We start from the raw sequence: 195,444 nt of genomic DNA, 5'->3' as shown, positions 1-195,444 counted from the left end.
CAGCGCGGCCTGCGCCGCTACATTCATTACTACAACCACCAACGCATCAAGCTCAAACTAAAAGGCCTGAGCCCGGTACAGTACCGAACTCAGGCCTTGAGCCGCTAGCTTCCAACCGTCCAACTTCTTGGGGTCAGTTCAGCGCGGGCGTTTTTTTGTGGGTCGAGCTGCTCACTCGTGCCAGTGCTCGGCCACCCAGGTGGCAGGCCGGATATAGCGAAAGCGCCGATTGCGCCGGCCGGCCAACGCGTCGGGCGGGTTGCATTCGCCGTGGAAGATCACCACGCGTGCACCCTCGGGCACGAAGGGCGGCTTCCAGTAGTTCGTCGGCCAGGCCGGAATGCAGTGGTACTTGAAGCTTGGGCACCAGGCCTGTGGCCAGTACTTGAGCTTGCCCTGCTTGTGCAGCATATCGGACAGATAGGCCTGCTCATTGCGAAAGTTGCGGCGTATTTCTTCGAAATGCGTGCGGAAGTAGTCCAGCACCTCGGGGTGGGCACCCAGCTCGAAGCGGTACACCGAGGAATTGCCCGTGATGCGCCACGGACGCTTGTAGTCGTGGATGATCAGGAACTCGCCGGGCTCGGTGAAAAAATCGTCCAGCGGCCCGGTGATGACCACGTCCACGTCAAGAAACAGCGCCGTGCCGCGCAGGCCGTGCAGGTCGGCACTGAAGGTGGCCAGCTTGTTCCAACCACGCTCCGGAATGCCCGCGGGCAGGTTCAGCGGAGGAATCGGCAGGCATTCGACCTCGTCGCGAATCCCCACGCCGTCATCGGTCAGGCAGACAAGGCGAAAATCGCCCTTCAGATGCCGGCGCACCATGGCGTAGAGCCTGTTGACATACTCCGGACCGTACTTCTTGCCCCACTTCATGCAGATCACGAAGCGCTGCTGCGCAGAGGGGGAGGCGGAGGGCGGTTGCGCGGCCTGGGCCACGCTGGCGGCATGGGATGCTACGGTCATGGATGCGGCGGACTCAGTCTGCCTGACGCTTCTTGACCGACTTCTGCTTGGGCTTGGCGCGCTTGACCTGGCCACCTGCCGTCAGGCGCTGGTTGCCCAGCACGCGGATCTGCTTGACCTCGGGCTTCTGGCCGGAGCGCTTGCTGAACTTGAGCAGCTTGACATCGCGAGGGCCGGGCATGCGGTTCTCGTCGATGGCTTTTTCCTTTTCCGGCATGGGGCGCCAGAGCACCAGCAGCTTGCCGATGTGCTGAATGGGTGCAGCGCCAAGCTCGTCGCACAGCTGCAGATACATCTGCTCGCGTGCGGCGCGGTCGTCGTTGAAGACACGGACCTTGATCAGGCCATGTGCGTTAAGGCCGGCGTTGACCTCCTTTTGCACGGCAGCCGTCAGGCCGTCACCCCCGATGAGGACCACGGGGTCCAGGTGGTGTGCGTTGGCGCGGTGTTCCCGGCGCTCGGCGGGAGTCAATTGAATTTGGGGCATGGCCGTATTATCGAGGCTGAAAGAATCCAGCATGAAAGTCAACACAAAAAGCAAGAAGGTCAACAAGGCTTGGCTCAACAGCCACGTCAACGATCCTTACGTCAAGGCCGCCCAGAAGGACGGCTACCGCGCGCGCGCGGCCTACAAACTCAAGGAGATCGACGAGCAGCTCAAGCTCATCCGGCCGGGTGCCACGGTGGTGGACCTGGGCTGCGCACCCGGGGCTTGGAGCCAGTATGTGCGCCGTTGCCTGTCGCCCAACGGGGCGGCCGTCGGCGCTCTCAACGGCCGCATCATCTCGCTGGATCTGCTGCCCATGGAGCCCATTGAGGGCGTGCAGTACATCCAGGGCGATTTCCGCGAGGAGCCGGTTCTGGCCCAGCTCCAGGAGGCCCTGGGCGGGGGCAAGGCCGACGTGGTGGTCTCCGACATGGCGCCCAACCTGTCGGGCAACGGCACGACGGATGCGGCGCGCATTGCGCTGCTGGTCGAACTGGCGGTTGATTTTTCCATCCACCATATGAAACCTGAAGGCGCCTTGGTGGTGAAGCTCTTCCACGGCGGGGCCTACGATGACCTGGTTGCGCTGTTCCGGCAGACCTTCAAGGTGGTCAAGCCGATCAAGCCCAAGTCCTCGCGTGACAAGTCTTCGGAGACGTTTTTGGTGGGCATGGGGCTCAAGTAGCTCTGTGCAGCCGCCCGGCGCTGCCCTGACCCGGGTCAAGACCGTATTCAAGCTATGGCTGCTATAGAGGGATATAGGCGACCAGCCAGCTTGAAACACCTAAAATGGACCGCAAATACGCTTCGAGCACGCTGGAAGTCGTTTTATCTGTATCCCCCATTGGAGCCCCGCTTGAACAATCAGTGGTTTTCAAAAATTGCCGTCTGGCTGGTCATCGCCATGGTGCTGTTTACGGTGTTCAAGCAATTTGACACCCGTGGCGGCGCTGGCGCGTCCCATGTCGGTTACTCCGAGTTCCTGGAAGAGGTGCGAAGCAATCGCATCAAGAGCGCCACCATCCAGGAAAGCCCCGGCGGCACCGAGATCGTGGCCACGACCAACGATGACCGCAAGGTGCGCACCACCGCCACCTACCTGGATCGCGGGCTCGTGGGTGACCTGATCAACAACAACGTCAAGTTCGACGTCAAGCCCCGCGAAGAAGGCTCGGTCCTCATGACCCTGCTCGTCAGTTGGGGGCCCATGCTGCTGTTGATCGGCGTGTGGGTGTACTTCATGCGCCAGATGCAGGGCGGCGGCAAGGGCGGTGCTTTCAGCTTCGGCAAGAGCAAGGCGCGCATGCTGGACGAGAACAACAACACCGTGACCTTTGCCGACGTTGCAGGCTGCGACGAAGCCAAGGAAGAGGTCAAGGAAGTCGTGGACTTCCTCAAGGACCCCAACAAGTTCCAGAAGCTCGGCGGGCGCATTCCGCGCGGCCTGCTGCTGGTCGGTCCTCCGGGTACCGGCAAGACGCTGCTGGCCAAGTCCATCGCTGGTGAAGCCAAGGTTCCGTTTTTCAGCATCTCGGGCTCCGACTTCGTTGAAATGTTCGTCGGCGTGGGCGCGGCCCGCGTGCGCGACATGTTCGAGAACGCCAAGAAGAATGCACCCTGCATCATCTTCATCGATGAAATCGATGCCGTGGGCCGCCAGCGTGGCGCAGGCCTGGGCGGTGGTAACGATGAGCGTGAACAGACCCTGAACCAGATGCTGGTCGAGATGGACGGCTTCGAGACCAACCTCGGCGTGATCGTCGTGGCTGCAACCAACCGTCCCGACATCCTGGATGCGGCGCTGCTGCGCCCCGGCCGTTTCGACCGTCAGGTGTATGTGACGCTGCCCGACATCCGTGGCCGCGAGCAGATCCTCAATGTGCACATGCGCAAGATCCCTGTAGGCCAGGACGTGAACCCGGGCGTGATCGCGCGCGGCACGCCTGGCATGTCGGGCGCCGATCTGGCCAACCTCTGCAACGAAGCAGCCCTGATGGCCGCGCGCCGCAATGCGCGCACCGTCGAGATGCAGGATTTCGAGAAGGCCAAGGACAAGATCATCATGGGCCCCGAGCGCAAGAGCATGGTCATGCCCGAGGAAGAGCGCCGCAACACGGCCTACCACGAGGCAGGCCACGCACTGATCGGCAAGCTGCTGCCCAAGTGCGATCCCGTGCACAAGGTCACCATCATCCCGCGCGGCCGTGCGCTGGGCGTGACCATGAGCCTGCCCGAGAAGGACCGCTACTCCTACGACAAGGAGTTCATGCTCAACCAGATCGCCATGCTGTTCGGTGGACGCATTGCCGAAGAAGTGTTCATGAACCAGATGACCACGGGCGCGAGCAACGACTTCGAGCGGGCCACGCAGATCGCACGCGACATGGTCACCCGCTACGGCATGACCGACGCGCTGGGTCCCATGGTCTATGCGGAGCAGGAAGGCGAGCCTTTCCTGGGCCGCTCGATGAGCAAGACCAACAGCATGAGCGAGCAGACGATGCAGAAGGTGGACCAGGAGGTTCGCCGCATCATCGACGAGCAGTACGGACTGGCGCGCAAGCTGATCGAGGACAACTCCGACAAGATGCATGCCATGGCCAAGGCCATGCTCGACTGGGAAACCATCGACGCCGAGCAACTCGATGACATCATGGCCGGCCGTGAGCCGCGTCCTCCCAAGGACTGGGTGCCGCGCAACCCTCCGTCGTCCGACGGTGGCAACTCGTCCGGCGGCACGCCGGCAGTGGATGCCGACCCTGCGCCCACCACGGCCTGAGCTGCTTGCCGCAGAATCGGCCAATCCTATGCAAAGGGCCCTGAGGGGCCCTTTTGCTTTGCTTGCAGGATGTGCTCAATCGCCCGCAACGGCCAGCGATGAACCCGGTCCGGCGGGCGCCTACCTTCAGGAAATCCCATGCCGCATCAATGGCAGACTTCGCGCTTTGTTCTAGACCTTCAGCGTCCACTGGTCATGGGCATCGTCAATGTGACGCCCGACTCGTTTTCCGACGGCGGGCGGCACAACACGGTGGAGCAGGCCTTGTGGCATGCAGAGCAACTGGTCAGTGAGGGCGCGCACATCCTCGATATTGGCGGCGAGTCCACCAGGCCCGGCTCACCGGCTGTTCCGCTGGATGAGGAGTTGCGGCGCGTGCTGCCTGTTGTGCAGGGCGCGGTGCAATTGGGCGTGCCTGTCTCCGTCGATACCTACAAGCCCGAGGTCATGCAGGCCGTGCTGGATCTGGGGGCCGACATCGTCAACGACATCTGGGCGCTGCGCCAGCCGGGCGCGCAGCAGGTGGTGGCCGCGCACCCGAGCTGCGGCATCTGTCTCATGCACATGCATGGCACGCCGCAGGACATGCAGACCACGCCCATGCAAGGCGATGCCGTGCCCGCCGTGCGCGATTTCCTGCAGTTGCACAGCGATGCCCTGCTGGCCCGGGGCGTGGCGCGGGAGCGCATCGTCTGGGACTATGGCATCGGCTTCGGCAAAAGCGTGGCACAGAATTTTTCCCTGCTTGCACGCCAGCATGAATTGCTGGGCCTAGACTTCCCGCTGCTGGCCGGCTGGTCGCGCAAGGGCTCGCTCGGGCAGGTCAGTGGCCGTCCACAGGGCCAGCGCATGGTGCCCAGCGTGGCGGCGGCACTGCTGGCGGTGGAGCGTGGCGCGCGCGTGGTGCGCGTGCACGACGTGGCCGATACGGTGGCGGCATTGACGGTCTGGCAGACCATGCACGACAACGACTGAACAACAAAGGAGCACTATGGCACGCACATATTTTGGTACCGATGGAATTCGCGGCCTGGTGGGCCGTTCGCCCATCACCCCCGACTTCGCGCTGCGTCTGGCGCATGCCGTGGGCCGTGTGCTGCGGCGCAAGGAAGCCCGTCCCATGGTGCTGATCGGCAAGGACACGCGGATCTCGGGCTACATGCTGGAGAGCGCGCTGGAGTCCGGGTTCAACTCTGCCGGCGTGGACGTGATGCTGCTGGGCCCCCTGCCCACGCCGGGCGTGGCCTATCTGACGCGCGCCCAGCGCGCCAGCCTGGGCGTGGTCATCAGCGCCAGCCACAACCCTTATTACGACAACGGCATCAAGTTCTTCAGCGCACAGGGCACCAAGCTGCCCGATGCCTGGGAGGAAGAGGTCGAGCAGGCCTTGACCGAAGATCCCGTATGGGTCGACTCTGCCGCTCTGGGAAAGGCCCGGCGCCTTGAAGACGCGGCAGGGCGCTACATCGAGTTCTGCAAGAGCACCTTCGACCATGCGCTCACGCTCAAGGGTGTGAAGATCGTGGTCGATGCAGCCCATGGCGCGGCCTACCAGATCGCCCCCAAGGTCTTCCATGAACTGGGGGCCGATGTGGTGGCCATTGGCTGTGCGCCCGATGGACTGAACATCAACGAAGGCGTGGGTGCCACCCATCCCGAGGCCCTGGTGCTGGCCGTGCGAGCGAACAAGGCCGACTTCGGTGTGGCGCTGGATGGTGATGCCGACCGGCTGCTGCTGGTCGATGCGGCTGGCCGGCTCTACAACGGCGACGAACTGCTGTACCTGATGGCGGCCGATCGGCTGGCGCGTGGCGAGGCCGTGCCGGGTGCCGTGGGCACACTGATGACCAATATGGCCGTGGAGGTGGCGCTGAAGTCCCAGGGGGTGGGCTTTGTGCGCGCCAAGGTCGGCGACCGCTATGTGCTGGAGGAGCTGCACCGCCAGGGCTGGACACTGGGGGGCGAGGGCTCGGGCCATCTGCTGGCGCTGGACAAGCACACCACTGGCGATGGCCTGGTCAGCGCGCTGCAGGTGCTGCAGGCCTGCGTGCGTTCGGGCAAGAGCCTGTCGCAGTGGCTGTCTTCGGTCCAGCTGTTTCCCCAGGTATTGCTCAACGTGCGGCTGCAGCCGGGCCAGGACTGGAAGCGCAACACCCAGCTGGAGGAAGCCACCGAGGCCGTCAAGGCCGAATTGGGCGATACGGGGCGCGTGCTTATCCGCGCCAGCGGCACCGAGCCTTTGCTGCGCGTGATGGTGGAGGCACGCGATGGCGACCAGGCCAGCCGCTGCGCCGAGCGCCTGGCCAGCGTGGCGAAGAATTCACCCATGCCCTGAGCGGCGGGCGGCACGTGCCCGGCCATGGAAAGCCGAAGCTGCAGTCTTCGGCTTTTTCGTCTGCAGACCGTGGCGCGGTGAGCTGTTCAGCCCTGGCTGCGCAGAAAGGCCTCCAGCGCCTGGGGCGGCAGCGGGCGGCTGAAATGGTAGCCCTGGGCTTCATCGCAGCCCTGCTCGCGCAGGAACTGCAGCTGCGCCTCCGTTTCCACGCCTTCGGCCGTGGTCTGCATGCCCAGGGCCTGGGCCATGCGGATGATGGCGCTGACTATGGCGCGGTCATTGCTGTCGTGGTCCAGGTCCTGGATGAAGGACTGGTCGATCTTGAGTTTGTAGATCTGAAAGCGCTTGAGCTGGCTCAGGGATGAATAGCCGGTGCCGAAGTCATCCATGGCCAGGCGCACGCCATGCTCGCGCAGCCGGTCCATGGTCGCCGTGGCCTGGCGCGGATCATGGATGGCCACGCCCTCGGTCAGCTCCAGCTCCAGAGAATCGGCCGGCAGGTCGCTGTCGAGCAGGATGCGGTTGATGATTTCGGGCAGTTGCTGCTGGTGGAACTGGATGGCCGACAGGTTCACGGCCACCTTCAGGTCCCGCAGCCCCGCATTGCGCCAGGCCTGCAGTTGCTGCATGGCGCTGCGCAGCACCCATTCGCCGATCTGCAGGATCTGGCCGCTGTCCTCGGCGACGGGGATGAACTCCGCGGGCGAGACCGAGCCCAGCTCGGGGTGCTCCCATCGCAGCAGTGCCTCCACGCTGCGCACGCGCCCGGTGCTCAGGGTGATCTGCGGCTGGTAGTGCAGATACAGCTGATTGCGCTCCAGCGCCCGCCGCAAGGCGTTCTCCAACTGCAGGGCGCGCAGGGACTGGGCCTGCATCTGCGGAGTGAAGAAGCGGTAGGTGTTGCGGCCGGCCTGCTTGGCGTGGTACATGGCCGCGTCGGCGGCCTGTGTCAGCGAGTCGATGTCGTGGCCGTCGCGCGGGTACAGCGCGATGCCCATGGACGGCGCAATGGTCAGTTCGTGGCGGTCGATCTGGTAGGCCTGGCGCGACGCCTCCTGCAGCTTGCCTGCCACGCGAGCCGCACCCTGGGCATTGGCGCCGGGCAGCAGCAGCACGAATTCGTCGCCGCCGATGCGGGCCACCGTATCGCGGTCGCGCACGACGGCACGCAGGCGGCGGGCAATCTCCACCAGCAGGGCATCGCCCACGCGATGGCCCAGCGAATCATTGACATGCTTGAAATGGTCCAGGTCCAGGAACATCACGGCCAGTGGCGTGTCGTTGACCTTGGCCAGCTCGATGGCGCGGGCGCTGCGCTCGGCCAGCAGCGTGCGATTGGGCAGGCCGGTGAGCGCGTCGTAGTGCGCCATCCAGTAGATGCGTTCCTGGTCCAGCTTGCGGTCGGCGATCTCGCGGTGCAGGTTCTCCACCGTGGCGCTGAGTTCGCGTGTACGGTCGCGCACCTGCTGCTCCAGCAGTTCGTGGGCCTGGCTCAGGGCCTGCTGGGCGCGCAGACGGTCGTCGATGTCGCTGACGATCCAGATGGAGCCTTCGCGTGCATCGCCCGGATTGATGAGCCGGCCCGTCAGTTCACCCCAGAACAGGCTGCCATCCTTGCGGCGCAGGCGGCGCTGCGTGCGAAAGGACAGGCCCGCGCTCAGCGTGCGATAGGCCTCGCGCCCCAGGCTGCGCAGCTCGTCGCGGCTGGGGTGCAGGTGCTCGCTGTTGATGCCGACCAGCGCGTGTTCGCCCGCGTAGCCGAAGATGTCGGCATAGCACTGGTTGCATCGGACGATGACGCGCTGGCGGATGAAGACGATGCCCACGCCGGCATTGTCGAGCAGTGCCTGCTGCTCGCGCAGGCTGCGCTGCAGCGACGCCGCCATCATCGAAGACGGACGTTCGAGTACAGGGTCGTACGCAATCGTCGGCGCGGACATGGCGAAGCGTTAGGGCGGTGGTAAAGGGATGAGGGGGAACTTACAAAGTGTAGCACTTGCGCGCAAAACAGCATTTTGTCGTTCCCTGGCGAGGGCAGGGCCTTGGTTTTCAGGTGCCGGTGGACTGTCGTTGCCGGCCCTTGGCCTGCGCATCGAGCTTGTGGGCCAATTCATAGAGCACGCCATGGCGCAGGGCGCCGTGCGTGACGCGCATGCGCTCGATGCCCAGGCTGGAGAAGATGCCCCGCATCACGCTCATGCCGCCGCCGATCATGGGGCGCAGCTCTTCCTTGAGTCCGTCCATGTTCACACGGTCGACATGGCCTGCGCGCAGCAACTGCGCATGCAGCCAGTCCAGTCCCTGCCGCGTGATCCAGCCGGCCGTGCCGCCGGGCGCATGGGCCAGGACCTTGACAATGGCACCGGCCGTGCCCGAGGAGCCATAGGCATGGCTCCATTGCCCGGCAGCGAAAAGTCCTGCTTCGGGCGCAATGATGTCGGCCACGGCTGCTTCGGCCTGGGACAGGGCCTGGGCCGACAGCTCGCCATCGGGGAAGTGGCGCAAGGCCCAGGTCACGCTGCCGAAGGCGAAGGAGCGTGCCTGCAGTACTTGTCGCTGCTGACCCAGGCACAGCTCGGTCGAGCGGCCGCCGATGTCCACCACCAGCCTCCGCTGGGCGCCGGGCGGCAGCAACTGGGCGACGCCGCGATAGATCAGGCGTGCTTCCTCCTCGCCGTCAATGACCTCGATGGGGCAGCCCAGGATGCGCTGGCCTTCGTCCAGGAAGATCTGGCGATTCGATGCCTCTCTCAGCGTCTGCGTGGCCACTGCACGTACGCGGTGGCGGGGCAAATCACCCAGCACCTGCGCATAGCGCTCCAGGCAGGCCCAGCCGCGCTGCATGGCCTCCAGGCTCAAGGCGCCCTGGGCGTCGAGGGCGCTGCCCAGGCGTATGGCTTCCTTGCGATGGCTGAGCAGCTGTACCTTTGCGCCGTCGCTGCGGGCCATGGCCAGCAGGCAGCTGTTGGAGCCAATGTCGATGGCGGCCAGGCGGCTTTCGGGGGGATTGGAAGAGGGCATGCGCGAAAGGCGGACGACGGCACGGCTGCGGCAGGTTTGCAGCAGCCAACGGCATCCAGGGGAAGGCAGCTAGCTTAGCACCCCGGCGATCTCGCGTCGCTCTCGTGCCGGTGTGACTGGGTCATGACTTTTGCGTGACGGTTTCTGCGCCGTTGCTTGCGCCTGACTTGGCTTGTATGACAGATGTCATGAACAGAGGAATGCATGTCATGAACATGTCACAAATCCGGGGCAGACTGCCCGAATCCCCGGCTAGCGGGGTGACTACCGGGTCCTGCCCAGGCCGGGCCCCTGCATCCATGCCCCAGACATTCACGCCGATTCCCGGTGGCGCCTCTGCCGCACCTGCCGAACCAGAACATGAACAGGGAGCGCGTGCCGTGCCCGCAGGGCCGGCTTCGCTGGGCATGGCCCGCCAGACAGCTCCCATACCCGTCTCTGCACCCCTGAATGTCCCGATGATGCCTCTGGCGAAAAGCCTCTCCACCGCCTTGTCGGAGCTGCAGGGCCAGGCCATTGCGGCTTCTGCCTCTGCTTCTTCTGCAAGGCTTCCCGCCCCCGAATACACTGGACTGCACGCCACAGCCGAAAGCGGTGAAGTGCAAGAGCAGCAGCAACAGTTTCTTGACCGTGACCATTGCATCCTGGCCTTCAATGAGCGCGTGCTGGACTGGGCCGTGCGTGAAGATGTGCCGCTGCTGGAGCGTTTGCGCTATCTGTGCATCGTCTCCTCGAATCTCGACGAATGGTTCGAGGTGCGTTGCGCCCCGCATGTGACGGCCGCCAAGGCCGGCGACGCCAAGGGCCTGTACACCCTGCAGAGCTTCCGCTCGCTGATGGACAAGGCGCATGAGCTGGTATTGCGCCAATACACGCTGTACAACCAGTCACTGATTCCCGCCTTTGCGGGGCAGGGCATACGCGTGGTATCCCATGGCGAGCGCAGCAGCGCCCAGCGCAAATGGGTGCGCGAGTACTTCCTGCGCGAAGTCCAGCCGCTGCTCATGCCCGTGGGCCTGGACCCATCCCATCCATTCCCCCAGGTGGCCAACAAGGCGCTGAACTTCATCGTGCGCCTCAAAGGTGTCGATGCCTTTGGCCGTGCCAACGAGGTGGCCATCGTCAAGGTGCCGCGTGTCTTGCCGCGCCTGGTGCGCCTGCCCGAGAAGATCGCGGGCAAGCAGCGCCTGTTCGTGAGCATCTCCAGCATCGTGCGCGCCCATCTCGTCGAGTTGTTCCCGGGGCGTGAGGTGGCGGAGTTTGCGCAATTCCGTGTCACGCGCCATTCGGACCTGGCAGTGGATGAGGAAGACGTCAGCGACCTGCGCACGGCCCTGCGCCAGGGTCTGCACCATCGCCACTACGGCCAGGCGGTGAGGCTGGAGGTGTCCTTTGCCTGCTCGCCCATGCTGTCCGACCTGCTGCTGGGCCAGTTCGGCCTGCCGACCGAGGCACTGTTCCGAGTCAAGGGGCCCGTGAACCTGGTGCGCCAGTCGCAGCTGGTGGATCTGGTCGATGACCCCGCGCTGCTGTTTCCGCCTTGGCGTCCGGCATGGCCGCGCCAGCTGCAGCCGGGCCGCTCGGTGATGGCCCAGATACGCAAGCGTGATGTGCTGATCCACCAGCCCTTCGAGAGCTTCGACGGCGTGCTGGAGCTGCTGCGCGAAGCCGTCAATGACCCTGAGGTGCTGGCCATCAAGCAGACCATCTACCGCACGGGATCGGACTCCGAGATCATGCAGCTGCTGGCCGAGGCGGTTCGCCGCGGCAAGGAAGTGCTGGCCGTGCTGGAACTCAAGGCCCGCTTTGACGAAGAGGCCAACATCAACTCCGCCGAAAAGCTGGAGGCCTTGGGCGCCCAGGTGGTCTACGGCGTGCTGGGCCTGAAGACGCACGCCAAGATGCTGCTGATTACCCGGCGCGAAAAGCGCAGCGGCCAGCTCAAGCGCTACGGCCACCTGTCCACCGGCAACTACAACGTGCGCACGGCGCGCCTGTACACCGACATCAGCCAGCTGACCTGCGATGCGCAGATCACGGCCGACATGGATGCCGTGTTCAGCCACCTGTCCAGCCACAACCGCTTGCCCAAGCTGCACCAGCTTGTGATTGCACCGTTCCAGCTGCACGATCGCATGCTGGCGCTGATTGCCCAGGTGGGCGAGGCCGCACAGCGCGGCGAAGAGGCGCGGATTGTGCTGAAGATGAATGCGCTGACTGACGAGTTGCTCATGCAGGCCCTGGTGCGTGCCGGTCAGCAGGGCGCACGCATCGATCTCATCGTGCGCAGCGCCTGCATGCTGCCGCCGCAGCGCAAGGGCTGGACGGACAACATCCGCGTGCGCTCCATCATCGGCCGCTTCCTGGAGCATTCGCGCGTCTTCTACTTCGCCTGGGGCAATCAGCAGGAGTTGCTGCTGTCCAGTGCGGACTGGATGAACCGCAACATGATGCGCCGGGTGGAGCTGGCCTGGCCTGTGCGCGATCCGGCGTTGCGCCAGCAGGTGATAGACGAATGTCTTGTCGCCAGCCTGCATGACAACCGCGACGCCTGGACGCTGGAAGCCAATGGCGCCTACCAGCGCGCACCCTATCCGACCACGGGCCTGGGGGCGCAGAACGCCTTGATGGAGCGTTACGGCCCTCGGGCCTGAGCCGCATATCCTGTCAGGGCGCCGCGCGCCTGCCCTGTGCAATCGAAAAAGCCCCGCCAACGCATTGCGCTGGCAGGGCTTTTTGCTTGTCGCTGCGGCAGCCGGAGATGTTCGGCGTTCAGTGCAGATGCAACTGCAGCGTCCAAGGCGTCTTCTGCCAGGCCACGGCTTCGGTGCGCAGCAACTGGGCGGACTGGGGGTAGCTCCTGGTCCAGCCTTCCGGCACGGTCAGGTGAAAGACGCTGTCCGAGCGGTGCAGGCGCATGCCCTGCAGATCGGGATCGCGCCGGGCGTGGCACAGCTGCACGGCCAGGCGCAGCGCCAGCAATGGCCAGGCCACAGCCCGGTCCTCGATGGCAGCCTCGAGCTTGCGCAGCTTGCCCTGGTGGCCAAGCACCAGCTGGGTGATGCGTTCGCGCAGCTCCACGGGCCAGGTGGCAGCACTGCAGTGTTCGGTGATGTAGGCGCCGTGGCGGTGGTAGGCGCTCAGAGAGATGCGCATGCCGATCTCATGCAGGCTGGCAGCCGTGTCCAGTGCGTGCGTGGCCAGTGCATCGGGCGGCTGCTGCGCCTGCAGCGATTGCCAGGCCCAGCGTGCCACCTTGCGAACACGCAGAGCGTGGGATGTGTCAATGCCGAAGTCCTGTTGCAGCGCCGCGATCTCGGCGGCTTCGCGATCGGCAGGCGGCTCGTGTTCCAGCAGATCATGCAGCACGCCCTGGCGCAGCGCGCCCTGTGCAACCTCCAGTTCGTCGATGCCCAGCAGGCCCAGGGCGGCCATCAGAATGCTCAGGCCGCCGGCGATGACGGCTCGCCGGTCTTCCTTGAGTCCGGCCAGGCGGATGCGGTCCACATGGCCGGCCTCCATCAGCTGCTCATGCAGCCAGCGCAGGCTGTCGGGCGTGATCAGCCCGCCGGAATATCCGTTGGCAGCCAGGATGTCGCCCACGGCGTTGGCCGTGCCTGACGATGCATAGGCGCAGTCCCAGGCGGTGGCTGGATAGGCCGATACGGTTTGGGTGAGGGCTGCCTGCGCCGCCTTGATGGCGGCCGAGAAGTGCGCGCGCGACAGCGTGCCCTCGCCAAAGAACTGCGTGCTCCAGGCCACGCTGCCTATGGGGTAGGAGGCCACCTGGCGCGCTTCGCCATGCTGGCCGATGATGACTTCGGTAGAGCGCCCGCCAATGTCCACCACCAGACGCCGTTGAGACGATGGCGGCAGCAGGCTGGAGACGCCGCGATAGATCAGCCGGGCCTCTTCCTCGCCCGAGATGACTTCGATGGGAAAGCCCAGCAGGGTGCTGCCTCGCGCGATGAAGACATCGCGGTTGCGGGCCTCGCGCAGGGTCTGTGTGGCCACGGCGCGGACCTGGTCGGCCGCAAAGCCGGCCAGCCGTTCGCCAAAGCGTGCCAGGCAGTCCCAGCCGCGTTGCATGGCTTCGTCAGTCAGTTCATGGCGCTCGTTGAGCCCATTGCCCTGGCGCACGGTTTCCTTGAGGTATTCCACGCGCTCTATGCGCTGGTGGCTGCCGACGCGGCCTATTTCGAGGCGAAAGCTGTTGGACCCGAGGTCAACGGCAGCGAGCAGGGATTCTGGTGCCATGAAAGAAACGCCAATCAAGATTCGTCGAGCACGATTGCACAGCGATGTCCGAGCGGGCAGGGCTGCACCTGTCTGGTGCCTGCTCGTGCGACACACAAGACTAAGACGGAATTGTGACATCGCGATGACCGGGTTCTTACATGGGAAGGCCTGCTGTTTGTGACGCCTTTTTTCCATGTCACATCAATGTCACAAAGCCTTCTTACAGTCCAGCCATCGCATCTTTCAACCCCTAAGAGGTCTGTACATGAAGTTGTCTGTGATTCACATTCTGGTGGCTGGTGCTCTGTCTGCGGGCGGCGTGGGCCAGGCCCTGGCTCAGCAGGAAGCCACCGGCGCAGGCGCCAGCTTCCCGGCTCCGCTGTACTCCAAGTGGGCTGCGGACTACAACAAGGCCACCGGCGTGAAGATCAACTACCAGTCCGTGGGCTCCAGCGCCGGCATCAAGCAGATCGAAGCCAAGACCGTGGACTTCGGCGCCTCCGACGAGCCGCTCAAGGATGAAGAACTGGCTAAGAAGGGTCTGGTGCAATTTCCCACCGTGATCGGCGGCATCGTGCCCGTGGTCAACATCAAGGGCATCCAGCCCGGCCAGCTCAAGCTGACCGGCCAGGTGCTGGGCGACATCTACCTGGGCAAGATCAGCAAGTGGAATGACGAGGCCATCAAGGCCCTGAACCCGGGCGTGAACCTGCCTGACGCCACCATCGCTCCCGTGCGCCGCGCTGACGGCTCGGGCACCACCTTCGGCTTCACCAACTACCTGTCCAAGGTCAATGCCGAGTGGAAGGAAAAGGTTGGCGAAGGCAAGGCTGTGAACTGGCCCACGGGCGCAGGCGGCAAGGGCAACGAAGGCGTGGCCGCCTTCGTGGGTCGCCTGCCCAACTCCATCGGCTACGTCGAGTACGCCTACGTCAAGCAAAACAAGCTGACCTACACCCAGCTGCAGACCGCAGGCGGCACCTTCGTGTCCCCTGATGACGCCACCTTCAAGGCCGCTGCTGCCGGTGCCGACTGGGCCAAGAGCTTCTACCAGATCCTGACCAACCAGCCTGGCAAGGAGGCATGGCCCATCACCTCGGCCACCTTCATCATCATGCACAAGGCCCAGGACAAGCCTGCACAGGCCGCTGCCTCGCTGAAGTTCTTCGAGTGGGCCTACAAGTCCGGCGACAAGACCGCCACCGACCTGGACTACGTGCCCATGCCTGACGCCGTCAAGAACGTGATCTTCCAATCCTGGGGCCAGATCAAGGACACCTCCGGCACTGCCATTTCCCTGAAGTAAACCCTGAAAAGGGGGCCATGGCGCACCGCCGGCAGGTGCATCATGGCTCCCCTGATCTCTTCACAAACCGCGAATAAAGGCGCCTCACGTGTCCACAACGTCGCCCTCGAACTCGCTGGCCGCCTCTGCACAGGCTTCCCAGCGACGCACACCTTCTCCGCTACGCCCCCCGATGCTGTCGGGGCGCGTGGCGGATCGCTTGTTTGGCGCTCTCGCGCGTCTGGCCGCGCTGCTGACGCTGGGCCTGCTGCTGGCCATCCTGGCCTCGCTGCTGGTCGGTGCCTGGCCCGCCATCTATGAATACGGCCTGAGTTTCCTCGGCCGCAGTGTCTGGGACCCCGTTCGCAACGAATTCGGCGGCCTGGTCATGATCTACGGCACGCTGGCCACCTCGGCCATCGCTTTGCTGATTGCGGTGCCCGTGAGCTTCGGCATCGCGCTGTTCCTCACCGAGCTGTCGCCGGCCTGGCTCAAGCGCCCGCTGGGCACGGCCGTGGAGCTGCTGGCCGCCGTGCCTTCCATCGTCTACGGCATGTGGGGCCTGATGGTGTTCGGCCCCGTGCTGTCCACCTATGTGCAGCAGCCCCTGCAAAAGCTGTTCCAGGGCGTTCCCTATCTGGAGGCCTTCGTGTCCGGCCCGCCGGTGGGCATCGGCATCCTGTCGGCCGGCATCATCCTGGCCATCATGATCATTCCCTTCATCGCCTCCGTGATGCGCGATGTGTTCGAGGTCACTCCGGCCCTGCTCAAGGAGTCTGCCTATGGCCTGGGTTCCACGACCTGGGAAGTGGTCTGGAAGGTGGTTCTGCCCTACACCAAGACCGGCGTGCTCGGCGGCGTGATGCTGGGCCTGGGCCGTGCATTGGGCGAGACCATGGCCGTGACCTTCGTGATCGGCAACATGAACCAGCTCAACTCGCTGTCGGTCTTCGAGGCTGCCAACAGCATCACCTCGGCCCTGGCCAACGAGTTCGCCGAAGCGGGCGAGGGCCTGCACCAGGCTTCGCTGATCTATCTGGGTCTGGTGCTGTTCTTCATCACCTTCGTGGTGCTGGCTTGCTCCAAGGTCCTGCTCAACCGCCTGCAAAAGAATGAAGGAGCACGCTCGTGAGCAGCACCTCCACCAAGATGATCAATGCCGCCGAGCTGTCGCGCGTGCGCCAGGCCAAGTATGCCCAGCGCAAGCGTGTGAACCAGGTGGCGCTGACCCTGTCCCTGGCTGCCATGGCCTTCGGCGTGTTCTGGCTGATCTGGATTCTGTGGGAGACCATCACCCTGGGCATCGGCGGCCTGAGCCTGGCACTGTTCAGCGAGATGACGCCTCCGCCCAATGAGGCCGGTGGCATTGCGAACGCCATCTTCGGCTCGCTGATCATGGTGGCGCTGGCCACGTTCGTGGGCACGCCCATCGGCGTGATGGCCGGTGTCTACCTGGCTGAATACGATGCGCGTGGCTGGCTGGCCAATACCACACGCTTCGTCAACGACATCCTGCTGTCGGCGCCGTCCATCGTGATCGGCCTGTTCGTCTACACCGTGGTCGTGGCGCGCTTCAAGAGCTTTTCCGGCTATGCGGGCGTGGTGGCGCTGGCGCTGATCGTGATTCCCGTGGTCATCCGCACCACCGAGAACATGCTGGTGCTGGTGCCTGCCAGCCTGCGCGAAGCCGCCTACGCGCTGGGCACGCCCAAGTGGAAGGTCATCATCATGGTGACGCTGCGTGCAGCGCGCGCCGGCGTGATCACCGGCGTGCTGCTGGCCGTGGCCCGCATTGCCGGCGAGACCGCCCCGCTGCTGTTCACGGCGCTGAACAACCAGTTCTGGAATGCCGACCTGTCCAAGCCCATGGCCAGCCTGCCGGTGACCATCTTCAAGTTCGCGATGAGCCCTTACGAGAATTGGCAGCAACTGGCCTGGGCCGGTGTGTTCCTGATCACCGTGGCGGTGCTCGGTCTCAATATCCTGGCGCGGTTCCTGACCCGCCAGAAGTAATGCAGCAACAAGCAATCAACCAGGACAAGGATTCCGCAATGACTGCGACCTCTTCCAGCGCGCTGACCTCTTCCAAGCTGACGGTGCGCGACCTGAACTTCTACTACGGCAAGTTCCACGCCTTGAAGGGCATCAACCTGGACATTCCCGAAAAGAAGGTCACGGCTTTCATCGGCCCGTCGGGCTGCGGCAAGTCCACGCTGCTGCGCACCTTCAACCGCATGTTCGAGCTGTATCCCGAGCAGCGCGCCGAAGGCCAGATCTTGCTGGACGGCGAGAACCTGCTGACCAGCAAGCAGGACGTGGCGCTGATCCGCGCCAAGGTCGGCATGGTGTTCCAGAAGCCCACGCCGTTTCCCATGTCCATCTATGACAACATCGCCTTCGGCGTGAAGCTGTTTGAAAACCTCAGCTCCTCCGACATGGACGACCGTGTGGAATGGGCACTGCGCAAGGCGGCCCTGTGGGGCGAGGTCAAGGACAAGCTGCAGCAAAGCGGCTCGGGCCTGTCCGGTGGCCAGCAGCAGCGCCTGTGCATTGCACGCGGCATTGCCATCAAGCCCGAAGTGCTGCTGCTCGACGAGCCCTGCTCGGCCCTGGACCCGATCTCCACGGCCAAGATCGAGGAGCTGATTGCCGAACTGAAGAACGACTACACCGTCGTCATCGTCACGCACAACATGCAGCAGGCGGCCCGCTGCAGCGACTACACGGCCTACATGTACCTGGGCGACCTGGTGGAATTCGGAGACACCGAGCAGATGTTCTTCAAGCCCCAGCGCAAGGAAACGGAAGACTACATCACCGGCCGCTTCGGCTGAGCAGGAGCCATCGATGACCGAAAAACACCTTTCCAGCCAGTTCGACAGCGAACTCAACCGCGTCTCGGCGCGCGTAATGGAACTCGGCGGCCTGGTCGAGTCCCAGATCCGCCAAGCCGTCTATGCGCTGTCGCGCTTCAGCATCGAGGCCGTGGAGCAGGTCGATGCCGCAGAAAAGCGCGTCAATGCCATGGAAGTGGAGATCGACCACGAACTGTCGTCCATCATTGCCCGACGCCAGCCCACGGCGCGCGATCTGCGCCTGCTGATCGCCTTCTCCAAGGCCACGGCCAACCTGGAGCGCATGGGCGACGAAGCGCACAAGATGGCGCGCATGGTCAAGTCCATCATCGAAAGCGGCGCCGCACGCTCCCTGCCCACGGGCGACCTGCGCACTGCGGCCGAGATGGCCTCGGGCCTGCTGCGCAAGACGCTGGACGCCTTTGCGCGGCTGGACACCAAGGCGGCCGTGGCCATCCTCAAGGAAGATGACCTGATCGACCAGGAGTTCGACGGCTTTGTGCGAAAGCTCATCACCTACATGATGGAAGACCCGCGCACCATCTCGGCCAGCCTGGACCTGCTGTTCCTGGCCAAGGCCATTGAGCGCATCGGTGACCACTCCAAGAATGTGGCCGAGCTGATCATCTATCTGGTGGAGGGCAAGGATGTCCGCCACCAGACCATGGATGCCATCGAGTCGGCAGTGCTGTAAGTGCCGGAGGCGAACAACGGATGAAGAAGATGCCCATGGTCCTTATCGTCGAGGACGAGCCCGCCATCGCGGAGCTGATCGCTGTCAACCTGCGGCACAACGGCTTCCAGCCGGTCTGGGCCGAGGACGGCGTGACCGCGCAGCGCGAGCTCGATGCCGTGCTGCCCGACGTGATCCTGCTCGACTGGATGCTGCCCGGTGCCAGCGGTCTGGCCCTGGCGCGCAAGTGGCGCGCCGACAGCCGCACCAAGGCCGTACCCATCCTGATGCTCACGGCGCGCGGCGATGAGCCGGACAAGGTGGCGGGGCTCGATGCGGGTGCCGATGACTACATCACCAAGCCCTTCTCGACCCAGGAGCTGCTGGCGCGCATCCGTGCCGTGCTGCGGCGCCGCGCGCCCGAGCAGATCCAGGACAAGGTCAGCATCGGCGAGCTGGTGCTCGACGCCGCCGCGCACCGCGTGAGCTGGCAGGGCGACATGATCAAGGTGGGCCCCACCGAGTTCAAGCTGCTGCACTATCTAATGAAGCACCCCGAGCGTGTGCACAGCCGTGCCCAGTTGCTGGACAAAGTCTGGGGCGATCACGTCTTCATCGAGGAGCGCACGGTGGACGTCCACGTCAAGCGGCTGCGCGAGGCGCTGGGCATGGCCGGTGCATTGATCGAAACGGTGCGGGGCGCCGGCTACCGGCTCAGCGCGCAGGCGCTGGCCTGAGGCGGTCCTGCGTTCCAATGAATCCACGCATGGCCCCCGCAGGCCATGCCCGGGCGCCGCTGCCCCAGGCAGCGAATACAACGCAAAGAAGGCGCAAGTATGGGTTGGCGAGGTTTTCGCTTGTTGGCGTCCCAGATCGCGGGCGCATTGCTGGGATGGTGGCTGTGGGGCGCCATGGCGGCCTCCAGCCCCGGCATGGCGTCACAGGCCGTGGCGGCCCTGGCGGGTGCGTTGTGCGCGGGCTGGATCTGGTGGCTGGTGGACAGCTGGAACGCCATGCGCCTGCTGTCCTGGCTGCGCCAGTCGGAGCTGCGGGAGGCGCCTGAACTCAGCGGCATCTGGGGAGAAGCCAGCGTGCGCATGCGCCGCTGGCTGCGCCAGAGCGTGCAGCAGGTGCAGCAGGGCGACCAGCGGCTCAATGACATTCTTTCTGCCCTGCAGGCCAGTCCCAACGGCGTGGTCCTGCTGGATGCCGACGGCCGCATCGAATGGTGCAACCAGATCGCGGCGCGCCAGTTCGGCTTCGATGCCGAACGCGACCTGCTGCAAAGCATTGGCAACCTGGTGCGTGACCCCGAGTTCAGCGCCTATTTCGCCACCCAGGATTTCTCGCGCGATCTGGTCATGCAGGGCCGCGAAAGCACGGCCTCGCGCCCCGTCAAGCTGTCGGTGCAACTGTACGGCTATGGCGAAGGGCGCAAGCTGCTGCTGGCGCGCGATGTGACCGCGGTGGAGCAGGCCGAGGCCATGCGCCGTGACTTCGTGGCCAACGTCTCGCATGAAATCCGCACGCCGCTGACCGTGCTCGTGGGCTTTGTCGAGACGCTGCAGAACCTGCCGCTGGAGCCCGAGGAACGCAACCGCTACCTGGGCCTGATGGCCCAGCAGGCCGAGCGCATGCAGCATCTGGTGGAAGACCTGCTGGCGCTGTCGCGCCTGGAGGGCAGTCCGCTGCCCAGCAGCAACGAATGGGTGCCCGTGGCCCAGCTCATGCAGCGCTGCGAAAACGAGGCACGCGGCCTGTCGTCCATGCTGACGCGCAAGCAATCCCTGCCGCATGCGCTGAGCTTTCCGTCGGCCGAGATGCTGGCGCAGGCCGGCGAGGTGGCCGGCGCCAGCGCCGAGCTGCAAAGCGCCTTCTCCAACCTGCTGGCCAACGCCATGCGCTACACACCGGCAGGCGGGCGCATCGACGTCACCTGGGAGACCTTGCCCGATGGATCGGCACGCTTTGCCGTGCAGGACTCCGGGCCAGGGATCGAGCCCAAGCACCTGGCGCGCCTGACGGAACGCTTTTACCGCGTGGACCGCAGCCGTTCGCGCGATACCGGCGGCACGGGCCTGGGCCTGGCCATCGTCAAGCATGTGCTGCAGCGCCATGGTGCCAAGCTGGGCATCACCAGCGCGCCGGGCCAGGGATCGGAGTTTTCGGTGACCTTTCCGGCCAGCCGGGTGCGCATTCCTGCGCCCGAGGCCCGTGACAGCAGCGACAGCCGGGGCAGCCGCGCCGCATAGCGCGCTCTGACGGATGGCCGCTGCCCGCTCAGCGGTTTGTGGCCTTGCGTACGACCGCGCTGAACACCACGGCGGTCACCAGCAGCGCACAGGCGCTGCCGGCCCAGAAGGGGGCGGGCGTGCCCGGGTGCAGCCAGGCGGGCAGGACGCTGTCCGTGCCATAGGCCAGCCAGTATCCGCCGGCCAGACCGCCACCCCATAGCAGCAGGCAATAGATGACCAGCGGCGCCACGGTGATGCGGTAGCAGCGCAGCACGAAGATGCAGAAAGTCTGGATGGCGTCCGCCACATGGTAGGCAGCCACCCAGGCCAGCAGGCTGGCGGTGACGGCCACCACCTCGGGGTTGCCGCTGTAGATGCGGGCCAGGCCCTCGCGGGAAAGGAACAGCGCAGAGGCCAGCACCAACCCGCCCATTGCCGCCAGTCGCCAGCCCATGGCGACCAGGCGCCGCGCCGTGACCTCGTCGCCGGCGCCGCGCCAGTAGCTGACCCGTGCGCTGGTGGCAATGGCCAGTGACAGAGGCACCATGTAGCACAGCGCCGCAAGGTTGGCGGCGATCTGGTGGCTGGCCGAGGCCAGCGTGCCCTGGCGCGCCACGAACAAGGCCATCAGCGTGAACGATGTCACCTCCACCAAAATCGCCAGTCCCGCCGGAATGCCCAGGCGCGCGAACTGCGCCAGCTGGGGCCAGTCCGGCGGCTCCATGCGCTGCCACAGCGCCAGCGGTGCGTACAGGCGTTGGCTGCGCATCAAAGACAAGGCCAGCGCGACCATGGCGTAGTTCACGATCAGCGTGGCCCAGGCGCAGCCTTCGGCGCCCAAGGCCGGCAGGCCGGCTCCGCCAAAGGCCAGCCAGATGGACAAAGGGATCTTGATCAGCAGCGACACCAGCTGCAGCCAGGTCACCAGCAAGGGGTGGCCCAGCGCCTGGTTGAGCGTGCTGTAGATGCGAAACAGCAGGGCGGCCGGCAGGCTCCAGGCCAGCACCGAGAGATAGGCCCGCACCTGCACCTGCAGCGGCAGCGGAACATCGGCCCAGCGCAGCAGTGCATCGGGAAACAGCAGCACGCCCATGCCCACGGCGCAGGCCGCCAGCAGCATGTACATGGCCTGCCGCAGCGTGCGGCCTATGTCCTGGGGCTGTCCGGCGCCGCGGTGCTCGGCCCACAGCGGCAGCAGGGCCTGGAAAATGCCCATCAGCGAGACGTAGACGCTCACGAAGATGGCTGATCCCACGGACAGCGCCGCCAGCGCCTCCTCTGAATAGCGGCCCGCCACGATGGTGTCGGTCACGCCGAAGGCCATCACGGCCAACTGCCCGGCCAGCACGGTCAGGGCATGCTGGGCAATGGTGCGTCGCTCTGCGCTCAGGGGGGCGTGCGCTGGCAGGTTCATGGCTTGACCTGGACGGGCCTCGCCTCAGGCCTGCGTTTCAAGACCAGAAGGAAGTCCTTGCGGTCGGTGGGGCGTACCACGCGGGCCACGGTCTCCCAGGTGGCCTGCAGGCGTGCGCTGTGAGGATCCAGCCAGGTTTCTTCCTCGGCCACCATCCAGTCGCAGCGCGCGGCACCGGCCATGCTCAGGCGCTGGGTATCGATGTCACCGTAGTAGCGCAGCGCGGCAATGTGGGCGCGCGGCAGGCCATAGGTTTGAACGCAGCTGCCGTCCCTGGGCAGTTCGGCCAGTACCAGGCGCATCTGTGGCTCGAAGCTGCGCGCATGGTCCATCAGCGGCAGCCACAGCGTCATCAGCAGCAGCCAGGCCAGCGTGGCGCCACTGGCGGGCAGCACCAGGCTCTTCCAGATGGCCGCACGGTTGCGCGAGGTGCGCCAGGCCACGAGCACACACCAGGCCAGGGTGGCGGCCACCGCCACGGCGAAGGACAGCACCGAGAATTCCGGCGTGAACTGCGGGGCCAGCCTTGCCACATTGGCGGCGGGCTTGGCGGGAATGCCGGTCTGCAGCGAAAGCCAGATCACCCAGATGGCAATGGCCGCGGCGCTGAAGAACAGCAGGGTGAACCAGTCGATCAGGGCGCTGATGCTGCGGCGCAGCGTGGGCAGGGCAAAGGCCGCCAGCGTGGCGATGGCGGGCAGGCCCAGCAGCAGGGCGCGGTCTGCTGGCAGCGTGCTCAACGAAGCGATCACCGGAATGATGGCAAACCACAGCGGCAGCGCCAGATGGGGATAGCGCCGGGGCGTGGCGATCTGGCGACGCCAAACCCACAGCGTCCACAGTGCCAGCGGCCAGGCGGGCCAGCTGAACCACAGCAGCAGCCTGACCAGGCTTTGCCATTCCTTTGCAGTGCCGCTGTCCACCACGCGCCAGGCCCACTGGTCCAGCCACCAGGACAGTGCGGCCGCCAAGATCGTCACCGCCAGCCACAGCACGGTCCACAGGCGTGATGCGCGTGGGGCGGGCGTGGCTTCGTCGCCCCAGGTGCGCGAGAAGAAAGCCATGGCGGTACCGCCCAGGCCGAACAGCGTGGCCACGGTCGGCGCGCCGCTCAGTGCCAGGCCGGGCAGGCCCAGCAGCAATGCCAGCGTGGCCGTGCGGCCGTGGTAGGGCATGGCGGCGGCGGCAAAGAACAGCAGGGCCGCGCAGCCCAGCTGGGTCATGTAGCTGGTGGTTTCGTGGGAGAGCTGGGCCAGGCCCAGGCAGGCCACCAGGGCCAGCAACCCTCCGTCGGCCATGGCGCGCGCATAGTCGGTAGGCTGGGCCTCACCACCAAAGGCAAAGGCCACGGGGCGTGCCCCCGGTGTGCGCGCCAGGTAGTACACGCCCCACCAAGTGGCCGCCAGCGTGATCACCAGCATGGCGATAAAGGGCAGGCGTGCCGCCATCTCCGGGTGCAGCCAGGAAGGTGCTCCCTGCATGGCCAGCGCACCGAGCCAGTACGAGAGCAGGCCTTCGGATTCGGGCAGCAGCCCCGCCATGCGCGGTGCCAGCCAGGAGGTATGGCCCAGGGCCAGCTCCCGCATGTAGCCGAAGGCCTCCATGTCGGCCATGCGCCAGGGGCTGCGCCCCACATATCCGGGCACGACATAGGCCAGGCACAGCAGCAGCAGCGACCAGCGCGGCAGGCGGCGCACGGCGCTTTGGGCAACGATGGCAGGGGTGGGCTGGTTCACTCACAGGACTTTCTGCAACGGAGGGCGCAAGAATACGCGAAGCAAGGGCCTCGAAAAGAATGGGGCATGCCTGGCCGGCATGGATTGGCCGGACTGCGAAAAACAAAAGGGCAGCGCGGTTGCCCGTGCTGCCCTTCTGGCCGGAGAAGCAGGATTTACTTCTTGCCGAAACGGTTGCGGAAGCGCTCCACACGGCCGCCCATGTTGTCCACCGACTTTTGCGTGCCGGTGTAGAAGGGGTGCGACTCGGACGAGGTGTCCAGCTTGAACAGGGGGTAGTCCTTGCCTTCGAAGGTTTCGGTTTCCTTCGTGTTCACGCAGGAGCGGGTCACGAACTTGAAGCCGTTGGACAGGTCCACGAACAGCACTTCGCGGTAGTTGGGGTGGATGCCTTCTTTCATGATCTTTCCTTCTGATGCAAGTGCGGTAGCCGTGCCTGACCCGCTGCAACCTTTGTAGCGGTTCAAATCAAGCGTACTTTCCGCAAGAAAAAGCCCTGCATTATCGCATAGTGCTCAGTTCCGTGCCAAACCCGCAGGCCTGGGGCCCGTGTACGCCGCGCGCGGACGGATGATTTGCCGGGTGGCGCGCTGCTCCAGCGCCTGCGCCAGCCAGCCGGCGCAGCGGCCCAGCGCGAACAGGCCGAAGGCGCTGCCCGGCGGCAGCTGCAGATGCCGTCGCAGGGCCACCAGCGCGAAATCGACCGAAGGCGCCTGCCCCGTCAGCGCCATCACCTCCTTGGCCAGCATCGTTGCCGGGCCATGCGCCGGCAGCATGTCAAGCAGCAGGGCGGCACGCACGTCGCCATCAGGGTAGAGGTGGTGGCCGAAGCCGGGCAGGGATTCGCCGCGCGCCAGACGCTGGCGCAGGCGGGTGGCGATCTGCTGCTCGCCCACCTCGTCCCACAGCGCTTCCACGCGCGCGGTCGTGCCGCCGTGGCGCCCGCCTGTCAAAGCGGCAAGGCCTCCCACCACGGCAGCGCGCAGGCTTGCGCCCGTGGAGGCCACGCAGCGCGCCGTGAAGCCTGATGCGTTGAGTTCATGGTCGGCGCACAGCACCAGGGCCATGCGCACGAGGTCCGCGCCTGGCGCGTCCAGCTTCCAGGCCCGTGCGCATTGCAGATGGATGGCGGCCTTGTCCGGCGCGGTGTCCAGCAGGCAGGCAGCCAGCAGGCGCAACAGCGCACCGCAGCCTGCCGCCAGCCGTTCGGGTGATTGCTGCCAGGCAGCGGTGGCCGTGTCATCGCTGGCGACGGTGAACAGGGGCAGCAATGTGTTTTCGCACGGTTGGCCTGCCATGCGCTGCTGCAGGTCGGACAGCAAAGGCGCGGCCTCCACGGCGTTTGCAGCGAAGGCTGCCTGGGTCGGGCATTGCCACAGGAGGGCGGCTGTCTCCTCCAGCGTGCGGGTTCGCGCCCAATGCACGGCGTCCTCGCCCCGGTAGTACAGGCGGCCCTTTTCTATCAATGTGATCGTGGACTCCAGTACCGGCAGGCCCCAGCTGAGCGCGGCCTGCGCCACTTCGCGCGGCTTGCGGCCCTGGCCGCGCTGGCGTGCGAGCTGCTCGACCTCTTCGCGCAGGTAGCGGCTTTGGCGCGGCGTGTCTGCGGCGTGGGCCTGCAGCAGGCCTCGGCTGACATAGGCGTACAGCGTGGCACGGCTCACGCCCAGCAGCGCGGTGGCCTCCGTGGAGTTCAGGTAGTCGGGCATGGGTCGATCATATGTTGATTAATTGAATCAATATTGACAATATTTACCAGGAACCTATGGTGCGAACTCCAAGCCTTGTTTCAGCTGCCAGGAGTGCTCCATGTCCCGTCTCCCTTTTCCCTGCGCTTTCGACCATTGCACCGGCCAGATCTGGGAGGCGCTGGATGGTGATCCGGTGGCGCTCCAACGTCTGGAGCAGCGAGGTCGTGGGTCCTTGGCCTCCGTGTTCCCGGTCTCCGATCTGGCGGCCGCCAGCCTGGGCGTGGCAGGCCTTTGCCTATCCGAGTTGATCGCGCAGCTCGACGCTGCAGCGCCGCGTGTGGTGGTGGATCGCAGGCTTGCCTCCTTGTGGTTTGGCCATAGCCTGCATCCGCAGGGCTGGGAGATGCCCGCGCTGTGGGATTCCGTGGCCGGCGACTACCGCACGGCGGACGGCTGGATTCGCCTGCATACCAATGCGCCCCATCACCGTGCAGCGGCACTGGCCGTTCTGGATGCGCCCGCCGAACGCGAGGCCGTGGCTGCCGCGGTCGAGCGCTGGGCAGCACAAGAACTGGAGTCGGCCGTTGTGGCGCAAGGCGGCTGTGCCGCAGCCATGCGCGGGCTGTCTGAATGGGCCGCGCACCCGCAGGGTCGCGCAGTGCAGCGGGAGCCCTTGCTGGCGTGGCAGATGCATCCACATCCGCATCCGCAATCGAGCCGGCATGCGGGTGCCTGGCAGCCATCGGCCAGACGGCCGCTGCAGGGGCTGCGCGTGCTGGACCTGACGCGCATTCTGGCCGGCCCCGCTGCCACGCGATGGCTGGCGGGTCACGGCGCCGAGGTGTTGCGCATCGATCCGCCGGGCTGGGAGGAGCCCGGCACGGTGCCCGAGGTCACGCTGGGCAAGCGCTGTGCCCGGCTGGACCTGCGGGCGCCACAGCATCGTGCCGTGTTCGAGCAACTGCTGGCCGGGGCCGATGTGCTGGTCCATGGCTACCGGGACGGCGCGCTGGAATGCCTGGGATTCGGTGCCGCGTGGTGTCGGCAGGTGAATCCTTCGCTCATCGACGTGTCGCTCAATGCCTATGGCTGGAGCGGGCCCTGGCAGCAGCGGCGCGGTTTCGACAGTCTGGTGCAGATGAGCGCTGGCATTGCCGATGCGGGCATGCACCGGCTGGGCCGTGACCGGCCCACGCCCCTGCCGCTGCAGGCACTGGACCACGCCACCGGCTATCTGATGGCTGCCGCCGTGGTGATGGCGCTGGTGCGGCGCATGCAGGGGCAGGGCGGCAGCACGGTGCGCGCCTCGTTGGCGCGCACGGCCCATCTCCTGGCGGGGCAGGGCGTCGGTGATCCGGACCCCTGCACGCTGGCGCCGGTGGACGGTTGTGCGGATTTCGGCGCGGCCGTCGAGGCCACTTCCTGGGGGCCCGCGCGGCGCCTGCGGGCGCCGGTGGAGGTGGCGGGCGCCCCCATGCACTGGGAGCGTGCGGCTTGCGCCCTGGGTACGGCTGCCGCTGCATGGTGAGCTGAATGCAAAACGCCCCGCGTGAGCGAGGCGTTCGCAGGTGCCGTGGGCTGGATCTCTGAGATCAGCCGCCGCGGCGCATCATGTCGAAGAAGTCCACGTTGGTCTTGGTGGCCCGCATGTTCTTGATCATCAGCTCCATGGCCTCGATCTCGTCCATGTTGTACATGAACTGGCGCAGGATGCGGGTCTTTTGCAGGATCTCGGGAGCCAGCAGCAGTTCTTCGCGGCGCGTGCCGCTCTTGTTGAGTTCGATGGCGGGGAACACGCGCTTTTCGTAGAGGCGGCGGTTCAGGGCCAGTTCGCTGTTGCCCGTGCCCTTGAACTCTTCGAAGATCACTTCGTCCATGCGGCTGCCGGTATCGACCAGGGCCGTGGCGATGATGGTCAGCGAGCCGCCTTCTTCCACATTGCGCGCCGCGCCGAAAAAGCGCTTGGGGCGCTGCAGCGCGTTGGAGTCCACGCCGCCCGACAGCACCTTGCCCGACGAGGGCACGACGTTGTTGTAGGCGCGGGCCAGGCGGGTGATGGAGTCCAGCAGGATGACCACGTCCTTCTTGAGTTCGACCAGGCGCTTGGCGCGCTCGATCACCATCTCGGCCACGTGCACGTGGCGCGTGGCGGGCTCGTCGAAGGTGGAGGCGATGATCTCGCCCTTGACCGAACGCTGCATCTCGGTCACTTCCTCGGGGCGCTCATCGACCAGCAGCACCATCAGGTGAACGTCGGGATGGTTGGCCGTGATGGCGTGGGCGATGCTCTGCATCATCATGGTCTTGCCGCTCTTGGGCGGCGCGACGATCAGCGCGCGCTGGCCGCGGCCGATGGGGGCGATGATGTCGATGATGCGGCCGGTGATGTTCTCCTCGCCCTTGATCTCGCGCTCCAGGCGCAGCTGCTGGGTGGGGAACAGGGGGGTCAGATTCTCGAACAGCACCTTGTGCTTGTTCTGCTCGGGCGAGCCGCCATTGACGGAGTCGAGCTTGGTCAGGGCAAAGTAGCGCTCGCCATCCTTGGGCGTGCGCACTTCGCCTTCGATCATGTCGCCGGTGTGCAGGTTGAAGCGGCGGACCTGGCTGGGCGAGATGTAGATGTCGTCGGTGCTGGCCGTGTAGCTGGTGTCGGGGCTGCGCAGGAAGCCGAAACCATCCGGCAGGATTTCCAGCACGCCGTCGGCGAACACTTGTTCCCCGGCCTTGGCGCGCTTTTTGATGATGGCGAACATCAACTCTTGCTTGCGCATGCGACCGACGTTTTCGATCTCAAGCGCTTCGGCCTGCTTCAGGACTTCAGACACGTGCAGTGCCTTGAGTTCATTAAGGTGCATGGAGAGACTCCAGAACGGAGTGGAAAGAAACCAGGGGGAGGCGTTGAGCCAAGCGAAACACTGTGGAAGTGGGCTGGCTTGCCTGAGGGTCTCAGCGCGGCCTTCGATGCATAAGGCCGGTGATGAAGGGCATTATGACAGGAAAAAATCCGCAGGTCATAGGGAAATTTGCGCTGGCGCAGGGTTTGTGCGCCAGTGCGATGCGGTGCAGCGGTCGGCGCCGGGCCGCATGTTTGGCTGCCCCGGTGTAGGGGGCAGCCAGGAGAATCAGGCCAGGTGCTGGTCCAGGAAAGCAGACAGCTGTGCCTTGTTGAGGGCGCCGACCTTGGTGGCAGCCAGCTGGCCGTCCTTGAACAGCATCAGCGTGGGGATGCCGCGGATGCCGAACTTGGCCGGGATCTCGCGGTTCTCGTCCACATTCATCTTGGCGATGGACAGCTTGTCCTTGTAGGTCTGGGCTGCTTCGTCGAGGATGGGGGCGATCATCTTGCAGGGACCGCACCATTCGGCCCAGTAATCGACCAGCACCGTGGAGCCGGGTTGCAAGACGTCAGCTTCAAAGCTTGCGTCGGAGATGTGTTTGATCAGTTCGCTGGCCATGGGTGATGTCCTTGATTTTTCGCAATGAGGAAGGCGCAGGAAAATCCGCACCGCGAAATGATTGTGACAGAAACCTATCACCTGCTGCACCGTATGGGCGGTAGCTGGATGCTATGACTGTCATAGCTGTTTACGGGGCGGCAGCAGGGCTGCGGGGTCATCGGGAATTAGTGGCGCCTGCGCGCAGGACGGCCTGCGGCAGGGTATTCTGCGCGCCCGCGCTGCAGGCATATGAGTCTGCCGGCAGCGCAAAGTTGAATGCGAGCTTGGAATGGGAACTGATGTGATGGATGCTTTTGAACACAGCGCGGCGGCGCGCACGATGGACTGCGATGTGGCGGTGATCGGCGCGGGGCCTGCGGGCCTGATGGCGGCCGAAGGGCTGGCTAGCAAGGGGCTGACTGTCCATGTGTTCGAGGCCAAGTCCTCCGCAGGACGCAAGTTCCTCATGGCCGGCAAGGGCGGGCTCAACCTGACCCATTCCGAAAACCTGCCCGCCTTTGTCTCCCGCTATGGCGAGCGCAGTGCCGAGGTCTCGCGCTGGCTGGAGCTGCTGCCCCCGGATCAGCTGCGTGCCTGGGCCGGCGAGCTGGGCGTGGAAACCTTTGTGGGCAGTTCGGGCCGCGTATTCCCCAAGGACATGAAGGCTGCGCCCTTGCTGCGTGCCTGGCTGGTGCGTCTGCAGACCCAGGGCGTGGTCCTGCACACGCGCCACCGCTGGCTGGGTTGGGAGGATGGCGATGCGCTGGGCTTTGATACCCCCGAAGGGCGGCTGCAGGTGCACGCGAAGGCCGTGGTGCTGGCGCTGGGCGGCGGCAGCTGGGCGCGGCTGGGCTCGGATGGCGCCTGGATGCCCTGGCTGGAGCAGCGCGGCGTGGAAGTCGCTGCGTTGAAGCCCTCCAACTGCGGGTTCGATGTGGGCCTGGGCGGTGCGGCGCCGGGCGGGCAGATCGATCGCAGGGAATTCATGGCCGAGCTGCTGGGGGCCAGCCCCCAGCCTGCGCGCGGCTGGAGCCCCTATTTCACCGAGCGCTTTGCCGGCCAGCCTTTCAAGTCGGTGGCGCTGTCCTTTGATGATGGCCGGGGCAACGTTTTCTCGCGCAAGGGCGAATTCGTGGCCACGACCACGGGCGTGGAGGGCAGCCTGATCTATGCCGTCTCTGCCGCGCTGCGCGAAGCCATTGCGCGCGACGGGCATGCCACCGTCCATCTCGACCTGCTGCCCCAGTTGACACCCGAGCGCGTGCTGGCGGAGGTGCGCCATCCGCGTGGCTCACGCAGCCTGGCCAGCCATCTGAAGGGGCGCCTGGGCCTGGACGGCATCAAGGCCGCCGTGCTGCATGAGGTGCTGGGCAAGGACGGCGTGGCCGATCCCGCGCGGCTGGCCCAGGCCATCAAGGCCCTGCCCATCACCTTGGTGGCGGCCCGGCCCATCGATGAGGCCATCAGCACCGCAGGTGGCGTGCGGCTGCAGGCGCTGGATGCCAATGGCATGTGCGTGGCTGCGCCCGGCGTTTTCTGTGCCGGCGAAATGCTGGACTGGGAGGCTCCCACGGGTGGCTACCTGCTGACGGCATGCATGGCCAGCGGCGTGCACGCGGCACAGGGCGTTGCCCGCTATCTGAAGGTGGATGGCGAGACGCGTTGAGGAGAGAAGGGGCCGCTGCGGGCGTGGACGGGGCAGGCGCCCGCAGGGCCTGCTGTTCAATGGAAGGTGACGAGCCTTGCCCTCGGCACTGGTTTCACGGTTAGGGCTGCTTGGTTCCCCACCTGACCCGGTTGGCCGCTTCCCCATGCGAGGAGGCCCGTCACTCTCGATTATAGGGGCAAACACCGGGCTGCCCGGGCGACAAGGCCGGCCAAACCCGGGGCGCACCGGGCGAGGGTGCTCAGCCCCGTAGAATCGCGGGATGTCTTATCTTGTGCTGGCCCGCAAATACCGCCCCCGCAATTTCTCTGAAATGGTGGGGCAGGAGCATGTCGTTCAGGCGCTCACCAATGCCCTGACGCAGCAGCGCCTGCACCATGCCTATCTGTTCACCGGCACGCGCGGCGTGGGCAAGACCACGGTCTCGCGCATTCTGGCCAAGTCGCTCAACTGCCAGGGCGCTGATGGCCAGGGCGGCATCACGGCAACGCCCTGCGGCGTCTGTGCGGCCTGTACCGAAATCGACAGCGGCCGCTTTCCCGATTACACCGAGCTGGACGCCGCCTCCAACCGCGGGGTGGACGAGGTGCAAAGCCTGCTGGAGCAGGCCGTCTACAAGCCGGTGCAGGGACGCTTCAAGGTCTTCATGATCGACGAAGTGCACATGCTCACGAACACGGCCTTCAACGCCATGCTCAAGACGCTGGAGGAGCCACCCGAGTACCTGAAGTTCGTGCTGGCCACCACCGATCCGCAGAAGGTGCCCGTGACCGTGCTCAGCCGCTGCCTGCAGTTCAACCTGCGGCCCATGGCGCCCGAGACCGTGCTGGAGCATCTGGGCCAGGTGCTTGGCCAGGAAGGCGTGGCTTCCGAACCCCAGGCCCTGCGCCTGCTGTCTCGCGCCGCGCGCGGCTCCATGCGCGATGCGCTGTCGCTGACCGACCAGGCCATTGCCTTTGGCAGCGGCCAGCTGCAGGAGTCCATGGTGCGCCAGATGCTGGGCAGCGTGGACCGCAGCCATGTGTTCCGCCTGATCGAGGCACTCGCCCAGGCCGATGGCCAGGTGGTGGTGGAAACCTCCGAGGCGCTGCGCCGCAATGGCCTGTCTGCAGCCTCCACGCTGGAGGAAATGTGCGCCGTGCTGCAACGCATGGCTGTGGCGCAGGCTGTGCCACAGATGGCCGCCGACGCCAGCGATCCGGAGGCCGCTGAAATTGCCCGTCTTGCGCTGCTGATGCCGCGTGATGAAACCCAGTTGCTCTACAGCATCTGCCTGCACGGCCGGGCCGAACTGGGCCTGGCGCCCGACGAGTACGCGGCGCTGACCATGGCGCTGCTGCGGCTGCTGGCGTTCAAGCCGCAATCTGCAGAGCCCGCCACGGGCGCGGCTGAAAAAAAAACTCCAGCGCTGACCCCCTCCACGGCGAAGCCTGAATCTCCCGCGCCCGTTGCGCAGACGCGGCCCGCACAGCCCGCTGTGCCCGAGGCTCCCGCTGCCCCAGCCAAGGCGGCCATGCCCGTCCCGGTCGCGCCTCCTGCTCCCGTCGCGCCTGTCGCATCTCCCGTGACCGCTGCGCCCGCCGTGGTCGCTCCCGTGGTGCAAGCCGTTGCGGCTCCAGCGCCTGTTCAGGCGCCCGTGGCCGTGGCCGCAGTTGCCAGGCCGGAACCTGTGCTTGCGCCTGTCCAGGAGGCCAGGCCTTCCGCTGCTCCAGAGCTGAAGCCGGCCGCCGGTGTCGCCCAAGAGCTCCTGGACGAGCCTGTGGATGAGCCCGTGGACGATGTGCAGGAAGACGCAGACTCTTCTGCCGATGAGGCGCCGCAGGCGCAGGATGCCGATGCGCCGGACGAGGGTGCGCCGGACGAGGGTGCCTGGGCCGGGATGCCCGATGAGGGCTGGGCCGACGAAGGCCGCTGGAGCGATGACGGAGATCTGGCCCTGGAGCCGCCTGCCGCTGCCGTGGCACGGCAGTCCGAACCGCAGATCGACACTCAGATCGATGTGCAGGATTTCGCTCCTGAACGTGGCCGCCAGTCCCCGGATGCGCCACCCGCGCCGACCGTGGAGCGCACGGCCGAGGGCGATGTCTGGCACGCTGCCGTCCAGCAACTGGTGCAGGCCGAGGCCGTCACTGCGCTGGCGCGCCAGCTGGCGCTGCAGTCGCAGCTGGTGGCGCGCGAGGGCGATACTTGGACGCTGCGTGTGGAAAGCAGCTCGCTGGCCCAGCCCGCCACGCGCGAGCGCCTGCGTGTGGCGCTGGAGGCTGCCGGCCTGGCCCGGCAGCTGCATGTCGAGCAGGGCGCCGTGGTGGACAGCCCCGCGCGGCGCAATGCGGTGGCCAGCCATGAGCGCCAGCGCATTGCCGAAGACATCGTGATGAATCATTCTTTGGTGCAGACCCTGATCCGCAGCCATGGCGCGAAAATCGTGCCTGGCAGTATCAAGCCCGTATCCATTCAGCCCTGACACGCTCTAGAGCGTTTCGTTTTTACCCTACAGAAGAAGGAACTCACATGTTCAACAAAGGACAACTGGCCGGCCTGATGAAGCAAGCCCAGGCCATGCAGGACAACCTCAAGAAGGCCCAGGATGAACTGGGCAACATCGAGGTGGAAGGCGAGTCCGGCGCGGGCCTGGTGAAGGTGGTCATGACCTGCAAGCACGACGTCAAGCGCATCACCATCGACCCCAGCCTGCTGGCCGAAGACAAGGACATGCTGGAAGACCTGGTGGCTGCCGCCTTCAACGCTGCCGTGCGCAAGGCAGAAGAAACCTCCAACGAAAAGATGGGCAAGCTCACGGCCGGCATGCCCGGCCTGCCGGGCGGCATGAAGTTCCCTTTCTGAGGCTGGCCCCGAGAGGTTGTGCCGAACAGCCGGGAGAGGCCGTGACGGTTTCCCCAGCCACTCAATTGCGTTGAGCGGCCATCGAGCGATCTGCCCTTGCAGGTCGCTTTTTTTCTGAGAATCTTCTTCATTGAAAGGAAGCCGCCATGTCGGATGTGCAATCGCTCGATGGTCTGATCGAAGCCCTGCGCAGGCTCCCGGGCGTGGGCATCAAGTCTGCGCAGCGCATGGCCTTTCACCTGCTGCAGCGCGACCAGGACGGCGCGCGGCAGCTGGCCCGTGCCCTGACCACGGCCGTGGAGTCGGTAAGCCACTGCGAGCGCTGCCATACCTTCACCGAAGGCCGCATCTGCTCCATCTGCCAGGACGAAGGGCGCGACGCGGCCCGGCTGTGCGTGGTGGAGGCGCCTGCCGACATGGGGGCCATGGAACGCACGGGGGCTTACAACGGCTACTACTACGTGCTGATGGGGCGGCTGTCTCCGCTCGACGGCATAGGTCCGCGCGACCTGAATCTGTCATCCCTGCTGGAGCGCGCCGGCGACGGCAAGGTGCAGGAGGTGATCCTGGCCACCAGTTTCACGGCCGAGGGCGAGGCCACGGCCCATGCGATCAGCGAGGCGCTGAAAGCGCGCGGCATCCATGTGACGCGGCTGGCGCGCGGCGTGCCCATCGGCAGCGAACTCGAGTACGTGGACCTGGGTACGATCGCCCATGCGCTGGTGGATCGCCGGTAGTGGTGGAGGCGGCCAGCATTCCTTGTCTTTTCATCAGGAGCCCGTATGCCGACCTCTGTCGTCCTGCCGCCCGGCGGTTTTTCCCTTGCCCATTGGTGCCTGCTGGTGGCGGCCCTGCTGCCGCTGGCCTGCGCCTACATCGCCAAGGCGCCCGGAATGAAGCACCGGCCGGGGCAGCGCGGCTTCGACAACCACGACCCCCGCGCCTGGCTCGCCCAGCAGACCGGCTACCAGGCGCGGGCGAATGCGGCGCAGGCCAACAGTTTCGAGTGCCTGCCGTTCTTCATTGGCGCCTTGCTGGTTGCCTGGCAACTGGGCGCGCCAGCGGCGCGGGTCGATGGCCTTGCCGTGGCCTTCGTGGTGTTGCGCATCGCCTACATCGCCTTCTATGTGATGGACCGCGCCACGCTGCGCAGTCTGGCCTGGGCCCTGGCCCTGGTGGTGAATCTGCTGCTGTTTTTCGCAGGCTACCGCTGAGGCCTGCGGCCGCATCCGGCGCCCTCGTCCCGCGCAGGGCCTGCACCACAGGCCCTGCGGTGTTTCACGTACGGGCAAGCACCGATGCTGCGTATGCGGGCTCTGGGCATGATCGTGTTGCACTGCAGCAAAATAACCATCATGTCTTCCCACGTGCTTGATCGCCGAACCTTGTTGAGCCTTCTGGGGCTGGCTCCTCTTTGGTCGCTCCCTGTGCTCGGCTCGGCCGAGCTGCTGACGATTGCCGTGGGCGGCCAGGGCCTGCTGTACTACCTGCCGCTGGTGATTGCGCAGCAGCTGGGTTATTTCGAGGCCGAAGGCCTGGCCGTGCGCATTGAGGACTATCCAGGCGGATCGCAGTCGCTGCAGGCCCTGGAGTCGGGCGCCGCCGATGTCTGCGCGGGCGCCTATGAACACACGCTTCTTGCCCAGCAGCGCGGCAGCCAGCTGCGGGCCTTCGTCGTGCAGGGGCGTGCACCCCAGATCGCGCTGGGCGTGGCTGCGCGCTGGATGCCGCGCTACCAGACGCTGGCCGATCTGCGCGGGCGGCGCGTGGGTGTTTCCTCGCTGGGCGCATCCACGGCCCGGGCCATGCAACTGATGCTGCTGGGCGATGGCCTGGATCCCGCTGCGGTGCAACTGGTGGGCGTGGGCTCTGGGCCCGATGCCATGGAGGCGCTGCGCACCGGGCGTGTGCATGCGCTGTGCCATGCGGACCCGCTGATGAGCGTGCTGGAGGACAAGGGCGCCGTGCGCATCGTGCGGGACCTGCGTGATCTGCGCAGCAGCGCGCAGTTGTACGGCGGCTCCATGCCCTCGGGCACGCTGTATGCGACACAGGCCTTCTTGCGCAGGAACCCGGCCAAGGCCCAGGCGCTCAGCAACGCCATGGTGCGCTCGCTCAAGTGGCTGCAGACTGCCGCGCCCATGGATGTGCTGCGGGCCGTGCCTGCGCCCTATCTGCTGGGCTCCCGGCGCGCCTATCTGTCGGCCTTCGAGCACATGCGCACCACGATTTCGCCCGATGGGATGATGCCCGATGACGGGCCCGCCACGGCCCTGCGTGCGCTGGTCCGGCTCGACCCTGCGCTGGCGCGCGGCGGCATTGACCTGGAGCGCTCGTACACCAACGAATTCGTGCGCCAGTCCCGCCAGCGCTTTCACACCTGAGCCCGGCGGCCGCACGCAAAAAAGCCCGCGAAAGCGGGCTCCGTGACGCGGGTGCCAGAGGGATTCCTCAGCGCTTTTTCACCTTGGATGGCTTGCCTCCGCGCTGTGCCGTGGTGACGGCCGTCTTGGCGTTGCGGCTTTGCGGCTGAACGGCCACCTTGCGTGCGGTTCCCGTGGACTTGGCTGCGCGGGCGTTGCCGCCGCTGCTGGCGCGTACCGGCAGATAGGCCACCAGCGACTGGCCTGCATGCAGCGTGGCCGAGGACTTCAGGTCATTCCAGTCCGCCAGGTTGGACACGCTGACGCCGTAGCGGTTGGCCACGCTGATCAGCGTGTCGCGCTTGCGTGCCTTGATGGTGGTGCGGCGCGTGATGATCTCGGGGGCAAAGCTGATCTGGCCGTTGTCGGCCACGTGGCCGGCCACGTCGGCACGCACGTTGGCGCCGCGCGGCACCATGAGCGCGGAGCCGGCCTTGATCAGCATGCGCGGCGGAATGTTGTTGAGGGCGCGCAGGTCGGACTCGCCCAGGCCCACGCGCTGGGCCGCCTCGGCCACGCTGATGGTGGAGGGCACGGTCCAGACGGTCCAGCTCGCGTACTGGCCTTCGTCGAAGGCCTGCATGTTGCGGCGAAACACCTTGGCGTTGTCCCAGGGCAGCAGGATCTCCGGCGTGCCGGCCGCAAAGATCACCGGCTTGCGAAAGCTGGGATTCAGCGCCTTGAAGTCCTCGGTCGATACGTCGGCCAGCTTGGCCACCAGTTCCACGTCGATGTCGCGGGTGATGGTGACGGTCTGGAAGTAGGGGTGGTTTTCGATCACCGGCAGCTCGGTGTTGAACGCATCGGGGTTGGCCACGATGTTCTTGACGGCCTGCAGCTTGGGCACGTACATGCGGGTCTCGGCCGGCATCTGCAGGTCGGTGTAGCCCGTGGGCAGCCCCAGCTTCTCGTTGCGCTTGATGGCGCGGCCCACGCTGCCTTCGCCCCAGTTGTAGGCGGCCAGGGCCAGGTGCCAGTCGCCGAACATGTCATAGAGCTTTTGCAGGTAGTCCAGCGCGGCGCGCGTGGAGGCCAGCACGTCGCGGCGGTCGTCGCGGAAGGCGTTCTGCTTGAGGTCGAAATAGGTGCCGGTGGCCGGCATGAACTGCCACATGCCGGCCGCCTTGGCGGTGGAGACGGCCTGCGGGTTGAAGGCACTCTCGATATAGGGCAGCAGCGCAAGCTCGGTGGGCATGTTGCGCCGCTCCAGTTCCTCGACGATGTGGAACAGGTATTTGCTGGAGCGCTCGGTCATGCGCTGTATGTAGTCGGGACGGCTGGCGTACCACTGCTCGCGGTCCTTGACCAGATCCTGGTCCAGGTCGGGCATGACAAAGCCCTGGCGGATGCGTACCCACAGATCGCCCGTGGTCTCCAGCGAGGCCACGTCGCCGTTGCTGGCACTGCCTGTGCCCAGCGGGCTCAGCGGCCCTTTGGGATACATGGGGGAGTGGGGTGCGGGGCTGGGGGAGGTATCCGTCGTGCCGGCCAAGTCCGGGCCGCTGGTGGTGGCGCAGCCGGCAAGAACCAGCAGGCTGCCCAGCAGCAGGGTGTGTAGCAGTTTCATCAGAAGACGTTTTTCCATTGGCGCAGGCCGGCCAGCACGCTGGCTGGGTCCTGCTGTCTCACCTGTGCGTCGAAGCCTGCGGCGGCCGCGGCCACCGCGGATTCGCGCGTTCTCAGAAAGGGATTGATGGAGCGCTCGGTCTCCATCAGGGATGGCAGCGTGGGCCGACCGGCCTCGCGCAACGCCTGACAATGCCGCTGGTAGTGAGCCAGGGTTTCGTTGTTTGGTTCCACGGCCTGGGCAAAGCGCAGGTTGGACATTGTGTACTCATGTGCGCAGCACACCAGTGTATTGCCCGGCAGCGAGGCCAGATCGTCCAGCGATTGCTGCATCTGCTGCGCAGTGCCCTCGAACAGGCGGCCGCATCCCCCGGAAAACAGCGTGTCGCCGCAAAACAGCACGGGCTGTGCCTGTGCCGCCGTGCTGTAGAAGGCAATGTGGCCGCTGGTATGGCCTGGTACATCGATGACCTGCCAGGGGCCGCCCAGTGCCTGCACGGCATCGCCTCCCTGCACGCGCTGAACGGGTTCGGGCAACTGCTCGTAGGCAGGACCCCAGACCTGGGCGCCCGTGGCCTGGTGCAGCTGGGCCACGCCACCGACATGATCGGCATGGTGGTGGGTGACTAAAATGCCCTGCAGCTGCAGGCCCAGCCGGTGCAACGTGGCGAGCACGGGCGCTGCATCGCCGGGATCGACGACCAGGGCCTGCCCGGCGTCATGCAGCAGCCAGATGTAGTTGTCGGAAAAAGCAGGAATGGGCAACAGGTTCATGAGCAGCAAAATTATAGGGATGCATCACTGGACGCAATCTGCCCTCGGCCACTACCTGCTGGAATGGGAGCAGCAGCGCTGCGACGAGGCGGTGGCCGATATTTTCGGCTATCACAGCCTGCAGCTGGGCATGCCCATGCTCCAGGGGCTGCGTGCCAACCGCATGCCGCACCGCTGGCTGGCGCTGGATTCCACGCAGGATGCAGCGCCAGCGGACGGCGCTGCCCCGCTGGAGGTTCCCGTGGCGCTGCTGGCCGATCCCGCCGCGCTGCCATTTCCCGAGGCCAGCCTTGACCTGGTCGTGATGCCCCATACGCTGGAGACCTCGCCGGACCCGCATGCCGTGCTGCGCGAGGCGGCCAGGGTGCTGATGCCTGAAGGCCGCATCGTGGTGTGCGGACTCAACCCTGCCAGTTTGCTGGGCGTGCAGCGGCGTGCCGAGCGTGGCGTGTACCTGCCCGATGTGGGCTGGGGCGTGGGTTACTGGCGGCTGCGCGACTGGCTGCGATTGCTGGCCTTCGAGATCGAGGCCGTGCAATTCGGCTGTTATCGTCCCGCCGTGCAGACGGATCGCTGGCTGCGCCGTTGGCAGTTCATGGACCGCGTGGGACGGCTGGGCTGGCCCATGCTGGGCGGTGTGTACTGCGTGGTGGCCGTCAAGCGTGTGCCGGGTGCGCGCATGCTGGAGCCTGCCTGGCGCGGCCGCGCGGTCGTGTCGGGCGCCACGGTGCCGGTCGCCCGTCGCATGCCGGCACAGGCCGCGCCGGACGGTGATCTGCATTCCAACCGGCCTGGCGGCCGGGCCATTCATATCAAGGATTTTTTTTGAATCAAGTTGTTATCTATACGGACGGTGCCTGCAAGGGCAATCCGGGTCCTGGCGGCTGGGGCGTGGTGCTGGAGGCTGGCAGCGCCAGGAAGGAGCTGTTCGGCGGCGAGCTGAACACCACCAACAATCGCATGGAGATGATGGCCGTGATCGAGGCGCTGTCTGCGCTCAGGCGGCCCTGCGACGTGGTGCTCTACATCGACAGCCAGTACGTGCTCAAGGGCATCACCGAGTGGATCCACGGCTGGAAGGCCAAGGGCTGGAAGACGGCCTCCAAGGAGCCCGTCAAGAACGTGGAGCTGTGGCAGCGGCTGGACGCCCTGGTGCAGGGTGGCGGGCACCGCATCGACTGGCGCTGGGTCAAGGGCCATGCGGGCGATCCCGGCAACGAGCGCGCCGACGCGCTGGCCAACATGGGCGTGGATCAGGCGCTGGGACGCTGAACGCCTTGTGCGGGACAGGTGCAATGCCTGTCCCTTGCTCCTCTTCCCGAGGACTACCTCAAACGCGGTAGATGAAAACCCCAGACACAGGACTCGATGGGTGCAGCTAATATTTCCATAAGTGGAAATTAATGCGCGCCCTGCCAGGCATCTTCCGTGGCGTGGTGTTTGAAATTGCCACTTGTGGAATTTTTAAACCATCTCACGATGAAAGAGCCTTGCGATGAAATACAAAGCAATTGCCGCATTGGCGATGCTGGGCGGCGCGGGAGCGGCGCTGGCCCAGAGTTCGGTGACGCTGTACGGCAGCATGGACCTGACCATGCCCTGGATCAGCGATGTGCGCGGGAGCCGGCTCACGCGCATGGATTCGGCCATCTCCCAGCCTGACCTCTGGGGCCTGCGCGGTTCCGAGGACCTGGGGGGCGGCCTGAAGGCCTCGTTCCAGCTGGAAAACGGATTCCTCACGGACATCGGCTCGCCGATCTCGCCCACCAGCTACTTCAACCGGGCTTCCTGGGTGGGCCTGGACAGCGCTTCGCTGGGCACGCTGCGGCTGGGACGCCAGGTCGATTTCACGGCCGGCACGCTGAGCCAATGGGGCAATGGCTACCAGCTCTACAACTTCTATCTGTACCACCCGGGCAACCTGGACGGCCTGTCCAGCCAGTTCCCCGTGGACAACTCCGTGGTCTACCTGACGCCGCGCATGGGCGGGATGCAGTTCGGCGCGCAGTATGGATTTGGCGAGGTGCCGGGCCGCTCGCAGGCCAACCGCACCTACAGCGTCATGGGCAGCTATTCCAGTGCCAAGCTCAATCTGGCCGTGGCCTACACCGATGCGCGTGGCCGTGCCTTCGATATCGCCGGGCGCACGGGCCTGGCGAACGCGCTGGGCCAGGACCTGGTGGCGGGCCGGCCGCTGGTGCTCGATACCTTCCAGGTGCTGGGCATCGGCGGCGGCTACCAGCTCGATGCGCTTCCGGTCCGGCTCAACGCGCTGCTCACGCGCTCCACGCTCAAGTACGGCGCAGCCTCCAGCCACATGAGCGCGCTAGACCTGGGACTGGCCTGGCAGACCAGCCAGGCGGTGACCATCAACACCGGCTACTCCTTCAGCCGTTTCGAGCAGACGAAGTGGAACCAGGTCCACCTGGGCGCGCGCTACGCCTTCTCCAAGCGCACGCAGTTGCATGCCTCGGTCACGCACCAGCGCGCCTCCGATGGCGTGGCGGCGATGAATTCCGTGGGCGTTGCCAGCGGGCGCACGCAGACCGTGATTGCAGCAGGCATACACCACTCGTTCTGAGAGGCATGAGACATGCAGCCCGGTCGATGCGGGCGCATTGGAGACCCCACGATGAAATTCACCCTCAATTCCCGAAGCGTGGCCTTTGACGGCGACGGGCAGACCCCCTTGCTGTGGGTGCTGCGCGACCACTTCAAGCTGCCGGGCACCAAGTTCGGCTGCGGCATCAGCATGTGCGGGGCCTGCACGGTCCATGTCGATGGCGAGCCCGTGCGTTCCTGCGTGCTGCCCGTCTCGACGGTGGGCGGCAAGGCGGTCACGACCATCGAAGGACTGTCCAGCAACCGTTCCCACCCCATCCAGAAGGCCTGGATGGACAAGGACGTGCCGCAGTGCGGCTACTGCCAGTCCGGCATGGTCATGGCCGCTGCCGCACTGCTCAAGGCCCATCCACAGCCCACCGATGCGCAGATCGACGAGGCCATGACCAATCTGTGCCGCTGCGCCACCTACCACCGCATCCGGGAGGCCATCCATGCCGCAGCGTCCAAGCAATGAACGGGGCCGCGTGGCCGATTCGGCCATCTCGCTGCGGCGCAGGCACCTGCTCCAGAGCGCCGCTGCGCTGCTGGTGGCGCCTGCTGCAGGCAGCCTGCTGATTCCGCTGGCGCAGGCCGCGCCGCCGGCAGCCGGTGCGGCGGCGGCAGCAGCCATCGGCGACTGGGTCTGGATCGAGCCTTCGGGCCAGGTGGTGATCGGCGTTTCGCAGTGCGAGGTCGGCCAGGGCATCTACACAGGCCTGCCCCAGGTGATGGCCGATGAACTGGATGCCGACTGGGCCAGCGTGACCGTGCGCTTCGTCACGGGGCGCGACGCCTATCGCAACGATGCGGGCGAGATGCCGTTCCAGCAGTTCGTGGGTGCCTCCATGTCCATGAACTATTTCTATGAACGCATGCGCCTGGCCGGCGCCCAGGCGCGCGATGTGCTGCTGCGCGCCGGCGCAAGCCGCCTGGGTGTGCGTGCCTCCCAGTGCATGACGCGTGCCGGCCGCGTGCTGCACCCCGCGACGGGCCGCAGCGTGGGCTATGGCGAGATCGTGGCCGATGCCTCCAGGCTGCCCCTGGCCGCGCGGCCGCGCATGAAGTCGGCTTCCGAGCAGGGCCTGATCGGCCGCAACCTGCGCCGTGTGGATACGCCTTCCAAGGTCGACGGCAGCGCGGTGTTCGGCATCGATGTCGAGGTGCCCGGCATGCTGATCGGCGCCGTGCGCATGGCGCCCAGCGTGACGGGGCGCATCGTGCGCATCCGCAACGAGGCAGAGGTGCGCGCGCGCCCCGGCGTGCATGCCGTCGTGCGCACCACGCAGTGGCCCGACCCCGAGCCCAGCACCGTGGTCGTGGTGGCCGACTCGTACTGGATTGCCAAGCAGGCTGCCGATGCGCTGGACATCGAATTCGACGCCGGCGCGGCGGCCGGCGTGGACAGCGAGCGCATCCATGCGCAGTTCGTCGCAGGCTTGTCGAACGACAAGGCCGTCGTGGCCCGCAGTCTGGGCAAGCCGCGTGAAGTGCTGGCGGCCGGCAAGACCATCACGGCCGACTACCACTCGCCCTACATCACGCACGCCACCATGGAGCCGCTGGCCGCCACCGTGCATGTGCGCGACGGCGAGGTCGAGACCTGGGGGCCCTACCAGGGCCAGGACTTCCTGCGCGGCGAACTCGGCAAGGCCTGCGGCGTGCCTGCAGACAAGGTGATCGTGCACACCACGTTCCTGGGCGGCAGCTTCGGGCGCAAGTACATGCCCGACTTCGCCCTGCATGCGGCGGCGGCGTCCAAGGCCGTGGGCCGGCCCGTCAAGGTCATCCGCTCGCGCGAGGACGATATACGGCATTCCTACTACCGGCCCGGCGCATCGGGGCGCTTGAGCGCCGTGCTCGGCGCCGACGGCCTGCCGGCCGCGCTGCATGCGCGCATCTCGGGACAGTCGCTGTACGGGGCCATCAACCCCAAGAAGATGGCCGATGCCGGCGGCTGGGACGAGACCATGGTCGAGTCCATCTACGACCTGATCTACGGCGTGCCCAACCTGCTGGTGGATGCCGTGGACGTGCAGCAGCCCATACCGCTGAGCTACCTGCGCAGCGTGGGCACCACGTCCAGCGTGTTCTTCCTGGAAAGCTTCATCAGCGAGCTGGCCCACACCGCAGGCGTGGACGACTACCAGTACCGGCGCCGCCTGCTGGCCGGCCAGCCGCTGGCGCTGGGCGTGCTGGATGCGGCGGCGCGGGCCGCGCGCTGGGAGCAGCCCGCGCCGGCAGGCCTGCACCGCGCCATGACCTTCAACGTCTACACGGGGCGGGGCGAGAGCTTCCAGACCTTCGTCGCACTGGTCATGGAATTGCGTGTTGTGCAAGGCCGCGTGCGGCTGGAGCGTGCCATCTGCGCCATTGATGCAGGCCGAGTGGTCAATCCGGGCCTGGTCAAGGCCAATGTGGAAGGCGGCATCGGCTTTGCGCTGACCAACACCTTCAAGAGCCGGCTGGACTTCGACAAGGGCGCGGTACAGCAAAGCAACTTCCACGACTACCCGCTGCTGCAACTGTCCGAAATGCCCCGCGTGGAGGTGGTCCTGGTCGAAAGCGACCGGCCGCCCCAGGGCTGCGGCGAAGTGGCCCTGGGCCCCACGGCGCCTGCCGTGGCCACGGCCATGTTCCATGCCACGGGCCGCCGGTTCCGCTCCATGCCGCTGCCGCAGGACATCGCGTCCACCTGATCACCACCCCAACCCCGGCTTTTTTTGAGAAAAGGAATTTCATGCAAGTCGAACACATCACCCCGTGCATAGGATCGGAGATATACGGCATCGATCTCTCGGACCCGGCGCAGGTGCATGACCATGCGGACGCGCTGCGCAAGCTGCTGGCCGAGCGCCAGGTCATCTTCTTCCGCGACCAGACGCTAGACCCTGCGCAGCAGGTGCGCGTGGCCCAGGTGTTCGGCAAGGTCGAGCCCGTGTCCTCCACCTTTCCCTCGCACCCGGACGATCCGCATGTCGAGCTGCTGATCAGCCAGGGCACGCGCACCGGCACCGACATCTGGCATGCCGACCTGACCTGGCAGACCAAGCCGCCCGCCGGTGCCTGCCTCTACGCCGTGGACGTGCCGCCCACGGGCGGCGACACCATGTGGGCCAGCATGACCACGGCCTTCGCCTCGCTGGCGCCCGAGCTGCAGGCCTATCTGCGCACGCTGCGCGCCACCCACAACTGGGAGGCGCCGGCCCTGAGGCAAAGCCTGATGCGCCGCGATCCCTCGGGCGAGGCCTATCGGGCCACGCGCCTCAAGCATCCGCCGCTGGAGCAGCCCGTGGTCCTGGTGCACCCGGTGACCTGCCTGCCCGTGGCCTTTGTGAACTCGCTCTACACCACGCACATCGAGGGTGTGACCAGCGACGAGAGCGCGGCGCTGATCGCCATGCTCAGCGGCCTGGCCAAGGTGCCTGAATGGCAGGTGCGCTTTCGCTGGCGCAAGGGCTCGGTGGCCATCTGGGACAACCTGGCCACCCAGCATTACGCGGTCAACGACTACCACCCCGCGGCGCGGCGCATGCACCGCGTGGCGATACGCCAGGCGTGAGCCCGGCCCCGGCCTTTGCTGAAAATGACAAAACCCACGATGAAAGCCCATCCCATGAAAGCGAAACGCAAAACGCTTGCCCTAGGCATGGCCCTGGCCATGGCCCTGCTGGCCGGTCCTGCCCAGGCGCAGGCCTATCCCCACAAGCCCGTCACCATCGTCGTGGCCTATCCCGCAGGCGGTGACACCGATGCGCTGGCGCGCCTGCTGGGCGAGAAGCTGTCGGCCCGCATCGGACAGTCGGTGCTTGTGGACAACCGCGCAGGCGCCAGCGGCACCATCGGCAGCAGCTATGTGGCCAAGGCGCCGGCCGATGGCTATACGCTGCTGCTGGCGCCCAATACCTTTGCCATGGCCCAGCTGGTGCTCAAGCTGGGCGCAGGCCACGGATATGACGTGCTCAACGGATTCACGCCCGTGATCGAGGTCGGCTCCACATCGCTGTTCCTTGTCGCCGGACCCGGCGCGGGCGTGCGCACGCTCAAGGAGGCCGTATCCGCGAGCCAGGGCCGTTCGCTGGGCTACGCCACCCCGGGCAATGGCTCGCCCATGCACTTTCTGGGCGAGATGGTCCGGCGCGCCACGGGCGCCCGCTTCGAGTCCATCCCCTACAAGGGGGTGGCGCCTGCGGTCACGGACGTGGTGGGCGGCCATGTGCCCTTCACCTACAGCACGCTGGGCTCCATCGCGCCCTACCTGCCCGGCGGCAAGCTCGTGGCGCTGGCCGTGGCCGACGCCCAGCGCTCGCCGCTGGCGCCCGACGTGCCCACGCTGGCCGAGCTGGGCTACAAGGACGTGGAGCTGACCGCCTGGTACGGCCTGTTCGGCCCCAGGAACATGCCTGCCGACGTGGTCAGGCTGCTGAATACGCACCTGAACGAGGTCCTCAAGATGCCCGACGTGGTGGCACGCATGGCCACGCTGGGAACCGTCCCTGTGGGCGGCCCGCCGCAGCGCCTGGGCAAGACCAACGCCAGCGACTTCGAGCGCTTCGGGCGGCTGGTCAAGGAGCTGGGCATACAGTCCGACTGAGGGCAGCGCACCGGACGAAAGGAGGGAGCAGCGGGCGCCGGCGCAAGTCAATCCGGGTGGTGGCCCGGGTGTGGTGGGTGGTCTTGCGCCGGCGCATCCTGCCTGATGCGCTCGGCCAGCAGGTGGGACATGAAGCGCAGATAGTGCTCGACCTGCTGGTCTGCCTGCGGCCCTTCCCCGAACAGTTCGGCCAGCAGCGGCCGTGCCGTGGGCAGGAAGGCCGAAATGCTGAGGATGGCCAGGTGGATGAAGCGCGGGTCCACCTGTGCCGGGTGGCTGGCCTGCGCTCCGTCCATCAGCATGGTCGAGGTCAGCTCCAGCCCGCGCCGCGTGATGCGCTGCAGCGGCGTGCCCGAGGGCGGCGGATCTTCTTCGCTTTCATAGTGGTAGATCTCGGACAGCGCCAGCCGCTCGAACTGCGGGTGCTCGCGCATGAAATCCAGCCGCAGCAGCAGGCGCTGGTAGACGCGCTCTTCCACCGTGCCCTGCGTCCTGAGCGCCACTTCCATGCGGTTTTGCAACTCGCGCATCAGGGACTCCGTCACTTCCTGCAGCAGTCCCTTGAGGCTGCTGAAGTAGTAGCGCACCAGCGCTCGCGTGACGCCAGCCGCCGCCGCGATTTCCAGAATGCTCAGTTGCTCCGGCGTGCGGGTCTTGAGCAGGTTGACCGTGGTCTGCAGGATGATGTCCCGGCCGACGGCATCGTCAGCCAGCGGGCGGCCGCTGGTGCGGCGGGGCTTCTTGGGCGCGGAATCGGCAGGCTTCTTTTGGGACGGCATGCGGGCCATTGTCGGCGATACACAGGCAGCGGCTGCGCCGCAAGTGTCAGGGTTGGGCGGTGATGCGGGCCAGCGCGTCCTCGATCTCGCGGGCCTGCTGGGGCCGCACCAGCCTTTGCACCTCCTGCCCGTCACGCAGAAAGACCAGGGTGGGCCAGAGCTTGACGCGGTAGCTGCGTCCCAGGGCCCTGCCGGGGCCGTCTTCCACCTTGATGTGGGCCACCTGCGGGGCGGCATCCAGCGCCTGGGCAATCAGCGGTTGCGCGCGCTGGCAGTGGCCGCACCAGGCGGTGCCGAACTCCAGCAAGGTAGCGCCGGGCAGCGTATCGACGGTGCTGCGATCGGGGGCGTCGGTCAGGTGCTTGGACTGGAAGGGCATGGGGCAATCTCCTGTCAGGGAAAGGCCTGCAGCGGCAGGATGGACACGGTTTCGCCGGCTTGCACGGCAGCGCGCTCATGTTCGAGCACGATGAGGCAGTCGGCCTCGGCCATGGAACTGAGTACGCCCGAGCCCTGCGGCCCCGTGGTGCGCACCATGCAGCGGCCATCGGCGCCCTTGGACAGAATGCCGCGCTGGTACTCGGTGCGGCCGGGCCGCTTGGACAGGGCCTGCGCAGCCACAGCCTGGGGCAGGGCGGCCGATTCACCGTCCACGGCGGCGGCGCCCATGAGTTGCAGCAGCGCCGGCCGTACAAAGACCAGAAAGCTCACCATGGCAGCCACGGGATTGCCGGGCAGGCCGATCAGTACCGTGGTGCGTGCCGGTGGCCGGCTGGCGGCAAATGGCGTGCCCGCATCGGGCTGCAACAGGCCCACGGCCAGCGGCCGGCCGGGCCGCATGGCCAGTCGCCAGAAATGAACGCTGCCCATGCGTTGCAGCATGGCGCGCGTATGGTCGGCCTCGCCCGCACTGATGCCGCCGCTGGTCAGCACCACGTCGGCCAGGGAGGCGGCTTCGCGCAGGCGCTCCTGCAAGGCTTCGGGCTGGTCGGCCACCACGCCCAGGTCCAGCACCTTGACGCCCATGCGCTGCAGCAGGCCGATGAGGCTGAAGCGGTTGCTGTCGTAGACCGCCCCTTCGCGCAGCGCCGTGCCGGGGTGCAGGATTTCATCGCCCGTGGAGAAATAGGCCACGCGCAGCCGCCTGCGAACATGCACCTGAGACTGGCCCAGGCTGGCGATCAGGCCCAGGGCCGCCGGATGCAGGCGCTGGCCCGCCGCCAGCGCCACGCAGCCCTGGCTCAGATCCTCGCCGCGCCTGCGGCGGTTGTCTCCGGTGCGCACGCTGCCGGCGGGGATGCGTACATGGTCGGGCGAGGCCGCATCGGCGGGCTCGGTGCGTTCGTGCGCGATCACCGTGTCCAGACCGGGCGGCAGCACGGCGCCCGTCATGATCTTGATGCACTCGCCCGCCCGCACCGTGCCATGCCAGGGCTTGCCGGCCAGGGCCTGGCCGACCACGCGCAGCACCAGCGGGGCGCCGGCCTGCAGCTGGCTGCCGTCGAAGGCATAGCCATCCATGGCGGCGTTGTCATGTGCGGGCACGTCGATGGGGGAGACGATGTCTTCGGCCAGCATGCGGTCCAGCGCGTCGGCCAGCGCCAGTGTTTCCACATCCGCCACCGGGCCCAGGGGCTGCAGCAGGCTGGCCAGTTGGGACAGTGCCTGATCAACGCTCAGGTCCTGGGCGGAGGCGATGGGGGCGGAGGCGGGCTGGAAGGTGGCGGTCATCAGAACGGAATCCGGTGGGGCAAGGCCGGTCACGGCGGCGTCACGGGCACACAGGCCGCGGCCTGCGCCAGGGCCTGCAGCTCCTGCTGCGTGTTGGCGTTGGCAAAGGCCAGCGGGCTGTCGTCCGCGCGATCGAAGAGGGCGGTGGCGCAGCGGTGCTGGCCCGTCCAGGCATCGATCTTGCGGCCGCCCGAACGTATGAAGGACTGCAGGCTATCACGCAGCGATGACCGCATCAGGCAGAACACGGGCTGGGCACGCAGCCTGGATTGATCTGTATCAAGCGAGCGTTCCCAGCCATGGGCGACGACGATGTCGGCCGCAGGCTGCTGCGCCAGCGCAGCCTGCGCGAGCCGCTGTACAAGGTCCAGGGGGAACAGCGGCGTGTCGCAGGGCACGCAGACCAGCCAGGGTGTCTGGCAATGGGTGAGGCCGCTCAGAAAGCCGGCCAGCGGGCCGGGGTAGTCGGGTTCGGCATCGGGCCAGACCGGGGCGCCATAGGGGGCGCCCAGTTGCGCATAGGCCTCGGCATGGCGATTGGCGTTGAGCATCAGATGCCCGACCTGGGGCGCAAGGCGGTCCAGCGCGTGGCCCGCCAGCGGCTGGCCCAGAAAGGGCTGCAGGCCCTTGTCGATGCCGCCCATGCGCATGCCGCGCCCGCCTGCCAGCACGCAGCCCGTGATGTCGCTCAAGGGCAGGGTGTCGGGCAGGGAGGAAACGGGCATGTGTGGCTTGTGATGGAGAAACCGAGGGGAAAGGGAAAGGGAGCCGCGCGCGACGCGCGGGCTCAGCCGCCGATGTAGCTCATCTCTATGCGCCTGCGCTGCGTGTCCGTGCTGGACGGCAGGCTGGCGCGCAGTTCGGAATAGCGGTCGGTGCGCTGCTGCCAGATGGGGGCCAGCGCGGCTGCCACTTCCTCGTCGCTGGCGCCGCTGCGCAGCAGGCTGCGCAGGTCCCAGCCTTCGGAGGCGAACAGGCACAGGTACAGCCGGCCCTCGGTGGACAGGCGCGCACGGTTGCAGTCGCCGCAAAAGGCGTGGGTGACGCTGCTGATCACGCCGACCTCGCCCAGCGAGGGATCGTGCAGGCCCTGCGCATCGGCATATCCCCAGCGCACGGCGGTCTCGCCCAGGCTGCTGGCCTGCAGCGGCACCAGGGGCAGCTCGGCGCGCAGCCGGGCGATGACTTCGTCGGAGGGCAGGACCTCGTTCATGCGCCAGCCGTTGGTCGCGCCCACGTCCATGTATTCGATGAAGCGCAAGGTCACGCCCGTGCCCTGGAAGTGGCGCGCCATGGGCAGGATCTGGTCCTCGTTGGTGCCGCGCTTGACCACCATGTTGACCTTGATGTTGCCCAGGCCTGCCGCCTGGGCCGCCTCGATGCCGGCCAGCACGTCGGAGACCGGGAAGTCCACGTCGTTCATGCTGCGGAACACCGCGTCGTCCAGCCCGTCCAGGCTGACGGTGACGCGGTTCAGGCCGGCCGCCTTGAGCGCCCGGGCCTTGCGCGCCAGCAGCGAGCCGTTGGTGGTCAGCGTCAGGTCCAGCGGATGGCCGTCGGGCGTGCGCAGGGCAGACAGCTGCTCCACCAGCGTTTCCACGTTCTTGCGCAGCAGCGGCTCGCCGCCGGTCAGGCGGATCTTGCGCACGCCATGCTGCACGAACAGGCGGGCCGTGCGCGTGATCTCCTCGAAGCTCAGCAGCGAGCCGTGCGGCAGGTAGCGGTAGTTCTTGTCGAAGACTTCCTTGGGCATGCAGTAGCTGCAGCGGAAGTTGCAGCGGTCGGTGATGCTGATGCGCAGGTCGCGCAGCGGCCGGCCAAGCCTGTCACGCAGATCGCCGGTGGGCGCCTGCAGCAGTCTTGGCACGGTGGCCGGGCGCGTGGGGGCGCGCTCGTCGACCAGGGGGATCACTCGTTCTGCCATGCCCGCGATTTTGCCCGAATGCCTATGTCCAGGCTCTGCGCAAGCCTGCAGATCTTGATCTGCGTCTAGACGCAGCGCGCTCCATCCACCTCGATGCAGGTGCCGCTGATGAAGGCCGCCTCGTCGCTGGCCAGATACAGCGCGGCATTGGCCACGTCCAGCGCCGTGGAAAAGCGGCCCAGCGGAATCGTCGCCCGAAAGCGCGCGCGGCGCTCCTCGTCCACGGGGCCGCCGGCAAACTCGGCGGCCAGGCCGGTGTCGGGGTTGAAGACGGGGTTGATGCAGTTGACGCGGATGTTCTCCGGGCCCAGTTCCGCAGCCATGGACTTGCTGGTCACGATGACGGCGCCCTTGGAGCCGTTGTACCAGGTCAGCCCCGGGCGCGGGCGCAGGCCTGCCGTGGAGGCGATGTTGATGAAGCTGCCGCCGCCGGGGCGGCCATCGGCCATCGGCGGATTGGCGCGCATGGCCGGCACGCCGTGGATGGCCGAGAGATAAATGCTCTTGACGTTGATGGCATAGACCCGGTCGAACTCGGCCTCGCTGACTTCGAGCATGGGACGGTTGCGGTGCGTCCAGCCCGCGTTGTTGACGAAGACATCGAGCCGGCCGTGGGCCTGCAGCGTGGCGGCCACCAGGGCCTTGACCTGTTCGCCCTGCGTCATGTCCGCCTGCACATAGAGCGCGCGGCCGCCCACGGCGTTGATGGCCTGTGCCACGCGCGTGCCGGCCTCGCGGTCGATGTCGTTGACGACGATATGCGCGCCTTCGGCGGCCAGCCGCATGGCGATGCCGGCTCCTATGCCGCTGCCGGCGCCTGTGACGATGATGGATTTGTCCTGGACACGCATCGGGCTTTGCTCCTCGGTCGGGGGTCAGGCCCCCTGGGTTTCGGTGGTGGCGGTGGTCGCCGGGGTCGGGGCCACGCCGCCTGTGCCGGGCTGCCAGCCCACGAACTGCGGGTAATAGCGCGCCACGCCGGGGCCATTGAAGTCCCAGCCCAGGCACTGGCCCAGGTGGCGTGGTGGCTGGCTGGGGTCGGCATCGCCAAAGACGCCGGGTACGGACTGGAAGGCGGCCGTGGCCATGTTGAACAGCAGCTCGCGCAGATGCGTGCAGCTGGCCACGCCGCCCAGGTTCTCGTTGATGGCCTTGCGCCATCCGCGCGCCATGCTGCAGCCGACCATTTTCTGCAGGGCCCGCGTGGCCTCGGGGCAGTGGCCCAGCGGATGGGAGTCCATGACGACCTCGATGGCCTGCACCGCCAGGCGGGCATCGACCGTGGTGCGTATCCACATGTGGTGTATGGCCGTGCCGGCCGGCATGTGGCGGCCGCCGCTCAGTTCGATGTCATGGGTCTTGCTGTCGCGCAGCTCGCCTTCGATGTCCCAGAGGCCATCGGCGCGGGCGTAGCTGCGGTAGCGCACGTCGCGTTCATGCTGGGGCGTGCGGTCGGGAACGGGAGACAAGGGCATGGGGAATTCTTCTTTCTGTCGCGTGCGGCCGGCTGGCGCCGGGCACCTTGCGATTTTCCGTCATGCGCCAGGATCAGCCATGCCGTATGGCGACGGTCTTCAGCGTGGTGAAGCCATAGAGCGCCTCGAAGCCCTTTTCGCGGCCATGGCCGCTGGACTTGACGCCGCCGAAGGGCAGCTCCACGCCGCCACCCGCCCCGTAGTTGTTGACGAAGACCTGGCCGCAGCGCAGGCGCCGCGCCAGGCGCAGCTGGCGCGCGCCGTCACGGGTCCACAGGCCGGCCACCAGGCCGTAGGCCGTGCCGTTGGCCAGTTGCACGGCATGGTCCTCGTCATGGAAGGGCATGGCGCAGAGCACGGGGCCGAAGATCTCTTCCTGCGCCAGCCGGTGCTCGGGTGGCACGTCGCGCAGCAGGGTGGGCGCCTGGTAGAAGCCGCTGTCGGGCGCATGCTCCACGATCTGGCCCTGCGCCACCACGGCAATGCCTGCCACCTGGGCGTCGGACAGGAAATCCCAGACACGCTGCTGCTGGCTGGCGCGGATCAGCGGACCCAGGTCCAGGTCCATGGCGGCCGGACCCACGCGCAGCGCCTCGAAGGCCTGGCCCAGGCGTTCGAGCAGCGGCTCGTAGATCAGCGAGTCGATCAGCACGCGCGAGCCTGCCGAGCAGGTCTGGCCGGCGTTCTGCACGATGGCGTTGACGATGGCCGGCACGGCGGCGTCCAGATCCGCATCCGCGAACACGATCTGCGGGCTCTTGCCGCCCAGCTCCAGCGTGACGGGGCAATGGCGCTCGGCAGCCGCCTGCTGTATCAGCGTGCCCACGCCGGGGCTGCCCGTGAAGCTCAGGTGGTCTACGCCGGGATGGCGCGCCAGGGCCTCGCCCACCTCGTGCCCCAGGCCGGTGACCACGTTGAAGGCGCCTGCCGGAAAGCCGACCTCGGTGGCCAGCCGCGCCACGCGAAGCACGGACAGGCAGGCGTCTTCCGAGGGCTTGACCACGCAGGTATTGCCCGCGGCCAGCGCCGCGCCCACGCTGCGGCCCAGGATTTGCATGGGATAGTTCCAGGGGACGATATGGCCGGTCACTCCGTGGGGTTCGCGCCAGGTCAGGGCGCTGTAGCCTTGCTGGTAGGGCAGGGTCTCGCCGTGCAGCTTGTCGCAGGCGCCTGCATAGAACTCGAAGTAGCGCGCCAGCGCCAGCGCATCGGCGCGGGCCTGGCGCGTGGGCTTGCCGCAGTCGCGCTGCTCGATGGCCGTGAGTTCATCGGCATGCTGCAGCACGCTGCCCGACAGGCGCATCAGCAGGCGCCCGCGTTCGGCGGCCGAGAGCTTGCTCCAGACGCTGTCCTGGCATTCGCGCGCAGAGCGCACGGCCAGGTCGATGTCCTGGGGCGAGCCGCGTTGGAGCTCGTCGAAAGCCTGCCCGTCCGACGGGTCCAGCACGGGGATCGTGCGTCCCGATTCCGTAGGCACGGACGCATTGCCGATGTGGTGGTATTGCATGGAGCCCGATTGTGGGGCGCCCGGGACGCTTGTCCAGTCCCGGGCGTTGCAGCGCGCCTGCCTACTGCGCAGGCCAGCCCGCGTCGCGCAGGCCTTGGCGGTCCAGCACCTCCATCTTGCCGCGCCGCAACTGCAGGCAGCCGGCCAGTTGCAGCTCCTGCAGGATCTGGTTGGTGGTCTGGCGTGACAGGCCCAGCATGCGCGCCAGCTGCTCCTGGGACACATCCAGCTCGCGCCGCCAGCGCTGGCGGCCCTGGCCGTCGGGCTGCCACTGGTCAAAGCCTTCGGCCATGCGCACCAGGCGCCGCGCCAGGCGCTGGGGGGCCGGCAGCAGCGTGTGCTCTTCCAGCGCCACCAGGCACACGCGCAGCTTGTCCGTCAGCAGCAACGCCAGCGCTTGCCAGTGTCCGGGGTGGGCGGCCAGCCACTCCATCAGCGGTGCCTGGGGCACGTGAAGCACGATGCAGGCCGTGGCGGCCTGGGCGTCGTGCGTGCGTTGTGCGCCATCGAACAGGGCAATCTCTCCCAGCCACATCGGCGGCTCCACCAGGGCCAGCAGCGCCGTGCGGGCCTGCTCGCCGCAGGCGGCCGTGCCCGAGATGCTGAGGGCGCCACGCGCCACCGCGTACAGCCCGCAGGGCGGGTCGCCCCGGCGAAACAGCCAGTCGCCTGCTGCCAGCGTGCGGGGCTGGGCCAGTGCCTTGAGCTGCGCGGCCAGCTCTGGCGGCAGGGCGTGGAACCAGCGGCCTGCCTCGACGGTGGCCCAGAGATCGGCCATGCCCGGTGGACCGGCCACTGAGCGGCGCCGTACGCCGCGCGTGGCGGCGACAGTTGCCGTGGCTGCCGGAGCTGCCGGTGCGGGTAAGCCCGAGGTGTGCGATGAGGCTTGTGTCGGATCCATGACAGACGCCAATCCTTGATGACACCACCATGGTTGCGCAACATCCACTGCCGGTGCAGCCTATGAAAACCCTCATCGACCAACTGTCCCAGTACGCGGACTATCACCGTGATCCACGCAACATCCTCACGCACTTCTTTGGCGTGCCGCTGATCATGTGGGCCGTGGTGATCCTGCTGGCACGTCTGCAATGGGCGATGCCATTGGGCGACGGCCTGCCTGCCCTGCCGCTGAGCCTGGCCTTGCTGGCGGCGCTGGCGGCAGGCATCTACTACTGTTTGCTGGACCTGCGCTACGGCATTGCCATGGCTGTGGTGCTTGCCCTGATGCTGGCCTTGGCACAGCCCATCGCCATGCTGCCGTTGGGGGCTTGGCTGGGATGGGGGCTGGGCATCTTTGCCGTGGGCTGGGTGATCCAGTTCGTGGGTCACTACTACGAGGGCCGCAAGCCAGCCTTCCTGGACGACATCCTGGGCCTGGTCATCGGACCCCTGTTCGTGCTGGCCGAGCTGGGCTTTGCACTGGGCCTGCGCCGCGAAGTGCAGCATGCGGTGGAGCAGCGCAGCGGCCCCGTGCGCCGGCGCGCGGGCGGGGCACACGCCTGAGACCGGGCGCTGCAAGCTTGGCGCAGGCTTGCGCCCTTAGCATGGCGGGCGTTCCTGCGGAGCCATCCGTGGGGGCGTGTGCCTGCGCCTAAAATCACGCTGCTATCCCCTGCGGGGGCTCTTTCGTTTCAACTCTGCTTATCCATCATGTCTTTCGACAAAGTCACACCGGGCAAGAACGCTCCTGAATCCTTCAACGTCGTGATCGAGATCTCGGCCAACTCCGATCCCATCAAGTACGAAGTGGACAAGGAAAGCGGCGCCGTCTTCGTGGACCGCTTCATGGGCACGGCCATGCACTACCCGGCCAACTACGGCTATGTGCCCCAGACGCTGTCCGGCGACGGCGATCCGGTGGACGTGCTGGTGATGACGCCCTTCCCGCTGCCCCCGGGCGTGGTCGTGGCCTGCCGCCCCATCGGCATCCTGCTCATGGAAGACGAGTCCGGCGTGGATGGCAAGGTCCTGGCCGTGCCCACGCAAAAGCTGCTGCCCGCCTACGACAAGATCAACACGCTGGAAGACATCCACGAGATCACCCTCAAGCAGATCCAGCATTTCTTCGAGCACTACAAGGACCTGGAAAAGGGCAAGTGGGTCAAGGTTCTGGGCTGGAAGGGAGTGGACGAGGCCAAGAAGGAAGTCGTGGACGGCATCGCCAACTACAAGGGCTGATCCCTTTCACTCCCGTCGAGGGAGTCTCAACTGCGCTGAGGTAAATGCCCGCTTCGCAGTTGATACAATTTGAAACGCACCCGGTGCCTAGGCGCCGGGTGCGTTTTTTGTTTTGTCATGGATCAGGGTTTGGACAGATCAATCAGGCGCTGATGGGGACATCGGCCCGGGAGCGAGCAAATGAAGGTGGCAGATTGGCGCATGGGCACGAAGCTGGGCATGGGATTCCTCATCATGGTCCTGTTCTCGGCGGTTCTGGGGGCGGTAGCCTGGTTGCAACTGGCGCAGATGCACCGCAACGCATTGCATTTGTCGGATGTGGCCCTGCCCAGCATGTTCCATGCGGGCGCCATGCGATCCGAATACAACCGCCTGCGCCGCCACGAGGCCGGCATTGCCTCCGCGCGCAGCCTGGCCGAGGTCGATGGCTTTGCCAAGCAGGTGCAGGACCGGCTGCAGACCATTGGCGAGCATGAGACGGCCCTGCGTTCGCTGATCGACCAGCAGGCCTTGCGCGCGGCCTTCGACGACTACCTCGGCTTCAAGCAACAGTTCCTGGCCATGCATGCGCGATTGCTGGAGCGTGCGCGCGCCGGCAACTATTCCACCACCGAGGAGCAGGCCTTCATGGCCGACGAGATGGGGTTGATGTTCGCCGGCGAGTCCGAGGCGCAGTTCGGCAAGCTGGCCGAAAGCGCCGGCCGCCTGCTGACCCTGCAGCGCGAAGCGGGCGAGCAGGCGCGGCAGCAGGCGCAGGCAGGCTTTGACCTGGCCCGCATCTGGGTGCTGGGCACGCTGGCCGCGGTGGTGGCGATTGCGGCCCTGGTGGGCTGGGCCATCACGCGTGCGGTCACCGGCCCGGTGGCCCAGGCCGTGGCCGTGGCGCGCAATGTGGCGGCCGGCCATCTGGAAAAGCCGGTCACCAGCCGGCGCCTGGATGAAATGGGCCAGCTCATCAACGCACAGGAGGACATGCGCCGCAAGCTCGCCGAGCTGGTGGGCGATGTGCGCGGCAATGCGCACGGCGTGGCGCTGGCCGCTGGCGAGATCGCCCAGGGCAATGCGGACCTGTCGGCGCGCACCGAAAGCCAGGCCAGTGCTCTGGAGGAAACCGCAGCCTCCATGGAGCAGCTGGGCGCCACCGTGCGCCAGAACGCGGACAACGCGCGCCAGGCCAACCAGATGGCCGCCTCCGCCTCGGGCATTGCCGCGCGTGGCGGCGAGGTTGTGGCCCAGGTGGTGGACACCATGAAGGGCATCAACGACAGCAGCCGCCAGATCGCCGACATCATCGGCGTGATCGACGGCATTGCCTTCCAGACCAATATCCTGGCGCTGAACGCCGCCGTGGAGGCGGCCCGCGCTGGCGAGCAGGGCCGGGGCTTTGCCGTGGTGGCCGGCGAGGTGCGCACGCTGGCCCAGCGCAGTGCCGAGGCGGCCAAGGAGATCAAGGCCTTGATCCAGGCCAGCGAGCAGCGTGTGGAGCAGGGCACGCAGCTGGTGGACAAGGCCGGCGAGACCATGTCCGAAATCGTCGCCGCCATCCGGCGCGTGACCGACATCATGGGCGAGATCAGCGCCGCCAGCAGCGAGCAGAGCGCGGGCGTGGCCCAGGTGGGCGATGCCATCACGCAAATGGACCAGGCCACCCAGCAGAACGCCGCCCTGGTCGAGCAAAGTGCGGCCGCTGCCCAGTCGCTGCAGCAGCAGGCGCGGGCCATGGTGGCATCGGTATCGGTGTTTCGCACGGCGCCGGAAGACTCGACAGCGGTCCCCGAGGTGGCTGAGACCGCCAAGGCGGCCGTGGCGGTGCCGCGCGCAACGGCGGCCGCCCCTTTGGCATCACCGCCGGTCCTGGCGCCCATCGCAGCCCGGCCAGCGAAACATGCCACGCCAGCCCAGGTCAGCAGGACCGCGACCGCCGACGACGAGGAGTGGGCCGCGTTCTGAGGCCTTGCCCGCAGCTGTGCCCCATCCTCTGGCGGCCCCATGCCCTGCATGGGGCCGCTTTCTTTTTGCGTGCTGCGTTGAGCTTGCGCACGCCGGGTGGCAGGAGGCTGTGGCGCAAATCCTCCAGTGAAGGTTTCTGCCTACTGCAAGTACCTGAACTTGTCCTGAACAATGCTTGGATACTGGCAGAATGTAAATAGATGTAGTCCTATTCTTACAGATTGAGGAACGGCCGCTCCTGGCCTCGTTCGCTCGGAACGAAGGGATATCCCATGATTACCTTGTTCTCATGGCCGCCTGGCCTGGCGGCCATCGGCCATCCAGCAGACCGCGCTCCCGCGGGGTCCCGTCCTCCCCCTCTCCAAGCCTTGCCTGCCAGCTGCCATCGGCCGGTGCGGCTGGCCTGTTTCTGCAAGGTTCGCGCCGGGCCTGGCTGATAGCCTGCCCATGGCGCGAGACAGAGCAAGACGCAACAAGATGACGGGACCTCTACAAGAGAGATGAATGTGAAAAACCTCAAGATTTCAACGCGCATGCTGGGCACCTTCGGCCTGCTGGTGCTGCTGCTGCTGGCCGTGGTGGCCGCGGCCCTGGTGCAACTGCGCTCCATGCGCACCAGCATGGAAGTCATCACCGGCAATGCCATGCCCAGCGTGGAAGTGATCAACCAGATAGGCACCGATGTCGTGCGTACCCGTTTGCTGGAGGTGCGCCACGTCAACAATGATGATGTCGCCTACAAGACCGATTCGGAAAAGCAGCTGGAGCAACTGCAGCGCCGTCTGGCCGAGCGCAAGAAGGCCTACGAGCCGCTGCTGTCCTCCGACGAAGAGCGAAGGCTCTACGCCCAACTGCTCCAGGAACGCGAGCGCTACCAGCAACTGAGCCAGCAGGTGCTGGCGCTGTCACGCCAGGGCGAAAAGGAAAAGGCCCAGGCCGTGCTGGGCGGCGAGTCGCTGAAGCTCTACAACGATTCGTCGAACACGCTGGACCTGCTGGTCAAGCTCAACAGCGATGCGGCCGTGCAGGAAAGCCGCAATGCCGAGGCTGTCTATGGGCGCTCGGTCGTCGTCCTCAGCGTGGCGGCGCTGGCCGCCGTGCTGCTGGCCGTGCTGGCCGGGCTGTGGCTGACGCGCTCCATCCGCACGCCGCTGGCCCATGCGGTCGATGCCGCTGACCGCGTGGCCAATGGCGATCTGGGCGGGACCATTCACATCGACCGCCATGACGAAACCGGCCTGCTGCTGGGCGCGCTGCAGCGCATGCAATCGAGCCTGGTGCAGACCGTGCGCAGCGTGCGCCAGAACGCCGAAGGCGTGGCCTCGGCCAGTGCGCAGATTGCCTCCGGCAATGCCGACCTGTCCAGCCGCACGGAAGAGCAGGCCAGCGCGCTGGAGCAGACGGCGGCATCCATGGAAGAGCTGGGCTCCACCGTGCGCCAGAACGCCGACAACGCACGCCAGGCCAATCAGCTGGCGCTCAATGCATCGAGCGTTGCGCGCCGCGGCGGCGACGTGGTGGCCGAGGCCGTGGAAACCATGAAGGGCATCAATGACAGCAGCCGGCGCATCGGCGACATCATCGGCGTGATCGACGGCATTGCCTTTCAGACCAACATCCTCGCGCTCAATGCCGCGGTGGAGGCTGCGCGTGCCGGTGAGCAGGGCCGGGGCTTTGCCGTGGTCGCGGGCGAGGTGCGCTCGCTGGCGCAGCGCAGCGCCGAGGCGGCCAAGGAAATCAAGGCGCTGATCACTGCCAGCGTGGAGCGTGTGGAGCAGGGCTCGCAACTGGTGGACCGCGCAGGCACGACCATGACCGAAGTGGTGGCTGCCATCGGCCAGGTCACCGACATCATGGGCGAGATCAGCGCGGCCAGTACCGAGCAGAGCTCCGGCGTCGCCCAGGTCAGCGAAGCCGTCACGCAAATGGACCAGACCACGCAGCAAAACGCTGCCCTGGTCGAGGAAAGCGCGGCCGCCGCTGCCTCGCTGCGCAAGCAGGCGCAGGACCTGGTCGAGGCCGTGGCCGTGTTCCAGCTGCCGCGCGGTGCCATGGACAGCCATGCGCATGTGCCCAACAGGATGGTGGCGCAGGCCGGCGCCGCGCCACGCGCCGCAGCGCAGCCTGTCCGGCCGGCTCCGCCGGCCAGCCCCGCACGGCCTGCGGCCTTGGGGGGCGGCGGTGCTGCAGCGGGTGGCGAGACACTGGCCCGCCGGCTTGAGCGCGAGGCCACGCCTCCCATCCAGCCACGCCCTGGGCCCGCAGCAACAGGCAAGCCGGCTCCGCGCCAGCCCGGTCAGGGCGATGACGACTGGGAAACCTTCTGAGCCTCATTCCTGGCGCAGCGGGCTGTGCGCCTGCAGCTCCTGCAGGTAGCCGGCCATGCCTTCGCCCTCGCGGTCCAGAAAGCGCGAGATGGCGTCGGCGAAGGACGGGTGGGCAATCCAGTGGGCGCTGGGCGTCACCACGGGCAGCAGCGCCCGCGCCATCTTGTGTTCGCCCTGGGCGCCTCCCTCGAAGTGCGCAATCCCGCGTTCTATGCACCAGGCGATAGGCTGGTAGTAGCAGGCCTCGAAATGCAGGCAGTCCACGCGCTCCAGCGCGCCCCAGTAGCGGCCGTAGGCCGTGCCCTGCGGAATGTGCGGGATGTGCGGGATCTGCGGCGTGTCGCGGTCGCAACTGCCGGCTGAAAGCCGTGCGGCTGCCGCATCGAGTGCGATCAGGCTGCAGGCCATGGGTTGGCCGTCGCGCTCGGCGACGAACATCAGCCAGTTCTCGGGCATCTGGTGCGCCATGGCCTCGAAGAAGGCCGGCTGGAGGTACGGGGCGTTGCCGTGTTCCAGATAGGTGCGTTCGTGGCAGCGGTAGAAGAAGGCCCAGTCCTGGGCGCTCATGTCGGGGCCGTGCACTGCTCGAAAGCGCACGCCGGCCTCGTGCACCTTGCGCCGTTCCTGGCGAATCTTCTTGCGCTTTTCCTGGTTCAGCGTGGACAGAAAGTGGTCGAAGTCCCGGTGGCCCGCACCCCCGGCGTTCTGGTTGCTCCAGTGGAACTGCACGGTGCTGCGCTGCATCCAGCCGTCGGCGTCGCAGGCTGCCAGATCCTCGGCATCGCTGAACAGCAAATGCAGGGAAGACAGCTGCTGCGCCTGGGCCCATTCGCGCACGGCGCGCACCAGGGCCGCACGCAGCAGCGGCGTGCGTGCCAGCAGCCGGCTGCCCGGCACAGGCGTGAAAGGCACGGCGAGCACGCCCTTGGGGTAGTAATCCAGCCCATGCTGGGCGTAGGCGCGCGCCCAGGCAAAGTCGAACACGTACTCGCCATAGGAATGCGCCTTGGCGTAGACCGGGCAGGCGGCGACCAGCTCGCCGCCCTGCCAGAGCGTGACCACGCGGGCGGCCCAGCCGGTTTGCGGCACGGCGCTGCCGCTGGATTCCAGCGCGCTCAGGTACTCGTGGCGCATGAAGGGGGTGGGCGCAGCCTGCGATGCCAGCAGCGCATTCCAGGCCTGGGCATCGAGCTGCTGCACGCTGTCCAGCACGCGGGTGATAATTGCGGTTTCAGCCATGCCATTCCTTGCAGGCCCGTGTGACGCGCGCTGCCGCCTTGCGCTGTGGGGTGGCCTTGTCGGCCCTGTTGGCTCCATTGCATTCCATGACGCTCTCCATCTGCACTGCCCAGCTCAACTTTGTCGTGGGCGATCTGCCCGGCAATGTCCAGAAAATCATTGCCGCAGCCCGTGAAGCTTATGCCACGGGAGCGCGCTTGCTGCTGACTCCCGAGCTTGCCCTGTGCGGCTATGCGGCCGAAGACCTCTATCTGCGTCCCGCCTTTCTGGACGCCTGCGATCAGGCCGTGCAGCAGCTGGCGCTGGAGACCGCGCAATGGCCGGGCCTGGCGCTGGTGCTGGGCCATCCCTGGCGCGACCCCGGCGCTGGTGGCGCGTTGCGCAATGCAGCCAGCGTGCTGCGCGACGGGCGCGTGGAATGCAGCTACGCCAAGCAATGCCTGCCCAACTACGGCGTGTTCGACGAGCAGCGCTACTTTGTGGCCGGCCAGTCGCCTTGCGTGGTCGAGGTCCAGGCAGTTCGCGTGGGCTTGCTGATCTGCGAGGACGCCTGGCATCCCGGGCCGGCAAGCGCGTCTGCCGCGGCGGGTGCGCAATTGCTGGCCGTGATCAATGCTTCGCCCTTTCATGAGGGCAAGCAGGCCGAACGTGAAGCCACGCTGGCTGCACGTGCGCGTGAGACCGGCCTGCCCCTGGTCTACGCACATCTGGTCGGTGGCCAGGATGAAATTGTCTTCGATGGCAGCTCCTTTGCCGTGCACGCCGACGGCAGCATTGCCGCACGCGCGGCGGCCTTTGCCGAGGCGCTGCCGTTGGTGGAAGTGCGTGCCGGCGCGCAGGAATTGACGCTGGCCGCCGATGTGCAGCCACCGGTGGAGCACCTGCCGGCTCTGTGGTCCGCCCTGGTGCTGGCCGTGCGCGACTACGTGGGCAAGAACCGTTTCCCCGGCGCGCTGCTGGGCCTGTCGGGCGGGATCGACTCGGCCCTGGTGCTGGCGATTGCGGTCGATGCGCTGGGCGCGGACAAGGTGCACACGGTGATGATGCCTTCGCCCTATACGGCGGACATCAGCTGGATCGATGCGCGCGACATGGCCGAGCGTGTGGGCGTGCGCTATGACGAAATCTCCATCGCGCCCCAGTTCGAGGCCTTCAAGGCCGCCCTGGCTCCGGCCTTCGCGGGCCGCGCCGAGGACACGACCGAAGAGAACCTGCAGGCCCGCATCCGCGGCACCTTGCTGATGGGCCTGTCCAACAAGTTCGGCTCCGTGGTGCTGACCACCGGCAACAAGAGCGAGATGTCCACCGGCTACTGCACGCTCTATGGCGACATGGCCGGCGGCTTTGCCGTGATCAAGGACGTGCTCAAGACCGAGGTTTTTGCGCTGGCGCGCTGGCGCAATGCCAACGATCCGTTCGGCACGGGGCTGGACCCCATTCCGGATCGCATCATCACGCGCCCGCCCAGCGCCGAACTGCGCCCGGACCAGAAAGACCAGGACAGCCTGCCCGCTTATGAGGTGCTCGACGCCATCGTGCGCCGATACATGGAAAATAACGAAAGCATCGCCTCCATCGTGGCCGACGGATATGCCGGCGCCGATGTGGAGCGAGTGACGCGCCTCATCCAGATCAACGAATACAAACGCCGCCAGGCGCCCGTGGGGCCGCGGCTGACGCGCCGCAGCTTCGGCAAGGACTGGCGCTACCCGATCACCAACCGCTTTCGCGCTTGAAGCACCTGAGGCGGCGGGGTTTCCTGGCCAGCCGTCTTGCCCCGTATTGCATGCACTGAGGAGTTCACCCCATGAAAATGATCACCGCCATCATCAAGCCGTTCAAGCTGGAAGAGGTCCGCGAGGCACTGGCCGACTGCGGCGTAAATGGCCTGACCGTCACCGAGGTCAAGGGCTTTGGTCGCCAGAAGGGCCATACCGAGCTCTACCGTGGCGCCGAGTACGTGGTGGACTTCCTGCCCAAGGTGAAGATCGAGGTGGTGGTCCGCACGGAAGACGTGGACCGCTGCGTGGATGCCATCGTCAACGTGGCCCGCACGGGCAAGATCGGTGACGGGAAGATCTTCGTCACCGCCGTGGAGCGCGTGGTGCGCATCCGTACCGGCGAACTCGACGACGGAGCCATCTGAACCCGGCAGCAGTGCAGGGCGCACGCGGCGCCCTGGGCTCGACATCCGGATTCCAGCGGCCACCCCTGAACGGGTGGCCGTTTCCGTTTCAGATCACGGCGCGCAAGGGGGCCGTTTCCAGGCCCGTGCCCGCGTTCTGCACCAGGGATTGCAGCAGTGCGGGGATGTCGCTGCCGCTTTCTATCAGTCCCATCTGCCACTCGCCCATGAAGCCATGGCCCACGCAGGTCTGCAGGAACTGCAGCATGCTGTCGTAGTAGCCGTCCACATTGAGCAGGCCGATGGGCTTGTCGTGGTAGCGCAGCTGGCGCCAGGTCCAGACCTCGAACAATTCCTCGAAGGTGCCTATGCCGCCGGGCAGGGCGACGAAGGCATCGCTGCGCTCGGCCATCATGGCCTTGCGCTCGTGCATGGTCTGGACGATGTGCAGTTCGTCGCAGGCATGGTTGGCCAGCTCCTTGTCCACCAGCGCCTGCGGGATCACTCCCACGACGCGGCCACCGGCCTGCCGCGTGGCCTCGGCCACCTCGCCCATCAGGCCGCTGCGCCCGCCGCCGTAGACCAACTGGCCGCCGTGCTCGCCAATCCAGCGGCCGGTGGCGCGGGCGGCCTCGATGAAACCGGGCTGGTCGCCGGGGCGCGAGCCGCAATACACACAAATGGAAAACGTGGGATTTGTCATGCAATGAACCGTTGATAGAGAGCCGCCAGCCAGACGCCCGTGCACAGCAGCAGCGCCAGCAGCACGGCGGCGCTGCCCATGTCCTTGGCTTGCTTGGACAGGGCGTGCCATTCGGGGCCTATGCGATCGACCACGGCCTCGATGCCGCTGTTGAGCAATTCCACGATCAGCACCAGCAAGACCGTGCCCGCCAGCAGCGAGACCTCGATCCAGCTGCGTCCCAGCCAGAAAGCGGCAGGGATCAGCACGATGGCGGCCAGCGCTTCCTGGCGGAAGGCTTTCTCATTCCATCCGGCACGAAGGCCGGACAGCGAATAACCCGCAGCGTGCCAGACACGGTTCAGGCCCGTGCGGCTTTTCTGGGGATTGACAGGCGTGCTGTCGTTGGACTTGGGTGAAGCGGCGGGCATGCTGGGGAGTGTAGGAGATGCGATGCTGCCTTTGCCGCTCAGCGTTTTTTCCTGGGCGGCGGGGCCTGGTGGATCAGCTGTGTGCCGGCCCAGGCGTCATGCCAGAACTGGCGGCGCGGATGAAGGCGGCTGAGCAGGGCCCAGAGTGCCACCCACAGCACCAGCAGCACCAAGGTGGTCAAGGCCGGCACGCCGGTGGAGTAGGCCGCCAGCGGTGGCAGCAGCCAGATCCAGCTCAGCACATAGCGCCGCAGGGCGCGCAGCTGGCTGACGGGCTGGCCTGCAGCATCCACCAGGCGGATGTGCCAGGTCTTCATGGCCAATGTCTGCCCCTTGGACCAGAACCAGACGAAATAGATGCCCAGCACCACGAACATGAAGGCCTGCAGCGCATGGCGGTTGTCCATGGCGTTGCGCGTCTGAGACAAGGTGCCAAACAGATATCCGGCGATGAAGACCACGCCGAACAGCAGCATGCCCTCATATAGCCAGCAGGCCATGCGCCGGGCCAGGCGCGGGGCCATCCGTGGATCGGCGGCGGAGCCGGCTGCCGTGGAGGCGGGGGAGGTGGCGTTCGTCATGCGGGCGTGTCGGGGCGCTGCATCAATGCGAAGGGGCTGCTTCGCCGTGCGAGGGCTGTGGGGTGGCCTCGGCGCCGTCATGCAGTTCCATGGGCGGCAAGGGCATGGGTGTGGCCGAAGGCACTTCCACCGGGGCTGTCTCCACCAGCGCAGGCGGGCGCACGGGATGGGTTTCCACGGCCGAAGGCGACGCGACCGGTGGAACCGGAGGCGGCGGATTGTAGATGGTGGCTGGTGGAATCTTTGGGGGATTCGGAATGGTGGCCGGTGCCACCGAGGCCGCAGGAATCCGCGCCAGACGCTTGGGCGCCACGGGCTGTATGGCGTTGGCGGCGCCCTTGACCTTGGGCGCGGCGCGTGCAGCCAGAAGGCGTTTTTCTTCGTCGCTGAGCGCCTGGTAGGCCTCCCACTGGGCTCGCTTGTCCGTGGCAAGGCGGTTGGTCAGGGCGAAATTCAGGCGGGCCTGGCTGCGCTGCTGGGCGCTGAGGCTGGACCAGGTCTGCATGCGGTCGCGCAGCTTTTCCTGCTCCTTTTCGCTGAGCTTGTCCCAGCCTTCGGCCAATGCCATCCAGCGGCGCTTTTGCAGCGCGTCCATCATGGACCAGCGCTCGGAAAGGGGCTCGAGCACCCTGCTTTGCGCAGGCGTCAGCTCGGCCCAGCGTGGGCCGGAGGCCAGGGCCGTGGCGCGCTGGCGCGTGGCTGCGTCGCCATGCAGGGTCTTGGAGGCCGCAATGGTGGCCGGCGACACCGTGCTGGGCGCCAGCCGCACCTGTTGCACGACGCGCCAGCCGGTCCAGGCCAGCGCCATCAACAGCACCGCCGCCAGGATGGCGGCGGGTGATCGGTGGAACGCAGCGCGTGAATCAGTGGGCATGCAGGCAGGCAAGGCGGGTATCAGCGTTCCGTGTTGGTGGCCGAAGTCTTCAGGTACTGGATGAAACCGGGGTCGGCATAGGCGGCAGGGGGCAGGTCATCGGTCAGCAGGGCCGTATCGACCTCGGCAACCTCGGTCAGGCCAATCTGATCGGTCTGCACGTTGACGACCACCAGGCCAATGATGAGGGCCAGCACCGGCACGGCCGAGATCAGCGCGCGCCACCAGGTGCCGCCTTCGTCGCCAGAGCCCAGCGTCATGGTGGCACCCTGAGCCTGGGTTGCGCTGGCAGCCTGCACGGTCGCAGCGCGCAGTTCGCGCCGGCGAACGGACAGGGCGCGCTCGCGCCCAGCGCGCAGCCGCTCGGTGATGTCGTATGGCAGCAACGCCTCGCCGTCACCCAGGCGCGCGGTGATCCGGCGTGCGATGCGGTCGGCCGCCATTTCGCTGTGGAGAGTGAGAGTGGGCGCAGTCTTCATAGCTCGATTCCTTTGGCCTTCAGTGCCTTGCTCAATGTCTGGATGGCGCGGAAACAATGTGTTTTTACACTTCCTTCGGAACACCCCATCGCGGCAGCGGTCTCCGCAACGTCCATCTCTTCCCAATAACGCATCAGGAATGCTTCGCGTTGACGCGCCGGCAGCTCCTGTATCTCTTTTTCAATGCTTTGCAAAATCTGCGCCCGCTCGGTCAGATCCTCGGCGCTGCGGGCGGTTTCGCCGTTCTGTGCGGAGTCGGCGTAGGTCTCGAGCCAGTCGAAGTCCGCATCGTCGCCGGCCGAGGCCTCCAGATCGCTCATGCGGGTGAAGAGGGCGTTCTGCGTCTTTTGCCTGCGAAACCAGTCCAGGGTGCTGTTGGACAGGATGCGCTGGAAGAGCATGGGCAGCTCGGTGATGGGCTTGTCGCCATAGTGCTGCGCCAGCTTGAGCATGCTGTCCTGCACGATGTCCAGCGCCGCCTCCTCGTCCCGGACGTGGAAAAAGCTGCGCTTGAAGGCACGCTTTTCTACGCTTTTGAGGAAGTCGGATAGTTCTTGCTCGGTTGCCAAAAGGAACGCAGGCCCGGATGAGGGGCTCGTTGAGGGGGCTGAACGGACGCGGGACCCGATTATCGCACCGCAGTGTCAATTTTTTTCGCACGATGGCGCACAGGCTTGTTGCAGTGCGATAATGTCTGCTGCAATTCAAAAAGGCAAACGGGTCACGGTCCGGCGTTTACTCACTCGCCCATGTCTGTTGGTCCTAAGTCCCGCACCGGCCTCACAAGGGCTTCAGGCAAGGGGCACCCAAGGTTTTTCGTTAGAGAAATTCACAAAGGTTGATCATGGAAATTTCCAAAGCCGAGTACTCCAGCGCGGCAGCAGCGGCGTCGCAGTCCCATGCATCCCAGGAGCTGATGGGCTCCGAGATCCTCGTCAAGTCCCTGCAGGCCGAAGGCGTCAAGCAGCTTTGGGGCTATCCGGGCGGTGCGGTCCTGTACATCTACGACGCCCTCTACAAGCAAGACACCATTCAGCATGTGCTGGTGCGCCACGAGCAGGCGGCTGTGCATGCGGCAGACGGTTTTGCCCGTGCCACGGGTGAAGTCGGCGTGGCCCTGGTGACCTCGGGTCCCGGCCTGACCAACGCCGTCACCGGCATTGCCACCGCCTACACCGATTCCATTCCCCTGGTCGTGATCAGCGGCCAGACCTCGACGGCCTACATCGGCACCGATGCATTCCAGGAGTGCGACACCGTCGGCATTACCCGCCCCATCGTCAAGCACAACTTCCTGGTCAAGGATGTGCGCGAGCTGGCGGACACCATGAAGAAGGCCTTCCACATCGCGCGCACCGGCCGCCCCGGCCCCGTGGTGGTGGACATCCCCAAGGATGTGTCCTTCAAGAAGGCTCTCTACACCGGTTACCCCGAAAAGGTGGAGATGCGCTCCTACAACCCGGTGCGCAAGGGCCATGCCGGCCAGATCCGCAAGGCGCTGCAGTTGCTGCTGGCTGCCAAGCGTCCCTATATCTACACGGGTGGCGGCGTGCTGCTGGGCAATGCCTGCAACGAGCTGCGCACCCTGGTGGACATGCTGGGCTACCCGGTCACGCATACGCTGCTGGGCCTGGGTGCCTATCCGGCCAGCGACCGCAAGTTCCTCGGCATGCTGGGCATGCACGGCACCATCGAAGCCAACAACGCCATGCAGAACTGCGATGTGCTGCTGGCCGTGGGTGCGCGCTTCGACGACCGGGTGATCGGCAACCCCAAGCATTTCATGTCGGTGGAGCGCAAGATCATCCATATCGACATCGATCCCTCCTCCATCTCCAAGCGCGTGAAGGTGGACGTGCCCATCGTGGGCGACGTCAAGGAAGTGCTGACCGAGCTGATCTCAATGATCCGCGAGGCCAGCGCCCGCCCCGACGCTGCGGCCCTGGGCCAGTGGTGGGAGACCATCGAAGGCTGGCGCAGCCGCGACTGCCTGCAGTACAGCCGTGGCGACGGCTCGGTCATCAAGCCCCAGTACGTGGTGGAGACGCTGTGGAACATGACCCGCGACGCCGATGCCTACATCACGTCCGACGTGGGCCAGCACCAGATGTGGGCCGCGCAGTACTACCGCTTCGACGAGCCGCGCCGCTGGATCAACTCCGGCGGCCTGGGCACCATGGGCGTGGGCCTGCCCTACGCCATGGGCATCAAGCTGGCCAAGCCTGAATCCGAGGTGTTCTGCATCACGGGCGAAGGCTCTATCCAGATGAACATCCAGGAGCTGGCCACCTGCCTGCAGTACAACACGCCGGTCAAGGTGGTGTCGCTGAACAACCGCTACCTGGGCATGGTGCGCCAGTGGCAGGAGATCGAGTACTCGGGCCGCTATAGCAGCAGCTACATGGACTCGCTGCCCAACTTCGTGAAGCTGGCCGAGGCCTATGGCCACGTGGGCATGCTGATCGAGCGCCCCGAGGACGTGGAGCCCGCCCTGCGCGAGGCCCGCAAGCTCAAGGATCGGACGGTGTTCATGGACTTCCGCACCGATCCCACCGAGAATGTGTTCCCCATGGTGCAGGCCGGCCGTGGGATCACCGAGATGCTGCTGGGAGCTGACGACCTCTGAGCGAGCCCTTGGCCGGGTTCGCCAGGGCCTGTTCCTGCCGCATCTTCTTCAGTAGCCGCCCTCAAGGCGGCAACCCCTTGACGAATCTATTGCCTGCCAAGCCCGACGTTTACCGGCGCCGGGGGAGGGCAGCGAAAAGAGGAATCTTTCTTTCATGAAACACATCATTGCCGTGCTGCTCGAAAACGAGCCGGGAGCCTTGTCGCGCGTGGTGGGCCTGTTCTCGGCCCGCGGCTACAACATCGAATCGCTGACCGTGGCTCCCACGGAAGACGCATCGCTGTCGCGCATGACCATTCAGACGAATGGCTCCGAAGACGTGATCGAGCAGATCACCAAGCACCTGAACCGCCTGATCGAGGTCGTCAAGGTCGTGGACCTGACGGAAGGCTCCTATACCGAGCGCGAGCTCATGATGGTCAAGGTCCGCGCCGTGGGCAAGGAACGCGAGGAGATGAAGCGCATGGCCGACATCTTCCGCGGCCGCATCATCGACGTGACCGAAAAGAGCTACACGGTCGAGCTGACCGGCGACCAATCCAAGAACGACGCCTTCCTGCAGGCGTTGGACCGCACGGCCATTCTGGAAACCGTGCGTACCGGCTCCTGCGGCATCGGCCGCGGTGAGCGCATCCTGCGCGTTTGATGCGCTGCCAAGCGTCTGAACCTGAAACCTGTCCCCTTCCCCTTTCAACCCCTACACACACGAAGCCTGGAGCCAACATGAAAGTTTTCTACGACAAGGACTGTGACCTGAGCCTGATCAAGGGCAAGACCGTTGCCATCATCGGCTACGGCAGCCAGGGCCACGCACACGCTCAAAACCTGAACGAAAGCGGCGTGAAGGTCGTGGTCGGCCTGCGCAAGGGCGGCGCTTCCTGGGACAAGGTCGCCAAGGCTGGCCTGACCGTCGCTGAAGTCGACGACGCCGTGAAGGCCGCCGATCTGGTCATGATCCTGCTGCCGGATGAGAACATCCCCGAGGTCTACACCAACAACGTGGCCCCCAACATCAAGCAAGGCGCCACGCTGGCCTTTGCCCACGGCTTCAACATCCACTACAACCAGGTTGTGCCGCGCGCCGATCTGGACGTGATCATGGTCGCCCCCAAGGGCCCTGGCCACACCGTGCGCTCCGAATACCTCAAGGGCGGCGGCGTGCCTTCGCTGATCGCCGTGTACCAGGACAAGTCCGGCAAGGCCCGTGACCTGGCCCTGTCCTATGCCATGGCCAACGGTGGCGGCAAGGGTGGCATCATCGAAACCAACTTCAAGGAAGAAACCGAGACCGACCTGTTCGGCGAGCAGGCCGTTCTGTGCGGCGGCGCGGTGGAACTGGTGAAGATGGGCTTCGAGACCCTGACCGAAGCCGGCTACGCTCCCGAAATGGCCTACTTCGAGTGCCTGCATGAGCTCAAGCTCATTGTGGACCTGATGTACGAAGGCGGCATCGCCAACATGAACTACTCGATCTCGAACAACGCCGAATACGGCGAGTACGTGACGGGTACAGAAGTCATCAACGACAAGTCGCGCGAAGCCATGCGTGCTGCCCTCAAGCGCATCCAGACCGGCGAATACGCCAAGATGTTCATCCAGGAAGGCCGCACCAACTACCCGAGCATGACGGCCCGCCGCCGCATGAACGCCGAACACGCCATCGAAAAGGTGGGCGGCCAGCTGCGCGCCATGATGCCCTGGATCTCCAAGAACAAGCTGGTTGACCAGAGCCGCAACTGAGATTGCTGCATTCCATCTTGCATGGGTCGCGCATGCGGCCTACGCAAGGTGCAGGACAAGGCCACCCCGACGGGTGGCCTTTTTCGTGCAGAGAAGGGGGGCAGCGCGCAGGTACACTGACCCTTTCGGGGCGGCACTGTCCGCTCCCTTAGAATACTATCGTTTTAATAGCTGCTCACGCTTGCGTGCGCTGTGCTGGAGGCCGGATTGATGCAAAACCACAATGAGTCCAACGAAATCGAAGGCGTGGTGGTGCGCAAGCGCCGCAAGGGTATCTACATCCTGCCCAACCTGTTCACGCTGGCTGCGCTGTTCGGTGGCTTCTACGCCATCGTGATGGCCATGAATGGCCGCTTTGAACTGGCTGCCGCAGGCGTGTTCTGCGCCATGGTGCTGGACAGTCTTGACGGCCGCGTGGCACGCATGACCAATACGCAAAGCGCCTTTGGCGAACAGATGGACTCGCTGTCGGACATGGTGTCCTTCGGGGCCGCTCCCGCCTTGATCGCCTATGAGTGGGCGCTTAAGGGCATTGGTCGCTGGGGCTGGATTGCCGCCTTTGTCTATTGCGCCTGCGCCGCCCTGCGGCTGGCGCGTTTCAACGTGAATACCGGCACGGTGGACAAGCGCTGGTTCCAGGGCCTGCCTTCGCCTGCGGCGGCGGCGCTGGTCACGGGCTTCATCTGGCTGCTGGACGAGGCGGGCCTGCTGCGCGGCCAGGATGCCTGGCTGAGCTGGACGCAGATCACCTGGATCATGTTCTTCCTGACGCTGTACGCGGGCCTGACCATGGTCACCAACGTGCCTTTCTACAGCTTCAAGGACGTGCATTTCAAGAAGAGCGTGCCCTTTGCGGCCATCGTGCTGATCGCCCTGGGCATCGCCATCATCAATATCCATCCGCCCATCGTGCTGTTCGGCGTGTTCCTGCTCTACGGTTTCTCTGGCTACGGCGTCTATGCATGGCGCAAGGCCAAGGGCCAGCGCACCAGCGTCATCAGCACCTCGACCGATGAGCCTGAAGAGCGCGGCCTGCACAAATGATGCGCCGCAGCATCTTCACAGCGCCTGAGAACCTGTGCTAAAGTGACCTGCATGCAATACCTGTCGCTAGCTCTACTACTGATGTCCCACGGGCAGAGACAGTAGCGCGCGCGTACATTCCTACTTTCACGGCCCGTTTGCACCAGCGACGGGCCGTTTTGCGTTTGTGGGGTCGCTGGAGCAGGTGGGTCTTGTTTTTACCTAGACGATAGAAAGCACTTCAGCCATGTTGCAAAACCCTTCGACCAAGTACCGTCCGTTCGCTCCGGTCCGCCTGCAAGACCGTCGCTGGCCCGATGCGGTGATCACTCAGGCCCCGGTCTGGTGCAGCGTGGACCTGCGCGATGGCAACCAGGCGCTGATCGAGCCCATGGACATCGATCGCAAGATGCGCATGTTCGAGCAACTGGTGAAGATCGGCTTCAAGGAAATCGAGGTCGGCTTTCCTTCCGCGTCCCAGGTCGAGTTCGACTTCATGCGCAAGCTCATCGAGGAAAACCGCATTCCCGATGACGTGACCGTCCAGGTGCTGACCCAGGCGCGCGAGCACCTCATCCGCCGTACCTTCGAGGCGCTCGAAGGCGTGCCCCGGGCCATCGTCCACCTCTACAACGCCACCGCGCCCGTGATGCGCCGCGTGGTATTGAACATGAGCGAGGACGAGATCGTCGAGCTGGCCACCACCAATGCCCGCATGTTCAACGAGATCGCTGCCGGCTATCCCCAGACGCAGTGGACCTTCCAGTACTCGCCCGAGATGTATTCGGACACCGAGCTGGAGTTTTCCAAGCGCGTCATCGATGCCGTCACCGATGTATGGCAGCCCACGCCCGAGCGCAAGTGCATCATCAACCTGCCCACCACCGTGGAGCACTCCACGCCCAACATCTTCGCCGACATGGTGGAGTGGACGCATCGCCACATCCAGCGCCGCGACTCCATCGTGCTGTCCGTGCATCCGCACAATGACCGCGGCACGGGCACGGCCACGGCCGAGCTGGCGTTGATGGCCGGTGCGGACCGCCTTGAAGGCTGCCTGTTCGGCAATGGCGAGCGCACGGGCAACCTCGATGTGGTCAACGTGGCGTTGAACATGTACATCCAGGGCGTGTCGCCTGGCCTGGATTTCTCCGATATCGACGGCATCCGCAGCACGGTCGAGCATTGCAACCAGCTGCCCGTGCATCCGCGCCATCCCTATGTGGGCGATCTGGTCTACACCTCGTTCTCGGGCTCGCACCAGGATGCCATCAAGAAGGCCTTCGCCGATCGCAAGGACGGCGACATCTGGGACATGCCCTATCTGCCCATCGACCCCAAGGACCTGGGCCGCAGCTACGAGGCCGTGATCCGCGTCAACAGCCAGTCCGGCAAGGGCGGCATCGCCTATCTGCTTGAAAGCGAGTATGGCCTCCAATTGCCGCGTCGCCTGCAGATCGAGTTCAGCCAGGTGGTCCAGCGCGAGATGGATGCCAGCGGCAAGGAGCTGGCCGCGGCCGACCTGTGGTCGCTGTTCCAGCGCGAGTACGGCCTGCAATCCGTGCAGGCACCGCATTACCGCCTCAGCGAGAACGACGGCGTGGTCAGCCTGTCGGCCGATCTGTCCGTTGACGGCGGCAAGCGCACGGTCGAGGCGCAAGGCACGGGGCCCATCGATGCCTTCGTGCAGGCGCTGAGCGAGCACAGCGGCCGGGCCGTGCGCGTGCTGGACTACAACGAGCATGCCATCGGCGAGGGTGCCAATGCCAAGGCCATTGCCTACGTGGAACTGCGCGTGGACGAGTTGCACGTGTGCTACGGCGTCGGGGTTGATGCGAATATCGTCTCCGCTTCGTTCCGGGCCATCATGTCGGGCTTGCAGCGCGTGCCCTCTGCCGAGAAGGTGACGGTGCAGGAGGCGGTTGCCGCTTAAATTCCATTGCCTAGCCGGTGCAGCCACAAGCGCACCGGCTTTTTTCGTCACCTGCCCGTGGGCAGGAGATTCGCATCCACAAGAAAGACGAGACTCCCATGACCGACCAATTGATCATTTTCGACACCACCTTGCGTGACGGCGAGCAGTCGCCCGGTGCCTCCATGACCCGCGACGAAAAGCTGCGCATCGCGCGCCAGCTCGAGCGGCTGAAGGTCGATGTGATCGAGGCCGGTTTTGCGGCGAGTTCCAATGGCGACTTCGAGTCGGTGCAGGCCATTGCGCGTGCCATCAAGGACTCCACCATCTGCTCGCTGGCCCGTGCCAATGACCGCGACATCGCCCGTGCGGCCGAGGCTCTGAAGGACGCCAGCCGCGCGCGCATCCACACTTTCATTGCCACCAGTGCGCTGCACATGGAGAAAAAGCTGCGCATGACGCCCGAGCAGGTGCTGGAGCAGGCGCGCCAGTCGGTGCGATTTGCGCGCAACCTGATCGCCGACATCGAGTTCAGCCCCGAAGACGGCTACCGCAGCGACCCGGACTTTCTGTGCCGCGTCATCGAGACAGTGATTGCCGAAGGCGCGACCACCATCAACGTGCCCGACACCGTGGGCTACGCCATTCCGGAGCTGTACGGCGCCTTCATCAAGAACTTGCGCGAGCGCGTGCCCAACAGCGACAAGGCCGTCTGGAGCGTGCATTGCCACAACGACCTGGGCATGGCCGTGGCCAACTCGCTGGCCGGCGTCAAGCTCGGCGGGGCGCGCCAGATCGAGTGCACCATCAACGGCCTGGGCGAACGCGCGGGCAACTGCTCGCTCGAGGAGGTGGTGATGGCCATCAAGACGCGCAAGGACTACTTCGGCCTTGACGTCAACATCGACGCCCAGCACATCGTGGCCGCCAGCCGCATGGTCAGCCAGACCACGGGCTTCGTGGTGCAGCCCAACAAGGCCGTCGTGGGCGCCAACGCCTTCGCCCACGCCTCGGGCATCCATCAGGATGGCGTGCTCAAGGCGCGCGACACCTACGAAATCATGCGTGCCGAGGATGTGGGCTGGAGCGCCAACAAGATCGTGCTGGGCAAGCTCAGCGGCCGCAATGCCTTCAAGCAGCGCCTGCAGGAGCTGGGCGTGGAACTCGACAGCGAAGCCGCGATCAACACTGCCTTTGCGGCCTTCAAGGAACTGGCCGACCGCAAGAGTGAAATCTTCGACGAGGACATCCTGGCCCTGGTGACCGAGCAGGATGCGCATCAGCAGGCCGATCCCTTCCAGTTCATCTCGCTGGCCCAGCAAAGCGAAACGGGTGAGCGCCCACACGCGTCGGTGGTGTTCAGCCGCGATGGCCGTGAGATCAAGGCTCAGTCCGACGGCAATGGCCCGGTCGATGCCTCGTTCAAGGCCATCGAGTCCGAGGTGAAGAGCGGTGCCGAGATGCTGCTGTACTCGGTCAACGCCATCAGCGGCTCCACCGAGAGCCAGGGCGAAGTGACCGTTCGCCTGCAGCGCAGCGGGCGCGTGGTCAACGGCGTGGGCGCGGACCCGGACATCGTCGTGGCCTCGGCCAAGGCCTATCTGAGCGCGTTGAACAAATTACACAGCAATGCAGAGGTCGTGGCTGCGCAGGGGTGAGCACTCGCCTTATAATTTCATTTAAATTATCGAAAAGTCGCACAAGTTATTGTCACAGTGCGACTTTTTCGATTAATGTAAGGTCTAGTCACAAATTCTTGCTGCTTGGAGCATTTCTCATGCCCACCCTACGCCGTGCCCGCCTCGGTCGATTTGCTCAGGTTCTCTCGTTGCTGGCCCTGAGTTGTGCTCTCACTGCCCCGGGCGCGCATGCCGCACCGGCCAAGAAAGCTGCCAAGAAACAGGTGGCCGTGGCCCCTGTCAAGAAGAAGGCCGTGAAGGAGCGCGCCACGGCGGCTCCCCAGGGCAAGCGCGTTGCCAAGAGCGCACGCCAGCCCAGCCGCGTGGCCGCCCGCAGCGCTGCCAGCCCCATTCGTGCCGTTGCCTACGAGCCACGCCTGTCGTTCGGGCAGATGGCCGGGCTGCATGCAGTGGCCGATCCTCTTGATCTCAAGAGCAGCGTGGCCCTGGTCATGGACCAGGACACCCACGAAGTGCTGCTCAGCAAGAACGACCATGCCGTGTTGCCCATCGCCTCGCTGACCAAGCTGATGACGGGTCTGCTGATTTCCCAGGCCCATCTGCCCATGGATGAATCCATCACCATCACGCAGGATGATGTGGATACCGAAAAGGGCAGCAGTTCGCGCCTGGCCGTGGGCACCACGCTCACCCGTGCCGAAATGCTGCACCTGGCCCTGATGTCCAGCGAAAACCGTGCTGCCCATGCGCTGGGTCGCACCTTCCCAGGTGGCCTGGATGCCTTCGTCCAGCAGATGAATGCCAAGGCGCGCCTGCTGGGCATGACCGATACCCGTTACGTGGAGCCCACCGGGCTGTCCAGCCGCAACCAGTCCAGCGCCCGTGATCTGGCCGTGCTCGTGAATGTGGCGCACAGTGATCCGCTGGTGCGCGAGTACACCACTTCGCCCGGCTATGAAGTGGCCGTGGGCCGCCGCACGCTGCAGTACAACAACACCAACCGCCTGGTGCTGAGCCCGACCTGGGATATCGGCCTGCAAAAGACCGGCTACATCTCCGAAGCGGGTCGTTGCCTGGTCATGCAGGCGCAGGTGGCTGGCCGCAAGATCATCATGGTCTTCCTGGACTCCGCCGGAAAGTTCAGCCGCCTGGGCGATGCCGAGCGCGTACGCCACTGGGTGGAATCCATGGGGCAGGTGGCCGGCGATTCCATGATCCACAAGGTCAAGGGCTGAGTTTCTTCCCCTCAACAACAAAGGCGCCCTGGGCGCCTTTGTTGTTTTTGATGACCGGTCTTGCTGCTTGCGGATGGCTGCTTGCAGATCAGTGGCTGCTGCGCGCGTAGGGATTGGGGGGCGGGGCTGCAGGGCGGACCGCATTGAAGCCCAGGGCGCCCGAGATCTCCTGCGCGGTGGCCTGGAGCTTGGACAACCAGCTTTCGTCCAGCCGGTCGGCGGGAGCGGAGATGGACAGGCCGGCCACCAGCTTGCCCTGGTCGTCATAGATGCCGGCGGCCATGCAGCGCACGCCCAGCTCCAGCTCCTCGTTGTCGCGGGCGACGCCATGGTGGCGTACCTTGTCCAGCTCGTTTTCCATGTCGGCAAGCCGCGTGATGCTGAAGTGCGTCTTGCCGGGAAGGCCGGTGCGTGTGGCGTAGGCGCGCACCTGCTGCGCATCATCGGCCGCGAGAAACAGCTTGCCATTGGATGTGAGGTGCAGCGGCGCATGGCCGCCAATGGCGCGCACCACCTGCATGCCCGAGCGCTCGCTGTAGGCGCGTTCCACATAGACGATTTCATCGCCCTGGCGCACGCTGAGGCTGACCGGCTGCTGAATCTGCTTGTGCAGCTGGCGCATGGGAATCAGGGCCGCTTCGCGCACGCTCAGGCGGGCCTTGACCAGGTTGCCCAGCTCCAGGAAACGCATGCCCAGCCGGTAGCTGCCCGATTCGGGGCGGTCGACAAAGCGGCCGATGGCCAGGTCGTTGAGAATGCGGTGCGTGGTGGAGGGGTGCAGGCCGGTGCGCTCGCTGATCTCCTTGAGCGATACCGCTTCCTCACGCGAGGCCAACACGTCGATCAACGTGAACATGCGTTCCAGGACCTGGACGCTGGGCTTGGGCGAGGCCGCGTTATCGTCTTTTTTCATGAGGCGCAAGGGGATTTCGGGATTCGGTCATTCTAGCGGCGGGCATGGCTTGGCGGCATATGTGCCGCCTGCAAACAGCGGCCATGTGCATAAGAAATGTCGCTGAAAGGGGCGCGGTGGCGCCATATCAGCGTGGCAGCTGATCCACGCGCTGCCAGCGCTCGTCCACGCGCACTTCATGGGGAAGAAAGCGCGCCTTGTAATTCATCTTCTGGCTGTCGGCGATCCAGTAGCCCAGGTAGACATAGGGCAGGCTCATGGAGCGTGCCTGATCGATCTGCCACAGCACGTTGAACGTGCCGTAGCTGGCCTGGTCATTGGGCTCGTAGAAGGTGTAGACGGCGGACAGCCCGTCTTCCAGCACATCGAGGATGGAGACCATCTTCAGCCTGCCGACTGCGCCGTCGGCCGCCGGTGCGCGGAACTCCACAAGCCGTGAGTTGACGCGGCTTTGCAGCAGGAACTGCGTGTACTGGTCCACGCTGTCGTGGTCCATGCCGCCGCCGCTGTGACGGCTTTGCTGGTAGCGCAGGTACAGCTGGTAATGCTCGTTCGAGTAATGCAGGCGCTGGATCGATGCCGTGAGATCGGCGTGGCGCATGGCGGCGCGGCGCTGGCTGCGGTCCGGGCGGAAATCGTGGACCAGGATGCGCATGGGCACGCAGGCCCGGCAACCATCGCAATACGGCCGGTAGGTGAACATTCCGCTGCGGCGAAACCCCAGGGAGACCAGCTCCGAATAGGCGCTGTTCTGGATCAGGTGGCTGGGCGTGGCCACTTGCGAACGCGCCAGCCGGCCATCCAGGTAGCTGCAGGGATAGGCGGCTGTGGCGTAGAACTGCAGGGCCTGCAGCGGAAGATCGTTCGGGTGCGTCATGGTGTGCTGGCGGCAGCCGGTGATGTGCTGCCGGCGTCACCGGACGGCGGCAGCAACTCGTTCCAGTATACGTTTTCGAATTGCCAGTGCATGGGCGGCAACTGGCTTTGCTCTGCCACGGTGCGCAGGAACTGGGAGCGGGGCATCTCGCGCGCGCCCAGCGAAGCCAGGTGCTGCGTGGCCTGCTGGCAATCGATTTGCGCGGCGCCTTGGTGCCGGCACAGCGCCACCAGTGCCGACAGTGCGATCTTGGATGCGTCTGTGGCATGCGCGAACATGGACTCGCCGAATACGGCGCGGCCCAGCGCCACGCAGTACAGGCCGCCCACCAGGCGCCCGTCGATCCAGGTTTCCACGCTGTGGGCTGCACCCTGGCGGTGCAGTTCGGTATAGGCGTCGAGAATTTCCTGCACGATCCAGGTGCCATCCTGATCACGGCGCACCGTTTGGGCACAGTGCTGCATCACGGCCTCGAAAGCGCTGTCGATGCGGATCTCGCAGCCGGCGGTGGAGCGAAAGCGCTGCAATGTCTTGCGCAGGCTGCGGTGCAGCCGGAACTGCGATGTCTGCAGCACCATGCGTGGATCGGGCGACCACCATAGCGTGGGCTGGGCTTCGCTGAACCAGGGAAAAATGCCCTGGCTGTAGGCGATGCGCAGGTGCGCCGCATCCAGCGTGCCGCCTGCGGCCAGCAGGCCCGGAATCGGGTCGTTGGGGCCCCATGCCGTTTCCACAGGAGGGAAGGCCTGGTGGGGAATGAGCCATGGGAGGGGGTGGGACATGATCGGGTGCGGACTGAAAAATAATGGATTCGTGCTTCTCTGCAGCCGCAGTCTTGCACAAACCATGGTGAAGAGGGTTGCGTGGATGCGAGAGCATCGCCTGGCCGGGGTAAGTGAACCTCCTACGCGGCCTTGTCCCGCCAGGGGACAGCGCCGCCAGGCCGGGTTGGCTATCCTGGGCTTGTCTTCTTGCGGATGCATGGCTTTCGCTGCGAAGACATCGAAGGAGGATGAGCGATGTTTTTCAGCAAAATCTTTGGCGCAAGCCTTGCCGAGCCGCGCTATATCCGTCGCACCCGGGCCTACCTGCAGGAGGCACGCATGGCGATGCTGGAGCACACCATTGCTGCCGAATACTACAAGTCCTCTGCGGACATGTATGCGGAGCGGGCTGCGCGGCTGGAGGAAGAGCTGCGTGCATGGGAAGAGGGTGTGGAGCAAGCGCGTGCTGCGCACGGTGCGCGTCGCGCACATGCCAAGCACGGCAAGCCTGTCACCGTGGAGTCGGCCGCCCCTGCCGCAGCGCCGAGCACGCCGACTGTCGGCATGGTGCGCGCAGCCTGAGCAAACAAAAAAGCCCGCATGCGCTGGCATGCGGGCTTTTCATCTGGCTCCTCAACCTGGGCTCGAACCAGGGACCTACGGATTAACAGTCCGGCGCTCTACCAACTGAGCTATTGAGGAATATGTTGGTGCTGGGCCCTGTGCGATTGCAAGGCCGCTGAAATTTGGCTCCTCAACCTGGGCTCGAACCAGGGACCTACGGATTAACAGTCCGGCGCTCTACCAACTGAGCTATTGAGGAATACGTGTCTGTCGACAAAGATCCTGTGCGATTGCAGGGTCTTGAAATTTGGCTCCTCAACCTGGGCTCGAACCAGGGACCTACGGATTAACAGTCCGGCGCTCTACCAACTGAGCTATTGAGGAACAAGACCTAGATTATATGACGTAAAAAACACGTCGCAGAAAACTCGGGGAATTTTTTTCAGCAGGCCTGCCGCAGGCCTTCATTCTCAGGGCTCTGGCCTGAACCACAGCCACACCAGCACGCAGCCCATGGACGTCAGCGCCACGGCCTGTACCCAGGCGGGCGGGCGTGTCCACAGCAGGAGGACGGCGCACAGGCTCATCATGGCGCTGGCGCTCCATTTGGCGCGCCGGCTCACGCAGCCACCTCGCGCCCAATTGCGCAGCATGGGTCCGAACAGGCGATGGCGCCACAGCCAGGTGTGCATGCGCTGCGAGCTGCGCGCCGCGGCCCATCCGGCCATGAGCACGAACACCGTGGTGGGCAATCCTGGAATGAAGATGCCGGCAATGCCCGTCGCCAGGCTCAGGCAGGCAAACAGCTGCAGCGCCCAGCGCAACGGCGCGGCCGGCATGCGGTGCAGGGGAGGGGGATCATCATCATTGAAGGCCTGCGCCTGCGCCATGCTTGCCTGCGCAGTGGCATCCGGCTGCCTGGCCTGTGCCGCGGGTGTTTGCTGCGCGCCTGTGTCACGGTCCTCTGAGGACGCGGCGGATGACTCTCTGGCGGTGCTGGGCATGCTGCGATTGTGCCAGCGCGGTGTGGCCATGGCGGCCAAGGGGGGCGAGAGGGGGGCGAGAGGGGGGGATCGGGGGGCGAAGCAGGTGGGTGTGGTCACGGTGCGCGGTCGCCCGCTATGCTTGGCGACCCGCATTTCCTGCATCACCGTGCACTGCCATGACTGTACGCACCATATTGAAAATGGGTGATCCGCGCCTGCTGCGCGTCGCCCAGCCCGTGACCGAATTCGACACCGACGAACTGCACCTGCTGCTCAGCGACCTGCTGGACACCATGCATGCCGCCAATGGCGCGGGGCTGGCCGCGCCGCAGATTGGCGTGGACCTGCAGATGGTGGTGTTCGGCTCCGGCCTGCCCAATCCGCGCTACCCCGATGCACCGGTGGTGCCGCGCACCGTGCTCATCAACCCGGTCATCACGCCCATCGGCGAAGACGAACAGATGGACTGGGAAGGCTGCCTGTCCGTACCCGGCATGCGTGGCATGGTGCCGCGCTGGAGCCGTATCCGCTACACGGGCTTCGATGTCTTTGGCGATGCGATCGATCGCACGGTCGATGGCTTTCATGCGCGGGTGGTCCAGCATGAGTGCGACCACCTCTGGGGAAAGCTCTATCCCATGCGCATGCGCGACTTCCGCCAGTTCGGCTTCACCGATGTGCTGTTCCCCGGCATCAGCGCTGCCGAGGATGACTGAGCGGACTTGCTTGCCGCTGTAATTTCAAGATCTGCGGTCAGGTCTTTGTATACAAATCGGTAGACAATTTTTCCATGCTGGCGCCGTACAGTGGCACTTCCCGCGAAGGCGGGGATTGTGTGCGTGCGCCCGCCAAGAGCTGCCAAGCAGCCACCGGGCTTCGCGATGCAGGATGCAGGAGAGCGCGGCCTATCGGGTCGGCGGCAAAGGGTGCGCGGGGGCGCGCCTGCCGCCATCCGGCTGCCGCGTACTTGTCCGGCGTTCTGTGAACAAGAGGACAAGGAGACAGCGATGGAAAAAAGTTCTGGCAATGCGCCGGCCCTGGGCGCAGACATCCGCCCGGAGGACGAGCAACTCGGCCTCACGGCCAACACCCTCTATGGTTTGCAGCATGTGCTGACCATGTACGGAGGCATCGTGGCCGTGCCCCTGGTCATGGCCAATGCGGCCGGCATGTCGGCGGCCGACACGGGCCTGCTGATCACGGCCTGCCTTTTCATGGGCGGGCTGGCCACGCTGCTGCAGACGCTGGGCATTCCGTTCTTCGGCTCGCGCCTGCCGCTGGTGCAGGGCGTGTCCTTCTCGGGCGTGGCCACCATGGTCAGCATCCTGCACACGGGCGGCGGCATGCAGGGCGTGCTGGGCGCCGTGCTCTTTGCCTCGGTGTTCGGCCTGATCATTGCGCCCATTTTTTCCAAACTCACCCGGTTTTTCCCGCCGCTGGTCAATGGCTGCGTGATCACCATCATCGGCCTGTCGCTGATGCCGGTGGCGGCCCACTGGGCCATGGGCGGCAATCCCCAGGCGGCCGACTACGGAAGTATGGGCAACATCGGCCTGGCCGGGCTGTCCCTGGTCATCGTGCTGGCGCTGAGCAAGCTGGGCAACGCCATGATCTCGCGCCTGTCCATCCTGCTGGCCATCGTCATCGGCACGGCGGTGGCGGCCATGATCGGCAAGTCCGACTTTTCCGAGGTGGGCAGCGGTGCGTGGTTCGCCGTGCCCATGCCGCTGCACTTCGGCTGGCCGACCTTCAGCCTGGCGGCGACGCTTTCCATGTCCATCGTGATCCTGGTGACCTTGGTGGAGACCTCGGCCGACATCCTGGCCGTGGGCGACATCGTGGGCACCCGCGTGGATTCGCGCCGCCTGGCCGACGGCCTGCGTGCCGACATGCTGTCCAGCGTGGTGGCCCCGTTCTTCGGTTCGTTCACGCAGAGCGCCTTTGCCCAGAACGTGGGTCTGGTCGCGGTCACGGGCATCAAGAGCCGCTATGTGGTGGCCTTCAGCGGGCTGATCCTGATCGCCTTCGGACTGCTGCCCATCATGGGGCGCATCGTGGCCTGCGTGCCGCCCTCGGTGCTGGGAGGCGCGGGCCTGGTGCTCTTTGGCACGGTGGCAGCCAGCGGCATCCGCACGCTGGCCAAGGTGGACTATCACAACAACATGAACCTGATCATCGTGGCGGCGTCCATCGGCATGGGCGTGCTGCCCATGGTCAAGCCGGACTTCTATCACCACTTCCCGGACTGGTTCGCCACCATGTTCCATTCGGGCATCAGCTCCACTGCGGTGACCGTGCTGCTGCTGAACCTGGTCTTCAACCACTTCAAGCAGGGCAACCCCGAAGAGCCATCGGTGTTCGGCGCCGGATCGGAGCGCGTGCTCAGCGAGGCCGTGCTGTCTGCCCTCGCCGATGGCGACCGGGTGGTCGATGGCAAGCTCTATGACCGCGAGGGCAAGCAAGTGGCCACGGTGTCGGCGCCTGCGTCCGCCATGCACTGATGGCTGCATCCCCGCCTGCCAGCGCATGAACCCGACGAGCCCGCCCTGCACAACAGGGCGGGCTTTTTTTGCGCAATCGGCTCAGACTGCCAGGGCCTGCAAAAGCTCGGTCTCTATGAGCAGCTGGTGCTGGTTGTTCTGCAGCTCGGCACCCTCGATGAGGAAGCTGTCCTCCACTCGCTCGCCCAGCGTGCTGACCTTGGCCAACTGCACGCTCAGGTGGTGCTGGGCCAGGATGCGCGCCACGGTGTAGAGCAGGCCGGCGCGGTCCGTGGCCGAGATGGACAGCAGCCAGTGCTGGGCCTTGTCGTCGGGTCGCAGCGTGACGCGCGGCGCGAAGGGGAAGCTCTTGACGCGGCGCGACAGGCGCCGGGGCGAGGGCTCGCGCAGCGGCCCGCCCTCCATCAGCGCGGCGACCAGGTCGTTCTCGACCATGTGCATGAGTTCGCGGTACTGCTCCTGCATGGCGGGCGCCACCACCTGGAAGGTGTCCAGCGCATAGCTGTTGTGGGCCGTGTGCACGCGCGCATCCAGGATGGAAAACGCTGCGCGGTCGAAGTAGCCGCAGATGCGCGCGAACAGATCGGGCTGGTCGGGTGCGTAGACCAGCACCTGCAGTCCCTCGCCCGCCAGTGAGCGGCGCGCACGCACCACGGGGCGGGTGGTGCCCACGTGGCGCGACAGGTGGCGTGTGTGCCAGGCGATGTCGGCCGCCTCATGGCGCATGAAGTAGTCCACGCCCAGCGTGTCCCAGAGCTTCTTGTGGGACTCGAAGGGCTGGGCCGTCAGCGCCAGCTGCACCAGCGCCTCGCGCCGGCGCGCCTCGATCTCGGCGGCCGCGTCGGGCGCGCGGCCGCCCATCACGCGCAGAGTCAGGCGATAGGTGTCCTCCAGCAGCTTGCCCTTCCAGGCGCTCCACACCTTGGGGCTGGTGCCACGGATGTCGGCCACGGTGAGCAGGTACAGCGCCGTGAGGTTGCGTTCGTTGCCCACGCGCTCGGCAAAGGCCTGGATCACTTCGGGATCCGACAGATCCTGCTTTTGCGCGACCTGGCTCATGGTCAGGTGCTCGCGCACGAGGAACTCGATCAGCTCGGCGTCGGCGCGCGCAATGCCGTGGGCACGGCAAAAGCGCTTGGCCTCCACGGCGCCGATGATGGAGTGGTCGCCGCCGCGGCCCTTGCCGATGTCGTGGAACAGCGCGGCCACGTACAGCAGCCAGGGCTTGTCCCAGCCGCTGGCCAGCTGGGAGCAGAACGGGTACTCATGCGCATGCTCGGCCATGAAAAAGCGCCGCACATTGCGCAGCACCATGAGAATGTGCTGGTCCACCGTGTAGACGTGGAACAGGTCGTGCTGCATCTGGCCCACGATGCGCCGGAAGGGCCACAGGTAGCGCCCCAGCACCGAGGTCTGGTTCATCAGCCGCATGGCATGCGTGATGCCGCTGGGCTGCTGCAGGATCTTCATGAACGTGGCGCGGTTGACCGGGTCGCGCCGGAAGGCCGCATCCATCAGGTCACGCGCGCCGTACAGCGCGCGCAGCGTGCGTGCCGACAGGTCGGTGAGGCCCACATGGGTCTCGTACATCAGGAAGGTTTCGAGGATGGCATGCGGCTCGCGCTCGTACAGATCGTCGCTGGCCACTTCGATGGTGCCGGCCTTCTCGTAGAAGCGCGAGTTCAGCCGGATCCGCGGCGTGGGGCGTGGGTTCAGGCGCTCCTCGATGTTCAGGCGCAGGATCTGGCACAGCTGGGTCACGGCCTTGGCTGCCCAGTAGTAGTGGCGCATCAGCGTCTCGCTGGCGCGCATGGCCAGCTTGCGGCCCTCGGCCGAGGTGGAGCGGTAGCCAAAGGCCTCGGCCACGGCGGTCTGCTGGTCGAAGACCAGGCGGTCCTCGTGCCGGCCCGCCACGGCGTGCAAGCGCGCGCGTATCAGGCTGAGCATGGCCTCGTTGTCTTCGAGCTGCTGGCGCTCGAAATCGGTGATCAGTCCCTTTTCCGCCAGGGCCTGCCAGCTGTGGCCCAGGCCTGCGGCGCGGGCCAGCCAGATCATGGTGTGCAGATCGCGCAGGCCGCCGGGCGATTCCTTGCAGTTGGGCTCCAGCGAGTAGGGCGTGCTCTCGTACTTGTTGTGGCGCTGGCGCATTTCCAGCAGCTTGCCGGACAGAAAGGCGCGCGCATTCATCTGTGCCTGGTAGCGCTGCTGGAACTCGCCGAACAGCGGCTCGTTTCCGCAGATGCGGCGCGACTCCAGCAAGGCGGTCTGCACTGTGAGGTCGCGCCCGGACTCTTGCAGGCATTCGGCCAGCGTGCGCACGCTGGAGCCGATCTCCAGGCCCGCGTCCCAGCAGCTGCCGATGAACTTTTCTATGCGCGAGGTCAGCTCCGGGTCTGCCGTGCCGGTGGCCGGCAGCAGCACCAGCACGTCGATGTCGGAGTAGGGAAACAACTGGGCGCGGCCATAGCCTCCCACGGCGGCCAGGCAGGCCTCGGCAGGCATGCCGGCGCGGTGCCACAGCGCGCGCAGCAGCGTGTCGGCCAGATCGCTCAGGTGCTGCAGCACCAGGCGCACGCCGCGCCGGCCCATGGTGGGCGCCAGCAGCGAGCCTATCCAGCGTCCGCGATCGAGGGCGTACTGCGCGCGCAACTGCTCCAGCGAATCCGGGGCTGCGGGCGCAGAGTTGGAAGGAGTGTGGTCAGTGATCTGTTTCATGCGCGGCCAGGGCAGGGGAGGCGCCTGGAGCGGGTGCCCCGGGCGCAGTGCCATTTTGCCTGCGCATCACGCAAGAAACATGCCGAGCCTCAGCAGCTCGTGGCGGTCACAAAGGGCGGGAGCGCGGGCGAGCCAGCCGACAGGGTCATGACTTCGTAGCCCGTCTTGGTCACCACCAGGGTGTGTTCCCACTGGGCCGAGAGGCTGTGGTCCTTGGTCACGATGGTCCAGCCGTCCTTGCCCAGTTCCTTGATCTCGCGCCTGCCCAGGTTGAGCATGGGCTCGACGGTGAAGACCATGCCCTCTTCGAGAACGGTGCCCGTGCCGGGGCGGCCATAGTGCAGGATCTGCGGCTCTTCGTGGAACTTCTGGCCGATGCCGTGGCCGCAGAACTCGCGCACCACCGACAGGCCGTGGCCTTCGGCAAAGGTCTGGATGGCGTTGCCGATGTCGCCCAGCGTGGCGCCGGGCCTGACCTGCTGGATGCCCAGCCACATGGCGTCGAAGGTCAGCGCCGACAGGCGCTTGGCCGCGATGGAGCACTCGCCGATCAGGAACATGCGGCTGTTGTCGCCGTACCAGCCGTCCTTGGTGATGACCGTGACATCCACATTGACGATGTCGCCCTTCTTGAGCGGCTTGTCATTGGGGATGCCGTGGCAGACCACATGGTTGACCGAGGTGCACAGGTGCCCGGGATAGGGCGGGTAGCCAGGCGGCTGGTAGCCGATGGTGGCGGAGACCGTGCCCTGCTGCGCCATGCATTCGGCGCCCAGCCGGTCGATCTCGGCCGTGGTGATGCCGGGCTTGATGTGGGGGGTGATGTAGTCCAGCACTTCCGAAGCCAGGCGGCATGCCACGCGCATGGCTGCGATGTCTTCGGCGCTCTTGATGGTGATGCTCATGCCCGCAATTATCCCATTGCGCCTTTGGACGTGCAGGGGTAAGGGGCGGCTGTCGCCACCGGGACGGCGCAGCCCGGTAAAATGGCGGCCTCACCGATTCAGCGCCTTGCGGCCTGCCCCCAGCCGGGCGGGGCCGCAGGGCGCTTTTCACAAGCCTCCTCACCCAACAGGCCGCCACGTGACCTTGCATCTGACACAGTTCGAGGGTGGAAACGCTCTCAGCTCGTTCCGCGCCCAGCAGCTTCTGACCGACCTGGTCGCCATCCATCCCAAAATCACCGGCATTGCCGCGCGCTTCGTGCACCTGGTGGCCACGGACGCCGCACCCACGCCCGCATTGCAAGAGCGCCTCCAGGCGCTCTTGACCTATGGAGATCCCTACGAAGGCCCGCAAGGCCCGGCCGATGGCACCGCCCTGGTGGTCACCCCGCGCCTGGGCACGATCTCGCCCTGGGCCTCCAAGGCCACCGATATCGCGCGCAACTGCGGCCTTGAAGTCTTCCGCGTCGAGCGCATCACCGAGTACCGCGTGGTCCTCAAGAGCGGCCTGCTCGGTGGCAAGCCCGAGCTGTCGGCCGAGCAGACCGCGCAGATCGCGGCCCTGCTGCACGACCGCATGACCGAATCGGTCTTCGCCACGCGCGCCGAGGCCGAGCAGCTGTTCTCCGCCCTGGAAGCCGCTCCCATGGAGTTCGTCGATGTGCTGGGCGGCGGCCGCGCGGCGCTGGAGACTGCCAACCGCCAATGGGGCCTGGCACTGGCCGACGACGAGATCGACTACCTGGTCGACGCCTTCAAGGGCCTGCAGCGCAATCCCACGGACGTGGAGCTGATGATGTTCGCGCAGGCCAACAGCGAGCACTGCCGCCACAAGATCTTCAACGCCCAGTTCACCATTGACGGCGTGGCCCAGGACAAGAGCCTGTTCGGCATGATCCGCCACACGCACCAGGTCTCGCCCCAGCACACGGTGGTCGCGTACTCGGACAACGCCTCCATCATGGAAGGCCATGAGGTCGAGCGCTTCGTCGCCACCTTCGAGGCGGCCCTGGACAAGATCAAGGCGCCCAGCTACCAGAAGAAGAAGGCCGTCAACCACGTCCTCATGAAGGTGGAGACGCACAACCACCCCACGGCCATCTCTCCCTTCCCCGGCGCATCGACCGGCGCGGGCGGCGAGATCCGCGACGAGGGCGCCACGGGCCGCGGCTCCAAGCCCAAGGCCGGCCTGTCGGGCTTTACGGTCTCCAAGCTGTGGGGCAGCGAAGTGGGCAAGCCCGAGCACATCGCGAGCCCGCTGCAGATCATGATCGAGGGCCCGCTCGGTGGCGCGGCCTTCAACAACGAGTTCGGCCGTCCCAACCTGACCGGCTATTTCCGCGAGTACGAGCAGCAGGTCGGCGTGGGGGCCGATGCCGTGATGCGCGGCTACCACAAGCCCATCATGATCGCGGGCGGCCTGGGCGTGATCGACTCCGAGCTGACGCGCAAGATCGAGTTCCCCGCCGGCACCCTGCTGATCCAGCTGGGCGGCCCCGGCATGCGCATCGGCATGGGCGGCGGCGCTGCCAGCTCCATGGCCAGCGGCACGAACGCGGCCGAGCTGGACTTCGACTCCGTGCAGCGCGGCAACCCCGAGATCGAGCGCCGCGCCCAGGAAGTCATCAACCACTGCTGGGCCCAGGGTGACAAGAACCCCATCCTGGCCATCCACGACGTGGGTGCCGGCGGCCTGTCCAATGCCTTCCCCGAGCTGACCAACGATGCGGGCCGTGGCGCGCGCTTCGACCTGCGCGCCGTCAACCTGGAGGAATCCGGCCTGGCGCCCAAGGAAATCTGGTCCAACGAAAGCCAGGAGCGCTATGTACTGGCCATCGCGCCCGAATCGCTGGCCGAATTCACGGCCTTCTGCGAGCGCGAGCGCTGCCCGTTTGCCGTGATCGGCACGGCCACCGAGGAGCGCCAGCTGGTGCTGGAGGACACGGCCGTGGCCTCGGGCGACCAGAAGTTCCCCGTGGACATGCCCATGAACGTGCTGCTGGGCAAGCCGCCCAAGATGCACCGCGACGTGGCCACCGTGCAGCGCGAGCTGCCGCCCATGGACCTGACCGGCGTGCCCCTGGAAAAGGCCGTGATCGACGTGCTGGCCCACCCCACCGTGGCCTCCAAGCGCTTCCTGATCACCATCGGCGACCGCGCCGTGGGCGGCCTGACCCACCGCGACCAGATGGTCGGCCCCTGGCAGGTGCCCGTGGCCGACGTGGCCGTCACGCTGGCCGATTTCCAGGGCTTCAAGGGCGAGGCCATGGCCATGGGCGAGCGCACGCCGCTGGCGGCCATCAACGCGCCGGCGTCGGGCCGCATGGCCGTGGCCGAGGCCATCACCAACATGCTGGCCGCGCCCATCGAACTGTCCAGGGTCAAGATGTCGGCCAACTGGATGGCGGCCTGCGGCGAGCCCGGCGAAGACGCGGCGCTCTACGCCACCGTCAAGGCCGTGGGCATGGAGCTGTGCCCGCAGCTGGACATCTCGATCCCCGTGGGCAAGGACAGCCTGTCCATGCGCACCCAGTGGAACGAGGGCGGCCAGGTCAAGAAGGTGACCTCGCCGGTCAGCCTGATCATCACGGGCTTTGCCTCCATCGACGATGTGCGCGGCACGCTCACGCCCCAGCTGGACGCCTCGGAAGACGACAGCACCCTGGTGCTGGTGGACCTGGGCCGCGGCAAGATGCGCATGGGCGGCTCCATCCTGGGCCAGGTGCTGGGCCAGACCGGCAACGAGACGCCCGACCTCGATGACGCCAAGGACCTGATTGCCCTGGTCGATGCCGTCAACGACCTGCGCGCCAAGGGCCAGATCCTGGCCTACCACGACAAGGGCGACGGCGGCCTGCTGGCCACCGTGGCCGAGATGGCCTTTGCCGGCCATGTGGGCGTGGCCATCAACGTGGACATGCTGGTCACCGAAGGCGACGGCATCAGCGACAGCCGCATGGACTCGGGCGAAGGCAAGAACTGGGCCTCCCAGATCAGCGGCCGCCGCGACGACATGACGCTGCGCGCGCTGTTCAACGAAGAGCTGGGCGCCGTGCTGCAGATCCGCACGGCCGACCGCGCCGCCGTGCTGCAGACCCTGCGCGAGCATGGCCTGTCCACCTGCAGCCACATCATCGGCAAGACGCGCCCCGTCTCGTCCAAGGTCGATGCGGGCAAGGGCGAGCTGCAGGTCTGGCGCGATGCCAAGTCCGTCTTCGGCGCCTCGCTCAGCGACCTGCACCAGGTCTGGGATGCCGTCAGCTGGAAGATCGCCCAGCAGCGCGACAACCCGGCCTGCGCCGACAGCGAGCACGCCGCAGCCGGCGAGCCTGCCGACCCCGGCATGCACCTGCACCTGACGTTCGACCCGGCCGAGAACCCGGCCGCACCCTTCCTGAACCTGGGCGCGCGGCCCCGCGTGGCCGTGCTGCGCGAGCAGGGCGTGAACTCCCATGTGGAAATGGCCTATGCCTTCACCGAGGCCGGCTTCGACGCGGTGGACGTGCACATGACCGACCTGCAAAGCGGCCGCGCGCAGCTGCAGGATTTTGCGGGCGTGGTGGCCTGCGGCGGCTTCAGCTACGGCGACACGCTGGGCGCCGGCATCGGCTGGGCGCGCTCCGTCACCTTCAACGACAGCCTGTCCGCACAGTTCCAGCAGTTCTTCGGCCGCAGCGACACCTTCGGCCTGGGCGTGTGCAATGGCTGCCAGATGTTTGCCGAGCTGGCCGACATCATTCCCGGTGCCCAGGACTGGCCGCGTTTCACGCAGAACCAGAGCAACCGCTTCGAGGCGCGCCTGTCCATGGTGGAAGTGCTGGAGTCCCCCAGCCTGTTCCTGCAGGGCATGGCCGGCAGCCGCCTGCCCATCGCCGTGGCCCACGGCGAAGGCTTTGCCAATTTCCGCTTCCGCGGCAATGCGGACAAGGCCATCGCCTCCATGCGCTATGTGGACAACCACGGCAAGGCCACCGAGCAGTACCCGTTCAACCCCAACGGATCGGCCGGCGGCCTGACGGCAGTGACCACGGCCGATGGCCGCTTCACGGCCATGATGCCCCACCCCGAGCGCGTGTTCCGCAACGTGCAGATGAGCTGGACCAACGGCGACAAGTCGGAATTCAGCCCCTGGATGCGCGTGTGGCGCAACGCCCGCAAGTGGCTGGGCTGATGCACTGAGCGACGCTGCAAAGCAGACAAAGGCCCTTCGGGGCCTTTTCTTTTTTCTGTTTCTTTTTGGCGGCTGCCGTTACGGCGCCAGCATCTGCGCCGTGCGCGCGCGGGCCTGCTGGACCAGGGTGGAGATCAGCACCGTCTCGGGCAGGTTGTGCCAGTAGCGGCGCGGCATCTCGCGCAGCATGGCCTGCTCCTTCAGGCGCGCGGGGTTGAAGGTGCTGGCGTAGTAGGTCAGCCACAGGGCCTCGCCCGCGTCGGCTGGCGGGGCATCGCTGCGGCGCGCGCCGGGCGCCAGGCGCAGCGCATGGCCGTCCCAGTGCACGCTGCACTGCGGCGTGAGGATGGCCCAGTGCATGTTGGCAAAGCGCTTGCAGAAGAAGGGTGCCGCCGCGCGCACGATGTGGTGCTCGGGCTCGAACCAGGCGATGTGCAGCTCGGGCAGGTTCTGCCGCTGCGTGGTCCGAAAGCGCACAAAGGCGTGCATCTTGTGGATCTCGCGCGAGACGGGGCGGGCCAGGGCCTCGATGGCGCGCCAGTCCGCATCCAGCGCATCCAGCCGCAGTTCGGGCCGGGCCTGCATGCGCGCCAGCCAGCGGTGGCACAGCTCGAAGCGGCCTGCCGCGCGGTGCATGCAGGCATGGCGCAGGGCGGACATCTGGGTGTCCGACAGGGACAGCCCTGCCTCGCCGGGGCCGGCCAGCCCGGCGAGTGCCGAGGCGGGCATGGCCTGCTGCGGCGCGCTGGAAAACAGGTCCACCCCCGCGCCGAGTGGCTGCGCACTCGGCGTGTCGGGCCACCGCCAGCGCACCAGGGCGGGGTCGGCGCCATGGGCCAGCAGCGCCCTGCAGGCTGCGCGAAAGCCGGGCCAGTCGTCGGGGCTGTCGAGTTCGATGGTGAGGGCCTGTCCGTGCATGGCGTGCTCCAGGTTCTAGAACAGGCTGGCCTGCAGTGCGCTTTGCACGCGCATGCCGCTGTGCCGCGCCTGGGCCTGGCTGGCCTGCGACTGCGCGATCAGCCGCGTGCGCAGCGCGGCCGAGTCGGTCTCGCCCAGCAGGGGGCGGTGGCCGTCGATCAGCACGAAGGGCAGGGCCTTTTGCACGGGGGCGCGCAGCCGCAGCAGGTCGTCCAGCCGCAGCCGGCGCACGCGGCGCGCCGCCAGCAGGCGGTCCACCGTCTGCGTGCCCAGGCCCGGCACGCGCAGCAGCAGGCTGCGCGGCGCACGGTTGAGGTCCACGGGGAACTGCTGTCGGTTGGCCAGTGCCCAGGCCAGCTTGGGGTCGATCTCCAAGTCCAGCATGCCGTGGCGGCTGGCCGCCGCGATCTCGCCCGCCCCGTAGCCGTAAAAGCGCATGAGCCAGTCGGCCTGGTAGAGCCGGTGCTCGCGCATGAGGGGCGGCGCCTGCGGCGGCAGATCGCGCGAGGCATCGGGAATGGGGCTGAAGGCCGAGTAGTACACGCGGCGCAGGCCGTAGCCCGCATACAGCGTGTGGCTGGATTCGAGGATGTCGGCATCGGTTGCGCGGTCGGCGCCCACGATCATCTGCGTGCTCTGCCCGCCCGGCGCAAAGCGCGGCACGGCGGCGCGCTGCGCGGGCGCGCCGGGCAGGGACTGCGCCTGGCGCTGCTCGCGCGTGGCCGCGCGCCAGGCCTGCACATGCCGGTCCACGCCCTGCATGGCCTGGCGTATGCGCCGGCCGTCCTTTTCAGGCGCGAACTGCGCCAGGCCGCTGGCCGTGGGCAGTTCCACATTGATGCTCAGGCGGTCGGCATGGCGGCCTGCCTGGGCCAGCAATTCAGGGGCGGCATCCGGGATGGTCTTCAGATGGATGTAGCCGCGAAAGTCATGCTCCTCGCGCAGGCGGCGGGCCACTTCCACCAACTGCTCCATGGTGTAGTCGCTGGAACGGATGATGCCGCTGGACAGGAACAGCCCCTCGATGCAGTTGCGCCGGTAGAAGTCCAGCGTCAGCTGCACCACCTCGGCCACCGTGAAGCGGGCGCGCTGCACGTTGGAGCTCTTGCGGTTGATGCAGTAGCGGCAGTCGAAGATGCAGACATTGGTCAGCAGGATCTTGAGCAGCGAGATGCAGCGCCCGTCGGGCGCATAGCTGTGGCAGATGCCCATGCCGGTGACCGAGCCCATGCCCTTGCCGTCCAGCGAGTCGCGCCCCTGCGATCCGCTGGAGGCGCAGCTGGCGTCGTACTTGGCGGCGTCGGCGAGGATGAAAAGTTTGCGTTGCAGCTCCATGGCTGTATGAATATACAGTATATTTGCCTGGCACATCCGGTTTTTCGAGAGCCCATCCCCCAGCCAGGGTCTGGTCCGGCCTTGCCTGGCTCCGGTTTGAACGCACTGTCGGCTATCGCAATGGCCAGCGGATTGCAATGGTTGCCAGTGCAATGGAATGAAACCGTTTTCAGTGCGGAATGAGTGCTTGCTTTCAATGGGTGGCGATGTGCATCGCAGGAAATGGTGAATGCGTGTTTCCTGCGTCTTTTTTTAATGCCTGAAGGCTGGTACGGCTTGGTGCCATCAATGCATGCGCTGATATAGCGCAGCTGGCTGCGCGCCATGGGGTTCCCGGTTCATGGGAGAGAGGTTTGACGTTGTTGTGATTTGTTTCAAATTGCCGATAACTATTGCTGATAGGCTTTCGGGCTTGCCGGGCGCGGTCGTTTTTTCTTCATTCAATGCGCCTGGCGATGACAAACACTTGGAGAGGGAGCTTCGGTGTCGCGTGTATTAGGAACAGAGAGCGAAGTGCTGGCGCTATCGCCGGACGCTTCCTCCAGCAAGGCCGCCAAGGGACTGCAATCGCCCGCCAAATGGCCCGCCATGGGCGCCAACGATGTGGCGGTGTGGGGCGAGTGCCAGGGCAGCGGCAGCAAGCCCTACCAGACCCAGGTGGACCTGTCGGGACCCTCCTTCAAATGCTCTTGCCCCAGCCGCAAGTTCCCCTGCAAGCATGGGCTGGCGCTGATGCTGATGCGTGCGGGCGGCCAGGTCACCGAGGGCGGCGATCCACCGGCCTGGGTGCAGACCTGGCTGGACAGCCGCCAGGAAAAGGCCGAGAAGAAGGAGGCCAAGGCTGCCGCTGCGGCGGCCGAGCCGCCACCCGATCCCGAGGTTGCGGCCGGGCAGCAGGCCAGGCGCGAAGACAAGCGCTGGGACAAGGTCGAGGCGGGCCTGCAGGAACTGTCGCTGTGGATGCAGGACATGGTGCGCGCGGGCCTGGCCAACCAGGCCGGCGACTCCCAGATGCGCCAGCGCTGGAACACCATGGCCGCGCGCATGGTCGATGCGCAGGCCACGGGCATGGCGGCACGCATCAAGGACTGCCGGGATCTGGTGGACAGCCACCGCGACTGGCCGCGCGACATGCTGGTGCAGCTGGGCCACTGGCAGCTGATCATTGACGCCGTGCGCCGCCGCGAATCGCTGAGCCCCGAGGTCAAGGCCGACGTGATGGCCGCGCTGGGCTGGCCCATGGACAAGGCCGAGGTGCAGGCCAGGGGCCAGCTGGTCGAGGACGAGTGGCTGGTGGCCGGCCTGCGCATGATCGAGCGCGAAGGCCGGCTCATGGAGCGGCGCGTCTGGCTGCAGGGCCAGCGCACGGGGCGCATGGCCCTGGTGCTGGACTACGCGCAGGGCGGGCGCGGCTTCGAATCGGCCTGGGTGCCTGGCCATCGCTACGGATGCGCGCTGAATTTCTACCCGGGCCATGCGCCGCTGCGCGCCATTGCCGCCAACGGCAACGGGCCTGCGCTGCCTGCCGAGGGCGCCAGCCCGCTGGACACCTCGGCCGTGGGCGACGTCCTGCAGCAGATGGGCCGGCGCATTGCCGCCAACCCGCTGCAGGCCACGCAGCCGCTGTGCCAGGACGGGTTGCGCCTGGTGCCTGCCCAGGGCCAATGGTTTGCGGCCTGGCCCGATGCGCCGGGCGCATCGGCGGCTGCGCCCGGCGTGTCTGCTGACGGCACTGCCGCGTCTGTGCAACCCGTTCCCGTGGCCATTGACGATGCCGAAGCCTGGCGCCTGCTGGCGCTCAGCGGCGGCGCGCCCATGCAGCTGTTTGGCGAATGGGAGCCCGGCCCGGCCGTGGGCCGCTGGCGCCTGCTGAGCGCCTGGCAGGCCCGCGAGGGCGAAAGTGCCCGGCAATGTATCTGGCAGAACCAGGGTGAACCGGTATGAGCAACACACAACTTTGGACTGCGCTGCAGCAATCGGCCATGGTCGGCTCGGACCGGCTGGCCGTGCCGCCTGCGCTGGCTTCGGGCGTTGATCCGTCTGCCCCGTGGTCGCAGCAGGCCGTGCAGGCCGCGCTGCTGCCCCGGGCGGACCTGCCCGGCGACTCGCCCGCCCAGCAACTGCTGCGCGCCAGCGCCGTGGCGGCCGTGTTCGAGCGCGCAGGCTGGCAGCCCGGCGCGCAGGTGCGCCTGCCGGCACCGCTGGCCGTGCCGGCCGCGGCACCTGCAGAATCGCGCCCCGCGCCTGCCGATGCTCGCCTGCAGACCCTGATGGGCGACGTGCTCAAGGACGGACCGTTCGAGCTGCAGGCCTCCATGCTGCGCACCCTGGACCAGGCCGGCCAGCGCCTGCCCCATGACCTGCTGGTGCCTGCGCTGGAGCAGGGCCGCCAGTCCGTGGAGCTGCGCCAGTGGCTGGCCCCGGTGCTGGGCGAGCGCGGGCGCTGGCTGGGCGCGCTCAATCCGCAATGGAGCTATGCCAGCGGCGTGGAGGAAACCGCCGACCCCGAACTGGTCTGGCAGGAGGGCTCGGTCGAGCAGCGCGTGGCCCTGCTGCGCAGCGAGCGCGCGGCCGATGCCGCCCAGGCCCGTGCGCGGCTGGAAGGCAGCCTGAAGGAGCTGGGCGCCAAGGAGCGCCTGCCCATGGTCCAGGCACTGACCGTGGGGCTGGGCATGGACGACGAGCCGCTGCTCGAAAAACTGCTGTCCGACCGCAGCAAGGAAATCCGCGAGAACGCCGCGCAAATGCTCTCGTGCCTGCCGGACAGCGCGCACAGCCAGCGCGTCATGGGCTGGATGCAGTCCATGCTTCAGCAGGACGACAAGGGCCAGTGGATCGTGGAGCCCCCCGAGGAAGGCCTCAAGGAATGGGAGCGCGACGGCATCACGCTCAAGCCCGATGCCTACTTCCGTGGCGGCAAGAAGGCCTGGCTGCTGGAGCAGATGGTGCAGCTCACCCCGGTGTCCTTCTGGACCCGCGCCCTGGGCCTGACGCCCCTGGAAGTGATGGAGTGGAGCCGGCGCAGCGACTGGAAATCCTCGCTGCGCCAGGGCTGGGTGCGGGCCCTGCAGTACCAGCTGGACGTGGAATGGATCGATGCCGCCCAGGCCCTGGGCCGCGACATGCGCCACGATGCGCTGCTGCCCGCCCTCATGGCCCGGCTGTCCCCCGAAGAACGCGAGTCCCGCTGGATTGCCCAGTTCGAGCGCGACAGGCACAAGCTCATCGACGCCATCGAGGGCATGTCCCAGTCGCTGGGCGGTGCCGAACTGCTCTCGCCGGCGCTGTCGGCGCGGCTGACCGAGGCACTGCATGTGGCCGTGGGCGGCAAGCAGATCACGGGCAACTGGCACAGCTACCGCGCCGACCAGGCCCTGCTGTCCTGCGCGCGCATGCTGGACGTGACCGCGCTGGAGCGCTTTGCCGAGCTGTGGCGCAAGCCCTCGGTGCTGGATGCGCAGGTCGAGCCCGAGCCAGAGCCCCCGGCCGAGCCTGTTGCAGAGACCGCAGCCGCTTCGGCATCTGCAGCAACAGCCGCCCCGGCCATTGCCCTCACGCCCCAGCAGCAGGCGCGCCTCGAACGCAGCCGCGCGCGGCCCTGGGACGAGGAGCGCATGCGCGGCCACCTGGAGCGCATCGTCGAGCTGCGCCTGGGCCTGCACCAGGCCTTCATCGCACTGCGCGGCCAGGCCTGAGGCCGGGCCCGCTTTGCCACCCACCCCCTACCGAATCCCATTCCCATCCCTTTCCGGAAGCACACCATGAGCCAAGTCCTGCGCCAGCATGCCGAACAGCAATTCGCCGAAGAACTCGAAGCCCTGCGCAAGGTGGACGACCGTCCGCGTCCGCCCAACTGGAAGCTGTCGCCCTGGGCCGTGCTCCAGTACCTGATGGGCGGCAAGCTCGGCAACGGCTTCGAGGTCAGCCCCAAGTACATCGGCAATCCGCGCCTGATGGAAATCGCCGTCTCCACCCTGGCCACCGACCGCGCCCTGCTGCTGTACGGCGTGCCGGGCACGGCCAAGTCCTGGGTGTCCGAGCACCTGTCGGCCGCCGTCAGCGGCGACTCCACCATGCTGGTGCAGGGCACGGCCGGCACCAGCGAGGAGCAGCTGCGCTACGGCTGGAACTACGCGCAGCTGCTGGCCCATGGCCCGTCCGAGAAGGCGCTGATTCCCAGCCCCCTGGTCAACGCCATGAAGCTGGGCAAGATCGCCCGCATCGAAGAGCTGACCCGCATCCCGGCCGACGTGCAGGACACGCTGATCACCGTGCTGTCCGAAAAGACCCTGCCCGTGCCCGAGCTGGGCACCGAGGTGCAGGCCGTGCAGGGCTTCTCGGTCATCGCCACGGCCAACAACCGCGACAAGGGCGTGAACGAGCTGTCCAGCGCGCTCAAGCGCCGCTTCAACACCGTGGTCCTGCCCGTGCCGGCATCGCAGGACGAGGAAGTGCAGATCGTCACCAAGCGCGTGGCCGAGCAGGGCCGCGCCCTGGCACTGCCCGCCGAGCCGCCGGCCCTGCAGGAAGTGCGCCGCGTGGTGCAGATCTTCCGCGAGCTGCGCAACGGCCAGACCGAGGACGGCAAGACCGTGCGCGTGAAGTCGCCCAGCAGCACGCTGTCCACGGCCGAGGCCATCTCGGTCATCAACAGCGGCATGGCGCTGGCCGGGCATTTCGGCGACGGCGTGCTGCGCGCGGGCGATGTGGCCTCGGGCCTGCTGGGCGCCGTGATCAAGGACCCGGTGCAGGACAGCGTGGTCTGGAAGGAATACCTGGAGACCGTGGTCAAGGAGCGCAGCGACTGGAAGGACCTGTACCGCGCCTGCCGCGAGCAGCTCTGAAGCCCGCACTCCCGCTCCGCTGACCGACCGCATCTTCTGCGCATCTCCTGTGCACTTCCCGTATGGCCACCTCTGCCAATCCGCTTCATTTCTTCGGCATCCGCCACCATGGCCCGGGCTGCGCGCGCAGCCTGCTGCAGGCCCTGGAGCAGCTGCAGCCCGACTGCCTGCTGGTCGAAGGCCCGCCCGAGGGCGAGTCCCTGCTGCCCATGCTCCAGCATGCCGACCTGCAGCCGCCCGTGGCCATGCTGGTCTATGTGCAGGACAGCCCGGCCCATGCCGCCTTCTATCCCTACGCCGAGTTCTCGCCCGAATGGCAGGCCCTGCAATGGGCGGCGCGCCAGGGCGTGGCCACGCGCTTCATCGACCTGCCCCAGACCCACCGCATGGCGCTGGACATGGCCGAGCAGGAGCGGCGCCGGGCCGAGGCGGCGGCAGCAGATGCAGGTGATGCGGGCGAGGATGCGGGCGATGAAGGCCAGGATGCCGACACCGGCTCCGATTCCGGCGTCGCTGCGGCAGACGGCGGCCAGCTCCAGAGCAATGCCGCCGAGGCCCTGGACCGCGACGACACCACGCAGTCCGTGCCGGCTGCCGACCTCGCCGTCGATCCCTCGGACCCCGGCAGGCGGGACTGGCGCGATCCGCTGGACCTGCTGGCCGAGGCGGCAGGCTACCCCGACGGCGAAAGCTGGTGGAACCGCATGGTCGAGGAGCGCGGCGACGGCGCCACCCTGTTCGAGGGCATTGCCGAAGCCATGGCCGTGGTGCGCGCCGAGCTGCCCAACGAAGTGCGCGGAGAACGCCACGCCCGGCGCGAGGCGCTGCGCGAAGCCTGGATGCGCCAGTGCATGCGCGAGGCCGTCAAGGCCGGCCACCAGCGCATTGCCGTGGTCTGCGGCGCATGGCATGTGCCGGCCCTGCAGGCCCAGGTCACCGCCAAGGCCGATGCCGCCACGCTCAAGGGCCTGCCCAAGGCCAAGGTCCAGGCCACCTGGGCGCCCTGGACCTACCGCAACCTGTGCTCGTCCAGCGGCTATGGAGCGGGCGTGGATTCGCCGGGCTGGTATGAGCACCTGTGGCGCTGCTCCGAGCCTGCGCCCGAGTCCTTGCTCCAGTCCGCACCTGCTGCCGACCCGGCACGCGCCAGCACCCGTCGCACCGTCGGCTGGCTGGCGCGCGTGGCCCATCTGCTGCGTTCCAAGGACCTGGACTGCTCCAGCGCCCACATCATCGAGGCCACGCGCCTGGCCGAAAGCCTGGCGGCCCTGCGCGGCCACGCCAGCCCGGGCCTGCCCGAGCTGGACGAGGCCATCGTCACCGTCATCAGCATGGGCGAGCGCGCTCCGCTGCGCCTGATCGAGCGCGAACTCAGCGTGGGCGACCGCATCGGCGGCGTGCCCGCCGACGTGCCCCAGGTGCCGCTGCAGCGCGACATCGAGCAGCAGCAAAAAAGCCTGCGCCTCAAGCCCGAGGCGGCCGCCAAGGTCCTGGCCCTGGACCTGCGCAAGGACACGGACCGCGACCGCAGCCACTTCCTGCACCGGCTGCGCCTGCTGGGCATAGAGTGGGGCAGCGTCACCACCGACCAGCAGCGCAACCGGGGCACCTTCCGCGAAAGCTGGCAACTGCAGTGGGAGCCCGAGCTGGCCGTGCGCGTCATCGAGGCCAGCCGCTACGGCGGCACCCTGGTGCAGGCTGCAGCCGCCAAGGTGCGCCAGGCGCTGACGCCCGAGACACCGCTGCCCGAGCTGGCCAGGACCATCGACGACGCCCTGCTGGCCGACCTGCCGCACCTGGTCGATGCCCTCATGCACGACCTGGCCGACCGCTCTGCCAGCACCGGCGACGTTTCCCAGCTCATGCAGGCGCTGCCGCCGCTGGCCAATGTGCTGCGCTACGGCAGCGTGCGCCAGACCGACACCCAGGCGCTGGCCACGGTGATCGACAGCATGGCGCTGCGTGCCGCCATCGGCCTGCCCCTGGCCTGCATGGCGCTGGATGAAGACGCCGCAAGGCACATGCAGGCCACGGTGCTGCAGGCCCACGAGGCCCTGCGCCTGCGCGATGCCGAGGAGCCGCGCGAGGTCTGGTTCGGCGCCCTGCGCAGCATTGCCCTGGGCGATGCCGGCGCGGCCCTGCTGCGCGGCACGTCCTGCCGCCTGCTGCTGGATGCCCACCGCCTGGACAGCGAGGCCGTGGCCACGCAACTGGGCCGCAATCTCTCGCTGGGCGTGCCGCCGCTGGACGCTGCCGCCTGGCTGGACGGCTTTCTCAACCGCCAGGCCCTGGTGCTGCTGCACGACGACGCCATCTGGGGCGCCGTCGATGCCTGGCTGGCCCAGCTGGGCGAGACCCAGTTCACCCAGATCCTGCCGCTGGTGCGCCGCAGCTTCTCGGCCTTCTCCAACCATGACCGCCAGAGCCTGGGCGAAAAGGCCCGGCGAGGGCAGGGCAGTGCGGCCGTCGTGGCGGCTGCATCCGCAGGTGCCGCAGGCGCGGCAGGCGGCGGTGACGACGGCGCCTGGAACGAGGCGCGCGCCGTGCTTGCCCTTCCCGTACTCGATCAACTGCTGGGCCTGAACCTGCCCGCGCAACTGCTGTCCAGCCCGCAGGAGGCCCAGCCATGAACACCGCTGCCACCGTGAACGATGCATCCCTTGCCGACGCCGATCCGCAGGACCCCGCCGTCCAGCCCACCAACCGGCTGCAGCGCTGGCGCCTGGTGCTGGGCCAGCCGGCCGAGGGCAGCTGCGGCGGGCTGGGCGCCAAGGGCGGCTCCCTCGAAGAGATGGACAAGGCCCTGGCCGCGCTCTACGAAGAAGACAACAAGGACGGCAGCCTCTCGCGCCGGGGCGGCCGGGGCAATTCCTCGCCCAGCGTGGCCCGCTGGCTGGGCGACATCCGCAAGTACTTTCCCAGCCAGGTCGTGCAGGTCATGCAGCGCGACGCCATGGAGCGCCTGAACCTGCGCGAACTCATGCTCCAGCCCGAAATGCTGGAGCATGTGCAGCCCGACGTGCACATGGTGGCCGACCTCATCTCCCTGGGCTCCGTCATCCCGCAGAACACCAAGGAGACCGCGCGCATCGTCGTGCGCAAGGTGGTGGACGACCTCATGCGCCGCCTGGAAGAGCCCATGCGCAGCGCCGTCTCGGGCGCGCTGGACCGCAGCCAGCGCAACCGCCGCCCGCGCCATTCCGAGATCGACTGGAACCGCACCATCCGCGCCAACCTGCGCCACTGGCAGCCCGACTACCGCACCATCGTGCCCGAGACCCTGGTCGGCTACGGCCGCAAGGTCCGCCGCCCGCAGCGCGAAGTCATCCTGTGCATAGACCAGAGCGGCTCCATGGCCAACTCCGTCGTCTACTCCAGCATCTTCGGTGCCGTCATGGCCAGCCTGCCGGCCGTCGCTACCCGTCTGGTGGTCTTCGACACGGCGGTGGTGGACCTGACCGACAAGCTCTCCGACCCCGTGGACGTGCTGTTCGGCGTGCAACTGGGGGGCGGCACCGACATCAACCGCGCCGTGGGCTACTGCCAGGGCCTGATCAGCGAGCCGCGCAATGCCATCGTCGTGCTCATCTCCGACCTCTATGAAGGGGGTGTGGAAAGCGGCCTGCTGCGCCGCGCCTCCGAACTGGTGGAGTCGGGCGTGCAGTTCATCACGCTGCTGGCCCTCAGCGACGAAGGCGCCCCTGCCTACGATGCGCAACTGGCCGCCAAGCTGGCCGCGCTGGGCGTGCCCTCGTTTGCCTGCACGCCGGACGCCTTCCCGCAGCTCATGGCCGCCGCCATCCGCCGCGACGACGTGGCGGCCTGGGCGGCAGGGCAGGGCTTCAAGACCAGCAAGTGACGGACGGCCGGTCGGCCCCGTGACCGGGCTGGCCGCCGGGCATCTCCTACATGGGCAGGACATGCCCAGGCCCCATGATGGCGCCCAGGCAAAAAGAAGTTCCCCGAACAATTCACTGGAGTAATGCGATGGCTGGTGCTGGTTTGCTGATGTTGCTGGACGATATTGCAGCGATCCTGGACGACGTGGCCCTCATGACCAAGGTCGCGGCCCGCAAGAGCGTGGCCATGGCCGACGATGTGTCCGTCATGACCAAGGTGGCTGCGCAGAAGACGGCCGGCGTGCTGGGCGATGACCTGGCCCTGAACGCCCAGCAGGTCACGGGCGTGCGGGCCGAGCGCGAGATTCCCGTGGTCTGGGCCGTGGCCAAGGGCTCGCTGATCAACAAGGCCATCCTGGTGCCTGCGGCGCTGCTGATCAGCGCCTTCATCCCCTGGGCTGTCACGCCGCTGCTCATGGTGGGCGGCGCCTTTCTTTGCTTTGAGGGTTGCGAGAAGCTGGCCCACAAATTCCTGCATTCGCCCGAGGAAGATGCCGTGGAGCGCGAGCGCCTGACCCAGGCCAATGCCGATGCGAGCGTCGATCTCGTCGCCATGGAAAAGGACAAGATCAAGGGCGCCGTGCGCACCGACTTCATCCTCTCGGCCGAGATCATCGCCATTACCCTGGGCACCGTGGCCTCGGCGCCGTTCGGGCAGCAGGTGGCCGTGCTGGCGGGCATTGCCCTCATCATGACCGTGGGCGTCTATGGTCTGGTGGCCGGCATCGTCAAGCTCGATGACCTGGGACTGTGGCTGGGCCAGCGTGCCAGCGCTGCGGCCCGCGCGCTGGGCCGGGGCATCGTCGCCGCCGCGCCCTGGCTCATGAAGGGGCTGTCCGTTGCGGGCACGGCCGCCATGTTCCTGGTGGGTGGCGGCATCCTCGTACACGGCGTGCCTGCGCTGCACCACGCCGTGGAGGGCCTGGGCGATGCCGTGGCCCAGGGCGCGCTGGGCGGCCTGTGGCGCGTGCTGGCGGTGAATGTGCTCAACGCGGTGGCCGGCATCGTGGCCGGCGCCATCGTGCTGGCGGCTGTCGAAGGCATCAAGCGCCTGCGCCGCCGCTGAGTCGCCGCAAGCAACGCCTGCCGGGGCTGCAGCCGGCAGAGCACACCAGGGGGGCCGTCAGGCCTCCTTTTCGATGGAATCTGCATGGAATTTGCACCTCAGCGCATCGCATTTGACTGTGGGCGCAAGCACGTGCATTTCCCCTGGAACTCTGCAAGGCCTGGCGTCCTCCTGTCCCTTGGCGGCGGCGCAATGCACTTGCGCCTGCCGGCCTCCGAGGTTCCGTGAACGGCCCATCGCCGCGCCAGAGCCATTGTCGGGACCGGGCGGCTGAAGCTGATTCCGCGCGGGTCCCTGGATTTTCATCAGGGGGATTCCATGATTTCCAATCTCACCAAGGCCAATGTGCTGCGCTCCGTCATCGCCGGCTGCTCGGTCGCGCAAGCGGGCAAGGCCGAGAAACTCGGCACCGAACGCGCACGCACCGCCCTCAATCGCATCTGCGAACTGCTGAATCTGCCCAACGACCTGGACGCCATACATGCGGAGCCGGACCTGTACCTCGAATCCCTGGCCCATTTCGAGAGCCTGCCCCAGTTCGAGCTGCGCACTCCCCTGGTGGCCAAGCTCAGGCAGGTCCTGGGCCTGCGCTCCTGCAGGCAACTGACGCCGGCCATGCTGGCGCAAGTCACCGCGTCACAGCTCATCAACCAGGGCATCTCCATCGTCGCGCTGGCCGATCTGCAGCAATGGCTGCTCAAGCACGATCTGTCGCTGCGGCACAGTCCGCCCGTCACGGAAGTGGACTTCAGGGAGGCCAGGAAAGCCATTGCCCTGCTGGATGCCTTCGACTTCGATACCGAATCGCTGGAATGGCAAATGAATCACCTTGCCCGCCCGCGCGCCAGGGGCAGGGGAAGGCGTGCCGCCGCCACGGCCCCCTCAACTGGCAGGCCTGCAGGTGAATCCCCTTCTGCCGGCTCCGCTCCTGCGTCTGCGTCTGCGCCCTAATATCGGCTTTCCCGAACCAAGCTCAGCACACCATGAAGCTCCCCTTGCTTGCCGCCATGGCCCTGGCACTGCAGCTGCTGGCGCCAGGGCCCGCCATGGCAGCCGACGACATCGTCTTCAAGGACAGCGCAGGCCGAGTGCTCAAGCGCAGCGACCTGGACAAGGCCGATGGCCGTTTCAGCTGGGAACTGCCCCGCGCCACACCCGTCAGCCAGGCGGCGCGCGATGCCCATGCCCTGGGCCGCGCCGCAGGGCAGCGCGGTGACAACCGGGCTGCGCTGGCGCATTTCGAGACCGCCTCGAAGCTGGCGCCGGACTGGCCTTATCCCGTCTACGACGCCGCATTCACCTACCTGCTGCAAAAGGACTTCGATGCGGCCTATCGCCACTACCGGCGCGTGGATGCAATGGCTCCCAGGGGTTTCTTCATGGCCAAGACGGCCGTGCACAGCCTGCGCATGGAGCGCGATGGCAAGCTCCCGCAAGGCACCTATCTGCGCTACCTCGCCCTGGAGTGGGAGACCGACAGGAGCAAGGTGCGCCAGGCCGCCCTGACCATGACCCGCGAAACCCCTGGCTTCGCCCCCGCCTGGAAGACAGCGGCCCTGATGGAGGACGACCCCGACCAATGCCTTGCCCTGCTGGACAGCGGCCTGAAGGCCGGCCCCGATGCCCAGACCCGCGGCTTTCTGCTGCTGAACAAGGCCCTGCTGCTGCGCGAGCGCAACCAGATTCCCGAGGCCATGGTGATGCTGGGAGAGCTGGCGGTGGACCCCCGGTCTCCGCTGGATGTCGAGGCCCTGGCGCGGCACACGCTGGCGCAGTGGGCGCGGCCTTGAGACCGGCACCCGCGCCTTCGCTGGCCGGCCCACTCAGCGCATCGCCAGCTCCACGGCCTCCGCAGACAGCCCGTAGGCCTCGACAAAGACCTCGATGCGGTCCTGCGTCTGCGCGTTCACAAACGTCTCCATGCCCACGCTGTCCATCTCCCCTGACAGCATCTGGCCCGTATTCACGGGGCGGGTATCGAGCTGCTGCGCCAGCACACAGCTGTCCTCTCCCTCCGGCTGCAGGCCGATGAGCCCCGTCTGGTTGTTGATGGCAATCACCCTGGCTTGTCTTTGCATGCTCCACCCTGTCGTCTGAATCCGTCGTTTCTGGAATGGCGAAAAGGCGCCGCCTTGTGCAACGCCCCTGCCTGTCCTGGCGACTGTAGGCAAGGCTTGCGGACGTCGGTAGAGGTCCGGGACTTGGAGGACTGCGAAGGGAAATTTACGAATGACTGTCTGGTTTTTTGTTTTTGCAAGTGAATGCGTGTGGAAGGTCGCAGCAACAGTTGATTTGAGATTGCCTAGAATAGGTCGGCAAGTGACTTCAAAGGAGCAAAAGATGACCATCATCCGTACTACTGTGGATGACAAGATCTACGACAGCGCTGCCGACATACTTTCTACGCTGGGCATGGATGTGAACGCCGCCGTGCGCATGTTTCTGCAGGGCGTTGTGCTGCACAACGGGATTCCCTTTGACCTGCGGCTGACGGCGGAGCAGGTGCAGGCGATGCGGCTGCGTAGAGAGACAAACCGGCAGGCCACTTTGGAGGCGAGAGAAATCGCCAGAGGCGGTGAACCTGGACATGCCTCTGTTGAAGCCATGCTGCAGGCCATGGAAAGGGATGAAGCCTGATGGCCGGCAAGAAGGGCTACAGGCTGCGCACCATCGCGTACACCAAGACCTTCAAGAAGGACTACCAGCGCATGGCGGCATCAGGCCGCTACGACATGACACTGGTGAACCAGGTCGGCGGCCTGCTCATTGCCCACACGGCGCAGCAGGTGCTGGCGGCGCAGTGGAGCGATCACGCCTTGATCGCCGATGATGAATGGGACGCGGGCGATCGGGATATTCATCTGGGGGGCGACTTCCTGCTGATCTACCGCATTGATCCGCATCCCGAAGCCAAAGACATGGAGATCGTCATCTTCAAGCGCCTTGGAACCCACGGCGATCTGTTTGGCTGAGCGCGGCCATCGCAGGCCGCGGGCAGCCTCCCCACTCAGCTCCCCAGCGCCCCGCGCACGGCAGCGCGCTCGCCCATGCGCTTGAAGTGCGCCTGCACCTTGGGGAAACCGGCGATGTCCACGCCGTCGCCCTCCAGCCAGCCGGCAATGGTGAACAGATAGGCGTCGGCCACGGAATAGTCGGAGCCCAGCACCCAGGGCGCGTCGCCCAGGTAATGGCGCTCTATCACGCCAAAGCATTCGGCCATGTTGGCTGCCACCTTGCGCTGCATGGAGGCAATGGCCGGCTCGTCATCGGCCCAGCGGCCTGCGCGCCGGCCGTGGGCGTGGGCCACGTGCACGGTGGAGGACAGGTAGCCGTGGAACTCCTGCATGTGGGCGAAGGCATAGGCATCGTCCAGCGGGGCAAGCCGTGCTTCGGGAAAGCGCCGGGCAATATAGGCGAGCAGGGCCGGCGTTTCGGTGAGCACGCCGCGCTCGGTCACCAGGGCGGGCACGCGGCCCTTGGGATTGATGGCCAGGTATTCGGGGCTGCGCTGCTCGCCCTTGGAGAAATCGAGCTTGACGACTTCATGGGGCGCATTGGCCTCGATCAGGGCGATGCGGGCGGCCAGGGCGCAGGTGCCGGGAGCGTAGTAGAGCTTGAGGGTGGTCATGAAAGAGACGGGTAGGGGTGGGATACGGGCAGATTCTGCCGTCGGCGCCGATGGCCGGACCGGCCCTCCAACTTAGTGCGTATTGCACGGTCGTGCAAGCGGCATCGTTGTCTTGTCCTATGCCTGCTCGGCATTCCAGCGCACGGTGCGTGCGGGCAGGTCAATGTGGATGGTGTGGCGGCCGCCGTCATGCAGTAGCAGGTCCAGCTTCCCGTCCTGGCCATCCACGAACGTGATGCCTTCAATCATGGGGGCGTCGATCAGGTCGTTGCAGTCGAGCGCGATCCAGGCATCGGTCTGCAGATCCAGCAGGCGCAGATGGGGGAAGTCGGGGTCCTCGCCATATTCGATGCAGGCCACCATGGCCCAGGGCTTGGAGACGGCCACGGCCGTGAGGGTGCTATCCGGGCTCTGCGCGCAGGCGCGCGCCTGCAGGGCATCGAGCAGCGTGGGCATGTCGTCCAGCATGTGTGCATAGGGAGACTCGGGCGGCACGGTGCGTACCGGCCCGGTGGCTGCCTTGGCGCTTTTGGCGCTTTCGGCGCGTTTGGCAGGCTCTGCCGTTGGGGTGCTGCGCCTGCGGCCCGCTGGCGGAAGGTGCTGGATTTTGCCGCCCGCAATGCCTAGAAAGACACCGCATTCGCTCACGCTCAGATGCCTGTAGTTGCGGCTGCTGCACGGGGTTTCCCAAAGCGGGGCGCCGGTGTCCGGGTCCACGGCGACAAGATAGGCCCGCTCCATGCCGTCCTCGTGCCTGTCCTGTATTCCATAAAGGACGCCGGCATGGCATTGCGGCGCGCTGACATGGGTAGGCGACAGGCACGGTCCGAAACGGTTGCTGCGAATGTCATAGCCATACATGCCCTGGCGTGCAAAGCAGAAATAGACCACGCCGTCACGATGCGCTGCCCGCTGGGCATGCACATGCCGGCGCTCATCGTCAGGTTGAACGGGAGGTGTGATGGCCAGGACTTCGCCGCTGCAAGGATGGATGCGAAGCCAGGGTGCATCGATGTCCACGTGGTCTCTGCTGCCGGGGCCGAACACGGCCCACGCGCCTGCAATGGCGGGCGAGTACAGGTCGCGGGCACTGTCCACCCACAGCACATGCTCGGTGTGCCCGTCGGTTTCATGCCAGCGCCGCAGCTCCGAGCGCTCAGGGTGGACGATCCAGCCGTAGACCGCCCCCTCCAGCACAAACGCACCCTGCAGGCCCAGCGCCAGCGTGCTGCCCTGCCAGGTGCGACGGTCCAGCAGCAGATAGCGGCCCTCGGGACTGCTCTCCTCCATCGCGACGAGCCAGCGATGCGCGTCCAGCTCCACGGGAACGGGCCAATGCCTAGCCTGCATGCCCGGCACGGCATGGAAGTCGAACAGGCATTCGCCGGTGCGGGCATCAAGCACCTGGTCGCAGAGCATCAGATGCCGCTCGTCCACGAACCACGACATGCCCTCGCTCTCGCGCATGCGGTGGTCCCAGAGCACGTTGCCGGTGGCCACATCAACGGCGCGCAGAAAGGACGTTGTGCTGTCCCCCTTGTTGCAGTACTCGTAGTAGAGCCGGCCATCGACCACGCTCATGGCGGTGTCGATGATGAAGATGCTCTTGTCTCCAATGGCCTGGGATTTGCCGTAGTGCATGCGCGCCTTTCAAAGACCTGATTGTCGCCAGCAGAGCGCGGTGTGGACTGGGCGAAATGTCAAGTCGATGGCGTGGTGCGCGGCTGAACCAATGCAGCTGCGGCGGTGCAACGCCATCCGATCCAGACGAGCAGGTCCGCGATGCGCTGTGCTGGATGCAAGCTGCACCGAGCGTGCTGCAGATGCATGCCGAGTGGGCGGTCTGTTGCTGTCCGCCGGGCGTTGTTCCAAGAGCGGGGGCCTGCATTGCTCCCCCTGGCGGGCAGCAATGGCGGCACTCAGAACCGATAGGCCGCCGCCACACGCACCTCGCGCCCGAAGCCCAGCGCGCAGAATTGCGCGCCGCCACGGAAGGTGTTGCATTGCGTGCGGTACTGCCTGTCGGTGAGGTTGCTGAGGTTGACCGAGAAGCGCCACGGGCCGGTGGTGTAGGCGGCCATGGCGTCCCACAGCGTGTAGGCGTCGTTCATGGGGGTCTTCACGCCGTCCATGGGCAGCTCGCCAGGCGTGGCGCTGATGTGGCGCAGGCCCAGGCCCAGCTCCAGGGCGCCGCGCTGGTACTTGCCCCACAGCGATGCGGCATGGCGCGGCGTGGCGCCGGGGCGCGCGCCGATCTCGATGGCGTTGTTGCTGCGCGTGACCCTGGAGTCGAGGTAGGTATAGGCCGCAATGGCCGAGAAGCCGCCGCCGATCTCGCCCTGGGCCTGCAGCTCCAGCCCCCGGTTGCGCACTTCGCCGGTCTGCACGTCGAAGCGCGGGTTGAGTGTGGATGGCGTGCGCACATTGCGCTTGCGCAGGTCGAACACTGCGGCGCTGAGCGTGTAGCCGGTCGACGGCGGCGCGTAGCGCAGGCCGGCCTCGAACTGGCGCGCGGTCTCGGGCTCGTAGGGCCTGCCGTTGGCGTCGGTGGCCGTGACCGTGGTCAGCGGCGGCTGGAAGGAGTTGTTGAAGGACACATAGGGAGCCAGGCCGCTGGGTGCCAGGTAGATCAGGCCCAGCCGCCCGGTGACGGCGCTGTCGGTGCGGCGCACGGTGGTGATGGCGAAGGGCGCGGTGGCTGCGGCGCGCGCGTCGTAGTCGGTGTCTATGCGTGCGCTGTCGCGGCGCAGGCCGGCGCTGAGCACCCAGCGCTCGCCGAACTTGATCTGGTCCTGCACGTACAGGCCTGCCTGGTGCGTGCGGGCCAGCGCGCGGTCGCTGAGGTAGTTGTCATTCCAGTTCGGCGCGATGTGGATGGGGTTGACCAGGTCCAGCGGCGCCACGGCGCCGTTGAGCGAGTAGATGCGCCAGTCGAGCCTGGAGCGGTAGTAGTCGAAGCCCACGGCCCACTGGTGCGAGACGGCACCCGTCCGGTGGCGGCCTGCGATCTGCGTGTCCATGACCCAGGTCTGTTCGGCGTCGGGCCGCACCATGGCCAGGCGTGCCATGCCGCGCTGGTCGGCCGTCAGGCCCCGGTTGCGCATCTCGCGCCGGTCGTTGCGGCCGTCCAGGTAGCGCAGGTTGTTGCGCAGCGTGAGCTGGTCGTTCAGCCGGTGCTCCAGCAGCCAGCCCACGCTGGCGTTGCGCTTGTGGTGGCCAGATCCCGGTCCGCTGACGTTGATGTCCGTGGCCGACCAGCCCGCAGGCGTCTGGCGGTAGTAGGGGATGACGAAGCCGGTTTCGTCCTCCTGGTACTGCGCCAGCACGGTGAGGCTGGTGCGCTCGCCCAGCAGTGTGAAGGAGGGGGCGATGTAGCTGCGGTCGGCGCGCAGGCCGTTCCACTGCGTGCCCGATTCGCGCTTGAGCACGGTCAGCCGGGCCAGTGCCGTGCCCTGTTCATTGATGGCGCCACCGATGTCGGCCGTGAGCTGGCGCCGGTCGTGGCTGCCGAATTCCACGCCCACTTCGCGCTGCATGCCGGCGCGCGGGCGCTTGGTGACGGCATTGATCAGGCCGCCGGGCGCGGACTGGCCGTACAGCACCGAGGCCGGGCCGTGCACGACTTCCAGCCGCACCAGCCCATACGGCTCCAGGTTGGTCATGAAGCCGTTGTGGACCATGCGCATGCCGTCCCTGTACAGGCCCGTGCCCGTCAGATAGAAACCGCGCACGGCCACGTCGTCATCGGTGATGCCGTAGTCCATGGGACGCACGCCCGCGCTGTAGCGCACGGCTTCGGCCACGCTGGAGATGGCCTGGTCGCGGATCTGGGCCTCGCCGATGATGCTGACCTGCTGCGGCGTCTCCAGCAGCGGCACATCCATCTTCATGGCCGAGGCGCTGCGGCGCGGCCCGTAGCCGGGCACGGCGCCCCAGGCGCTTTCATGCTCGGCATCGGCCAGCACGTTCACGGTGGGCAGCGCATGCTCGGCCGCGGCCCCGGGCCGCGCACGGTGCACGGCCCAGCCGCCTTCGGCCGTGCGCGTGGCCTGCAGCTGGTGCGGGGCGAGCAGGGCGGCAAGCCCTTCGTGCACGCCGCGCGTACCGCTCAGCGCCGCCGACTGTCGGCCCTGGACCAGGGCTGGATCGAACGAGAGGGTGATGCCTGCCTGGCGCGCGAGGCTGTGCAGGCTGGTCTCCAGTTCACCGGCCGGCAGGTCGAACCGGATGGATCTGGCATCCGGGGCGGAGCCCGGGCTTTGGGCCAGGGCGGTCACGGGCAGGCCCAGCGTGATCAACAGGCCCAGCATCAAGGCCTGTGCAGCCACCGCCGTGGGGCGTGTGCACGAGGGTGGATGGGCGGCGCGGCGGGTGCTGGGCAGGCTGGGCATGGAGGCCGTCCTTGAGAAGCGGCAAAGGAAAAAGCGATGTCTTTGCTCCTATGCCGAACGGGCGGTGTGAAACCCGTAATGGCTGCCTGAAAAAATTCCGGCTCAGGCTTTGACCAGGCGCCTGGCGCTGCGGGCACCGCTGGCTGCACCTTGTCCGCGCTCCACACGCACAGGCAGCGTGCGGGCAATGGTGGCCAGCGCACGACCCGCCGGATCCGGCCCGTCCAGCTGGAATACGCCTGAAACACGCAGGGCAGCCACGTCGTCGGCGCATTCCATGGGCATGCCGCTCTGGCGTGACAGCTCGGTCACGAAGGCGTCCAGGCGCATGCGGCGGGCGACCAGTACGCCGTCGGTCCATGCGTCGGGCACCAGGCCTTCGTCGGGCAGGCGCACAGGGCGGTGCTGGCCGGCGTGCAGCACATGGGTTTCGCCGGAGGTGGCGACGATGGCGTCCAGGGTGCCTGGCGCAGTGCCGTCCAGTGCCCTGACATGGATGGCCACGCGGCCCTCGGTGACGTACAGGCGCGTGGCCGTGTCCGGGTGTTTTTCGTGGCGCACGCCGAAGCTGGTGCCCAGGGCCTCGAAGCGGGCCAGCGGCGTTTCCACCCAGAAGGAGCGTCGGCCCGCGAGGGAGCGCGGGTCGCTGCCGGTGTCGATGAAGATCTCGCCGCGTGCCAGGCGGACCACGCGGCGCAGCAAGGTGAAATCCACCTGCACCAGCGTGTCCGGTGCCAGGTGCAGGCGGCTGCCGTCGGCCAGCAGCGTGCTGCGGCGCTCACCGATGGCCGTGTCCAGCGCGATCTGCTCGCGCGGTGCAGCCCAGCGCCATGCCATGGATCCCAGCAGCAGGGCCGCGGGGCCCAGGAACAGCAGCCGCTGCAGGCTTGCGCGCCGGCCTCGCGCCGGCCCTGGGCCGGCGGACCGCAGCACGCCGTGGGCCAGGCCCGCCTGGCCGGCGGGCAGGGCGAACTGGGCCTCCACAGCCTGGACCTGTTGCCAGGCCTGTTCGTGCGCGGCGTGGCTGCTGCGCCATGCCTGGCAGGCGGCGCGGTCGGCATCGGTGGCCGTGCCGGAGGCCAGCCGCACGGCCCAGGCAATGGCCTGTTCCAGCGCCTGGGGGGCCTGGTCTGTGCTCACGCCGTCAGTTCCCTGCGCAGGGCAAGGCAGTGGCGTATGGCGGTGGCCATGTATTTCTCGACGGAGCTCAGGCACACGCCCAGCTGCAGGGCGATTTCCGGGTAGCTCAGGCCTTCCAGGCGGGAGAGCAGAAAGGCGCTGCGGGCCTTGGGCGGCAGGCCGGCCAGCAGGTTGTCCATGCGCACCAGGGATTCGATCAGCAGATGGCGCTCCTCGGCCGAGGGCGCCAGCGGCTCGGGCAGGCTGGCGATGGCGTCCAGGCAGGCGCGCTCCAGCGCGGCGCGGCGTGTGTGGTCCACGACCAGGCCGTGGGCGATGGTGGTGAGCCAGGCGCGCGGCTCGCGCACGCCATGCAGGGACTGGGGCTTGCCCAGCACGCGAATGAAGGTGTCCTGGGCCAGGTCGGCCGCATCGCAGGGATTGCCCAGCCTGCGCCTGAGCCAGCCCACCAGCCAGCCGTGGTGGTCGCTGTAGAGCAGGGCGATATCGGGGTGCGAAGGCGCGGCGGCCATGGAGCGGGTTCCTGGGAAAGCGGATTTGATAATGATTCGCATTCTATTTGAGCAATGGCTGCAGCCTGGCCGCAACTGGCCTGCTGCGCATGGCGTTGCATGCATCCAACGCGATCCGGCCATGCGACGGCGCCTACCTTCGGATTTGAGCTAGGACAAGACCGGCCTTGCCTGCCCCTGCTGCAATACAGCTACGGGATTTGCCCCGGGCTACTCCAAGACTCTCCATCATGAAAAGAACTCTGCTCGCCGTTGCTGCCGTTTGCGCCCTGTCGTCGGGTGCCGCCTTTGCGCAGCAGGCCGAAGGCCCCTGGATGGTGCGCGTGCGCGCCGTCCACCTGGACAGCGTCAACAAGGACAGCACGGGCCTGGGCCTGTCGATCAATGACAAGTGGATGCCCGAGCTGGACGTGTCCTACTTCTTCACGCCCAACATCGCGGCCGAGCTGGTGCTGACCTACCCGCAAAAGCATGACCTGCGTGCCAACGGCCTGGGTCAGATCGGCAGCCTCAAGCACCTGCCGCCCACGCTGCTGGCGCAATACCACTTCACCAATTTCGGCGCGTTCAAGCCCTACGTGGGCGCCGGTGTCAACTTCACGCGCTTTTCCAGCGTGAACTTCGATCCCGCCGTGCAGGCCGCGCTGAACCCCTCCATCAAGAAGAACAGTTTCGGCGGCGCGCTGCAGATCGGCTTCGACTATGCGCTGGACAAGAACTGGTCGCTGAATTTCGACGTGAAGAAGGTCTTCATCGAGACGGACGTGCGCGCTGGCGGCACCAAGGTGGGCACCTTCAAGGTGAACCCCGTGCTGGTTGGCGTGGGACTGGGCTATCGCTTCTGATCTTCGGATCATGAGCGAGGCACGCGCTGCTTCATCCGGCAGCGCGTAGTGAGGCAAGGATGGGTACTTGGTCCGGTATGCCGTTCGCGGCATACCGGATTTTTTTCGTCCGGCATGCTGCAGCGCACCAGATCTGCAGGTCATGAAAAAGACACGCTCGCTGGAAACTGTCCTACCCGCGTGCCCGGGGCGGGCGCCTAGGCTGGTGCCTCGGCCTGTCGGCGCGCGCCTTGCGAGGCGGGACGCCAGTTTGCAGGCTTCATTCTGGCTGCCCGCCCCCTTGGCGACCGCTCCCCGCTGCAAGGCGGGGGCGCGGCATTCACCATGCTGAGGCGGTCGGCGCACAACGCGAGGCCCCCACCATGCTGTATGCCCACGATCATTCCGTGTCTTCCCCTCCATTGGCCTCGCGCGCCCAGCGCGTGCCCCTGCCCCTGCCTTCGGCTCCGCGCCCACCGGCCGAAGGTGGCAGGAGAGAGGCTGCGCCGGAGCTGGCAGACAGCGCCCTGCGAGCAACCCTGGCCGAATTGCAGTACGGGCTGATGCAGCCGCAGGCCCGGGTCTCGCCCAAGTTTCTCTATGACTCACGCGGCTGCGACCTGTTCGAGCAGATCACGCGGCTGCCCGAGTACTACCCCACGCGCACCGAGGCTGCCATCCTGGCCGACTCCGGTCCGGCCATGGCCGAGGCCCTGCGCGGCAGCGAGGTGCTGATCGAGCTGGGCGCCGGCAATTGCGAAAAGGTGCGCGGCCTGTGCCGCAGCCTGCGTCCACGGCACTTCGTGGGCGTGGACATTGCGGGCGCCTTCCTGCGCCAGTCCGTGCGGCGCCTGGCCGAGGAGTTTCCGCAGCTGCAGGCCCATGCCGTCACGGCCGACATCACCGAGCCGCTGGCCCTGCCGCCCTACATCCCGCAGGCCGGCCGGCTGCTGTTCTACCCGGGCTCGTCCATAGGCAACTTCGACCCTGAACAGGCCCAGCGCATGCTGGGCCAGATGCGGGCCCTGCTCAGCGACGACGGTGGGCTGCTGATCGGCATAGACCTGCCCAAACCCATACAGTGGCTGGAGCCTGCCTATGACGATGCCCAGGGCGTGACGGCGCGCTTCAACCTCAACCTGCTCAGCCATGTGAACCACCTGCTGGGCAGCGACTTCAACGAGGGCGACTGGGAACATGTGGCCTTCTTCAACACCGAGCACTCGCGCATCGAGATGCACCTGCGCGCGCGGCGCCCGCTGATCGTGGGCTGGCCCCAGGGGCTGCGGCACTTCGCGGCCGGCGAGACCATACACACCGAGAACAGCTACAAATACCCGCTGCCCGACTTCCTGGACATGCTGGCCTGTGCGGGCTTCGGTGCCTGCCAGGTCTGGACCGATGAGCGCCAGTGGTTTGCCGTGATCCATGCCAATGCGTGAAATGCCCGCCGTCTTCCGCTGGGTGCAGCGCTACGAGGCCGTGCGCCAGACCACCGTGCTGCTGGCCGCCCCCTTGTCCGCCGAGGATGCCTGCGTACAGTCCATGCCCGATGCCAGCCCTGCCAAATGGCATCTGGCGCATACCACCTGGTTCTTCGAGACCTTTGTCCTGGCCGAGCACGCGCCCGGCGTGCCGCCCTTCGATCCCGACTTCCGCGTGCTGTTCAACTCCTACTACCAGCAGGTGGGTGCGCGGCATCCGCGTGCCCAGCGCGGGCTGCTGACCCGGCCCTCGCTGGCACGGGTGCTGGCCTATCGCGAGGCGGTGGACCAGCGCATGCTGCAGATGTTCGAGGACTGGGGCACGCAGCCGCCTGCGCGGCTGGCCGCGCTGCTGGAGCTGGGCCTGCAGCATGAGCAGCAGCACCAGGAACTGCTGCTGACCGACATCAAGCACCTGCTGTCGTGCCACCCGCTGTGGCCTGCCTATCGAGAGCAGGAAGAGGGCATGCCTGCGCCTGGGCCGGCAGATGGAACGCCTGCCCCGCTGCAGTGGCAGACCGTGCCGCGTGGCATGCATGCCGTGGGCCATGGCGGCGAGGGCTTTGCGTTCGACAACGAGCGCCCGCGCCACGAGGTGTTTGTGCAAGGCTGCGAGATCGCGCAGCGGCCCGTGAGCAATGCCGAGTTCCTGCGCTTCGTCGAGGACGGCGGCTATGCCCAGCCGCAGTGGTGGCTGGCCGAAGGCTGGGACTGGCGCTGCGCGCAGCAACTGGAGCATCCCTGGTACTGGCGGCGCAATGCAGGCGGCGCGTTGGATGGCGCATCGGACGGCACGTGGCAGGAGTTCAGCCTGCATGGCGCGCTGGCGCTGGACGGGCGCCGCCCCGTCTGCCACATCTCGTATTTCGAGGCCGACGCCTATGCGCGCTGGGCCGGCGCGCGCTTGCCTACCGAGGCGGAATGGGAGGCGGCCTTTGCCGCGCCCATGGCGCAGCGCCCCGAGCACGACGAGCCGCCCGGCCCCGTGCACCCGCGCGCCATGCAGCCCGGCAGCCTTGCGCTGGGCGAGGTCTGGGAATGGACCCAGTCCGCCTACGGCGCCTACCCGGGCTTCCAGATCGCGGAGGGCGCCGTGGGTGAATACAACGGCAAGTTCATGGTCAACCAGTATGTGCTGCGGGGCGGCTCCTGCCTCACGCCGCCAGGCCATGCGCGCGCCAGCTACCGCAATTTCTTTCCCACGCAGGCGCGCTGGCAGATGACCGGCCTGCGGCTGGCGCGGGATCCGGCTTGAGCCTGCCCCTGCCGCATCCCCATGCATTGCGCCGCCCGCCGGTGCATGCAGTAGCATCGTCGGCCTCAATGATCCGAGGGAGTTCCATGTTGTTGCGTTCGCTTGTTCTTGCCATGCCGCTGTCCCTGGTCCTTGCCGGCTGCGCCACTGCGCCGCCCCAGGCTCCGGCGCCCAGCCAGCCACAGGAGCAGCCCCGGCCCCAGGTGCCTGCCCAGGCCCCGGCCGACACGCCGCGCGCCGAGCCCGAGGTGGCCAATCTCACGCCCCTGCCCAGCCTGCTGCTGATCGGCGAAGACGCAGCCGGCCGCTACTACTCCATGGTGGCCAAGGCCACCTTCACCATCGAGTCCGATGGCCGCCTGACCCTGGCCGACCAGGGCGGCGGCCAGGGCGGCGAGCCCGTGGCCCCGCATGCCGACATGCAGGACCAGAGCATGTCCACCGAATGCAAGCCCTATGGCGCCGTGGCCAACCAGCGCACCACCTGGTTCCCGTATACGGGCGTGTTCGTGCGCGGCGGCACGCTGGTCGGCGCACAGGCGGATGGCGCCGATGCGGCCATCAAGACGCTGACCGAGCATGAAGGCGCCCAGATGCTGTACACGGGCAAGGATGCCGACCCCACCGAGTACTACTACGCGCCCTGTGTGGGCGCGCAGCGCGTGGCCACCGGCTGGCGGCTGGACCGCTATCTGCCCGATGGCGGACAGCTGCGCGTGCGTGCCGATGCGCGTAACGGCAATGGAAACGGCAAGGGCCAGACGCTGGCGCTGAAGCTGCCCAAGCCCTTTGCGCCCTTCGTGCTGGTGCGCTACCAGTCGGGAGCGATGATTCCCGTGCCCATGCGTGCCGTGCTGGCCACGGTGGACTTGCCCGAGCGCCGCGTGGTGCTGCAGTTCCAGGGCACCTACGCCGTGGAGCCGGCCATCCGCAAGATGGAGCTGCGCCTGATCGTGCCCGGCAGCCGCCCCTCCGAAGGAGAGACCGCCGCGCGCCACGCCGAACGAACCCAGGCCCAGCTGCGTGACCTGGCCCGCTGCGCCCCGCCGCGCGGCCATGCCATCGAGCCCTGCGCCAATCCGCAGCGCACGCCGGACCCGCTGATCTTCTATTCCTCGCAGGAACTGCGCGAGCGCTCGCGCAGGCCCTGAGGGCGTCTCAGACCTTGTCCAGCGCCTGCTCCAGGTCGGCCAGCAGGTCGCTGATGTGCTCAATGCCCACGGACAGGCGCACCATGCCTTCGGTGACGCCGGCCTTGGCCAGTTCCTCGGCGTCGAGCTGGCGGTGCGTGGTCGATGCCGGGTGCGTGGCCAGGGACTTGGCGTCGCCGATGTTGACCAGGCGCGTGAACAGCTGCAGCGCATCCAGGAAGCGCGCACCGGCGGCGCGGGTGTCGCTGTCGCCGTTGCCGTTCCTGAGGCTGAACGACAGGATGCCCGAGGCGCGGCCGCCCAGCTGCTTCTTCACCAGGGCGTGGTCGGGATGGTCCTGCAGGCCGGCGTAGCGCACCCATTCGATCTTGGGATGCCTTTGCAGCGTCTCGGCGATCTTCTGGGTGTTCTCGCAGATGCGGTCCATGCGCAGGGCCAGCGTCTCTATGCCCTGCAGGATCAGGAAGGCGTTGTGCGGCGACAGTGCGGCGCCGGTATTGCGCAGCGGCACCACGCGCACGCGGCCGATGTAGGCGGCCTCGCCCAGGGCCTCGGTGTAGACCACGCCGTGGTAGCTGACATCGGGCTCGTTCAGGCGCTTGAAGCGGGCCTTGTGCTCGGCCCAGGGGAACTTGCCGCTGTCCACGACGGCGCCGCCCACGCTGTTGCCGTGGCCGCCCAGGTACTTGGTCAGCGAGTGCACCACGATGTCGGCGCCATGCTCGATGGGGCGCAGCAGGTAGGGGCTGGGCACGGTGTTGTCCACGATCAGCGGCACGCCATGGGCGTGGGCCACGTCGGCCAGGGCGCGGATGTCGGTGACATTGCCCAGCGGGTTGCCGATGGACTCGATGAAGATGGCCTTGGTCTTCTCGTCGATGTGCTGGGCGAAGCTGGCCGGGTCGCGCGGATCGGCAAAGCGCACCGTGATGCCCTGCTGCGGGAAGGTGTGGGCGAACAGGTTGTAGGTGCCGCCGTAGAGCGTGCTGGCCGAGACGATGTTGTCGCCTGCCTCCGCGATGGCCTGGATGGCATAGGTGATGGCGGCCATGCCCGAGGCCACGGCCACGGCGGCAATGCCGCCTTCCAGCGCCGCGACGCGCTTTTCCAGCACGTCGGTGGTGGGGTTCATGATGCGCGTGTAGATGTTGCCGGCCACCTTGAGGTCGAACAGGTCGGCGCCATGCTGGGCACTGTCGAAGGCATAGGCCACGGTCTGGTAGATGGGCACGGCGGCCGACTTGGTGGTGGGGTCGGGCGAGTAGCCGGCGTGGACGGCCAGGGTTTCGATGCGCATGGAAGATTGCCTTTCTGGTGACGGCTTACGCAAGAAGGGCAGGGCGGGCCATTTGCCATGGGCAGCGGCGCGTTCCCGCATCCTGTTTGCGTAAGTCCTGAGGTTTTACAAGCGGAGGACGGTTGGCATTGTGGCGTGCCGGCCTCCGGTGCCCAACGATGCGTTGGTTACGAACATATACGCCGCAGACCGGTTGCTCCTCTGCCGTGCGCAGATATGTCCGGCCTGGCTTTGCCAGGATCGTGAGTGAATGTGTATTTTTGTTAACAACGTGTTGTAACGTGACCTGATCGCTAGACTCCATTCGGGAGTTGATGGTGACGTTGACAGCAAGACATTTTCTGGCGCTGGCGGTGCCCTTGTGCACCTCGCTGCTGGCCGGCTGTTTCTATGTCTGCTGGCGGCATCTGCGTGCCCGGCGCGAGTTGCGCAGCATGTCCCTCGCCTTCACCGGATTCAGCCTGGCGCTGCTGCTGCAGGTCCTGGAGCGGCCTGCGGCCGTGCCCGTCAATGCGCTGGCCACGGCCGCGCTGCAGCTGTGTGCGGCCTGGTTCATCACCGAGGCCATGGCCATGCGCCAGGGCGTGCGACCGGATGCGCCGCTGGCGGCTGTCTTTGGCAGCGCAGTGCTGGCGGTGCTGGGCTACTACGCCTGGGTCGTTCCCGATGCGCAGGCGCGCCAGCATGTGCTCAATTTCGGCCTGGGACTGCAACTGGCCCTGCCGTTGTGGCGTTTGCCGCGCAGGCATCCCGGTACGGACTGGGACCGGCTGCTGCTGGGGGTGTTCGTGGTCTTTGCGCTGAGCTTTTTCGTTCGTGCGCTGTGGCTGACACCGCCTGGCGCCTCGCCACCGGCCGACGCGGCCAGTGAATGGCTGGGCATTTCTTCCGCGTGCCTGGCGAAGCAGCTGAGCCTGCTGGTGTTCGGCCTGCTGTTCGCCATTGTGTTCCTGGCGGCGGCGGTGCGCGACACCGTGCAGGAGCTGCGTGAGGAGCGCGACCGCGATCCGCTGACAGGGCTGCTGAACCGGCGCGCCTTCAAGGAGGAGGTGCAGCGCCGGCGGGCCGAGCACCCTCAGCTTTCAGCCGCCGTGCTGGTCTGTGATCTGGACCATTTCAAGCGGGTCAACGACGGCTGGGGCCACGCTGCCGGTGACGAAGTGCTGCAGCGCTTTGCGCGACTGCTGCTGCGCAGCACGCGCCAGCAGGACCTGGTGGCCCGCTTTGGCGGGGAGGAGTTCGTGGCCTTGCTGCCGCGTGCGGACCCTCTGGCCGTGCAGTCGATCACCCGGCGCATACAGACCCAGCTGCGCCTGATGGGCTTCAGCGGGCTGCCCGACGAGGTGCGCATCACCGCCAGCTTCGGCGTGGCCTGGATGGCGTCGGGCCAGACGCTGGAGCAGGCGCTCGCGCGTGCCGACGCCATGCTCTACGAGGCCAAGCGCGCAGGCCGGGACCGGGTGCGGCTGGTGAAGGAAGAGGAAACGCTCTAGGACTTGGCCGGCGCGACCGCAGCCTGCAGCAGGCGAGCGGTGCGGGGCGGACGCGTTGTCTGCGGCGTCTGCGGGGCGCTGGACTCGCGCGGCCCGCGCGGTTCAAGCGCAGGCCTGGAAGGCCGCTGGGCCGCTGCCGGCTGGCGCAGCTCCCAGCCCGGCAGCGCGGCATGCACCATGGCGGCGCCGTGGGCGTCGTTGGCCGCATAGTGGCGCTGGGCCAGGCTCAGTTGCGGTGCAGCCCAGTTGGAGGTGGAGATCTTCTTGGACTTTTGGAAGTTCTGCCCCAGCACCAGGGCCACGGCCGCGCGCACGCCTACCGAGCTGGCGTAGCCATGGCGCTTGAACACGCGGTCCAGGTCGATCACGTTGTTCAGCGCCACGCCCAGGCGCGCGGGCAGCGCGCTGCGGTCATGGTCCAGCCCGAAGCCGGCCTTGCAGATGGCCTCGCTGGCCAGCACGTCGGCCGCAAGCGCGCGTGCCTGCGCATGGTGCAGCTGCAGCAGCCAGGCCTGGTCGCAGGTGGACAGTTGCACCACATGGGGGCCGGTGTCGGTCTGGCTGGCGTGGAAAAGAGGCTTGCTCTCGGTATCGAAGCCGAGCACGGGCGCGGCCATCAGCGCGGCGCGGGCGGCCGCGAATTCGGCGTCGGTGGCGGGCACGTGGATGCAGCGTTCCGGCAGGGCGGAAAAAGGCGGCAGCAGGCGGCTGTCTTCCTTGCTGGGGGCGTGCAGGCGGGGCATGGGAAAGGGGGGGGGAGGCCGAGGCGAGCCGTCAAGTATGCCTGCTCCTGCATGTCCCTTCGGCCCCGGGTTTTTATCCCCGATGCATGTGGACGGAGTTGTGGAAAACTCCGGGTGTAACTTGCCGAATCCGCGCCCTGCAAGGCTTTCCACGGAATGCCTAAAAAATCAGCGCAGTGGCGAAAGGGCGTCGATTAAGGGTAATTACGGATGGCCGCGGCGGACCCGTGGGCAGGGTCCGGTGGTTGTTTCAAGAGGTGTCTAAAGGCCTTGGTCGCTGAACACCGGGGCCCGTTTTTCCAGGCCTGCGCGCACGGCTTCGGCCTGGTTGGCACTGCCCAGCAGGGCCTGCTGCTCGCGCGCCTCGGCCAGCAGGATGTCCTGGGGCGATGCCGTTTCGCTGAGCTGCATCAGGCGCTTGGACGCACGCATGGCGTGCGGGCTGCTGGCCGCGATCTGGCGGGCCAGGTGGCGCGCTTCCTCCAGCGGCGCGGAACTCACGCGCGTGGCCAGGCCCAGGGCCACGGCCTCGGGGCCGGGCACGATGCGGCCCGTGTAGACCAGCTCGCGCAGCACGTCGCCGCGCACCAGCGGCGCGGCCAGCGCGCAGCCGGCCATGTCGGGCACCAGTCCCCACTTGATTTCCATGATGGACAGCCGCGCATCCTCGGCCACCAGGCGGATGTCCGCGCCCAGCGCCAGCTGCAGGCCGCCGCCGTAGGCCACGCCGTGCACGGCGGCGATCACGGGCACGGGCAGTTCGCGCCAGCCCCAGCAGATCTGCTGGAAGCGGTTGGCAATGCCGTGCGTGCGCGCGGCCAGGTCCGTCATGTCCGCCGTCTGCTGGCCGTCGGCAATGCCGGCCATGCTGCCCATGTCCAGGCCCGCGCAGAAGGCGCGCCCCTCGCCATGCAGCACCACGGCGCGCAACCCGGGCGTGTCCCGCAGCCGCGCCAATGCGTCGATCAGTGCGTCGAACATGGCGGGGTCCAGCGCATTCATCTTGTCGGGCCGGGCCAGGGTCACCTCGGCCACGCCGTGGTCCACCGATATGCGCACGCGTTCTTGGCTCATGGCTTGTCTCCTTGTGTCTATGCGGTTCTTTGCTGGCGGTCGGCCGCGTTGCGCGATTCGATGGCGCTGCGCGCATTCGCCCAGTCCTGGTCGCTCCAGCTGGCCAGCCCGGCGAAGTTGCCGCCCGTCGCCTGGTATTGTCCGCCGTCTATGGCGATGGTCTGTCCCGTCAGGTACTCGGCCTGGCGGCTCATGAGGAAGACGGCCAGGTTGGCCAGCTCGGGCATGCGGCCGTTGCGGCCCATGGGGTTGTCGGCGCGCACATGCTCGCCGCCCTGCGGGTTCAGCCGCGCGCTCATGCCTTCGGTGGGAAACAGGCCCGGCGCGATGGCGTTGAAGCGTATGCCCCGGTTGCCCCATTCCACGGCCAGCGACTGCGTCATGGCATGCACGCCCGACTTGGCCATGGCCGAGGGCACGGTGAAGGCCGAGCCGTTCCAGACCCAGGTGGTGAGGATGGACAGCACGCTGGCCTTGCGGCCCTCGGCCAGCCAGCGGCGGCCGCACTCCAGCGTGAGGTTGAAGCTGCCGCGCATGACGATGTTGGCCACGGCGTCGAAGGCGCGCATGGACAGGTCCTCGGTGCGGCTCACGAAGTTGCCGGCCGCGTTGTTGACCAGGCCCGTGAGCGCGCCGCCGTCGGCCCAGATGGCCTCGATCATCTGCTCCACGGCCTCGGGCTGGCGCACGTCGCAGGCATGGCCCGTGGCCCGGCCGCCGTGCTGCTGCACCAGCTCCTGCGCTGTCTGCTCGACCACGGCGCCGCGCCGGCCGCACAGGTGGATGTCGGCGCCCAGCATGAGAAACGCCTCGGCCATGACACGGCCCAGGCCGGTGCCGCCGCCGGTGACGAGGATGCGTTCGCCCTGGAGCAGGCCGGGCTTGTAGATGAGGTCGTCGAGGGTCATGGCTGCTGTCTCCTGTGCTGCCGGGGAAGGAATAGGGGGACTGCGGCAGCGCTTGGCGCCGCCAGGGGATCGGAGCGTCAGAGCGCGCGCGAGATCACTTCCTTCATGATTTCGCTGGTGCCGCCGTAGATGCGCTGCACGCGCGCATCGGCGTACATGCGCGTGACCATGTATTCGTTCATGTAGCCGTAGCCACCATGCAGCTGCACGAGTTCGTCGAGCACGCGGCCCTGCGCTTCCGAGCCCCAGAGCTTGGCCATGGAGGCCGTGGCCGTGTCCAGCGTGCCGGCCACCAGCTGCTCCACGCAGCGGTCGATGAAGGCGCGGCCCACGGTCAGCGTGGTGGCCACCTCGGCGAGCTTGAACCGGGTGTTCTGCATGTCGGCAATGGCCTGGCCGAAGGCGCGGCGCTCGCGCACATAGGCCAGCGTGGCCTCATAGGCGCCTTCCATGCAGGCCAGGGCGGCCAGGCCGATGATCAGGCGTTCGTAGGGCAGGTCGCCCATGAGCTGGTAGAAGCCCTGGCCTTCGCGCCCGCCCAGCAGCGCGTCCTGCGGCACGGTCACGTCGTCGAAGAACAGCTCCGAGGTGTCCTGGGCCTTCATGCCCATCTTGTCGAGCACGCGGCCCACGCGAAAGCCCGCGCAGTCCCGGGTCTCCACGATGAGGATGGAGGTGCCGCGCGCGCCCTGGGCCGGGTCGGTCTTGCAGACCACGAGGATCAGGCCGGCCAGCAGGCCGTTGGTGATGAAGGTCTTGCTGCCGTTGATGCGGTAGCGGCCGTCCCTGAGTTCTGCGCGCGTGCGCACGCCCTGCAGGTCCGAGCCCGCGCCGGGCTCGGTCATGGCGATGGCGCCCACCAGTTCGCCGCGCGCCATGGCGGGCAGGTACTTGCGCTTTTGCGCCTCGGTGCCATGGTTGAGCAGGTAGTGGGCCACGATGGAATGCACGGAGTTGCTCATGCCCGAGAGGGCGCGGCGCGCCATCTCCTCGTGGATCACGGCCTCGTGGCGGAAGTCGCCGCCGCCGCCGCCGTAGTCCTCGGGGATGTCGGTGCACAGCAGGCCCAGCTCGCCGGCGCGGCGCCAGATGGCATGGCCCACGTTGCCGCGCTGGCGTGCGGCCTCGTCCTGCGGCTGCATTTCGGTTTCCAGAAAGCGCACGGCGGTGGCGCGCAGGCTTTCCAGTTCGGGGGTGCTCCAGGAGCGTGTCAGTTGCAGTGGCATGGCTTGGACCGGTGGATTGAGGGGTTCAGTTGATGCGGCGTTCGCGGCCCTGCCAGTAGGGCTCGCGCAGCTGGAATTTCTGCAGCTTGCCGGCGGCCGACAGCGGCAGCTCGCTGCGGAACTCCACCGAGCGCGGGCACTTGTAGCCCGCGATGCGTTCGCGGCAGTGGGCGATGACCTCGGCCTCGGTCAGCGGCTGGCCCTCGCGCGCGACGATCACGGCGTGCACGCGCTCGCCCCAGCGTTCGTCGGGCACGCCGATGACGGCGCACATGGCGACCTGGGGCAGCTGGGCGATGGCGTTCTCGACCTCGGCCGAATACACGTTCTCGCCGCCGCTGACGATCATGTCCTTGAGCCGGTCCACGACGAAGAGGTAGCCGTCGGCATCCAGCCGGCCCATGTCGCCCGTGTGCATCCAGCCGTCCTTGAGCGCGGCGGCTGTCTCGGCAGGTTTGTTCCAGTAGCCCTGCATGACCATGGGGCCGCGCGCCGTGATCTCGCCCACCTCGCCGGGCGGCAGCTCGCGGCCCTCGCCATCGACGATGCGCACCTCGGCAATGGTCACGGGCCGGCCGGCCGCGCGCAGCAGGCGCTCGCGCTGCGGGCCGGGACGGTGCTCGGCCGGGCCCATGGACACGATGGTGGGCGACAGCTCGGTCATGCCGTAGGCCTGGGCGAAGTCGGCGCCGGGCAATGCCTGCATGGCGCGCTCCAGCAGGCTGGCGTCGATGGGCGCCGCGCCATAGAGCATGAGGCGCAGGCTGGACAGGTCGAATTCGGCCATGCGCGGATGCTCGATCAGCCGGCGGATCATGGTGGGCACCAGGAACAGCTCGTTCACGCCGTGCTGCTGGATGCCGGCGAGGATGGCCAGCTCGTCGAAGGCCGGCACGATGACCTGGGGCACCAGGCGCTGGGCCATGAGCAGGGCCAGGCCGCAGCCGGCCACATGGAACATGGGCGTGACCACCATGCCCACCTTCACATGCTGGCGCGGCACGTTGCTGGCATTGGACAGGGCGTTGATGAACAGGTTGTCGTGGCTGAGCATCACCCCCTTGGGCCGGCCCGTGGTGCCGCCTGTGTACATGACGGCGGCCAGGTCGGTGCCGCTGCGCAGCGCGTCGGCGCAGGGCGTGGCGGCGGCCAGCAATTGTTCGTAGTGCAGCGCGCCTTCGGGCGCGGCGCCCGTGCCGCAGAACACCACGGTGCACAGGCTGGAGGACAGCTCGCGCAGCCGGGGCACCAGGGGCGCGAAGGCATCGTCCACGAAGAGCACGCGCGTGTCGCAATCGTCCAGCGAGTAGGCCACCTCGTGCGCGCTCCAGCGGATGTTGACGGGGTTGACCGCGGCGCCTGCCCACCAGCAGCCATAGAAGTATTCAAGGTAGCGGATGGAGTTCAGGCCCATCATGCCGACGCGGTCGCCGGGCGCCACGTCCAGCGCCCGCAGCAGGCCGGCACAGCGCTCGATGCGCTGCGCAAGCTGCAACCAGCTGGCCTGCTCTGCGCCGCAGATGGCTGCCGTGGCGCCGGCCCTTTCGCGGCGGCCCTTGTGGATGGCCTGGGTGAGATACATGGGCATGGGGTTTCCTCAGGAGCGGGCATTCCAGGCGGCCAGCGTGTCTTGCAGGCTGGCGGCGCGCGGGGGGCGGGGCTGCTCGGGCACGCTGCGCGAAAAGCGCGGCGCCGGCGCGGGCTGGAGCACGCCACCGGCCTCGGTGAACGTGGCGCGCGCGCGGTTGTGGGCGTGCTGGGGCGCCTCGTCCCAGTCGAGCACGGGCGCGAAGCAGGCATCGCTGCCTTCCAGCAGCTCGCACCACTGCTGGCGCGTGCGCGTGCGGAACACGTCGGCCAGGCGCAGCTTGAGCAGGGGCCAGCGCGCGGCGTCCAGCTGCGCGTCGAACAGCGGGTCCTGTATGCCGCAGCGCTGGCGCAGCTCGGCGTAGAACTGCGGCTCTATCGCGCCTATGGCGATGTATTTGCCGTCGGCGCAGGCATAGGTGTCATAGAAGTGCGCGCCGCCGTCCAGCAGGTTCTCTCCGCGCTGGTTGCTCCACTGGCCCTTGGCCTTGAAGCCGTACATGAAGGCCGACAGCAGGGCCGTGCCATCGGTCATGGCCGCATCGATGACCTGGCCCCGGCCGCTGCGCCCGGCCTCGTGCAGGGCGGCCAGCAGGCCCACGGCCAGCAGCATGCCGCCGCCGCCGAAGTCGCCCACGTAGTTGAGCGGCGGCACGGGCGCCTCGCCCGCGCGGCCGATGGCGTGCAGGGCGCCGGAGATGGCGATGTAGTTGATGTCATGCCCCGCCGCATGCGCCAGCGGCCCGTGCTGGCCCCAGCCCGTCATGCGGCCGTAGACCAGGCGCGGGTTGCGCGCCAGGCAGGGCTCGGGCCCCAGGCCCAGGCGCTCCATCACGCCGGGCCGAAAGCCCTCGAGCAGCAGGTCGGCGCGTGCGATCAGCGCCAGGGCCGAGGCCTGGCCTTCCTCGCCGCGCAGGTCGATCTCGACCTGGCTGCGGCTGCGCGTGGTGATGTCCTGCGCATCGACCGGCGTGCCGGGCCGCGCGATGCGCAGCACCTCGGCACCCATGTCGGCCAGCAGCATGGCGCAGAACGGCCCCGGGCCCAGGCCCGCGAACTCGACCACGCGCACGCCTTCAAGCGGTCCTGGCATGGAGGTCTCCTTTGTTCTCTTTTCTTCAATGAACCATAGAGCAGAGCGCTATGGAACTGGCGTTGTCCAAGCGAGAGACACCGAGGAAGGGCCGCCCCGCACCGAAGGTGTCGTCCCCCATTGGGGGAAGCCGCTCAGCGGCTCAGGGGGTAATTCCTGTACTCCTCGCGCAGCTTGGTCTTTAGCAGTTTTCCCGTGGCCGTGTGCGGCAGCTCGGCCACCTGCAGGACATCGTCGGGCAGCCACCATTTGGCGATGCGCGTGGACAGGAAGTCGAGCATGGACTCGCGGCTGACGCTGTGGCCTGCGCGCGGCACCACCAGCAGCAGCGGCCGCTCCTGCCACTTGGGATGGGCCACGCCGATGATGGCGGCCTCGGCCACGCCGGGATGGCCCATGGCGGCGTTCTCCACGTCGATGGAGGAAATCCACTCGCCGCCCGACTTGATCACGTCCTTGGCGCGGTCCACCAACTGCAGGAAGCCGTCGGCATCGATGGTGGCCACGTCGCCCGTGGTGAAGAAGCCTTCCTCATCGACGGGCGAGCCGCCTTCGCCCTTGAAGTAGCCGCTGGCGATCCAGGGGCCGCGCACGCGCAGGTGTCCCCGGGCCTGGCCGTCCCAGGGCTGGGGCCGGCCGTCGTCGTCCACGATCTTGAGGTCCACGCCCCAGACGCCGCGCCCCTGCTTGAGCTTGACCTTGACCAGTTCCTCGCCCGACAGCGCGTCGTGCCGGGGCAGCAGCTTGCTGACCACGCCGATGGGGCTGGTCTCGGTCATGCCCCAGCCCTGCACGACCTGGGCGCCGAACTGGTTCTCGAAGCGCTCCAGCATGGCGCGCGGCACGGCCGCGCCGCCGATGCCTATGCTCTTGACGCCCAGCGCGCGCGGGTCGATGTCAGGATGCGCATCCAGGTACTGGAACAGCATCAGCCACACGGTGGGCACGCCCTGGGAGAAGGTGACCTTCTCGTCGCGCATGAGCTCGTAGACGCTCTGGCCGTCCAGGTGGGGGCCGGGCAGCACCAGCCGTGCGCCGGCCATGGCCGCCGCATAGGGCGTGCCCCAGGCGTTGGCATGGAACATGGGCACGATGAGCATCACGGTCTCGCGCGCGTTCAGGCCGAAGGTGTCGGGCGCCAGCTCCATCAGCGTGTGCAGCACGGTGGAGCGGTGCGAGTACAGCACGCCCTTGGGGTGGCCCGTGGTGCCCGAGGTGTAGCACAGCGACGAGGCCGTGCGCTCGTCGAACTCGGGCCACTCGAAGTCCTCGCTCTGGTTGCCCACCAGCTCGTCCCAGCAGTGCAGGCCGGGAAGGTCCAGCGCGGGCATGTGCTCGCGCGAACTCATGCAGACATACGTGGTGACGGTCTTCAGATGCGGTGCGAGCTTTTCCACCAGCGGCGCGAAGGTCACGTCGAAGAACAGCACCCGGTCCTCGGCATGGTTGGCGATGTATTCGATCTGCTCGGGAAACAGGCGCGGGTTGATGGTGTGCAGCACCGCGCCGCTGCCCGAGACGCCGAAGTACAGCGCCAGGTGGCGCCAGCTGTTCCAGGCCAGCGTGCCCACGCGTTCGCCAGGCTGCACGCCCAGCGACTGCAGGGCGTTGGCCACCTGGCAGGAGGCGCGGCGCATGCCGGCCCAGTCGGTGCGGTGCAGGCCACCGTCCCGGGTTTCCGGCAGGCGCGAGACGATCTCGGTGTGCGGGTGAAAGCGCGCCGCATGCTCGATCAGCGACGAGATCATGAGCGGGCGGTCCTGCATCAGTCCTTGCAAGGCGGGCATGGGGTGTCTCCTGTCGTTGTCCTGAAGGCCGGGGTCATTGCACGGGCGCGTAGCGGCTGCCGTCGAAGCGCACGAGCTGCATCTTCTTGATGGGGAAGAAATCGTCCGCACCGGTCTGCAGGCTGATGCCCGGGTAGAGCATGGGCAGGTCCATCTTCAGGCTGGCGGCCTGCTTCATGATGTTGGCGCGCGTGAGCTCGTCGCCGGCCTGCCTGAGCACCTGCACCAGGGTCTGGGCCTGGGAGTAGCCGATGACGTTGAGCGAATCGTTGGGGTCGCCGGCCGGGTAGAACTGCTTCATGAAGGCCAGGTAGCCCGCCAGCTCGGGCGTGCCCTGGTTGCTGGGGTCCGAGGGCTCGCGCAGGTAGCTGGCCGTCATCACGCCGCGCGCGTTGTCCAGGCCCGCGGGCTTGAGCACCGAGCTGATGGACAGCGAGACGCTGACCAGGTAGTGCGCAGGCTTCCAGCCGATGTCGGCGGCCTTGCGTATGGACTGGGCCGCGAACTTGGGCGTGCTGATGTTGATGAAGGTGTCCGCCCCCGAGCCCTTGAGCGCCACCATCTGGCTGTCCACCGTGGGGTCGCCGACCTCGTAGGTCTGCTGCACGACGATGCGCTGCTTGGCCTGCTCGCCGAAGCCATCGAGCACGCCCTTGAGGTAGTCCTTGCCGAAGTCGTCGTTCTGCATCAGGACGGCCACCTTGGCCTGGGGCCGCGTGGCCAGGATGTGCTGGGCGAAGGTGCGGCCTTCGAGCTGGTAGGTGGGCTGCCAGCCCATGGTCCAGGGGAAGTTCTTCGGATCGCCCCAGCGCGTGGCGCCCGTGGAGACGAACAGCTGGGGCACCTTGCGCTGGTTCATGTAGCGATGCACGGCCTGGTTGTGCGAGGTGCCCAGCGCGCCGAACATCAGCAGCACGCCGTCGCGCTCGACCAGCTTGCGCGTCTGCTCCACGCTCTGGGCGGGGTTGTAGGCGTCGTCGGCCGAGAGGTAGGTGATCTTGCGGCCGTTGATGCCGCCCTCGGCGTTGATCTTGGCGAAGTAGGCCGCATGGGCCTTGCCGATGGTTCCGTAGGCCGACACCGGGCCCGAGTAGGGCACGAAGTTGCCGATGCGGATCTCGGTGTCGCTGGCGCCGGTGTCGTACTTCTTCTGGGTCTGGGCCTGGGCTGGCACCGGGGTGACGGCCGGCAGGACCAGCGCCAGGCAGGCGATCATGGCCCGGGGGCCGCGGGCGAAGGGGTTGCGCATGGTGGTCTCCTGGCTTGCGGGCGCCGTGCCCGCTTTTCTTGTGGTGGCCGGTCCATGGTAGGAACCGGCCCGGCGCGCGCCCATCGTCGATTCCGACGAATGCATGTGCGGGCGCAGCAAGGTGCGTCGGGAAGGTGTGGCGCTCAGCCCGGCTGGCGGGGCGCGAACACGGGCTCGCGCTTTTGCATGAAGGCCTGCACGCCTTCCATGAAGGCCGGCGCGCCCACCAGCTCGCGCTGGCGTTCAGCCTCGTAGTGAAGCTGCTGCTCCAGCGTGGAAGCGGCTGCGTGGTCCAGCGCGCGGCGGGCTTCCAGCACGGCACCGGCCGGCAGCCGCGCCAGGCGGGCGGCCGCGGCCAGGGCCTGCTCGCGCAGGGCCTCGTCGTCCACGCAGGCCCAGACCAGGCCCCAGTCGGCGGCCTGCTGCGCGCCCAGCCTGTCGCCCAGCAGGGACAGGCCCATGGCGCGCGCACGGCCCAGCCGGCGTTCGATGAACCAGGTGGTGCCCAGGTCCGGCACGATGCCAAGGCGCGGCAGGAAAGGCAGGTAGAAGTAGGCCGAGCGCGCCGCCAGCGCCACATCGCCGGCCAGGGCCAGGCCCACGCCGGCCCCGGCTGCCGCGCCGTTGATGGCGCAGACCACGGGCACGGGCAACTGCTGCAGGTCCAGGATGAGGCGGTTGGACAGCTGCTGCATGTTGTCGGCCGTCTGCGCGCCCAGCGTGCGGCCATCGGCCTGGGCCCCGCCTTGTGCCCCACCTTGTGCCCCGCCTTGTGAGCCGCCCATGGACGACAGGTCCGCGCCCACGCAAAAGCCCCGGCCCTCGGCGGTGAGCACCAGGGCGCGGAGGGAGGTGTCCTCGCGCACCTCGGCCAGCAGTTCGCGCAGCCGCAGCTGCAAGGGCCTGCCCAGCGGATTCATGCGGGCGCTGTCCTGGAGGACGATGAGTGCGATCTCGCCGTTGTTGCCGCTGTCGCCGTTGTTGCCGTGGCGTTCCATGCGGACGGCCTGACTGGAATTCATGGGGGACTCCTGTGGGTGGGGATGGAAAGTCAGGTGCGCGGCCGCTGCCGGGGCAGGTGCAGGCCCGGCCGGCCCGGTCGGCCCAGTCGGTGCAGCAGGCCCATCACGCCGCCGGGCATGGCGAACATGAAGACGATGAGCACGGTGCCGTAGACGGCCCAGGGCGCGGCCTTGGACACCTGCTCGGCCAGCCCCGGGATGAACATGATGAACAGGGCGCCGAACAGCGCGCCCCACAGCGTTCCCACTCCGCCCACCACCACGCCCACCAGCAGCGAAATCGACAGGAACATGGTGAAGGAGTCGGGCGCCACGAACTGCACGGCAATGGCCGACAGCGCGCCGCCCACGCCCGTGTAGCCGGCCGAAATCGCAAAGGCCATGGACTTGCAGTGCGCGTTGTCCACGCCCATGGCCTCGGCCGCCATGGCATGGTCGCGGATGGCGCGCAGCGCCAGGCCGCTGCCGCTGTCTATGAGGTTGCGCGCCATCCAGAACAGCAGGGCCGCCACGGCCAATGCATAGAGGTAGAACCACTGGTCGGCATCCAGCGGCAGGCCCCAGGGCGCCTCGGGCTTGGTCAGCACGATGCCGCCCACGCCGCCGGTCCAGGCCTCCAGGTGGCGGTACTTGAGCAGCTGGGGCATGGCCACGCCCAGCGCAAAGGTGGCCAGCGCCAGGTACAGCCCTTCCAGCCTGAGCGCGGGCCGCCCGAACAGGTAGCCCGCCGCCAGGCTCACCAGGCCCGCTGCAGGCACGGCCAGCCAGTAGACCAGGCCCGCGCGGTCCATCAGGATGCCGGCCGCATAGGCGCCTATGGCGAAGAAGGCGCCATGGCCCAGCGAGATCTGGCCGCTGTAGCCCGTGAGGATGTTCAGCCCCACCAGGGCCACGGCATAGGCCAGCACCATGGTGGCCTGGAACAGCTGGTAGCCCTTGGCCACGAAGACCAGCGAGCAGGCCGCCAGCGCCAGCGCCGCGATCAGTACCGTTCCGAGGGGCAGGGGGCGGCGCGCGCTGGTGGCGTCGACCAGTGCGTCAGACGAGGAGGCGGATCGTGTGGACATCATTGTTCTCCAGGGCGTTGGGCACAAAACTGGCGTGGCCCAAAAGCGAGGGTGTCGTCCCCCTCCCGCGTAGCGAAAGAGGGGGCGCCGTGCAACGGGAAGCGGCGTAGCCGCTCAGGGAGGGCATTGTTCAAACCCTCCTGACGACTTTGCGGCCCATCAGCCCGGCCGGCCGCACGATGAGCACGCCCACGATCAGCACCAGGGCCACAGAAAGCTTGAGTTCGGTGCCAACGACGTAGCTGCCCACCAGGTTTTCCAGCACGCCCACGATGAAGCCGCCCAGCACGGCGCCCGCGGGGCTGTCGATGCCGCCCAGCAGCGCGCCCGCAAAGGCATACAGCAGCACGCCGCTCATCATGTGCGGATCAAGGAAAACCACGGGCGCCACCATCATCCCGGCCACCGCGCCGATGGCGCCGGCCAGGCCCCAGCCCAGCATCAGCATGCGCCCCACGGAGATGCCCACCAGGCGCGAGGAGGCCGGGTTCTGCGCGGCCGCGCGCATGGCCAGCCCCAGCGGCGTGAGCCGGAAGAAGGCAAACAGCAGGGCCACGATGGACAGCGCCACGAAGATGGTGCCCACCTCATGGGCCGACATCAGGGCGCTGCCATACCAGGCGTCGGCCGGGAACGGGCTGGGGAACTCCTTGATGGTGTAGCCGAAGATCCAGCCGGCCAGGCTGTGGAAGACGATCAGCAGGCCGATGAAGACCACCACCTGGGCCAGGTCCGCCGCCTTGTGCATGGGGCGGATGATGGCGAACTCCACGGCCGCGCCCAGCACGAAGGACAGCGCCACCGTGGCCAGGAAGGCCCACCAGTACGGCAGCCCCGCCTGCAGCAGCGCCCAGGCGATGAAGGTGGAGAACATGGCCATCTCGCCCTGCGCGAAATTGATGTGGTGCGTGGCCTGGTAGATCATGACCAGGGCCAGCGCCACGGTGGCGTAGATACCGCCCGTGGCCAGGCCGGCCAGCAACTGGTGGATGAAGGCGTCCATGGCCGCTACTCCCCGAGATAGGCCTGGCGCACCGCATCGTTGCGGCGCATGGCTTCGCTGGGGCCGTGCAGCACGATGCGACCGGTCTCCAGCAGGTAGGCGCTGTGCGCCAGCTCCAGCGCCAGGCGCGCGTTCTGCTCCACCAGCAGGATGGTCATGCCCTGCTCGGCGTTGATGCGCCGCAGGATGCCGAAGATGTCGCGCACCACCAGCGGCGCCAGGCCGAAGGAGGGCTCGTCCAGCAGCAGCAGGCGCGGGCGGCCCATGAGGGCGCGGGCAATGGCCAGCATCTGCTGCTCGCCGCCCGACAGCGTGCCGGCCTGCTGGGCGCGGCGCTCGCGCAGGCGGGGGAAGTAGCCGAACATGCGCTCCATATCGCCGCCCACGTCGGCACGGGCAGCGCGCGTGGGCCGGGCCTGCGCGCCCAGGCGCAGGTTCTCCTCGGCGCTGAGCTGGGCGAAGGTGCCGCGCCCGTCGGGCACATGGCCCACGCCCTGGCGCGCGATGCGCTCGGTGCTGTGCCGGTCTATGCGTTCGCCGGCCAGGCGCACCTCGCCGCGCGTGTCCACGAGGTGGCGGCAGATGGCGCGCAGCGTGGTGGTCTTGCCCGCGCCATTGGCGCCCAGCAGGGCCGTGACGCGGCCTTCGGCCAGGTCCATGTCGATGCCGTCCAGCACGCGCACCGACCCGTAGGCCGCATGCAGTCCGCGGATTTCAAGCAGTGCCGGCATGCGCCACCTCCCTGTCCTGATCCTGCGGCTGCATGTCCGAACCCAGGTAGGCGCGGATGACTTCGGCATGGGCGCGGACCTCGCCCGGTGTGCCCTCGGCGATCTTGCGGCCGAAGTTCAGCGCCACGACCTTGTCGCTCACGCGCATGACCAGGCCCATGTGGTGCTCCACCAGCAGCACGGTCAGCCCCAGCCGGTCGCGCAGCGACAGGATCAGGTCGCCCAGGCCGGCCAGCTCCTCATGGTTGAGGCCGCAGGCCGGCTCGTCCAGCAGCAGCAACTGCGGGCGGCAGGCCAGGGCGCGCGCCAGCTCCACGCGCTTTTGCGTGCCGAAGGGCAGGTCGGCCACGCGGCGCTCTGCCACGCCCGTCAGCTCCAGCAGGGCCATCAGCGATTGCGCCTGGGCGCGGGCTTCTTCCTCGCGCCGGCGCACGCCGGGCAGGCGCAGGGCGTCGCGCACAAAGCCGGCGTGCTGGTGGCTGTGCGTGCCCAGGCGCACGTTGTCGGCCACCGTCATGCTGGAAAACAGGGCCAGGTTCTGGAAGGTGCGGCCCATGCCCAGCGCGGCCATGCGGTGGCGCGCCAGCGTGGCCAGCGGCTGGCCGCGAAAGCGGATGTGGCCGGCCTGCCAGGCATACAGCCGCGACAGGCAGTTGAACAGGCTGCTCTTGCCCGCACCGTTGGGGCCGATGAGGCCGCAGATCTGGCCTGCCGCAACATCGAAACTCACGCCGTCCAGCGCGACGATGCCGCCGAAGCGCAGCGAAACGCCTTCGATGCGCAGCAGGGGCTGCGAGTCCTGGCTCATGGCTTTCCCTCCCCCGATGGTGGGCGACCGGCGCGGGCCGCGCCGGCCGCACGGTGGCATGGCGGCGCCTACAGGCGCTCGATGATGGTGACGTTGGCCATGCCGCCGCCCTCGCACATGGTCTGCAGGCCGTAGCGCCCGCCGCGCGCATGCAGGGCGTGGATCAGCGTGGCCATGAGCTTGGTGCCCGAGGCGCCCAGCGGATGGCCCAGCGCAATGGCGCCGCCGTTGACGTTGAGCCGCGCCGGATCGGCGCCCGTGGCCTGCAGCCAGGCCAGGGGCACGGGGGCAAAGGCCTCGTTGACCTCGTACAGGTCGATGTCGGAGATGCGCATGCCGGCCTTCTTCAGCGCGGCCTGGGTGGCGGGGATGGGGGCCTCCAGCATGATCACCGGGTCGTGCCCGAGCAGGCTCATGTGGTGGATGCGCGCCAGCGGCTGCACGCCCAGGGCCTTGAGGCCGCGCTCGCTGACCACCATGACGCCGCTGGCGCCATCGCAGATCTGGCTGGCCGTGGCGGCGGTCACGCAGCCGCCTTCGCGGATGGTCTTGACGCCGGCAATGCCCTCCAGCGTGGCGTTGAAGCGTATGCCTTCATCCACCGTGTGCGGCTGGCCTTCGCCCTCGGTACCGCCTTCGGCGCTGCGCGCCTGCACGGCCAGGATCTCGCGGTCGAAGCGGCCCTCGCGCGCGGCCTGCACGGCGCGCTCATGGCTTTGCAGCGCATAGGCGTCCAGCTGGTCCTTGGCCAGGCCGTACTTGCCGGCCATCATCTCGGCGCCCATGAACTGGCTGAACTCCACGCCCGGATAGCGCTGCTGCATGGCCGGGCTCATGTACACGCCCAGGCCGGCCTTGGCGGGCAGGGCGTTGGGCGTGCCCATGGGCACGCGCGACATGCTCTCCACGCCTGCGGCGATCACCATGTCCATGCTGCCCGACATCACGGCCTGGGCCGCGAAATGCAGGGCCTGCTGGGACGACCCGCACTGCCGGTCCACCGTGGTGCCCGGCACGGACTCGGGCAGGGACGAGGCCAGCACCGCGTTGCGCGCCACGTTCGTCGCCTGCTGGCCGACCTGGCTGACGCAGCCCATGATCACGTCCTCGACCTGGGCCGGGTCGGCCTGGCTGCGGCGCACCAGCTCGTCCAGCACCTGGGCCGCGAGATCGGCCGGATGCCAGCCCGAGAGCTTTCCGCCGCGCTTGCCGCCTGCCGTGCGCGTGGCGGCAACGATGTATGCCTGTGCCATGGATATGTCTCCTGTTCCTGTATTCCTGGGGGGATGGTGGCCCGGCCGGCGCGGGCCGGGCATCGTCGCAAGCGACGATTCCGGCCAGGGAAAACGCGGGGACGGTTAGTGGCTGGGCGGTGCGCCTAGCGCGGCGCCATGCGGATGGCGCCGTCCAGGCGCACGCACTCGCCGTTGAAGTAGCCGTTGGTGATCATGGTCTCGGCCAGGTGGGCGTATTCGTCGGGCTGGCCCAGTCGCTTGGGGAAGGGCACGGAGGCGGCCAGCGCCGCCTTCACGTTGTCGGGCGCGCCCTGCAGCAGCGGCGTGTCGAAGATGCCGGGCAGGATGGTGTTCACGCGGATGCCCTCGCCCATGAGGTCGCGCGCGATGGGCAGGGTCATGCCCGTGATGCCGGCCTTGCTGGCCGAGTAGCTGGCCTGGCCCATCTGCCCGTCCTGCGCCGCCACCGAGGCCGTGTTGACGATGGCGCCGCGCTCGCCGTCGGCCAGCGGCTCCAGCGTGAGCATGCCCGCCGCCGACTTGGCGATGCAGCGGAAGGTGCCCACCAGGTTGATCTGGATGATGCGGTCGAAATTGGCCACGGGCAGGTGCCGGATCTCGCCCGTGGCCTTGTCGCGGCTGGCCGTCTTGACGGCATTGCCCGTGCCCGCGCAGTTGACCAGGATGCGCTCCTGCCCGTGGGCCGCGCGGGCCTGGGCAAAGCCCGCGTCCACGCTGGCCTCGTCGGTCACGTCCACGCGGCAGAACAGGCCGCCTGTCTCGCGCGCCAGCGCCTGCCCGGCCGTCTCGTTGAGGTCGAACAGGGCGACGCGCACGCCCCTGGCGGCCAGGCGGCGCGCGGTGGCCGCGCCCAGGCCCGATGCCCCGCCCGTGACGACGGCGCTGATGCTTGCGTCAAGCTTCATGTGTGGGTCTCCTTTGTGAGAGTCTTTGCCGCGCGCCCTGTCGCCTTGGCTCGCGACAGGGCGCGCTGCGCTGCCTATGATCTGCAGGCCAGTCTAGGAATCACCCCGCATTGCCGCCATCGTCGAAACCGACGAAAGTGCCCGCTCCTTCACTCCTGCCATGTGCTCCTCGCCCGCATGCCGTCCCCAGTGCCCATTCCTGCTCCCGGTTCCGGCTATGTGCCCCAGGCCAAGCTGAGCCCGCCGCGCGCGGCCGCAGCCCAGGTGGCGCGCCTGGCGGTGGCCGCGCGCTGGCCCGAGGCGCTGCGCGCCCGCGTGGTGCTGGTGCGTGCGCCGGCCGGCTTCGGCAAGACCACGGCCATGCGCCAGATGCGCGAGCGCCTGCAGGCCGAAGGGCAGGCCACGGCCTGGCTCACGCTGGATGCCGCCGACAACGATGTCTCGCGCTCTCTGCAATGCCTGGGTGCGGCCGTGCGCGGCCTGGGCGGCATGGCCGAGCGCGAGGCGGACGGGCCGGGCGAGCTGTCCCGGGCGCTGCAGTCGCTGGCCGGCGAAGGCCGGTCGTTTGCGCTGTTCATCGACGATTTCGAGGTGCTGCACAACGATGCCGTGCTGGGCCTGGTGCGCCAGCTGATGGAGCAGTTGCCCGTGCACGGCCGGCTGGTCATAGGCTCGCGCGCGCTGCCGGCCCTGGGGCTGGGGCGGCTGCGCACCAGCGGCCAGCTGCTGGAGATCGATGCGGCGCTGCTGCGCTTTTCAGCGGCCGAGGCCGAGGAGTTCTTTCGCCTGCGCGGCTGCGCGCTGCCGCGCGAGGCCGTGGCGCGCCTGGTGGACAAGACCGAAGGCTGGATAGGTGCGCTGTGGCTGGCCTCGCTGGCGCTGGAGCGGCATGGGGCGCACAGCGATTTCATCGAGCGCTTCTCGGGCTCGGAGCGTGCCGTGGCCGACTACCTGGCCGAGGACGTGCTGGCACAGCAGGCCGCGCCCGTGCGCGATTTTTTGCTGCGCACCAGCATCCTGCGCACGCTGGATGCCCAGGTCTGCCAGGCCCTGGTGCCGCGCGCCGATGGCGCCGCCATGCTGCAGGCGCTGGAGCAGGCCCATCTGTTCTTGCTGCCGCTGGCCGACGAAGGGCAGGGCAGGCGCAGCTGGCGCTACCACAGCATGTTTGCCGACTTCCTTCGCGCCCAGCTGCAGCGCGAGCGCCCCGGCGAGGTGCAGCGCCTGCACCTGGCGGCCAGCGGCTGGTACGAATCCTGCGGCCGGCCGGTGCCGGCCATCGAGCATGCGCTGGAGGGCGGCGACCCGCCCCATGCGCTGGCGCTGCTGCGGCGCCATGCCGAGGCGCTTATGGAGCAGGGCCGCATGCGCCTGCTGTCGCGCTGGTTCACGGCCCTGCCGGTGCCGCTGCTGGCGCGCGAGCCGCTGCTGCAGGCCGTCGCCGCCTATGCCGACTGCTTCACCCGCGGTCCCGTGCAGGCACAGCTGTGGCTGGATGCGCTGGAGCCCGGCATGGCCGCCGACCCTGCCGCGCAGGCCCTGGTCATCGCCCTGCGGCCGCTGCTGCTGGCCATGATGGACCGCGTGGAAGAGGCTGCGCCCCTGGGCCGCGAGGCGCTGGCGCGCCTGCCCAGCTGCCGGCCCTTTGCGGACAGCTCGCTGACCAATGCCATGGCCTACGTGGCATCGGTGCTGGGCGATACCGACGAGGCCCGCCGCCTGCTGGATGCGGCACGCAGCACCCAGGCCGGCAGCCTGTTCAGCCGCATGTACACCGAGGCCATGGAAGGCGTGCTGGACCTGTCCGCCGGCCGGCTGCGCCAGGCGGCAGCGCGTTTCAGGGTGGCGCTGGCTGCCACGCCGCGCAGCGCGGCCTACAACCCCACCAACGGCAATGCCTGGGCAGGCGTCCTGTACGCGGGGGTGCTCTACGAGGGCAATGAAATCGACGGCGCCGATCACCTGCTGCAGGTCTACCTGCCGCTGGCACGCGATGTGGGCCTGCCCGACCACGTGATCGCCAGCTACCGCATGCGCGCGCGCATCGCCTTCCTGCGCGGCGACGTGGATGCCGCCGTGGGCCTGCTCACCGAACTGGAATACCTGGGGCACGAGCGCCAGCTGCCGCGCGTGACGGCCAGCGCGCGGCTGGAACATGCGCGCATCTTCGTGCTGCAGGGCAACCGGGCGGCCGCGTCCGAGGCGCTGGAGCGTGCCGACGACCCTGGCGTATGGCCGCGCGTGGAACGCCTGCGCCTGCCGCCGCACGAGGTGGAGGACATCGCCATCGCCCGGCTGCGCTGGGGTCTGCACTTTGGCGACTGCCGTGCCGTGCGCGATGCCATCGCCCCCTTGCTGGCCGATGCGCAACTGCGCGGGCGCCGCCACCGCAGCCTCAAGCTGCAGGTGCTGTTCGCGCTGGCCGAGGCGGGCTGCGGCGACCTGGACGCCGCCGCCGCCATGCTGGCCCAGCCGCTGCGCCACGGGGCCAGCGAAGGCTTTGTGCGCCTGATGCTCGATGAGGGGCCGCTGCTCGCGCCCGTGCTGCAGCGTGTGCTGTCGCCCTCACTGTCTCCTTCACTGTCGCCCTCACTGTCGCGCCGCACGGAAGCGGCGGAGCCGGAGGCGGCCGCCCATGCGCAGCGGCTGCTGTCTGCCCTGGGCGAGCCTGCCGAGCCCGCCGATCCCCCCGAGCTGCAGGCAGCGGATGCGCCCCAGGGCCCGGCGCCGGCCACGGCGCTTGCCGAGCCCCTGACCCGCAAGGAGCTGCGCGTGCTGGAACTGCTGGCCTCGGGCTACTCCAATGCGGCCATGGCCGAGAAGCTCTTCGTCTCTGACAGCACGGTGCGCACCCACCTGCGCAGCATCAACCTCAAGCTGGGCGCGCGCAGCCGCACCCAGGCCGTGGCGCTGGCGCGGGAGCTGCGGGTTTTGCGCTAGGCCGCTGGCGGCTCAAGCCTGCAGATGGCGCGCATAGGTCAGGAACACTTCGTCACGCACCCAGCCCAGCGACTCGTACAGCGCCTGGGCGCGCAGGTTGTTGCGTGCCGTGGTCAGGTCCATGCGTGCATGGCCCGTGGCGCGGGCATGGGTTTCGGCCGCCAGCAGCAGGGCGCGGCCCACGCCCAGGCGGCGCGCCTCGGGCACCACGAAGAGGTCGTAGAGCACGTAGATGGGCGCGGCCAGCACCGAGCAGAACGAGGGATAGAGCTGGCAAAAGCCCAGGGCGCTGCCGTCCGGTCGGCGGGCCAGCAGGATCACGGATTCGCCGCGCTCCAGCCGCGCCGTGATGAAGGCCAGCGCCGCGTCGGCATCCGCAGGTTGCTCGTAGAACTGGCGGTAGGCATCGAACAGCGGCGCGATCAGCGCGGCGTCTTCGGGGATGGCGGTGTGTATGGCTGTGGAGTTCATCGGTGGTCCGGGGCTGAGGTTGCCAGCATGGCGCAGGGCAAGGATGCCGTGCTCATATCTTTGCTGAATCTCTCCATTTGGAGATGTGATTTGACCTGGATCATGGACAGGCGGAACACTCCCGGCCCATGTCCGAACAAAAGATCGAGTTCTACAAGGGCGCCGCTGGCGGCTGGGGCGCATTGCGCAGCGTGAGCCAGGCCCTGATGCGCCAGGATATCGCCGTCAAGGGCGCCAAGACGCTGCTGTCGGCCAACCAGCCCGACGGCTTCGACTGCCCGGGCTGCGCCTGGCCCGACCGCAACCACCATTCCACCTTCGAGTTCTGCGAGAACGGCGCCAAGGCCGTGGCGGCCGAGGCCACGGCGCGCCGCGTGACGCCCGAATTCTTTGCCCGGCACACGGTGGCCGAGCTCATGGCGCAAAGCGATTTCTGGCTGGAGGACCAGGGCCGGCTCACCGAGCCCATGGTGTACGACGCGGCCAGCGACCGCTACCGGCCCATCGCCTGGGACGACGCCTTTGCACTGATTGCCCGCCACCTGAACGCGCTGCCCGACCCGAACCAGGCCATCTTCTACACCTCGGGCCGCGCCAGCAACGAGGCGGCCTTCCTGTACCAGCTGTTCGTGCGCGCCTACGGCACCAACAATTTCCCCGACTGCTCCAACATGTGCCACGAGCCCAGCGGCAGCGGCATGAAGCCGCAGATCGGCGTGGGCAAGGGCACGGTGCAGCTGGCCGATTTCGAGCAGGCCGATGCCATCTTCATCTTCGGACAGAACCCCGGCACCAACCACCCGCGCATGCTGGGCGAGCTGCGCGCAGCCCACAAGCGCGGCACGCGCATTCTGAGCTTCAACCCGCTGCGCGAGCGCGGGCTGGAGCGCTTCCAGGACCCGCAAAGCAAGCTGGAGATGGCCACCCTGGGCGCCACGCCCATCAGCACGCACTACTTCCAGCTGCGCGTGGGCGGCGACATCGCGGCCGTCAAGGGCATCATGAAGCATGTGATCGCGCAGGACGATGCACTGGGGCAAGGGGGCGGCGGCGTCCTGGACCATGCCTTCATCGCCGAACACACCACCGGCTTCGAGGCCCTGGCCGAGGACCTGCGGGCCGAGGACTGGGGCCTGCTGGAGGCCGAGTCCGGCCTGAGCCGCGCGCAGATGCAGACGGCGGCCGAGGTCTACATCGCCGCCCGCAGCACCATCGTCTGCTGGGGCATGGGCATCACGCAGCACATGCACTCGGTGGCCGCCGTGCAGATGCTGGTCAACCTGCTGCTGCTGCGCGGCAACATCGGCCGACCCGGCGCAGGCGCCTGCCCGGTGCGCGGCCACAGCAATGTGCAGGGCGACCGCAGCATGGGCATCTGGGAAAAGCCGCCGGCCGCGCTGCTGGACCGGCTGCAGCAGGTCTTCGGCTTCGAGCCGCCGCGCGCCCACGGCGTGGACGTGGTCGAGTCCATCCGCCTCATGCTCGAAGGCAGGGGCAAGGTCTTCTTCGCGCTGGGCGGCAACTTCGCGGCGGCCACGCCCGACACGCATGCCACCTGGCAGGCGCTGCGCCGCTGCGACCTGACCGTGCATGTGACCACCAAGCTCAACCGCAGCCACCTGGTGCACGGCCGCGAGGCGCTGATCCTGCCCTGCCTGGGCCGCACCGAGATCGACATGCAGGCCGGCGGCCCGCAGGGCGTGACGGTGGAGGACTCCATGGGCATGGTCCATATCTCCAGCGGCATCAACCCGCCTGCGTCCGAGCACCTGCTCAGCGAGATCGCCATCGTCGCGCGCCTGGCTGCCGCCACGCTGGGCGCGCAGCGGCCCGTGCCCTGGCTGGAGCTGGCTGGCGACTATGCACGCATACGCGAGCTGATCGAGCAGGTCTTCGACGACTTCCACGACTTCAACGCGCGCGTGGCCGTGCCGGGCGGCTTCAAGCTGCGCAATGCGGCGAGCGAGCGCATCTGGGAGACGCCCCGGGGCAAGGCCGGCTTCTTCGTGCACGCCGTGCCGCGCGACACGCCCGTGCACCGCGTGCGCGCCGCGCGCAGCCCCGGCGCATCGCCGGTGTTCACGCTGTTCACCACGCGCTCGCACGACCAGTACAACACCACCATCTACGGCATGGACGACCGCTACCGCGGCGTCTTCGGACAGCGCCGCGTGGTCTTCATCCATGCCGAGGACATCCGCGCCCTGGGCATGAAGGATGGCGACTGGGTGGACCTGCAGACGGTGTGGGATGACGGCCAGCAGCGCAGCGCCGAGCGCTTCAGGCTCGTGGCCTACGACATTCCGCGCGGCTGCATCGCTGCCTACTATCCGGAGACCAATCCGCTGGTGCCGCTGTCGGCCACGGCCATCGTGGCCGGCACGCCCAGCTCCAAATCCATTCCCGTGCAGCTGGTGGCGCACCGGCTGCCTGCCGTGCCGTCTCCCGCGCTGGAAGAAATGGCGGCCTGAAGTGCAAGGCATGGAAGAACTGGCCGCCGCCATCCTGCGCGAATTGGCCACCGAGCCCGCACCCATGTCCCTGCCCAGGCTGGGCAAGCGACTGGGGCAGGGCGCCAGCGTGCTCATGCGCTGCCTGGCGCTGATGGGCGATGCGCCCATTGCCGGCACACCGGGGCCGGGCTGGGTCAGGCTGGAGCAGGAAGAGGGGCGGTGGCTGGCGGCCCTGACGGAGCGCGGGCGCTTGTGGGTGGAGGCCCAGGCCTGTCAGGCGCTGGCCGAGGGCACGGGACGCGTGCGGTAGAACTGCATCGGAAACTCCTGCATTTCCTTGGCGTGCTGGTTGATCACCGCGCGCTTCATCTTGCCCACCACGTGCATCTCGCAGGGCTTGCAGTCGAAGCGCAGCGTGAGTTTTTCCTTGCCGTTGATCAGCTGCAGCGGCTCGGCCTTGATGGTGCCCTTGACGCCGATCACGCCCTTGGCCTGCTTGGGGCACAGGCTCATGGAAAAGCGCACGCAATGCTTGGTGATCATCAGGCTGACTTCGCCTTCTTCTTCCTTGCTCTCGTAGGCCGCGTCGATGACCTTGACGCCGTGCTTGATGTAGAAGTCGTGCGCCTTCTGGTTGTAGACGTTGGCCAGGTAGGTCAGCGTGTCCTCGGGGAAGGGCACGGGCGGCTCCACGGGCAGGGCGCGCGGCAGGCGCACGAAGCCGGCCTGGCGCGCGGCCTCCAGCGCGGCGACGGCGTCGCGGCGCAGCTGGTTCAGGGCCGAGGCCGGCACGAACCAGGGCTGGCTCAGTTGCAGGCCGATGTCATGCACGGAAAAAATGGTGGCGCCGAAGCGGCCCAGCTGCTCGCGCAGCGTGGCCTCGGCACGGGCTGCGTCGGTGGCGGCCTGGTGTTCCTGCACGATGGCGGCGGTGGCGGTGAAGCCGTCCTCGTCGGTCAGCGTGAGCGCAAAGCCGTCGGGCGTTTCCTTGAGTTCGGCCCACAGGCCGATGCGGCGGTCGCTGGACTTCTTGTCCAGCGTGCGCACCCAGGCCATGTCGCGGTTGCGGTTGACTTCCAGGCCCTTGCGCAGATCCTTGAAGCCGGCGATGGGGTCCTTGGGGAACAGGCGCCACAGCGACTTCTTCGCATCCACCGACTCGGCGCGGTTGATCTGCAGGCCCACCAGTTCCTTTTGCAGGTCGTAGTAGCACAGGCCGTCGCCGTTGTGCAGTTCGGTGTCGCGGCTCGAGGTCTCGATCTCCACGAAGTTCTCGCCCACCTTGGTGACCCAGCCGATGGCGCGGCCCGGTGTCTTGGGCGTGTCGAAGGCGCCGATGTCGTCCTTGCGGCCGTTGACGAAGTAGTCGGTGAACTCGCGGTTGAAGTTCTGGTCGGGGTCGGGCGTGAAGCTGAACGTGGTGCTGCCCGAGGACGAGCGCGCCAGCGGCGTATCGGAGAATTCGCGCTCCTCGATGATTTCGTCCAGCAGCTTGCGGTAGTGGGCCGTGATGTTCTTCACGTAGCCCATGTCCTTGTAGCGGCCCTCGATCTTGAAGCTGCGCACGCCGGCGTCGATCAGGGCGCGCAGGTTGTCGCTCTGGTTGTTGTCCTTCATGGACAGCACGTGCTTTTCGTGGGCAATGATGCGGCCGCTGGCGTCCAGCACCTCGTAGGGCAGGCGGCAGGCCTGGTTGCAGTCGCCGCGGTTGGCGCTGCGGCCCGTGTGGGCGTGGGTGATGTAGCACTGGCCCGAGTAGGCCACGCACAGCGCGCCGTGCACGAAGAATTCGATGGTGGTGCGCGCCGGGTCGGTGGCCGCACGCACGGCGGCGATCTGCTGCAGGTCCAGCTCGCGCGCAACGACGATCTGCGACAGGCCGGCGTCCTGCAGGAAGCGCGCCTTCTCGGGCGTGCGGATGTCGGTCTGGGTGCTGGCGTGCAGCTGGATGGGCGGCAGGTCCAGCTCCAGCAGGCCCATGTCCTGGATGATCAGCGCGTCGGCACCGGCCTCGTAGATCTGCCAGGCCATCTTGCGCGCGGCCTCCAGTTCATCGTCTCGCAGGATGGTGTTGAGCGTGATGAAGATGCGGCTGCCGAAGCGGTGCGCGTGGTTGATCAGGCGCTGCAGGTCGCGGATGTCGTTGCCCGCCGTGGCGCGCGCGCCGAAGGCCGGGCCGCCGATGTAGACGGCGTCGGCGCCATGGTTCACGGCCTCGATGCCGATGTCGGCATCGCGCGCGGGAGACAGGAGTTCGAGCTGGTGGGGCAGGAGGGACATGGGGCTTTGTGGTGTTCTGTGTTCGTACCCGCACCGGCGTGGGGGGGCCGGGCGTCGGGCGCAATGCGGGGGAAACTGGCCCCCACGCTACCCTTGCTGCGCAAGGTCCGCTGCCCCCCAAGGGGGCCGCTTTTTGTCTTGGGGCGGTCCGGCGACGAAAACCTCGCAGCCCGCTTGCGGTGAGGCGCAGCATTATCGCCGCAGCCCCGAAAAAACGCGCGCCAGGGGGTATGCGCCCGATGCCCGGACGCGCAGCGCCGGTTTTTGCCTATCCTTTAGGATGCGCACTGCACGGGCCGGGCCGCCATGCCGGACACCCTGGCCCGTGCCTGCTCCGCCCTCTGCCTGGTGCGCTTTCGCTGCGCCAGTCCTTGACCGGCCGGGCAGCGCCAGACTGGCCACGCCGCAGCGGATTTCGCTGGCCAAGGCGCCGTTTCACTGATTGACCGTTTTTTCCAGGAGTTGCCATGCACGCCTCGATTCGCCATTTCCCGTGGGCCGGCCCGGCCCTGCTGTGCACCCTGCTGGGCAGCGGTGGCCTGGCCTGGGCGCTGCCGGGAAGCGGCCCGGCCAACGGGCAGGCGGCAGGGGCTTCCGCTGCGGCGGCTGCACCCGGTACGGCCGCTGCACCCGCAGCGCCCGCTGCACCGGGTTCAGCCGATGCGCCCCTGGTGGTGCGCATTGCCCATGCCGGGCCGGTGTCCGGCCCCATTGCCAGCCTGGGCAAGGATGAGGAAAACGGCGTGCGCATGGCCCTGGACGATCTCAATGCCAAGGGCCTGGAGATCGGCGGGCGCAAGCTGCACTGGAAGCTGGAGGCCGGCGACGACGGCGGCGACCCCGGCCAGGCCGTGGCCCTGGCCCGGCGCCTGTGCGACAAGAAGGTGGCGGCCGTGGTCGGCCACCTGCAGTCGGGCACCACGCTGCCGGCCACGTCCATCTATCAGGACTGCGGCATCGTCATGGTCACGCCGGCGGCCAGCAACCCGGCCATCACCCAGTCGGGCTATGACACCACGTACCGCGTGATCGCCGACGACCGCGCCATGGTCGATGCGCTGGTGTCCCACGCCGTGGGCAAGCTGGGCGTCAAGCGCGTGGCCATCATCGATGACCGCTCGGCCTACGGCCAGGGCATCGTGGCGCTGTTCGAGGCCCAGGCGCGCGAGCAGGGCATCGAGATCGTGGACAAGCAGTACACCGGCGACAAGTCCACGGACTTCGTCCCCATCCTCACGGCCATCAAGGGCAAGAAGCCCGACGCCATCTTCTTCGGCGGCCTGGATGCCCAGGCCGGCCCCATGCTCAGGCAGATGGCCCAGCTGGCCATGGACAAGGTGCGCTTTCTGGGCGGCGACGGCCAGTGCACGCTGCGCCTGCCCGAGCTGGCCGGCAACGCGGCGCCGCTGCGCAACGTGACCTGCGCCGTCGGCGGCAGCCCGCTGGAGCGCATGCCGGGCGGCGCTGCCTGGAAGCAGCGCTATGACCAGCGCTTTGCCGACCAGTACCAGGTCTTCAGCCCCTACGCCTACGATGCCACCATGGTGCTGGCCCAGGCCATGGTGCGGGCCGACTCCATCCGGCCCGATGCCTATATCCCCTATCTGCGCCAGACCCGGTATGAGGGCGTGACGGCGCCGATTGCCTTCACGCCCCAGGGCGAGCTGCAGGCGCCGGTGGTCACGCTGTACCACTACGCGCAGGGCGTGCGCAAGGCGCTGCCCTGACGCGCTGACAACGTGGCTGCCGAACACCCTTTCTTGCCGCAGGCCGACGACGAGGCCTGGATGCGCGCCGCCCTGGAGCTGGCACGCGCCGCTGCCGGGGCGGGCGAGGTGCCCGTGGGCGCCGTCATCGTCAAGGACGGCGCCATCATCGGCCGGGGCCGCAACGCGCCCGTGGCCCACGGCGATCCCACGGCCCATGCCGAGGTGCTGGCGCTGCGCGATGCGGCCGCGCACCTGGGCAACTACCGGCTGGACGATTGCACGCTCTACGTGACCCTGGAGCCGTGCACCATGTGCAGCGGCGCCATGCTGCATGCGCGCCTGGGCCGCGTGGTCTATGGCGCGGCCGAGCCGCGCACGGGCGCGGCCGGATCGGTGCTGGACGTGTTTGCGCTGCCGCAGATCAACCACCACACGCAGGTGACGCGCGGCGTGCTGGCCGGCGAATGCGCGGCCCTGATGTCGGACTTCTTTCGCATGCGCCGCGCCGAGCAGCGCGCGGCCCAGCCGCATCCGCTCAAGGACACGGCGCTGCGCCATGCGGATTCCACCTTCGGCGGCTTTGCCCGGCCGCAGTGGCGCAGCGACCTGCCGGCGCTGGCAGGCCTGCGCCTGGCCTTTGTCGATGAAGGACCGCACGATGCACCGCTGACCTGGCTGTGCCTGCACGGCAGCCCGGCATGGGGCCAGCTGTTCCAGCCCATGCTGCCCGGGTGGCTCCAGGCCGGCTATCGCGTGGTCGTTCCCGACCTGCCGGGCTTTGGCCGCAGCGACCAGCCCAAGAAGGACAAGGCGCACAGCGCGGCCTGGCATGTGCAAGTGCTGCTTGAGCTGGTGCTGGCGCTGGACCTGCGGAACATCGTGCTGGTCGGCCATGACGATGGCGTGCACCTGGGCCTGGCCGTGGCGCAGGCCGAGCCCGCACGTTTTTGCGGCGCCTGGCTCATGAATGCCTGGCCCGCAGGCCCGGCGCCCGATGCCTGCGTGCAATGGTTTGCGCAGGCGGCGCGCAAGCCGTCATGGCCCGCGGGCCGCGCCATGCGCGAGGTGGGCGAGGAGGCCGGCGCACAGCCGCAGGCCTGGAACCTGCCGTTTTCCCAACCCGGCCACCGCGCCGCGCTGCAGGCCTGGCCCCGCGTGCGGGCCGAAATGCCTGCGCTGCCGATGGCGTTGCTGGCGCAGTGGAGCCAGCAGCAGCGCCTGTGGGTGCAAGGCGGCGAGCACGATGTGCTGCTGCCCGCGCCCGCATGGCGACAGGCCTGGCTGCAGGCGCTGCCACAGCTGCCGCCGGCGCAGCTGCGCCTATCCCCGTGCGGCCATTGGGTTCCCCTGTGCGCAGCCGGCATGGTGGCCGACGCTGTGGAATACTTCCGCCCATAGGCCAGCGCCGCCGGCCCCTTGCCGGGGCTGCGCGGCGCCAGGTCCCCGTCTTCACTCCCCTTGCAATATGGAGCATGCCGGCCAGGGCCGGCATGGAACCACCTTGGCCACTTCGCGCAGTTCCCGCACCCCCCGCAAAACGGCAGCCGCTACCGCTACCGTTTCAGCCCCCGTTTCTGCTCCCGCAGATCACTCGCACGAGCATGTGCATTCAGCCGACGGCCAGTGCTGCGCGCATGGCCACGGGCGTGCCGATGACCATGGGGATGCCCACGACCACGACCACGAGCATGTGCACGCCGCCGACGGCAGCTGCTGCGACCATGCGCATGACCAGGGTCCGCGCCACATCTACATCTACTCGCCCGCCGGCGCCGTGCGCGACAAGGCCGGTTTCAAGCGGGCCGTGCGCCGCCTGGAGGCCATGGGCCACCAGGTGGAGATCGATGCCGATGCGCTGAGCAGCCACCAGCGCTTTGCCGGCGACGACGCCACGCGCCTGGCGGCCATCGACCGTGCGGCGGCCAGCGGTGCCGACCTGGCGCTGCCCACGCGCGGCGGCTACGGCCTCACGCGCATCCTGCCGGGCATCAAGTACAAGGCCGTGGCCAAGGCCATCGCAGGCGGCACGCGCTTCGTGGGCCTGAGCGACTTCACGGCGCTGTCGCTGGCCCTGCTGGCCAAGACCGGCGCCACCACCTGGGCCGGCCCGCTGCTGGTGCACGACTTCGGCCGCCCCGACGACGAGGGCGGCGTGGACGACATCATGCTGGACTGCTTCAACGACCTGCTCAGCGGCCAGGGCGAGGGCGCGGGCTGGCAGATGCCGAAGATCGGCCTGCGCGAAGACGGCAAGCCTGCCGTCAAGGACTTCTACATCAGCGGCGGCGCCACGCTGTGGGGCGGCAACCTGGCCGTGCTGGTGTCCCTGCTGGGCACGCCGTACTTCCCGCAGATCAAGGGCGGCATCCTGTTCCTGGAAGACGTGGGAGAGCATCCCTACCGCGTGGAGCGCATGCTGACCCAGTTGCTGCATGCGGGCGTGCTGGCCCAGCAAAAGGCCATCGTGTTCGGCCAGTTCAGCGAGTTCAAGCTCAGCTCGCATGACAAGGGCTTCAAGCTGCAGACCGTGATCGACTGGCTGCGCAGCCAGGTCAAGTGCCCCGTGCTGCAGGGCCTGCCCTACGGCCATGTGCCGACCAAGGTGATGCTGCCCGTGGGCGCGCCCGTGTCGCTGTCGGTCGAAGGGCGCGATGCGCTGATCTACTGGGGCCACGTGCACTGAGCGGCAAGGAGCAGACGGCATGCTGCAGATGTGGGAGTTCGCGGCCTACCCGCTGCTGGCGCTGATGTTCGTCGGCATCTTCACGCGCGAGGTGATCGCGCCGGCCTCGCGCAACCATTGCGACCGGCGCTGGCTGATCCTGTCCACGCTGCTGGGCCTGGGCACGCTGGCCACCACCTTGGCGGTAGGCCATCTGTTTTCGGACGGCATCCGCCGCCATGCGCTGCTGGACGTGGGCCGGCAATGGCCGGCCTGGGCCGTGGGCGCACTGAGCTTTGTGCTCACCAGCTTTGTCTTTTACTGGTGGCACCGCGCCACGCACCGGTCGGACACGCTGTGGCGCCTGTTCCACCAGCTGCACCACAGCGCGCCGCGCGTGGAGGCGCTCACGGCGTTTTTCGCCCATCCCATGGACACGGCCGCCGCCGTGCTGCTGAGCGCGCTGTCCAGCTACTGGGTGCTGGGGGCCAGCCCGCTGGCTGCCGCCTTTGCCATCGGCCTCACGGGGGCGTTCGACCTGTTCCTGCATGCCGACATCCGCACGCCGCGCTGGCTGGGATACATCGTGCAGCGGCCCGAGATGCACACCGTGCACCACCAGTACGGCCACCATGCGCAGAACTACGGCCTGCCCGTCTGGGATCTGCTGTTCGGCACCTGGGCCAATCCGGCCGAGCGGGTGGAGCGCCTGGGCTTTGATGCCGACAAGGCCGAGCGCGTGACCGACATGCTGCGCTGGCAAGACGTGCACAAGCAGAACTCCCCCTGAGGCGCGGCGCGGCCGGCGTAGGCCCTTGCTCGCTGTCCCTTGTTCTTGGCCGCGCCAGTTTTTGAGGCTCTGTCCGGTGGCGGGGGGCTGACTGCTATTCGAGGTAGCGGCCGTTTTCCTTGCGGCGGGCGCGCATGCCGGTGCGCAGGAAGAGCACGGTGCCGCCTTGCTCGGCCAGCGGCGCGCGCGTGTCGCCGCACAGGTGGGCGTCCAGGCGCTGGGGCAGGTTCTCCAGCAGGGAGCGGATGGCGGACAGGTCGGTGTCGGCCGCTTCGGGGTGGTCGCGCACGAAGCCTTCAAGGTAGGCGCGGGCATCGGCCTGCAGCTGCTCGCGCGTGGTGGCCAGCGAGACGTAGCTGACGCCGGCCTGGCCCGGCGCCTCGGTTCCCAGCAGGTAGCAGCCTATGTAGTCACCACGGGGCTGGCCCACGGGCGGGTCCTGGCTGAGCTTCTTCAAGAGGCTGAAAGGCCACATTCCTGGTACTTCCTGTTTCTGTCTGGCGCCCTGCATCCATTTGCGCAGGGCGGGCGCTGATTGTCGCCTGAAGGCGGGGCCAGACTTGCTGACGATTCGTCGTGAGCAATGTGAGCAATGGACCAGTTCATATGCTACAAACTGCAACACTACGATATGAAAAAAGGCAGGGGGAAGGGAGAAGAATGGGAATCATGCGAATCCTGAACTCGCGATGGTGGAGCGTGGGCGCCGTGGCGTTGGTCGGCTCGGCCTTGCTGGCCGGCAGCGCGGTGGCCATCTATGCCGTGCGCGTGCAGCCGGTGCTTGACGGACAGCTCACGCTGGCCGGCCTGGAGCAGCCCGTGCGTGTGCGGCGCGACGAGGCCGACATCACCCACATCAGCGCCTTCACGCCGCAGGACCTGTGGCGCGCGCTGGGCCATGTGCATGCGCAGGAGCGCGGCTGGCAGCTGGAGTTCAACCGCCGCCTGATGCACGGCACGCTGTCCGAGATCCTCGGGCCGGCCACGCTGGACACCGACAAGCTCATGCGTGCGCTGGACATACGCGGCGCGGCGCGGCGCCAGTACGCATCCCTGCCCGCCAACGCACGCGAGGCGCTGCAGGCCTACAGCGAGGGCATCGCGGCCTTCTATGCGGCCCTGCCCATGCGCCAGCATCCGCAGGTGCCCGAATTCATGCTGCTGGGCACCACGCCGGGCGGAGGCGACAGCTCGGCCTGGGCGCCCGAGGACAGCGTGGGCTGGGCGCTGATGATGGCGCTGGACCTGGGCGGCAACTGGGGCAACGAGTTCGCGCGGCTGGCCGCGCTCTCGCAACTGGACACACAGCAGCTGTGGCAGCTGATGCCGCCCTATCCGGGCGAGGCGCCGGCCACCGCCACCGATCTGGCCGCGCTTTACCGGGGGCTGGGCGTGTACCGCCAGGAGGCACAGGCGGCGTCTGCGCCCAAGGTGGCTGCCGCCGGCGATGCGAGCGATGCCTGGGCCCGCTGGTCCCGCGACATGGTGCGCGATGCGGGCACCAACGACGGCAAGGGCAGCAACAACTGGGTGCTGTCGGGTAGCCGCACGGTCAGCGGCAAGCCGCTGCTGGCCAACGATCCCCATCTGGGCCTGAGCGCGCCCGCCATCTGGTACTACGCGCGCCTGCAGTCGCCCGCCGGCCATGCGCAGGACGGCACGCCGCTGGCGCCCATCGATGTGGTGGGGGCCACCCTGCCGGGCCTGCCCTTCGTGGTGCTGGGGCGCACGCGCGAGGTGGCCTGGGGCTTTACCAACACCAATCCCGATGTGCAGGATCTGTACCTGGAGCAGATCGATCCAGGCAACCCGGGCCGCTACCGCACGCCGGACGGCTGGGCGCCTTTCACCGAGCGCAGCGAGCGCATCAGGGTCAAGGGCCGGGCCGATGTGCAGCTCACGCTGCGCAGCACGCGCCACGGTCCCGTGATCAGCGATGTGCAGCCCCAGTACGAGGCCGTGCTCGACAAGCGCCGCTACGCCGTGGCCCTGCGCTGGGCGGCGCTGGACACCGACAACCTCACCGTGCAGGCCGGACTGCGCGCCAACGAGGCGCGCAGCGTGGCCCAGCTGTTCGAGGCCTTTGCCGACTACCACTCGCCCATGCAGAGCATCGTCGCGGCCGATGTCCATGGCGACATCGGCTTCAAGGCCGCAGGCCGGGTGCCGCTGCGCGCGGCCGACAACGACCTGCGCGGCGTGGCGCCCGCGCCGGGCTGGGAGGCACGCTACGACTGGCAGGGCTGGCTGCCCTACGACCAGGCCCCGCAGGACGATGGAACGGCTCAGGGCTATCTGGCCACCGCCAACCAGCGCATCACGCGCGAGGGCTATGCCCACTTCCTCACCCAGGACTGGAGCCTGCCGTACCGGCACCAGCGCATCACCGAACTCATCGATGCGAAGGACAGGCACGACGTGGTCAGCATGGCCTCCATCCAGAACGACCAGACCTCGCTGGCCGCCCGCGCCCTGCTGCCGCAAATGCTCAAGGCCCTGGACGAAGCGCCGGCCACACATCCGCTGGCCGGGCAGGCGCGCCGGGTGATGGCGCAGTTCGACGGCCGCATGGATGCCGCGCAGGCCGCGCCCCTGATCTTTGCCGCCTGGGTGGACGAACTCACGCGCGGCCTGGTGATCCCGCGCATTGGCGCCCAGACCTTTGCGGCCACCTATGGCAAGCGCGATTACCGCGCGGGCATCGAAGGCATGCTGGAGCGCCGCGATGGCTGGTGGTGCGCAGCGGCGGGCTGCAGCGCCCAGGTCAGCCAGGCGCTGGACCGGGCGCTGGCGCGTCTGCAGGCCACGCAGGGCAGCGACCTGGGCCGCTGGCGCTGGGGCACGGTGCATGCGGCCCTGAGCAGCCACCGGCCGCTGGGCAGCGTGGGGCTGCTGGCAGGCATCTTCAATGTCAGCGTGCCTTCGGGTGGCGACAGCTATACCGTCAACGTGGGCCAGTACCTGCCCGGCGATGCCAGGGCGCCGTTCGCCAACCGCCATGCGGCATCGCTGCGCGCCATCTACGACCTGGCCGAGCCCGAGCGCTCGCTGTTCATCTACCAGACCGGCCAAAGCGGCGTGGCCCTGTCCAGCCGCTATGCGGACATGTCTGCGGAATGGGCCGACGGCCGCTACCGGCCGCTGCAGATGGCGCCCGCGCGCTGGCGCCATTCCATGATGCTGCGGCCCCAGTAGGTTGCAGCAGGCTGCAGCAGCGGCGCGCGCAGGCCTCAGGTGCCGAGGAATTGCTCGATCAGCCCGGCCACGGCCGCCGGCTGGTCGTGGTGCAGCATGTGGCCGGCGTCCTGGACCACGGCCGTGCGGCAGTCGGCAATCTGCCCGATGCGCTCGTGGTACTCGGCCAGCGTGTAGCGGTCCTTCCACCACATGCCCAGGCTGTCGTCGCTGGCTTCGATGGCCAGAACGGGCGCGGTGATGGCACGGTACAGGGCCAGGATTTCTTCCACGCGGAACAGCTGCGCGCTGATGAGCTTGTGCGCCGTGTCGCCCAGGATTTCCCAGCGGCCCTGCGCATTGGGCGCCGCCCAGTGGTGGGCCAGCCACAGCGCCTTGTCCTCGGGCAGGCGGCGGTTGGTCTTCATCAGCCGGCGGGCCACGTCCTGCACGCTGTCATAGCTCTTGAGTTCCATGCCGCCGCTGCGCAGCTGGCGCAGCTCGTCCATCCACTGCGCATAGCGCGCAGGCGCCTGGTCTGGCCGGGTGGCCGGCATGCCGAAGCCTTCGAGGTTGACCAGCCGGCGTATGCGCGCAGGCCGCGCGCCCGCATACATCATGGACACGTTGCCGCCCATGCTGTGGCCCACCAGGTCCACGGGCATATCGCCCGCCAGGGTGTCCAGCAGATGGTCCAGGTCGCCCAGGTAGTCGGCAAAGTCATGCCGGTCGGCAGGCCAGGCCGGCCGGCTCAGGCCGAAGCCGCGCCAGTCCGGCGCAATGATGCGGCGCCCCGCCATGAAGGCCTCGCCAAAGGCATCGACCACGAACTGGTAGGAGGCCGCCACATCCATCCAGCCGTGCACCAGCACCAGCGGCGCCAGCGCGGGATCGCCATCCACAGGTCCCCACTCGCGCACGTGGTACTCCATGGTGCGCACCGGCACCATGCGCGAGCGCCAGGGGCGTGTGGGAGCGTAGATGGGTGCTTCTTCAGCGGCCGTGGCGGGGAGGGAAGAGGGGGCTTGCAGCATCCCGCCGATTATTCCGGTTTGCTGCTGTGCAGCAGTCAGGGGCGGGACAGCGGTGGCTGGGGATTTCCCGGTGCGCCAGCACGGCTCCCGGCCGGGGTGGGCATCAACCGTGGCTTTCCGGGGCGGCGGTGCGCGGGCGGGACAGCAGGCTCTCGGCCGGTATGCCCAGGTCATGAAGCCTGTAGAGCATGTTCAGCGTCAGGGGGCGGCTGCGGTTGAGTATTTCGTAGATGCGGTTGGTCTGCCCGATGTAGGGCACCAGGTCCTTGACCGTCATGCCCCGGGACTCCATGAGCAGGCGCAGCGCATCGATAGGGTCGGGGGGAGCGATGGGGTAATGCCTGGCCTCGTAGGCCTCAACCAGCGTTCCGAGAATGTCCAGCCTGTCGCCGTCGGGCGTTCCCGGGGCCGGGTCCTTGTCGATCAGTTGCGAGATCTCGGTCAGTGCTGTCCTGTAATCCTGCTCGGTCCGGATGGGGCGGATTTCCATGGTCATTCCTTTCATTGCAGGCTCTGGTCCACCGTGGCGGCATCCACCTTGTCGTACTGCGCGTGCGTGCCTATGAACTTGATGTACAGCCACTGCTGCCTGTAGGCGATGGCGGCAATCAGGCGGTAGTCGTTGCCTTTGACGTTGAACACGACCCGGTTGTTGCCCACGATGCTGGCATTGCCGATCTGGTCCTTCACGTCCTGGGGGCAGGTCCACTGCGCGCGGGTGGCCATGTCGAACCACGCCTCAAGCGGCCCTTTGGCATCCGCATGCTCCGGCCTGCTGTAGAAATTGACGAGGGTGGAACGGGCCACGATGTGCATGGGCGGATGTTAGTCCCAAATTGGGACTGAGGCTGCTGGCATGGTCTTTGTGCTCTTTGCCGTGCTTGTGCTTTCGCGCCGGGTTAACCCGAGCGCCGCCGCCGCTGATGCACGGCATCAGAAACAATGATTGGCCGGCCGGGCCGGCGCTGCCTACAGTGGGTTGCAGATTGACCGCACAACAACCCGAAGGAGACAGCAATGCAGCAACGCAGATGGCTGACGGCCGCCATGGCCGCAGGATTGTGGGGCGCCGCCATGGCGGCCCAGGCCGGCACGGTGACGGTGCTGACCTCGTTTCCCAAGGAGCTGACCACGGCCTACCAGAAGGCCTTCGAGGCGGCCAATCCGGGGATCAAGATCGAGATCCTGAACAAGAACACCACGGCCGCCGTGGCCTATGTGCGCGAGCTGCCCGAGGGCCAGCGGCCCGACATCATGTGGGCCAGCGCCCCTGATGCCTTCGAGGTGCTGGCGCGCAACAAGCTGCTGACCGCCGCGCCCGAGACGCGCAATCCGGCCGCGCCCGCCAAGATCGGCAACTACCCGCTCAACGACCCGCAGGGCCTGTACTACGGCCAGGCGCTGGCAGGCTATGGAATCATGTGGAACACGCGCTACCTGAAGGCGCACAAGCTGGCGGCGCCCAAGGAGTGGAGCGACCTGACGCGGCCCGAGTACTTCGGCCACATCGCCATCTCCTCGCCCTCGCGTTCGGGCACCACGCAGCTGACGGTGGAGACCATCCTGCAGGGCGAGGGCTGGGACAAGGGCTGGCGCCAGCTGCTGTCCATGATGGGCAACGCCGCCGCCGTGACCGACCGCAGCTTTGCCGTGCCCGATGGCGTGAACAACGGCCAGTACGGCATAGGCATCGTGATCGATTTCTTCGGGCTGGCGGGCAAGTATTCGGGCTTCCCGGTGGACTTCGCCTACCCGGCGATGACGGCCGTGGTGCCGGCCAACATCGCGCTGATCGCGGGCGCCAAGAATGCCGATGAGGCGCGCAAGTTCATGGCCTTCACCATGTCGGTGCAGGGCCAGCAGCTGCTGTTCGACCCCAAGATCAGCCGCCTGCCCATCCTGCCCTACAGCCAGCTCAAAGCGCCGGCCGGCTACCCCGTGCCGCAGGAGGTGGCGCAGCGCGCCAAGGTGCAGTTCGATGCCAATCTGTCCGAGTCGCGCTATGCCGTGGTGATCAGCCTGTTCGACCAGATGGTGACCTTCCGCCTCAAGGAGCTGCAGGTCGCCACGCGCGCCATCCAGGAGGCGCACAAGGCCCTGCAGGCCAAGCCCAATGCCAGGGGGCAGGAGCTGCTGGCGCAGGCGCGCGACATCGCCTACTCGCCGCTGGTGGGCGAAGCCAATGTGAAGGACGAGCAGTTCCTGGAGCTGTTCCGCAAGAGCCGGCGCGATGTGGCCGTGTCCAAGGAGCTGACGGGCCTGGAGCAGATGTGGGCCGACAAGGCGCGTGCCAACTACGAGCGCGCAGGCAAGCTGGCCGCCGAGGCGCGCGGCCTGGCCCGGTAAGTGGCGGGCGCAGGGGCCCGGCACCGGGCGCCTGCATGCACTCCCCTTGACAGTCTCTTTCGCTGCGGAGCATTCGCATGAGCATCGATTCCATGGCGGCGCCCGTCGTCGCCCCCCTTGCTGCGCGCGCACGGCGCATTCCGTCGGGCTGGGGGCCGTGGCTGGCCTTCGCGCTGATCCTGGCCTTTTTGCTGGCCTTTCTCATCGTGCCCGTGGGCATGGTGGTCTACACCGCCTTCGTCAATGAAGGCGGCGGGCTCACGCTGGGGCACTTCGGCAATTTCTTCGGCCAGACCGTCTTCCGCGAGTCGTTCTTCAACAGCCTGGGCGTGTCCCTGGCCAGCGTGTTCTTCGCCAGCCTGATCGCCGTGCCGCTGGCCTACCTGACGGTGCGCTTCGAGTTCCGGGGCGCGCTGCTGATACAGACGCTGGGCGTGCTGCCGCTGATCATGCCGCCCTTCGTGGGGGCGGTGGCGCTGCAGCTGATCTTCGGGCGCAGCGGCTCGGTCAACCTGCTGCTGGACGACTGGTTCGGCTTCACCGTGCCCATCATGGAGGGGCTGACGGGCGTGATCTTCGTGGAGAGCATCCACTACTTCCCGTTCATCCTGCTCAACCTCGTGGCGGCCATGCGCAATATCGACGGGGCCATGGAGGAGTCGGCGCTGAACCTGGGCTCGCGTGGATTCCGGCTGTTCCGGCGCGTGATCTTTCCGCTGGCCATGCCCGGCTACCTGGCGGGCGCGGCCCTGGTGTTCGTGAAAGTGTTCGACGACCTGGGCACGCCGCTGGTGATGGGCGTGACCAATATGTTGGCGCCCCAGGCCTATCTGCGCATCACCTCGGTGGGGCTCGATGATCCGCTGGGCTATGTGATCAGCGTGATCATGATCGCGTTCTCCATCGTCGCCCTGTGGCTGGCCGCGCGGGTGATGAAGGGCAAGGACTACGCCACCTTGCAAAAGGGCGGCAGCGCGCTGCAAAAGCGCCGGCTGTCGGCCTGGGAGGCGCTGCTGGCCTATGGCTGGATCGCCCTGGTGCTGCTGGTGGTGCTGGCGCCGCACATCGGCATCTTGCTGATGTCGTTCTCCAAGGTCTGGAGCTTCTCGGTGCTGCCCGACAGCTATACGCTGGAGCACTACGCCACGGTGTTCACCGACTCGGGCTACATGATCGGCAACACGCTGCTGTACTGCCTGATGGCGGCGGGCATCGACGTGGTGATCGGCACCGCCATCGCCTACCTGATCCTGCGCACCCGGCTGCCTGCCCGGCAGTGGCTGGACTACCTGGCCTCGGTGGCGCTGGCGATTCCGGGGCTGGTGCTGGCCATCGGCTACCTGCGGCTGTTCAAGGGCGTAAACCTGCCCTTCACCGATACGCCCATCGTCACCACCTGGGTGCTGATCATGCTGGCCTATGCGGTGCGGCGGCTGCCGTATGCGCTGCGCTCGTGCATGGCGGCGCTGCAGCAGGTGCACATCTCGCTGGAGGAGGCCGCGCAAAGCCTGGGCGCGGGCCGCACCAGCGTGATACGGCGCGTGATGGTGCCGCTGATGGCCGGCGGCATCCTGGCCGGCTTCGTCACCAGCTTCATCACGGCGGCGGTGGAGCTGTCGGCCACCATCATGCTGGCCTCGGCCCAGAGCCAGGCGCCCATGAGCTACGGCATCTACCTGTACATGCAAAGCATCTCGGGGCGCGGGCCCGGTGCGGCATTGGGCGTGCTGGCCGTGGTCGTGGTCGGCCTGGGCACGTATTTCTCGCACCGCTTCGTGGAGCGCTCGCGCGCCACCGTGCAATCGACTTCGGAGTGAACCGCCATGCACCTGGACCCTGTCTCCCTCGAATGCAGGCACATCAGCCTGAGCTATGGCAGCAACGAAGTGCTGCGCGACGTCAACCTCAAGATCGAGCCCGGCGAGTTCTTCGCGCTGCTGGGGCCTTCGGGCTCGGGCAAGTCCACGCTGCTGCGGCTGATCGCGGGCTTCAACCGGCACCAGCGCGGCGAGCTGCTGGTGGGCGGGCAGGACATCACGGGGGTGCCGCCGCATGCGCGCAACATCGGCATGGTGTTCCAGAACTACGCGCTGTGGCCGCACATGACGGTGTACGACAACGTGGCCTTCGGCCTGGTCGAGCGCCGCGAAAGCCGCGACACCATCCGCCGCAAGGTGGGCGAGGTGCTGGAGCTGGTGGGCCTGTCGCAGTACGCGCAGCGCCGCCCGGGCCAGCTGTCGGGCGGGCAGCAGCAGCGCGTGGCGCTGGCGCGCACCGTGGTGATCGCGCCCAAGCTGCTGCTGCTGGACGAGCCGCTGTCCAACCTCGACAAGCAGCTGCGCGTGCAGATGCGCGAGGAACTGCGCAGCCTGCAGCGCAAGCTGGGCCTGACCACCATCTTCGTCACCCACGACCAGGAAGAGGCCATGACCACGGCCGACCGCATGGCCGTGCTGGACAAGGGCGTGCTGCAGCAGGTGGGCTCGGCGGCGGGGCTGTACGACTACCCGGCCAACCGCTTCGTGGCGGGCTTTGTCGGCACGGCCAATGTGCTGGAGGGCGAGGTGCTGCCGACGATAGGCGAGTCGCTGGTCTTCAAGGTGCCGGGCCTGGGCACGCTGACCCTGCCGCGCCCGGCCCAGCCGCCCGTGCCGGGGCGTGCGGCGCTGGCCTTCCGGCCGCACCAGGTGCAGATTGCGGTGCGCGACGATGCGGGCGATGCCTCGCGTGTGTGGGTGGAAGGGCAGATCGAGAGCGCCGAATTCCTGGGCGAGTTCTCGCGCTACCGCGTGCGCGTGGGAGAGGTGGCCGTGGTCGCCGACCAGGCGCACTACGCGGGCATTGCCATGTTCCCCATGGGCATGCCGGTGCGCCTGGGCATCGAGCCCACGCAGCTGCGCTACCTCGATGAGTGAACGATGAGACGGCTAGGGATGTTCCCTGAAACCCGGGCCTGCCCGGGCCGCAGGCCCTGGCGCCTGCGCTAGGCTGGCCGCCCATGGAGATGTATCAGCTGCGCGCCTACGTCACGGCGGCCACGCTGGGCAGCGTCACGCGCACGGCCGAGGCCCTGCACCTGACCCAGCCCGCCATCACGGCCCAGATCAAGGCGCTGGAGGAGGAGCTGGGCGTGGCGCTGTTCGACCGGCGCCCGGGCCGCATCAGCCTCACGCGGGCCGGCGAGGCCCTGATGGAGCCCGCTCGGCAGGTGCTTGATGCAGCGGGTCGGCTGCAGGGCCAGGCCCGCGAGCTGCAGGGCGAGGTCACCGGCCAGCTGCTGCTGGGCACGGTGGCCGACCCCGAGGCGCTGCGCCTGGGCTCGCTGCTGCATGGCCTGGTGGAGGCGCTGCCGCTGCTGGACATCAAGACACGCCAGGGCTGGGCCGAGGAGCTGCGCGCGCAGGTCGCGGCCGGCGGCCTGCAGGGCGCGTTCTACATCGGCGCCCACATGCCGCGCGACCTGGGCGCGCTGGTGCTGCAGACACTGCACTACCGTGTGGCGGCGCCGCCCGCGCTGCGCGAGCGCGTCCTGCAATCGGGCTGGAAGGACCTGGCGCAACTGCCCTGGATCGGCGCGCCCGCGCAGCACCATGAGCAGGCCCTGCTGCTGGCGCTGTTCGCCCGCCAGGGGCTGAGCCCCAATCAGATCGTGGAAAGCGATGCCGCCGCCGCGCCCGAGAGCCTGGTGCGCGCCGGCCTGGGCTTGGCGCTGCTGCGCGAGGACCGCGCCCTGGCCGCGGCCGAGCATGGCTGCGTGGCCATCTGGCCGCATGCGCGCGTGTCGGCGCAGCTGGGCTTCATCCACCCGCGCGAGGCCGAGCACGACCCGGCCCTGGTGGCCACGCTGTCGCAGCTGCGCAGGGTCTGGGGGCTGACCGAGGTTCAGGCGGCGGCGCCGCCGCCGGCCTGAGGGGTGCCTGCCTGGACGATGGCCTCGACCAGCGCATCAAGGCTGCCCTGGCGTTCCTGCTCGCCCACCTCGAACAGCTCCAGCACGCCGGTGCCGCGCAGGATGGCGAAGGCCATGGCCGCAAAGCCCTGGGGGCGGGGATGGTGGGCCGCGATCTCGGGGAAGACGTCCAGGAAGCGGGTGTAGAACACGCTGTCCACATGTACCCGGCGCGCGTCCACGCGGTCGAACAGCGAGGGGGAGGCCTTGCAGCCGAAGAACATGCTCCAGGCCGCCTGGTAGTTGGCCGCGCCGAAGATGTTGTCCCAGGCCAGGGTGACGAAGGCCTCGGCACGCTCGCGCAGGGGCAGGGCCTTGTCGGGCCAGACCGTGCCCTGGTCGCTCAGCGGCTCCATGACCTCGATGACCAGCCGCTCCATCAGCGCATCGCGGCTCTCGAAGTGGTGCTGCAGCGCGCCCAGCGACACGTCGGCGCCGCGCGCGATGGCCTGCAGCGTGGCGCTCTTGAAGCCACCCTCGCGCAGCAGCGCCAGGGCGGAGTCGATGATCTTGCGTTGCGTTGTCTCCACACGCTCGGTCTGCGGCGTGCGTGCGCGCCGCTGCGTGGCGGACGTCGTCATGTTCTGGGCTCCAGAGGGCAAAAAAATAATAGTAGATTGTTTTTGTTTGTTGCGGGCGTTCAACCGTTGCCGCAGTGCGGCATGGCGGGCGGCAATGCGTCGATGGCCTTCGCTACTCCTTCTTCTTGGGCTTGTCCATAGGGATAAATTACAAGAAATAATAATTTATTGTTTTTTATAGTTGATACCCATCAACAAGGGGCGCACAAGGCCCCGCATTCCAACAGGCACCCCACGAGGAGACATTGCCGTGAAGACCACCGAAGTGTTCCAACCCCTGCGCCGCCGCGCGCCTTGCTGAGAGCCGGAGCACCCCCTTGATGCACAGTTCTTCTTCGCAGGGCCATCTGGAGCGCAGGCTCAAGAACCGCCACATCCAGCTCATCGCGCTGGGCGGCACCATCGGCACGGGCCTGTTCCTGGGCTCGGCCGGCATCATCGAGCTGGCCGGCCCGTCCGTGCTGCTCGGCTACGCCATTGGCGGGCTTATCATCTTTTTCATCATGCGTTTCCTGGGCGAGATGCTGGTCGAGGAGCCCAACGCGGGCTCGTTCAGCTATTTCGCCAACCGCTACCTGGGCCGCTTCGCGGGCTTTCTGGCGGGCTGGAACTGTGTGGCGCTGTATGTGCTCGTGGGCATGCTGGAGCTGACGGCCGCAGGCAAGTTCATCCAGTTCTGGTGGCCCGGCATACCCACCTGGGTGACGGCGGCGGTGTTCTTCGTGCTGATCAACGGCGTGAACTTCATCAACGTCAAGGCCTATGGCGAGTTCGAGTTCTGGTTCGCGCTGATCAAGATCGTGGCCGTGATGGCCATGATCGGCGCAGGCCTGTATTTGCTGTTCAGCGCCGACCGGCCCGAGCAGACCGTGCGCAACCTGTGGACGCACGGCGGCTTCTTCCCCAACGGCTTCTCAGGCCTGGTGATGGCCTTCGCCTTCATCATGTTCGCCTTCGGCGGCGTGGAGATGCTGGGCTTCGCGGCGGCCGAGACCGACCAGCCGCGCACCGTCATCCCCAAGGCCGTGAACCAGCTGATCTACCGCGTGCTGGTGTTCTACATCGGCTCCATGGCCGTGCTGATGTCGCTGATGCCCTGGACCGACCTGCTGGGCCAGCTCAAGGCCGGCGGCGACACCTACAGCAGCAGCCCCTTCGTGCTGGTGTTCTCGGGCCTGGGCGAGAACGTGGCCGCCCACCTGCTGAACTTCGTGATCCTCACGGCCACGCTGTCGGTCTACAACAGCATGGTCTACAGCAACAGCCGCCTGCTGTACGGCATGGCCAGCGAAGGCAATGCACCGCGCTCGCTGATGCAGGTCAACCGCCGCGGCGTGCCGGTGCGGGCCATCGTCTATCCGGCCATCTTCACGGCGCTGGCCATCGTGCTGAACTATGTGGCGCCGGCCGGCGTGCTGGAGCTGCTGATGTCGCTGATCGTGGCGGCCCTGGTGATCACCTGGACCATCATCATCGTGGCGCACTGGCGCTTTCGCCGGGCCCATGCGGCACGCGGGACCGTGCTGGGCTTTCCCGCACCGGCCGCGCCGCTGACCAATGCCATCTGCCTGGCCGCCATGGCCCTTGTGGTGGGCGTGATGCTGCTGACACCGTCGGTGCGGTCCTCCGCGCTGGCCATTCCGATCTGGGTCCTGGTGGTCTACGGGGCCTATCGCCTCGTGTTCCGCCAACGTCCCACGCCTGTGCTGGAATCCGTACTGGAACCCGCGCACATCCCCCGTTGAAACCTTCAAGGAGAACCAACCATGGCAGACCTGTTCGACAACCCGATGGGCCTGATGGGCTTCGAATTCGTGGAATTCGCATCGCCCACGCCCGGCGTGCTGGAGCCGCTGTTCGAGAAGCTGGGCTTCACGCTGGTGGCCAGGCACCGTTCCAAGAACGTGCTGCTGTACCGCCAGGGAGGCATCAACTTCATCATCAACAATGAGCCGGGGCAGGCCGCCTATTTCGCTGCCGAGCACGGCGCCTCGGCCTGCGGCCTGGCCTTCCGCGTCAAGGATGCGCACCAGGCCTACAAGCGCGCGCTGGAGCTGGGCGCGCAGCCGGTGGAGATCCCCACGGGTCCCATGGAGCTGCGCCTGCCGGCCATCAAGGGCATCGGCGGCGCGCCGCTGTACCTGATCGACCGCTTCGACGAAGGCAAGTCCATCTACGACATCGACTTCGAGTTCCTGCCCGGCGTGGACCGCAACCCCAAGGGCCACGGCTTCCAGGTGGTGGACCACCTGACGCACAACGTCTACCGCGGCCGCATGACCTACTGGGCGGACTTCTACAGCAAGCTGTTCAATTTCCGCGAGATCCGCTACTTCGACATCTCGGGCGAGTACACCGGCCTGGCCTCCAAGGCCATGACGGCGCCCGACGGCCTGATCCGCATTCCGCTGAACGAGGAATCGCGCCAGGGCGGCGGCCAGATCGAGGAATTCCTCATGCAGTTCAACGGCGAGGGCATCCAGCACATCGCGCTGCTGACGGACAACCTGCTGGACTCCATCGACCAGCTGCAGATGGCCGGCATTCCGCTGCTGACCGCGCCCAACGACATCTACTACCAGAACCTGGAAGGCCGCCTGCCCGGCCACGACCAGCCCGTGGGCGAGCTGCAGGCACGCGGCATCCTGCTGGACGGCACGACCGAGGGCGGCCAGCCGCGCCTGCTGCTGCAGATCTTCTCCCAGCCCATGCTGGGGCCCGTGTTCTTCGAGTTCATCGAGCGCAAGGGCAACTACCGCGAGGGCTTCGGCGAAGGCAATTTCAAGGCCCTGTTCGAGTCCATGGAGCGCGACCAGATCAACCGCGGCGTGCTGCAGACCGAGGCACCGCAGGGCGCCTGATCCCGACGGACGCAACGCGCCCGCCCGGCCCTGGCCGGGTGGGCGCGCTGTCGTCAGGGTAAACACGGGCGGCCCTACACTCGGTGCCCATGAATTCCCCCTCGATGCAACCGGTGGCGCTCGGTCAAAGCGCATTGCAAGTCAGCCCCATCTGCCTGGGCACCATGACGTTCGGCGAGCAGGTCGGCGAGGCCGAGGCCTTTGCCATCATGGACCGCGCGCTGGAGCGCGGCGTGGACTTCTTCGACACGGCCGAGATGTATGCCGTGCCCGCACGCGCCGAAACCTGCGGCGCCACCGAAACCATCATCGGCCGCTGGTTCGCCCAGCGCCCCGGCGCGCGCGCCAAGGTCGTGCTGGCCACCAAGGTGGCCGGTCCTTCGCGGGGCATGCCCTGGGTGCGCGAGGGCTTGGGGCTGACGGCGGCCGACATCGCCGCCTCCTGCGAAGGCAGCCTGCGCCGCCTGGGCACGGACGTGATCGACCTCTACCAGATCCACTGGCCCGAGCGCAACGTGCCGGCCTTCGGCCAGCTGTACTACGACCCGGCCAAGGAAAGCTCGCAGACCGGCATCCACGAGCAGCTCGAGGCGCTGGGCCGCCTGGTCCGTGAAGGCAAGGTGCGCCACATCGGCCTGTCCAACGAAACGCCCTGGGGCGTGCACGAATTCGTGCGCCTGGCCGAGCAGCACGGCCTGCCGCGCGTGGCCTCGGTGCAGAACGCCTACTGCCTGCTCAACCGCAGCTGGGAAAACGGCATGGATGAAAGCTGCCACCGCCTGGGCGTGTCGCTGCTGGCCTATTCGCCGCTGGCCTTCGGCCTGCTCACGGGCAAGTTCGACGTGCATGCGCCCACCGATCCCGCTGCGCCGCAGGCTGCACGCATTGCGCGCTACGAATCGGTGCGCAAGCAGCGCTGGGGCCGGCCCGAAGCCCTGGCCGCCGCGCGCCGCTACAACGCGCTGGCGCGCGAGCACGGCATGACGCCCACGCAGCTGGCGCTGGCGTTTTGCTACACCAAGTGGCAGGTGGCCAGCACCATCATCGGCGTGACCTCGGTGGCCCAGCTCGATGAGGACCTGAACGCCTGGGGCACGCAACTGTCGCCCGAACTGCTGTCGGCCATCGACGCCATCCGCTGGGAAGTGCGCGACCCTGCGCAATAGGCCTCGGCTCTGCGCCTTCAGCGGCTGCACTCGCCCTTGAGCGCAGCGGCCGCCAGCATGGGCAGGCTCAGCAGGCCCATGCCGCCGCCCTTGAACTCGCCCTTCATGCAGTCGCCCTGGGCGGCCTCGCGCATGCCGCTGGCCAGCGGGTCCTCGCGCTGCGCATGAATCTGGGGCCTGACCAGGCCCTGCCGGGCCGCCGACTGCACGGCCTCGCGGCCTGCGGCCGAGTCCAGCAGGCGGCCCATGGCCCTGGCGCTGCGCGCGGCGTCCGGAGCGGCCTCGGTGTCGGCGGGCACAGGCGCTTGCGGCGCGGCGGCTGTTGCGGCTTCCTCCATCGCCTTTGCAGCCCCTGCGCCTTGCCTTGATGGCGGTGCGACGGCGGCGGTGTCCGGCCGTCGCGTAGGCGCGGGCGCAGGCGCCGGTCCGGGCCGGGCAGCCGCTGGAGCAGGAGAGGGGGCCGGCGTCGGCGTGGAAGTCGGCGTCTCGACCCAGACCACCTGAAGGCGGTGCGCCTCAGCCTGCCCGGTGCCGGGCCGCGCATTGTCCGGGGCCAGACCCTGCCACAGCAGCGCCCCATGCAGCAGCAGCGACAGCAGCAGGCCCGCGATCAGCCGCAGCCGCCCGCTGCTCAAGCCTCGGGCCCTGCCACCCATTCCAGCAGGTCACCGGGCTGGCACTGGAGCGCCTCGCAGATGCGCTCCAGCGTGTCGAAGCGCACGCCGCGCACCTTGCCGCTCTTGAGCAGGGAAATATTCTGTTCGGTGATGCCGACCATCTCGGCCAGTTCGCGCGAGCGCATCTTGCGGCGCGCCAGCATCACATCGAGGTGGACGATGATGGGCATGCTCAGACGAATCCCGCGTTCTCGTCGGCGATGCGCCGCGCCTGCAGCATCACATGGGCGATGGAGACCAGCACCACGCCGAGCAGGACCAGCAGGCCATCGTGCCAGTACAGGCCCAGCGTGACGAAGCGCTGCCCTGGCGGATTGCCCATGCTGGCGGCCACCGACATCAGCGCGCGCGTGAAGGGCAGGGCCAGCGCGCCCGCCAGCACCGTCCAGGCAAAGCGCATCAGGGCGTGCTGCGCCTGCTGGCCGAAGACACGGCCCTGCAGATACTCGCCGAACAGTGTCCACAACTGGCGCAGCGCATACAGGCCGCAGCCCACGGGCAGCAGGCTGACCAGTGCGGTGCGCCAGCGCGCAGCCATGTCCAGCGGCTGGCCGGGCGGCATGCCCAGCAGGCCTTCCGCCTGGCCCGAAAGATCTTGCGGCGACAGCAGGGCGGCTGCCGGCAGGGCCAGCAGCGCGACGGCACCGAGCGCAATCAGGATGCGCGCCGCCTGGGAGTGGCGCCTCAGGGCGTTGCCCGCGGCGTGGGGCGTATAGTTCATGGCACAGCCTTGTATTGATGAATCGATAAAAAATTATTGTAAAACGATAAAAAATTCATGTCCAAGAAAAACTCTCATGTCAGCGAGACACCGGCCACGCAGCTGCTGCGCGCCCACAAGGTGGAGTTCACCGAGCATCCCTATGAGTACCTGGAACACGGCGGCACCGAGCACAGCGCGGCCAGCCTGGGCCTGGACGAGCACATGGTGGTCAAGACCCTGGTGATGCAGGACCAGGACGCCAGGCCGCTGATCGTGCTCATGCACGGCGACTGCAAGGTCTCCACCAAGAACCTGGCGCGGCAGATCGGCGCCAAGAGCGTGGAGCCCTGCAAGCCCGAAGTCGCCAACCGCCACAGCGGCTACCTGGTCGGCGGCACCTCGCCCTTCGGCACGCGCCGCGACATGCCGGTCTATATCGAAGAGAGCATCCTGGCGCTGCCGCGCATCGCCATCAACGGCGGGCGCCGGGGCTTTCTGGTGCAGCTGGACCCGCAGGTCTGCGTGCAGCTGCTGGATGCACGGCCCGTGCACTGCGCGCTGGCAGAATAGATGCCCTGAAGAAATGAACACGACTTGCGCCCACGGGAAGGCGGCCGCCGCCTCCACCGGGTTCGCGCAGGTCCTGATGAAAAACATGTGTCGGCGATCAGGGAGGGCGGGCCATCAGGGCCGGCCGGATCGCGCGCCGGCGCTCCACAGACCGGCCAAGGACTTCAATTGAACGCGCTCTACCCCCTTCTCGCCACCGTGGCGGCCTACCTGATCGGCTCGCTGTCGTTCGCCGTCATCGTCAGCCGGGCCATGGGCCTGAATGATCCGCGCACCTATGGCAGCGGCAACCCCGGCGCCACCAATGTGCTGCGCTCCGGCAGCAAGGCGGCAGCGGCCGTCACCCTGCTGCTGGACGCCGCCAAGGGCTGGCTGCCCGTGGCCCTGGTGCAATGGTTCGGCAGCCGCTTCGGCATGGGAGATGGCACGGTGGCCATGGTGGCGCTGGCTGCCTTCCTGGGCCACCTGTACCCGGTGTTCTTCCGCTTCAAGGGCGGCAAGGGCGTGGCTACGGCCCTGGGCGTGCTGCTGGGCATCAGCGTCTGGCTGGGCCTGGCGGTGGCGCTGACCTGGCTGATCATTGCCGTGTTCTTCCGCTATTCCTCGCTGGCGGCCCTGGTGGCCTCCGTGTTCGCCCCCGTCTACTACCTGCTGTGCAGTGGCGTGGTCTGGTATGCCGAGACGCCGATTGCCGCCGCCATCGTCGCCATGGCGGCCCTGCTGATCTGGCGCCACCGCGAGAACATCCAGCGCCTGATGGCCGGCAAGGAATCCAGGCTGGGCAGCAAGAAGGCCGACCCGGCAGCCGCCGCGGCCAAGCCCGGCACGGCCAAAGGCAAGCCGCATTGAACGCCGCCGCCGCGCTGCGCTCCACGGGCGCAGCTTGCGTGAATGGCGTGGCCGGCCAGCCGCGCTCCAGGCCCTCTCACCACTGACGACCTTCCCACATGGCATCGAGTCCATCGCAGCGCGTCTATCGCGCACCTTGCCCCGGCTGCGGCGCGCCCGTGGAATTTTCCAGCGCCCAGGCCAGCTACGCCGTCTGCGAGTTCTGCCGCAGCACCGTGGTGCGCCAGGGCGATGTGCTGCAGCGCCGCGGCTCCATGGCCGAGGTCTTCGAGGACTACAGCCCCCTGCGCATCGGCGCCACGGGCCAGATGCTGCGCAACGGCAAGCCCGAGCACTTCACCCTGGTCGGCCGGCTGCAGCTCAAGAGCGAGGCGGGCGCCTGGAGCGAATGGGTGGCCGCGTTCAGCGATGGTGCGCTGGGCTTTCTGAGCGAGGACAACGGCCAGTTCGTCTGGTCCTGGCCCTGGGAGGCCGAGGCCCTGCGCAACGGGCCGTTCAAGGCCTCCGACTGGCTGCTGGGCTCGCAGCGCGTGCTAGGCGGCAAGAGCTTCACGGTCAGCAGCGTGCAGAACGCGCGGCTGGTATCGGCCCAGGGCGAGCTGGCGCAGCTGCCCGAGCCCGGCACGCCGTACCGGCTGGTGGAGCTGCGCAGCGAGCAGGGCCAGGTGCTGTCCGTGGACTTCTCCGTCCAGCCGCCCGCGCTGAGCCTGGGCGAACGCGTGGTGCTGGACGACCTCAGGATGCAGGGGCTGCGCGACGGCACCTCGCTCAAGGGTGAGCAGGGCCGGCACTTCAACTGCCCCAAGTGCGGCGCCGTGGTGCCCGTGCGCTTTTCCACCACCAAGAGCCTGAGCTGCCCCAGTTGCGGGTCGCTGGTGGACCTGAGCCAGGGCATTGGCAAGGAATTGGCCTATGCGGAACAGAACGAGCCCGTGCGCCCGGCCATCCCGCTGGGCAGCAAGGGTGTGCTGGAAGGCCAGCAATGGCAGGTAGTGGGCTTTCAGCACCGCATGGGCCAGGAGCCTGGCGACGACGAGAGCTTTGGCTGGGAGGAGTACCTGCTGTTCAACCAGAAGGCCGGCTTCGCATTCCTGGTCGATTCCTCCGATGGCTGGAGCATGGCCCGCGTGACCACGGGCGTGCCCAAGCTCTCCAAGAACCGCAGCACGGCCAAGTACATGGGCCGGCAGTACCAGCTTGAATCGCGCTACACGGCCGAGACCACCTACGCCCTGGGCGAGTTCTACTGGCCCGTGCAGCGCGGCCAGACCACGCGCAATGTGGACTATGTGAGCGCAGGCGCGCAGAACAAGGCCTTTCTGGCCAGCGAGACCGAGAACGGCGAGACCACCTGGTCGCATGGCAGCGCCGTCTCGGCCACCACGCTGGCCACGGCCTTCGGCCTCAAGCAGCTGCGGGACCGCTCGCAGGTCGGCGTGATGTCGGGCAGCCGCTTCGGCCTTTGGACCATCGTCATCGGCGTGGTCATCCTGTGGCTGGTGTTCGTCATGCTGCGCGGCTGCATGACGCGCCCGAACTGCAACCCGAACACCGATCCCAACTGCAACAGCTACACCCGCAGCAGCGGCGGCTCCTGGGGTGGCTACACCTCGGGCGGCAGCCACAAGTAAACAACGGAGAAACTGATCATGAACTTCGACTGGTTCAACCCCGCCGCCTTCTTCGGCTCGATCCTCTATGCGCTGGTGGGCGTGGTGGTATTCTGGCTGTGCTTCATCATCATCGACAAGATCACGCCCGTGGACATGTGGGCCGAGATCGTCGAGAAGCACAACAAGGCGCTGGCCATGGTGGTGGCCGCCATGTGCCTGGGCATCAGCATCATCGTCGCTGCCGCCATCCACTGAACGGGGCCGCCTGGCCCCCCTGCACTCCCCATCTCCCGCCGACACGCAGCCCGCCTGAAAAGGTGCGGCTGCGCTGCGCATGGCGGCGTTGCTGCGTCGCAACAAATTCCTTGTTGATAGTGAGTTTGCAAATGATATTCGTTTGCATTCTAAATAGAATCGCCCCCTTCATTCGAAGAGAGGGTTTCCATGACAGACCATCAAGCCGCCCGCAGGGCAAGGCTTTCAGCGGGTGTGACCGCTGGCATCATCACCACCGCGCTGGCGGGCGCGGTCCATGCCCAGGAGGCCGCTCCAGCCGTTTCAGCCGATCCGGCCCAGGCACAGACGCAGACACAGACGCAGACGCAGACGCAGCCTCAACAGGCCCACACCCTGCCCACGCTGCAGGTCAACGCCTCCCAGTACGACCCTGACGATGTGCGCCCCGAAGGCGTGACCACGGCGACCAAGACCTATCTGGCGCCCAAGGACATCCCGCAGACCATCGACACGCTGGAGGTCAACAAGTACAAGAGCTACGGCATCAACGACCTGGCCACCATGCTGGACGGCGTACCGGGCGTGAACACCAGCTACGACATGCGTGGCGAGGGCGTGTACATCCGCGGCTTCAAGGCCGACGAGAGCGACATCTACCGCGACGGCGTGCGCGAAAGCGGCCAGGTGCGCCGCAGCACGGCCAATGTGGAGCGCATCGAGGTCCTCAAGGGACCGGCCTCGGTGCTCTATGGCCGCAGCGCGGGCGGCGGCGTGGTCAACATGGTGAGCAAGCAGGCGCGCTTCGACGCCAAGAGCAGCATCACGCTGCGCGGCGGCTCCTGGGACAACGTGGGCGGCACCATCGACATCAACCGCGTGCTCAACGAGAACGTGGCCGTGCGCCTGACGGCCGACCGCGAGCAGGCCCACAGCTTCCGCGAAGGCATACGCAACCGCAACGAGATGGTCTCGCCCAGCATCCTGGTGGACACCCGCACGGGATGGCGCTGGACCGGCCAGTACACCTATGACAACGTCTGGCGCGTGCCCGATCGCGGCCCGGTCTATGACCAGTTGCCAGCCGGCGTTTCCATCCGCAAGGGCTTCGCGGCACCGGGCGACTACGTGGAAGATCGCCTGCGCGTGCTGCGCTCCGACCTGTCCTATGACTTCAACAACCGCTGGAGTCTGCGCTGGGTGGCCAGCAAGCGCGAGGCCAGCCAGGACTTCGACCACTATTTCGCCGGTACCTACCGCGCCGCGACCGGCAAGATCACGCCCAACTACGCCTGGCAGCAGACCCGCAACACCACGCTGTCCAACACGCTGGACCTGACGGGCAAGTTCAGCACGGGCAGCATCAAGCACGACCTGCTGGTGGGCCTGGAGGCCAGCGAGGAAGAGCGCGCGCCGCGCGTCGGCCAGCCCGGCAGCACCTTCTCCTACGATCCGTTCCAGCCCATCGTCTGGCCCAGCCGTCCGGTGCAGGGCAAGCCGACCCAGGACAACTATCACAAGGGCAAGGGCCAGGCGCTGTACATGCAGGACCTGGTCAGCCTGACCGAGCAGTGGAAGCTGCTGCTGGGCCTGCGCTACGACAGCTATGACTTCCAGAGCACCAACAAGATCGCCAACCTCACGCGCAAGACCGACGGCAACGGCTTCAGCCCGCGCGTGGGCGTGGTGTGGCAGCCGGTGCGCGAGCACAGCTTCTATGCGTCCTGGAACAAGAGCTACTCGCCCTATGGCGGCCGCGGCATCCTGACCGTGGAAACCGCCGTGGGCGCGGTGCCGGACGACGAGCCCCAGTACTCGCGCCAGTCCGAGGTCGGCGTCAAGAGCGACTGGCTGGGCGGCGCGCTGTCCACCCAGGTCTCCGTCTACCAGCTGGAGAAGTACAACATCCGCTACCGCCCCGATCCCGAGAATGATCCCTACACCTGGGCCATCCGGGGCAAGGACCGTTCGCGCGGCATTGAGTTCAGCGCGGCCGGCCGCGTTGCCGGTTCCTGGTATGTGCGCGGCGGCGTCGCCTTCATGCAGGCCAAGGTGGCTGAAGACGCGCAAAACCCCGCCAACGTGGGCCTGTACCTGCGTGACACGGCCAAGCGCAACGGCAACCTGTTCCTGCGCTATGCGCCCAAGGGACCCTGGTATGGCGAAGTCGGCGTGACCTACACGGGCAGCCGCTTCACCAACGCCGCCAACACGGCCATCCTGCCCGGCTACTCGCGCTGGGATGCGCTGGTGGGCTGGCGCCAGGACGCCTGGACCGTGACCGTGGCCCTGTCCAACCTGTTCGACAAGCAGTACTGGCGCTCCAGCTCCATGCCGGGCGCACCGCGCAGCGTGCTGGTCAGCGCCAACTACCAGTTCTGACGGAACCCCCAGGAGGCGCGCGGCGCCTTCTTCCGTTGCACGGCGCCTCTCGCGCACACGGGGGGCGCATCGCGCACAATACCGGCCGTGCAAACCTCAGCCCCTCTTGCCGGCGCGCAGCCGGCGCGCCCCATCGACATCGCCCTGCTGGTCAGCGTTTTCGTGATCGCGGCCTGCGGCCTGCTCTATGAGTTGGCTGCGGGCGCGCTGGCTTCCTATCTGCTGGGCGACTCGGTCCTGCAGTTCTCCACCATCATCGGCAGCTACCTGTTCGCCATGGGCATAGGCTCCTGGCTGTCGCGCTATTTCGAGGACCACCTGCCTGCGCACTTTCTGCGCATCGAGCTGATGGTGGCCCTGATCGGCGGTGCGTTGCCGGCCACGCTGTTCATTGCCAATGCCTACGCGCCCGGCGCGTTCCGGTTCCTGCTGTACGGCATGGTGCTGGTGGTGGGAACGCTGGTGGGGCTGGAGATTCCGCTGGTGATGCGCATCCTCAAGCGCAATGTGACGCTCAAGGACCTGGTGTCCCAGGTGCTGACCTTCGACTACCTGGGGGCGCTGGCCGTGTCGCTGGCATTTCCGCTGCTGCTGGTGCCCAAGCTGGGCCTGGTGCGCACGGGGCTGCTGTTCGGCTTCATGAACGCGGCGGTGGCGGTGTGGGCACTGCTGCTGTTTCGCCATGAACTGCGGCGCCCGCGCGCCCATGCCCTGGCCTGCGCGGCCGTGCTGGCCCTGCTGGGCACGGGCATCTGGGGCGCCGACCATCTGACGCGCCTGGCCGACGACCATTTCTACCAGGACCGCATCGTGCTCTCCAGCAGCTCGCCCTACCAGCGCATCGTGGTGACGCAGGGGCGCCAGGGCGCGCGGCTGTACCTCAACGGCAACCTGCAGTTCGCGCAAGGCGACGAGTACCGCTACCACGAGGCCCTGGTCCACCCCGTGATGGCCGCGCATGGCGCGCCCAAGCGCGTGGCCGTGCTGGGCGGCGGCGACGGCATGGCCGTGCGCGAGGTGCTCAAGTACCCCTCGGTGGAGTCGGTCACCCTGGTGGAACTGGACCCGGCCATAACCGACCTGTTCAAGGACAACGCCATGCTGCGCCGGCTCAACGGCGATGCGCTCAGCGATGCGCGCGTGCGCATCGTCAACACCGATGCCTTCCACTGGCTGCAGCAGGACCAGGACACCTTCGACGTCGTCATCGTCGATTTCCCCGACCCGACCAATTTCGCCATCGGCAAGCTGTTCACCAACAGCTTCTATGCCTTGCTGGACAAGCGCCTGGCCGCCAGCGGCTATGCCGTGGTGCAGACCACCTCGCCCCTGATCGCGCGCAAGAGCTACTGGACCGTGGTGCAGACCATCGAATCCATCGGCCTGCAGGCCACGCCCTACCACGCCCATGTGCCCAGCTTTGGCGAGTGGGGCTTCGTCATCGCCAGCCACCGGCCCTGGCGCGAGCCCGATGCGCTGCCTGCGGGCCTGCGCTTTCTGAGCGCGCAGACCATGGCGCTGATGTTCGACTTTCCGCTGGACATGGCGCGTGTGCCGGCCGAGGTCAACCGCCTGTCCAACCAGGTGCTGGTCAATACCTACGAACGCGAATGGGGCAGGGTGGAGCGTTGAGCCCCGACCGCCCGTCTTTGTGGAGCCGGCGCCAATGGCTGCAGGGCCTGGCCGGCGGTGCGGCCGCAGGCCTGGCCGGCTGCACGCCAACGCCGCCTCGTCTGGAAGACCTGCCTGGTGGCTTCAGCGGCGTGGCGCTGGAGCGCGGCCATGCCTTGCGCGCATTCTGGCAGCGATTGGGCCAGGGCCTGGCGCTGCCGGCGCCGGCCGTGGTGCACCGTGCCAACGTGGTGATCGCCGGTGGCGGCATGGCGGGCCTGGCGGCTGCGCGGGCGCTGGAGCTGTCGGGGGTGCAGGGTGTGGCACTGCTGGACACGCAGCCGGCCATGGGCGGAAACAGCCAGGGCGGCAGCATGTCCGGGCTGGCCTGTCCTTTGGGCGCCCACTATCTGCCCTTGCCTGGCGACGATGCATCCGAGGTCCAGGACTGGCTCGAGGCCCTGGGCCTGCGCCAGCGCCGCGCGGGCCGCTGGCAGTACGACGAGCGCCATCTGTGCCACAGCCCGCAGGAGCGCCTGTTCTGGCAGGGCGCCTGGCATGAGGGCCTGCTGCCCGTCGATGGCGTGGCGCCGCGCACGCTGGAGCAGTACGAACTCTTTGCGCGCAGCGTGGCCCAGGAGATGGACAGGGCGCCCTTTGCCATGCCGTCCATCCGTGTCTGGCAGCGCCAGGGCCGGCTGCCCGCCGCCCATGCCGCGCTGGACGGCCAGACCATGCAGGCCTGGCTGGTCCAGCAGGGCATCGATGATGCGCAACTGATCTGGTATCTGGAGTACTGCTGCCGCGACGACTTTGGCGCGGGCCTGGCGCGCGTGTCGGCCTGGGCGGGCCTGCACTATTTCGCCAGCCGCCACGGCTTCTCGGCCCCGCGCCGCCAGGATGAGCGCACGCCCGAAGACGCGGGTGATGCCGTGCTGACCTGGCCCCAGGGCAATGGCTGGCTGTCGCAGCAACTGGTGGCCGGGCTGGGCTCCACCGACCTGCAGACGGATTGCAGCGTGCTATCCATTGCCGAGAGTGCCGATGGCGTGGAGATCGACGTCTACCACCACGGCCGCCAGCAGCACGAGCGCTGGCTGGCCGCGCGCTGCGTGGTGGCCCTGCCCAGCTTCATCGCGACACGCGTGGTGCGCGATGCACCGGACTTCCTGCGCGCGGTGGCCGGCCGGCTGGACTGGGCGCCCTGGCTGGTGGCCAACATCCATCTGCAGCGGCCGCTGGCCGACCGGCCCGGCGCCGATCCGGCCTGGGACAACGTGCTCTTTGCCGATCCGAATGCGGGCGGCCTGGGCTATGTGGACGCGGGCCACCAGGGCCTGGACCGGCTCACGCCCCGGCCCACGGTGCTCAGCTACTACCAGGCGCTGGGCGACTGGCCTGACGGGCGCGCCCAACTGCTGGGCCAGCCCTTCGGCTTCTGGCGGGACCGCATCGTCGGCAGCCTGCTCGTCCCCCATCCCGACCTGCTGCACAAGGCCACGCGCATGGAGATCACGCGCTACGGCCACGCCATGGCCATACCCCGGCCCGGTGACCAGCAGCTGCTCAGCCAGGTGGCGCTGCAGTCGCTGCACCGGGGGCGCAGCGCGCTGTGCGCCGGCGAGCGCGTGGCCCTGCTGCCCACGCCGGGCACGCGCCGCCTGTGGTTCGCACATTCCGACTGGGCCGGCTACTCGGTATTGGAGGAGGCCTTCACGCGTGGCCACCATGCGGGCCTGTGGGCTGGCGCGCGGACCTGACACGGGCCGCGGCGCCGGTGTCGCGCGCTTCAGGCGCCAGATCGGTCAGACAGGCCCGGGCATCTGCACCATGCGGTACAGCGACTGGCTGCCGCGTGCGGCCAGCACGCCCAGCTGGGCCAGCGTGCGCGGGTCCAGCTCCAGCGTGATGGCGGCGCGCGCCAGTGCCGAGCGGATGCGGGGGCCGTCCTCGCCTTCATGGATGACGGGCGGATACAGGCTCGCGCCGTCGGCGCCGATCACGCTGGCCACCAGCGGCGGCTGCGGCGGCTCGCCACGGCGCAGCACCACGGCGATGTCACCGTTGTCCAGCCGCACATAGGTGCCCGGCGGGCACAGGCCCACGGCGCGCACCAGCGCGAAGCCCACCTCGTCGGAGTAGCGCTGCTGCTGGGTGAGCGCGCGCAGCGACTCGGCGGCGCTGCGGCCTTCGCGTGACTTGCGCGGGCTGATCAGGGCGGCGTAGCGGTCCACCGTGCCCAGGATGCGGACCAGCCGCTGCACGGGCGCCAGCGTGGACAGCGGCTGCTGCGGCACGGCCTCGTGGTGGTGGCCCACCAGCTCCAGCCACAGCGCATCGTTGACGAACAGCCGCGCCAGCAGGGCCTGGCTGTGCAGCGGGTGGCGCTGTACGGCCTGCTGCTGGGCGGGGGTCAGCGGCTCGCGCTGCAGCGCCAGTTCGTCCTGCAGCGCGTTCATGCCGATGTTCATGGTCAGTGCGCCATACACCAGGGTGCGGTGTTCGGACTCGTCCAGGCGCAGCTCGCGCGCCAGCACATGGCACAGGCAGGCGCAGACCAGGGCATGGGAGGCGCTGTAGCCCACGGTGGACGAGCAGGCGCGCTGGAACATCAGGTACAGCGCGGCATCGCTGTCGTGGGCGATCAGCTCCTGCAGCCACAGGTCGATCTGCTGCAGCTTGACCAGGAAGCCCTGCACCTGCAGCGGCGCGGACAGCAGCACGGACAGTGCGGCCTCCAGGTCGGACCACAGGCCCAGCAGGTCTTCGTAGGAATCGTCGGGGCGTCGGCTCATCGTTGGCGGGGTGCGGGAAGCGGGGCGCATGCAGGCCGCATCAGCGCCGCTCCAGCACCATCTCGCTGCCCTGGCGGGTCATCTGGACGTGGGCAAGAAAGCTGTTGCCCAGCAGCACATAGGGCATGGGAAGAGGGGCGACCACGGCGTCCACACCGAAGACCTCGACATCGCCCACGCGCACCGAATCCAGCCGCAGGCGCCAGCCCTGGGCATCGCCGTTGGCGGTGCGCATCATCACCGGCTGGCCCTTGAGAAAGGGCAGGCCCATGCGTTCGGCGTCGGACCGGCCGATGGCGACCGAGCTGGCGCCCGTGTCCACCATGTAGACCATGGTCTTGCCATTGATCTGGCCGCGTTCGATGAAGTGCCCCCGGTTGTCGGCCTTGAGCACCACGCGCCGGCCGAGCGCGGGATCGCCCGCCGCCGCGCCCCGGCCGCCCAGGCTGATGGGCGCCTCGCCCAGGCGCAATGTCTGGCGGCGGCCCTTGATTTCCACCTCGGCCGTGTCACCCGATACCTGCAGCACGCGCACGTCCTGCAGGCTTTCGCCCGCCGCCAGCGCGCGCGGCGTGCCGCCGTCTATGACCAGCAAGGCCTTGCTGCCCAGCACGCCGCTGAGCGCCACGGACTGCGCCGTCGCCGATGGTGGAGCCAGCGCGGCCGCTGCGGCCAGGCTCAGAAGTACGGCACGTAGGTGGCGCATGGGGTGGCTTGTGGCGCAGAGGCGGGTGCCAGGCGATCAGTCGCGGAAGTTGTTGAAGGACAGGGGATGGTCGGCCAGGTCCTTGCGGATCAGGGCCATGGCGGCCTGCAGGTCGTCGCGCTTGGCGCCGGTGACGCGCACGGCGTCGCCCTGGATGGCGGCCTGCACCTTGAGCTTGCTGTCCTTGATCAGCTTTTGCAGCTTCTTGCCCAGCTCGGCCTCGATGCCGTTCTTGACCTTGATGGTCTGCTTGAGCTTGTCGCCGCCGATCTTCTGGGCCTTCTGGATGTCCAGGAAGCGCACGTCCACGCTGCGCTTGGTCAGCTTGTTGCGCAGGATGTCCTCGACCTGCTGCAACTGGAAGTCGGCATCGCCGAACAGCGTGATTTCCTTGTCCTTGAGCTCGATGGCGGCCGAGGTGCCCTTGAAGTCGAAGCGTGTGCCGATTTCCTTGGCGGTGTTCTCCACGGCGTTCTTCACTTCGACGAAGTCGGCTTCGCACACGGTGTCAAAAGAAGGCATGGCAAATATTTCCTGTAAATGTTCTGAAAAAGTACCGCAGCGCGCGGCCGGGCGATGCGGGCGCGGGGCCGGCGGCGCAGGGAGGCGGTGCGACAATCCGGTCGATGTTAGTCGAGAAAAATGTTCCGCTGCAGCATTGCAACAGCTTCGGCATCGCCGCCCGTGCCCACACCCTGGTGCGCGTGCGCAGCGACGAGGACGTGCGCCATTTCCTGGCCGATCCGCTGTGGGGCCGCCAGCCCGTGTTCGTGCTGGGCGGCGGCAGCAATGTGGTGATCACGGGCGACGTCGATCCCGTGGTCCTCAAGATGGAGATAGCGGGCATGCGCCTGCTGCGCGAGACCGATCGCCACTGGATCGTCGAGGCCGGTGCCGGCGAGCGCTGGCACGACCTGGTGGCCTGGACCCTGTCGCAGGGCTATGGCGGCCTGGAGAACATGGCGCTGATTCCCGGCACCGTGGGCGCATCGCCGGTGCAGAACATCGGCGCCTACGGGCTGGAGCTGCAGGACCGGTTCGAATCGCTGGATGCCATCGACCTGGCCACGGGTGAGTCCTTCACGCTGGATGCCGCGCAATGCGCCTTCGGCTACCGCGACTCGGTGTTCAAGCACGCCCCGGCCGAACCCACGCCCGTGGCGCGGGCGCGCATGAGCGGCGTGCCGCCGCGCGGCATGGGCCTCAAGGGCCGCGCCGTGATCACGCGCGTGCGCCTGGCCCTGCCCAAGGACTGGAAGCCCGGCCTGGGCTACCTGGACCTGCAGCGCCGCCAGGCCGAGGCCGGCGTGGCCGAGCCCACGGCCCGCCAGATCTTCGACTGGGTGTGCGAGATCCGCCGCGCCAAGCTGCCCGACCCGGAGCAGATCGGCAACGCCGGCAGCTTCTTCAAGAACCCGACGGTGACGCCCGAGCAGTGCGCCGACATCATTGCGCGCGAGCCCCGCATCGTGCACTACCCCATGGACGACGGCTCCATCAAGCTGGCCGCCGGCTGGCTGATCGATGCCTGCGGCTGGAAGGGCAAGTCCATGGGCCGCGCCGGGGTGTATGACAAGCAGGCCCTGGTGCTGGTCAACCGGGGCGACCGGCACAGCGTGGACCGCAGCGTCACGGGCGGCGAGGTCATGACGCTGGCCGGAGCGATACAGACCAGCGTCTACGAGCGATTCGGCATCCGCCTGGAGCCCGAGCCCGTCGTGGTCTGACCGATCCACGGTCTCAAGAAAACAGCGGCCCGCAGGCCATGGTGCCTGCGGGCCGCTTTGCTTGCTTTGTATCAGCGCATCAGTGGGCGGAATGGCTGCTGCGCCAGCTCATGTAGTCCTTGTCGGTCATCAGCACCCACAGCGCGAGCACCAGCACCACGATGCCCGACACCACGGCATTGCGCATGGCGTCCATCTGGCCGGCAAAGCCCAGCACCCAGGGCGAGATCACCATCCACAGACCCAGCAGGCCTTCGGTCCATTCCTCCCACGCGCGGGGCATGAAGATAGCTCCCAGCGCAGCGGCAATCAGCGCCAGTCCGATGACCACGCCATTGGCCGTGGGCGCCATCTGGTCCTGGAACCCCAGCACCCAGGGCGAGACTGCCAACCAGACTCCCAGCAGGACGTTGAGCGGGTCCTGCCAATGCTTCATGTATTTCATGGCTGCACCTCCTGCCGCCACGACGAATGAGGGCGGCAGCTGGTTGGATCAAGGGCGCAGCATGCAGGTTCCATGAGGATTTTTGCGAAAGTGCATGCTTACCAGGGCATCTCGCCCTTGTTCACCTTGGCGCCGATGTCCAGCGACAGCGCCATGCCGGCCTGCGGGTAGGCCTGCTTCATGGCACCGATCAGCTCGGCGCTGTTGCCCGCCTTGGCGGCGGCGGCCTCGAAACGCTGGAGATAGTCGCGTGTATAGGCGATGGCGCTGGCGTCCATGGCCGTGCCGGCCTGCATGTGGCCGGGCACGACGACAGCGGGCTTGAGGGCCTGCATCTCGTCCAGCTGCGCCAGCCAGGCCTTGCGCTCGGCGCTCTTTTGCGTGTCCGCCGTCCAGACATGCAGGTTGCCGAACACGCCCACGTTGCCGACGATGGCCTGCAGCGCAGGCACCCAGACATAGGGGCGGTGGGCCAGCGGGCCGGTGGTGCCGCGCAGCTCCAGCGCCTGGCCGTCCACCATCACCGTATTGCCTTGCAGGGCCTCGGGCAGCACGGGATGGCTGGGGGCGTTGGCGCCCATCTTGGGGCCCCAGAAGGCCAGCTTGCCCTGCAGCTTGGACTCGATCTTCTCGCGCACGGCCGGCGTGGCCACCACCTTGGCCTGCGGGAACAGGCTCTTGAGCACTTCGGCGCCGAAGTAGTAGTCGGGGTCGGCATTGCTGATGAGGATGGTGGTCAGCTGCTTGCCGCTGTCCAGCACATTGGCGGCAATGCGCAGGCCGTCGGCGCGGGTGAAGCCGCTGTCCACGACCACGGCCTCCTTGGCGCCGGTGATCAGGGTGGAGGTCACGGCAAAGCTGTGTTCGTCGGCCTGGTAGACCTTCATCTGCAGCGGGGCGGGCGCATGGGCGTGGGACAGGCCGGCCGACAGGGCCAGGGTGAGCGAAAGCAAGGTGGTGCGAAGCATGTCGATTTCCTTTGAAAAAAGCACAAGACAGAAAACGGGTGGCAGCGCCGTGCTGCCATGGGTGGTACTTTAGTTTTTGAAATCGAGCAGATAAACGGCAAAATATGCGCTTGTTTGTTGCAGAAATAGAGCATATCCATGGACCGATTGCTGGCGATGCAGGTGTTTGCCGCGGTGGCCGAATGCGGCAGCTTCACGGCGGCGGCCGAGCGGCTGGACCTGTCGCGCGCCATGGCCACGCGCCATGTGGAGTCGCTGGAGCAGTGGCTGGGCGCGCGCCTGCTGCACCGCACCACGCGCCGCGTCTCGCTCACCGATGCCGGTGCGCAGTGCCTGCGCTACAGCCAGCAGATGCTGGCCCTGGCCGATGAGGTGCAAGGCGAGATGCGCGCCGGCGACAGCCAGTTGCGCGGCCTGCTGCGCGTGACCTGCAGCATGTCCTTCGGCCATGCGCAGATGGCGCCGGCCATTGCGCAGTTCATGCGGCTGCACCCGCACCTCAAGATCGACCTGCTGGTGGACGACGGCGCGCTGGACCTGGTGCAGCAGCGCATCGACCTGGCCATACGCATCAGCGCCGATCCGGGCGCCGCACTCATCGGCCGGCCGCTGGCCGTGTGCGAATCGGTGCTGGTGGCCTCGACCGCCTATCTGGATGCGGCTGGCCGGCCGCAGGCACCGGCCCAGCTGCAGGCGCACCGCTGCCTGGGACACATGCGCGTGGGGCGCAATGTCTGGCAATTGACTCGCCGTGACGATGACGGCGATGAGCAGCAGATCGCCGTCACCACCTGGTTCAACGCCAACGAAGCCACCGTGCTGGCCGCCGCTGCCGTCGAAGGCGCCGGCATTGCCTTGCAGCCAACCTATCTGGTCCAGCCCATGCTGCAAAACGGCCAGCTGGAGCTGGTGCTGCCCGACTGGCGCCCGCAGCCGCTGACCGTGCATGCGCTGTACAGCTCGCGTCGCCACCTGCCGGTGGCCGTGCGCGCGCTGCTGGATTTTCTCGTGCAGCGTTTCGAGGGCGCGCGCTGGTAGCCGGGGCGTAAAAAAGCCGCCTTGCGGCGGCTCTTGGCAATCTGCGGCAGGGCGCCGCAGAGTGGCTTATTCCTTGCCGCCCAATTGGGGCAGGGCGGTGCTGGTGCCCAGGGACAGCAGGCCAGCCTTGGCGTAGATGGCCAGCTTGTCGCGGGTGTCCATCAGGTCCAGGTTGCGCATGGTCAGCTGGCCGATGCGGTCGGCGGGGCTGAAGGGCGCGTCCTCGACCTTTTCCATCGACAGGCGCTCGGGCGCGTAGGTCAGGTTGGGCGATTCGGTGTTCAGGATGGAGTAGTCATTGCCGCGGCGCAGCTCCAGCGTCACGGTGCCGGTCACGGCGCGGGCCACCCAGCGCTGGGCGGTTTCGCGCAGCATGATGGCCTGCGGGTCGAACCAGCGGCCCTGGTACAGCAGGCGGCCCAGGCGCAGGCCGTTGATGCGGTACTGCTCGATGGTGTCCTCGTTGTGGATGCCGGTCACCAGGCGCTCGTAGGCGATGTGCAGCAGGGCCATGCCGGGGGCTTCGTAGATGCCGCGGCTCTTGGCTTCGATGATGCGGTTCTCGATCTGGTCGCTCATGCCCAGGCCGTGGCGGCCGCCGATGCGGTTGGCTTCCAGGAACAGCTCCACGGGATCGGCGATTTCCTTCCCATTGAGGGCCACGGGGCGGCCTTCTTCGAAGGTCACCGACACTTCCTCGGCCTTGACCTCGACCTCGGGCTTCCAGAACGCCACGCCCATGATGGGGTTGACGATGCGGATGCCGCTGTTCAGGAACTCCAGGTCCTTGGCCTCGTGCGTGGCGCCCAGCATGTTGCTGTCGGTCGAGTAGGCCTTCTCGGCGCTCATCTTGTAGCCGAAGCCCTCCTTGGTCATGAAGGCCGACATCTCGGCGCGGCCGCCCAGCTCGTCGATGAAGGTCTGGTCCAGCCAGGGCTTGTAGATCTTCAGAGCGGGGTTGGTCAGCAGGCCGTAGCGGTAGAAGCGCTCGATGTCGTTGCCCTTGAAGGTCGAGCCGTCACCCCAGATGTTGACGTCGTCTTCCTTCATGGCGGCCACCAGCATGGTGCCGGTCACGGCACGGCCCAGGGGCGTGGTGTTGAAATAGGTGATGCCGCCCGTGGAGATGTGGAAGGCGCCGGCCTGGATGGCGGCAATGCCTTCGCCGGCCAACTGCGAGCGGCAGTCGATCAGGCGAGCCTGCTCGGCGCCGTACTCCATGGCCTTGCGGGGGATTTCGTCGTAGTCGGCCTCGTCGGGCTGGCCCAGGTTGGCCGTGTAGGCGTAGGGCAGGGCGCCCTTGTTCTTCATCCAGCGCAGGGCGGCGCTGGTGTCCAGGCCGCCCGAGAAGGCGATGCCGACCTTTTGGCCGACGGGAACGTTTTGCAGGATGGTTTCCATACGATGCTTCTCTCAATAACGATGGCGGCTGGCGTGCGGGACGCGGCTGCCGGAAAACACGGAAGGCGCCTGGGCGCCGTCAGGTCGAATGCGTCGGTCTGCCCAGGCGCTCAGGCGCTCTTAGGCGTAGTGGCAGATGTAGTGGTAGGCCTCGGTCACGCGGATGTCGAACTTGGAGTTCGCAGGAACCTGGAAGGACTCGCCGGCCTTGGAGGTCAGCCACTGGTCCGTGCCGTCGAGCTTGTACTCGCAGGAACCGGCCACGCATTCCATGATCTCGGCGGCGGCCGTGCCGAAGGTCAGCTGGCTGGGCAGCACCACGCCGGCAGACTTCTTCGTGCCATCGGCCAGCGTGAAGCCGTGGCTGATGCATTTGCCGTCGAAATAGACATTGGCCTTGGTGGTCAGGGTGATGCCAGAGATGGTTTCGGTGGTCATGGAAGCTGGGCAGAAGGTGGACTAAACCGCCCATTTTAGGCCAGCACCCGGCCGCTGCCCGTACGTGCTGGCCGTCGCCATGCAAAAAGCCCCTTGTCGGGGCTTTGCATGCGCAGGTCCGTCTCAGCGGCGCCAGCCGTGGCGGTAGCCGCCGCGCCAGCCGTGATAGCTGGGGCGCGAGGCGTAGTACACGCCGGCAGCAAGGGCTGCTCCAATCACCACGGGGGCCACATAGTCACCGGCCGAATACACGGGCTGCACAGGCTGGGGGGCGTAGTAGCCACCGCCGTCGTAGTAGTTGTTCTGGTAGACCACGGGCGGCGGCACGGGTGCGGTGGAGTACGCGGCCTGGGGCGGCTGGTTGGTGCCGTAGTAGCCGTTGCTGCCGTAGGCCGCGCTGTTGGCGGCGGGCTGCACGCTCAGCGCGATCCAGTCCCCGGGCGGCGTGGTGGTGCGCGTCGTGTAGTTGCGGCCTGCGTACTCGTAGACCACGTCATAGGCCACGGCGCGGTTCTGGTAGTAGGTCTGGGTGGTGCAGTTGCGCACCGTCTGGTACTGGGGCTGGCCCGTGGCCTCGGCCTGGTTGCCCAGCATGGCGCCGCCGATCACGCCGGCCGCCGTGGCGGCCGCCCGTCCGCCGCCATGGCCGATGGCATTGCCGACCACGCCGCCCGCCAGGGCACCCAGAACGGCGCCCGCGCCCGAGGTGCGCTGGCCGGTATAGACGTTTTCATCGCGGCAGACCTGCTGGGGCACGGCCACCTGCTGGGTCACCGGGGTCACCGACAGCACCCGGCCTTGCTCCTGGGCCAGGGCCACGGTGGCGGTCGTGGCCGCCAGCGTCAAAAGAACCAGGGATTTCATGATTGCACTCCTGTTGCGCTGGCGGTATTTCCTGCCAGGCTCCATGCAAGTGTATTCCTCGGGCCTGGAAAGCAGTTTGCGGTCGCGTAAATCCACGTAATAAGCTGTTCCAGGCCTGATGGCAGAGTCAGCGCTTGCCCCCGTGGGCCATCTCTGCCCAGGCGTCGGGCGCAAAACCCACGGTGATGCGTCTCTGCGGCCATTGGACGACCGGGCGCTTGATGACGCTGGGCTGCTGCTGCATGAGGGCTGCGGCACCGGCTGCATCCTGGGCGGCGGCCTGGGTGTCGGCATCGAGCTTGCGCCACGTCGTGCCTTGGCGGTTGAGCAGCTTTTCCCAGCCGACAGCCTGCATCCAGGCGGGCAACTGCTCGGCGGGAACACCCTGTTTCTTGAAGTCGTGGAATTCGTAGGCGATGCCCTGGTCGGTGAGCCAGGCGCGGGCCTTCTTGACGGTGTCGCAGTTGGGAATGCCGTAGAGCGTCACAGTGTTTGCAGTGGTCATGATTGGTTGCAGTTGCCGCAGTCAATGGATGGCGAGGACCCCATAAGGACACTGTCCCTGGGTAACAATAGCGCGCAGTATGCACACCTCATTTCCCACATTGGATGCATGGCTCGCCTATTGCGAGCGCCTGCACCCCAAGAATATTGCGCTGGGCCTGGATCGCGTGCGCGAAGTTGCCCAGCGCCTGGACCTGCGTTTCGACTGCCCCGTGATCACGGTGGCGGGCACCAACGGCAAAGGCTCGACCTGCGCCATGCTGGAGGCCGTGGCGCTGCAATCGGGCTTTCGCCCCGGCGTCTACACATCGCCGCATCTGGTGCATTTCGAGGAACGCTGCCGCGTGGGCGGCGAGATCGTGAAGGCCGCCGAGCTGCTGCCGCAGTTCGAGGCCGTGGAGCAGGCGCGCGTGCAGGGCACGGAAGTGGCGCTCACCTATTTCGAGTTCACCACGCTGGCCATCCTGCGGCTGATGAGCCAGTCCAGGCTGGATGTGGCGATTCTCGAGGTGGGCCTGGGCGGGCGGCTGGATGCCACCAATGTGATCGACGCCGATTGCGCCGTCATCACCAGCATCGACATTGACCACGTGGAATTCCTGGGGCCGGACCGCGAGAGCATCGGCCGCGAGAAGGCCGGCATCATGCGCGCCGGCCGGCCTGTGGTGGTCAGCGATCCCATGCCGCCGCAAAGCGTGCTGGACCATGCACAGGCCATTGGCGCCGATCTCTGGCGCCTGGGCCAGGACTTCAATTTCTCGGGCGACAAGCAGCAGTGGGGCTGGGCCGGACGCGGGCGGCGCTATGCGGGCCTGGCCTATCCGGCGCTGCGCGGCGCCAACCAGCTGGTCAATGCATCGGGTGCGCTGGCCGCGCTCGAAGCCATCCGCAGCCGTCTCCCCGTCACGGCCCAGGCCGTGCGCACGGGGCTGGCCATGGTCGAGCTGCCGGGCCGTTTCCAGATCATTCCGGGCCAGCCCACGCTGGTGCTGGATGTTGCGCACAACCCGCATTCTGTGGCGGCGCTGACGGCCAACCTCGATGCCATGGGCTACTTTCCCTGCACGCATGCGGTCTTCGGCGCCATGCACGACAAGGACCTGGCCCCCATGCTGGCCAGGATTGCCCCGTTGATCGACCGCTGGTATCTGACCGACCTGCCCACGCCGCGCGCCGAGAGCGCCGAGGTGCTGCGCCAGAAGATCGAAGCCCTGCCGCCCGCGCCGGGCGTGCCGCGCGAGATCTCGCTGGCCACCTTCGCAAACCCGCAGCTGGCGCTGGATGCCGCGGTTCTTGCAGCAGGTCCCACTGATAGAATCGTGGTCTTTGGCTCGTTCTTCACGGTGGGCGGCGTGCTGCAGGACGGCCCGCCCCGGCTGAACGCCAAGCATCTGGGCACCTGAATCCAGTGATCCGCACCGCAAACGGCCATCGTGGCTGCCTGTGGTGGCCGATCTGAACGAGTCCGCACTCCATGGCATTTTTCAATTTTCGTTGGCCCGGCAAAAAAGACGACGGTGATTCGTCGTCCGCATCGAGGCGGCCCACACGGCTGGGACAGGCGGAAAGCGTCGATGTCATGCGCCGCCGGGCGCGCCACCGCCTCATCGGTGCTGCCGTGCTGGTCCTGGCGGGCGTGGTGGGTTTCCCCCTGCTGTTCGACACCCAGCCGCGTCCGATTCCCGTGGACATCCCCATCGAGATTCCCGACCGCGACAAGGTCGCTCCTCTGGTCGTGCCCGGCGCCAATGCCGTGGACGCCCATCCGCACCAGGGCGCCGCTTCCCCGACAGGCCGCGTGCCGGCCCAGGCCTCGCTGGGCGCCGACGAGGAAGAGGTTCCCATGGGCAGGCCTTCCGTGCCCGTGGCGCCGGCCGTCTCGCAGGTGGCTCCGGTCAAGCCGGAAGCAAAGCCCGAAACCCGGCCCGAGGCAAAGCCTGAGCCCAAGCCCGCCGCCAAGCCTGAGACCAAACCCGAGCCCAAGCCGGAACCCAGGCCCAAGCCCGAGCCGGCCAAACCCGAACACAAGCCGGAGCCCAAGCCCGAACCCAAACCCGAGCCGAAGCCAAAGCCCGAACCCAAGCCCGAGCCGTCCAGGAGCGACGACGCCGCGCGTGCCCGGGCCCTGCTGGAAGGTCGCAGCGCACCGGCGGCACCGGCGGCTGCTGCGGCGACGGACGAGCGCTTCATCGTGCAGGTCGGCGCCTTCTCCGATGCCGGCAAGGCCCAGGAAATCCGCGCCAAGCTGGAGCTGGCGGGCCTGAAGACTTTCACGCAGGTGGTGGACACCAAGGACGGCAAGCGCACGCGTGTGCGTGTGGGTCCGTTCAACGGCCGTGCCGAGGCCGACAAGGCGGCGGCGCGCGTCAAGGGCCAGGGCCTGCCGGCGTCGGTGCTCAAGCTCTGAGGCGGTGACGTACATCTTGCAAAGCAGCACAGGCGCACAGAGATAGCGTATGTCCACGGTGGACTGGGTTTTGCTGGCCTGCGTGCTGGCATCGATGCTGCTAGGCGCCTGGCGCGGGCTGGTGTATGAGGTGCTGTCGCTGCTCGGCTGGCTGGTGGCCTTCGTCGTGGCCCGCATCTGGGCTGCCGACGTGGCGCTGTGGCTGCCCATGCAGGACTGGGACATGCAGCTGCGCTATGCCGCAGGCTTTGTGCTGTTGTTCGTGCTGGCGCTGTTCGGCTGGGGCCTGGTGTCCTGGCTGTCGCGCCGGCTGATCGAGGCGGTGGGCCTGAGGCCCGTGGACCGCACGCTGGGCGCGCTGTTCGGCGTGCTGCGCGGGGCGCTGCTGGCCCTGGTGGCAACGATGGTGATCAGCTACACGCCGCTGCACCAGGGACAGTGGTGGCAGGATTCAGCCCTGGCGCCGTGGCTGATGCAGGCGCTGGCTGCGGTTTTGCCGCAGCTGCCGCAGGAATGGGGACGCTATCTGCCGGCTGCATGACAAGGCGCTGCAGCGCAGGAGTCGGCTGGCAGAAACAGTTTGGATAGAGAAATCGGGCGCAGGCGTGGCCAATGGGTGGCTGCTACGGCCCAGACAGCGAAGGGCGACCTTCGCAAACGGATGGAACGCAACTATGTGTGGAATCGTTGGTGTAGTCAGCACCGCGCCCGTGAATCAACTGATCTATGACGCCCTGCTGCTGCTGCAGCACCGTGGCCAGGATGCCGCCGGCATCGTGACCCAGCAGGAGCGCAAGTTCTTCATGCACAAGGCCAAGGGCATGGTGCGCGACGTGTTCCGCACCCGCAACATGCGCGCCCTGCCGGGCACGGTGGGCCTGGGCCAGGTGCGCTACCCGACGGCCGGCAACGCGACCAGTGAGGAAGAGGCCCAGCCCTTCTACGTGAACGCGCCCTTCGGCATCGTCATGGTGCACAACGGCAACCTCACCAACGCCAAGCAGCTGCGCGAGGAACTGTCGGACACCGACCACCGCCACACCAACACCGAGAGCGACTCCGAAGTCCTGCTCAACGTGCTGGCCCACGAGCTGGCCCGCGCCAGCAGCGGCGCACCGCTCAAGAGCGAAGACGTCTTCCAGGCCGTCAGCGCCGTGCACAAGCGCATCAAGGGTTCGTACGCCGTGATCGCGCTGATTGCGGGCTACGGCCTGCTGGCCTTCCGCGACCCCTTCGGCATCCGTCCCCTGTGCATGGGCCGCAGCGCCGACGGCACGGTGATGCTGGCCAGCGAATCCGTGGCCCTGGAAGGCACGCTGCACCAGCTCGAGCGCGATGTCGCTCCGGGTGAAGCCGTGTTCGTGCACAACGACGGCCAGGTCGAAACCCGCCAGTGCGCCGAAAAGAGCGAGCTGCACCCCTGCGTGTTCGAGTACGTATACCTGGCCCGTCCGGACTCGGTGCTCGACGGCATCTCCGTCTACCAGGCGCGCCTGAACATGGGCGAGACGCTGGCCAAGCGCGTGGTCTCCACCGTGCCGCCCAACGAGATCGACGCCATCATCCCGATTCCGGAATCCAGCCGGCCCAGCGCCATGCAACTGGCCCAGCTGCTGGGCATCCCCTACCGCGAAGGCTTCGTCAAGAACCGCTACGTGGGCCGTACCTTCATCATGCCGGGCCAGGCCTCGCGCAAGAAATCCGTGCGCCAGAAGCTCAACGCCATCGGCAGCGAGTTCAAGGGCCGCAAGGTGCTGCTGGTGGACGACTCCATCGTGCGCGGCACCACCTCCAAGGAAATCGTGCAGATGGCGCGTGACGCCGGCGCCGTCAAGGTCTACCTGGCCTCGGCCGCTCCTCCGGTGCGCCATCCCAACGTCTACGGCATCGACATGCCCACGCGCGCCGAACTGGTGGCGCATGGCCGCACGGTCGAGGAAATCCGCCAGGTCATCGGCGCCGACGCGCTGATCTACCAGGACGTGGCCGCCATGAAGCAGACCGTGGGCAAGATCAACCCGCAGGTGCAGGGCTTCGAGGCCTCGTGCTTCGACGGCGTCTACATCACGGGCGACATCTCCGAGGACGAGGTCACGGCGCTCAACGAGGGGCGTAACCGGGGCGGGGAGGAAGAGGCCAGCGATGCGTCGCGCCTGTCCCTGCCCAATGCCCAGGAAGCCTGAGCGCCAGGGCATTCAGTGACAATGTCGGGCGGGCCTGTGGCCCGCCTTTTTTGACAAATGAGCTAAAAGCGCTGGTGCTGGAGCGTCCAGGGCCGCAAGGCCCTGGAAGCCGCCAGGTGACAAGTGCTTCTAGCTCCTTTTTTCCGGGCACCGCCACCGCTGGCGGTCTGCGCCCGATCCCCAAGGACCATCAACGTGACCAACAAGACACTTCCCGAAGGCCTGCATCCCGATACGCTGGCCCTGCGCGTGGGCGTGGAGCGAAGCCAGTGGGGTGAGCACAGCGAAGCCCTGTACATGACCAGCAGCTTCGTGCAGCCCGACTGTGCAACGGCTGCACGCCGCTTCGCCAATGAAGAGCCCGGCTACACCTACAGCCGCACCTCCAACCCCACGGTCACCAGCTTCGAGCAGCGCCTGGCCGCCATGGAGGGCACGGAATGCGCGGTGGCCACGTCCACGGGCATGTCGGCCATCTTGCTGGTGGCGCTGACCACGCTCAAGGCCGGCGACCATGTGATCTGCTCGCAGTCCATGTTCGGCTCCACCATCAAGCTGCTGGGCGGCGAGATGGCGCGCTTTGGCGTGGAGACCAGCTTTGTCTCGCAGACCGATGTGCAGGCCTGGAAGGCGGCCATCCGTCCCAACACGCGCCTTCTGTTCGCCGAGACGCCGACCAACCCGCTGACCGACCTGTGCGACATCGCCGCGCTGGCCGAGCTGGCGCACGCCCATGGCGCGCTGCTGGCCGTGGACAACAGCTTTGCCTCGCCCGTGCTGCAGCAGCCTGCCAAGTTCGGTGCCGACCTGGTCGTGCACTCCGGCACCAAGCTGCTGGACGGCCAGGGCCGTGTCATGTCGGGCGCCGTCTGCGGCACGACGGCACTGGTGGACAAGGTCATGGGCACCTTCCTGCGTAGCGGCGGCCTGAACCTGGCACCGTTCAACGCCTGGGTGGTGCTCAAGGGGCTGGAGACGCTGTCCCTGCGCGTGAAGGCGCAAAGCGCCTCCGCGCTGGAGCTGGCCACCTGGCTGGAAGCCCATCCCAAGGTCGCCCGCGTCTACTACCCGGGCCTGGCCAGCCACCCGCAGCACGAGCTGGCCATGCGCCAGCAAAACGGCATGGGCGGCGGCGTGCTGTCCTTCGATGTGGTGGGCGAGGGCGCCGAACAGCTGCGCGCCAACGCCTTCCATGTGGCCGACAGCACCCGGGTGTGCTCGATCACGGCCAACCTGGGCGACGTCAAGACCACCATCACCCATCCGGCCAGCACCTCGCATGGCCGCCTGAGCGAAGAGCAGCGCCGTGCCGCCGGCATCGGCCAGGGCCTGCTGCGCATCTCCGTCGGACTGGAATACCTGGGCGACCTCAAGAACGATCTCTCCCGCGGACTGGATACCCTGCAATGACACAAAAAGTACGTACCCGTTTTGCCCCGTCTCCCACGGGCTTCATCCACCTGGGCAACATCCGCTCGGCCCTGTATCCCTGGGCCTTTGCGCGCGCCACGGGCGGCGATTTCATCCTGCGCATCGAGGACACCGACGTGGAGCGCTCCACCCAGGCCTCGGTGGACGTGATCATCGAAGGCATGGCCTGGCTGCAGCTGGACCATGACGAAGGTCCGTTCTATCAAATGCAGCGCATGGACCGCTACAAGGAGGTGCTGGCCGGCCTGCAGGCTTCGGGCCATGTCTACCCCTGCTACATGAGCGTGGAAGAACTCGACGCCCTGCGCGAGCGCCAGATGGCCAACAAGGAAAAGCCGCGCTACGACGGCACCTGGCGCCCTGAGGAAGGCAAGGTGCTGCCGCCCGTGCCCGAAGGCGTGCGTCCCGTGCTGCGCTTCAAGACGCCGAAGGGCGGCGTCGTGGCCTGGGAAGACAAGTGCAAGGGCCGCATCGAGTTCCAGAACAGCGAGCTGGACGACCTGGTGATCGCGCGCCCCGATGGCACGCCCACCTATAACTTCTGCGTCTGCGTGGACGACATGGACATGGCCATCACCCATGTCATCCGTGGCGACGACCACGTCAATAACACGCCGCGCCAGATCCACATCTTCGAGGCCCTGGGCGCCAGCGTGCCCGTGTTCGCCCATCTGCCCACCGTGCTCAACGAGCAGGGCGAGAAGATGAGCAAGCGCAACGGCGCCAAGGCCGTCACCCAGTACCGCGACGAAGGCTACCTGCCCGACGCCATGGTCAACTACCTGGCCCGCCTGGGCTGGAGCCACGGCGACGACGAAATCTTCAGCCGCGCCCAGTTCCTGGAGTGGTTCAACCTGGACCACCTGGGCCGCAGCGCAGGCCAGTTCGACGAGGCCAAGCTGCGCTGGGTCAACGCCCAGCACCTGAAGGCGCTGGACGACGCGGCCCTGGCAGAGCTGGTGCGTCCCTTCGTGCTCAAGACCGGCCTGGACCAGGCCCTGCTCGATGCCGACGACCGCCTGCCGCGCATCTGCGCCCTGTTCAAGGACCGCTGCGAAACCCTGGTCGATCTGGCCGGCTGGGTGCGCCTGTTCTACGTGGACGCCTTCGACCGCAACGCCGAGGACCTGGCAAAGCACGTGACCGACGCCGTGGCGCCCGCCCTGGACGCCTTCGCCGAAGGCATCGCCTCGGTGGAGTGGAGCAAGGAAGCCATTGCTGCCCTGATCAAGGAAGTGCTCAAGGCCCAGGGCCTGAAGATGCCGCAACTGGCCATGCCGGTGCGCGTGCTGACGCTGGGCACGGCGCACACGCCTTCGGTGGACGCGGTGCTGGAGCTGCTGGGTCGTGAAAAAATTCTGGCGCGTTTGAAAAACCGCTGAAAACCTGTCTATAATTCGAGTCTCTGATGCAAACGCAGCAACTAACAAGAAGCAGCGATTGCAGCATGAAGGGGGTATAGCTCAGCTGGGAGAGCGCTTGCATGGCATGCAAGAGGTCATCGGTTCGATCCCGTTTACCTCCACCAAAAATTGAGACTTGAGTATTTACGCAAGTTCTAGGATTGACCCTATCGTCTAGAGGCCTAGGACATCACCCTTTCACGGTGAGTACCGGGGTTCGAATCCCCGTAGGGTCGCCAAGTTTGCAGCACTTGGCTCGAAAGAGCGCAAAAGCTGTCTGCCAGGAGTGGTAGTTCAGTTGGTTAGAATACCGGCCTGTCACGCCGGGGGTCGCGGGTTCGAGTCCCGTCCACTCCGCCAAAATTTGTCGCTTGGTATGTAAGCGCCTTTGAAACACGAAGGCGCTTTTTTATCGGCGGATCACAGGCTGTGACCCTATCGTCTAGAGGCCTAGGACATCACCCTTTCACGGTGAGTACCGGGGTTCGAATCCCCGTAGGGTCGCCAAGTTTGCAGCACTTGGCTCGCAAGAGCGCAAAAGCAGCCTGCCAGGAGTGGTAGTTCAGTTGGTTAGAATACCGGCCTGTCACGCCGGGGGTCGCGGGTTCGAGTCCCGTCCACTCCGCCAGATCCCTTGTGCGAACCCAGCGTTCGCACAGACAAGAAGCCACCGCAAGGTGGCTTTTTTTCGTCTGCAGATGGCGGCAGCAGGCCGCGCTCCGTTCGCTTTTGCTGCATGCGCACACAGCACCTTCGTTGCCCCGCGCTGCGCTTCGGGCATCACCAGTCCGTCATGATCCAGGCCCATCATCCATGGCGGGGGGAAAGCCATGGGGACCGGAATCCATAGGCATCGGCTGCCGATTTTCCAGCGCCGATAGCCGTGTCTCCGTTTGCCTTGGCGGGACGTCTTCCAGACAGGTACGAGATGCCACTCCAGGCCCGGTTTTGCCGCCGGAACTGTTAATGCTTCTCATTTCATTTTCTGGAAAACGTTAAAGGAGCACCACTGCATGCCTTGGTCCCGGTTCAAGTTTCAGCACGTCTGCAAGGCCGCACCGGCCTTGCCGATCCTGTTCCAGGACACATGGGCCCGGCGAGGGCGGCCGCCGCCATGAAGCCGGTATGAGGCCGATCCAAGGGCCCGTATCCCAAGTCACGCCGATGCGCATCGGCGTGCACTGACGCCCTGCGGTCAGCGGTTGTGCCGCCGCTTTCCGCCTGTGCCGAGTCCCGTTCCCGTCTTCTTGCACGGGCGGCGCGCCGGCAGTCCATCGACCTGCGGTCGACATTTCCCCTTGACGTTCTTGCCTAGCTTGCGAGAGGAATTGCATCGTGTCCTTGAATCACACCCATTCTTCGCTGGAAGAGGTCTTCATTGCTTCGCGTGGACAGCTGGTGAGGGTCGCGCGAAGAATTCTCAGGAATCCCGAACTGGCCGACGACGCCGTGCAGGACACCTATCTGCGCGTTGCCGAGATGCGCGGCGATACCGAGATCGCCAGGCCCGCCGCCTACTGGACGCGCGCCGTCTGCAACATGGCGCTGGACTACCTGCGCCGCCAGGAGCGCGAAAACAGCTACCGCACCCACGGCGTGGATGTGGAGACGCTGGAGATACCGGACAGCCGCTCGCCCGAGCGCAGTCTGTTCGAGTCCCAGGCCATCCGCCTGATCGATCAGGCCCTGGACGAGGTGCCGCCCAAGACCCGCGAGACCTTCGAGCTGTACCGCATCAAGGGCCTCACCCAGCGCCAGATCGCCGAGCACATGGAGTGCGCGCTGGGTCTGGTCAATGCCAGGATCGCGGATGCCGGCAAGGCGATCAATGTTCATCGGTCGCTGCTGGACTTGAATTGATGCTCGTTGGTTGGCCTGATATACCTCCCCAACGCCGGGTCGTAATACCGATGCCTGTTGTAGAACAGCCCTGACTCCTCATCCAGATGCTGTCCCTGCATCCGAATAGGTTGGTGGAGGTGGTTGGGGTTGTATTCCCTGATGCAGCTGCCCCAGGGATCGAGTTCGATATGCCAGTCGATCTTTCCCAGCGGGTCGATCAGGGCCAGGGGCGTTCCGAGGTGATCGCAGTGGTAGAGGTGGATATGGGTGATGACGGCGGCGGGCGGTCCGTGCATACGAATGCAATACATTCTATTTAACGATATCAATCGTTGGATAGCATGTATAAGACTCACCTTCCTCTGGAAGAACTGCTGTTAATTTCATATGGGTTGGGTTTCCTGTTTTGGCTATGGCTACAGCCTCTGGATCAACCGTTCCCACCAAAATGGATTCATCGTCTAGAACCTTTGCCATGACGATAGTGGAGAATTGAATCTTTTCTCTTTTTCATCCACTGAATAAGATTTGGATTCTTTTGTCAGAAATGCTCCCTTTGCGGAAAATCTGACCAATTCGTCAATGTTGCCTTTTTGCGTCTTGTTCTTTTCCAGATCAGCAGAGCCTATTATTGCAACGAATCCGAAGCCATTGCCTTTGAATTCATTGTTCCGATAAAATCCAGTTTCCGCAGTCCATGCGTACTCGGGACGGACTTTTTTATACCACTCCCAGACATCTCTTTTTTTTAATATGGGAAAACTCGCGGCAACGCCTTTTTTGATAAAGAAGGCGCCACAATCATTTTCGCTTGCAAATAACTTGCTGGAAAAGAAAATTGTAATGGTAAGGAAGAATATAAATTCTTTCATTTTCGTGATCCTCCGTGATTTTGTAAAATTTATACTGTAGCGTCTGCTAGGTTTGGCAGATGCTGATGAGCTTATTTTTGTGGGTTGGTAAGAATGTAGTGTCAGAATTGCTATTGGCTCGGAAATATTTTCTTTGAATGTACTGGAGTGTTGCTCCCATTTTTATACACATAAAATAAAACAAGTGATGGCTTTTCATTTGGATCACACTGACGCGAGCATATGACTTTCAGCATTTTGAAATAATTTTTGCCATATTTAATCCAGTTGAAGAAGCCTTTGGCCGAGGCGTTGTCTTTTGGATCTCCTAGTCTTAGGAAAATGGCTTCAATGGATTGGTTTTCAAAATCAACATCCCATTCGATAGAAATATTCTTATCAAAAGAATTGGCAAGACAACCTGTTATAAGGAAAAGGAAAATAATAATTATACTTTTTCTCATTATTAAGGGCATGTGCATCTCCTGTAGACTGGTGTACCTTGCGGCTGTTTCGTAACATCCCATGGCCATCCTGATCTCCCAGAACCGTTGGGGCCGGTTCCTATGGATGTTTCTCCCGGTATTTCGACAATTGCAACATGCCCTGAGGCATCCGCATAGCGGTGGGCTATAGCAACGACATCTCCTGCTTGAGGAGTTTCCACTATTGGAAAATTCGGAATACTAATATCTGGGTTTGCCCATGTTCCCGCAGCTATAGGCATGCCGAAGATATTCCGAGCCGGAGAGGCATCTGTGTGTTGTAGAACATCATCTACAAAGAAGTTGCATTTATTTTTGCCAGGCCCAGGTCTGGAGTATCCATCGATTTTGTACCTGGTGTCTCCTACTAATTTCTGAGCTTGGTCTAAAATATTATCGCAATCACATAGGCCAAGTGGATCTGTAAATTTTGATGGATTTCCACCTGCATATGAAAATCCATTAATACCCCCCATCAACCCAATCGGATCACGGCTGATATACCTCCCCAACGCCGGGTCGTAATACCGATGCCTGTTGTAGAACAGCCCCGATTCCTCATCCAGGTGCTGTCCCTGCATCCGAATAGGTTGGTGGAGATGGCTGGGGTTGTATTCCCTGATGCAGTTGCCCCAGGGATCGAGTTCGATATGCCAGTCGATCTTTCCCAGCGGGTCGATCAGGGCCAG

Annotated in this window: 172 protein-coding genes, 8 tRNA genes and 1 other RNA gene; 95 read left to right on the top strand and 86 right to left on the bottom strand. The window is 67.1% G+C overall.

The annotated features are described in order from the left end of the window. Positions 1 to 108, top strand: a 108-nt coding sequence (locus tag PO605_RS23370) for an IS3 family transposase (protein ID WP_272206511.1), incomplete at its 5' end; no start/stop codon positions are given. A gap of 63 nt (positions 109 to 171) precedes the next feature. Here PO605_RS23370 and PO605_RS23365 read toward each other — a convergent pair. Next, positions 172 to 966, bottom strand: coding sequence for a hypothetical protein (locus PO605_RS23365; RefSeq protein ID WP_046238475.1), 795 nt, complete (start codon positions 964 to 966; stop codon positions 172 to 174). Positions 967 to 979: 13 nt separating this feature from the next. Next, positions 980 to 1,453 (bottom strand): YhbY family RNA-binding protein, encoded by a 474-nt coding sequence (locus tag PO605_RS23360; protein ID WP_012206726.1) that lies wholly within the window; start codon positions 1,451 to 1,453, stop codon positions 980 to 982. Positions 1,454 to 1,484: 31 nt separating this feature from the next. On the opposite strand from PO605_RS23360, the gene PO605_RS23355 reads away from it, so the two are divergent. From PO605_RS23355 to glmM, 4 genes are all read left to right on the top strand, one after another. Continuing rightward, the gene (locus tag PO605_RS23355; protein WP_016447470.1) at positions 1,485 to 2,138 is read left to right on the top strand and encodes an RlmE family RNA methyltransferase; all 654 of its coding nucleotides are present in this window, start codon (positions 1,485 to 1,487) and stop codon (positions 2,136 to 2,138) included. A 171-nt stretch (positions 2,139 to 2,309) separates the two neighbouring features. Next, a complete protein-coding gene (gene ftsH / locus PO605_RS23350; protein ID WP_016447469.1) occupies positions 2,310 to 4,232 on the top strand; it encodes an ATP-dependent zinc metalloprotease FtsH in 1,923 nt (640 codons plus the stop codon). A 138-nt stretch (positions 4,233 to 4,370) separates the two neighbouring features. Next, entirely contained in the window at positions 4,371 to 5,207 is an 837-nt protein-coding gene (folP, locus tag PO605_RS23345) for a dihydropteroate synthase (RefSeq protein WP_047473906.1), read from the top strand. Between the two features lie 16 nt (positions 5,208 to 5,223). Continuing rightward, a complete protein-coding gene (glmM, locus tag PO605_RS23340) occupies positions 5,224 to 6,567 on the top strand; it encodes a phosphoglucosamine mutase (RefSeq protein ID WP_016447467.1) in 1,344 nt (447 codons plus the stop codon). An 86-nt stretch (positions 6,568 to 6,653) separates the two neighbouring features. Here the strand turns inward: glmM and PO605_RS23335 are convergent, their stop codons facing one another. Then, the gene (locus PO605_RS23335) at positions 6,654 to 8,507 is read right to left on the bottom strand and encodes an EAL domain-containing protein (protein WP_016451338.1); all 1,854 of its coding nucleotides are present in this window, start codon (positions 8,505 to 8,507) and stop codon (positions 6,654 to 6,656) included. Between the two features lie 109 nt (positions 8,508 to 8,616). Continuing rightward, positions 8,617 to 9,588: a Ppx/GppA family phosphatase gene (locus tag PO605_RS23330; RefSeq protein ID WP_047473908.1), complete on the bottom strand. Its 972-nt coding sequence runs from the start codon at positions 9,586 to 9,588 to the stop codon at positions 8,617 to 8,619. 209 nt (positions 9,589 to 9,797) lie between these two features. On the opposite strand from PO605_RS23330, the gene ppk1 reads away from it, so the two are divergent. Next, on the top strand, positions 9,798 to 12,242 hold the full coding sequence (ppk1, locus tag PO605_RS23325) for a polyphosphate kinase 1 (protein ID WP_047473911.1): 2,445 nt from the start codon (positions 9,798 to 9,800) through the stop codon (positions 12,240 to 12,242). A 118-nt stretch (positions 12,243 to 12,360) separates the two neighbouring features. Here the strand turns inward: ppk1 and PO605_RS23320 are convergent, their stop codons facing one another. Next, complete coding sequence (locus PO605_RS23320; protein WP_016451340.1) at positions 12,361 to 13,845, bottom strand: Ppx/GppA phosphatase family protein; 1,485 nt, start codon at positions 13,843 to 13,845, stop codon at positions 12,361 to 12,363. A gap of 247 nt (positions 13,846 to 14,092) precedes the next feature. On the opposite strand from PO605_RS23320, the gene pstS reads away from it, so the two are divergent. The 7 genes from pstS (at position 14,093) to phoR (ending at position 20,892) form a co-directional block, all read left to right on the top strand. Further along, on the top strand, positions 14,093 to 15,133 hold the full coding sequence (gene pstS, locus PO605_RS23315; protein ID WP_016447462.1) for a phosphate ABC transporter substrate-binding protein PstS: 1,041 nt from the start codon (positions 14,093 to 14,095) through the stop codon (positions 15,131 to 15,133). A 172-nt stretch (positions 15,134 to 15,305) separates the two neighbouring features. After that, positions 15,306 to 16,244: a phosphate ABC transporter permease subunit PstC gene (gene pstC, locus PO605_RS23310; protein WP_016447461.1), complete on the top strand. Its 939-nt coding sequence runs from the start codon at positions 15,306 to 15,308 to the stop codon at positions 16,242 to 16,244. A gap of 17 nt (positions 16,245 to 16,261) precedes the next feature. After that, a complete protein-coding gene (gene pstA, locus PO605_RS23305; RefSeq protein WP_034347746.1) occupies positions 16,262 to 17,125 on the top strand; it encodes a phosphate ABC transporter permease PstA in 864 nt (287 codons plus the stop codon). 38 nt (positions 17,126 to 17,163) lie between these two features. Beyond that, on the top strand, positions 17,164 to 17,946 hold the full coding sequence (gene pstB / locus PO605_RS23300) for a phosphate ABC transporter ATP-binding protein PstB (protein WP_016447459.1): 783 nt from the start codon (positions 17,164 to 17,166) through the stop codon (positions 17,944 to 17,946). A gap of 13 nt (positions 17,947 to 17,959) precedes the next feature. Continuing rightward, positions 17,960 to 18,661, top strand: a complete 702-nt coding sequence (gene phoU, locus PO605_RS23295) for a phosphate signaling complex protein PhoU (RefSeq protein WP_016447458.1) — start codon at positions 17,960 to 17,962, stop codon at positions 18,659 to 18,661. A gap of 20 nt (positions 18,662 to 18,681) precedes the next feature. Further along, entirely contained in the window at positions 18,682 to 19,377 is a 696-nt protein-coding gene (phoB, locus tag PO605_RS23290; protein ID WP_016447457.1) for a phosphate regulon transcriptional regulator PhoB, read from the top strand. Positions 19,378 to 19,497: 120 nt separating this feature from the next. Beyond that, complete coding sequence (gene phoR / locus PO605_RS23285) at positions 19,498 to 20,892, top strand: phosphate regulon sensor histidine kinase PhoR (protein WP_016447456.1); 1,395 nt, start codon at positions 19,498 to 19,500, stop codon at positions 20,890 to 20,892. A 28-nt stretch (positions 20,893 to 20,920) separates the two neighbouring features. On the opposite strand, the gene PO605_RS23280 is transcribed toward phoR, so the two are convergent. The 4 genes from PO605_RS23280 to PO605_RS23265 form a co-directional block, all read right to left on the bottom strand. Further along, the gene (locus tag PO605_RS23280; RefSeq protein WP_047473909.1) at positions 20,921 to 22,288 is read right to left on the bottom strand and encodes an MATE family efflux transporter; all 1,368 of its coding nucleotides are present in this window, start codon (positions 22,286 to 22,288) and stop codon (positions 20,921 to 20,923) included. Continuing rightward, the gene (locus PO605_RS23275; protein WP_016447454.1) at positions 22,285 to 24,024 is read right to left on the bottom strand and encodes a hypothetical protein; all 1,740 of its coding nucleotides are present in this window, start codon (positions 24,022 to 24,024) and stop codon (positions 22,285 to 22,287) included. Before PO605_RS23275 ends, PO605_RS23280 begins: the two co-directional genes overlap by 4 nt. 155 nt (positions 24,025 to 24,179) lie before the next feature. Beyond that, a complete protein-coding gene (locus PO605_RS23270; RefSeq protein ID WP_012206708.1) occupies positions 24,180 to 24,425 on the bottom strand; it encodes a type B 50S ribosomal protein L31 in 246 nt (81 codons plus the stop codon). 114 nt (positions 24,426 to 24,539) lie between these two features. Continuing rightward, positions 24,540 to 25,733: a citrate synthase family protein gene (locus PO605_RS23265; RefSeq protein ID WP_047473910.1), complete on the bottom strand. Its 1,194-nt coding sequence runs from the start codon at positions 25,731 to 25,733 to the stop codon at positions 24,540 to 24,542. A gap of 100 nt (positions 25,734 to 25,833) precedes the next feature. On the opposite strand from PO605_RS23265, the gene PO605_RS23260 reads away from it, so the two are divergent. Next, positions 25,834 to 27,243 (top strand): CoA transferase, encoded by a 1,410-nt coding sequence (locus PO605_RS23260; RefSeq protein ID WP_272206913.1) that lies wholly within the window; start codon positions 25,834 to 25,836, stop codon positions 27,241 to 27,243. A 64-nt stretch (positions 27,244 to 27,307) separates the two neighbouring features. Here the strand turns inward: PO605_RS23260 and rho are convergent, their stop codons facing one another. Both rho and trxA read right to left on the bottom strand, forming a co-directional pair. Continuing rightward, the gene (gene rho / locus PO605_RS23255; RefSeq protein WP_016447451.1) at positions 27,308 to 28,570 is read right to left on the bottom strand and encodes a transcription termination factor Rho; all 1,263 of its coding nucleotides are present in this window, start codon (positions 28,568 to 28,570) and stop codon (positions 27,308 to 27,310) included. Between the two features lie 267 nt (positions 28,571 to 28,837). After that, positions 28,838 to 29,170, bottom strand: coding sequence for a thioredoxin TrxA (gene trxA / locus PO605_RS23250; RefSeq protein WP_016447450.1), 333 nt, complete (start codon positions 29,168 to 29,170; stop codon positions 28,838 to 28,840). A 271-nt stretch (positions 29,171 to 29,441) separates the two neighbouring features. On the opposite strand from trxA, the gene PO605_RS23245 reads away from it, so the two are divergent. Next, positions 29,442 to 30,818 carry a TIGR03862 family flavoprotein gene (locus PO605_RS23245; protein WP_047474725.1) on the top strand — a complete coding sequence of 459 codons (1,377 nt, stop codon included), beginning with the start codon at positions 29,442 to 29,444 and terminating at the stop codon, positions 30,816 to 30,818. Between the two features lie 65 nt (positions 30,819 to 30,883). Here PO605_RS23245 and ffs read toward each other — a convergent pair. Further along, positions 30,884 to 30,980, bottom strand: an RNA gene (ffs, locus tag PO605_RS23240) — signal recognition particle sRNA small type. Positions 30,981 to 31,080: 100 nt separating this feature from the next. Here ffs and dnaX point away from each other — a divergent pair. The 5 genes from dnaX (at position 31,081) to PO605_RS23215 (ending at position 36,046) form a co-directional block, all read left to right on the top strand. After that, positions 31,081 to 33,282 carry a DNA polymerase III subunit gamma/tau gene (gene dnaX, locus PO605_RS23235; protein WP_047474727.1) on the top strand — a complete coding sequence of 734 codons (2,202 nt, stop codon included), beginning with the start codon at positions 31,081 to 31,083 and terminating at the stop codon, positions 33,280 to 33,282. 47 nt (positions 33,283 to 33,329) lie between these two features. Beyond that, positions 33,330 to 33,662, top strand: a complete 333-nt coding sequence (locus PO605_RS23230; protein ID WP_012206701.1) for a YbaB/EbfC family nucleoid-associated protein — start codon at positions 33,330 to 33,332, stop codon at positions 33,660 to 33,662. A 146-nt stretch (positions 33,663 to 33,808) separates the two neighbouring features. Then, a complete protein-coding gene (recR, locus tag PO605_RS23225) occupies positions 33,809 to 34,399 on the top strand; it encodes a recombination mediator RecR (RefSeq protein ID WP_017404532.1) in 591 nt (196 codons plus the stop codon). Between the two features lie 45 nt (positions 34,400 to 34,444). After that, positions 34,445 to 34,876, top strand: a complete 432-nt coding sequence (locus PO605_RS23220) for an MAPEG family protein (protein ID WP_047474730.1) — start codon at positions 34,445 to 34,447, stop codon at positions 34,874 to 34,876. 84 nt (positions 34,877 to 34,960) lie between these two features. Beyond that, positions 34,961 to 36,046, top strand: coding sequence for an ABC transporter substrate-binding protein (locus PO605_RS23215; RefSeq protein WP_016447445.1), 1,086 nt, complete (start codon positions 34,961 to 34,963; stop codon positions 36,044 to 36,046). A gap of 67 nt (positions 36,047 to 36,113) precedes the next feature. Here PO605_RS23215 and PO605_RS23210 read toward each other — a convergent pair whose 3' ends face one another. Both PO605_RS23210 and gloB read right to left on the bottom strand, forming a co-directional pair. Beyond that, positions 36,114 to 37,652, bottom strand: a complete 1,539-nt coding sequence (locus tag PO605_RS23210; protein WP_272206912.1) for a transglycosylase SLT domain-containing protein — start codon at positions 37,650 to 37,652, stop codon at positions 36,114 to 36,116. Further along, a complete protein-coding gene (gene gloB / locus PO605_RS23205; RefSeq protein ID WP_016447443.1) occupies positions 37,652 to 38,425 on the bottom strand; it encodes a hydroxyacylglutathione hydrolase in 774 nt (257 codons plus the stop codon). Before gloB ends, PO605_RS23210 begins: the two co-directional genes overlap by 1 nt. A 19-nt stretch (positions 38,426 to 38,444) precedes the next feature. Between gloB and PO605_RS23200 the strand changes: the two genes are divergently transcribed. The 7 genes from PO605_RS23200 (at position 38,445) to PO605_RS23170 (ending at position 45,620) form a co-directional block, all read left to right on the top strand. Next, complete coding sequence (locus PO605_RS23200; RefSeq protein WP_016451349.1) at positions 38,445 to 39,254, top strand: class I SAM-dependent methyltransferase; 810 nt, start codon at positions 38,445 to 38,447, stop codon at positions 39,252 to 39,254. Then, positions 39,251 to 39,697: a ribonuclease HI gene (gene rnhA / locus PO605_RS23195; protein WP_016447441.1), complete on the top strand. Its 447-nt coding sequence runs from the start codon at positions 39,251 to 39,253 to the stop codon at positions 39,695 to 39,697. The genes PO605_RS23200 and rnhA overlap by 4 nt, the downstream gene beginning before the upstream one ends. Positions 39,698 to 39,920: 223 nt before the next feature. After that, complete coding sequence (locus tag PO605_RS23190; protein ID WP_034365538.1) at positions 39,921 to 41,006, top strand: porin; 1,086 nt, start codon at positions 39,921 to 39,923, stop codon at positions 41,004 to 41,006. A 51-nt stretch (positions 41,007 to 41,057) separates the two neighbouring features. Continuing rightward, entirely contained in the window at positions 41,058 to 41,504 is a 447-nt protein-coding gene (locus PO605_RS23185) for a (2Fe-2S)-binding protein (RefSeq protein WP_017404538.1), read from the top strand. Continuing rightward, complete coding sequence (locus PO605_RS23180; protein ID WP_272206911.1) at positions 41,482 to 43,725, top strand: xanthine dehydrogenase family protein molybdopterin-binding subunit; 2,244 nt, start codon at positions 41,482 to 41,484, stop codon at positions 43,723 to 43,725. The genes PO605_RS23185 and PO605_RS23180 overlap by 23 nt, the downstream gene beginning before the upstream one ends. A gap of 41 nt (positions 43,726 to 43,766) precedes the next feature. Continuing rightward, positions 43,767 to 44,588, top strand: a complete 822-nt coding sequence (locus PO605_RS23175) for a TauD/TfdA dioxygenase family protein (RefSeq protein WP_016451352.1) — start codon at positions 43,767 to 43,769, stop codon at positions 44,586 to 44,588. Positions 44,589 to 44,642: 54 nt separating this feature from the next. Next, positions 44,643 to 45,620 (top strand): Bug family tripartite tricarboxylate transporter substrate binding protein, encoded by a 978-nt coding sequence (locus PO605_RS23170; protein WP_026062757.1) that lies wholly within the window; start codon positions 44,643 to 44,645, stop codon positions 45,618 to 45,620. A 47-nt stretch (positions 45,621 to 45,667) separates the two neighbouring features. On the opposite strand, the gene PO605_RS23165 is transcribed toward PO605_RS23170, so the two are convergent. From PO605_RS23165 to PO605_RS23125, 9 genes are all read right to left on the bottom strand, one after another. Then, the gene (locus PO605_RS23165) at positions 45,668 to 46,399 is read right to left on the bottom strand and encodes a TetR/AcrR family transcriptional regulator (RefSeq protein ID WP_231574399.1); all 732 of its coding nucleotides are present in this window, start codon (positions 46,397 to 46,399) and stop codon (positions 45,668 to 45,670) included. Between the two features lie 46 nt (positions 46,400 to 46,445). Next, positions 46,446 to 46,778, bottom strand: a complete 333-nt coding sequence (locus PO605_RS23160) for a thioredoxin family protein (RefSeq protein WP_034365530.1) — start codon at positions 46,776 to 46,778, stop codon at positions 46,446 to 46,448. 14 nt (positions 46,779 to 46,792) lie between these two features. Continuing rightward, positions 46,793 to 48,130 carry a molybdopterin molybdotransferase MoeA gene (gene moeA / locus PO605_RS23155; RefSeq protein WP_047326770.1) on the bottom strand — a complete coding sequence of 446 codons (1,338 nt, stop codon included), beginning with the start codon at positions 48,128 to 48,130 and terminating at the stop codon, positions 46,793 to 46,795. Between the two features lie 29 nt (positions 48,131 to 48,159). Further along, complete coding sequence (gene mobA / locus PO605_RS23150) at positions 48,160 to 48,855, bottom strand: molybdenum cofactor guanylyltransferase MobA (protein WP_047471223.1); 696 nt, start codon at positions 48,853 to 48,855, stop codon at positions 48,160 to 48,162. A 62-nt stretch (positions 48,856 to 48,917) separates the two neighbouring features. Next, positions 48,918 to 50,054 (bottom strand): GTP 3',8-cyclase MoaA, encoded by a 1,137-nt coding sequence (moaA, locus tag PO605_RS23145; protein ID WP_016447431.1) that lies wholly within the window; start codon positions 50,052 to 50,054, stop codon positions 48,918 to 48,920. A gap of 65 nt (positions 50,055 to 50,119) precedes the next feature. Then, positions 50,120 to 50,905, bottom strand: a complete 786-nt coding sequence (locus PO605_RS23140) for an SDR family oxidoreductase (RefSeq protein ID WP_016447430.1) — start codon at positions 50,903 to 50,905, stop codon at positions 50,120 to 50,122. A gap of 24 nt (positions 50,906 to 50,929) precedes the next feature. Beyond that, the gene (locus tag PO605_RS23135; protein WP_016447429.1) at positions 50,930 to 51,529 is read right to left on the bottom strand and encodes a DUF2889 domain-containing protein; all 600 of its coding nucleotides are present in this window, start codon (positions 51,527 to 51,529) and stop codon (positions 50,930 to 50,932) included. Between the two features lie 73 nt (positions 51,530 to 51,602). Then, positions 51,603 to 53,036: an aldehyde dehydrogenase family protein gene (locus PO605_RS23130; protein ID WP_016447428.1), complete on the bottom strand. Its 1,434-nt coding sequence runs from the start codon at positions 53,034 to 53,036 to the stop codon at positions 51,603 to 51,605. Between the two features lie 61 nt (positions 53,037 to 53,097). Then, positions 53,098 to 53,937, bottom strand: coding sequence for a Crp/Fnr family transcriptional regulator (locus tag PO605_RS23125; RefSeq protein ID WP_047471225.1), 840 nt, complete (start codon positions 53,935 to 53,937; stop codon positions 53,098 to 53,100). A 62-nt stretch (positions 53,938 to 53,999) separates the two neighbouring features. Here PO605_RS23125 and PO605_RS23120 point away from each other — a divergent pair, with 62 nt between their 5' ends. The 4 genes from PO605_RS23120 (at position 54,000) to PO605_RS23105 (ending at position 59,494) form a co-directional block, all read left to right on the top strand. After that, positions 54,000 to 54,542: an Mpo1 family 2-hydroxy fatty acid dioxygenase gene (locus PO605_RS23120; RefSeq protein ID WP_016451358.1), complete on the top strand. Its 543-nt coding sequence runs from the start codon at positions 54,000 to 54,002 to the stop codon at positions 54,540 to 54,542. A gap of 147 nt (positions 54,543 to 54,689) precedes the next feature. Next, positions 54,690 to 55,217: an inorganic diphosphatase gene (gene ppa / locus PO605_RS23115; protein ID WP_013801496.1), complete on the top strand. Its 528-nt coding sequence runs from the start codon at positions 54,690 to 54,692 to the stop codon at positions 55,215 to 55,217. Positions 55,218 to 55,397: 180 nt separating this feature from the next. After that, a complete protein-coding gene (locus tag PO605_RS23110) occupies positions 55,398 to 57,167 on the top strand; it encodes a methyl-accepting chemotaxis protein (RefSeq protein ID WP_272206910.1) in 1,770 nt (589 codons plus the stop codon). Between the two features lie 500 nt (positions 57,168 to 57,667). Further along, positions 57,668 to 59,494, top strand: a complete 1,827-nt coding sequence (locus tag PO605_RS23105) for a methyl-accepting chemotaxis protein (protein ID WP_272206909.1) — start codon at positions 57,668 to 57,670, stop codon at positions 59,492 to 59,494. Between the two features lie 3 nt (positions 59,495 to 59,497). On the opposite strand, the gene PO605_RS23100 is transcribed toward PO605_RS23105, so the two are convergent. Continuing rightward, positions 59,498 to 60,733, bottom strand: a complete 1,236-nt coding sequence (locus PO605_RS23100; protein ID WP_047471776.1) for a GNAT family N-acetyltransferase — start codon at positions 60,731 to 60,733, stop codon at positions 59,498 to 59,500. An 86-nt stretch (positions 60,734 to 60,819) separates the two neighbouring features. On the opposite strand from PO605_RS23100, the gene PO605_RS23095 reads away from it, so the two are divergent. Next, a complete protein-coding gene (locus PO605_RS23095; protein WP_047471773.1) occupies positions 60,820 to 62,469 on the top strand; it encodes an NAD+ synthase in 1,650 nt (549 codons plus the stop codon). A 71-nt stretch (positions 62,470 to 62,540) separates the two neighbouring features. Beyond that, positions 62,541 to 62,879, top strand: a complete 339-nt coding sequence (locus PO605_RS23090; protein ID WP_012206673.1) for a P-II family nitrogen regulator — start codon at positions 62,541 to 62,543, stop codon at positions 62,877 to 62,879. A gap of 88 nt (positions 62,880 to 62,967) precedes the next feature. Here the strand turns inward: PO605_RS23090 and PO605_RS23085 are convergent, their stop codons facing one another. Genes PO605_RS23085 through PO605_RS23060 form a run of 6 tightly spaced genes read right to left on the bottom strand, consistent with a single transcriptional unit; the run spans position 62,968 to position 66,474 of the window. Beyond that, entirely contained in the window at positions 62,968 to 63,561 is a 594-nt protein-coding gene (locus PO605_RS23085) for a TIGR00730 family Rossman fold protein (RefSeq protein WP_016447421.1), read from the bottom strand. Continuing rightward, positions 63,558 to 63,971 (bottom strand): diacylglycerol kinase, encoded by a 414-nt coding sequence (locus tag PO605_RS23080; RefSeq protein ID WP_016447420.1) that lies wholly within the window; start codon positions 63,969 to 63,971, stop codon positions 63,558 to 63,560. The genes PO605_RS23085 and PO605_RS23080 overlap by 4 nt, the downstream gene beginning before the upstream one ends. A gap of 38 nt (positions 63,972 to 64,009) precedes the next feature. Beyond that, positions 64,010 to 64,552 carry an RDD family protein gene (locus tag PO605_RS23075; RefSeq protein WP_016447419.1) on the bottom strand — a complete coding sequence of 181 codons (543 nt, stop codon included), beginning with the start codon at positions 64,550 to 64,552 and terminating at the stop codon, positions 64,010 to 64,012. Positions 64,553 to 64,574: 22 nt separating this feature from the next. Next, positions 64,575 to 65,426: a DUF3106 domain-containing protein gene (locus PO605_RS23070; RefSeq protein ID WP_047471778.1), complete on the bottom strand. Its 852-nt coding sequence runs from the start codon at positions 65,424 to 65,426 to the stop codon at positions 64,575 to 64,577. A 20-nt stretch (positions 65,427 to 65,446) separates the two neighbouring features. Further along, positions 65,447 to 65,905, bottom strand: coding sequence for a DUF3619 family protein (locus tag PO605_RS23065; protein ID WP_047471769.1), 459 nt, complete (start codon positions 65,903 to 65,905; stop codon positions 65,447 to 65,449). Continuing rightward, on the bottom strand, positions 65,902 to 66,474 hold the full coding sequence (locus PO605_RS23060) for an RNA polymerase sigma factor (RefSeq protein ID WP_016447416.1): 573 nt from the start codon (positions 66,472 to 66,474) through the stop codon (positions 65,902 to 65,904). Before PO605_RS23060 ends, PO605_RS23065 begins: the two co-directional genes overlap by 4 nt. 275 nt (positions 66,475 to 66,749) lie before the next feature. On the opposite strand from PO605_RS23060, the gene PO605_RS23055 reads away from it, so the two are divergent. The 7 genes from PO605_RS23055 (at position 66,750) to PO605_RS23025 (ending at position 76,081) form a co-directional block, all read left to right on the top strand. Beyond that, entirely contained in the window at positions 66,750 to 68,531 is a 1,782-nt protein-coding gene (locus tag PO605_RS23055) for an acetolactate synthase 3 catalytic subunit (RefSeq protein ID WP_016447415.1), read from the top strand. A 154-nt stretch (positions 68,532 to 68,685) separates the two neighbouring features. Continuing rightward, a complete protein-coding gene (gene ilvN / locus PO605_RS23050; RefSeq protein WP_012206665.1) occupies positions 68,686 to 69,177 on the top strand; it encodes an acetolactate synthase small subunit in 492 nt (163 codons plus the stop codon). 77 nt (positions 69,178 to 69,254) lie between these two features. Beyond that, positions 69,255 to 70,271, top strand: a complete 1,017-nt coding sequence (gene ilvC, locus PO605_RS23045; protein ID WP_016447414.1) for a ketol-acid reductoisomerase — start codon at positions 69,255 to 69,257, stop codon at positions 70,269 to 70,271. A 210-nt stretch (positions 70,272 to 70,481) separates the two neighbouring features. Then, positions 70,482 to 71,315, top strand: coding sequence for a CDP-diacylglycerol--serine O-phosphatidyltransferase (gene pssA / locus PO605_RS23040; RefSeq protein WP_012206663.1), 834 nt, complete (start codon positions 70,482 to 70,484; stop codon positions 71,313 to 71,315). A gap of 226 nt (positions 71,316 to 71,541) precedes the next feature. Beyond that, on the top strand, positions 71,542 to 73,227 hold the full coding sequence (gene leuA / locus PO605_RS23035) for a 2-isopropylmalate synthase (RefSeq protein ID WP_016451367.1): 1,686 nt from the start codon (positions 71,542 to 71,544) through the stop codon (positions 73,225 to 73,227). Between the two features lie 98 nt (positions 73,228 to 73,325). Beyond that, the gene (locus PO605_RS23030) at positions 73,326 to 74,864 is read left to right on the top strand and encodes a 2-isopropylmalate synthase (protein WP_016447412.1); all 1,539 of its coding nucleotides are present in this window, start codon (positions 73,326 to 73,328) and stop codon (positions 74,862 to 74,864) included. Between the two features lie 119 nt (positions 74,865 to 74,983). Continuing rightward, positions 74,984 to 76,081 carry a serine hydrolase gene (locus PO605_RS23025; protein ID WP_047471767.1) on the top strand — a complete coding sequence of 366 codons (1,098 nt, stop codon included), beginning with the start codon at positions 74,984 to 74,986 and terminating at the stop codon, positions 76,079 to 76,081. 88 nt (positions 76,082 to 76,169) lie between these two features. Here the strand turns inward: PO605_RS23025 and PO605_RS23020 are convergent, their stop codons facing one another. The 3 genes from PO605_RS23020 to aat all read right to left on the bottom strand — a co-directional run bounded on the left by PO605_RS23020 (position 76,170) and on the right by aat (position 78,653). Then, positions 76,170 to 76,994 (bottom strand): IclR family transcriptional regulator, encoded by an 825-nt coding sequence (locus PO605_RS23020; protein WP_016447410.1) that lies wholly within the window; start codon positions 76,992 to 76,994, stop codon positions 76,170 to 76,172. 127 nt (positions 76,995 to 77,121) lie between these two features. Continuing rightward, a complete protein-coding gene (locus PO605_RS23015) occupies positions 77,122 to 77,871 on the bottom strand; it encodes an arginyltransferase (RefSeq protein WP_047471765.1) in 750 nt (249 codons plus the stop codon). Continuing rightward, positions 77,868 to 78,653, bottom strand: coding sequence for a leucyl/phenylalanyl-tRNA--protein transferase (gene aat, locus PO605_RS23010; protein WP_272206908.1), 786 nt, complete (start codon positions 78,651 to 78,653; stop codon positions 77,868 to 77,870). Before aat ends, PO605_RS23015 begins: the two co-directional genes overlap by 4 nt. Positions 78,654 to 78,890: 237 nt before the next feature. Here aat and PO605_RS23005 point away from each other — a divergent pair, with 237 nt between their 5' ends. Continuing rightward, complete coding sequence (locus tag PO605_RS23005; protein ID WP_016447407.1) at positions 78,891 to 79,217, top strand: hypothetical protein; 327 nt, start codon at positions 78,891 to 78,893, stop codon at positions 79,215 to 79,217. A 44-nt stretch (positions 79,218 to 79,261) separates the two neighbouring features. Here the strand turns inward: PO605_RS23005 and PO605_RS23000 are convergent. From PO605_RS23000 to PO605_RS22985, 4 genes are all read right to left on the bottom strand, one after another. Then, positions 79,262 to 79,337, bottom strand: a tRNA-Asn gene (locus tag PO605_RS23000). Positions 79,338 to 79,382: 45 nt separating this feature from the next. Continuing rightward, positions 79,383 to 79,458 (bottom strand) — tRNA-Asn (locus tag PO605_RS22995). A 49-nt stretch (positions 79,459 to 79,507) separates the two neighbouring features. Next, positions 79,508 to 79,583 (bottom strand) — tRNA-Asn (locus PO605_RS22990). 86 nt (positions 79,584 to 79,669) lie between these two features. Next, a complete protein-coding gene (locus PO605_RS22985) occupies positions 79,670 to 80,089 on the bottom strand; it encodes a YbaN family protein (protein ID WP_272206907.1) in 420 nt (139 codons plus the stop codon). A gap of 272 nt (positions 80,090 to 80,361) precedes the next feature. Here PO605_RS22985 and def point away from each other — a divergent pair, with 272 nt between their 5' ends. Next, positions 80,362 to 80,901: a peptide deformylase gene (def, locus tag PO605_RS22980; RefSeq protein ID WP_016450766.1), complete on the top strand. Its 540-nt coding sequence runs from the start codon at positions 80,362 to 80,364 to the stop codon at positions 80,899 to 80,901. 291 nt (positions 80,902 to 81,192) lie between these two features. Next, the gene (locus PO605_RS22975) at positions 81,193 to 82,686 is read left to right on the top strand and encodes a nucleobase:cation symporter-2 family protein (protein WP_016450767.1); all 1,494 of its coding nucleotides are present in this window, start codon (positions 81,193 to 81,195) and stop codon (positions 82,684 to 82,686) included. A gap of 81 nt (positions 82,687 to 82,767) precedes the next feature. Here PO605_RS22975 and PO605_RS22970 read toward each other — a convergent pair whose 3' ends face one another. Together PO605_RS22970 and map are read right to left on the bottom strand one after the other, a co-directional pair. Next, positions 82,768 to 85,401, bottom strand: a complete 2,634-nt coding sequence (locus tag PO605_RS22970; protein WP_052195755.1) for a [protein-PII] uridylyltransferase — start codon at positions 85,399 to 85,401, stop codon at positions 82,768 to 82,770. 89 nt (positions 85,402 to 85,490) lie between these two features. After that, on the bottom strand, positions 85,491 to 86,306 hold the full coding sequence (map, locus tag PO605_RS22965) for a type I methionyl aminopeptidase (RefSeq protein ID WP_016450769.1): 816 nt from the start codon (positions 86,304 to 86,306) through the stop codon (positions 85,491 to 85,493). Between the two features lie 178 nt (positions 86,307 to 86,484). On the opposite strand from map, the gene purL reads away from it, so the two are divergent. After that, complete coding sequence (gene purL, locus PO605_RS22960; RefSeq protein WP_047469995.1) at positions 86,485 to 90,516, top strand: phosphoribosylformylglycinamidine synthase; 4,032 nt, start codon at positions 86,485 to 86,487, stop codon at positions 90,514 to 90,516. A 78-nt stretch (positions 90,517 to 90,594) separates the two neighbouring features. On the opposite strand, the gene PO605_RS22955 is transcribed toward purL, so the two are convergent. Both PO605_RS22955 and PO605_RS22950 read right to left on the bottom strand, forming a co-directional pair. Continuing rightward, positions 90,595 to 91,434: a TIGR03915 family putative DNA repair protein gene (locus tag PO605_RS22955; RefSeq protein WP_047469993.1), complete on the bottom strand. Its 840-nt coding sequence runs from the start codon at positions 91,432 to 91,434 to the stop codon at positions 90,595 to 90,597. A gap of 15 nt (positions 91,435 to 91,449) precedes the next feature. Continuing rightward, positions 91,450 to 92,769, bottom strand: a complete 1,320-nt coding sequence (locus PO605_RS22950) for a putative DNA modification/repair radical SAM protein (protein ID WP_047218382.1) — start codon at positions 92,767 to 92,769, stop codon at positions 91,450 to 91,452. Between the two features lie 483 nt (positions 92,770 to 93,252). Between PO605_RS22950 and PO605_RS22945 the strand changes: the two genes are divergently transcribed. The 8 genes from PO605_RS22945 to PO605_RS22910 all read left to right on the top strand — a co-directional run bounded on the left by PO605_RS22945 (position 93,253) and on the right by PO605_RS22910 (position 104,368). Further along, entirely contained in the window at positions 93,253 to 94,713 is a 1,461-nt protein-coding gene (locus tag PO605_RS22945; RefSeq protein ID WP_047474913.1) for an SWIM zinc finger family protein, read from the top strand. Continuing rightward, a complete protein-coding gene (locus PO605_RS22940; RefSeq protein WP_154833879.1) occupies positions 94,710 to 96,464 on the top strand; it encodes a DUF5691 domain-containing protein in 1,755 nt (584 codons plus the stop codon). The genes PO605_RS22945 and PO605_RS22940 overlap by 4 nt, the downstream gene beginning before the upstream one ends. A gap of 66 nt (positions 96,465 to 96,530) precedes the next feature. After that, positions 96,531 to 97,613: an AAA family ATPase gene (locus tag PO605_RS22935; protein ID WP_016449186.1), complete on the top strand. Its 1,083-nt coding sequence runs from the start codon at positions 96,531 to 96,533 to the stop codon at positions 97,611 to 97,613. A 62-nt stretch (positions 97,614 to 97,675) separates the two neighbouring features. Then, positions 97,676 to 100,243 (top strand): DUF5682 family protein, encoded by a 2,568-nt coding sequence (locus PO605_RS22930; protein ID WP_016449187.1) that lies wholly within the window; start codon positions 97,676 to 97,678, stop codon positions 100,241 to 100,243. Then, positions 100,240 to 101,472, top strand: coding sequence for a VWA domain-containing protein (locus tag PO605_RS22925; RefSeq protein ID WP_016449188.1), 1,233 nt, complete (start codon positions 100,240 to 100,242; stop codon positions 101,470 to 101,472). The genes PO605_RS22930 and PO605_RS22925 overlap by 4 nt, the downstream gene beginning before the upstream one ends. 128 nt (positions 101,473 to 101,600) lie before the next feature. Beyond that, the gene (locus PO605_RS22920) at positions 101,601 to 102,578 is read left to right on the top strand and encodes a DUF808 domain-containing protein (protein ID WP_047472996.1); all 978 of its coding nucleotides are present in this window, start codon (positions 101,601 to 101,603) and stop codon (positions 102,576 to 102,578) included. Between the two features lie 318 nt (positions 102,579 to 102,896). Further along, a complete protein-coding gene (locus PO605_RS22915; RefSeq protein ID WP_016449190.1) occupies positions 102,897 to 103,529 on the top strand; it encodes a hypothetical protein in 633 nt (210 codons plus the stop codon). 32 nt (positions 103,530 to 103,561) lie between these two features. Further along, positions 103,562 to 104,368, top strand: coding sequence for a hypothetical protein (locus PO605_RS22910; protein ID WP_047472995.1), 807 nt, complete (start codon positions 103,562 to 103,564; stop codon positions 104,366 to 104,368). 33 nt (positions 104,369 to 104,401) lie between these two features. Here PO605_RS22910 and PO605_RS22905 read toward each other — a convergent pair whose 3' ends face one another. Beyond that, a complete protein-coding gene (locus PO605_RS22905; RefSeq protein WP_016451380.1) occupies positions 104,402 to 104,656 on the bottom strand; it encodes a hypothetical protein in 255 nt (84 codons plus the stop codon). A 262-nt stretch (positions 104,657 to 104,918) separates the two neighbouring features. Between PO605_RS22905 and PO605_RS22900 the strand changes: the two genes are divergently transcribed. Continuing rightward, on the top strand, positions 104,919 to 105,215 hold the full coding sequence (locus PO605_RS22900; protein WP_043790100.1) for a type II toxin-antitoxin system RelB/DinJ family antitoxin: 297 nt from the start codon (positions 104,919 to 104,921) through the stop codon (positions 105,213 to 105,215). After that, entirely contained in the window at positions 105,215 to 105,550 is a 336-nt protein-coding gene (locus tag PO605_RS22895) for a type II toxin-antitoxin system YafQ family toxin (protein WP_046986770.1), read from the top strand. Before PO605_RS22900 ends, PO605_RS22895 begins: the two co-directional genes overlap by 1 nt. A 35-nt stretch (positions 105,551 to 105,585) precedes the next feature. Here the strand turns inward: PO605_RS22895 and PO605_RS22890 are convergent, their stop codons facing one another. From PO605_RS22890 to PO605_RS22870, 5 genes are all read right to left on the bottom strand, one after another. Beyond that, complete coding sequence (locus tag PO605_RS22890) at positions 105,586 to 106,206, bottom strand: glutathione S-transferase family protein (protein ID WP_047218388.1); 621 nt, start codon at positions 106,204 to 106,206, stop codon at positions 105,586 to 105,588. Positions 106,207 to 106,323: 117 nt separating this feature from the next. Further along, entirely contained in the window at positions 106,324 to 107,847 is a 1,524-nt protein-coding gene (locus PO605_RS22885) for a hypothetical protein (protein ID WP_047472994.1), read from the bottom strand. A 278-nt stretch (positions 107,848 to 108,125) separates the two neighbouring features. Beyond that, a complete protein-coding gene (locus PO605_RS22880; RefSeq protein ID WP_272206905.1) occupies positions 108,126 to 110,597 on the bottom strand; it encodes a TonB-dependent siderophore receptor in 2,472 nt (823 codons plus the stop codon). Between the two features lie 102 nt (positions 110,598 to 110,699). Next, complete coding sequence (locus PO605_RS22875; RefSeq protein ID WP_272206904.1) at positions 110,700 to 111,737, bottom strand: FecR family protein; 1,038 nt, start codon at positions 111,735 to 111,737, stop codon at positions 110,700 to 110,702. Next, positions 111,734 to 112,249: a sigma-70 family RNA polymerase sigma factor gene (locus PO605_RS22870; protein WP_016449199.1), complete on the bottom strand. Its 516-nt coding sequence runs from the start codon at positions 112,247 to 112,249 to the stop codon at positions 111,734 to 111,736. The genes PO605_RS22875 and PO605_RS22870 overlap by 4 nt, the downstream gene beginning before the upstream one ends. Positions 112,250 to 112,479: 230 nt before the next feature. Between PO605_RS22870 and PO605_RS22865 the strand changes: the two genes are divergently transcribed. The 4 genes from PO605_RS22865 to PO605_RS22850 all read left to right on the top strand — a co-directional run bounded on the left by PO605_RS22865 (position 112,480) and on the right by PO605_RS22850 (position 116,963). Next, entirely contained in the window at positions 112,480 to 113,094 is a 615-nt protein-coding gene (locus PO605_RS22865) for an OmpW/AlkL family protein (RefSeq protein ID WP_016449200.1), read from the top strand. A gap of 362 nt (positions 113,095 to 113,456) precedes the next feature. Continuing rightward, positions 113,457 to 114,515 carry an L-histidine N(alpha)-methyltransferase gene (egtD, locus tag PO605_RS22860; protein ID WP_047473347.1) on the top strand — a complete coding sequence of 353 codons (1,059 nt, stop codon included), beginning with the start codon at positions 113,457 to 113,459 and terminating at the stop codon, positions 114,513 to 114,515. Beyond that, positions 114,502 to 115,812 carry an ergothioneine biosynthesis protein EgtB gene (egtB, locus tag PO605_RS22855; protein WP_046241878.1) on the top strand — a complete coding sequence of 437 codons (1,311 nt, stop codon included), beginning with the start codon at positions 114,502 to 114,504 and terminating at the stop codon, positions 115,810 to 115,812. Before egtD ends, egtB begins: the two co-directional genes overlap by 14 nt. Positions 115,813 to 115,898: 86 nt before the next feature. Next, positions 115,899 to 116,963, top strand: a complete 1,065-nt coding sequence (locus PO605_RS22850) for a hypothetical protein (protein WP_267177977.1) — start codon at positions 115,899 to 115,901, stop codon at positions 116,961 to 116,963. A 7-nt stretch (positions 116,964 to 116,970) separates the two neighbouring features. Here PO605_RS22850 and PO605_RS22845 read toward each other — a convergent pair whose 3' ends face one another. After that, positions 116,971 to 118,260 carry an O-acetylhomoserine aminocarboxypropyltransferase/cysteine synthase family protein gene (locus PO605_RS22845; protein WP_272206903.1) on the bottom strand — a complete coding sequence of 430 codons (1,290 nt, stop codon included), beginning with the start codon at positions 118,258 to 118,260 and terminating at the stop codon, positions 116,971 to 116,973. 314 nt (positions 118,261 to 118,574) lie between these two features. On the opposite strand from PO605_RS22845, the gene PO605_RS22840 reads away from it, so the two are divergent. Then, the gene (locus tag PO605_RS22840) at positions 118,575 to 119,753 is read left to right on the top strand and encodes a GGDEF domain-containing protein (protein WP_272206902.1); all 1,179 of its coding nucleotides are present in this window, start codon (positions 118,575 to 118,577) and stop codon (positions 119,751 to 119,753) included. Here the strand turns inward: PO605_RS22840 and PO605_RS22835 are convergent. The 15 genes from PO605_RS22835 to PO605_RS22765 form a co-directional block, all read right to left on the bottom strand. Next, on the bottom strand, positions 119,750 to 120,496 hold the full coding sequence (locus PO605_RS22835) for a 3'-5' exonuclease (RefSeq protein WP_047471501.1): 747 nt from the start codon (positions 120,494 to 120,496) through the stop codon (positions 119,750 to 119,752). The genes PO605_RS22840 and PO605_RS22835 overlap by 4 nt on opposite strands. Positions 120,497 to 120,757: 261 nt before the next feature. Next, positions 120,758 to 121,570, bottom strand: coding sequence for a crotonase/enoyl-CoA hydratase family protein (locus PO605_RS22830; RefSeq protein WP_016449207.1), 813 nt, complete (start codon positions 121,568 to 121,570; stop codon positions 120,758 to 120,760). A 17-nt stretch (positions 121,571 to 121,587) separates the two neighbouring features. Next, positions 121,588 to 122,478: an SDR family oxidoreductase gene (locus tag PO605_RS22825; RefSeq protein ID WP_016449208.1), complete on the bottom strand. Its 891-nt coding sequence runs from the start codon at positions 122,476 to 122,478 to the stop codon at positions 121,588 to 121,590. A 77-nt stretch (positions 122,479 to 122,555) separates the two neighbouring features. Further along, positions 122,556 to 123,704, bottom strand: a complete 1,149-nt coding sequence (locus PO605_RS22820; protein ID WP_047218395.1) for an acyl-CoA dehydrogenase family protein — start codon at positions 123,702 to 123,704, stop codon at positions 122,556 to 122,558. A gap of 25 nt (positions 123,705 to 123,729) precedes the next feature. Further along, a complete protein-coding gene (locus PO605_RS22815) occupies positions 123,730 to 125,292 on the bottom strand; it encodes a long-chain-fatty-acid--CoA ligase (protein WP_272206901.1) in 1,563 nt (520 codons plus the stop codon). A 9-nt stretch (positions 125,293 to 125,301) separates the two neighbouring features. Further along, a complete protein-coding gene (locus PO605_RS22810; protein ID WP_047472339.1) occupies positions 125,302 to 126,384 on the bottom strand; it encodes a CaiB/BaiF CoA transferase family protein in 1,083 nt (360 codons plus the stop codon). Between the two features lie 134 nt (positions 126,385 to 126,518). After that, the gene (locus PO605_RS22805) at positions 126,519 to 128,171 is read right to left on the bottom strand and encodes a long-chain-fatty-acid--CoA ligase (protein ID WP_047472337.1); all 1,653 of its coding nucleotides are present in this window, start codon (positions 128,169 to 128,171) and stop codon (positions 126,519 to 126,521) included. A 34-nt stretch (positions 128,172 to 128,205) separates the two neighbouring features. Next, on the bottom strand, positions 128,206 to 129,420 hold the full coding sequence (locus PO605_RS22800; RefSeq protein ID WP_047472343.1) for an ABC transporter substrate-binding protein: 1,215 nt from the start codon (positions 129,418 to 129,420) through the stop codon (positions 128,206 to 128,208). Between the two features lie 143 nt (positions 129,421 to 129,563). Next, a complete protein-coding gene (locus tag PO605_RS22795) occupies positions 129,564 to 130,442 on the bottom strand; it encodes an enoyl-CoA hydratase-related protein (protein WP_272206900.1) in 879 nt (292 codons plus the stop codon). 29 nt (positions 130,443 to 130,471) lie between these two features. Then, positions 130,472 to 131,509 carry a branched-chain amino acid ABC transporter permease gene (locus PO605_RS22790; protein ID WP_047473263.1) on the bottom strand — a complete coding sequence of 346 codons (1,038 nt, stop codon included), beginning with the start codon at positions 131,507 to 131,509 and terminating at the stop codon, positions 130,472 to 130,474. Positions 131,510 to 131,639: 130 nt separating this feature from the next. After that, entirely contained in the window at positions 131,640 to 132,512 is an 873-nt protein-coding gene (locus tag PO605_RS22785) for a branched-chain amino acid ABC transporter permease (protein WP_034363620.1), read from the bottom strand. Positions 132,513 to 132,517: 5 nt separating this feature from the next. Further along, a complete protein-coding gene (locus PO605_RS22780) occupies positions 132,518 to 133,243 on the bottom strand; it encodes an ABC transporter ATP-binding protein (RefSeq protein WP_047218401.1) in 726 nt (241 codons plus the stop codon). After that, the gene (locus tag PO605_RS22775; RefSeq protein ID WP_046985185.1) at positions 133,227 to 134,051 is read right to left on the bottom strand and encodes an ABC transporter ATP-binding protein; all 825 of its coding nucleotides are present in this window, start codon (positions 134,049 to 134,051) and stop codon (positions 133,227 to 133,229) included. Before PO605_RS22775 ends, PO605_RS22780 begins: the two co-directional genes overlap by 17 nt. A gap of 68 nt (positions 134,052 to 134,119) precedes the next feature. After that, on the bottom strand, positions 134,120 to 135,304 hold the full coding sequence (locus PO605_RS22770) for an acetyl-CoA C-acetyltransferase (protein ID WP_016449218.1): 1,185 nt from the start codon (positions 135,302 to 135,304) through the stop codon (positions 134,120 to 134,122). A gap of 125 nt (positions 135,305 to 135,429) precedes the next feature. After that, positions 135,430 to 136,212, bottom strand: coding sequence for an SDR family NAD(P)-dependent oxidoreductase (locus PO605_RS22765; protein WP_016451398.1), 783 nt, complete (start codon positions 136,210 to 136,212; stop codon positions 135,430 to 135,432). 177 nt (positions 136,213 to 136,389) lie between these two features. On the opposite strand from PO605_RS22765, the gene PO605_RS22760 reads away from it, so the two are divergent. Then, positions 136,390 to 139,152, top strand: a complete 2,763-nt coding sequence (locus PO605_RS22760; protein ID WP_272206899.1) for a LuxR C-terminal-related transcriptional regulator — start codon at positions 136,390 to 136,392, stop codon at positions 139,150 to 139,152. Between the two features lie 12 nt (positions 139,153 to 139,164). Here PO605_RS22760 and PO605_RS22755 read toward each other — a convergent pair whose 3' ends face one another. Beyond that, entirely contained in the window at positions 139,165 to 139,623 is a 459-nt protein-coding gene (locus PO605_RS22755; protein ID WP_272206898.1) for a GNAT family N-acetyltransferase, read from the bottom strand. Between the two features lie 128 nt (positions 139,624 to 139,751). Between PO605_RS22755 and PO605_RS22750 the strand changes: the two genes are divergently transcribed. Both PO605_RS22750 and PO605_RS22745 read left to right on the top strand, forming a co-directional pair. Beyond that, positions 139,752 to 142,094, top strand: a complete 2,343-nt coding sequence (locus PO605_RS22750; protein ID WP_272206897.1) for an FdhF/YdeP family oxidoreductase — start codon at positions 139,752 to 139,754, stop codon at positions 142,092 to 142,094. A gap of 10 nt (positions 142,095 to 142,104) precedes the next feature. Further along, positions 142,105 to 142,386 carry a hypothetical protein gene (locus PO605_RS22745; protein ID WP_017407409.1) on the top strand — a complete coding sequence of 94 codons (282 nt, stop codon included), beginning with the start codon at positions 142,105 to 142,107 and terminating at the stop codon, positions 142,384 to 142,386. Here PO605_RS22745 and PO605_RS22740 read toward each other — a convergent pair. Then, positions 142,350 to 144,356 (bottom strand): peptidase U32 family protein, encoded by a 2,007-nt coding sequence (locus PO605_RS22740; RefSeq protein WP_016451402.1) that lies wholly within the window; start codon positions 144,354 to 144,356, stop codon positions 142,350 to 142,352. The two genes, PO605_RS22745 and PO605_RS22740, sit on opposite strands and share 37 nt — an antisense overlap. A gap of 467 nt (positions 144,357 to 144,823) precedes the next feature. Here PO605_RS22740 and PO605_RS22735 point away from each other — a divergent pair, with 467 nt between their 5' ends. From PO605_RS22735 to PO605_RS22720, 4 genes are all read left to right on the top strand, one after another. Then, positions 144,824 to 146,083 (top strand): branched-chain amino acid ABC transporter substrate-binding protein, encoded by a 1,260-nt coding sequence (locus tag PO605_RS22735; protein ID WP_272206896.1) that lies wholly within the window; start codon positions 144,824 to 144,826, stop codon positions 146,081 to 146,083. Between the two features lie 60 nt (positions 146,084 to 146,143). Further along, complete coding sequence (gene tadA / locus PO605_RS22730; RefSeq protein WP_047469417.1) at positions 146,144 to 147,463, top strand: tRNA adenosine(34) deaminase TadA; 1,320 nt, start codon at positions 146,144 to 146,146, stop codon at positions 147,461 to 147,463. A 292-nt stretch (positions 147,464 to 147,755) separates the two neighbouring features. After that, the gene (locus PO605_RS22725) at positions 147,756 to 148,748 is read left to right on the top strand and encodes an LD-carboxypeptidase (protein WP_017404106.1); all 993 of its coding nucleotides are present in this window, start codon (positions 147,756 to 147,758) and stop codon (positions 148,746 to 148,748) included. 19 nt (positions 148,749 to 148,767) lie between these two features. After that, on the top strand, positions 148,768 to 149,517 hold the full coding sequence (locus tag PO605_RS22720; RefSeq protein WP_016449226.1) for a sterol desaturase family protein: 750 nt from the start codon (positions 148,768 to 148,770) through the stop codon (positions 149,515 to 149,517). A gap of 94 nt (positions 149,518 to 149,611) precedes the next feature. Here the strand turns inward: PO605_RS22720 and PO605_RS22715 are convergent, their stop codons facing one another. Next, positions 149,612 to 149,992, bottom strand: coding sequence for a hypothetical protein (locus PO605_RS22715; RefSeq protein ID WP_016449227.1), 381 nt, complete (start codon positions 149,990 to 149,992; stop codon positions 149,612 to 149,614). Between the two features lie 185 nt (positions 149,993 to 150,177). Here PO605_RS22715 and PO605_RS22710 point away from each other — a divergent pair, with 185 nt between their 5' ends. Beyond that, entirely contained in the window at positions 150,178 to 152,712 is a 2,535-nt protein-coding gene (locus tag PO605_RS22710; protein WP_047469404.1) for a penicillin acylase family protein, read from the top strand. A 35-nt stretch (positions 152,713 to 152,747) separates the two neighbouring features. Here the strand turns inward: PO605_RS22710 and PO605_RS22705 are convergent, their stop codons facing one another. The 3 genes from PO605_RS22705 to PO605_RS22695 all read right to left on the bottom strand — a co-directional run bounded on the left by PO605_RS22705 (position 152,748) and on the right by PO605_RS22695 (position 154,541). Next, the gene (locus PO605_RS22705) at positions 152,748 to 153,725 is read right to left on the bottom strand and encodes an alpha/beta fold hydrolase (protein ID WP_047469401.1); all 978 of its coding nucleotides are present in this window, start codon (positions 153,723 to 153,725) and stop codon (positions 152,748 to 152,750) included. A 103-nt stretch (positions 153,726 to 153,828) separates the two neighbouring features. Continuing rightward, positions 153,829 to 154,215: a helix-turn-helix domain-containing protein gene (locus tag PO605_RS22700; protein ID WP_047469413.1), complete on the bottom strand. Its 387-nt coding sequence runs from the start codon at positions 154,213 to 154,215 to the stop codon at positions 153,829 to 153,831. A gap of 11 nt (positions 154,216 to 154,226) precedes the next feature. Beyond that, entirely contained in the window at positions 154,227 to 154,541 is a 315-nt protein-coding gene (locus tag PO605_RS22695) for a type II toxin-antitoxin system HigB family toxin (protein ID WP_013801561.1), read from the bottom strand. A gap of 201 nt (positions 154,542 to 154,742) precedes the next feature. Between PO605_RS22695 and PO605_RS22690 the strand changes: the two genes are divergently transcribed. From PO605_RS22690 to PO605_RS22675, 4 genes are all read left to right on the top strand, one after another. Then, positions 154,743 to 156,071 (top strand): ABC transporter substrate-binding protein, encoded by a 1,329-nt coding sequence (locus tag PO605_RS22690; protein WP_272206895.1) that lies wholly within the window; start codon positions 154,743 to 154,745, stop codon positions 156,069 to 156,071. 77 nt (positions 156,072 to 156,148) lie between these two features. Next, complete coding sequence (locus tag PO605_RS22685; protein WP_123690991.1) at positions 156,149 to 157,888, top strand: ABC transporter permease; 1,740 nt, start codon at positions 156,149 to 156,151, stop codon at positions 157,886 to 157,888. Between the two features lie 6 nt (positions 157,889 to 157,894). Beyond that, entirely contained in the window at positions 157,895 to 158,986 is a 1,092-nt protein-coding gene (locus tag PO605_RS22680) for an ABC transporter ATP-binding protein (protein WP_012206598.1), read from the top strand. A gap of 83 nt (positions 158,987 to 159,069) precedes the next feature. Beyond that, the gene (locus tag PO605_RS22675) at positions 159,070 to 159,981 is read left to right on the top strand and encodes a LysR family transcriptional regulator (protein WP_016451411.1); all 912 of its coding nucleotides are present in this window, start codon (positions 159,070 to 159,072) and stop codon (positions 159,979 to 159,981) included. On the opposite strand, the gene PO605_RS22670 is transcribed toward PO605_RS22675, so the two are convergent. Further along, positions 159,954 to 160,601 (bottom strand): TetR/AcrR family transcriptional regulator, encoded by a 648-nt coding sequence (locus tag PO605_RS22670; protein WP_016449233.1) that lies wholly within the window; start codon positions 160,599 to 160,601, stop codon positions 159,954 to 159,956. The two genes, PO605_RS22675 and PO605_RS22670, sit on opposite strands and share 28 nt — an antisense overlap. A gap of 320 nt (positions 160,602 to 160,921) precedes the next feature. Between PO605_RS22670 and PO605_RS22665 the strand changes: the two genes are divergently transcribed. From PO605_RS22665 to PO605_RS22655, 3 genes are all read left to right on the top strand, one after another. After that, complete coding sequence (locus PO605_RS22665; RefSeq protein ID WP_016451412.1) at positions 160,922 to 162,346, top strand: amino acid permease; 1,425 nt, start codon at positions 160,922 to 160,924, stop codon at positions 162,344 to 162,346. A gap of 21 nt (positions 162,347 to 162,367) precedes the next feature. Further along, a complete protein-coding gene (hppD, locus tag PO605_RS22660; RefSeq protein ID WP_047472818.1) occupies positions 162,368 to 163,462 on the top strand; it encodes a 4-hydroxyphenylpyruvate dioxygenase in 1,095 nt (364 codons plus the stop codon). Positions 163,463 to 163,566: 104 nt separating this feature from the next. Next, the gene (locus tag PO605_RS22655; protein WP_047472817.1) at positions 163,567 to 164,628 is read left to right on the top strand and encodes an aldo/keto reductase; all 1,062 of its coding nucleotides are present in this window, start codon (positions 163,567 to 163,569) and stop codon (positions 164,626 to 164,628) included. 17 nt (positions 164,629 to 164,645) lie between these two features. On the opposite strand, the gene PO605_RS22650 is transcribed toward PO605_RS22655, so the two are convergent. From PO605_RS22650 to PO605_RS22640, 3 genes are read right to left on the bottom strand one after another with little or no spacing between them, the layout of a single operon-like run. Continuing rightward, a complete protein-coding gene (locus tag PO605_RS22650) occupies positions 164,646 to 165,263 on the bottom strand; it encodes a hypothetical protein (RefSeq protein WP_272206894.1) in 618 nt (205 codons plus the stop codon). Next, positions 165,260 to 165,475: a helix-turn-helix domain-containing protein gene (locus PO605_RS22645; protein ID WP_013801570.1), complete on the bottom strand. Its 216-nt coding sequence runs from the start codon at positions 165,473 to 165,475 to the stop codon at positions 165,260 to 165,262. Before PO605_RS22645 ends, PO605_RS22650 begins: the two co-directional genes overlap by 4 nt. A 2-nt stretch (positions 165,476 to 165,477) precedes the next feature. Next, positions 165,478 to 166,026 (bottom strand): DUF2975 domain-containing protein, encoded by a 549-nt coding sequence (locus PO605_RS22640; protein WP_013801571.1) that lies wholly within the window; start codon positions 166,024 to 166,026, stop codon positions 165,478 to 165,480. Between the two features lie 57 nt (positions 166,027 to 166,083). Here PO605_RS22640 and ybaK point away from each other — a divergent pair, with 57 nt between their 5' ends. The 7 genes from ybaK (at position 166,084) to PO605_RS22605 (ending at position 175,027) form a co-directional block, all read left to right on the top strand. Continuing rightward, a complete protein-coding gene (gene ybaK / locus PO605_RS22635) occupies positions 166,084 to 166,578 on the top strand; it encodes a Cys-tRNA(Pro) deacylase (protein WP_012206589.1) in 495 nt (164 codons plus the stop codon). A 168-nt stretch (positions 166,579 to 166,746) separates the two neighbouring features. After that, positions 166,747 to 167,427 (top strand): glycerol-3-phosphate 1-O-acyltransferase PlsY, encoded by a 681-nt coding sequence (plsY, locus tag PO605_RS22630; RefSeq protein WP_016451416.1) that lies wholly within the window; start codon positions 166,747 to 166,749, stop codon positions 167,425 to 167,427. A 98-nt stretch (positions 167,428 to 167,525) separates the two neighbouring features. Further along, positions 167,526 to 169,058, top strand: a complete 1,533-nt coding sequence (locus tag PO605_RS22625) for a DUF4178 domain-containing protein (RefSeq protein WP_047470212.1) — start codon at positions 167,526 to 167,528, stop codon at positions 169,056 to 169,058. Positions 169,059 to 169,076: 18 nt separating this feature from the next. Then, on the top strand, positions 169,077 to 169,295 hold the full coding sequence (locus tag PO605_RS22620) for a DUF350 domain-containing protein (protein WP_013801574.1): 219 nt from the start codon (positions 169,077 to 169,079) through the stop codon (positions 169,293 to 169,295). A 189-nt stretch (positions 169,296 to 169,484) separates the two neighbouring features. Continuing rightward, positions 169,485 to 171,656 carry a TonB-dependent receptor gene (locus PO605_RS22615; protein ID WP_047470209.1) on the top strand — a complete coding sequence of 724 codons (2,172 nt, stop codon included), beginning with the start codon at positions 169,485 to 169,487 and terminating at the stop codon, positions 171,654 to 171,656. An 87-nt stretch (positions 171,657 to 171,743) separates the two neighbouring features. After that, positions 171,744 to 173,288, top strand: a complete 1,545-nt coding sequence (locus tag PO605_RS22610) for a polyamine aminopropyltransferase (RefSeq protein ID WP_047470206.1) — start codon at positions 171,744 to 171,746, stop codon at positions 173,286 to 173,288. Next, the gene (locus PO605_RS22605; RefSeq protein WP_052195757.1) at positions 173,267 to 175,027 is read left to right on the top strand and encodes an FAD-dependent oxidoreductase; all 1,761 of its coding nucleotides are present in this window, start codon (positions 173,267 to 173,269) and stop codon (positions 175,025 to 175,027) included. The genes PO605_RS22610 and PO605_RS22605 overlap by 22 nt, the downstream gene beginning before the upstream one ends. A gap of 45 nt (positions 175,028 to 175,072) precedes the next feature. Here PO605_RS22605 and PO605_RS22600 read toward each other — a convergent pair whose 3' ends face one another. Genes PO605_RS22600 through PO605_RS22590 form a run of 3 tightly spaced genes read right to left on the bottom strand, consistent with a single transcriptional unit; the run spans position 175,073 to position 177,290 of the window. Continuing rightward, positions 175,073 to 176,062: an HD-GYP domain-containing protein gene (locus tag PO605_RS22600; RefSeq protein WP_016451420.1), complete on the bottom strand. Its 990-nt coding sequence runs from the start codon at positions 176,060 to 176,062 to the stop codon at positions 175,073 to 175,075. A 40-nt stretch (positions 176,063 to 176,102) separates the two neighbouring features. Beyond that, the gene (locus tag PO605_RS22595) at positions 176,103 to 176,768 is read right to left on the bottom strand and encodes a retropepsin-like aspartic protease family protein (protein ID WP_016451421.1); all 666 of its coding nucleotides are present in this window, start codon (positions 176,766 to 176,768) and stop codon (positions 176,103 to 176,105) included. 36 nt (positions 176,769 to 176,804) lie between these two features. Then, positions 176,805 to 177,290 carry a YajQ family cyclic di-GMP-binding protein gene (locus PO605_RS22590; protein WP_012206580.1) on the bottom strand — a complete coding sequence of 162 codons (486 nt, stop codon included), beginning with the start codon at positions 177,288 to 177,290 and terminating at the stop codon, positions 176,805 to 176,807. A gap of 104 nt (positions 177,291 to 177,394) precedes the next feature. Here PO605_RS22590 and murB point away from each other — a divergent pair, with 104 nt between their 5' ends. Beyond that, positions 177,395 to 178,495 carry a UDP-N-acetylmuramate dehydrogenase gene (murB, locus tag PO605_RS22585; RefSeq protein ID WP_047472745.1) on the top strand — a complete coding sequence of 367 codons (1,101 nt, stop codon included), beginning with the start codon at positions 177,395 to 177,397 and terminating at the stop codon, positions 178,493 to 178,495. 79 nt (positions 178,496 to 178,574) lie between these two features. Here murB and PO605_RS22580 read toward each other — a convergent pair whose 3' ends face one another. Both PO605_RS22580 and PO605_RS22575 read right to left on the bottom strand, forming a co-directional pair. Next, the gene (locus PO605_RS22580; RefSeq protein ID WP_047472744.1) at positions 178,575 to 178,940 is read right to left on the bottom strand and encodes an SPW repeat protein; all 366 of its coding nucleotides are present in this window, start codon (positions 178,938 to 178,940) and stop codon (positions 178,575 to 178,577) included. Positions 178,941 to 179,038: 98 nt separating this feature from the next. Continuing rightward, on the bottom strand, positions 179,039 to 179,908 hold the full coding sequence (locus PO605_RS22575; protein ID WP_047472743.1) for an MBL fold metallo-hydrolase: 870 nt from the start codon (positions 179,906 to 179,908) through the stop codon (positions 179,039 to 179,041). Between the two features lie 138 nt (positions 179,909 to 180,046). Between PO605_RS22575 and PO605_RS22570 the strand changes: the two genes are divergently transcribed. Next, positions 180,047 to 180,946 (top strand): LysR family transcriptional regulator, encoded by a 900-nt coding sequence (locus PO605_RS22570; RefSeq protein WP_047472742.1) that lies wholly within the window; start codon positions 180,047 to 180,049, stop codon positions 180,944 to 180,946. Positions 180,947 to 181,012: 66 nt separating this feature from the next. Here PO605_RS22570 and argG read toward each other — a convergent pair whose 3' ends face one another. From argG to PO605_RS22550, 4 genes are all read right to left on the bottom strand, one after another. Then, on the bottom strand, positions 181,013 to 182,347 hold the full coding sequence (gene argG, locus PO605_RS22565) for an argininosuccinate synthase (protein ID WP_047472741.1): 1,335 nt from the start codon (positions 182,345 to 182,347) through the stop codon (positions 181,013 to 181,015). 120 nt (positions 182,348 to 182,467) lie between these two features. Then, on the bottom strand, positions 182,468 to 182,785 hold the full coding sequence (gene ppnP, locus PO605_RS22560; RefSeq protein WP_016449253.1) for a pyrimidine/purine nucleoside phosphorylase: 318 nt from the start codon (positions 182,783 to 182,785) through the stop codon (positions 182,468 to 182,470). Between the two features lie 123 nt (positions 182,786 to 182,908). Then, positions 182,909 to 183,649: a glycine zipper 2TM domain-containing protein gene (locus tag PO605_RS22555; protein WP_016449254.1), complete on the bottom strand. Its 741-nt coding sequence runs from the start codon at positions 183,647 to 183,649 to the stop codon at positions 182,909 to 182,911. A gap of 127 nt (positions 183,650 to 183,776) precedes the next feature. Beyond that, positions 183,777 to 184,154: an ArsC family reductase gene (locus PO605_RS22550; protein ID WP_047474041.1), complete on the bottom strand. Its 378-nt coding sequence runs from the start codon at positions 184,152 to 184,154 to the stop codon at positions 183,777 to 183,779. 79 nt (positions 184,155 to 184,233) lie between these two features. Here PO605_RS22550 and folC point away from each other — a divergent pair, with 79 nt between their 5' ends. The 12 genes from folC to PO605_RS22490 all read left to right on the top strand — a co-directional run bounded on the left by folC (position 184,234) and on the right by PO605_RS22490 (position 193,437). Then, complete coding sequence (gene folC, locus PO605_RS22545; RefSeq protein ID WP_016449256.1) at positions 184,234 to 185,556, top strand: bifunctional tetrahydrofolate synthase/dihydrofolate synthase; 1,323 nt, start codon at positions 184,234 to 184,236, stop codon at positions 185,554 to 185,556. A 71-nt stretch (positions 185,557 to 185,627) separates the two neighbouring features. Then, positions 185,628 to 186,560, top strand: a complete 933-nt coding sequence (locus PO605_RS22540; RefSeq protein ID WP_047474040.1) for an SPOR domain-containing protein — start codon at positions 185,628 to 185,630, stop codon at positions 186,558 to 186,560. 49 nt (positions 186,561 to 186,609) lie between these two features. After that, the gene (locus PO605_RS22535; RefSeq protein WP_016451425.1) at positions 186,610 to 187,101 is read left to right on the top strand and encodes a CvpA family protein; all 492 of its coding nucleotides are present in this window, start codon (positions 186,610 to 186,612) and stop codon (positions 187,099 to 187,101) included. Positions 187,102 to 187,234: 133 nt separating this feature from the next. Then, a complete protein-coding gene (gene purF, locus PO605_RS22530; RefSeq protein WP_047474039.1) occupies positions 187,235 to 188,743 on the top strand; it encodes an amidophosphoribosyltransferase in 1,509 nt (502 codons plus the stop codon). A 195-nt stretch (positions 188,744 to 188,938) separates the two neighbouring features. Beyond that, positions 188,939 to 190,153 (top strand): O-succinylhomoserine sulfhydrylase, encoded by a 1,215-nt coding sequence (locus tag PO605_RS22525; protein ID WP_016449260.1) that lies wholly within the window; start codon positions 188,939 to 188,941, stop codon positions 190,151 to 190,153. After that, positions 190,150 to 191,556, top strand: a complete 1,407-nt coding sequence (gene gltX / locus PO605_RS22520) for a glutamate--tRNA ligase (protein WP_047218421.1) — start codon at positions 190,150 to 190,152, stop codon at positions 191,554 to 191,556. Before PO605_RS22525 ends, gltX begins: the two co-directional genes overlap by 4 nt. A gap of 70 nt (positions 191,557 to 191,626) precedes the next feature. Beyond that, a tRNA-Ala gene (locus PO605_RS22515) sits at positions 191,627 to 191,702 on the top strand. A gap of 38 nt (positions 191,703 to 191,740) precedes the next feature. Beyond that, positions 191,741 to 191,816: transfer RNA gene (locus PO605_RS22510), tRNA-Glu, on the top strand. A 44-nt stretch (positions 191,817 to 191,860) separates the two neighbouring features. Further along, a tRNA-Asp gene (locus tag PO605_RS22505) sits at positions 191,861 to 191,937 on the top strand. Positions 191,938 to 192,008: 71 nt separating this feature from the next. Beyond that, positions 192,009 to 192,084, top strand: a tRNA-Glu gene (locus PO605_RS22500). A gap of 44 nt (positions 192,085 to 192,128) precedes the next feature. Next, a tRNA-Asp gene (locus tag PO605_RS22495) sits at positions 192,129 to 192,205 on the top strand. 707 nt (positions 192,206 to 192,912) lie between these two features. Beyond that, positions 192,913 to 193,437, top strand: a complete 525-nt coding sequence (locus PO605_RS22490; protein WP_047473920.1) for a sigma-70 family RNA polymerase sigma factor — start codon at positions 192,913 to 192,915, stop codon at positions 193,435 to 193,437. Here the strand turns inward: PO605_RS22490 and PO605_RS22485 are convergent. The 4 genes from PO605_RS22485 to PO605_RS22470 all read right to left on the bottom strand — a co-directional run. Then, positions 193,410 to 193,715 carry an RHS repeat-associated core domain-containing protein gene (locus tag PO605_RS22485; protein WP_272206893.1) on the bottom strand — a complete coding sequence of 102 codons (306 nt, stop codon included), beginning with the start codon at positions 193,713 to 193,715 and terminating at the stop codon, positions 193,410 to 193,412. The genes PO605_RS22490 and PO605_RS22485 overlap by 28 nt on opposite strands. Before the next feature lie 165 nt (positions 193,716 to 193,880). Next, the gene (locus PO605_RS22480) at positions 193,881 to 194,291 is read right to left on the bottom strand and encodes a hypothetical protein (protein WP_156135962.1); all 411 of its coding nucleotides are present in this window, start codon (positions 194,289 to 194,291) and stop codon (positions 193,881 to 193,883) included. Between the two features lie 110 nt (positions 194,292 to 194,401). Continuing rightward, entirely contained in the window at positions 194,402 to 194,746 is a 345-nt protein-coding gene (locus tag PO605_RS22475) for a hypothetical protein (protein WP_156135961.1), read from the bottom strand. Beyond that, on the bottom strand, positions 194,737 to 195,444 hold a 708-nt coding region (locus PO605_RS22470), incomplete at its 5' end, for an RHS repeat-associated core domain-containing protein (RefSeq protein ID WP_272206892.1). The genes PO605_RS22470 and PO605_RS22475, both read right to left, overlap by 10 nt.

Source organism: Delftia sp. DT-2 (assembly GCF_028401915.1).
Lineage (GTDB): Bacteria > Pseudomonadota > Gammaproteobacteria > Burkholderiales > Burkholderiaceae_C > Comamonas > Comamonas tsuruhatensis.
The sequence above is the reverse complement of the archived record's forward strand: the minus strand, read 5'-3'. Positions and strand labels throughout refer to the sequence as shown.

Excerpts from the sequence above, each read along its gene's own strand:
- PO605_RS22540 (WP_047474040.1), top strand. The coding sequence starts at position 185,628 with ATGGCATTTTTCAATTTTCGTTGGCCCGGCAAAAAAGACGACGGTGAT.
- PO605_RS22810 (WP_047472339.1), bottom strand. The coding sequence starts at position 126,384 with ATGCCAGGACCGCTTGAAGGCGTGCGCGTGGTCGAGTTCGCGGGCCTG.
- PO605_RS22655 (WP_047472817.1), top strand. The coding sequence starts at position 163,567 with ATGCAACCGGTGGCGCTCGGTCAAAGCGCATTGCAAGTCAGCCCCATC.
- PO605_RS23330 (WP_047473908.1), bottom strand. The coding sequence starts at position 9,588 with ATGCCCTCTTCCAATCCCCCCGAAAGCCGCCTGGCCGCCATCGACATT.
- PO605_RS23130 (WP_016447428.1), bottom strand. The coding sequence starts at position 53,036 with ATGCAATACCACCACATCGGCAATGCGTCCGTGCCTACGGAATCGGGA.
- def (WP_016450766.1), top strand. The coding sequence starts at position 80,362 with ATGACTGTACGCACCATATTGAAAATGGGTGATCCGCGCCTGCTGCGC.
- PO605_RS23055 (WP_016447415.1), top strand. The coding sequence starts at position 66,750 with ATGGAAATTTCCAAAGCCGAGTACTCCAGCGCGGCAGCAGCGGCGTCG.
- PO605_RS22715 (WP_016449227.1), bottom strand. The coding sequence starts at position 149,992 with ATGTGGCCTTTCAGCCTCTTGAAGAAGCTCAGCCAGGACCCGCCCGTG.
- PO605_RS23360 (WP_012206726.1), bottom strand. The coding sequence starts at position 1,453 with ATGCCCCAAATTCAATTGACTCCCGCCGAGCGCCGGGAACACCGCGCC.
- PO605_RS22885 (WP_047472994.1), bottom strand. The coding sequence starts at position 107,847 with ATGCACTACGGCAAATCCCAGGCCATTGGAGACAAGAGCATCTTCATC.
- PO605_RS22940 (WP_154833879.1), top strand. The coding sequence starts at position 94,710 with ATGAGCAACACACAACTTTGGACTGCGCTGCAGCAATCGGCCATGGTC.
- PO605_RS23170 (WP_026062757.1), top strand. The coding sequence starts at position 44,643 with ATGAAAGCGAAACGCAAAACGCTTGCCCTAGGCATGGCCCTGGCCATG.
- PO605_RS23020 (WP_016447410.1), bottom strand. The coding sequence starts at position 76,994 with ATGAAAAAAGACGATAACGCGGCCTCGCCCAAGCCCAGCGTCCAGGTC.
- pssA (WP_012206663.1), top strand. The coding sequence starts at position 70,482 with ATGCAAAACCACAATGAGTCCAACGAAATCGAAGGCGTGGTGGTGCGC.
- pstA (WP_034347746.1), top strand. The coding sequence starts at position 16,262 with ATGATCAATGCCGCCGAGCTGTCGCGCGTGCGCCAGGCCAAGTATGCC.
- ppnP (WP_016449253.1), bottom strand. The coding sequence starts at position 182,785 with ATGACCACCGAAACCATCTCTGGCATCACCCTGACCACCAAGGCCAAT.
- PO605_RS22590 (WP_012206580.1), bottom strand. The coding sequence starts at position 177,290 with ATGCCTTCTTTTGACACCGTGTGCGAAGCCGACTTCGTCGAAGTGAAG.
- PO605_RS22620 (WP_013801574.1), top strand. The coding sequence starts at position 169,077 with ATGAACTTCGACTGGTTCAACCCCGCCGCCTTCTTCGGCTCGATCCTC.
- PO605_RS22670 (WP_016449233.1), bottom strand. The coding sequence starts at position 160,601 with ATGACGACGTCCGCCACGCAGCGGCGCGCACGCACGCCGCAGACCGAG.
- PO605_RS23025 (WP_047471767.1), top strand. The coding sequence starts at position 74,984 with ATGCCCACCCTACGCCGTGCCCGCCTCGGTCGATTTGCTCAGGTTCTC.
- PO605_RS22825 (WP_016449208.1), bottom strand. The coding sequence starts at position 122,478 with ATGACCCTCGACGACCTCATCTACAAGCCCGGCCTGCTCCAGGGCGAA.
- PO605_RS22785 (WP_034363620.1), bottom strand. The coding sequence starts at position 132,512 with ATGGACGCCTTCATCCACCAGTTGCTGGCCGGCCTGGCCACGGGCGGT.
- PO605_RS23135 (WP_016447429.1), bottom strand. The coding sequence starts at position 51,529 with ATGCCCTTGTCTCCCGTTCCCGACCGCACGCCCCAGCATGAACGCGAC.
- PO605_RS22625 (WP_047470212.1), top strand. The coding sequence starts at position 167,526 with ATGGCATCGAGTCCATCGCAGCGCGTCTATCGCGCACCTTGCCCCGGC.
- map (WP_016450769.1), bottom strand. The coding sequence starts at position 86,306 with ATGAGCATCACCATCAAGAGCGCCGAAGACATCGCAGCCATGCGCGTG.
- PO605_RS22555 (WP_016449254.1), bottom strand. The coding sequence starts at position 183,649 with ATGAAATCCCTGGTTCTTTTGACGCTGGCGGCCACGACCGCCACCGTG.
- PO605_RS23085 (WP_016447421.1), bottom strand. The coding sequence starts at position 63,561 with ATGACAAATCCCACGTTTTCCATTTGTGTGTATTGCGGCTCGCGCCCC.
- PO605_RS22680 (WP_012206598.1), top strand. The coding sequence starts at position 157,895 with ATGCACCTGGACCCTGTCTCCCTCGAATGCAGGCACATCAGCCTGAGC.
- PO605_RS23005 (WP_016447407.1), top strand. The coding sequence starts at position 78,891 with ATGTTTTTCAGCAAAATCTTTGGCGCAAGCCTTGCCGAGCCGCGCTAT.
- PO605_RS23075 (WP_016447419.1), bottom strand. The coding sequence starts at position 64,552 with ATGACGAACGCCACCTCCCCCGCCTCCACGGCAGCCGGCTCCGCCGCC.
- PO605_RS22935 (WP_016449186.1), top strand. The coding sequence starts at position 96,531 with ATGAGCCAAGTCCTGCGCCAGCATGCCGAACAGCAATTCGCCGAAGAA.
- PO605_RS23215 (WP_016447445.1), top strand. The coding sequence starts at position 34,961 with ATGCTGCGTATGCGGGCTCTGGGCATGATCGTGTTGCACTGCAGCAAA.
- PO605_RS23160 (WP_034365530.1), bottom strand. The coding sequence starts at position 46,778 with ATGCCCTTCCAGTCCAAGCACCTGACCGACGCCCCCGATCGCAGCACC.
- PO605_RS23260 (WP_272206913.1), top strand. The coding sequence starts at position 25,834 with ATGTCCCGTCTCCCTTTTCCCTGCGCTTTCGACCATTGCACCGGCCAG.
- PO605_RS22915 (WP_016449190.1), top strand. The coding sequence starts at position 102,897 with ATGATTTCCAATCTCACCAAGGCCAATGTGCTGCGCTCCGTCATCGCC.
- ilvN (WP_012206665.1), top strand. The coding sequence starts at position 68,686 with ATGAAACACATCATTGCCGTGCTGCTCGAAAACGAGCCGGGAGCCTTG.
- PO605_RS23080 (WP_016447420.1), bottom strand. The coding sequence starts at position 63,971 with ATGCCCGCCGCTTCACCCAAGTCCAACGACAGCACGCCTGTCAATCCC.
- PO605_RS23230 (WP_012206701.1), top strand. The coding sequence starts at position 33,330 with ATGTTCAACAAAGGACAACTGGCCGGCCTGATGAAGCAAGCCCAGGCC.
- PO605_RS22955 (WP_047469993.1), bottom strand. The coding sequence starts at position 91,434 with ATGCACGGACAGGCCCTCACCATCGAACTCGACAGCCCCGACGACTGG.
- PO605_RS22975 (WP_016450767.1), top strand. The coding sequence starts at position 81,193 with ATGGAAAAAAGTTCTGGCAATGCGCCGGCCCTGGGCGCAGACATCCGC.
- PO605_RS22905 (WP_016451380.1), bottom strand. The coding sequence starts at position 104,656 with ATGCAAAGACAAGCCAGGGTGATTGCCATCAACAACCAGACGGGGCTC.
- PO605_RS22710 (WP_047469404.1), top strand. The coding sequence starts at position 150,178 with ATGGGAATCATGCGAATCCTGAACTCGCGATGGTGGAGCGTGGGCGCC.
- PO605_RS22570 (WP_047472742.1), top strand. The coding sequence starts at position 180,047 with ATGGACCGATTGCTGGCGATGCAGGTGTTTGCCGCGGTGGCCGAATGC.
- folC (WP_016449256.1), top strand. The coding sequence starts at position 184,234 with ATGCACACCTCATTTCCCACATTGGATGCATGGCTCGCCTATTGCGAG.
- PO605_RS23015 (WP_047471765.1), bottom strand. The coding sequence starts at position 77,871 with ATGACGCACCCGAACGATCTTCCGCTGCAGGCCCTGCAGTTCTACGCC.
- phoB (WP_016447457.1), top strand. The coding sequence starts at position 18,682 with ATGAAGAAGATGCCCATGGTCCTTATCGTCGAGGACGAGCCCGCCATC.
- PO605_RS23110 (WP_272206910.1), top strand. The coding sequence starts at position 55,398 with ATGAAGGTGGCAGATTGGCGCATGGGCACGAAGCTGGGCATGGGATTC.
- PO605_RS22950 (WP_047218382.1), bottom strand. The coding sequence starts at position 92,769 with ATGGAGCTGCAACGCAAACTTTTCATCCTCGCCGACGCCGCCAAGTAC.
- PO605_RS22755 (WP_272206898.1), bottom strand. The coding sequence starts at position 139,623 with ATGAACTCCACAGCCATACACACCGCCATCCCCGAAGACGCCGCGCTG.
- PO605_RS22895 (WP_046986770.1), top strand. The coding sequence starts at position 105,215 with ATGGCCGGCAAGAAGGGCTACAGGCTGCGCACCATCGCGTACACCAAG.
- PO605_RS22800 (WP_047472343.1), bottom strand. The coding sequence starts at position 129,420 with ATGCGCAACCCCTTCGCCCGCGGCCCCCGGGCCATGATCGCCTGCCTG.
- murB (WP_047472745.1), top strand. The coding sequence starts at position 177,395 with ATGTTAGTCGAGAAAAATGTTCCGCTGCAGCATTGCAACAGCTTCGGC.
- egtB (WP_046241878.1), top strand. The coding sequence starts at position 114,502 with ATGCCAATGCGTGAAATGCCCGCCGTCTTCCGCTGGGTGCAGCGCTAC.
- PO605_RS23140 (WP_016447430.1), bottom strand. The coding sequence starts at position 50,905 with ATGCGTGTCCAGGACAAATCCATCATCGTCACAGGCGCCGGCAGCGGC.
- PO605_RS22640 (WP_013801571.1), bottom strand. The coding sequence starts at position 166,026 with ATGAACTATACGCCCCACGCCGCGGGCAACGCCCTGAGGCGCCACTCC.
- moeA (WP_047326770.1), bottom strand. The coding sequence starts at position 48,130 with ATGACCGCCACCTTCCAGCCCGCCTCCGCCCCCATCGCCTCCGCCCAG.
- PO605_RS22605 (WP_052195757.1), top strand. The coding sequence starts at position 173,267 with ATGGGGCAGGGTGGAGCGTTGAGCCCCGACCGCCCGTCTTTGTGGAGC.
- PO605_RS22645 (WP_013801570.1), bottom strand. The coding sequence starts at position 165,475 with ATGCCCATCATCGTCCACCTCGATGTGATGCTGGCGCGCCGCAAGATG.
- pstB (WP_016447459.1), top strand. The coding sequence starts at position 17,164 with ATGACTGCGACCTCTTCCAGCGCGCTGACCTCTTCCAAGCTGACGGTG.
- PO605_RS23175 (WP_016451352.1), top strand. The coding sequence starts at position 43,767 with ATGCAAGTCGAACACATCACCCCGTGCATAGGATCGGAGATATACGGC.
- ilvC (WP_016447414.1), top strand. The coding sequence starts at position 69,255 with ATGAAAGTTTTCTACGACAAGGACTGTGACCTGAGCCTGATCAAGGGC.
- hppD (WP_047472818.1), top strand. The coding sequence starts at position 162,368 with ATGGCAGACCTGTTCGACAACCCGATGGGCCTGATGGGCTTCGAATTC.
- ppk1 (WP_047473911.1), top strand. The coding sequence starts at position 9,798 with ATGAACATGTCACAAATCCGGGGCAGACTGCCCGAATCCCCGGCTAGC.
- PO605_RS23180 (WP_272206911.1), top strand. The coding sequence starts at position 41,482 with ATGCCGCAGCGTCCAAGCAATGAACGGGGCCGCGTGGCCGATTCGGCC.
- PO605_RS22750 (WP_272206897.1), top strand. The coding sequence starts at position 139,752 with ATGTCCGAACAAAAGATCGAGTTCTACAAGGGCGCCGCTGGCGGCTGG.
- ppa (WP_013801496.1), top strand. The coding sequence starts at position 54,690 with ATGTCTTTCGACAAAGTCACACCGGGCAAGAACGCTCCTGAATCCTTC.
- PO605_RS23220 (WP_047474730.1), top strand. The coding sequence starts at position 34,445 with ATGCCGACCTCTGTCGTCCTGCCGCCCGGCGGTTTTTCCCTTGCCCAT.
- PO605_RS22985 (WP_272206907.1), bottom strand. The coding sequence starts at position 80,089 with ATGGCGCAGGCGCAGGCCTTCAATGATGATGATCCCCCTCCCCTGCAC.
- PO605_RS22900 (WP_043790100.1), top strand. The coding sequence starts at position 104,919 with ATGACCATCATCCGTACTACTGTGGATGACAAGATCTACGACAGCGCT.
- PO605_RS22480 (WP_156135962.1), bottom strand. The coding sequence starts at position 194,291 with ATGAAAGAATTTATATTCTTCCTTACCATTACAATTTTCTTTTCCAGC.
- PO605_RS23365 (WP_046238475.1), bottom strand. The coding sequence starts at position 966 with ATGACCGTAGCATCCCATGCCGCCAGCGTGGCCCAGGCCGCGCAACCG.
- PO605_RS22845 (WP_272206903.1), bottom strand. The coding sequence starts at position 118,260 with ATGCGCATCGAAACCCTGGCCGTCCACGCCGGCTACTCGCCCGACCCC.
- PO605_RS22865 (WP_016449200.1), top strand. The coding sequence starts at position 112,480 with ATGAAAAGAACTCTGCTCGCCGTTGCTGCCGTTTGCGCCCTGTCGTCG.
- egtD (WP_047473347.1), top strand. The coding sequence starts at position 113,457 with ATGCTGTATGCCCACGATCATTCCGTGTCTTCCCCTCCATTGGCCTCG.
- phoU (WP_016447458.1), top strand. The coding sequence starts at position 17,960 with ATGACCGAAAAACACCTTTCCAGCCAGTTCGACAGCGAACTCAACCGC.
- PO605_RS22795 (WP_272206900.1), bottom strand. The coding sequence starts at position 130,442 with ATGAATTCCAGTCAGGCCGTCCGCATGGAACGCCACGGCAACAACGGC.
- PO605_RS23120 (WP_016451358.1), top strand. The coding sequence starts at position 54,000 with ATGAAAACCCTCATCGACCAACTGTCCCAGTACGCGGACTATCACCGT.
- PO605_RS22835 (WP_047471501.1), bottom strand. The coding sequence starts at position 120,496 with ATGCCCCGCCTGCACGCCCCCAGCAAGGAAGACAGCCGCCTGCTGCCG.
- PO605_RS23265 (WP_047473910.1), bottom strand. The coding sequence starts at position 25,733 with ATGCCCGACTACCTGAACTCCACGGAGGCCACCGCGCTGCTGGGCGTG.
- rho (WP_016447451.1), bottom strand. The coding sequence starts at position 28,570 with ATGCACCTTAATGAACTCAAGGCACTGCACGTGTCTGAAGTCCTGAAG.
- PO605_RS22815 (WP_272206901.1), bottom strand. The coding sequence starts at position 125,292 with ATGCCCATGTATCTCACCCAGGCCATCCACAAGGGCCGCCGCGAAAGG.
- PO605_RS22890 (WP_047218388.1), bottom strand. The coding sequence starts at position 106,206 with ATGACCACCCTCAAGCTCTACTACGCTCCCGGCACCTGCGCCCTGGCC.
- PO605_RS22770 (WP_016449218.1), bottom strand. The coding sequence starts at position 135,304 with ATGGCACAGGCATACATCGTTGCCGCCACGCGCACGGCAGGCGGCAAG.
- PO605_RS22870 (WP_016449199.1), bottom strand. The coding sequence starts at position 112,249 with ATGGCCGCCGCGCCTTCGCACCCCGATATCGCCCTGCTCTACAGCGAC.
- PO605_RS22765 (WP_016451398.1), bottom strand. The coding sequence starts at position 136,212 with ATGAAGCTTGACGCAAGCATCAGCGCCGTCGTCACGGGCGGGGCATCG.
- PO605_RS23070 (WP_047471778.1), bottom strand. The coding sequence starts at position 65,426 with ATGCCCACTGATTCACGCGCTGCGTTCCACCGATCACCCGCCGCCATC.
- PO605_RS22675 (WP_016451411.1), top strand. The coding sequence starts at position 159,070 with ATGGAGATGTATCAGCTGCGCGCCTACGTCACGGCGGCCACGCTGGGC.
- PO605_RS22740 (WP_016451402.1), bottom strand. The coding sequence starts at position 144,356 with ATGTCCCTCCTGCCCCACCAGCTCGAACTCCTGTCTCCCGCGCGCGAT.
- PO605_RS23270 (WP_012206708.1), bottom strand. The coding sequence starts at position 24,425 with ATGAAAGAAGGCATCCACCCCAACTACCGCGAAGTGCTGTTCGTGGAC.
- PO605_RS22760 (WP_272206899.1), top strand. The coding sequence starts at position 136,390 with ATGCCGTCCCCAGTGCCCATTCCTGCTCCCGGTTCCGGCTATGTGCCC.
- glmM (WP_016447467.1), top strand. The coding sequence starts at position 5,224 with ATGGCACGCACATATTTTGGTACCGATGGAATTCGCGGCCTGGTGGGC.
- PO605_RS22685 (WP_123690991.1), top strand. The coding sequence starts at position 156,149 with ATGAGCATCGATTCCATGGCGGCGCCCGTCGTCGCCCCCCTTGCTGCG.
- PO605_RS22600 (WP_016451420.1), bottom strand. The coding sequence starts at position 176,062 with ATGAGCCGACGCCCCGACGATTCCTACGAAGACCTGCTGGGCCTGTGG.
- tadA (WP_047469417.1), top strand. The coding sequence starts at position 146,144 with ATGCGCGCCGCCCTGGAGCTGGCACGCGCCGCTGCCGGGGCGGGCGAG.
- PO605_RS23320 (WP_016451340.1), bottom strand. The coding sequence starts at position 13,845 with ATGGCACCAGAATCCCTGCTCGCTGCCGTTGACCTCGGGTCCAACAGC.
- aat (WP_272206908.1), bottom strand. The coding sequence starts at position 78,653 with ATGTCCCACCCCCTCCCATGGCTCATTCCCCACCAGGCCTTCCCTCCT.
- PO605_RS22790 (WP_047473263.1), bottom strand. The coding sequence starts at position 131,509 with ATGTCCACACGATCCGCCTCCTCGTCTGACGCACTGGTCGACGCCACC.
- PO605_RS23065 (WP_047471769.1), bottom strand. The coding sequence starts at position 65,905 with ATGAAGACTGCGCCCACTCTCACTCTCCACAGCGAAATGGCGGCCGAC.
- PO605_RS22535 (WP_016451425.1), top strand. The coding sequence starts at position 186,610 with ATGTCCACGGTGGACTGGGTTTTGCTGGCCTGCGTGCTGGCATCGATG.
- gloB (WP_016447443.1), bottom strand. The coding sequence starts at position 38,425 with ATGAACCTGTTGCCCATTCCTGCTTTTTCCGACAACTACATCTGGCTG.
- gltX (WP_047218421.1), top strand. The coding sequence starts at position 190,150 with ATGACACAAAAAGTACGTACCCGTTTTGCCCCGTCTCCCACGGGCTTC.
- PO605_RS23030 (WP_016447412.1), top strand. The coding sequence starts at position 73,326 with ATGACCGACCAATTGATCATTTTCGACACCACCTTGCGTGACGGCGAG.
- leuA (WP_016451367.1), top strand. The coding sequence starts at position 71,542 with ATGTTGCAAAACCCTTCGACCAAGTACCGTCCGTTCGCTCCGGTCCGC.
- PO605_RS23095 (WP_047471773.1), top strand. The coding sequence starts at position 60,820 with ATGACGCTCTCCATCTGCACTGCCCAGCTCAACTTTGTCGTGGGCGAT.
- PO605_RS22780 (WP_047218401.1), bottom strand. The coding sequence starts at position 133,243 with ATGCCGGCACTGCTTGAAATCCGCGGACTGCATGCGGCCTACGGGTCG.
- PO605_RS23185 (WP_017404538.1), top strand. The coding sequence starts at position 41,058 with ATGAAATTCACCCTCAATTCCCGAAGCGTGGCCTTTGACGGCGACGGG.
- moaA (WP_016447431.1), bottom strand. The coding sequence starts at position 50,054 with ATGGCAGAACGAGTGATCCCCCTGGTCGACGAGCGCGCCCCCACGCGC.
- PO605_RS22930 (WP_016449187.1), top strand. The coding sequence starts at position 97,676 with ATGGCCACCTCTGCCAATCCGCTTCATTTCTTCGGCATCCGCCACCAT.
- argG (WP_047472741.1), bottom strand. The coding sequence starts at position 182,347 with ATGGAAACCATCCTGCAAAACGTTCCCGTCGGCCAAAAGGTCGGCATC.
- PO605_RS22700 (WP_047469413.1), bottom strand. The coding sequence starts at position 154,215 with ATGGAAATCCGCCCCATCCGGACCGAGCAGGATTACAGGACAGCACTG.
- PO605_RS22475 (WP_156135961.1), bottom strand. The coding sequence starts at position 194,746 with ATGCCCTTAATAATGAGAAAAAGTATAATTATTATTTTCCTTTTCCTT.
- ybaK (WP_012206589.1), top strand. The coding sequence starts at position 166,084 with ATGTCCAAGAAAAACTCTCATGTCAGCGAGACACCGGCCACGCAGCTG.
- PO605_RS22735 (WP_272206896.1), top strand. The coding sequence starts at position 144,824 with ATGCACGCCTCGATTCGCCATTTCCCGTGGGCCGGCCCGGCCCTGCTG.
- PO605_RS22910 (WP_047472995.1), top strand. The coding sequence starts at position 103,562 with ATGAAGCTCCCCTTGCTTGCCGCCATGGCCCTGGCACTGCAGCTGCTG.
- PO605_RS22880 (WP_272206905.1), bottom strand. The coding sequence starts at position 110,597 with ATGCCCAGCCTGCCCAGCACCCGCCGCGCCGCCCATCCACCCTCGTGC.
- PO605_RS22595 (WP_016451421.1), bottom strand. The coding sequence starts at position 176,768 with ATGCGCCACCTACGTGCCGTACTTCTGAGCCTGGCCGCAGCGGCCGCG.
- purF (WP_047474039.1), top strand. The coding sequence starts at position 187,235 with ATGTGTGGAATCGTTGGTGTAGTCAGCACCGCGCCCGTGAATCAACTG.
- trxA (WP_016447450.1), bottom strand. The coding sequence starts at position 29,170 with ATGGCCAGCGAACTGATCAAACACATCTCCGACGCAAGCTTTGAAGCT.
- PO605_RS22775 (WP_046985185.1), bottom strand. The coding sequence starts at position 134,051 with ATGAGCCAGGACTCGCAGCCCCTGCTGCGCATCGAAGGCGTTTCGCTG.
- PO605_RS22550 (WP_047474041.1), bottom strand. The coding sequence starts at position 184,154 with ATGACCACTGCAAACACTGTGACGCTCTACGGCATTCCCAACTGCGAC.
- PO605_RS22920 (WP_047472996.1), top strand. The coding sequence starts at position 101,601 with ATGGCTGGTGCTGGTTTGCTGATGTTGCTGGACGATATTGCAGCGATC.
- PO605_RS22575 (WP_047472743.1), bottom strand. The coding sequence starts at position 179,908 with ATGCTTCGCACCACCTTGCTTTCGCTCACCCTGGCCCTGTCGGCCGGC.
- PO605_RS23245 (WP_047474725.1), top strand. The coding sequence starts at position 29,442 with ATGGGAACTGATGTGATGGATGCTTTTGAACACAGCGCGGCGGCGCGC.
- PO605_RS22615 (WP_047470209.1), top strand. The coding sequence starts at position 169,485 with ATGACAGACCATCAAGCCGCCCGCAGGGCAAGGCTTTCAGCGGGTGTG.
- PO605_RS23090 (WP_012206673.1), top strand. The coding sequence starts at position 62,541 with ATGAAAATGATCACCGCCATCATCAAGCCGTTCAAGCTGGAAGAGGTC.
- PO605_RS22705 (WP_047469401.1), bottom strand. The coding sequence starts at position 153,725 with ATGCTGCAAGCCCCCTCTTCCCTCCCCGCCACGGCCGCTGAAGAAGCA.
- PO605_RS23165 (WP_231574399.1), bottom strand. The coding sequence starts at position 46,399 with ATGCCGTCCCAAAAGAAGCCTGCCGATTCCGCGCCCAAGAAGCCCCGC.
- PO605_RS22580 (WP_047472744.1), bottom strand. The coding sequence starts at position 178,940 with ATGAAATACATGAAGCATTGGCAGGACCCGCTCAACGTCCTGCTGGGA.
- PO605_RS22805 (WP_047472337.1), bottom strand. The coding sequence starts at position 128,171 with ATGCCCGCCTTGCAAGGACTGATGCAGGACCGCCCGCTCATGATCTCG.
- PO605_RS22925 (WP_016449188.1), top strand. The coding sequence starts at position 100,240 with ATGAACACCGCTGCCACCGTGAACGATGCATCCCTTGCCGACGCCGAT.
- PO605_RS23200 (WP_016451349.1), top strand. The coding sequence starts at position 38,445 with ATGCATCACTGGACGCAATCTGCCCTCGGCCACTACCTGCTGGAATGG.
- PO605_RS22485 (WP_272206893.1), bottom strand. The coding sequence starts at position 193,715 with ATGCACGGACCGCCCGCCGCCGTCATCACCCATATCCACCTCTACCAC.
- PO605_RS22720 (WP_016449226.1), top strand. The coding sequence starts at position 148,768 with ATGCTGCAGATGTGGGAGTTCGCGGCCTACCCGCTGCTGGCGCTGATG.
- pstS (WP_016447462.1), top strand. The coding sequence starts at position 14,093 with ATGAAGTTGTCTGTGATTCACATTCTGGTGGCTGGTGCTCTGTCTGCG.
- PO605_RS22830 (WP_016449207.1), bottom strand. The coding sequence starts at position 121,570 with ATGAGCCAAGAACGCGTGCGCATATCGGTGGACCACGGCGTGGCCGAG.
- PO605_RS22665 (WP_016451412.1), top strand. The coding sequence starts at position 160,922 with ATGCACAGTTCTTCTTCGCAGGGCCATCTGGAGCGCAGGCTCAAGAAC.
- PO605_RS23335 (WP_016451338.1), bottom strand. The coding sequence starts at position 8,507 with ATGTCCGCGCCGACGATTGCGTACGACCCTGTACTCGAACGTCCGTCT.
- folP (WP_047473906.1), top strand. The coding sequence starts at position 4,371 with ATGCCGCATCAATGGCAGACTTCGCGCTTTGTTCTAGACCTTCAGCGT.
- PO605_RS23125 (WP_047471225.1), bottom strand. The coding sequence starts at position 53,937 with ATGGATCCGACACAAGCCTCATCGCACACCTCGGGCTTACCCGCACCG.
- PO605_RS23210 (WP_272206912.1), bottom strand. The coding sequence starts at position 37,652 with ATGAAACTGCTACACACCCTGCTGCTGGGCAGCCTGCTGGTTCTTGCC.
- PO605_RS23100 (WP_047471776.1), bottom strand. The coding sequence starts at position 60,733 with ATGGCTGAAACCGCAATTATCACCCGCGTGCTGGACAGCGTGCAGCAG.
- mobA (WP_047471223.1), bottom strand. The coding sequence starts at position 48,855 with ATGCCCGTTTCCTCCCTGCCCGACACCCTGCCCTTGAGCGACATCACG.
- PO605_RS23280 (WP_047473909.1), bottom strand. The coding sequence starts at position 22,288 with ATGAACCTGCCAGCGCACGCCCCCCTGAGCGCAGAGCGACGCACCATT.
- PO605_RS22840 (WP_272206902.1), top strand. The coding sequence starts at position 118,575 with ATGGTGACGTTGACAGCAAGACATTTTCTGGCGCTGGCGGTGCCCTTG.
- pstC (WP_016447461.1), top strand. The coding sequence starts at position 15,306 with ATGCTGTCGGGGCGCGTGGCGGATCGCTTGTTTGGCGCTCTCGCGCGT.
- recR (WP_017404532.1), top strand. The coding sequence starts at position 33,809 with ATGTCGGATGTGCAATCGCTCGATGGTCTGATCGAAGCCCTGCGCAGG.
- PO605_RS22820 (WP_047218395.1), bottom strand. The coding sequence starts at position 123,704 with ATGCCACTGCAACTGACACGCTCCTGGAGCACCCCCGAACTGGAAAGC.
- PO605_RS23190 (WP_034365538.1), top strand. The coding sequence starts at position 39,921 with ATGAAATACAAAGCAATTGCCGCATTGGCGATGCTGGGCGGCGCGGGA.
- dnaX (WP_047474727.1), top strand. The coding sequence starts at position 31,081 with ATGTCTTATCTTGTGCTGGCCCGCAAATACCGCCCCCGCAATTTCTCT.
- PO605_RS22850 (WP_267177977.1), top strand. The coding sequence starts at position 115,899 with ATGTTGTTGCGTTCGCTTGTTCTTGCCATGCCGCTGTCCCTGGTCCTT.
- PO605_RS22745 (WP_017407409.1), top strand. The coding sequence starts at position 142,105 with ATGGAAGAACTGGCCGCCGCCATCCTGCGCGAATTGGCCACCGAGCCC.
- PO605_RS22695 (WP_013801561.1), bottom strand. The coding sequence starts at position 154,541 with ATGCACATCGTGGCCCGTTCCACCCTCGTCAATTTCTACAGCAGGCCG.
- PO605_RS23355 (WP_016447470.1), top strand. The coding sequence starts at position 1,485 with ATGAAAGTCAACACAAAAAGCAAGAAGGTCAACAAGGCTTGGCTCAAC.
- PO605_RS23105 (WP_272206909.1), top strand. The coding sequence starts at position 57,668 with ATGAATGTGAAAAACCTCAAGATTTCAACGCGCATGCTGGGCACCTTC.
- PO605_RS22970 (WP_052195755.1), bottom strand. The coding sequence starts at position 85,401 with ATGAAACAGATCACTGACCACACTCCTTCCAACTCTGCGCCCGCAGCC.
- PO605_RS22690 (WP_272206895.1), top strand. The coding sequence starts at position 154,743 with ATGCAGCAACGCAGATGGCTGACGGCCGCCATGGCCGCAGGATTGTGG.